The organism is Actinomadura sp. B10D3 (assembly GCF_039871695.1).
Classification (GTDB): domain Bacteria; phylum Actinomycetota; class Actinomycetes; order Streptosporangiales; family Streptosporangiaceae; genus Spirillospora; species Spirillospora madurae.
The window spans coordinates 224,176-452,681 of the sequence record NZ_JBDPLY010000004.1 but is presented as its reverse complement, the minus strand read 5'-3'; the positions used below and the strand labels follow the sequence as shown (position 1 = coordinate 452,681).

190 protein-coding genes, 1 tRNA gene and 2 pseudogenes (2 of these 193 only partly in view) are annotated in these 228,506 nt (G+C 73.3%); 106 read left to right on the top strand and 87 right to left on the bottom strand.

Annotated features, from left to right (window positions below; translation table 11 throughout):
* The 4 genes from ABGB11_RS10470 to ABGB11_RS10455 all read left to right on the top strand — a co-directional run.
* On the top strand, nt 1–716 hold the end of the coding sequence (locus tag ABGB11_RS10470; protein ID WP_347631330.1) for a carboxyl transferase domain-containing protein. Its footprint begins 817 nt before the window's first position; only the last 716 of its 1,533 coding nucleotides appear in the window; the start codon falls outside the window, past its left edge; the stop codon is at nt 714–716.
* Nucleotides 717–724: 8 nt separating this feature from the next.
* On the top strand, nt 725–2,686 hold the full coding sequence (locus tag ABGB11_RS10465; protein ID WP_347631296.1) for a biotin carboxylase N-terminal domain-containing protein: 1,962 nt from the start codon (nt 725–727) through the stop codon (nt 2,684–2,686).
* Complete coding sequence (locus tag ABGB11_RS10460; RefSeq protein ID WP_347631294.1) at nt 2,683–3,837, top strand: acyl-CoA dehydrogenase; 1,155 nt, start codon at nt 2,683–2,685, stop codon at nt 3,835–3,837. Before ABGB11_RS10465 ends, ABGB11_RS10460 begins: the two co-directional genes overlap by 4 nt.
* An 88-nt stretch (nt 3,838–3,925) precedes the next feature.
* The gene (locus ABGB11_RS10455; protein ID WP_347631292.1) at nt 3,926–5,284 is read left to right on the top strand and encodes an RDD family protein; all 1,359 of its coding nucleotides are present in this window, start codon (nt 3,926–3,928) and stop codon (nt 5,282–5,284) included.
* A 6-nt stretch (nt 5,285–5,290) separates the two neighbouring features.
* Here ABGB11_RS10455 and ABGB11_RS10450 read toward each other — a convergent pair whose 3' ends face one another.
* The 6 genes from ABGB11_RS10450 to ABGB11_RS10425 form a co-directional block, all read right to left on the bottom strand.
* Nucleotides 5,291–5,857: an AAA family ATPase gene (locus tag ABGB11_RS10450; protein WP_347631291.1), complete on the bottom strand. Its 567-nt coding sequence runs from the start codon at nt 5,855–5,857 to the stop codon at nt 5,291–5,293.
* Nucleotides 5,854–6,912: an enolase C-terminal domain-like protein gene (locus tag ABGB11_RS10445; RefSeq protein ID WP_347631290.1), complete on the bottom strand. Its 1,059-nt coding sequence runs from the start codon at nt 6,910–6,912 to the stop codon at nt 5,854–5,856. Before ABGB11_RS10445 ends, ABGB11_RS10450 begins: the two co-directional genes overlap by 4 nt.
* Before the next feature lie 75 nt (nt 6,913–6,987).
* Nucleotides 6,988–7,422 carry a hypothetical protein gene (locus ABGB11_RS10440; RefSeq protein WP_347631288.1) on the bottom strand — a complete coding sequence of 145 codons (435 nt, stop codon included), beginning with the start codon at nt 7,420–7,422 and terminating at the stop codon, nt 6,988–6,990.
* 90 nt (nt 7,423–7,512) lie between these two features.
* Complete coding sequence (locus ABGB11_RS10435) at nt 7,513–8,991, bottom strand: LCP family protein (RefSeq protein ID WP_347631286.1); 1,479 nt, start codon at nt 8,989–8,991, stop codon at nt 7,513–7,515.
* Between the two features lie 45 nt (nt 8,992–9,036).
* The gene (locus ABGB11_RS10430; protein WP_347631284.1) at nt 9,037–9,648 is read right to left on the bottom strand and encodes a hypothetical protein; all 612 of its coding nucleotides are present in this window, start codon (nt 9,646–9,648) and stop codon (nt 9,037–9,039) included.
* A gap of 134 nt (nt 9,649–9,782) precedes the next feature.
* On the bottom strand, nt 9,783–11,219 hold the full coding sequence (locus ABGB11_RS10425) for a GuaB1 family IMP dehydrogenase-related protein (RefSeq protein WP_347631282.1): 1,437 nt from the start codon (nt 11,217–11,219) through the stop codon (nt 9,783–9,785).
* 706 nt (nt 11,220–11,925) lie between these two features.
* Here ABGB11_RS10425 and ABGB11_RS10420 point away from each other — a divergent pair.
* Nucleotides 11,926–12,840, top strand: a complete 915-nt coding sequence (locus ABGB11_RS10420; RefSeq protein WP_347631280.1) for an Lrp/AsnC family transcriptional regulator — start codon at nt 11,926–11,928, stop codon at nt 12,838–12,840.
* Between the two features lie 57 nt (nt 12,841–12,897).
* Here the strand turns inward: ABGB11_RS10420 and ABGB11_RS10415 are convergent, their stop codons facing one another.
* From ABGB11_RS10415 to ABGB11_RS10395, 5 genes are all read right to left on the bottom strand, one after another.
* A complete protein-coding gene (locus ABGB11_RS10415) occupies nt 12,898–14,490 on the bottom strand; it encodes a Na+/H+ antiporter (protein WP_347631278.1) in 1,593 nt (530 codons plus the stop codon).
* Nucleotides 14,491–14,541: 51 nt separating this feature from the next.
* The gene (locus ABGB11_RS10410; RefSeq protein ID WP_347631276.1) at nt 14,542–15,420 is read right to left on the bottom strand and encodes a LysR family transcriptional regulator; all 879 of its coding nucleotides are present in this window, start codon (nt 15,418–15,420) and stop codon (nt 14,542–14,544) included.
* Between the two features lie 82 nt (nt 15,421–15,502).
* Entirely contained in the window at nt 15,503–17,071 is a 1,569-nt protein-coding gene (locus ABGB11_RS10405; RefSeq protein WP_347631274.1) for an MFS transporter, read from the bottom strand.
* The gene (locus ABGB11_RS10400) at nt 17,071–17,334 is read right to left on the bottom strand and encodes a UBP-type zinc finger domain-containing protein (RefSeq protein ID WP_347631272.1); all 264 of its coding nucleotides are present in this window, start codon (nt 17,332–17,334) and stop codon (nt 17,071–17,073) included. Before ABGB11_RS10400 ends, ABGB11_RS10405 begins: the two co-directional genes overlap by 1 nt.
* Before the next feature lie 32 nt (nt 17,335–17,366).
* Nucleotides 17,367–18,401 (bottom strand): GDP-mannose 4,6-dehydratase, encoded by a 1,035-nt coding sequence (locus ABGB11_RS10395; protein WP_347631328.1) that lies wholly within the window; start codon nt 18,399–18,401, stop codon nt 17,367–17,369.
* Between the two features lie 178 nt (nt 18,402–18,579).
* On the opposite strand from ABGB11_RS10395, the gene folP reads away from it, so the two are divergent.
* The gene (gene folP / locus ABGB11_RS10390) at nt 18,580–19,425 is read left to right on the top strand and encodes a dihydropteroate synthase (protein WP_347631270.1); all 846 of its coding nucleotides are present in this window, start codon (nt 18,580–18,582) and stop codon (nt 19,423–19,425) included.
* A 23-nt stretch (nt 19,426–19,448) separates the two neighbouring features.
* Here the strand turns inward: folP and ABGB11_RS10385 are convergent, their stop codons facing one another.
* The 3 genes from ABGB11_RS10385 to ABGB11_RS10375 all read right to left on the bottom strand — a co-directional run bounded on the left by ABGB11_RS10385 (nt 19,449) and on the right by ABGB11_RS10375 (nt 22,430).
* A complete protein-coding gene (locus ABGB11_RS10385; protein ID WP_347631268.1) occupies nt 19,449–20,006 on the bottom strand; it encodes a CGNR zinc finger domain-containing protein in 558 nt (185 codons plus the stop codon).
* A gap of 216 nt (nt 20,007–20,222) precedes the next feature.
* Nucleotides 20,223–20,795: a hypothetical protein gene (locus tag ABGB11_RS10380; protein WP_347631266.1), complete on the bottom strand. Its 573-nt coding sequence runs from the start codon at nt 20,793–20,795 to the stop codon at nt 20,223–20,225.
* Nucleotides 20,796–21,092: 297 nt separating this feature from the next.
* On the bottom strand, nt 21,093–22,430 hold the full coding sequence (locus ABGB11_RS10375; protein ID WP_347631264.1) for a pyridoxal phosphate-dependent aminotransferase: 1,338 nt from the start codon (nt 22,428–22,430) through the stop codon (nt 21,093–21,095).
* Between the two features lie 144 nt (nt 22,431–22,574).
* Between ABGB11_RS10375 and ABGB11_RS10370 the strand changes: the two genes are divergently transcribed.
* The 5 genes from ABGB11_RS10370 to ABGB11_RS10350 all read left to right on the top strand — a co-directional run bounded on the left by ABGB11_RS10370 (nt 22,575) and on the right by ABGB11_RS10350 (nt 28,554).
* Nucleotides 22,575–23,501, top strand: a complete 927-nt coding sequence (locus ABGB11_RS10370) for a LysR family transcriptional regulator (protein ID WP_347631262.1) — start codon at nt 22,575–22,577, stop codon at nt 23,499–23,501.
* Nucleotides 23,502–23,751: 250 nt separating this feature from the next.
* On the top strand, nt 23,752–24,483 hold the full coding sequence (locus ABGB11_RS10365) for a VC0807 family protein (protein WP_347631260.1): 732 nt from the start codon (nt 23,752–23,754) through the stop codon (nt 24,481–24,483).
* Nucleotides 24,484–24,643: 160 nt separating this feature from the next.
* Entirely contained in the window at nt 24,644–25,780 is a 1,137-nt protein-coding gene (locus ABGB11_RS10360) for an Ig-like domain-containing protein (RefSeq protein ID WP_347631258.1), read from the top strand.
* 202 nt (nt 25,781–25,982) lie between these two features.
* Nucleotides 25,983–27,176: an Ig-like domain-containing protein gene (locus ABGB11_RS10355; protein ID WP_347631256.1), complete on the top strand. Its 1,194-nt coding sequence runs from the start codon at nt 25,983–25,985 to the stop codon at nt 27,174–27,176.
* Between the two features lie 61 nt (nt 27,177–27,237).
* On the top strand, nt 27,238–28,554 hold the full coding sequence (locus tag ABGB11_RS10350) for a glycosyltransferase family 4 protein (protein ID WP_347631254.1): 1,317 nt from the start codon (nt 27,238–27,240) through the stop codon (nt 28,552–28,554).
* On the opposite strand, the gene ABGB11_RS10345 is transcribed toward ABGB11_RS10350, so the two are convergent.
* The 3 genes from ABGB11_RS10345 to ABGB11_RS10335 are packed head-to-tail and all read right to left on the bottom strand — an operon-like array spanning nt 28,524 to nt 30,936.
* On the bottom strand, nt 28,524–29,033 hold the full coding sequence (locus ABGB11_RS10345; protein ID WP_347631253.1) for a DUF664 domain-containing protein: 510 nt from the start codon (nt 29,031–29,033) through the stop codon (nt 28,524–28,526). The genes ABGB11_RS10350 and ABGB11_RS10345 overlap by 31 nt on opposite strands.
* The gene (locus ABGB11_RS10340; protein ID WP_347631251.1) at nt 29,030–30,283 is read right to left on the bottom strand and encodes a HAMP domain-containing sensor histidine kinase; all 1,254 of its coding nucleotides are present in this window, start codon (nt 30,281–30,283) and stop codon (nt 29,030–29,032) included. Before ABGB11_RS10340 ends, ABGB11_RS10345 begins: the two co-directional genes overlap by 4 nt.
* Nucleotides 30,280–30,936 carry a response regulator transcription factor gene (locus ABGB11_RS10335; protein ID WP_347631249.1) on the bottom strand — a complete coding sequence of 219 codons (657 nt, stop codon included), beginning with the start codon at nt 30,934–30,936 and terminating at the stop codon, nt 30,280–30,282. Before ABGB11_RS10335 ends, ABGB11_RS10340 begins: the two co-directional genes overlap by 4 nt.
* A gap of 175 nt (nt 30,937–31,111) precedes the next feature.
* Here ABGB11_RS10335 and ABGB11_RS10330 point away from each other — a divergent pair, with 175 nt between their 5' ends.
* The 4 genes from ABGB11_RS10330 to ABGB11_RS10315 are packed head-to-tail and all read left to right on the top strand — an operon-like array spanning nt 31,112 to nt 34,597.
* Nucleotides 31,112–31,669, top strand: coding sequence for a hypothetical protein (locus ABGB11_RS10330; protein WP_347631247.1), 558 nt, complete (start codon nt 31,112–31,114; stop codon nt 31,667–31,669).
* Entirely contained in the window at nt 31,669–32,709 is a 1,041-nt protein-coding gene (locus ABGB11_RS10325; RefSeq protein ID WP_347631246.1) for a peptidoglycan-binding protein, read from the top strand. Before ABGB11_RS10330 ends, ABGB11_RS10325 begins: the two co-directional genes overlap by 1 nt.
* Complete coding sequence (locus tag ABGB11_RS10320) at nt 32,706–33,392, top strand: ABC transporter ATP-binding protein (protein WP_347631244.1); 687 nt, start codon at nt 32,706–32,708, stop codon at nt 33,390–33,392. The genes ABGB11_RS10325 and ABGB11_RS10320 overlap by 4 nt, the downstream gene beginning before the upstream one ends.
* Nucleotides 33,389–34,597 (top strand): ABC transporter permease, encoded by a 1,209-nt coding sequence (locus ABGB11_RS10315; RefSeq protein ID WP_347631243.1) that lies wholly within the window; start codon nt 33,389–33,391, stop codon nt 34,595–34,597. The genes ABGB11_RS10320 and ABGB11_RS10315 overlap by 4 nt, the downstream gene beginning before the upstream one ends.
* Before the next feature lie 64 nt (nt 34,598–34,661).
* On the opposite strand, the gene xylA is transcribed toward ABGB11_RS10315, so the two are convergent.
* Complete coding sequence (xylA, locus tag ABGB11_RS10310; protein WP_347631241.1) at nt 34,662–35,819, bottom strand: xylose isomerase; 1,158 nt, start codon at nt 35,817–35,819, stop codon at nt 34,662–34,664.
* A gap of 10 nt (nt 35,820–35,829) precedes the next feature.
* On the bottom strand, nt 35,830–37,212 hold the full coding sequence (gene xylB, locus ABGB11_RS10305) for a xylulokinase (RefSeq protein ID WP_347631240.1): 1,383 nt from the start codon (nt 37,210–37,212) through the stop codon (nt 35,830–35,832).
* An 89-nt stretch (nt 37,213–37,301) separates the two neighbouring features.
* Here xylB and ABGB11_RS10300 point away from each other — a divergent pair, with 89 nt between their 5' ends.
* Nucleotides 37,302–38,507: an ROK family transcriptional regulator gene (locus tag ABGB11_RS10300; protein WP_347631238.1), complete on the top strand. Its 1,206-nt coding sequence runs from the start codon at nt 37,302–37,304 to the stop codon at nt 38,505–38,507.
* Here the strand turns inward: ABGB11_RS10300 and ABGB11_RS10295 are convergent.
* Genes ABGB11_RS10295 through ABGB11_RS10285 form a run of 3 tightly spaced genes read right to left on the bottom strand, consistent with a single transcriptional unit; the run spans nt 38,504 to nt 43,403 of the window.
* A complete protein-coding gene (locus ABGB11_RS10295) occupies nt 38,504–40,027 on the bottom strand; it encodes a glycoside hydrolase family 43 protein (RefSeq protein WP_347631236.1) in 1,524 nt (507 codons plus the stop codon). The two genes, ABGB11_RS10300 and ABGB11_RS10295, sit on opposite strands and share 4 nt — an antisense overlap.
* Nucleotides 40,024–42,372 (bottom strand): glycoside hydrolase family 3 N-terminal domain-containing protein, encoded by a 2,349-nt coding sequence (locus tag ABGB11_RS10290; RefSeq protein WP_347631234.1) that lies wholly within the window; start codon nt 42,370–42,372, stop codon nt 40,024–40,026. The genes ABGB11_RS10295 and ABGB11_RS10290 overlap by 4 nt, the downstream gene beginning before the upstream one ends.
* Nucleotides 42,369–43,403: a LacI family DNA-binding transcriptional regulator gene (locus tag ABGB11_RS10285; protein WP_024934929.1), complete on the bottom strand. Its 1,035-nt coding sequence runs from the start codon at nt 43,401–43,403 to the stop codon at nt 42,369–42,371. Before ABGB11_RS10285 ends, ABGB11_RS10290 begins: the two co-directional genes overlap by 4 nt.
* A gap of 270 nt (nt 43,404–43,673) precedes the next feature.
* Between ABGB11_RS10285 and ABGB11_RS10280 the strand changes: the two genes are divergently transcribed.
* From ABGB11_RS10280 to ABGB11_RS10270, 3 genes are read left to right on the top strand one after another with little or no spacing between them, the layout of a single operon-like run.
* Nucleotides 43,674–44,966 carry an extracellular solute-binding protein gene (locus ABGB11_RS10280; protein ID WP_347631233.1) on the top strand — a complete coding sequence of 431 codons (1,293 nt, stop codon included), beginning with the start codon at nt 43,674–43,676 and terminating at the stop codon, nt 44,964–44,966.
* Complete coding sequence (locus tag ABGB11_RS10275) at nt 44,963–45,955, top strand: sugar ABC transporter permease (protein ID WP_347631232.1); 993 nt, start codon at nt 44,963–44,965, stop codon at nt 45,953–45,955. The genes ABGB11_RS10280 and ABGB11_RS10275 overlap by 4 nt, the downstream gene beginning before the upstream one ends.
* The gene (locus ABGB11_RS10270; protein WP_347631230.1) at nt 45,952–46,779 is read left to right on the top strand and encodes a carbohydrate ABC transporter permease; all 828 of its coding nucleotides are present in this window, start codon (nt 45,952–45,954) and stop codon (nt 46,777–46,779) included. The genes ABGB11_RS10275 and ABGB11_RS10270 overlap by 4 nt, the downstream gene beginning before the upstream one ends.
* Here the strand turns inward: ABGB11_RS10270 and ABGB11_RS10265 are convergent.
* Both ABGB11_RS10265 and ABGB11_RS10260 read right to left on the bottom strand, forming a co-directional pair.
* The gene (locus tag ABGB11_RS10265; RefSeq protein ID WP_347631228.1) at nt 46,754–47,119 is read right to left on the bottom strand and encodes a hypothetical protein; all 366 of its coding nucleotides are present in this window, start codon (nt 47,117–47,119) and stop codon (nt 46,754–46,756) included. The genes ABGB11_RS10270 and ABGB11_RS10265 overlap by 26 nt on opposite strands.
* Nucleotides 47,082–47,321, bottom strand: coding sequence for a hypothetical protein (locus ABGB11_RS10260; protein ID WP_347631226.1), 240 nt, complete (start codon nt 47,319–47,321; stop codon nt 47,082–47,084). The genes ABGB11_RS10265 and ABGB11_RS10260 overlap by 38 nt, the downstream gene beginning before the upstream one ends.
* Nucleotides 47,322–47,387: 66 nt before the next feature.
* Between ABGB11_RS10260 and ABGB11_RS10255 the strand changes: the two genes are divergently transcribed.
* Nucleotides 47,388–48,443, top strand: coding sequence for a lytic polysaccharide monooxygenase (locus ABGB11_RS10255; protein WP_347631224.1), 1,056 nt, complete (start codon nt 47,388–47,390; stop codon nt 48,441–48,443).
* 174 nt (nt 48,444–48,617) lie between these two features.
* Here ABGB11_RS10255 and ABGB11_RS10250 read toward each other — a convergent pair whose 3' ends face one another.
* Nucleotides 48,618–50,333, bottom strand: coding sequence for a glycoside hydrolase family 6 protein (locus ABGB11_RS10250; RefSeq protein ID WP_347631222.1), 1,716 nt, complete (start codon nt 50,331–50,333; stop codon nt 48,618–48,620).
* A 42-nt stretch (nt 50,334–50,375) separates the two neighbouring features.
* Nucleotides 50,376–51,866 carry a cellulase family glycosylhydrolase gene (locus tag ABGB11_RS10245; RefSeq protein ID WP_347631220.1) on the bottom strand — a complete coding sequence of 497 codons (1,491 nt, stop codon included), beginning with the start codon at nt 51,864–51,866 and terminating at the stop codon, nt 50,376–50,378.
* A gap of 292 nt (nt 51,867–52,158) precedes the next feature.
* Between ABGB11_RS10245 and ABGB11_RS10240 the strand changes: the two genes are divergently transcribed.
* From ABGB11_RS10240 to ABGB11_RS10225, 4 genes are all read left to right on the top strand, one after another.
* On the top strand, nt 52,159–53,196 hold the full coding sequence (locus ABGB11_RS10240; protein WP_347631218.1) for a LacI family DNA-binding transcriptional regulator: 1,038 nt from the start codon (nt 52,159–52,161) through the stop codon (nt 53,194–53,196).
* A gap of 118 nt (nt 53,197–53,314) precedes the next feature.
* Nucleotides 53,315–56,239, top strand: coding sequence for a glycoside hydrolase family 48 protein (locus ABGB11_RS10235; RefSeq protein ID WP_347631216.1), 2,925 nt, complete (start codon nt 53,315–53,317; stop codon nt 56,237–56,239).
* Between the two features lie 82 nt (nt 56,240–56,321).
* The gene (dinB, locus tag ABGB11_RS10230) at nt 56,322–57,497 is read left to right on the top strand and encodes a DNA polymerase IV (RefSeq protein WP_347631214.1); all 1,176 of its coding nucleotides are present in this window, start codon (nt 56,322–56,324) and stop codon (nt 57,495–57,497) included.
* 104 nt (nt 57,498–57,601) lie between these two features.
* Nucleotides 57,602–58,408 carry an SAM-dependent methyltransferase gene (locus tag ABGB11_RS10225; protein WP_347631212.1) on the top strand — a complete coding sequence of 269 codons (807 nt, stop codon included), beginning with the start codon at nt 57,602–57,604 and terminating at the stop codon, nt 58,406–58,408.
* 6 nt (nt 58,409–58,414) lie between these two features.
* On the opposite strand, the gene ABGB11_RS10220 is transcribed toward ABGB11_RS10225, so the two are convergent.
* On the bottom strand, nt 58,415–59,269 hold the full coding sequence (locus tag ABGB11_RS10220) for a hypothetical protein (RefSeq protein WP_347631210.1): 855 nt from the start codon (nt 59,267–59,269) through the stop codon (nt 58,415–58,417).
* 434 nt (nt 59,270–59,703) lie between these two features.
* On the opposite strand from ABGB11_RS10220, the gene ABGB11_RS10215 reads away from it, so the two are divergent.
* The 3 genes from ABGB11_RS10215 to ABGB11_RS10205 all read left to right on the top strand — a co-directional run bounded on the left by ABGB11_RS10215 (nt 59,704) and on the right by ABGB11_RS10205 (nt 64,289).
* A complete protein-coding gene (locus tag ABGB11_RS10215) occupies nt 59,704–61,521 on the top strand; it encodes a histidine kinase (protein ID WP_347631208.1) in 1,818 nt (605 codons plus the stop codon).
* Nucleotides 61,512–62,186, top strand: coding sequence for a response regulator transcription factor (locus ABGB11_RS10210; protein WP_347631206.1), 675 nt, complete (start codon nt 61,512–61,514; stop codon nt 62,184–62,186). The genes ABGB11_RS10215 and ABGB11_RS10210 overlap by 10 nt, the downstream gene beginning before the upstream one ends.
* A gap of 303 nt (nt 62,187–62,489) precedes the next feature.
* The gene (locus tag ABGB11_RS10205) at nt 62,490–64,289 is read left to right on the top strand and encodes a sensor histidine kinase (RefSeq protein WP_347631204.1); all 1,800 of its coding nucleotides are present in this window, start codon (nt 62,490–62,492) and stop codon (nt 64,287–64,289) included.
* A 132-nt stretch (nt 64,290–64,421) separates the two neighbouring features.
* Here the strand turns inward: ABGB11_RS10205 and ABGB11_RS10200 are convergent, their stop codons facing one another.
* From ABGB11_RS10200 to ABGB11_RS10190, 3 genes are all read right to left on the bottom strand, one after another.
* Nucleotides 64,422–65,054: a TetR/AcrR family transcriptional regulator gene (locus ABGB11_RS10200; RefSeq protein WP_347631202.1), complete on the bottom strand. Its 633-nt coding sequence runs from the start codon at nt 65,052–65,054 to the stop codon at nt 64,422–64,424.
* 43 nt (nt 65,055–65,097) lie between these two features.
* Nucleotides 65,098–65,493 (bottom strand): STAS domain-containing protein, encoded by a 396-nt coding sequence (locus ABGB11_RS10195; RefSeq protein WP_347631200.1) that lies wholly within the window; start codon nt 65,491–65,493, stop codon nt 65,098–65,100.
* A gap of 95 nt (nt 65,494–65,588) precedes the next feature.
* A complete protein-coding gene (locus tag ABGB11_RS10190; protein ID WP_347631198.1) occupies nt 65,589–66,440 on the bottom strand; it encodes a PaaX family transcriptional regulator C-terminal domain-containing protein in 852 nt (283 codons plus the stop codon).
* Nucleotides 66,441–66,577: 137 nt separating this feature from the next.
* Here ABGB11_RS10190 and ABGB11_RS10185 point away from each other — a divergent pair, with 137 nt between their 5' ends.
* The 9 genes from ABGB11_RS10185 (at nt 66,578) to ABGB11_RS10145 (ending at nt 74,812) form a co-directional block, all read left to right on the top strand.
* A complete protein-coding gene (locus ABGB11_RS10185) occupies nt 66,578–67,774 on the top strand; it encodes an ABC transporter substrate-binding protein (protein ID WP_347631196.1) in 1,197 nt (398 codons plus the stop codon).
* Entirely contained in the window at nt 67,771–68,535 is a 765-nt protein-coding gene (locus ABGB11_RS10180) for an ABC transporter ATP-binding protein (protein ID WP_347631194.1), read from the top strand. The genes ABGB11_RS10185 and ABGB11_RS10180 overlap by 4 nt, the downstream gene beginning before the upstream one ends.
* 89 nt (nt 68,536–68,624) lie before the next feature.
* On the top strand, nt 68,625–69,350 hold the full coding sequence (locus tag ABGB11_RS10175) for an ABC transporter ATP-binding protein (RefSeq protein ID WP_347631192.1): 726 nt from the start codon (nt 68,625–68,627) through the stop codon (nt 69,348–69,350).
* On the top strand, nt 69,347–70,210 hold the full coding sequence (locus tag ABGB11_RS10170) for a branched-chain amino acid ABC transporter permease (RefSeq protein ID WP_347631190.1): 864 nt from the start codon (nt 69,347–69,349) through the stop codon (nt 70,208–70,210). The genes ABGB11_RS10175 and ABGB11_RS10170 overlap by 4 nt, the downstream gene beginning before the upstream one ends.
* On the top strand, nt 70,207–71,253 hold the full coding sequence (locus tag ABGB11_RS10165; protein WP_347631188.1) for a branched-chain amino acid ABC transporter permease: 1,047 nt from the start codon (nt 70,207–70,209) through the stop codon (nt 71,251–71,253). The genes ABGB11_RS10170 and ABGB11_RS10165 overlap by 4 nt, the downstream gene beginning before the upstream one ends.
* 5 nt (nt 71,254–71,258) lie before the next feature.
* On the top strand, nt 71,259–72,761 hold the full coding sequence (locus ABGB11_RS10160; RefSeq protein ID WP_347631186.1) for a long-chain fatty acid--CoA ligase: 1,503 nt from the start codon (nt 71,259–71,261) through the stop codon (nt 72,759–72,761).
* Nucleotides 72,758–73,552 (top strand): IclR family transcriptional regulator, encoded by a 795-nt coding sequence (locus tag ABGB11_RS10155; RefSeq protein ID WP_347631184.1) that lies wholly within the window; start codon nt 72,758–72,760, stop codon nt 73,550–73,552. The genes ABGB11_RS10160 and ABGB11_RS10155 overlap by 4 nt, the downstream gene beginning before the upstream one ends.
* A gap of 97 nt (nt 73,553–73,649) precedes the next feature.
* Entirely contained in the window at nt 73,650–74,669 is a 1,020-nt protein-coding gene (locus ABGB11_RS10150; protein WP_347631182.1) for an aromatic ring-hydroxylating dioxygenase subunit alpha, read from the top strand.
* Nucleotides 74,666–74,812, top strand: a complete 147-nt coding sequence (locus ABGB11_RS10145) for a hypothetical protein (protein ID WP_347631180.1) — start codon at nt 74,666–74,668, stop codon at nt 74,810–74,812. The genes ABGB11_RS10150 and ABGB11_RS10145 overlap by 4 nt, the downstream gene beginning before the upstream one ends.
* A gap of 6 nt (nt 74,813–74,818) precedes the next feature.
* On the opposite strand, the gene ABGB11_RS10140 is transcribed toward ABGB11_RS10145, so the two are convergent.
* The 3 genes from ABGB11_RS10140 to ABGB11_RS10130 are packed head-to-tail and all read right to left on the bottom strand — an operon-like array spanning nt 74,819 to nt 78,025.
* Nucleotides 74,819–76,456: an ABC transporter permease gene (locus ABGB11_RS10140; protein ID WP_347631178.1), complete on the bottom strand. Its 1,638-nt coding sequence runs from the start codon at nt 76,454–76,456 to the stop codon at nt 74,819–74,821.
* On the bottom strand, nt 76,453–77,355 hold the full coding sequence (locus tag ABGB11_RS10135) for an ABC transporter ATP-binding protein (protein WP_347631176.1): 903 nt from the start codon (nt 77,353–77,355) through the stop codon (nt 76,453–76,455). Before ABGB11_RS10135 ends, ABGB11_RS10140 begins: the two co-directional genes overlap by 4 nt.
* Nucleotides 77,348–78,025 carry a helix-turn-helix domain-containing protein gene (locus ABGB11_RS10130; protein WP_347631174.1) on the bottom strand — a complete coding sequence of 226 codons (678 nt, stop codon included), beginning with the start codon at nt 78,023–78,025 and terminating at the stop codon, nt 77,348–77,350. The genes ABGB11_RS10135 and ABGB11_RS10130 overlap by 8 nt, the downstream gene beginning before the upstream one ends.
* A 129-nt stretch (nt 78,026–78,154) precedes the next feature.
* On the opposite strand from ABGB11_RS10130, the gene ABGB11_RS10125 reads away from it, so the two are divergent.
* From ABGB11_RS10125 to ABGB11_RS10115, 3 genes are read left to right on the top strand one after another with little or no spacing between them, the layout of a single operon-like run.
* Entirely contained in the window at nt 78,155–79,204 is a 1,050-nt protein-coding gene (locus ABGB11_RS10125) for an iron chelate uptake ABC transporter family permease subunit (protein WP_347631172.1), read from the top strand.
* A complete protein-coding gene (locus ABGB11_RS10120) occupies nt 79,201–80,220 on the top strand; it encodes an iron chelate uptake ABC transporter family permease subunit (RefSeq protein ID WP_347631170.1) in 1,020 nt (339 codons plus the stop codon). Before ABGB11_RS10125 ends, ABGB11_RS10120 begins: the two co-directional genes overlap by 4 nt.
* A 52-nt stretch (nt 80,221–80,272) precedes the next feature.
* Nucleotides 80,273–83,653, top strand: coding sequence for an amino acid adenylation domain-containing protein (locus ABGB11_RS10115; RefSeq protein WP_347631168.1), 3,381 nt, complete (start codon nt 80,273–80,275; stop codon nt 83,651–83,653).
* A gap of 4 nt (nt 83,654–83,657) precedes the next feature.
* On the opposite strand, the gene entS is transcribed toward ABGB11_RS10115, so the two are convergent.
* Nucleotides 83,658–84,905 carry an enterobactin transporter EntS gene (entS, locus tag ABGB11_RS10110; protein WP_347631166.1) on the bottom strand — a complete coding sequence of 416 codons (1,248 nt, stop codon included), beginning with the start codon at nt 84,903–84,905 and terminating at the stop codon, nt 83,658–83,660.
* 78 nt (nt 84,906–84,983) lie between these two features.
* Here entS and panD point away from each other — a divergent pair, with 78 nt between their 5' ends.
* Together panD and ABGB11_RS10100 are read left to right on the top strand one after the other, a co-directional pair.
* A complete protein-coding gene (panD, locus tag ABGB11_RS10105; RefSeq protein WP_347631326.1) occupies nt 84,984–85,385 on the top strand; it encodes an aspartate 1-decarboxylase in 402 nt (133 codons plus the stop codon).
* A gap of 8 nt (nt 85,386–85,393) precedes the next feature.
* Nucleotides 85,394–86,962: an AMP-binding protein gene (locus ABGB11_RS10100; RefSeq protein ID WP_347631164.1), complete on the top strand. Its 1,569-nt coding sequence runs from the start codon at nt 85,394–85,396 to the stop codon at nt 86,960–86,962.
* Between the two features lie 9 nt (nt 86,963–86,971).
* Here ABGB11_RS10100 and ABGB11_RS10095 read toward each other — a convergent pair whose 3' ends face one another.
* Nucleotides 86,972–87,847 carry an NBR1-Ig-like domain-containing protein gene (locus ABGB11_RS10095; protein WP_347631162.1) on the bottom strand — a complete coding sequence of 292 codons (876 nt, stop codon included), beginning with the start codon at nt 87,845–87,847 and terminating at the stop codon, nt 86,972–86,974.
* Between the two features lie 191 nt (nt 87,848–88,038).
* On the opposite strand from ABGB11_RS10095, the gene ABGB11_RS10090 reads away from it, so the two are divergent.
* The 5 genes and pseudogenes from ABGB11_RS10090 to ABGB11_RS10070 form a co-directional block, all read left to right on the top strand.
* Nucleotides 88,039–88,794 (top strand): enoyl-CoA hydratase/isomerase family protein, encoded by a 756-nt coding sequence (locus ABGB11_RS10090; protein ID WP_347631160.1) that lies wholly within the window; start codon nt 88,039–88,041, stop codon nt 88,792–88,794.
* A 56-nt stretch (nt 88,795–88,850) separates the two neighbouring features.
* On the top strand, nt 88,851–89,462 hold the full coding sequence (locus tag ABGB11_RS10085; RefSeq protein WP_347631158.1) for a glyoxalase: 612 nt from the start codon (nt 88,851–88,853) through the stop codon (nt 89,460–89,462).
* 3 nt (nt 89,463–89,465) lie between these two features.
* A pseudogene (locus tag ABGB11_RS10080) lies at nt 89,466–89,711 on the top strand (AraC family transcriptional regulator); the annotation flags it as partial.
* Nucleotides 89,712–89,768: 57 nt separating this feature from the next.
* Nucleotides 89,769–90,185 carry a VOC family protein gene (locus ABGB11_RS10075; protein ID WP_347631324.1) on the top strand — a complete coding sequence of 139 codons (417 nt, stop codon included), beginning with the start codon at nt 89,769–89,771 and terminating at the stop codon, nt 90,183–90,185.
* 127 nt (nt 90,186–90,312) lie between these two features.
* A pseudogene (locus tag ABGB11_RS10070) lies at nt 90,313–90,546 on the top strand (hypothetical protein); the annotation flags it as partial.
* A gap of 487 nt (nt 90,547–91,033) precedes the next feature.
* On the opposite strand, the gene ABGB11_RS10065 reads toward ABGB11_RS10070, so the two are convergent.
* Both ABGB11_RS10065 and ABGB11_RS10060 read right to left on the bottom strand, forming a co-directional pair.
* Nucleotides 91,034–91,222 (bottom strand): DUF397 domain-containing protein, encoded by a 189-nt coding sequence (locus tag ABGB11_RS10065; protein WP_347631156.1) that lies wholly within the window; start codon nt 91,220–91,222, stop codon nt 91,034–91,036.
* Nucleotides 91,219–92,100 (bottom strand): helix-turn-helix transcriptional regulator, encoded by an 882-nt coding sequence (locus ABGB11_RS10060; protein WP_347631154.1) that lies wholly within the window; start codon nt 92,098–92,100, stop codon nt 91,219–91,221. The genes ABGB11_RS10065 and ABGB11_RS10060 overlap by 4 nt, the downstream gene beginning before the upstream one ends.
* 768 nt (nt 92,101–92,868) lie before the next feature.
* Between ABGB11_RS10060 and ABGB11_RS10055 the strand changes: the two genes are divergently transcribed.
* Nucleotides 92,869–94,338, top strand: a complete 1,470-nt coding sequence (locus ABGB11_RS10055; protein WP_347631152.1) for a hypothetical protein — start codon at nt 92,869–92,871, stop codon at nt 94,336–94,338.
* A 332-nt stretch (nt 94,339–94,670) separates the two neighbouring features.
* On the opposite strand, the gene ABGB11_RS10050 is transcribed toward ABGB11_RS10055, so the two are convergent.
* Together ABGB11_RS10050 and ABGB11_RS10045 are read right to left on the bottom strand one after the other, a co-directional pair.
* Nucleotides 94,671–94,958 (bottom strand): hypothetical protein, encoded by a 288-nt coding sequence (locus tag ABGB11_RS10050; RefSeq protein WP_347631150.1) that lies wholly within the window; start codon nt 94,956–94,958, stop codon nt 94,671–94,673.
* Between the two features lie 37 nt (nt 94,959–94,995).
* The gene (locus tag ABGB11_RS10045) at nt 94,996–96,792 is read right to left on the bottom strand and encodes a toxin glutamine deamidase domain-containing protein (protein ID WP_347631148.1); all 1,797 of its coding nucleotides are present in this window, start codon (nt 96,790–96,792) and stop codon (nt 94,996–94,998) included.
* 443 nt (nt 96,793–97,235) lie between these two features.
* Here ABGB11_RS10045 and ABGB11_RS10040 point away from each other — a divergent pair, with 443 nt between their 5' ends.
* From ABGB11_RS10040 to ABGB11_RS10025, 4 genes are all read left to right on the top strand, one after another.
* Nucleotides 97,236–97,817 carry a TIGR04222 domain-containing membrane protein gene (locus ABGB11_RS10040; protein ID WP_347631146.1) on the top strand — a complete coding sequence of 194 codons (582 nt, stop codon included), beginning with the start codon at nt 97,236–97,238 and terminating at the stop codon, nt 97,815–97,817.
* Between the two features lie 562 nt (nt 97,818–98,379).
* The gene (locus ABGB11_RS10035) at nt 98,380–99,513 is read left to right on the top strand and encodes a hypothetical protein (RefSeq protein WP_347631144.1); all 1,134 of its coding nucleotides are present in this window, start codon (nt 98,380–98,382) and stop codon (nt 99,511–99,513) included.
* A gap of 175 nt (nt 99,514–99,688) precedes the next feature.
* Nucleotides 99,689–100,123: an ATP-binding protein gene (locus ABGB11_RS10030; RefSeq protein WP_347631142.1), complete on the top strand. Its 435-nt coding sequence runs from the start codon at nt 99,689–99,691 to the stop codon at nt 100,121–100,123.
* Nucleotides 100,120–100,686 carry a hypothetical protein gene (locus ABGB11_RS10025; protein WP_347631140.1) on the top strand — a complete coding sequence of 189 codons (567 nt, stop codon included), beginning with the start codon at nt 100,120–100,122 and terminating at the stop codon, nt 100,684–100,686. Before ABGB11_RS10030 ends, ABGB11_RS10025 begins: the two co-directional genes overlap by 4 nt.
* A gap of 252 nt (nt 100,687–100,938) precedes the next feature.
* Here ABGB11_RS10025 and ABGB11_RS10020 read toward each other — a convergent pair whose 3' ends face one another.
* A complete protein-coding gene (locus tag ABGB11_RS10020) occupies nt 100,939–102,270 on the bottom strand; it encodes a salicylate synthase (RefSeq protein WP_347631138.1) in 1,332 nt (443 codons plus the stop codon).
* 120 nt (nt 102,271–102,390) lie between these two features.
* Here ABGB11_RS10020 and ABGB11_RS10015 point away from each other — a divergent pair, with 120 nt between their 5' ends.
* The 4 genes from ABGB11_RS10015 (at nt 102,391) to ABGB11_RS10000 (ending at nt 117,053) form a co-directional block, all read left to right on the top strand.
* Nucleotides 102,391–114,420 carry an amino acid adenylation domain-containing protein gene (locus ABGB11_RS10015; RefSeq protein WP_347631136.1) on the top strand — a complete coding sequence of 4,010 codons (12,030 nt, stop codon included), beginning with the start codon at nt 102,391–102,393 and terminating at the stop codon, nt 114,418–114,420.
* 111 nt (nt 114,421–114,531) lie between these two features.
* The gene (locus ABGB11_RS10010; RefSeq protein WP_347631134.1) at nt 114,532–115,554 is read left to right on the top strand and encodes an iron-siderophore ABC transporter substrate-binding protein; all 1,023 of its coding nucleotides are present in this window, start codon (nt 114,532–114,534) and stop codon (nt 115,552–115,554) included.
* 14 nt (nt 115,555–115,568) lie between these two features.
* Entirely contained in the window at nt 115,569–116,840 is a 1,272-nt protein-coding gene (locus tag ABGB11_RS10005) for a lysine N(6)-hydroxylase/L-ornithine N(5)-oxygenase family protein (RefSeq protein ID WP_347631132.1), read from the top strand.
* Between the two features lie 15 nt (nt 116,841–116,855).
* Nucleotides 116,856–117,053: an MbtH family protein gene (locus tag ABGB11_RS10000; protein WP_021593678.1), complete on the top strand. Its 198-nt coding sequence runs from the start codon at nt 116,856–116,858 to the stop codon at nt 117,051–117,053.
* A gap of 33 nt (nt 117,054–117,086) precedes the next feature.
* Here the strand turns inward: ABGB11_RS10000 and ABGB11_RS09995 are convergent, their stop codons facing one another.
* Complete coding sequence (locus ABGB11_RS09995; RefSeq protein WP_347631130.1) at nt 117,087–117,950, bottom strand: PHB depolymerase family esterase; 864 nt, start codon at nt 117,948–117,950, stop codon at nt 117,087–117,089.
* A 97-nt stretch (nt 117,951–118,047) separates the two neighbouring features.
* On the bottom strand, nt 118,048–119,328 hold the full coding sequence (locus ABGB11_RS09990; RefSeq protein ID WP_347631129.1) for an MFS transporter: 1,281 nt from the start codon (nt 119,326–119,328) through the stop codon (nt 118,048–118,050).
* Between the two features lie 232 nt (nt 119,329–119,560).
* On the opposite strand from ABGB11_RS09990, the gene ABGB11_RS09985 reads away from it, so the two are divergent.
* From ABGB11_RS09985 to ABGB11_RS09975, 3 genes are all read left to right on the top strand, one after another.
* On the top strand, nt 119,561–120,619 hold the full coding sequence (locus ABGB11_RS09985; RefSeq protein WP_347631127.1) for a phosphotransferase family protein: 1,059 nt from the start codon (nt 119,561–119,563) through the stop codon (nt 120,617–120,619).
* 322 nt (nt 120,620–120,941) lie between these two features.
* Nucleotides 120,942–121,394 carry a MaoC family dehydratase gene (locus ABGB11_RS09980; protein ID WP_347631125.1) on the top strand — a complete coding sequence of 151 codons (453 nt, stop codon included), beginning with the start codon at nt 120,942–120,944 and terminating at the stop codon, nt 121,392–121,394.
* Nucleotides 121,395–121,517: 123 nt separating this feature from the next.
* A complete protein-coding gene (locus tag ABGB11_RS09975) occupies nt 121,518–123,158 on the top strand; it encodes a long-chain fatty acid--CoA ligase (protein WP_347631124.1) in 1,641 nt (546 codons plus the stop codon).
* 30 nt (nt 123,159–123,188) lie between these two features.
* Here the strand turns inward: ABGB11_RS09975 and ABGB11_RS09970 are convergent, their stop codons facing one another.
* Nucleotides 123,189–123,791 (bottom strand): TetR/AcrR family transcriptional regulator, encoded by a 603-nt coding sequence (locus ABGB11_RS09970; protein ID WP_347631122.1) that lies wholly within the window; start codon nt 123,789–123,791, stop codon nt 123,189–123,191.
* A 238-nt stretch (nt 123,792–124,029) separates the two neighbouring features.
* Between ABGB11_RS09970 and ABGB11_RS09965 the strand changes: the two genes are divergently transcribed.
* The 5 genes from ABGB11_RS09965 to ABGB11_RS09945 are packed head-to-tail and all read left to right on the top strand — an operon-like array spanning nt 124,030 to nt 128,831.
* Nucleotides 124,030–124,809, top strand: a complete 780-nt coding sequence (locus ABGB11_RS09965; RefSeq protein WP_347631120.1) for an ABC transporter ATP-binding protein — start codon at nt 124,030–124,032, stop codon at nt 124,807–124,809.
* Nucleotides 124,802–125,509 carry an ABC transporter ATP-binding protein gene (locus ABGB11_RS09960; protein WP_347631118.1) on the top strand — a complete coding sequence of 236 codons (708 nt, stop codon included), beginning with the start codon at nt 124,802–124,804 and terminating at the stop codon, nt 125,507–125,509. The genes ABGB11_RS09965 and ABGB11_RS09960 overlap by 8 nt, the downstream gene beginning before the upstream one ends.
* On the top strand, nt 125,509–126,387 hold the full coding sequence (locus tag ABGB11_RS09955; RefSeq protein WP_347631117.1) for a branched-chain amino acid ABC transporter permease: 879 nt from the start codon (nt 125,509–125,511) through the stop codon (nt 126,385–126,387). The genes ABGB11_RS09960 and ABGB11_RS09955 overlap by 1 nt, the downstream gene beginning before the upstream one ends.
* Nucleotides 126,388–126,391: 4 nt before the next feature.
* On the top strand, nt 126,392–127,594 hold the full coding sequence (locus ABGB11_RS09950; protein ID WP_347631115.1) for a branched-chain amino acid ABC transporter permease: 1,203 nt from the start codon (nt 126,392–126,394) through the stop codon (nt 127,592–127,594).
* Nucleotides 127,512–128,831: an ABC transporter substrate-binding protein gene (locus tag ABGB11_RS09945; RefSeq protein ID WP_347631113.1), complete on the top strand. Its 1,320-nt coding sequence runs from the start codon at nt 127,512–127,514 to the stop codon at nt 128,829–128,831. The genes ABGB11_RS09950 and ABGB11_RS09945 overlap by 83 nt, the downstream gene beginning before the upstream one ends.
* A gap of 46 nt (nt 128,832–128,877) precedes the next feature.
* On the opposite strand, the gene ABGB11_RS09940 is transcribed toward ABGB11_RS09945, so the two are convergent.
* The 7 genes from ABGB11_RS09940 to pfkB form a co-directional block, all read right to left on the bottom strand.
* Entirely contained in the window at nt 128,878–129,639 is a 762-nt protein-coding gene (locus ABGB11_RS09940; RefSeq protein WP_024934906.1) for a DeoR/GlpR family DNA-binding transcription regulator, read from the bottom strand.
* A gap of 63 nt (nt 129,640–129,702) precedes the next feature.
* The gene (locus ABGB11_RS09935; RefSeq protein ID WP_347631111.1) at nt 129,703–129,981 is read right to left on the bottom strand and encodes an HPr family phosphocarrier protein; all 279 of its coding nucleotides are present in this window, start codon (nt 129,979–129,981) and stop codon (nt 129,703–129,705) included.
* A 24-nt stretch (nt 129,982–130,005) separates the two neighbouring features.
* The gene (locus ABGB11_RS09930; RefSeq protein WP_347631109.1) at nt 130,006–131,046 is read right to left on the bottom strand and encodes a zinc-dependent dehydrogenase; all 1,041 of its coding nucleotides are present in this window, start codon (nt 131,044–131,046) and stop codon (nt 130,006–130,008) included.
* Nucleotides 131,043–131,531 (bottom strand): PTS sugar transporter subunit IIA, encoded by a 489-nt coding sequence (locus ABGB11_RS09925; RefSeq protein ID WP_347631108.1) that lies wholly within the window; start codon nt 131,529–131,531, stop codon nt 131,043–131,045. Before ABGB11_RS09925 ends, ABGB11_RS09930 begins: the two co-directional genes overlap by 4 nt.
* Nucleotides 131,524–131,823 carry a PTS lactose transporter subunit IIB gene (locus ABGB11_RS09920; RefSeq protein ID WP_347631106.1) on the bottom strand — a complete coding sequence of 100 codons (300 nt, stop codon included), beginning with the start codon at nt 131,821–131,823 and terminating at the stop codon, nt 131,524–131,526. Before ABGB11_RS09920 ends, ABGB11_RS09925 begins: the two co-directional genes overlap by 8 nt.
* Before the next feature lie 17 nt (nt 131,824–131,840).
* On the bottom strand, nt 131,841–133,067 hold the full coding sequence (locus tag ABGB11_RS09915) for a PTS mannitol transporter subunit IICB (RefSeq protein WP_347631105.1): 1,227 nt from the start codon (nt 133,065–133,067) through the stop codon (nt 131,841–131,843).
* A 47-nt stretch (nt 133,068–133,114) separates the two neighbouring features.
* Complete coding sequence (pfkB, locus tag ABGB11_RS09910) at nt 133,115–134,053, bottom strand: 1-phosphofructokinase (RefSeq protein ID WP_347631103.1); 939 nt, start codon at nt 134,051–134,053, stop codon at nt 133,115–133,117.
* A gap of 226 nt (nt 134,054–134,279) precedes the next feature.
* Between pfkB and ABGB11_RS09905 the strand changes: the two genes are divergently transcribed.
* The 3 genes from ABGB11_RS09905 (at nt 134,280) to ABGB11_RS09895 (ending at nt 138,216) form a co-directional block, all read left to right on the top strand.
* Nucleotides 134,280–136,370 carry a phosphatase PAP2 family protein gene (locus ABGB11_RS09905; RefSeq protein ID WP_347631102.1) on the top strand — a complete coding sequence of 697 codons (2,091 nt, stop codon included), beginning with the start codon at nt 134,280–134,282 and terminating at the stop codon, nt 136,368–136,370.
* The gene (locus ABGB11_RS09900; protein WP_347631101.1) at nt 136,370–137,245 is read left to right on the top strand and encodes a DMT family transporter; all 876 of its coding nucleotides are present in this window, start codon (nt 136,370–136,372) and stop codon (nt 137,243–137,245) included. Before ABGB11_RS09905 ends, ABGB11_RS09900 begins: the two co-directional genes overlap by 1 nt.
* Nucleotides 137,246–137,322: 77 nt before the next feature.
* The gene (locus tag ABGB11_RS09895; RefSeq protein ID WP_347631099.1) at nt 137,323–138,216 is read left to right on the top strand and encodes an alpha/beta hydrolase-fold protein; all 894 of its coding nucleotides are present in this window, start codon (nt 137,323–137,325) and stop codon (nt 138,214–138,216) included.
* Between the two features lie 24 nt (nt 138,217–138,240).
* Here the strand turns inward: ABGB11_RS09895 and ABGB11_RS09890 are convergent, their stop codons facing one another.
* From ABGB11_RS09890 to ABGB11_RS09875, 4 genes are all read right to left on the bottom strand, one after another.
* Nucleotides 138,241–139,419, bottom strand: coding sequence for a helix-turn-helix domain-containing protein (locus ABGB11_RS09890; RefSeq protein WP_347631097.1), 1,179 nt, complete (start codon nt 139,417–139,419; stop codon nt 138,241–138,243).
* Between the two features lie 21 nt (nt 139,420–139,440).
* On the bottom strand, nt 139,441–140,754 hold the full coding sequence (locus ABGB11_RS09885; RefSeq protein WP_347631095.1) for an acyltransferase: 1,314 nt from the start codon (nt 140,752–140,754) through the stop codon (nt 139,441–139,443).
* Between the two features lie 210 nt (nt 140,755–140,964).
* Complete coding sequence (locus tag ABGB11_RS09880; RefSeq protein ID WP_347631094.1) at nt 140,965–141,747, bottom strand: SAM-dependent methyltransferase; 783 nt, start codon at nt 141,745–141,747, stop codon at nt 140,965–140,967.
* A gap of 326 nt (nt 141,748–142,073) precedes the next feature.
* Nucleotides 142,074–142,514, bottom strand: a complete 441-nt coding sequence (locus ABGB11_RS09875; RefSeq protein ID WP_347631093.1) for a hypothetical protein — start codon at nt 142,512–142,514, stop codon at nt 142,074–142,076.
* A 239-nt stretch (nt 142,515–142,753) separates the two neighbouring features.
* Between ABGB11_RS09875 and ABGB11_RS09870 the strand changes: the two genes are divergently transcribed.
* Nucleotides 142,754–143,296 carry a hypothetical protein gene (locus tag ABGB11_RS09870; protein ID WP_347631091.1) on the top strand — a complete coding sequence of 181 codons (543 nt, stop codon included), beginning with the start codon at nt 142,754–142,756 and terminating at the stop codon, nt 143,294–143,296.
* 11 nt (nt 143,297–143,307) lie between these two features.
* On the top strand, nt 143,308–144,252 hold the full coding sequence (locus ABGB11_RS09865) for a phosphotransferase (protein WP_347631090.1): 945 nt from the start codon (nt 143,308–143,310) through the stop codon (nt 144,250–144,252).
* Between the two features lie 58 nt (nt 144,253–144,310).
* Here the strand turns inward: ABGB11_RS09865 and ABGB11_RS09860 are convergent, their stop codons facing one another.
* The 4 genes from ABGB11_RS09860 to ABGB11_RS09845 form a co-directional block, all read right to left on the bottom strand.
* A complete protein-coding gene (locus ABGB11_RS09860) occupies nt 144,311–145,258 on the bottom strand; it encodes a sensor histidine kinase (protein ID WP_347631088.1) in 948 nt (315 codons plus the stop codon).
* A 214-nt stretch (nt 145,259–145,472) separates the two neighbouring features.
* Entirely contained in the window at nt 145,473–146,561 is a 1,089-nt protein-coding gene (locus ABGB11_RS09855) for a glutamate--cysteine ligase (protein ID WP_347631087.1), read from the bottom strand.
* A gap of 323 nt (nt 146,562–146,884) precedes the next feature.
* Nucleotides 146,885–147,067 carry a hypothetical protein gene (locus ABGB11_RS09850; protein WP_173394381.1) on the bottom strand — a complete coding sequence of 61 codons (183 nt, stop codon included), beginning with the start codon at nt 147,065–147,067 and terminating at the stop codon, nt 146,885–146,887.
* Between the two features lie 2 nt (nt 147,068–147,069).
* Nucleotides 147,070–147,279, bottom strand: coding sequence for an HGxxPAAW family protein (locus ABGB11_RS09845; protein WP_021600298.1), 210 nt, complete (start codon nt 147,277–147,279; stop codon nt 147,070–147,072).
* Nucleotides 147,280–147,464: 185 nt separating this feature from the next.
* Here ABGB11_RS09845 and ABGB11_RS09840 point away from each other — a divergent pair, with 185 nt between their 5' ends.
* The 7 genes from ABGB11_RS09840 (at nt 147,465) to ABGB11_RS09810 (ending at nt 155,433) form a co-directional block, all read left to right on the top strand.
* The gene (locus ABGB11_RS09840) at nt 147,465–149,288 is read left to right on the top strand and encodes a methylmalonyl-CoA mutase subunit beta (RefSeq protein ID WP_347631085.1); all 1,824 of its coding nucleotides are present in this window, start codon (nt 147,465–147,467) and stop codon (nt 149,286–149,288) included.
* Complete coding sequence (gene scpA / locus ABGB11_RS09835) at nt 149,285–151,498, top strand: methylmalonyl-CoA mutase (RefSeq protein WP_347631083.1); 2,214 nt, start codon at nt 149,285–149,287, stop codon at nt 151,496–151,498. The genes ABGB11_RS09840 and scpA overlap by 4 nt, the downstream gene beginning before the upstream one ends.
* Entirely contained in the window at nt 151,495–152,481 is a 987-nt protein-coding gene (gene meaB / locus ABGB11_RS09830; protein WP_347631081.1) for a methylmalonyl Co-A mutase-associated GTPase MeaB, read from the top strand. The genes scpA and meaB overlap by 4 nt, the downstream gene beginning before the upstream one ends.
* A 78-nt stretch (nt 152,482–152,559) precedes the next feature.
* Nucleotides 152,560–153,546 carry a GNAT family N-acetyltransferase gene (locus tag ABGB11_RS09825; RefSeq protein WP_347631079.1) on the top strand — a complete coding sequence of 329 codons (987 nt, stop codon included), beginning with the start codon at nt 152,560–152,562 and terminating at the stop codon, nt 153,544–153,546.
* Nucleotides 153,547–153,685: 139 nt separating this feature from the next.
* Nucleotides 153,686–153,756 (top strand) — tRNA-Asn (locus ABGB11_RS09820).
* A gap of 27 nt (nt 153,757–153,783) precedes the next feature.
* Nucleotides 153,784–154,224: an HNH endonuclease gene (locus ABGB11_RS09815; RefSeq protein WP_347631077.1), complete on the top strand. Its 441-nt coding sequence runs from the start codon at nt 153,784–153,786 to the stop codon at nt 154,222–154,224.
* A gap of 189 nt (nt 154,225–154,413) precedes the next feature.
* The gene (locus ABGB11_RS09810) at nt 154,414–155,433 is read left to right on the top strand and encodes a hypothetical protein (RefSeq protein WP_347631075.1); all 1,020 of its coding nucleotides are present in this window, start codon (nt 154,414–154,416) and stop codon (nt 155,431–155,433) included.
* A 30-nt stretch (nt 155,434–155,463) separates the two neighbouring features.
* Here ABGB11_RS09810 and ABGB11_RS09805 read toward each other — a convergent pair whose 3' ends face one another.
* The gene (locus ABGB11_RS09805; protein ID WP_347631073.1) at nt 155,464–156,519 is read right to left on the bottom strand and encodes a Gfo/Idh/MocA family oxidoreductase; all 1,056 of its coding nucleotides are present in this window, start codon (nt 156,517–156,519) and stop codon (nt 155,464–155,466) included.
* Nucleotides 156,520–156,630: 111 nt separating this feature from the next.
* Here ABGB11_RS09805 and ABGB11_RS09800 point away from each other — a divergent pair, with 111 nt between their 5' ends.
* Nucleotides 156,631–158,280, top strand: coding sequence for an FAD-dependent oxidoreductase (locus ABGB11_RS09800; RefSeq protein WP_347631071.1), 1,650 nt, complete (start codon nt 156,631–156,633; stop codon nt 158,278–158,280).
* 52 nt (nt 158,281–158,332) lie between these two features.
* On the top strand, nt 158,333–159,772 hold the full coding sequence (locus tag ABGB11_RS09795; protein WP_347631069.1) for an ATP-binding protein: 1,440 nt from the start codon (nt 158,333–158,335) through the stop codon (nt 159,770–159,772).
* A gap of 8 nt (nt 159,773–159,780) precedes the next feature.
* Here ABGB11_RS09795 and ABGB11_RS09790 read toward each other — a convergent pair whose 3' ends face one another.
* Entirely contained in the window at nt 159,781–160,575 is a 795-nt protein-coding gene (locus tag ABGB11_RS09790; RefSeq protein WP_347631067.1) for a class II aldolase/adducin family protein, read from the bottom strand.
* A gap of 127 nt (nt 160,576–160,702) precedes the next feature.
* On the opposite strand from ABGB11_RS09790, the gene ABGB11_RS09785 reads away from it, so the two are divergent.
* Genes ABGB11_RS09785 through ABGB11_RS09775 form a run of 3 tightly spaced genes read left to right on the top strand, consistent with a single transcriptional unit; the run spans nt 160,703 to nt 163,086 of the window.
* The gene (locus tag ABGB11_RS09785) at nt 160,703–161,836 is read left to right on the top strand and encodes a helix-turn-helix domain-containing protein (RefSeq protein WP_347631065.1); all 1,134 of its coding nucleotides are present in this window, start codon (nt 160,703–160,705) and stop codon (nt 161,834–161,836) included.
* A gap of 51 nt (nt 161,837–161,887) precedes the next feature.
* Nucleotides 161,888–162,757, top strand: a complete 870-nt coding sequence (locus ABGB11_RS09780) for an LLM class flavin-dependent oxidoreductase (RefSeq protein WP_347631064.1) — start codon at nt 161,888–161,890, stop codon at nt 162,755–162,757.
* Nucleotides 162,757–163,086: a multidrug efflux SMR transporter gene (locus ABGB11_RS09775; RefSeq protein WP_347631062.1), complete on the top strand. Its 330-nt coding sequence runs from the start codon at nt 162,757–162,759 to the stop codon at nt 163,084–163,086. The genes ABGB11_RS09780 and ABGB11_RS09775 overlap by 1 nt, the downstream gene beginning before the upstream one ends.
* Before the next feature lie 4 nt (nt 163,087–163,090).
* Here the strand turns inward: ABGB11_RS09775 and ABGB11_RS09770 are convergent, their stop codons facing one another.
* From ABGB11_RS09770 to ABGB11_RS09745, 6 genes are all read right to left on the bottom strand, one after another.
* Nucleotides 163,091–163,636 (bottom strand): hypothetical protein, encoded by a 546-nt coding sequence (locus tag ABGB11_RS09770; RefSeq protein ID WP_347631060.1) that lies wholly within the window; start codon nt 163,634–163,636, stop codon nt 163,091–163,093.
* A gap of 76 nt (nt 163,637–163,712) precedes the next feature.
* A complete protein-coding gene (locus tag ABGB11_RS09765) occupies nt 163,713–164,567 on the bottom strand; it encodes a helix-turn-helix domain-containing protein (protein WP_347631058.1) in 855 nt (284 codons plus the stop codon).
* 92 nt (nt 164,568–164,659) lie between these two features.
* Nucleotides 164,660–165,409, bottom strand: coding sequence for a hypothetical protein (locus tag ABGB11_RS09760; protein ID WP_347631056.1), 750 nt, complete (start codon nt 165,407–165,409; stop codon nt 164,660–164,662).
* Between the two features lie 189 nt (nt 165,410–165,598).
* Nucleotides 165,599–167,008, bottom strand: a complete 1,410-nt coding sequence (locus ABGB11_RS09755) for an aldehyde dehydrogenase family protein (RefSeq protein ID WP_347631054.1) — start codon at nt 167,006–167,008, stop codon at nt 165,599–165,601.
* A 153-nt stretch (nt 167,009–167,161) separates the two neighbouring features.
* Entirely contained in the window at nt 167,162–167,683 is a 522-nt protein-coding gene (locus tag ABGB11_RS09750; RefSeq protein WP_347631052.1) for a hypothetical protein, read from the bottom strand.
* 6 nt (nt 167,684–167,689) lie between these two features.
* Complete coding sequence (locus ABGB11_RS09745) at nt 167,690–168,415, bottom strand: hypothetical protein (protein ID WP_347631050.1); 726 nt, start codon at nt 168,413–168,415, stop codon at nt 167,690–167,692.
* A gap of 184 nt (nt 168,416–168,599) precedes the next feature.
* Between ABGB11_RS09745 and ABGB11_RS09740 the strand changes: the two genes are divergently transcribed.
* Nucleotides 168,600–169,088 carry a hypothetical protein gene (locus tag ABGB11_RS09740; protein ID WP_347631048.1) on the top strand — a complete coding sequence of 163 codons (489 nt, stop codon included), beginning with the start codon at nt 168,600–168,602 and terminating at the stop codon, nt 169,086–169,088.
* A gap of 128 nt (nt 169,089–169,216) precedes the next feature.
* Here the strand turns inward: ABGB11_RS09740 and ABGB11_RS09735 are convergent, their stop codons facing one another.
* Genes ABGB11_RS09735 through ABGB11_RS09725 form a run of 3 tightly spaced genes read right to left on the bottom strand, consistent with a single transcriptional unit; the run spans nt 169,217 to nt 172,062 of the window.
* Nucleotides 169,217–170,272 carry an ABC transporter substrate-binding protein gene (locus ABGB11_RS09735; RefSeq protein ID WP_347631046.1) on the bottom strand — a complete coding sequence of 352 codons (1,056 nt, stop codon included), beginning with the start codon at nt 170,270–170,272 and terminating at the stop codon, nt 169,217–169,219.
* Between the two features lie 37 nt (nt 170,273–170,309).
* Entirely contained in the window at nt 170,310–171,227 is a 918-nt protein-coding gene (locus tag ABGB11_RS09730; RefSeq protein ID WP_347631044.1) for an ABC transporter permease, read from the bottom strand.
* Nucleotides 171,217–172,062 (bottom strand): ABC transporter ATP-binding protein, encoded by an 846-nt coding sequence (locus ABGB11_RS09725; RefSeq protein WP_347631042.1) that lies wholly within the window; start codon nt 172,060–172,062, stop codon nt 171,217–171,219. The genes ABGB11_RS09730 and ABGB11_RS09725 overlap by 11 nt, the downstream gene beginning before the upstream one ends.
* A gap of 158 nt (nt 172,063–172,220) precedes the next feature.
* Between ABGB11_RS09725 and ABGB11_RS09720 the strand changes: the two genes are divergently transcribed.
* Together ABGB11_RS09720 and ABGB11_RS09715 are read left to right on the top strand one after the other, a co-directional pair.
* On the top strand, nt 172,221–173,864 hold the full coding sequence (locus ABGB11_RS09720) for a sensor histidine kinase (protein ID WP_347631040.1): 1,644 nt from the start codon (nt 172,221–172,223) through the stop codon (nt 173,862–173,864).
* Entirely contained in the window at nt 173,861–174,526 is a 666-nt protein-coding gene (locus tag ABGB11_RS09715; RefSeq protein WP_347631038.1) for a response regulator, read from the top strand. The genes ABGB11_RS09720 and ABGB11_RS09715 overlap by 4 nt, the downstream gene beginning before the upstream one ends.
* On the opposite strand, the gene ABGB11_RS09710 is transcribed toward ABGB11_RS09715, so the two are convergent.
* The 5 genes from ABGB11_RS09710 to aceA all read right to left on the bottom strand — a co-directional run bounded on the left by ABGB11_RS09710 (nt 174,475) and on the right by aceA (nt 180,164).
* Nucleotides 174,475–175,455 (bottom strand): ATP-binding cassette domain-containing protein, encoded by a 981-nt coding sequence (locus tag ABGB11_RS09710; RefSeq protein WP_347631322.1) that lies wholly within the window; start codon nt 175,453–175,455, stop codon nt 174,475–174,477. The two genes, ABGB11_RS09715 and ABGB11_RS09710, sit on opposite strands and share 52 nt — an antisense overlap.
* Nucleotides 175,456–175,466: 11 nt before the next feature.
* On the bottom strand, nt 175,467–176,252 hold the full coding sequence (locus ABGB11_RS09705; protein WP_347631320.1) for an ABC-2 family transporter protein: 786 nt from the start codon (nt 176,250–176,252) through the stop codon (nt 175,467–175,469).
* Between the two features lie 10 nt (nt 176,253–176,262).
* On the bottom strand, nt 176,263–177,051 hold the full coding sequence (locus ABGB11_RS09700) for an ABC-2 family transporter protein (RefSeq protein WP_347631036.1): 789 nt from the start codon (nt 177,049–177,051) through the stop codon (nt 176,263–176,265).
* A gap of 112 nt (nt 177,052–177,163) precedes the next feature.
* On the bottom strand, nt 177,164–178,681 hold the full coding sequence (locus ABGB11_RS09695; protein ID WP_347631034.1) for a M1 family metallopeptidase: 1,518 nt from the start codon (nt 178,679–178,681) through the stop codon (nt 177,164–177,166).
* 199 nt (nt 178,682–178,880) lie between these two features.
* Nucleotides 178,881–180,164, bottom strand: a complete 1,284-nt coding sequence (gene aceA, locus ABGB11_RS09690; protein WP_347631032.1) for an isocitrate lyase — start codon at nt 180,162–180,164, stop codon at nt 178,881–178,883.
* A 149-nt stretch (nt 180,165–180,313) separates the two neighbouring features.
* Here aceA and ABGB11_RS09685 point away from each other — a divergent pair, with 149 nt between their 5' ends.
* From ABGB11_RS09685 to ABGB11_RS09675, 3 genes are all read left to right on the top strand, one after another.
* Nucleotides 180,314–181,750 (top strand): helix-turn-helix domain-containing protein, encoded by a 1,437-nt coding sequence (locus tag ABGB11_RS09685; protein WP_347631031.1) that lies wholly within the window; start codon nt 180,314–180,316, stop codon nt 181,748–181,750.
* 154 nt (nt 181,751–181,904) lie between these two features.
* Entirely contained in the window at nt 181,905–182,888 is a 984-nt protein-coding gene (locus ABGB11_RS09680; protein WP_347631029.1) for a glucosyl-3-phosphoglycerate synthase, read from the top strand.
* Nucleotides 182,889–182,970: 82 nt separating this feature from the next.
* Nucleotides 182,971–184,200: an acyl-CoA dehydrogenase family protein gene (locus tag ABGB11_RS09675; protein WP_347631027.1), complete on the top strand. Its 1,230-nt coding sequence runs from the start codon at nt 182,971–182,973 to the stop codon at nt 184,198–184,200.
* Between the two features lie 80 nt (nt 184,201–184,280).
* Here ABGB11_RS09675 and ABGB11_RS09670 read toward each other — a convergent pair whose 3' ends face one another.
* On the bottom strand, nt 184,281–187,442 hold the full coding sequence (locus tag ABGB11_RS09670) for a family 78 glycoside hydrolase catalytic domain (RefSeq protein ID WP_347631025.1): 3,162 nt from the start codon (nt 187,440–187,442) through the stop codon (nt 184,281–184,283).
* A gap of 427 nt (nt 187,443–187,869) precedes the next feature.
* Nucleotides 187,870–189,825, bottom strand: coding sequence for a serine hydrolase domain-containing protein (locus tag ABGB11_RS09665; RefSeq protein WP_347631023.1), 1,956 nt, complete (start codon nt 189,823–189,825; stop codon nt 187,870–187,872).
* 100 nt (nt 189,826–189,925) lie between these two features.
* Between ABGB11_RS09665 and ABGB11_RS09660 the strand changes: the two genes are divergently transcribed.
* The 3 genes from ABGB11_RS09660 to ABGB11_RS09650 all read left to right on the top strand — a co-directional run bounded on the left by ABGB11_RS09660 (nt 189,926) and on the right by ABGB11_RS09650 (nt 192,935).
* Complete coding sequence (locus ABGB11_RS09660; protein ID WP_347631021.1) at nt 189,926–191,620, top strand: histidine kinase; 1,695 nt, start codon at nt 189,926–189,928, stop codon at nt 191,618–191,620.
* A 45-nt stretch (nt 191,621–191,665) separates the two neighbouring features.
* Entirely contained in the window at nt 191,666–192,271 is a 606-nt protein-coding gene (locus ABGB11_RS09655; protein WP_347631019.1) for a response regulator transcription factor, read from the top strand.
* A gap of 214 nt (nt 192,272–192,485) precedes the next feature.
* Nucleotides 192,486–192,935, top strand: a complete 450-nt coding sequence (locus ABGB11_RS09650; protein ID WP_347631017.1) for an SDR family oxidoreductase — start codon at nt 192,486–192,488, stop codon at nt 192,933–192,935.
* Nucleotides 192,936–192,993: 58 nt separating this feature from the next.
* On the opposite strand, the gene ABGB11_RS09645 is transcribed toward ABGB11_RS09650, so the two are convergent.
* Nucleotides 192,994–194,649: a carboxylesterase family protein gene (locus ABGB11_RS09645; RefSeq protein ID WP_347631015.1), complete on the bottom strand. Its 1,656-nt coding sequence runs from the start codon at nt 194,647–194,649 to the stop codon at nt 192,994–192,996.
* Nucleotides 194,650–194,827: 178 nt separating this feature from the next.
* Between ABGB11_RS09645 and ABGB11_RS09640 the strand changes: the two genes are divergently transcribed.
* Together ABGB11_RS09640 and ABGB11_RS09635 are read left to right on the top strand one after the other, a co-directional pair.
* The gene (locus ABGB11_RS09640; protein ID WP_347631014.1) at nt 194,828–196,900 is read left to right on the top strand and encodes a histidine kinase; all 2,073 of its coding nucleotides are present in this window, start codon (nt 194,828–194,830) and stop codon (nt 196,898–196,900) included.
* Nucleotides 196,890–197,546 carry a response regulator transcription factor gene (locus ABGB11_RS09635; protein WP_347631012.1) on the top strand — a complete coding sequence of 219 codons (657 nt, stop codon included), beginning with the start codon at nt 196,890–196,892 and terminating at the stop codon, nt 197,544–197,546. The genes ABGB11_RS09640 and ABGB11_RS09635 overlap by 11 nt, the downstream gene beginning before the upstream one ends.
* Nucleotides 197,547–197,592: 46 nt before the next feature.
* Here the strand turns inward: ABGB11_RS09635 and ABGB11_RS09630 are convergent, their stop codons facing one another.
* Nucleotides 197,593–198,567, bottom strand: coding sequence for an alpha/beta hydrolase (locus tag ABGB11_RS09630; protein WP_347631010.1), 975 nt, complete (start codon nt 198,565–198,567; stop codon nt 197,593–197,595).
* A gap of 2 nt (nt 198,568–198,569) precedes the next feature.
* Nucleotides 198,570–200,438 (bottom strand): hypothetical protein, encoded by a 1,869-nt coding sequence (locus ABGB11_RS09625; protein WP_347631008.1) that lies wholly within the window; start codon nt 200,436–200,438, stop codon nt 198,570–198,572.
* Nucleotides 200,439–200,660: 222 nt separating this feature from the next.
* On the opposite strand from ABGB11_RS09625, the gene ABGB11_RS09620 reads away from it, so the two are divergent.
* The 5 genes from ABGB11_RS09620 to ABGB11_RS09600 all read left to right on the top strand — a co-directional run bounded on the left by ABGB11_RS09620 (nt 200,661) and on the right by ABGB11_RS09600 (nt 206,299).
* A complete protein-coding gene (locus tag ABGB11_RS09620) occupies nt 200,661–201,677 on the top strand; it encodes a LacI family DNA-binding transcriptional regulator (protein WP_347631006.1) in 1,017 nt (338 codons plus the stop codon).
* Nucleotide 201,678: 1 nt separating this feature from the next.
* On the top strand, nt 201,679–203,277 hold the full coding sequence (locus tag ABGB11_RS09615) for an FAD-dependent oxidoreductase (protein ID WP_347631004.1): 1,599 nt from the start codon (nt 201,679–201,681) through the stop codon (nt 203,275–203,277).
* Nucleotides 203,278–203,292: 15 nt separating this feature from the next.
* Entirely contained in the window at nt 203,293–204,543 is a 1,251-nt protein-coding gene (locus ABGB11_RS09610) for a sugar ABC transporter substrate-binding protein (protein WP_347631002.1), read from the top strand.
* A gap of 393 nt (nt 204,544–204,936) precedes the next feature.
* Entirely contained in the window at nt 204,937–205,479 is a 543-nt protein-coding gene (locus tag ABGB11_RS09605) for a sugar ABC transporter permease (protein ID WP_347630999.1), read from the top strand.
* A complete protein-coding gene (locus ABGB11_RS09600; RefSeq protein ID WP_347630997.1) occupies nt 205,469–206,299 on the top strand; it encodes a carbohydrate ABC transporter permease in 831 nt (276 codons plus the stop codon). The genes ABGB11_RS09605 and ABGB11_RS09600 overlap by 11 nt, the downstream gene beginning before the upstream one ends.
* A 21-nt stretch (nt 206,300–206,320) precedes the next feature.
* Here ABGB11_RS09600 and ABGB11_RS09595 read toward each other — a convergent pair whose 3' ends face one another.
* Together ABGB11_RS09595 and ABGB11_RS09590 are read right to left on the bottom strand one after the other, a co-directional pair.
* Nucleotides 206,321–207,304 (bottom strand): asparaginase, encoded by a 984-nt coding sequence (locus ABGB11_RS09595; RefSeq protein WP_347630995.1) that lies wholly within the window; start codon nt 207,302–207,304, stop codon nt 206,321–206,323.
* Nucleotides 207,301–208,728: a cytosine permease gene (locus ABGB11_RS09590; protein ID WP_347630993.1), complete on the bottom strand. Its 1,428-nt coding sequence runs from the start codon at nt 208,726–208,728 to the stop codon at nt 207,301–207,303. Before ABGB11_RS09590 ends, ABGB11_RS09595 begins: the two co-directional genes overlap by 4 nt.
* A gap of 105 nt (nt 208,729–208,833) precedes the next feature.
* Here ABGB11_RS09590 and ABGB11_RS09585 point away from each other — a divergent pair, with 105 nt between their 5' ends.
* Nucleotides 208,834–210,390, top strand: coding sequence for a PucR family transcriptional regulator (locus ABGB11_RS09585; protein ID WP_347630991.1), 1,557 nt, complete (start codon nt 208,834–208,836; stop codon nt 210,388–210,390).
* Between the two features lie 22 nt (nt 210,391–210,412).
* Here ABGB11_RS09585 and ABGB11_RS09580 read toward each other — a convergent pair whose 3' ends face one another.
* Genes ABGB11_RS09580 through ABGB11_RS09570 form a run of 3 tightly spaced genes read right to left on the bottom strand, consistent with a single transcriptional unit; the run spans nt 210,413 to nt 213,066 of the window.
* Nucleotides 210,413–211,279, bottom strand: coding sequence for a polysaccharide deacetylase (locus tag ABGB11_RS09580; RefSeq protein ID WP_347630989.1), 867 nt, complete (start codon nt 211,277–211,279; stop codon nt 210,413–210,415).
* A 34-nt stretch (nt 211,280–211,313) separates the two neighbouring features.
* A complete protein-coding gene (locus ABGB11_RS09575) occupies nt 211,314–212,444 on the bottom strand; it encodes an NADH:flavin oxidoreductase (RefSeq protein WP_347630987.1) in 1,131 nt (376 codons plus the stop codon).
* Between the two features lie 49 nt (nt 212,445–212,493).
* Nucleotides 212,494–213,066, bottom strand: a complete 573-nt coding sequence (locus ABGB11_RS09570; RefSeq protein WP_347630985.1) for an urea carboxylase-associated family protein — start codon at nt 213,064–213,066, stop codon at nt 212,494–212,496.
* 218 nt (nt 213,067–213,284) lie between these two features.
* Between ABGB11_RS09570 and sigJ the strand changes: the two genes are divergently transcribed.
* Nucleotides 213,285–214,166, top strand: a complete 882-nt coding sequence (gene sigJ, locus ABGB11_RS09565; RefSeq protein WP_347630983.1) for an RNA polymerase sigma factor SigJ — start codon at nt 213,285–213,287, stop codon at nt 214,164–214,166.
* Between the two features lie 70 nt (nt 214,167–214,236).
* Entirely contained in the window at nt 214,237–215,388 is a 1,152-nt protein-coding gene (locus ABGB11_RS09560; protein WP_347630981.1) for an FAD-dependent oxidoreductase, read from the top strand.
* 16 nt (nt 215,389–215,404) lie between these two features.
* On the opposite strand, the gene bglX is transcribed toward ABGB11_RS09560, so the two are convergent.
* Nucleotides 215,405–217,705, bottom strand: a complete 2,301-nt coding sequence (bglX, locus tag ABGB11_RS09555) for a beta-glucosidase BglX (RefSeq protein WP_347630979.1) — start codon at nt 217,703–217,705, stop codon at nt 215,405–215,407.
* A gap of 293 nt (nt 217,706–217,998) precedes the next feature.
* Between bglX and ABGB11_RS09550 the strand changes: the two genes are divergently transcribed.
* From ABGB11_RS09550 to ABGB11_RS09520, 7 genes are all read left to right on the top strand, one after another.
* Nucleotides 217,999–219,447 carry an FG-GAP repeat protein gene (locus ABGB11_RS09550; protein WP_347630977.1) on the top strand — a complete coding sequence of 483 codons (1,449 nt, stop codon included), beginning with the start codon at nt 217,999–218,001 and terminating at the stop codon, nt 219,445–219,447.
* 130 nt (nt 219,448–219,577) lie between these two features.
* Entirely contained in the window at nt 219,578–220,162 is a 585-nt protein-coding gene (locus tag ABGB11_RS09545) for a hypothetical protein (protein ID WP_347630975.1), read from the top strand.
* Nucleotides 220,159–221,313 (top strand): FAD-dependent oxidoreductase, encoded by a 1,155-nt coding sequence (locus ABGB11_RS09540; RefSeq protein WP_347630973.1) that lies wholly within the window; start codon nt 220,159–220,161, stop codon nt 221,311–221,313. The genes ABGB11_RS09545 and ABGB11_RS09540 overlap by 4 nt, the downstream gene beginning before the upstream one ends.
* Before the next feature lie 81 nt (nt 221,314–221,394).
* Complete coding sequence (locus ABGB11_RS09535) at nt 221,395–222,243, top strand: hypothetical protein (RefSeq protein ID WP_347630971.1); 849 nt, start codon at nt 221,395–221,397, stop codon at nt 222,241–222,243.
* An 86-nt stretch (nt 222,244–222,329) separates the two neighbouring features.
* Nucleotides 222,330–222,944: a TetR/AcrR family transcriptional regulator gene (locus ABGB11_RS09530; protein ID WP_347630969.1), complete on the top strand. Its 615-nt coding sequence runs from the start codon at nt 222,330–222,332 to the stop codon at nt 222,942–222,944.
* 247 nt (nt 222,945–223,191) lie between these two features.
* Nucleotides 223,192–226,083, top strand: coding sequence for a M36 family metallopeptidase (locus ABGB11_RS09525; RefSeq protein ID WP_347630967.1), 2,892 nt, complete (start codon nt 223,192–223,194; stop codon nt 226,081–226,083).
* 120 nt (nt 226,084–226,203) lie between these two features.
* Entirely contained in the window at nt 226,204–226,842 is a 639-nt protein-coding gene (locus tag ABGB11_RS09520; protein ID WP_347630965.1) for a TetR family transcriptional regulator, read from the top strand.
* Between the two features lie 22 nt (nt 226,843–226,864).
* Here the strand turns inward: ABGB11_RS09520 and ABGB11_RS09515 are convergent, their stop codons facing one another.
* Together ABGB11_RS09515 and ABGB11_RS09510 are read right to left on the bottom strand one after the other, a co-directional pair.
* Nucleotides 226,865–227,884, bottom strand: a complete 1,020-nt coding sequence (locus ABGB11_RS09515) for an oligopeptide/dipeptide ABC transporter ATP-binding protein (RefSeq protein WP_347630963.1) — start codon at nt 227,882–227,884, stop codon at nt 226,865–226,867.
* Nucleotides 227,881–228,506, bottom strand: the 3' portion of a protein-coding gene (locus tag ABGB11_RS09510; protein WP_347630961.1) for an ABC transporter ATP-binding protein. Its footprint extends 409 nt past the window's final position; the window shows 626 of its 1,035 coding nt (coding positions 410–1,035); the start codon falls outside the window, past its right edge; the stop codon is at nt 227,881–227,883. The genes ABGB11_RS09515 and ABGB11_RS09510 overlap by 4 nt, the downstream gene beginning before the upstream one ends.

Genomic DNA, 228,506 nt, shown 5'->3' with positions numbered 1-228,506 from the left:
CCTTCGACCCGCGCGAGGTCATCGCCCGGATCGCCGACGGGTCCCGGTTCGACGAGTTCAAGCCGCTGTACGGGACGAGCCTGGTCACCGGCTGGACGCGCGTCCACGGCCACCCGATCGGGATCCTCGCCAACGCGCAGGGCGTCCTGTTCGGGGACGAGGCGCAGAAGGCGGCGCAGTTCATCCAGCTCGCCAACCAGAGCGACACCCCGCTGCTGTTCCTGCACAACACGACCGGTTACATGGTCGGCAAGGAGTACGAGCAGGCCGGGATCATCAAGCACGGCGCACTGATGATCAACGCGGTGGCCAACAGCAAGGTCCCGCACATCTCGATCGTGATGGGCGCCTCCTACGGGGCGGGCAACTACGGCATGTGCGGCCGCGCGTACGACCCGAGGTTCCTGTTCACCTGGCCGAGCGCCAAGTCGGCGGTGATGGGGCCGCAGCAGCTCGCGGGCGTGCTGTCGATCGTCGCCCGGCAGGCGGCCGAGGCGCGCGGGCAGGCGTACGACGAGGACCAGGACCGCGCGATGCGGGAGATGGTCGAGGCGCAGATCGAGGCCGAGTCGCTGCCGTTCTTCCTGTCGGGGCGCCTCTACGACGACGGCGTGATCGACCCGCGCGACACCCGCACCGTCCTCGGGCTGTGCCTGTCCGCCGTCTGCAACGCGCCCGTGCGCGGCGCCGACGGCTTCGGCGTCTTCCGGATGTGAGCGTACAAATGATCAAGAGTCTGCTGGTCGCCAACCGCGGCGAGATCGCCCGCCGCGTCCTGCGCGCCTGCCGCGACCTCGGCATCGCGACGGTCGCCGTCCACTCCGACCCGGACGCGGACGCGCCGCACGTCCGGGAGGCGGACGCGGCGGGGCGGCTGCCCGGGGCGTCGCCCGCGGAGACGTACCTGTCGGCCGCGCGGATCCTCGCCGTGGCCGAGCGGGCCGGGGCCGACGCGGTCCACCCCGGCTACGGGTTCCTGTCGGAGAACGCGGACTTCGCGCGGGCCGTCATCGACGCCGGGCTGACCTGGGTCGGCCCGCCGCCCGCCGCGATCGCCGCGATGGGCTCCAAGATCGAGGCGAAGAAGCTGATGGCCGCGGCGGACGTCCCGGTCCTGCCCGAACTCGACCCCGCCGCCGTGCCCGGCGACGGCTTCCCGCTGCTGGTCAAGGCGTCCGCGGGCGGCGGCGGGCGCGGCATGCGGATCGTCCGCGAACCGGGCGGGCTGCAGGACGCCGTCGCGGCGGCCCGGCGCGAGGCGGAGTCGGCGTTCGGCGACCCGACCGTGTTCTGCGAGCCGCTGCTGGAGGACGCCCGGCACATCGAGGTGCAGATCCTCGCCGACGCGCACGGCACGGTCTGGACGCTCGGCGAGCGCGAATGCTCGATCCAGCGCCGCCACCAGAAGATCGTCGAGGAGGCGCCGTCCCCGGCCGTCGGGCCGGACCTGCGCGCCCGGCTGTGCGAGGCGGCGGCGAACGCGGCCCGCGCGATCGGGTACGAGGGCGCCGGCACGGTCGAGTTCATGCTCGCCCCCGACGGCCGCTTCTTCTTCCTGGAGGTCAACACCCGGCTGCAGGTCGAGCATCCGGTCACCGAGTGCGTGTACGGGGTGGACCTCGTCCGGCTGCAGATCGAGGTCGCCGAAGGCGCGCGGCTGCCGCGGGACGTGCCGGAACCCCGCGGCCACGCCATCGAGGTCCGCCTGTACGCCGAGGATCCCGCGCAGGACTGGCGGCCTGCCAGCGGCACCCTGCACACTTTCGAGGTGCCCGGTGCCGACACCGCGTTCACCGTTCCCGCGGCGCACGGCCTGCGGCTCGACAGCGGCGTCGAGAGCGGCGCGGAGGTCGGCGTCCACTACGACCCGATGCTCGCCAAGCTGATCGCCTGGGCGCCGACCCGGGCCGCCGCCGCCCGCAGGCTGGCCGGCGGCCTGCGCGGCGCCCGCATCCACGGCCTGACCACGAACCGCGACCTGCTCGTCCGGATACTGGAGGAGCCTGCCTTCCTGGACGGCGACACCGACACCGGCTACCTCGACCGCGTCGGCCTCGGCACCCTGGCCGCGCCGCTGGCGGACGAGGCGGCCGTGCGGATCTCCGCGCTGGCCGCCGCGCTCGCCCAGGCCGCCGCGAGCCGGTCCGCCGCGACGGTGCTCGGCGGCCTCCCCTCCGGCTGGCGCAACGTCCGGTCCCAGCCGCAGCGCAGGACATTCCACGGACCGCACGGCCGCGTCGACGTGGACTACGACCTGAACCGGGGCCGCCTGACCTCCGGGCAGTTCCCCGGCGTCTCGCTGGTGAGCGCCGCACCGGAGAAGGTCGTCCTCGACCGTGACGGCCTCCGCGAGACCTTCACCGTGACCGCGGTCGCGGACCGGGTGCACGTCGACTCCCGCCTCGGCCCGGTGACGCTGGACGTCGTCCCGCGGTTCGCCGACCCGAGCGACCAGATCGCGCCCGGCTCCCTCCTCGCCCCCATGCCCGGCACCGTCGTGCGCGTCGAGACGGAGGCGGGGGCGGAGGTCGCCGCGGGGCAGGTCCTCGTCGTCCTGGAGGCGATGAAGATGGAGCACCGCGTCGCCGCGCCGTCCGCCGGGACGGTCACCGAACTGAACGTCGCCGCCGGACGGCAGGTCGAGTCCGGCGCCGTCCTCGCCGTCATCGAAAGGACCCCCGGATGAGCTTCGTCGAGACCGAGGAGCGGCAGGCGCTGCGCGCGGCCGTCGCGGAACTCGGTGCCAAGTACGGTTCCTCCTACTACGTGGAGAAGGCCAGGGCCGGGCAGAAGACCGACGAGCTGTGGACCGAGGCCGCGGGGCTCGGCTATCTCGGCGTGAACGTCCCGGAGGAGTACGGCGGCGGAGGCGGCGGCATCGGCGACCTCGCGGCCGTGTGCGAGGAGCTGGCCGCCGCGGGCTGCCCGCTGCTGCTCATGGTCGTGTCCCCGGCGATCTGCGCCACGATCATCGCCCGGTCCGGCACGGACGGCCAGAAGAAGCACTGGCTGCCGCGCTTCGCCGACGGCTCGGTGAAGATGGCGTTCGCGATCACCGAGCCCGACGCCGGCTCCAACGCGCACCGCATCACCACCACGGCGCGCCGCGACGGCGACGGCTGGGTGCTGAACGGGCAGAAGACGTTCATCTCCGGCGTCGACGAGGCGGACGCCGTCCTGTTCGTCTCCCGCACGCAGGACCAGAAGGGGAACCTGCGGCCCTCGCTCTTCATCGTCCCGACGGGCGTGCCCGGCTTCACCTTCACCCCGATCGACATGGAGATCGTGTCGCCGGAGAAGCAGTTCGTCTGCCACCTCGACGACGTCCGCGTGCCCTACGACGCGCTCGTCGGCGACGAGGACGGCGGCCTGCTCCAGCTGTTCGCCGGCCTCAACCCCGAGCGGATCATGGCCGCCGCCATGGGCGCCGGGATCGGCCGGCTCGCGTTCGGCAAGGCGACCGCCTACGCGCGGGAACGGCAGGTGTTCAGGACGCCGATCGGCGCGCACCAGGGCCTCGCGCACCCGCTCGCCGCCGCCAAGATCGAGCTGGAGCTGGCCCGGCTCATGGCGCAGAAGGCCGCCTGGCTCTACGACGAGGGCGACGACATGGGCGCCGGCGAGGCCGCGAACATGGCCAAGTACGCCACCGCCGAGGCCGCGATCCACTGCGTCGACCAGGCCATCCAGACCCACGGCGGCAACGGGCTCACCACCGAGTACGGCGTCGGGATGCTCGCCGGGGTCGTGCGGCTCATGCGGATCGCGCCGGTCAGCCGCGAGATGATCCTCAACTACGTCGCGCAGCACTCGCTCGGGTTGCCGAAGTCCTACTGACACGGTGGCGGGGCGGCAGCGGGCGCCCTACACTCCTGACCGTTCGGGACTTTTCGACCAACTTGACAACGCGACCCGAGGGACTCCCGTGTACGGTCCGCCGCCTGTTCCGCTGCCCAGCGGCCCCCCGCCCGTCCCTCCGCCCGACCAGCCGGAACCGCCACCGGCCGCGCCGCGCGGCCGCCGCCTCGCCGCCTGGGGCATCGACACGGCGCTCCTCATCGGCGCCGCCGTCCTCCTGGGCACGATGACGTGGGGACGGCTGAACGGCGTCCTGGGGGAGGGGCTGTGGTGGGACGCGCTGTCCGCGACCGGCGGGCTCCTGCTGTCGGGCGGCGACGTCCAGAACGCGGCCAAGGACTTCGGGCTGGACATCTGGCACGAGATCGCCGGCGCCATCGAGCAGGCGCTGCTGCTGCTCATCCTGATCGAGTTCCTGCACCAGCTCACGGGCCAGGCGCTTGCCGGGCGGACCGTCGGCAAGGCCGTGCTCGACCTGCGCGTGGAGAACGCGAAGACCGCCAAGTCCCGCGCTCTGCGCCGTTCCCTGGTGACCACCGCGGGAGGGACCGGCCTGTACTGCGCCGCGTGGATCCTCCTCCTGCACGGCATGTTCTTCTTCGCCCTCGTGACGTGGGCGGCCGCCGTGGCGGTGTTCCTGGCCAACAGCGCACCCGCCCTCGTCGGCGCCCGGCGGCGCACCCTCGCCGACCTGCTCGCGGGCACCGTCCTGGTCCGCGCGGGCGGCTACCGGCGCGCCGCCGAGGCCGCCCGGCAGGGAGCCGGCATCGCCTGGGACGGGACGCAGGCGGCGGGCCAGGTCGCGGGCCGGGCCGTCCGCGACAACGCCGCCCGGCTCGCCCAGGCCGAGTCGATGCAGCGGGCCCTGCAGTCCGAGCGGGGCCAGCAGGCGCGGGAGCTCGGCCGCCGGTCCGTCACGAGGATGCAGGACGCGATGCACGGCGAACGGGCCCAGCAGGCCGGTGACATGGGCAAGCGTCTCGGAGGCCGCCTCAAGAACGCCTACAGCGACCGGCGCGCCGCCCGCAAGCAGGAGCTCCCGCAGGCCCCCGAAACGCCCGCGATCCTTCCACCCGAACCGCACTACGACCCGTACACGCGGCCGGACCAGTTCGCCCAACCCGGCCAGTACGGGCAACCCGGCCAGTACGCCCCGCCCGGCCAGTATGCGCAGCCCGAGCCGTCCACGCGGCCGGACCAGCACGGCCGGCCGGGCCAGTACGGCCGGCCCGCGCAGTATGCGCAACCGGATCAGTACGCTCAGCCCGGGCAGTACGCCCCGCCGGACCCGTACGCGCAGCCCGACCCGTACGCCCAGCCCGACCAGTACGTGCAGCCGGGGCAGCAGCCGCCGCCCGGCCCGTACGGTCGGCCCCAGCCGTACATCCCGCAGCAGCGCAACGAGCCGCCGGAGGAAAGCGCCTGAGCGGCCTCAGACGAGGAGGGCGTCGAGCTGCGCCCCGAGCGGGGCCGGCGCGGTCAGGCGGTTGTCCACGGCCACGTGAGGCACCGGAGGCGGCGTCTCCGGCCGCATCCGGGCGGCGAAGGCGTCGAAGCCCGCGAGCTTGCCGGTGTCGCGCGGGGAGCCCCGGTCCTCCAGGCGGCGGCGCAGGGTGGCGGCGTCCGTCCTGATCCACACCAGCTGTACCGGCGGGCCGCCCAGGGACGCGGTCCACTCCGACCAGCGCGACGCGTCCCGGATGTGCCCGGTGAACGGGCCGCTCAGCAGCACCGGGCACCCGTGGGAACGGATCTCCCGCGCGGTGGCGGTCATCCCCGCGTACTCGTGCGGCTTGACGTGCTCGTCGTACCACGGGCCCTCCCGTTCGCCCGGGTCCCGGGCGAACGCCGCGAGGGTCGCCGCGACGAACGGCCCGTACATCGTGTCCTTGTCCAGGAGCGCGGGGACGGGGCGCAGCCGTTCGAGCATCAGGTCCGCCACGGTCGTCTTGCCGGAGCCGGGCGGGCCCGCCACCACCCAGACGGGGGCGGGCGTCACGTCGACAGGCGCATGCGGCGCGTCGCCAGCCGCTCGATGCGCGGTTCGTCGATCTCGTGGCCGAGGCCCGGCTGGGTGAGCGGGACGCCGACGACGCCGCCGGACGAGCGGACGGGCGGGGTGACGAACACCGGCCCGCCCGCCGGGTCGGACACGTCGCTCGGCAGCGTGCAGCCCGGAAGCGCGGCGAGGGCGACCGCCGCGGCCTGCCCGATGCCGAACGAGCCGGACCCGCTGCACCACACGTCCCACCCGGCCGCGTACGCCAGGTCGTGGGCGCTGCGGGCCGCGGTCAGCCCGCCGAGCCGGTCCAGCCGCAGGTGCAGCGCCCGGCCGGCCTGCAGCGACAGTGCCGCGTCCAGGGTCTCCAGGTCGCCGACGGCGGGGGCGACGGCGGTGCCGATCCGGAGCTGGAGCCGGGCGTGCGCGGCGAGGTCCCCGGACGGGAACGGGCGCTCGATCGCCGCCAGGCCGTAGGCGTCCAGGGCCTCCAGCACCGCCATGTGCTCGGACGACTCGGTGTAGGCGTGGCCCGCGTCGGCGACCAGCGCCAGCGCCGGATACGCCTGCCTGATCGCCCGGACCGGCTCGATGTCCCAGCCGGGGCGGACGTCCAGCGTGACCCGGGTGTGGCCCGCCCCGACGGCCTTGTTGACGCGCAGGGTGACCGTGTCCAGCGCGGGCTCGGGGGAGATGTGCGCCCCCGTCACGATCGACGTGCGGGTGCCGCCGAGCGCGTGCGCGAGCGGCAGGCCTCGCGTCCGGCACCACAGGTCCCAGCAGGCCGTGTCGACGGCCGCGGCGGCCTCGCTGGCGCCGAGGTCGGCGGCGGCGGACACGTCCTCGGGACGGTCCCAGTCGAGCCCGATCAGCGCCGGGCCCATGCGCTCCTCGATGTCGGCCCAGGCCGAGCCCGCGCCGGCCGCGCCGCCCGGGACGGCCATCTCGCCCCAGCCGACCGCCTCGCCGCCGTGGAGGCGGACGAGGACGCTCTCCGGCCGCCGTCCGCGCGGCATCGCCACGTGGAAGGCGTCGCAGCCCTGGATCCGAGGCACCCGTACCAGCCCTTCGAGGTAGTCGTCTCCCTCAATGATCCCCCCTCGGCGGACCGGGACGGACATCCGCGCGGGTCAGGACCGCCGCAGGAAAGGGCGGAGCGGCCGCCGCTCGTACCCGCCGTCCGCTAATCCGGCGAGGCGCTCGAACGGGTTGTAGGACGCCCAGTCCCCGCACAGCAGCATCGACACGCCCGCGCACGCCCCGTAGAGCGGGATCATGGCGACGCCGAGGCACCAGGCGTACTGCGTCGAATGGCGCCCCTCATGGCGGAGCAGCCGCGACGTGTCGGACAGGCGCGACGCCTCGCCGCGCAGCAGGACGACGTTGCCGACCGTGAACGCGGACGCGACCGGCACCGGCAGCCGGTAGCCGCCCGCCACGATCAGGCCGTCCGGGCCCCGGCGGAGGCCCCCGCCGCGCGCCGCGGTCGCGGCCAGCAGGAGCCCGAGTCCCGTGGACAGGTTGACCGCGTTGACGATCTGCCGCACCCGATGCGCTCGTTTCACGCGCCCAGTGTCCCCTGCCTCCCGGACCCGGGAAAGCCCGCGGGCGCGGGCGTCCTGGACCGGCTGGGGTCGACTGTCAGGGGCCGGAGGTCAGGGGCAGCTGGCCTTCAGGGAGACCGGCTTGCTGTCGGGCCCGGGGGACTCGGAGCCGTCCGGGGAGTCCGGCGACCGCGTCGGCGTGGTGCCCGGCGTTCCGCTCGGCGTTCCGCTGGGCTTGGCGCTGACCTGCCGGGGGTCGCTGTTCACGGCCTCGGACGTCAGCTTGCGGATCTTGTCGAAGTCGGGGTTGCCGGTGTAGATCAGCGGTGGGACGAACTGCAGGCTGCGGATCTGCGCGCCGTTCTTGACCTTGTTCGACAGCTTCACCAGCGCGGGCAGCAGCTCCTGCGGGATGTCGGTCGACAGGGTCCGCTTGGCCGCGGCGGCGAGCTTGTCGAAGCTCCGCAGGACGGTCTGCGGGTCGGCCTGCTCGGCGATCGCGCGCATCAGGCACTTCTGCCGGCCCATCCGGACGTAGTCGCTGCTGTTGGTGCGGGACCGCCCGTACCAGAGGGCCTCCTTGCCCGACAGCCTCCGGTCGCCCGGCTGCAGGACCGCGCCCTGGAGCCCGTACGGGATCGGCTCGGTGATCTTGACCTTGACGCCGCCCATGGCGTCGATGATGTCGGCGAAGCCGAACATGTCGACGAGGATGTAGTAGTCGACGCGCACGCCGAGGATTCCCGCGATGGTGGCCTTCAGCAGCTCGGGGCCGCGGTGGTTCTTGGCGACGCCGGGCACCACGTCGGGGTGGTTCTCGGCGTACTCGTACACCTCGTTGAGCAGGCCCGGGTTCTGCGGGCCGTCGCCGGTGAAGCCGTAGGGGAAGCGGTCGCGGGCCGGGCCGGGCGGCATCGGGAAGCTCTCCAGGTTGCGCGGCAGGCTCAGCAGCACGGTGTCGCCGGTCTTGGTGTCGACGCTGGCCACCGTCATGCTGTCGGTGCGCACGCCGGTGCGGTTGGAGGCCGCGTCGCCGCCGAGGAGCAGGACGTTGACGCGGGGTTCGCCGTTGAAGGGATCCTCCGCGTCGACCTTCTTGCCGTTCTCGCTGCCGCTGCGGAAGATGCTGGTCAGCGCGTTCCGGTAGACGTAGGTGCTGTGCGCCGACCACGCGACCGGCACGGCCACGGCGAAGCACATCACCGCGACGGAGGCCGCGCCCAGCGCCCGGGCACCGACCGCGAGGCGGGCCGGGCGCAGCACCAGGTAGGAGTGGATCACCACGAGGATCCACACCGCCCCGAGCGCGACGAGCCCGCCGGACATCCGCTGGAGCGCCGCCGGCTGGACGGCCAGGTGCACCAGGTCGGAGCGGTAGATGGTGGCCGCGCCCCCCAGGGCGACGACGACGGACAGGTACAGGGCGAGCAGCAGCCCGCCGGCAATACGGCGGCCGGCGGCGAAATGGGCGATGCCCCACACCAGGGCGGACGCCAGCGTCAGCGCCAGCGCGCGAGGGAGACCCCCGGCTCCGCCGGAGGTGCCGTCCTCGTCCCTTTCCCGGGCATGCCGCCTCGCGGACCGACCCATGTACGCTCCGATTCCCACCCACGGTGATTTAAGCCCTGGCTCACATTATGGACGCGCGGAACCGGGCAAAGGTTGCGTGGGAGTCGACCGCATGCGAGCGGGTGTTGCCTGTGGTACAGCCGTGATCCAGGATATTGAATCCGTCCCCGTCAGGGAAGCCGGGATGATCTTCCGGACGGCGCCGGGCGCGAGTGCGCGGGCGGCGCCGAGCGGCGGAACGATCACCAGCAGGCACAGGACGGCGACGGTGGTGCCGCCGGCGAGGCGCAGCAGCGGCGGCAGCCCGTCCGGCGCCAGCGCGGCGTAGGAATGGACGATCAGCGCCGCCCACAGCACGGCGAGCAGCAGGCAGCCGGCCGCGGCGGCGGCCAGGCCGGCCGGCCCGAGCCGCGGGCCGTGCCCGGCGGCGAGGGCGGCGGCCGTGAGCACGAGCGCCTGCCCGGCGAGCAGCGCCGTGCCGCACCGGGCGCGCCCGGTGAGCAGGAGCGCGATCCCCGGCAGCGCCGGCGACACCCCGGCGATCAGCAGCGCCTCGGCCAGGCCGCGCAGTGCGGCCTCCCCGGTCCGGGCGTCCCGCACGGGGCCCGGAGGCGGCGCGCACGGCACGCGCTCCGGCCGTGCTCGCACCGCGGTACCTGCCGGCGCGCCGTCGATCATGCTCCGCCCCCTTCGCCGACGAAGACCCGTCTCCGTTCGGAGTAAGAGCGTGCAGGTCAGCGAGGGGATAGCGGCGTGCCGGCGGCGGCGTGTCGCGAATTGCGGCGACGGCGGCCCGGTGCGAGAAGCGGCGTTTACCAGCTGCTGGACAGCGGCTTGCCCTCGGCGTAGCCGGACGGGCTCTGGATCCCGATCGTGGCCTGCTCGTGGAACTCCTCCAGGGTGCGGGCGCCCGCGTAGGTGCACGAGCTGCGCAGCCCCGCCACGATCGAGTCGATCAGGTCCTCCACGCCGGGGCGCTGCGGGTCGAGGAACATCCGGGACGTGGAGATCCCCTCCTCGAACAGGGCCTTGCGGGCCCGGTCGAAGGGGGAGTCCTCGGCGGTGCGCAGCCGCACCGCCCGCGCGGACGCCATCCCGAAGCTCTCCTTGTAGAGGCGCCCGTCGGCGGCGCGCTGCAGGTCGCCCGGGGATTCGTAGGTGCCGGCGAACCACGAGCCGACCATCACGTTCGCCGCGCCCGCCGCGAGCGCGAGCGCGACGTCGCGGGGGTGCCGGACGCCGCCGTCCGCCCACACGTGCCGGCCGTGCTGGCGCGCCTCGGCGGCGCACTCCAGGACGGCGGAGAACTGCGGGCGGCCGACCCCCGTCATCATCCGGGTCGTGCACATCGCCCCGGGGCCCACGCCGACCTTGACGATGTCGGCGCCGGCCTCGATCAGGTCGCGGGTGCCCTCGGCGGTCACCACGTTCCCCGCCACCACCGGGACGCCGGGGTCCAGGCCGCGGACGGCGGCGAGCGCGGCGAACATCTTCTCTTGGTGGCCGTGCGCGGTGTCCACCACGATCAGGTCGGCGCCCGCCTCCAGCAGCGCCTTCGCCTTGCCCGCGACGTCGCCGTTGACGCCGACCGCGGCCGCGATGCGCAGCCGGCCCGCGGCGTCCGTCGCCGGCGTGTAGAGGGTGGCGCGCAGCGCGCCCGTGCGGGTGAGGACGCCGGCGAGGCGGCCCTCGCCGTCCACGACGGGGGCGAGCCGGTGGCCGCGCTCGTGCAGCCGGTCGAACGCCTCGCGCGGGTCGACGCCGGCCGGCAGCGTCACCAGGTCGCGGGACATGATGTCGCGGAGCTGGGCGAACCGGTCGACGCCTTGGCAGTCGGCCTCGGTGACCACGCCCACCGGACGGTCGTCCTCGACGACGATGACGGCGTTGTGCGCCCGCTTCGGCAGTAGCGCGAGCGCGTCCCCGGCCGTGCTGGACGGGTCCAGCCGGATCGCGGTGTCCACGACCAGGTCGCGGCCCTTGACCCAGCGGATGACCTCGGCGACGACGCCGACCGGGATGTCCTGCGGGAGCACCGCGATACCGCCCCGCCGGGCGACCGTCTCGGCCATCCGGCGGCCCGACACGGCCGTCATGTTGGCCACGACGAGCGGGATGGTCGTGCCGCTTCCGTCGGAGGTGGCGAGGTCGACCTCCAGCCGCGACCCGACCGAGGAGCGGCGGGGGACCATGAACACGTCGTTGTACGTGAGATCGTGAGCGGAACGCCCACCGTTCAGCAGGTGCACGGCTGTACTACACACCAATCCCGGATCAGAGTGGCTGGGCCACCGAACATTGTCGGTCATACCCGGCGATGCTCCGCACACGCCGGGACGGCCCGCCCGGCACCGGCCCGCGGGGCCGCACCCAGGGGCGATGACACGGTGTCCCCGCCGCGGTGCCGATGTGATCTCCGCCGCGGTGTCCGCCTCCTTCCAGGCATAACGAAAGTGACCGGGCAGACGTGGTTGAAAACGGTGCAACGTGGGGCTTGGCTCTCTGTAAAGTTACCTCTTGACGTAACTGCGCCCCCGATGCACTTTTCTTACATGTGCCTCATGCGGACGGTGGATCCGCCGGAGGGGGCGTGACAGCAGAACACCGGGAGAAGCGCATGCAGGTCACGCACTCGGCCCCGGTGTGCCCCGTTCGTCCGCGCCGCGGGCCGTTCCGGCCGCGCGGCGATCGCCCGAGTGATCACCGCGCCCGCGCGCGCCCGCCGCCCGCGCGGCCGCGCCGCGCCGAGCGCGGCGCGGCCCGGCAGCGTTGCGCTCCCGCGCCGGTTTACGCGACGTCGGAAACGTCGCCTTCCAGAACCGGTCACCGACGCTTCGACGGCCGCCGGGCATGGCGAACACGAGCAAGATCAATATTTGACGCCATACCGTCCTGAAATGGAATGATCTTGCAGTCGCTGGCAAAACGATTCACCACATGTCGAGGAGGAGAACCGTGCTGGATGCGGTCGACGCCGTGCTCGTCCGCGAGCTCCAGCGGGATGGCAGGGCGACGTTCCAGGCGCTCGCCGACCGCGTCGGGCTTTCCCGCACGGCCGTGCGGGCACGGGTGCAGCACCTTCTCGAAACGCAGGTCGTCCGGGTCGTCGGCATCGTGCACGCCGCCGTCGTCGGCGCGGAGGCGATCGGGCACGTCTCGGTCACCGTGGAGGGCTCCGCCCGGGAGGTCGCCAAGGCGGTCGCCGAGCGCCCCGCCGTCAGCTTCACCGCGCTGACCGCCGGCCCGTACGACCTGGTCGCGCAGGTGCGCACCCGCGACGACGCCGCGCTCGCGGCCGAGGTGGACCAGATCCGGTCCGTCCCCGGCGTGCGCGCGGCCGAGGTGTTCCGGTCGGTGGCCACCGTGCGCGACACGCACACGGTGGTGCGCGAGCTCGGCGAGGTCACCCTCGACGACATCGACTGGCGGCTCCTGCACGAGCTGCAGCGCGACGGGCGCGCCCCCTACACCCGCCTCGCGCACGTCATCGGCCTCTCCCAGGCGGCCACCCGGGCCCGGGTGGTCCGGCTCATGCGCACCGGCGTCATCCAGGTCACCGGCCTGGCCGACCCGCTGGCCCTCGGCGCCGCTGAGCTCGGCGGTTTCGGGCTGCTGGTGACCGGGGGGCTGCGGGCCGTCGCCGACGCGGTCGCCGCCCAGGACGGCGTCCGGTACCTGGCGACCGGCTTCGGGCGCTACGACATCGTCGGGCAGGCCGAGGCGGCCTCGCGCGGCGAGCTGGTCTCCGTGCTCGACGCCATCCGGTCGGTGCCCGGCGTCACGGTGCGGGAGTCCTGGCACCACCTCGACGTGGTGAAGGAGTCCTACACCGTCGAGCTCCCCGCCCAGCCCCTCAACGGGTCGTCCTGACCCGGACCGCAGCCCCGGCCACGGCGCGCACCGTGGCCGGGGCCACCGCACGTCCCGCTAGTCGCGGTTGAGGGCGACCTCCTCCAGGTCCAGCTCGTGCATGACGCGGGTGAGCACCTCGTCGTCGATGCGCCGCTCGTCCCGCATCCGGACGAACACCCGGCGCTCGGCCTGCAGCATCTCCCGCCGCAGCCGCCGGTACGTCGCGGTCGGCACCTCCTCGCCCTCCGGGCCCGTCCCGCCGCCGAGCCTCTCCCAGGCGCGCAGCTGCCGCTGCTCGGTGAGCTGGCGCAGCCGCTCCACCACCGAGTCGTCCAGCCTCTCCGCGGCGTTCAGCTCCTCCAGCCGCTCCAGCGCGGCCTGCGCGGCGGCGTGCTGCGCGCCGGCCTCCGCCACCGTGTCGCTGTAGCGCTCGCGGTCGCCGGCGATGCCGAGCGCGCGGATGAGCGCGGGGAACGTCAGGCCCTGGATCAGCAACGTCCCGAGGACGGTCGTGAACGTCAGGAAGAGGATCACATCGCGGCCGGGGAACGGGCGGCCGTCGTCGGCGAACGGGATCGCGAACGCCGCGGCGAGCGACACCACGCCGCGCATCCCCGCCCACGACACCACCACCATGCCGCGCCGGCCGACCTTCCCGCGGGCCCGTTCCCGCCGCGACAGCAGCCGGGAGAGCTGGGCCGCCGGGAACACCCACGCGAACCGGGCGGCGACCGTGACGGCGAAGACGGCGATCGCCCACCAGGCCAGCTCCTGCCATCTCCACCCGGACAGCCCGTCGATCACCGGCGGCAGCTGGAGCCCGATGAGCAGGAAGACCACCGACTCCAGCACGAAGACCATGACCTTCCAGAACGAGTGCCCGATCAGCCGCGTCACCGCCGCGGACTCGGTCTCCCGGTTGCCGAGGTACAGCCCGCTGACCACCACCGCGATCACCCCGGAGGCGTGCACGCTCTCGGCGATGAGGTAGGCCGCGAACGGCGCGACGAGCACCACGCCGTTCTCCACGAGCGGGTCGTCCAGCCGGGTGCGCAGCCAGTGCAGCGGCGGCCCGAGGAGCAGCCCCACGGCCGTGCCGGCGGCGGCGGCGAACAGGAACCGCCAGACGCCGTCCACGAGCGTGAACCCGGCGCCGGTCGCCGCGATCAGCGCGACCCGGAACGCGGTGAGCGCCGTCGCGTCGTTGAACAGGCTCTCGCCGACCAGCACCGTCACCGTCCGGCGGGGCAGGCCGAGGCGCTGCGCGACGCTCACCGCCGCCACCGCGTCGGGCGGCGCCACGATCGCGCCGAGCACGCACGCCGCCGCCAGCGGCAGCCCGGGGACGAGGAGGTACGCCGCGTACCCGACGGCGAACGTCGTGAACAGCACCAGCCCGATCGACAGCAGCCCGATCGACCACGCGTTCTCGCGCAGGTTGGCGAACGAGCTGTTCCACGCCGCGGAAAACAGCAGCGGCGGCAGGAAGACGTAGAGCACGAACTCCGGGTCGAGCTCGAACTCCGGCACGCCCGGGACGAACGAGAAGCCCAGTCCCGCGATCACCAGGACCAGCGGCGCCGACAGTCCGAAGCGGCGCGCCCCCGCCGCCACCATGAGGGCGCAGACCGGGATGGCCAGCAGCCACAGCGCGTGTGTCGTCTCCACCCGCCGAATGATGGCATGGCGGAACGCCCCGGCACCCGGCGAGGCGGCGGGTCAGCGGGCGTGGTGGTCGCGGGGCGTCTCCTTGGCGAACGTCAGGAAGTCGCGGGCCGCGGGCGGCAGCCGCCGGTGCGCGTGGACGAGCCCGATCATGCGGGTGAGGGGCGGCATGAACGACCGGACGGTCACGCCCTCGGTGTCGTCGATCTGGTTGCGGTACCAGAGCAGCGAGCCCATCCCGGCCCGCACCCAGCCGAGCCACGCGCCGCGCTCGTCGGACTCCACCGCCGGGACCGGCCGCGCGCCGATCCGCCGCAGCATCGTGTCGATCTCGGCGCGCGGGGCGCTGCCGCGGGCGGGCAGCACGAGCCGCATCCCGTCCAGCGCGGCCGGCGGCACCGGTTCGCGGACCTTCAGCGCGGGCGGCGAGATCAGCACCACCTCCCGCTGCTCGAACGGGTGCGCGGTCATGTCGCCGGGGACGGGCAGGTCCGTCAGCGCCAGCTCGGCGCGGCCCACCCGCAGCGCCGTCGCGACCTGGTCGCGGTCCGCGCAGCGGATCACCCGGACCCGGACGGCCGGCTGGTCCCGGGCGAAGCGCGGGATGAGCCGGCCCGTCAGCTCCGGCTCCAGGGACGCGGTGACGGCGATGCGCAGCTCCGCGCCCCGCCCGTCGGCGCGGGCGACCGACAGGCCCTCGATCGCGTCGACGGCGTCCAGCGCGACGCGGGCCTGCCGGACGACCTGCTCGCCGACCGGGGTCAGCACGACGCCGCGGCCCGACCGCGCGAACAGCTCGACGCCGAGCTCGCGCTCCAGCTCGCGGACGGCCCGCGACAGCGCGGGCTGAGCCACGTAGAGAGCCTGGGCCGCCGACGTCATCGTGCCGTGGTCGGCGGTCGCCACGACGTAGCGCAGCTGCCGCAGATTCATGCACCGACCGTATGCCAACGAACCGCTGCGGTCCTGGACATAGCCGGATCCGGACCGGGTGTGGCCGCGCCGGTACCGCCGATCAGGCCTTGGCGTCCGGTGCCGGGCCTCCCGGCGGCGCCGCCGGGATCGCCTCCCGCTCGGGCTGGAGCGGCGGGGCGCCGACGCCGCAGTGGCGCCTGCACTCCGGCTCGACGGCCTCGCCGGTCGGCGTGCGCAGCGCGTCGTCGTTCACGGTGAGGAAGGTCAGCACGGCCCCGGCGGCCAGGAGCGCGGCGCACGTGACCATCGCGAGCCGGAACCCGTGCGCGAACTCGCCGGGATCGTTCAGGGCGTCGCCCGTCAGCCCGGTCAGCGGCGGGATCGCCGCCACCGCCAGCAGCCCGGCCGCCCGCGCCACCGCGTTGTTGACGCCGCTGGCCACGCCCGCGTGCCGGGCGTCGGCGGTGGCGAGCACGGTCGCGGTGAGCGGCGCGACCACCGCGGAGAGCCCCAGCCCGAACACCACCACGGCGGGCAGGACGTCCCGGACGTAGGACGAGTCCTCCCCGACCCGGCCGACCAGCAGCATCCCGACCGCCGCCACCACCAGCCCCGCGGTCATCGGGCGCCGCGGGCCGATCTTCTGCGCGAGCGCGCCCGCCCGCGCCGACAGCAGCAGCATCAGCACGGTGACGGGCAGCAGCGCCGTCCCCGCCGCGATCGGCGAGAACCCGCCGACGACCTGGAGGTTGAGCACGAACAGGAAGAACAGCACGCCCATGGCGCCGTACATGATGAACGTGACGACGTTGACGGCGGAGAACTGCCGCGAGGCGAACACGTCCAGCGGCAGCATCGGCTGCGGCGCGGGGTGTCCCGTCCGCGCGCCCGGCAGGTGCGCGCCCCGCCCGCGCATCCGCTCGACCAGCACGAACGCCACCGCCGCCGCCAGCCCGGCGAGGGCGGCGGCGGTGATGACCGGCGGCGCCGCGCCCCCGCCCGGCGCCTCGGTGAGCGCGTAGGTGGTCCCGGCGAGCGCCAGCGCCGCCAGCACCGCGCCGAGGATGTCGAAGCGCCCGCGCGCCTCCGGGTCGACGCTCTCGGGGACGTGCCGGGCCGCGACCAGCACCACGACGGCGGAGAGCGGCACGTTCAGCAGGAACACCCACCGCCAGCCGGCCGCCTCGACCAGCCAGCCGCCGGCGAACGGGCCGACCGCGCCCGCGACGCCGCCGAGGCCCGACCAGGCGCCGACCGCGCGGGGACGGTCGTCGGCCGCGAACGACGCCTGGATGATCGCCAGCGAGCCCGGGGTGAGCAGGGCACCGCCCACGCCCTGCAGCGCCCGCGCCAGGATCAGCGTCTCGATGTTCGGCGCCATGCCGCACAGCACCGACGCGACCGCGAACCAGACCACGCCGACCAGGAAGATGCGGCGCCGCCCGAACCGGTCGCCCAGGGAGCCGCCGAGCAGGATGAAGCCGGCGAGCGTCAGCGTGTAGGCGTTCACGGTCCACTGGAGGCCGGCGACGTCGGCGCCGAGGTCCCGGCCCAGTGCCGGGAGCGCCACGTTGACGACCGTCGCGTCGAGCATCGCCACGCTCGACCCGAGCACGGTCGCCAGCAGGATCCAGCGTCCGGGGCCACTGCGCAGCCGGACGTCGGGCATCAGACGATGAGGTTGTCGACGAAGCACCAGCGCCAGTCCTCGCCCGGCTCGAACGACCGGACGATCGGGTGCCCCTCCTTCTGGTAGTGGGCGGTGGCGTGCCGCATCGGGGAGGAGTCGCAGCAGCCCACATGCCCGCAGCCCAGGCAGAGCCGCAGGTGGACCCACCGCGTCCCTTCGGCGAGGCACTCCTCACAGCCCTGCGGCGTGTTGGGGGACGGATCCTCTGCCGGAACGGTCTGCACGTGATCGCAAGTGGCCATGTCTGAATCGTGCCACGGCGCCGGTAACCGGATCACCAATGATCGGGGCTGAAGGGCTCGTCCTCCGGGCGGGCGGACTCCGACAGCAGCCGCAGGTCCGACTGGACCATCATCGTCACCAGGTCCTCGAACGACACCTCGGGCTCCCAGCCGAGCTGCTCGCGGGCCTTCTTCGGGTCGGCGCACAGCAGATCCACCTCGGCCGGACGCGTGTACTTCGCGTCCAGGACGACGTGGTCCTCCCAGTTCAGGCCCGCCGTGCGGAACGCGAACTCCACCAGCTCGCGTACCGACTGCGTCTGGCCCGTTCCGATGACGTAGTCCTCGGGGGAGTCCTGCGCCAGCATCATCCGCATCGCGCGGGCGTAGTCGCCGGCGAAGCCCCAGTCGCGCCGCGCGTCCAGGTTGCCGAGCCGCAGCTCCGTGGCCAGGCCCAGCTTGATGCGCGCCGCGCCCAGCGACACCTTCCGCGTCACGAACTCGGCGCCCCGGCGCGGCGACTCGTGGTTGAACAGGATGCCGCTGACCGCGAACATCCCGTAGGACTCGCGGTAGTTCTGCGTGATGTAGTGCCCGTAGCTCTTCGCCACCCCGTACGGGCTGCGGGGGTGGAACGGCGTCTTCTCGTTCTGCGGGGTCTCCCGCACCATCCCGAACATCTCCGAGGAGGACGCCTGGTAGAAGCGGATCTGTTCGCTGCCGGGCGTGCGGGACGGGCTGATGCCCGACACCACCCGGATCGCCTCCAGCATCCGCAGCACGCCCATGCCGGTGACCTCGGCGGTCAGCTCGGCCTGCTGCCACGACATCGGCACGTAGGAGATCGCGCCCAGGTTGTAGACCTCGTCGGGCCGGACCCGCTCGACCGCCGAGATCAGGCTGCCCTGGTCCAGCAGGTCGCCGGTGGTGATCTGCACGTCGCCGATGTGCTTGCGCAGCCGCGACACATGGGGGTTCGCCTGCCCCCGCACCAGGCCCCAGACCTCGTACCCCAGCCCGAGCAGATGCTCGGCCAGATACGAGCCGTCCTGTCCGGTGATGCCGGTGATGAGTGCTCGCCTGGACAGCGGATCCTCCATGGCTGAATTAGGTCCGACGCGGGCCCACCACGGGCAGAACCCGCAACGAGCGTGAAATATGAGATTACCGACCAGAACATGTCCATGACGAGGGAGGGCGCCGTTTGAACCGAATTCCCTTCTGGTTCGCCCGCCGGCCCGCGCGTGTGCCACGGTGAGACCCATCATGAGCTCTCCGGACGCGCCGCCGCTGCGGCTGAACGGGCGCGAGATCGGCCCGCGCGCGATCATGGCCGTGGTGAACCGCACGCCCGACTCGTTCTTCGACCGCGGCGCCACCTACGGCTTCGACGCGGCCCTCGCCGCCGCCGGCCGGGCCGTCGCGGCCGGCGCCGACATCGTCGACATCGGCGGGGTGAAGGCCGGCCCCGGGGAGGACGTCGGTGTCGCCGAGGAGCTGCGGCGGGTCGTCGACCTCGTCGCGGCGGTCCGGGAGCGGCACCCGGACGTGGTGATCAGCGTCGACACCTGGCGCGCGGAGGTCGGCGAGGCGGTGGCGCGGGTCGGCGCGGACCTGCTGAACGACACCTGGGGCGGGCCGGACCCGCGGCTCGCCGAGGTCGCCGCGGCGCACGGGATCGGGCTCGTCTGCGCGCACGCCGGCGCCCTCGCCCCCCGCACCCGCCCGCACCGGATCGGCTACGACGACGTCGTGGCGGACGTGGTCGGGCACGTCACCGCCGAGGCCGAGCGCGCCGCCGCCCTCGGCGTCCGCCGGGACGCGATCCTCATCGACCCCGCGCACGACTTCGGCAAGAACACCCGCCACTCGCTGGAGATCACCCGGCGGCTCGGCGAGCTGACCGCCACCGGATGGCCGGTCCTGGTCGCGGTCTCCAACAAGGACTTCATCGGCGAGACCCTCGGGCGCCCCGTCGACAAGCGGGGCGTCGGCACCATGGCCGTCCTCGGTGTCTCCGCGCTGCTCGGCGCCCGCGTGTTCCGCGTCCACGACGTCCCCGCCGCCCGGGCCGCCCTGGACGCCGTCAGCCGCATCGGCGCCGCGGGCTGACCCAACGCGGGCTCAGCGCGGGCTCAGTGCGCGGCCTCGCGCTGGCGGGCCCGGTAGGCGGCCACGTGCATGCGGTTCCCGCACGTGCGGCTGTCGCAGTAGCGGCGGCACCGGTTGCGGGACAGGTCGACCAGCACCCGCGAGCAGTCCGGCGCCTCGCAGGTGCGCAGCCGGTCCAGCTCGCCCGCGGCCACCACGTAGGCCAGCGCCATCCCGCAGTCCGCGGCCAGGTGCTCGCCGAGCGGTGCGCCGGGCGCGAAGAAGTGCACGTGCCAGTCGTAGCCGTCGTGGTCGGTCAGGTGCGGCGTGGCGCGGACCTCGCCGACGATCTCGTTGATCAGCCGGACCGCGGACGGGACGCCCTCCGCGCGGAAGACCGCGTGGAACCGGGCGCGCAGGTCCAGCACCCGGGCCAGGTCGGCCTCGGTGAGCGCGCCGACGTCGCTGAAGGCGTTGCGCTCCACGAACCCGCGCAGGCCCGGCAGCCCGCCGAGCCCCTCCGCGCCGGACGCCGCCGCGCCGGTGTTGATCAGGTCGACGACGACGGCGAGCGCGTGCTCGGTGTCATGAGTGAAGATCACAATGACTCCAGTCTCCGAGGGCCGGGCGGGTGTGCTCCCGGCGGCGCCGCCGGGGCCGGCACGCGGCCCGCGGACCCCACCTTATGACGCGGAGCCCTCCCGTTTACTGGCACACCGCCAATATACGTCGGGGCGCGGGGACGGCCTCGACGGCCGGAACGTTCCACATCCGGACACTTGCGTCGAACGGTGTGGTGGCAACTGGAAGTGGCTGGTTCAGCGCTCGTAATGCGGGTCGGCGACGACCGGGTAGAACGCGTCGGTGTGCTGGACCCGCATCGTGACCGCGGAGCCCTCCAGCGTGTAGTCCGCCTTCACCTGGCGGAACATCGAGTCGCTCGCCCACGGGTTGTAGAGCCGCCCGACCGTCGCGCCGTAGCGCAGGTGGACGACGTCGTAGCCGCCGGACGGCATCGACTCCAGGGTCAGCCCGTCGGCGAGGGAGACGGCGAACCGGAACTCGGTGGGGGCGTCGGGGCCGTGGATGACGGTGAGCAGCCGCACCCCGCCGGCCGTCGTCTGCGCGACGATGTCGGTGTCGACGTCCACGCCGACGAACACCCGCAGGCTGGGACGCAGGACCTGGGCGACGGTGTCGGCGGCCGCCACGTCGATGCCGAGGTGGATCCGCTGCCCGTCCCGCGTCGGCACCCACACGCCGTCACGGGCCCGCTGCCCCCAGGCGACGTCGGGGTTCTCCATCTCCTGGGGCTCGTTCTTGCCCCGCGCGACCAGGATTCTGGAGGCGGCGTTCATCGCCGCGGCAGCCCCGTCCCGTGCATGCCTCATGGCGGGCCCCCTCGCCTTCTGTCATCACTTCCGCGGCTTCACGTTCGCCCTGGGTTTACCACGGGCGGGGCGGGCGGGACGCCCCTTGGCCTGCCCCTGGTCGATAAGCGACGTTCGCCCCGTGCGTCGTTGGACCTTACACCACGCTTATACGCCCCGGTCGGGGCGGGCGCCGAACTCTCCGGCGGCCGTTCCCGGCCGGGGCGGGCGCCGTCACGATGCGCGCTCGGAGCCTCACGCGGGCAGGCGTCCGCGGGCCGTCCCGACGAAAGCGGACGGCCCGCGGCGAGGACCGCCTCAGGCGAGTGCCGGCTCACCCACGGTGACGGAGGCCGACAGGTCGGCGAGGGCCTCGCCGAGCCGGTCGAGCGCGTCGGAGATCCAGGGCAGGGACGCCGGGTCGGGCGCCGCGAGGGCCGCGAGGCGCTGCTCGTCGTCCTCCCCGTAGAGCAGGCTCGGCGCCACCCGCATGCGCAGCGCGGACGGGGCGTCCCCGAAGGAGCTGCCCGGCAGGACGCCGACGCCGTGGCGTTCCAGCAGCAGGTGCGTGAGGTCGGCGGCCGTCCGGACGCCGTGGCCGGTCTCCAGGACCTCCCGGATCGGACCGAAGTCGGGGTAGACGTAGAAGGCCGCTTCCGGACGCGTGACCCGCGCGCCCGCGGCGGCGAACCGGTCGGCGACCGCGCCGGTGATCGCCGCGTGCAGCCGCCGGCTGCGGTCGACGTGCTCGACCAGCTCGGGCGGCTCGGCGAACGCGTACGCGGCGGCGTGCTGCATCGGCGCCGGGGCGCTGGACCAGATCTCGCTCGCCACCCCGAGCAGGCTGCCGCGCAGCGCGGCGCCGAACGGCCCGTCCGGCAGCCGCGCCACCCCGATCCGCCAGCCGCCGGCCGCCAGGCTCTTGCTCAGCGCGGTCGTCACCACCGTCCGCTCCGGCGCGTACAGGGCGGGGGAGGGCACCGTCCGGCCGGGGGAGTGCACCAGGTCGCGGTAGATCTCGTCGGAGATCACGACCAGGTCCTGCTCGCGCGCGACCGCGCACAGCCGCCGGACGGTCGCCTCGGACGCGATCGTCCCCGTCGGGTTGTCGGGCAGCGTCACCACCACGGCCCGCACGTCGCGCCCCCGGGCCCGCGCCCGCACCACGGCGTCCGCCAGCAGCGCGGGGCTCGGCACGCCGCCCTCGCCCGGCGGGGTGGCCACGCGGATCGGCTCCGCCCCCGCCAGGGACGTCTGGGCCGCGTAGCTCACCCAGCTCGGCGCGGCGACCACCACATCACCGCCCAGCGCGGTCAGCAGGGCGAACAGCAGCGGTTTGCTCCCCGGGCCGGCGACGACCGCGGACGGGTCCGTGGGCAGCCCGCGGCGCGCCCAGTATCCGGCCGCGGCGGCGCGCAGGGCGGACGAGCCGGCCACCGGCCCGTAGCCGCCGCGGTCCGCGGCCGCGCCGAGCTCGCGGGTCAGCGCGGGATGGATGGGGATCCCGGCCTCCCCGAAACCGAGCGGGAGCACGCGTTCGCCGCGTCTCCGCTTGCGGGCCATGGCTTCATTGACCGCGAGCGTCGCCGAGAGCGGAACAGGGCGAGGGGTGAACGACACCGGCCGGACGGCGGCGGGATGGTTATGGGCAGGCATGAACTACTCCAAGGCATGCGTGATAGACGGTGGGTGACCGTGGAAATCCCCGTGTGCTGCGACCCTGCCGGGTTCGCTTCATGCTTGCCCCCATTTAGCATCATTACAAGCGACTCTCGTCGATGGTGACCGTAAGATGGGCTGATGCTGGAGCTCCGCCGCCTGCGGCTTCTCGCCGAATTCGCCCGCCGTGGCAGCATCGCGGCGACCGCCGCCGCCCTGGGCTACACGGCCTCGGCGGTCTCCCAGCAACTGGCCGCGCTCGAACGGGAGGCCCGCGTCCCGCTGCTGGACCGGACCGCCCGCAGCGCGGAGCTGACCGATGCCGGACGGCGCCTCGCCGACCGCGCCGAGGAGATCCTCAACCTCGTGGAGATGGCCGAGGCGGAGCTGTCGGCCCAGGCCGACGCCCCCATGGGGCGGGTCGTGGTCACGGCGTTCCCGACCGCCGCCGTGGCGTTCGCGCCCGCGCTGGCGCACAGCCTCGGCGACCATCCCGATCTCACGTTCGTGCTGCGGCAGACCGTGCCCGGCGCGGGGATCCGCCAGGTGCAGAACGGCGAGGTCGACATCGCCCTCATCGACGACTGGACGGGGAAGGTCCCCGAGCAGTCGCCCGCCGCGCTGGAGTTCTTCCACCTGCGGCGCGATCCGCTCGTCCTGGTCGTCCCGAGCACGCACCCCATGTCGCGTCCGGACCGGGTCGTCGACCTGCAGCAGCTCAGGGAGGAGCCGTGGATGGCGGCCCCGCCCGGGGAGCCGTCCCGGCAGGCCGTCGAGCGGCTGCTGGACACCGTCGGCGGGGCCCGTCCCGTCCCCTGGGAGTTCGAGGGGCTGCACACGATCCTGAGCCTCGTGGCGCGGGGGATCGGCATCACCGCGGTGCCGGCGCTCGCCCTGGCCGCCGGCGACCAGGACGTGGCGGTGCGGCGCATCCCCGAGTGCACGCTCGCCCGCGAGGTGTACGCGGTGACCCGGTCCGCGAGCGTGCGCAGGCCGTCGGTCGCGGTCACCCTGCGGGCCATCTACGCCGCCGCCCAGGCCGTCCAGCCGACCCTGCCCGAAGGCTGACCAGCGGTTTTCCGAGACCGGCCCAGGCTTGAAGGCGGCATCCACGGGCATGGCCGATTCCGGCCCGCATCAGCGGCGATGCGGCCCCCGTTCCGAACCAATCGGACTCCGGGCCCGAACTAAGGAGGGAACAACCCGCGCGCTACGGATCGTTCGAAAACGGACGGCCACGTGCGGATCATCACGTACGGTGGTGCGAATCGTGAGCACATCCGAGACCATGCACACCGATCGGGGAGCGCAACTCTCGATGGAACGACCGGCGACCACGACCGCCGAACCGCCAGGGGCGGTTCGGGCGGAGCTGCCGCAGGACGGCCACGCGGGTGGCCACCACGTGTTCGAACTGCCGCGGGTGACCGCGCTGTTGATGCACGCGCTCCCGCGGTTCGTCGAGGGGGTCATCGCGCCCGTCGCGGTCTTCTACGCCGCGCTGACCCTCCTCGGGCTGAACGGCGCCCTGGTGGCCGCCGTCGCCTGGGTGTACGGCGGGATCATCTACAGGTACGTCCGCGGGCACCCGGTGTCGGGGATGCTGATGCTGGCCGCGGTCGGCGTGACGGTCCGCGCCATCCTGGCCGCCGCGACCCACAGCGCCGTGGTCTACTTCCTCCAGCCGACCCTCGGCACGCTCGCCGTCAGCATGGCCTTCCTCGCTTCGGTACCCCTCGGTAGACCGCTCGCGATGAAGCTCGCCAAGGACATGGCGCCGATTCCAGACGCCTTCTACAAGCACGCCAGGGTCCACCAGTTCTTCCTGCGCATCTCGCTGCTGTGGTCGGCGGTGCTGCTCGCCAACGTGGGCATCAGCCTCTGGATGCTGTTCAATCAGTCGATCAGCATGTACCTGTGGATCCGCACCGGCATCGTCGCCGGGCTCGGCGCGATCGGCATCGCGGTGTCGGTCTGGGGCTTCAAGCGCGTCGTCCGCCACGTCAACCGCGAGCCCGCGCGGGCGTCCGGCACCGGCTCCGCCGCCTGACCGGGCCCGCCCCCTCCGGCCGTACGGCCGATTCCCGTTTCGCTCCGAACCCGCGGCCGGTTCGGAGCGTCTCCCTACACAGACAGATTTCACCGGACACAGGGTGAATGTGCGGGGTTTGGGGGAGTTCGTGGCAAGCAAGGGTCGTTTGGGGCTTGTGGTGACCGGGGGCACGGGCGCGATGGTGCTGCTGGTGACCGGCTGCTCGATCGGGAGCGCCGGCAAGCTCGCCTCGGGCGGGTCCGACACGGCGGTGACGATCACGCCGGCCAACGGGACCGCCCAGGTCAAGCCGGACGGGACGATCGAGGTGAAGGCCTCCGGCGCCAAGCTGCGCGCCGTCACCGTCCAGGGGCAGGGCGCCACCGTCACCGGCAAGTACGGCGACGGCCGCAAGACGTGGCGGTCCACGCGCACCATGACGCCCGGCACGTCCTACACCGTCACCGCGCAGACCGACGGCGGGAAGTCCCGGACGGTCACCAGCTCGTTCACGACGCTGAAGCCGTCCCAGACGCTGTCGATCACGGACATCACCCCGAACATCACCGGGGAGAAGGTCGGCGTCGGCATGCCGATCATCGTCAGGTTCGACCACCCGGTCACCGACAAGGCCGCCGTGGAGCGGGCGCTGCGCGTCACGCCGGACAAGCCGGTCGAGGGCGCGTGGCGCTGGGTCGGCAACGACCAGGTGATCTACCGGACGAAGACGTACTGGCAGCCCCACCAGACGGTCCGCTTCCAGGCGAACCTCGCGGGGGTGAACGCGGGCAACGGCGTCTACGGGGCCAAGGACGCGAAGGCGACCCTCGCCATCGGCGCCGCGCAGATCACCACCGGCGACATCGGCGGCCATCACATGACGGTCACCCGGGACGGCAAGAAGCTGCGGACGATCCCGTTCAGCGCCGGCAACGGCCAGACGCGGGAGTTCACCACCACCAGCGGCGTCCACCTGCTGATGGAGAAGGGCAACCCGGTCACGATGACGTCGCCGGGCCGCAAGGAGGGCGACCCCGGCTACTACAAGCAGGTCGTCAACTACGCGGTCCGCTTCTCCAACAGCGGCGAGTACGTGCACTCGGCGCCGTGGTCCGTCGGCTCGCAGGGCTCCGCGAACGTCAGCCACGGCTGCCTGAACGTCAGCCCGGCCAACGCCAAGTGGTACTACGACACCATGCAGCGCGGCGACGTGATCAAGCTGACCGGCACGAACCGGGAGGTCGAGCACGACAACGGCTGGGGCTTCTGGCAGCTCTCCTTCGACAAGTGGCGCGAGGGCAGCGCGCTCCGCTGAACCGCGGCCCGAACCGCGTTCGGCTACGGCCCGGGGCCAGACGTCCGCGCTCTGCAACGCTTTGATCTCGGACGCCCGTCAAAACCCCGGGTCGTGGCATGATCGTCGACTTTTGTCGCTAATGTCTTTGTGATAGACGGCGGGGTTTCTGGAGGTTGTGGTGCAGCGGAGGGTTTCCGCAGGTGTTCGCGCAGGTGCCGGCGTGGCAGGGGCCGTATTGCTCCTGACGACGGCCTGCAGCGGGGGAGAGAAGGACTCCGGCGTCACCGTCGGAGAGAAGGGCGACGCCAACGCCCCGCAGGTGACGGTGAATCCGGGCAACGGCAACACCAAGGCCAAGCCCGAGGACGGCGTCGTCGTGACCGCCGCCGGCGGCACGCTTGAGCAGGTCACCGTCACCCTCAGGGGGAAGCCGGTGGACGGCGCCATGGCCGCCGACAAGACCAGTTGGAAGTCGCGCACGCTGCGCCCCGGAGCCAAGTACCAGGTCACCGCCGTCGCCAAGAGCCCCAAGGGCAAGTCGACCACGGTCAACGCCACGTTCGCCACGATGAAGGCGGCGAACGAGCTGGACATCGTGGACGTCACCCCGAGCAAGAACGAGAAGGTCGGCATCGGGATGCCGATCCAGGTGACCTTCAACCGCGCCGTCGGCGACAAGAAGGCCGTCGAGAAGGCGCTGGAGGTCAAGTCGGCCAAGCCCGCCACCGGCGCGTGGTACTGGGTGAACGACACGACGGTGATCTTCCGCACCAAGAACGGCACCTGGTGGGCTCCCAACCAGAAGGTGACGTTCACGGCGAAGCTGGCGGGCGTCAAGTCGGGCAAGCGGACCTACGGCGTCTCGGACTTCGCCCGCGGCTTCCGCATCGGCGACGCCCACATGGTCAACATCAGCACCAAGAAGAAGAAGGCCGTCGTCACCAAGAACGGCAAGAAGGTCCGCAGCTGGCCGATCAGCGCGGGCAAGGGCGGCCGCGTCGTCAACGGCGTCGACACCTACCTCACCACCAGCGGCATCCACCTGACCATGGGCAAGGAGAATCCGGCGATCATGACGTCGGAGTGGATGGGCGTCGATCCGAAGGACAAGAAGAACGGCGGCTACCGGGAGGTCATCCCGCACGCGGTCCGGATCTCCAACAGCGGCGAGTACATCCACTCCATGGCCGCCACCGTCTGGGCGCAGGGCCGGCAGAACGTCAGCCACGGCTGCGTCAACTCGCCGCCCAAGGACGCCCGCTGGTACTACAGCTGGTCCTACCGCGGCGACCCGGTGATCATCACCGGCAGCAAGCGGAAGCTCGACCCGATGAACGGCTGGAGCTACTACCAGATGTCGTGGAGCCGCTGGGTCAAGGGCTCGGCGCTCGACCGAACCGTGACCACCGGGTGACGATGATCGGACGACTCGCGGGGAACGAAGCGGACAAAGTCGTCTGCCTGCGGGGGGTCCGATGGGGGAGTCAACGCGACCGCTGCGTCTGAAGCGCCGCGTCCGGCGCAGGGCACACCGTGTCCTGCGCCGGACGGCGTTCTGGGCCCTGCGCCCGCTGCGGCTGAGGCCCGTCCCGCCGCGCGGTGAGCGGGTCCGCGTCCGGATCCTCCTGCAGAACGCACACGGCACGGGCGGGACGATCCGCACGGTGCTGAACCTGTCCGGGCACCTGGCCCGCGACCACGACGTCGAGATCGTCAGCGTCCTCAAGCGGAGCAAGAAGCCGTTCTTCCCGATCCCCGCAGGGGTGAAGGTGACCTATGCGGACGACAGGCTCGTCCCCAAGGGCAGGACGGCGCGCCTGCTCTCCCGGTTCCCGAGCCTCCTGACGCCGGTGGACGAGGCGTCGTTCCGCCTGATGAACCTCTGGTCGGACCTGTGCCTGCTGCGCGCCGTGTACGGCTCGCCGGCCGACGTCCTCATGCCGACCCGGCCGTCCCTCAACCTGCTGGTCGCCGAGCTCGGCCCGCGCGGCGCCGTGACGATCGGGCAGGACCACATGAGCCTGGAGTCCTACCAGCCCTGGCTGCGCCGGGAGATCCTCCGCCGCTACCGGCGCCTCACCGTCGTCACCACGCTCACCGAGGCCGCCCGCGCCGGCTACCGGACCGCCCTCGCCGGCTCCGGCGTGCGGGTCGTACAGATCCCGAACGCCGCGCCGCGCCTGCCGTCCCGCCCGTCCCGGCGCGAGCACAAGGTGGTCCTGGCCGCCGGGCGGCTCGTGCACACCAAGGGCTTCGACCTGCTCGTCCGCGCCTTCGCGCCGATCGCCGCCGACCACCCGGACTGGACGCTGCGCGTCTTCGGGGGAGGCCCCCGCCGGGACAAGCTGCTCGCCCTGATCGAGGAGCTCGGTCTCACCGGCCGGGCCGAGCTGCTCCCCCGCACCCGGGACCTGCACGGCGAGATGGAGCGGTCGTCGATCTACGCGCTGTCGTCCCGCCGGGAGGGCATGCCGATGGTCGTCATCGAGGCCATGGGGATGGGCCTGCCGGTGGTGTCGTTCGACTGCCCGTTCGGCCCCCGCGAGCTGATCACCCCGGGCCGCGACGGGCTGCTGGTCCCGCCCGGCGACGTGGACGCCTTCACCGCGGCGCTCCGCACGCTGATCGAGGACCCCGGCCTGCGGGACCGGCTGGGCGAGGAGGCGCTGCGGTCCGCGCGCGCCCACCACCTGGACCGCATCGGCCCCCGGTGGTCCACCCTCATCTCCGCGTCCTGCGGGGAGGGCGGCCGGCGGCCCGTTCAGCCGCCGCTGAGCAGCCCCCGGACGTAGGCCGCCTGGCCCGCGTGCTGGAGGTCGTCGGAGATCACGCTGATCAGCCGCACGGCGAGCGTGACCGGCGGATCCCACGACCGGTCGACGATCCGCTCCAGGTCGCCGTCGGCCAGCCCGGCCACGTACTCGACGGTCCGGTCGTGCACGGCGTCGTGGTAGCCGGTCAGCAGGTCCGCCGACTCGACCCGGACCGCGGCGACCTCGTCCGTGGCGTGCCCGTATCCGGTGTCGGACGTGGCGAGCGGCAGCCCGAACCGCTCGGCCCAGCCGTCGCCGGTCCACACCTGCCCGGTGCCCGCGGCGTCGGCGACGTGGTCGTCCTGGATACGGGTGAGATGCCACACCAGCCACGCGATCGAATTGGCGCCGCCGGCGGGCCGGTGGGCGAGCTGGTCCGCGGTGAGGCCCCGGACCGCCCCGTGGACGACCTGCTGGACCCGGTCGAACGCGTCGGTGAGCAGTTGCGCACTGGTCATTGCTCCGACGCTACCTTGATCGCTGCCGGCTCGCGCACCCGGCTCGGCAGGCGGACGGTCACCACGAGCCCGCCGCCCTCGCGCGGCGCCGCGGTCACCGTGCCGCCGTGGGCGGTCGCGGTGGCGCGCACGATCGACAGGCCGAGCCCGGAGCCGCGGTCGGAGCGCACCCGGTCGTTGCCGAGCCGGCGGAACGGCTCGAAGATCGTCTCCACCTCGTAGGGGGGCACGACCGGGCCCGTGTTGGTGACGACGACCTCGGCCCACCCGTCCCGCCCCCGGGTGGCGACGTGGAGTTCGCCACCCTCGTGGTTGTGCCGGACCGCGTTCTCGACGAGGTTCTGCACGAGCCGCTCGACGAGCACTGGGTCGCCCGCCGTGGGGGCCGGGCACAGCCGCCGGTCGACGGTCACGTCGCGGGCCCTGGCCTCGGCGGCGGCCTGCTGAAGGACGTGCCCCGCCACGTCGGCCAGGTCCAGCGGCCCGGTGTCGGTCACGGCGTTCTCGGTGCCGGCGAGGGTGAGCAGCCCGTCGATGAGCCGCTCGTGCCGCCCGTTGACGACCAGGAGCGACTCGCCCAGCCGTTTGACGTCGTCGGTCGCGTCCGGGCGGCGCACCGCCACGTCGACCAGCGTCCGGTTGATCGCGAGCGGGGTGCGCAGCTCGTGCGAGGCGTTCGCGACGAACCGGCGCTGCCCCTCGAACGCCCGCGCCAGCCGGCCGAGCATCATGTCGAAGGTGTCGGCCAGCTCCTTGACGTCGTCGCGCGGCCCCTCGTAGGTGATCCGCTCGGTGAGGTCGTGGCTGCGCGCCACCCGCCGCGCCGTCTCGGTGATCGCGTGGACGGGGCGCAGCGCCCGGTCGGCGAGCAGCCAGCCGAAGCCGAGCCCCGCCGCGCCGACCAGCCCGAGCGCGAGGCCGCCCTGGGTGAGCAGGGCGTTGAGCGTCTCCCGCTCGTAGTCCTCGCGGCCCTTGACCAGGAACCCCTCCACCTTCGAGGCGGTGACCGTGACGGTGTCGTTGGGCGCCGGGGCGGCCTGGCCCGCGGGCCCCACGGCCTTGCTCGCGGGCCCGACGGCCTCGAAGGCGCGGTTCAGCGGCGTGGGGTCGCCCGCCTGCTGCAGGTTGTTCTGGACGAGAAGGTAGGTCAGGCCCAGGAGGACGATGCCGGCGCAGACGAAGAGGCCGGTGTAGAGCAGGGTCAGCCGCACCCGGATGGTCGGCCGCAGCCTGTCGGTGAACGTCGTCATGGAATCCGGTACCCCACTCCCGGGACGGTCTCGATGACCGGGGGGTCACCGAGTTTGCGGCGCAGCTTCATCAGCGTCACCCGGACGGTGTTGGTGAACGGGTCGGTGTGCTCGTCCCACACCTTCTCCAGCAGCCGTTCGGCGGACACGATCGTCCCGTCCGCGCGCAGCAGCTCGGCGAGCAGCCCGAACTCCTTGCGCGCCAGGTGCACGTACCGGCCGTCGCGGAACACCTCCCGGCGGGCCGGGTCGAGCCTGATCCCGGCGCGCTCCAGCGCCGGCGGCGCCGCCGGGCGGGCCCGCCGGCCGAGGGCCTGGATGCGCGCCACCAGCTCCTCGAACGCGAACGGCTTGGTCAGGTAGTCGTCCGCGCCGATCCGCAGCCCGTCGACCCGGGCCGGGACCGTGACGGAGGCGGTGAGCATCAGCACCCGGACGAGCCCGCCGGACTCCACGACCGACCGGCACACGTCGTCGCCGTGCACGACCGGCAGGTCGCGGTCGAGGACGAGCACGTCGTAGTCGTGCACCGCGAGCCGTTCGAGCGCGGCGTCCCCGTCGTAGACCACGTCCACGGCCAGGGCCTCGGCCCGCAGCCCCTCGGCGATCGAATCGGCGAGCATCCGCTCGTCCTCGGCGACCAGTATCCGCACGCGTTCCGTCCTTGTCTCCGGGGCGCCGCCCCGGCGCTTCCTGCCGCCCCAGCTTCGGGGAGGGGGCGTAACGCGGGCGTAACGCGATCCGGTTACGCCGGGGTTACCCGCCCGCCGCTGGACTTGCGGTCACCGCCGGCGCTCCGCCCGGCGGACACGACAAGGAGACCGACCGATGCGACGACAGACGCTCGCGGCCCTGGCGCTGCTTCCGGCTCTGGCCCTGAGCGCGCAGGGCTGCGGGACCCTGGGCGGGAGCGCGGATGCGAGCGGTACCGCCAAGGCGGCCAGCGACCAGGACAAGATGCGGAAGTTCGCCCAGTGCATGCGCGACAACGGGGTCGACATGAAGGACCCGACGGGGGACGGCCGGGTGGAGATCCGGGCGTCCGCCGCACCCGGCCAGAGCGGCGGCCCCGGCAAGACCATGAAGGTGGACGGCAAGGTCGAGGCGGCGCAGAAGAAGTGCCGGCACCTGATGCCGAACGGCGGCAAGCCGCCCAAGCCCAAGCCGGAGGAGCTGGCGAAGATGCGCGCCTTCTCCAAGTGCATGCGCGACAACGGCATCAGCGAGTTCCCGGACCCGCAGCCCGACGGCGGTATGACGATCGAGGCGGGGAAGGGCACCGGGCTGAACCCGGAGAGCCAGAAGTTCAAGAAGGCCCAGGAGACGTGTTCGAAGTACTCGCCGGACGGCGGCAAGGGCCCCATGCTGCGCACGGGTCCGCGGTAGTGGCCAGGACGCGCGCCATCGCGCTCGGCGCGGCCGGGATGGTCGTGGCCGGCGGCGCGGGCCTCGCCACCGCCGGCCTCGGCGGCGGCGAGCCGACCGCCGCGCACAGCTCGCTGCCGCCCGCGACGGCCCCGGTCGAGCGGACGACGCTGGTCGAGACGCAGGACGTCGACGGGACGCTCGGCCACGGCGGCACCCGCACCATCGCCGGCGCCGGCGGGGGCACCGTCACCTGGCTGGCCGGCCCGGGCTCGGTGGTCTCCAGGGGCCGGTCGGTGTACCGGGTCGACGACGAACCGGTGCCGCTGCTGTACGGAAGGCTGCCGCTGTACAGGACGCTCGCCGAAGGGACCAAGGGCGCCGACGTCCTCCAGCTCGAACGGAACCTCAGCGCCCTCGGCTACACCGGGTTCACCGTCGACAAGACGTTCGGCTCCGCCACCACCGCGGCCGTGAAGCGGTGGCAGGAGGACCTCGGCGTGACCGAGACCGGCATCGTCCGGCCCGGCGAGGCCGTCGTGGCCCCCGGACGGATCCGGGTGGCCGCGCGCAAGGCCTCCGTCGGGGACAAGGTCGGCGGGCCGGTGCTCACCTACACCGGGACCGCCCGCGTCGTGACCGTCGACCTGGACGTGGAGTACCGGCGGCTCGCCAGGAAGGGCGCGGCGGTGGAGGTCGAGCTGCCGTCCGGCGACACCGTGAAGGGCAGGATCGGCTCGGTCGGGAAGGTCGCCGAGGAGGGCGGCAACGACCAGCCGGCGACGGTGGAGGTCGAGATCGCGGTCGCGGGGGGCAAGGAGCTCGGCTCCTACGACAAGGCGCCCGTGGTGGTGCACCTCACCGCGAGCCGGCACGCCGACGTCCTCGCCGTCCCGATCGGCGCGCTGCTCGCCCAGGGCGACGGCGGCTACGCCGTCCAGGTCGTGGACGGCGGGCGGGTCCGCACGGTGCCGGTGGAGACCGGCGTGTTCACCGAGGGCAAGGTCGAGGTCTCGGGCCAGGGCCTGTCCGAGGGCATGAAGGTCGGGGTCCCCTCATGAGCCCCGTCGTCGAACTGCGCGAGGTCACCAAGACCTACCCGGGCGGGGTCACGGCCCTGGACTCGGTGTCGCTCAAGGTCGAGGAACGCGAGCTGGTCGCGATCGTCGGGCCGTCCGGGTCCGGGAAGTCGACGATGCTGCATCTGCTCGGGACCCTGGACCGGCCGAGCGCCGGCACCGTCCTGGTCGAGGGGACCGACGTGTCGCGGCTCCCGGACCGGCGCCTGTCGGCGCTGCGCGCCCGCCGGATCGGATTCGTCTTCCAGCAGTTCCATCTCGCCGGGGGAGTGGCCGCCCTCGACAACGTCGCGGACGGGCTGCTCTACGGGGGCGTGCCGCTCGCGCAGCGGCGCCGCCGGGCCCGCCTCGCCCTGGAGCGCGTCGGGCTCGGGTACCGCCTCGGCCACCGGCCGCACCAGCTGTCCGGGGGCGAGAGGCAGCGCGTCGCGATCGCCCGCGCGGTGGTCGGGGAGCCCGCGCTGCTGCTCGCGGACGAGCCGACCGGCGCGCTGGACTCGGCGTCCGGCGCGGGCGTCCTGGAGCTGCTCGGCGAGCTGTCCGCCGCGGGGACGACCGTCGTCCTCATCACCCACGACCGGGACATCGCCGCGCTCCTGCCCCGCCAGGTGCGCATGCGCGACGGCCGGGTCGTCCACGACGACGCACTGGTGGAGGCGCCGTGACCGCGAGGATCCCGCCGCCGGAGTCGCCCGCGCGGCTCGGGCCGGGCGACGTGCTGCGCGTCGGCGCCGCCGGGCTGCGGTCCCGCCCGATGCGGGTGTTCCTGTCGGCCCTCGGCATCGCGATCGGCATCGCCGCGATGATCGGCGTCGTCGGCATCTCGACGTCCAGCCGCGCCCAGCTCCAGGCCACCCTCGACCGGCTCGGCACCAACCTGCTCACCGTGGGGCCCGGCCGGGACCTCTTCGGGGAGGACGCCAAGCTGCCGAAGGAGTCGGTCGGCATGGTGGGCCGGATGCCGGACGTGGAGTCCGCGTCGGCGACGGCCAAGTTGACCGACACCAGCGTCTACCGCAACGACCACATCCCGGAGGGGGAGAGCGGCGGGATCAGCGTCCTCGCGGCGCGCCTCGACCTCCCGAAGACCGTGGGCCTCACCATGGCCGCCGGCACGTGGCTGAACGCGGGAACGGCGAAGTACCCGGCCGTGGTACTGGGCGCCGAGTCGGCCGACCGCCTCGGCGTGTCGGCGCCGAACATGCAGGTGTGGCTCGGATCGCAGTGGTTCACCGTCGTCGGCATCCTGGAGCCGAACCAGCTCGCGCCGGACCTGGACTCGGCGGCGCTCGTCGGCTGGGACGCCGCCGCCGCGCACCTCGGCTTCGACGGCCACCCCACCACCGTCTACACCCGCGCCCGCAAGGACGCGGTGGCGAAGGTGCGGGAGCTGCTGGCCGCCACCGCCAACCCGCAGGCGCCGAACGAGGTCGAGGTCAGCCGTCCCTCGGACGCGCTGGCCGCGGAGAACGCCACCGACCGGGCGTTCACCGGGCTGCTCCTCGGCCTCGGGGGCGTCGCGCTGCTGGTCGGCGGCGTCGGCGTCGCCAACACGATGGTGATCTCCGTTCTGGAGCGCCGCGCCGAGATCGGCCTGCGCCGCTCCCTCGGCGCGACCCGCGGCCAGATCCGGATGCAGTTCCTCACCGAGTCGCAGCTCCTCGCCGCGCTCGGCGGGGCCGGGGGCGTGGCCATCGGCATCGTGGTCACCGCGGTGTTCGCCGTGTCGCAGGGCTGGCCGACCGTCGTCCCGATCTGGGCGATGGCCGGCGGGATCCTCGCGACCCTCCTCATCGGGGGCGTCGCCGGCCTCTACCCGGCCCTGCGCGCCGCCCGCCTGTCCCCGACGGAGGCCCTGGCGGCACCATGACACGGTCAGGGGCCGGGCGGCCCGGGGGCGTTCGACGCCCGGAGGCCGCCCGGCCCCTGCCGGGTCACCTCACGCCGTAGAGGTGTTCGAGCGCCAGCTGGTCCAGGTGCTCGAAGGCGGTGCGGCGGGCGCCGAGGGCCTCGGCGTCGGCGGTGGCGTCGCGGACGGAGCGCCAGTCCTCCCCGTCGGCCAGGGTGGGACGGGCGAGCTCGTCCAGCTTGGCCTGGCGCAGCGCGTCCTGGACCTCGGGGTCGGCGCGGAACGCGCGGACCTTCCCCCGCAGGATCAGCCAGTTGCGCATGCACGCCGCCGCCGACTCCCACACGCCCTCGTCGTCCTCGGTGCGCGGCGGCTTGAAATCGAAGTGGATCGGGCCGTCGTACTCGCTCTGGTCGATCAGGTCGACGACCCAGAACGCGCCGCGCGCGTTGCCGGCGCCGAAGCGCAGGTCCTGGTCGTAGCGGGGGCCGTGCTGCCCGTTCAGGTCGATGTGGAACAGCTTGCCCTGCCAGAGCGCCTGGGCGAGGCCGTGCGCGTAGTTGAGCCCGGCCATCTCCTCGTGCCCGACCTCGGGGTTCAGGCCGACGCTGTCGGGGCGCTCCAGCGTCTGGATGAACGCGAGCGCGTGCCCGATCGTGGGGAGGAGGATGTCGCCGCGGGGCTCGTTCGGCTTCGGCTCGATCGCGAACCGCAGGTCGTAGCCCTGGTCGGCGACGTAGGCGCCGAGGACGTCGAACGCCTCCTTGTAGCGGTCCAGCGCCGCCCGGACGTCCTTCGCGGCGCCGGACTCGGCGCCTTCCCGCCCGCCCCAGCACACGTACGTCCTGGCGCCCAGCTCGGCGGCGAGGTCCAGGTTGTCCATGACCTTGCGGAGCGCGAAGCGGCGGACGTCGCGGTCGTTCGCGGTGAACGCGCCGTCCTTGAAGATCGGGTGGCCGAACAGGTTGGTGGTGGCGGTGGTGACGACGAGGCCGGTCTCGTCCAGCGCCTTGCGGAACGCGTCGATGGCGCCCTGCCGCTCGGCGGGGGAGGCATCGAAGTCGAAGACGTCGTTGTCGTGGAAGTTCACGCCGTAGGCACCGATCTCGGCCAGCTTGCGGACGGCGCGGTCGGCGGGCATCGGCGGGCGGGTGCCGGGGCCGAACACGTCGACGCCCTGCCAGCCGACCGTCCAGATGCCGAACGAGAACCGGTCCTCGGGCGCGGGGGTGTAGTCGGTCATCGGGTCCTCCTCAGATCTGCGGTGCGGAGTCGCGCAGCGCGGCGTAGCGCTCGCGGATCTCCGTCCCGGCGTGCTCGCCGGTGTGCTCGGTGGCGGGCGGTGCGGGCCAGGCGGGCGGCTCGGGCGTCCCGGCGAGGGCCCAGGCGGCCTGGCGGGCGGCGCCGAGCGCGACGTACTCGGCGGGCTCGGGGACGGTCACCGGGGTCCCGAGGATCGCCGGGGCGAGGGCGCGCACGGCCGCGGAGCGGGCGCCGCCGCCGATCAGCAGCGTGCGGCGCGGCCGGACGCCCTGCGCGGCGAGGTGGTCGACGGCGTCGGCGAGCGAGCACAGCAGCGCCTCCACCGCCGCCCGCGCCAGGTTCTCCCGGGTGGCGTTGGCCGTGGTCAGCCCCGCGAGGACGCCGGTCGCGTCCGGGCGGTCGGGGGTGCGTTCGCCGTCGAGGTAGGGCAGCAGCGTCACCCCGCCGGCGCCGGGCTCGGCGACGAGGGCCAGCGCGGACAGCTCCTCCAGCGAGGCTCCGGTCATCGCCGCGGCGGCCGACAGGATCCGCGCGGCGTTCAGGGTGCAGACGAGGGGCAGGAACCGGCCGGTGGCGTCGGCGAACCCCGCGACGAGGCCGGACGGGTCGGCGGCGGGACCGTCGGCGACCGCGAACGCCGTCCCCGACGTGCCGATCGACACCACGACGTCGCCGGGACGCAGGCCGAGGCCGAGGGCGGCGCCCATGTTGTCGCCGGTGCCCGGCCCGAGCGCGGCGCCCCACGCCGTCTCGCCGACCCGCTCGCCCGGGGCGGCGACGCGCGGGGGCTCGGCGTCGTGGCCGAGCGCCGCGCGCAGCAGCTCGGGCAGGTAGGCGCCGGTCGCGGGGGACCAGTAGCCGGTGCCGGACGCGTCGCCCCGGTCGGTGACCGGCTCGCGAGCGCCGAGCCGTAGCGTCAGCCAGTCGTGCGGGAGCAACACCCGCTCGGTGCGGCGCGCGTTGCCGGGCTCGTGCTCGGCCATCCAGCGCAGCTTGGTCACGGTGAACGACGCCAGCGGCACGCTGCCGGTCCGCTCCGCCCACTGCTTCGGCCCGCCGAGCTCGGCGACGAGGGCGCGGGCCTGGGGCGCCGAGCGGGTGTCGTTCCACAGCAGGGCGGGCCGGACGACGTCGCCCGCGCCGTCCAGCGCGATCATGCCGTGCTGCTGCGCGGCGACGGCGACCGCGTCGGCCCGTTCGAGTAGTTCCCGGACCTCGGACAGGGCCGCCCACCAGTGGTCGGGGTGGCACTCGGTGCCGTCCGGATGCGGGGCGGACGCCTCCGCCACGACGGTGCCGTCCTCGGCGCGGCACAGGACGGCCTTCGTCGACTGCGTCGAGGAGTCGACGCCCGCGACCAGGCTCCCGGTCATCCCGCCCCCTTTCGTAAAGAGCTTGGACTAATTAACGTAGCAGAGGGCCTCCACCCTGCCTATACATGCGATTCATTTAGGGTTCATCCATGACGAAGTCCTCGAAAGGCCCGGTCAGGCACGCGACGATGCGGGAGCGGAACCTCGCCGTCGTCCTGGAGCACGTGGCGCGGCACCAGCCCGTCACGCGGGCGCGCCTCGCCGAGCTCACGGGCTTCACCAAGACGACCGTGTCCAATCTGGTCGCCCTGCTGGAGGGCGCGGGGCTCGTCCGGGACGGGGCGCCCGTCCATGAGGGGGAGCGCGGGCGCCCGGGCGTGGGCGTGTCCGTCCACGGCGGCGGTGGCGCCGGGCTCGGCCTGGAGGTCAACGTCGACTACCTCGCGGCCTGCGTCCTCGACCTGGCCAAGCAGGTCCGCTACCGGCACGTGGTCAGCGCCGACAACCGCGGCCGCGAGCCCGCCGCCGTCCTCGCCGCCCTGTCCGCGCTCGCGGACGAGGCGGTCGCCGCCGCGGCGGGGCAGGGGCTGGCCGTCGCCGGCGCGGCGGTCGCCCTGCCCGGGATGCTCGACCGCGAGAGCGGGGTGGTGCGGCACGCCCCGAACCTCGGCTGGGCGGACGTCCCCGTCGCGGGCGCCCCCGGCCTGGCCACGGCCCTTCCCGCCGAGTACGACAACGAGGCCAACCTCGCGGCCCTCGGCGAGCTCTGGTTCGGCGGCGGTGCCCGCCTCGGCGACTTCGTGCACGTCTCCGGCGAGATCGGGATCGGCGCGGGCATCGTCGTGGACGGCCGGGTGTTCCGCGGCGCCCACGGCTTCGCCGGCGAGCTCGGCCACCTCGTCGCCGACCCGTCCGGCCCCGCCTGCTCCTGCGGCGGGCGCGGATGCCTGGAGCAGATCGCGGGCCAGGAGGCGCTGCTGCGCGCGGCGGGCCTGCCGGCCACCCGGCCGGCCGCGGGCTCCGGCGGCTCGGTGGGCCGCCTCGTCGCCCGCCTCGACGCGGGGGACGAGGCGGCGCTGGCCGCCGTGACCGAGGCCGGCCGGGCGCTCGGCGCCGCGCTCGCCTCGGTCGTCAACCTTCTCGACCCCGACACCATCGTGCTCGGCGGGGTCTTCTCCCCGCTCGCCACGTGGGTCCTGCCGCCGCTGCGGGCCGTCCTCGCGACCGGCTCCGGGTCGCTGCGGCGGGGCGCGCCCCCGATCGAGGTGTCCGGCCTCGCCGAGGGCGCCGCCGTCCTCGGCGCCGCCGGGCTCGTCGTGGAACAGGTGATCGCCGACCCCGCGCTGCTCCTCTAGAGCGGAACGTACTCGAACCAGGCGAAGTCGGCGTGGTTCGAGCTCGTCCGGCCGTGCGAGGTGGCGTACAGGCCGATGTAGGCGCCGGTGAAACCGCCCGCGACCTGGCTGGTCAGGATGTCGCAGTCCACCGGGTCGCCGAAGGGTGTCCAGGCCCCCGGCTCCAGGGCGTACGACGCCCGGTACCAGCGGCCGTGCGCCTCGAATCCGAGCCGGACGGCCCCGTGGGCGGCGGGCCCCTTGGCGAGCACCGTCTCGACGCCCTGCTCCCGCTTGACGAGGCGGAGACCCTGGCCCGTCGAGACCAGCAGCACGTGGAAGTCGTTGTTCTGGACGAGCGCGAGCCCCGCCCACTCGTCGTCGGCGGGCGCGAAGTCGAGGGCGGTGAAGGCCGCGAAGTCGTGGTGCCGCTGCCGCCGCCCGACGAACGACGGGTTGGCGATGTCGGCGAGGCTCTCCGGGCGGACGCGCAGCCGCAGGTGCCCGGGACGCTCGGCCAGGCTCCACCACCGCTCGCGCGGAGGCCGCAGCATGTTCCACGCGGGGTCCAGTTCGGGCCCGTCGAAGTGGTCGCACGCCGGTTCGGCCGGCCACGGACGCGGCGGCAGCGACGGGGCCGCCGGGGCCGGCTCGACCCGCCCGCCGGTGACCGGCCAGCCGTCCTCCCAGGTGACCCGGGCCAGGAACGTCTCGCGGCCGAGGGCGCACCGGTCGCCGTGGTGCGGGCGCATCGCGAGCAGTACCATCCACCACTCGCCGTCCGGCGTCTCCACGAGGTCGGCGTGCCCCGTCCCGACGACCGGATGGCCGGACGGGAGGTCGCGGTGGGTGAGCACCGGGTTGCGCGGGTCCCCCACGTAGGGGCCCGTGACGGCGTCGGCCCGCGCGGCCATCACCGCGTGGTCGAGCGCCGTGCCTCCCTCGGCGGTGAGCAGCAGGTACCGCCCGCCGATCTTGTAGAGGTGCGAGCCCTCGGACCAGATCGCGCCCTTGACCGCCCCGTCCCAGATGACGTGCTCCTCCCCGGTCAGCTCCAGGGCGGACGGGTCGAACTCGCGCAGCCAGATCTCCGTGTGGCCCTCGTAGCGTCCGGTGAGCCGCGTGCCGGTGCACCACGCGCGGCCGTCGTCGTCGAAGAACAGCGACGGGTCGATGCCCGCGCCCTCCAGCCGGTGCGCGTCCGACCAGGGCCCGGCGGGGTCGGTCGCGGTCAGCACGAAGTGCCCCGACCACTCCGTCCCGTCCACCAGGGTGCAGACCAGGTAGAACGTGCCGTCGTGGTGGCGGAGCGTCGGCGCGTACAGGCCGCCGGACGCGGGGACGCCGTCGAGCGGAAGCTGGTCCGGCCGGTGCAGCGCGTGCCCTACCTGCCGCCAGTGCACCAGGTCGCGGCTGTGGAACACCGGCAGGCCCGGAAACCATTCGAACGTCGACGTCACCAGGTAGAAGTCGTCGCCGACGCGGCAGACCGACGGGTCCGGATGGCATCCGGGCAGCACCGGGTTGGCGAACCGGGTCATAGCGGCGTGACCTTCACGGGGACGGTCAGGACGCGGTCGGTGCCGAGTTCCCGGACCGGCCCCTCCAGCGTGAACGAGCCGCGCAGCGGCAGGTCGGCGCTCGACCGGCCGACCGCCACCTCGACCACGCCGGGCTCGACGATGCGCCGCAGGTCCGGGCCGGTGAAGGAGGTCCGGTCGGCGTGCACCTCGAACTCGATCCGGGCCGCCTCGCCCGGCTCCAGCCGGACCCGGGCCCACCCGGCGAGCCAGCGCGCCGGCCGCACCACCGACGCGACCGGGTCCGAGAGGTACAGCTGGACGACCTCCGTGCCCGCGCGGTCGCCGGTGTTGCGGACGACGGCGCCGACCGAGACCGTTCCGTCGGTCGCCGCCCGCTCGCCCGTCCTCAACTCCTCGTACTCGAAGGACGTCCAGGTCAGACCGTGCCCGAAGGGGTACAGCGGGACGGGGTCGACCACGCTCCAGTCGTGCCCGCCGTCCATCAGCGACCGCAGGTAGGTGACGGGCGGGCCGGACGCGCGGCGCGGCACGCTGATCGGCATCCGCCCGGACGGCTCCACGTGTCCCGCGAGGATCCCGGCGACGGCCCGGCCGCCCTCCTCGCCGGGGAAGAACGCCTGCACGACGGCGGCGGCCCGGTCGGCGATCGACTCGATCGCGTACGGGCGCCCGGTGAGCATCACGATGACCGTGGGAGTGCCGGTGTCCAGGACGGCCGCGGCCAGCTCGGCCTGCCGCCCCGGAAGCGCGAGCGTCTCGGTGTCGCAGCCCTCCCCGGACGTGCCGCGCCCGAACAGCCCGGCCCGGTCGCCGAGCGCGAGCACGCACACCTCGGCGTCCCGCGCCGCGGCGACGGCCTTGTCGATGTCGGCGTCGTCGGCGACGAACACGTCGTCGGAGGCGGCCACGCGGACGCCGGGCAGGTCCGCCCGCAGCGCGTCCGCCAGGGTCGGGATGTCCACGCCGAGCCCGAGCTCCGGATGCTCGCGGCCGACGTGGCTGGGGAAGGTGTAGCAGCCCAGCATGCCGAACGGGTCGTCCGCGAGCGGCCCGGCCAGGACGACCCCGGAGCCGGAGCGCAGCGGCAGCACGCCGTCGTTGGACAGCAGGACCACCGACTCCTCGGCCGCCCGCCGCGCCAGCGCGCGGTGCTCGGGAGGGTCGAAGTCCAGGGCCGCGCCGTCGCCGTCCGCGGGGACCTCGTCCAGCAGGCCGAGCTCGGCCTTCAGAGTCAGTACGCGGCGGGCGGCGCGGTCGAGCAGGTCCGCGGGGACCTCGCCCTCCCGGATCTTCTCGATCAGCGGCGTGCCGTAGCAGCGGACGGTCGGCAGCTCCATGTCGATGCCGGCGCGCAGCGCGAGCGCGGCGGCCTCGCCCCGCGACCCGGCCACCCGGTGCCGGCTCTCCAGGAACGAGATGCCGAAGTAGTCGGCGACCACGACCCCCTCGAAGCCCAGCTCCTCGCGCAGCAGGGTGGTCAGCAGCCGCTCGTCGGCGGCGGCGGGCATCCCGTCCACGTCGGTGTAGGAGTGCATGACCGAGCGGGCGCCGCCGTCGCGCAGCGCCATCACGAACGGCTCCAGGACGACGTCGGCGAACTCGCGCGGCCCGATCGGCGTCGGGGCCATGTTCCGCCCGGCGCGGGAGGCGGAGTAGCCGGCGAAGTGCTTGAGGGTCGTGACGATGCCCGACCGCTCCAGGGCCTCGACGTAGGCGGTGCCGAGGACCCCGACCAGGTACGGGTCCTCGCCGATGCACTCCTCCGTGCGTCCCCAGCGGGCGTCGCGGACGACGTCCAGCACGGGGGCGAGGCCCTGGTGGACGCCGGCCGCCCGCATGCTGGTGCCGATCGCCGCGGCGATCTCGGCGACCAGCTCCGTGTCGAAGGTGGCGCCCCACGCGGGCGGGCTGGGGAACACGGTGGCGCCCCACGTCATGAAGCCGTTGAGGCACTCCTCGTGCGCGATCGCCGGGATGCCGAACCGGTTCCCGGCGGCGACGCGGCCCTGGAGCTCGCGGAGCCGGGCGGCGCCGTCCGCCGCCGCGACGGGCAGGGTGCCGAACACGCGGGTGAGCTGGCCGAGGCCGCGGTCCAGCACCTCCTCCAAGGGCGGGGCGGGCTCGTGCGAGTCGTCCTCCATCGGCGCCACGGGCGCGCCCGCCTCGGCGGGCATCGCCCAGAAGCCGGCGAGCTGGCCAGCCTTCTCCTCCGGCGTCATCCGGGCCAGCAGGTCGTCGACCCGCTCGGCGACCGGCAGCGCGCGGTCCCGCCAGGGCTCGGCGTGGTCGGCTCCGGTCCGTGTCGCGGGAGCGGGGACGGCCCCCCGGATCGCTTCGCTCACTTGGCATCCTCCGAAGGGGGCGGCGGGGCGGTGGAGGCGCGGACACGCAGGTCGGTGGCCAGCTCCACCCGGGGAGTCAGCGGCGGCCGCCCGTCCAGCAGCTGGAGCAGCGTGCGGGCCGCGACGCGGCCCATCTCCTCCAGCGGCTGGCGCACGGTCGTCAGCGGTGGCGACAGCCACTCGCAGGTCGGCAGGTCGTCGAAGCCGACGACACTCAGGTCCTCGGGAATGCGCAGGCCGGCGAGCCGGGCCGCCTGGTAGGCGCCCATGGCCTGCTCGTCGCTGCCCGCGAAGATCGCGGTCGGCGGGTCGGGCAGCGCCAGCAGCTCGCGGGTGCGGGCGAAGCCGCCCCGGTGGTGGAAGTCGCCGTACCGGACGAGGTCCTTGTCGACCTCGATCCCGGCGCGCTCCAGCGCCGTGCGGTAGCCGTCCACGCGGGCCTGCGTGCAGAGCATGTCGGCGGGACCGCCGATCATCCCGACGCGGCGGTGGCCGAGCCCGATCAGGTGCTCGGTGGCGGCCAGCCCGCCCGCCCAGTTCGTCGCGCCGACACTGGCGATCTCGGTGTCGGGCAGGTTCACCGGGTCGACCAGCACGAGCCCGACCCCGGCCCGTTCGAGCTGGTCGCGCTGGCGGCGCGTCATCCGGGACGTCACCAGGATGACGCCGTCGCTGTGGTGCAGCGCGGGCAGGTTCTGCCAGCTCGGCGGGCGCGCGTCGTCCTCGCGGACGAGCGACACGACGACGCCGGTGCCGTGCTCGGCGCACTCTGCCTCCACGCCGCGCAGGATCTCCACCGCCCACGGGCTGTCGAGGCCGGCCAGGACCAGGTCGATCAGGCCGGACCTGCGGGCGCGCCGCGCGCCGCCCGGGCCCGGGTAGTTGTGGGTGCGCAGCAGCGCCTCCACCCGCTCGCGGGTCGCGGCGGCCACGTCGGTCCGGCCGTTGAGGACCTTGGAGACGGTGGCGGGGGAGACCCCCGCCTCGGACGCGATCAGGGCCAGCGTCGGCCGGGACGGCGGGTCCGGCATCTCGTCGGTGGTGCGCACGGGCACGCTTCACTCCTCCCCGAGGAAACGATTGCGAACAGTATCGCAATGTTTCGCTCTCTCCTAGTCCCCGAGGACCGCGTTCTTCAGGTTTCATTTCGGTCAACGCAGGGCGAAGCCTTGACCCTGGGGTGCCCCTTTCTTAGAGTTCCACGGCAACGGCACCCTCGAAGACTTTCGAAATTTTTCGGAGCGGGACGGATCTCCGTCCCGCCGCTCAGGCCCAGCCCACCCCCGATCCAGGAGGCCACCATGGGCATCCCTCACCTGTCGCGCCGTTCCGTCCTGACCGCGATCTCCGCGGGCGCGGTGGTGGCCACCGCCGCGCCCCTCCTCGCCGCCTGCGGCGACGGCGACTCGGGAGGCGGCACGGTCACCATCGAGTGGATGGACATCGCGACCACGGAGCCGTCCCAGACGCTCTATCCGCAGATCGCCAAGGCCTACGAGGCCTCGCACCCGAACGTGAAGATCAAGCTCACCAACCTGGAGAACGAGGCGTTCAAGTCGAAGATGACGGCGCTCACCGCCTCCGGGAAGCTGCCGGACATCTTCGTCACCTGGGGCGGCGGCGTCCTCAAGCAGCAGATCGACGCCGGCCTGGTGAAGGACGTCACCGAGGACGGCAAGGCCATCCTGAACACCATGACGCCGGTGTCGCAGAAGCCGTACCAGTTCGACGGCAGGACCTACGCCATCCCCTACGACATGGGCGGCGTGGGCTTCTGGTACAACAAGGCGCTCTTCAAGAAGGCCGGGATCGAGGGCACCCCGAAGACCTGGTCGGAGTACCTGGACGCCGTCCGCAAGCTCAAGTCCGCGGGGGTCACCCCGATCGCGATCGCGGGCAAGGACAAGTGGCCCGAGATGTACTACTGGGCCTACCTCGCGATGCGCATCGGCGGCCTGCCCGCGCTGCAGCAGGCCGAGAAGGCCAACGACTTCGGCGGCGCCGGCTTCGTCGCCGCGGGCGAGAAGGTCAAGGAGCTGGCCGACCTGCAGCCCTTCCAGAAGGGCTTCCAGAACGCCGGCTACGACACGCCCGGCGGGCAGGCCGCGACCATGGGCGCGGGCAAGGCCGCCATGGAGCTGATGGGCCAGTGGGCGCCCGCGGTGCAGAAGGACGCCTCCGGCAAGGACCTCGGCGACGACCTCGGCTGGTTCCCGTTCCCGACCGTCGAGGGCGGCCAGGGCCAGGCGACCGAGGTGTTCGGCGGCGGCAACGGGCACGCGCTCAGCAAGGACGCGCCCAAGGAGGCCATCGACTTCCTGGCCTTCCTGATGAACCAGGAGAACGAGAAGAAGCTCGTCTCCTCGGGCGCCTTCATGCCGGTCGTGAAGGGCGCCGAGAGCGAACTCGACAAGAACCGCAAGCTGGTCGCCGACGCGCTGAACGCCTCCACCGGCTTCCAGCTCTACCTCGACCAGGCCTTCCCGCCCGCCGTCGGCCAGGAGGTCAACGACAGCGTCGCCGCGCTCATCGCCGGCAAGAAGACGCCGCAGCAGGTCACGGAGTCGGTCACCAAGGTGGCCAAGAGCCAATGACCCTGTCCGCCACGACCGACGACCGGCCGCGGCACGCCGAACGGGCCCCGCACAAGCGGGGCCCCAAGGCGTCGGTGGGGGAGCGGCTGCGCGCCTGGACTTCCACCACCTGGTTCCTGTTGCCCGCGCTGCTGCTGTTCTTCTTCTTCGTCCTGATCCCGATCTTCGTCGCGTTCTACACGAGCTTCTTCCGCTGGGGCGGCTTCGGCTGGCCCGAGGACTTCGTCGGGCTCGGCAACTACCGCAAGCTCACCGACGACCCCGTCTTCCGCGGCGACCTGTGGCGCGGCCTGCTGATCATCGTGTTCTCGGTGGCGGTCCAGCTGCCGATCGCGCTCGGCACGGCCGTCCTGCTGAACCAGCGGATGCGCGGCCGGGCGGTCTACCGGGCGCTCTTCTTCGCGCCCTACATCCTGTCGGAGGTGATCGCCGGCGTCCTGTTCGGCATCATCTTCCTGCCGGGCGACGGGCTGGCCGACAAGATCGTCGAGGATCTGCCGCTGCTCGGCGGGCTCGCCGGCAAGTGGTTCTCCGACCCCGACACCGCGCTGCCCACCCTCTTCGCCGTCATGACGTGGAAGTACTTCGGCTTCCACATGATGATCTACCTCGCGGGCCTGCAGGGCATCCCGCAGGAGGTGCTGGAGGCGGCCTCGATCGACGGGGCGAGCCCCTGGCGGCGGTTCCGCAGCGTCACGCTGCCGCTGCTCGGCCCGACGCTGCGCATCAGCGTGTTCCTGTCCGTCATCGGCTCCATCCAGTTGTTCGACCTCGTGTGGGTCACCACGACGGGCGGGCCGACGCACTCCACGGAGACGATGGCCGTCACCATGTTCCAGTTCGGATTCAAGCGCTACCAGATGGGCTACGCAGGCGCGATCAGCGTCGCCATGTTCCTGATCTGCATGGTCTTCTCGCTGCTGTACCAGCGCTACGCGCTGCGCCGCGACCTGCAGGGCGCGGTCACCTCCGGGGGAGGCCGCCGATGAGAGCCGGCCTCGCACGGAGCCTGTCCAAGCACACTCTGGTGTGGGTGCTCGGCTCCTTCGTCGTCGTGCCCCTGCTCTACGCGGTGGTCTCCGGTTTCAAGACCACCGGCGACCTCACCTCGGACCCGTTCGGGCTGCCGGACCCGTGGAAGGTGTCGAACTACACCGGCATCCTGTCGTCCGGCGACTTCTGGCGGCAGATCGGCAACAGCGTCCTGATCGCGGTGGCCACCACGCTGATCACCGTCGCGGCGGCGGCGCTCGCGGCGTTCGCCTTCGCCCGCTACGCGTTCCGTGGCCGCGAGCTGTTCTTCACGCTGTTCGCGGCGGGGCTGATGTTCCCGCCCGCGGTGGCGGTGCTGCCGCTGTTCGTCCTGCTGCGCTCGTTCGGGCTGCTGGACAACCCGCTCGGCATCATCCTGCCGCAGGCCGCGTTCGCGCTCCCCATCACGATCATCATCCTGAGGTCCTTCTTCCGGACGATCCCCGGGGAGCTGGAGGAGGCCGCCATCATGGACGGCTGCAGCCGGCTCGGCTTCTTCTGGCGCATCCTGCTGCCGATGGCGAGGCCCGCGCTCGGCACCGTGTCCGTCCTCGCCATCGTGACGAGCTGGAACAATTTCTTCCTGCCGCTGCTGGTGCTGAGCGACCCGAAATGGCAGACCATCCCCGTCGGCATCCAGCAGTTCCAGGGGCAGTACTCGACGGACTACGCGCTCGTCATCGCCTACATCGTGCTCGCCATGGTGCCCGCCATCGCCTTCTACGCGCTGGCCGAGCGGCAGCTGATCGGAGGGCTCACCGCGGGGGCGACGAAGGGCTGACCTCGATCTCCCCGACCTCGATCTCCATGGACAGCAGGATCGAGCTGAGGCCCTTGCCGTGCGCGTCCAGGGCCAGCGACGTGGTGACCCCGCCGTCCAGCGACTGGCGGCAGACGAACTGCAGCGCGCACAGGTTCGGCAGCTCGTGGCGGACGACCTCGCCGCGCACGCGGTCCCCGAGGTGGCGCCGCACCGCGCCGGAGGTCAGCTCCCGGACGAGGTCCGGATAGTGCTCGTCGCGGTACGGGAACACCGACAGCGTCGAGGTGTCGCCCTTGTCGCCGGCGCGGGCGTGCGCGATCTCATGCAGTGGGGTGCGCCGGTTCGCCGGGACGCGCAACGGGGACCTCCAGGATCTCGGTGGCGGGGGAGACGGCCTCGCGGGGCAGCAGCGCCGACACGATGCCGATGACGTCGCCGACCCGCGTGCGGACGCCGCCGCCGCCCGCCGGGCCGTTGGTGTAGAGGGCCTCGACCTTCCCGAAGGCGCCGCATGGACCCCGTCCCCGGGCGGCCGGTGAAAGCCTGAAAGGGCCGTTCACGGGCCCGCGGGAACGGGGTTAGCGTCCGCTTGGACAACGGTCTCCTCGGCCCGCGACGGGAGGAACATGGGAAAGCGAAGACGACGGGCGCTGGCGGCGGGGGCGGTGCTCGGCCCCACGATGGTGGCGGGCGCGCTGCTCACCGCACCGCCGGCGTCCGCGCACGGCGCGATGATGGTGCCCGGCAGCCGCACCTACCTCTGCTGGAAGGACGGCCTCAGCTCGACCGGCGAGATCATCCCGCACAACCCGGCCTGCGCGGCGGCCGTCGCGCAGAGCGGCCCCAGCTCGCTCTACAACTGGTTCGCCGTGCTGCGCTCGGACGGCGCCGGCCGCACCCGCGGCTTCATCCCCGACGGGGAGCTGTGCAGCGGCGGCGCGGTCGTCTACGACTTCAGCGGCTACGACCTGGCCCGCGACGACTGGCCGGTCACCCACCTGACGTCGGGCGCCGGCATCGAGTTCCGGTACAACAAGTGGGCCGCCCATCCGGGAACGTTCCGCACCTACATCACCAAGGACAGCTGGAGCCCGACGCGCCCCCTCAGCTGGGACGACCTGGAGGAGCAGCCGTTCTACAGCGCCACCGACCCGCCGAGCGTCGGCTCGCCGGGCAACGAGGACGCCTACTACCACTGGAACGCGACGCTGCCGTCCGGCAAGTCCGGCCGCCACATCATCTACACCGTGTGGCAGCGCTCGGACAGCGCCGAGACGTTCTACGGCTGCTCCGACGTCGTCTTCGACGGCGGGAACGGCGAGGTCACCGGCGTCGGAGAGGACGGCGGCGGACCGACGGACCCGCCCGGCCAGCCGGGCATGGTCTGCACCGCCGCGTACCGCTCGACCGGAAGCTGGGGCGGCGGCTACCAGGGCGAGGTCACCGTCACCAACACCGGCACGCTCCCGCTCAACGGCTGGACGGCCCACTTCACCTTCGCCAACGGCGAGACGGTCGACAGCCTGTGGAACGGCGCCTACACGCAGTCCGGGCCGGACGTCACGGTCACGAACGCGAACTGGAACGGCTCGCTGGCCGTCGGCGCCTCGACCACCTTCGGTTTCACGGTCAAGGCGCCGGATGCGGCGACCTCCCTGGAACCCCACTGCATGACCTCCTGAACCGCATGACCTCCTGAGAACACCTCCAGCACACGACACGGCCCGCGGAGTCCGGCAGGGGACACCGCGGGCCGCCTCCTTTCCCGCACTTCGCCATCGGGCTGGCCGGCGCCGGGCATGGAGAGGCCCCGTGACCGGAGCGCGTCACGGGGCCGTTTCCCTCCTTGGCGGCGGTTACTGGACGGGCGGGTCGGCGTTCCTGAGCAGCTCCTGGAACTGGGCGGAGAACCAGTGCCCGGACAGCGGGGCGTCCGGCAGGGCACCGCTCATGTTGTTGTTGTTACGCGGGTTGCCCTCGTACGTCGGGTCGCACATCCGGTCGAAGCCCTTGCCCTCGTCGTTCGGGATCTCCTCGCTGGCCCCGTCCGACTCGCCCGGAGGCTTCATCCACACGTAGGCGTCGATGCCGGACGCGGGGGCCGCTTTCGGCCGCTCGCCGAGACCCGCTCCCGCCTGGTTGCACCAGTTGCCGAGGTGGATGCGCCGGTCGGTCCGGCCGCCGTCCACGTAGGCGTTCACGTCCGTCGTCGGGCCGGGCCCGGTCGGGCGCTCGGAGCCGCCCCAGCCGTTGCGGCTGGTGTCGATCAGCATGCCGATGCCGGAGTCGAACCCCTGGCTGATGAGCTCCTGGCGGAACGCCTGCGCGTAGGACTGCTCGTCCACGTACCGGTTCCAGTCCACCCAGTCGGACTCGCGGACGGACGTGCCGTTCACGGAGTCGTTGATGGTGAAGTAGGGCTCGGTCAGCGCACCGTAGTTCGCGGTGTTGGTGATGAACCCGGCGACGTTGCCCTTCGAGCCGGACATGTCCGCCACCTGGGCGAGGAGCTGGGCGGTCGGGGAGAAGTTGTCGTCCCAGCCGATCCAGCCGTGGTGGCCGATGTCGATGTAGTTGTAGACGTTGGACAGGGCGCCGAGCTTCTGCAGCGCGTAGGCGATGCCCTTCTGGTAGTTGCCGTTCTCCTTCATGACGTTGCAGTTCTCGGTGGCGGTCGGCCGGTCGCCCGCGTTGGTGATCAGGTTGGGCAGCGAGTCGATCTCCACCACCGCGGCGATCCGCAGGTCGGCGTACTTCTCGTCACCGAGGATCTCCGCGATCGGGTCGACGAACTGCGCCTTGTACTTGTCGAGCTCGGTCGGGCCGAGCTCGCCGTTGGAGGCGAGCGCCGAGCAGTCGCGGCCGGGCAGGTCGTAGACGACGAGGTTGACCAGCCCGGCGCCCTGCTCCAGGGCCTCGTCCAGGTGGTCGCGCAGCCCCATCCCGCCGTTGACGCCCTCGATCGCGGCGATCCGGTCCAGCCACACGCCGGTCGGCTGGTCCGCGACCGCGCCGCCGCCGGGCTCGGCGGCGGCGTGCGCCGACCATTCGGGGTTCACGTACTGCTGCACGCCCGCGTACGGGTTGTCGACGCGGTCACCGTCGCCCGGGTCCCCGTTGCCCGGGTCGTCCGTCGACCCGTCGCACACGGTCCCGTTGAGCTTGAACTGGGTCGGAGCCGCGTTCGTGCCGGAGTAGGTGCCCTGGAACCCGGGATTGACCGACGCGTTCGTGGGCAGCGTCGTGGCCCAGCTCGGGTTCGTCACGGTGACGTGCTGCCCGGACTGGCCGAAGGTGCCGTTCCAGCCCGAGGTCACCTGCTGGTTCCCGGCGAAGTCCCACTCCAGCGTCCAGCCGCCGCTGATCGCGTCGCCGAGGTTGGTGACCGTCACGGAGGCGGTGAAGCCGGTGCCCCAGTCGTCGGTGGAGTAGTCGACCTTGCAGCCGGCGGCCGCGCTGGCCTGGGCCTGGGCCAGCGCGACCGTGCCTGAGGCGAGCAGGAGGGCCGCCGAGGTGGTGGCCAGGCCGCGGCGGCGGGCGCCGGGTCTCCTGCGCGCGAGGGGGTGTTTCATCCGGATTCCTCCATCTGGTTGGGGTGGGCTTCTTCCGGAGGGTCAGGGGAGGGCCAGCAGGTGGTCGCGCAGGCCCGCGCCGTACGCGGTCGGCGTGCCGTCGTAGGAGCTGATGAGGGAGGGGCCGCTGGAGCAGTCCCACGTGTTCCACGTCCATCCGAGGTAGGACGCGCCCCGCGCGTCGAGCCAGGCCATCAGCGTGTCGACGTAGGAGTGGCCGCAGGTGTTCTCGCCGATCTCCCCGGCGACGAGCGGGACCTGCGCGGCGACGGGCGCGAGCTGCTGGTCCCAGCAGGACGCGTCCTTGCAGTAGTTGAAGTTGTAGGAGTGCCACGCGGCGGCGAGGTTCCCTGTCGGGTCGGACGGCTTCTGCGCGAGCCACTGGCCGAGGTCGTTGGAGTAGCTGTTGCCCGCCACCAGGACGACGTTCCGGGCGCCGGTGGACCGCACCGCGTCCAGGAGGTCCTGCATCCCGGCCGCCTCGTAGGTCAGGCCCGGGCAGGCCGGGCCGCCGTCACGCCAGCACGCCCACGACTGCCCGTAGTCCATGACCTGGAGGTTGTTCGGGTACGGCTCGTTGAACAGGTCGAGCACGACGGCCGTGTCGGCCTTGTACGCGGTGGCGACCTGCCGCCAGAACTCCGGCGCGTGCTCGGCGTCCGGCATGGGCTTCTGGCATTCGGCGTTCGCCGTCTCGCAGTGGCTGTCGTAGCCGGTCCACGTCCCATGACTCCAGTGCAGTTCGAGGATGGGCGTGATGCCGTTCTCTTCGAGCAGCGTGACGTAATTCTTGACGGCATTCCGGTAAGCGGTTCCCCCGTAGGCCGGGTCGACGTTGTCCAAGCCCAGCCAGCAGTCGGAGTTGAGCGGCACCCGGACGGCGTTGACGTTCCAGCTCTTTATGGCGGCGACCGATGACGCGTCCATCGGCCCGTCCCATATTCCGTTGCCCTGGACGCAGGCGAATTCGCCGCCGGAGCGGTTCACGCCAAGAAGCCGCACCGTGTTCCCGCCGGAGTCGACGAACCTGTTGCCCGACACCTCCAGCTCCGGTGCCGGGCCGTCGGGCGGGGGAGTGGTCGGCGGGTCGGTCGGGTCGCCGCCCGTGTCGCAGCGCGTCCCGTTCAAGGTGAAGGCGGCGGGGGGCGCGTTGGTGCCGCTGTAGGTGAACTGCGCGCCGGCCTGGACCGAGGCGCCGGCGGCGAGCTGGGCGTTCCAGCTCTCGCCGGCGACCGTGACGGTCGTGCCCGACTGCGACCACCTGCCGTTCCAGCCGTTCGCGAGTCGCTGGTCCCCGGTGTAGGAGTAGGTGAGGGTCCAGCCGTCCACCCCCGGTCCGCGGTTGGTGATCGTCACGGTGGCGGTGAAGCCGGTGCCCCAGTCGGCGGTCGCGTAGTCCACCTGGCAGCCGGCCTCGGCGCGGGGCCCGAGCGCGCCGAGCGCGGACCCGGTCCCCGCGGCGAGCGAGCCCGCGGCGCAGATCGCGCCGGTCAGGGCGGCCGCCGCGGCGGTGCGCGGGGAAAGCGATCTCATGTGATCTCCGCTTTCACATCGTGTCCGTTGATTTGGGAGCGCTCCCACTCCTGGACTGCGGTGAACGTAGAACGCTTCGGGCGCGGTTTGGAAGCCTTGTTCCATTCCTTTCACGATGTTTCACGCCGCCTCGCGCGCGCGGTGAGGGGCGGGAGTCGCCGGGCGAATTCGATCGCGTCGCGGCCCTTGACACGATCGGCGTCCGAACGGATTCTTGGGAGCGCTCCCACTACTCCCGACCCGGTCCCGCCCCCGCGCACGGCCGGGAACCCCCGAAGGGAGTGCCGAAAGCGTGACCATCACCCACCCCCCGCACGACCCCGCCCTCCCGGACCGGCCGCCGACCCTCGCGCACGTCGCGCAGCTCGCCGGCGTGTCCCCCGCCACCGCGTCCCGCGTCCTGAACGGCTCCGCCCGCGTCAGCAGGGCCGCCCGCCTCCAGGTCGAGGAGGCCGTCGAGCAGCTCGGCTACGTCCGCCGCCGCACCGGCTCCCCCGACCGGGAGTCCTCCGGCACGATCGCCGCCGTCGTCTGCGAGGACGGCTGCCGCGTCCTCGGCGACGCGTTCTTCGCGCGCCTGCTGTGGGGCGTGCGGCGGGAGCTGGACGGCCGCGCGCCGCTCGTCGTGCTCATGGCCGGCCGGGCGGAGGAGTGGCGGGCCACCACCGGCTACCTGCGCGGCGGACGCGCCGCGGGCGTGCTGCTCGTCGGCGCCCGCCGCGACCAGGTCGCCCCGCTCGTCCAGGCCGCGGCCGGCGCCCCCGTGGTGCTCGCGGGGCGCCCCCTCGACGAGGTGGCGCTGCCCTACGTCGACGTCGACAACCGCGGCGGCGCGCACGCCGCCGTCCGGCACCTGCTGGCGTCCGGGCGCCGCCGCATCGGCACGATCGCCGGCCCCGCCGACATGGGCGCCGCCGTCGACCGGCTCGCCGGGTACCGGCTCGCGGCCCGGGAGGCCGGGATGGGCGTCAACGGGCTCGTCTGCCAGGGCGATTTCGGCCGGCTGTCCGGCGAGCGGGCCATGCGCCGGCTACTGGAACGCCGCCCCGACGTCGACGCCGTCCTCGCCGCGTCCGACCAGATGGCGGTCGGCGCCCTCGGCGCGCTGCGCCGGGCGGGCCGCCGGGTCCCCGACGACGTCGCGGTCGTCGGGTTCGACGACGCCCCGGTCGCCCGGCAGGTGCGGCCCCGGCTGACGACCGTCCGGCAGCCGGCGGAGGATCTCGGCGCCCGGCTGGCGCGCGAGCTGCGCGCCTGCACCGGCGGCCGCCCCAGCACCGAGCGCGGCGTCGTGCTGCGCACCAAGCTGATCATCCGGGAGTCCGGCTGACGGCCCCGGGCTGACGCGGGCCCCGTCCCGCACTCCCTGCGAACACCACCATCGCCGGGCTCCGCCGGCGGTGGAGCCCGCCATGCCCGGAGAACGGGCCCTAAAGGAAGGAAGAACGGTGCGAAGACGTCATCGATGGCGCTCCCTCACGGCCGTGGGCGCGACGCTGACCCTGCTCTGCGGAGGCCTCGGCCTCATGGCCCCGGCGCACGCCGCGTCGGCGGCGTGCAAGGTCGTCTACAAGAAGAACGACTGGGGCGGCGGATTCACCGCGAGCATCGACATCACGAATCAGGGCGACGCGCTGGACGGCTGGAAGCTGACCTACTCCTATTCGGGGAACCAGACGCTCGCCAGCGGCTGGTCGGGCAAGTGGTCCCAGTCAGGGCAGCAGGTCACGGTCGAGAACGAGGGTTGGAACGGGACGCTCGCCTCCGGCGCCTCCGTGAACGTCGGCGCGCAGTTCACCTACAGCGGGACCAACACCGACCCCACCGCGTTCAGCCTCAACGGCACACCGTGCAACCAGAGCTCGTCCGCGCCGACGGTGGCTCTGACGAGCCCCTCCGCCGGGGCGACGTACTCGGTCGGCGCCCCGGTTCCGCTGGCGGCGACCGCGGCGGCCGGATCCGGCGCCTCGGTGTCGAAGGTCGAGTTCTACAGCCAGGACGGTCCGCTCGGTGATGCCGACACGACCAGCCCCTACGGCCTGACCTGGACCCCGTCGCGGGCGGGGGACTACTCGATCTACGCCAAGGTGACCGACAGCACGGGCGCGACGGCCGAGTCCGCGCCGGTCGGCGTCACCGTCACCGCCGAGGCGAGCGTGGTGGCGAGCCCGGCCGCGCTGACCGTCGCGCAGGGCGCCACGGCGACGTACGCGGTCAGGCTGTCGGAGGCGCCGTCCTCGGACGTGACGGTGACGACGACCCGCACCGCGGGCAACAGCGGCCTGTCCGTGACCGGCGGCGGGACGCTCACCTTCACGCCGCAGAACTGGTCCACCGCGCAGAACGTGACCCTCACCGCGGACGACTCGGGGACGGGCCAGGCGACCTTCACCTCCTCGGCGCCCGGCTACGCGGCGGCCGAGGTCACCGCGACCCAGGTGGCCGTCTCCGCCGACGGCTACACGCAGCGGTTCCTCGACCAGTACAACAAGATCAAGGACCCGGCGAACGGCTACTTCAGCCCCGAGGGCATCCCCTACCACTCGGTGGAGACGTTCATGGTCGAGGCCCCCGACCACGGCCATGAGACGACGTCGGAGGCCTACAGCTACCTCATCTGGCTGGAGGCCATGTACGGCAAGGTCACGCAGGACTGGGCCCCCTTCAACGCCTCCTGGGCGCTGATGGAGAAGTACATGATCCCCACGCACGCGGACCAGCCGACGGGCTCCTTCTACCAGCCGTCCAAACCCGCCACCTACGCCGCCGAGCACCCGCTGCCGAGCGACTACCCGTCGCAGATCGACGGCAGCGTCCCGGTGGGCCAGGACCCGATCGCGAGCGAGCTGAAGTCCGCGTACGGGACCGACGACGTCTACGGCATGCACTGGCTCCAGGACGTGGACAACGTGTACGGCTACGGCAACACCCCCGGAGGCGGCTGCGAGGAAGGGCCCGGCGCCGATGGCCCCTCCTACATCAACACCTACCAGCGCGGCTCGCAGGAGTCGGTCTTCGAGACCGTCCCGCAGCCGACGTGCGATCGGTTCGCGTTCGGCGGCCCCAACGGCTATCTGGACCTGTTCATCAAGGACACCTCCTACGCCGAGCAATGGAAGTTCACCAACGCGCCCGACGCCGACGCCCGCGCCATCCAGGCCGCGTACTGGGCGAACGTCTGGGCCAAGGAGCAGGGCAAGGGCGGCGACGTCTCGGCCACCGTGGCCAAGGCCGGCAAGATGGGCGACTACCTGCGGTACGCGTTCTTCGACAAGTACTTCAAGAAGATCGGCGACTGCCATCCGGCCTCGTCCTGCCCCGCCGGGACGGGCAAGGACAGCGAGCACTACCTGCTGTCCTGGTACTACGCCTGGGGCGGCGCCACGGACTCCAACGCCGGCTGGGCCTGGCGCATCGGCGACGGCGCCTCGCACTTCGGCTACCAGAACCCGCTCGCCGCGTACGCGCTGGTGAACGACCCCGCGCTCGCCCCCAAGGGCGCGACGGCCAAGGCCGACTGGGAGAAGAGCCTGACCCGGCAGCTCCAGCTCTACAAGTGGCTGCAGTCCGCCGAGGGCGGTATCGCCGGAGGCGTCACCAACAGCTGGGACGGCAGCTACAGCACCCCGCCCACCGGCCTCACCGAGTTCTTCGGCATGGCCTACGACTGGCAGCCCGTCTACCACGACCCGCCGAGCAACCAGTGGTTCGGGTTCCAGGCGTGGTCGATGGAGCGGGTCGCCGAGTACTACCAGGTCAGCGGTGACACGAATGCCAAGGCGATCCTCGACACGTGGGTCTCCTGGGCGCTGTCCGAGACGACGGTCGACCCGTCCACGGGATCCATCCAGATCCCGTCGACGCTGACGTGGACCGGGCAACCGGACGCGAACTGGTCGTCGTCCACCGGCATGCCGCCCGCGAACGACGGCCTGCACGTCTCGGTGAAGGACTACACCAGCGACGTCGGCGTGGCCGCCGCGTACGCCAAGACCCTGACGTACTACGCCGCCAGGTCCGGTGACGCCGACGCCAAGCAGGCCGCCAAGGACCTCCTCGACGCCCTCTGGAAGCACACCGACGCGAAGGGCGTCTCCGTCGAGGAGAGCAAGGCCGACTACCGGCGCGTGATCGACCCGGTCTACATCCCGTCCGGCTGGAGCGGAACGATGCCCAACGGCGACCCCATCAACTCCAGCTCGACGTTCATGTCCATCCGCTCCTTCTACAAGAACGACCCCGACTACCAGCGCGTCATGGCCTACGCCAATGGCGACAGCTCGACCGTGCCCGTGTTCACCTACCACCGCTTCTGGGCCCAGGCGGACATAGCCCTGGCCATGGCCGACTACGGCCGCCTCTTCGACGAGTGACCCACCCCGGGGGCCCGCGGCGAGCCGACCCCCGCCGCGGGCCCCCTCGCATGTCCCCGGCATGGCATGCGAACATATGTTCGTGTCCGGTGGTGCTTCGATCCTGCATGCCGACCTGGACGCGTTCTACGCGTCGGTCGAGCAGCGGGACGACCCCGGGCTCCGGGGGCGGCCCGTGATCGTGGGGGCGGGGGTCGTGCTCGCGGCCAGCTACGAGGCCAAGGCCTTCGGGGTGCGGACGGCGATGAGCGGCGGGCAGGCGCGGCGGTTGTGCCCGCGCGCGGTGGTCGTCCCGCCGCGGATGAGCGCCTACAGCGAGGCGAGCAAGGCGGTGTTCGCCGTCTTCCGGGCCACGACACCGCTGGTGGAGGGGCTGTCCATCGACGAGGCGTTCCTCGACGTGGACGGGTTGCGCCGGCCGCCCCCCGACATCGCGGAGCGGCTGCGGCGGGAGATCGCCGAGGAGGTCGGGCTGCCGATCACGGTCGGGGTCGCCCGCACCAAGTTCCTCGCCAAGGTCGCCAGCGGCGTCGCCAAGCCCGACGGGCTGCTGGTGGTGCCGCCGGACGGCGAGCTGGACTTCCTGCACCCGCTTGCGGTGCGGCGGCTCTGGGGCGTCGGGCCGGCCACCGCCCGCAAGCTCGCCCGGTTCGGCGTCACCACGGTCGGGGACGTCGCCGCCATGCCGGAGGCCGCGCTCGTGTCGCTGCTCGGCCCGGGAGCGGGGCGCCACCTGCGCGCCCTGGCGCTCAACCGCGACCCGCGCCCGGTGCGCACCGGAACGCGGAGGCGGTCGATGGGCTCGCAACGGGCGCTCGGCCGCCGTCGGCGGTCACCGGAGGAGCTGGACGCGATGCTGGTCGGCATCGTCGACCGGCTGGGCGGGCGGCTGCGCAAGGCCCGGCGCGTGTGCCGGACGGTGACGCTCCGCCTGCGGTTCGGCGACTACGGCCGGGCGACGCGCGCGCACACGCTCGCCCAGGCGACCGCGGAGACCCCGATGATCCTGCGCACGGCGCGGAGCCTGCTCGCCGCGGCCGGGCCGCTGATCGAGGAACGGGGCCTGACGCTCATCGGCGTGTCGCTCGGCAACCTGCACGACGATCGCGCCGTCCAGCTCGCGCTGCCCTTCGACCGGGCCATGGCCGTGGACGGCGCGGTCGACGGCGTCCGGGGGCGGTTCGGCTCGTCTGCCATCACCCGCGCCGTGCTGATCGGACGCGACCCGGGCCTGTCGGTTCCGATGCTGCCCGACTGACCGCCCCTGTCAATGCCGGTGCGGGCGGCTCACCGAGGGCCTCCCTGAGGGCGCCGGGCGTTCCGTGAGACGATCGTTTTCCCGGGAATTCGAGTGGAGTTGCGATGGCAGATGAGAGGTGGTCGCCCGCCGCCGTCGATCTGGAGACGCCCAACACGGCCCGGATCTACGACTACCTGCTCGGAGGCAAGGACAACTACGCCGCCGACCGCGAGGTGGCGGAGCAGCTGCTCGCGGTCATCCCCGAGGCGCGGATGGCGGCGCAGGAGAACCAGGCCTTCATCGGGCGCGCCGTCCGCTACCTCGCGGGCCAGGGCGTCCGGCAGTTCATCGACATGGGCTCCAAGCTCCCCGCGCAGGGCAATGTCCACGAGGTCGTCGCCGAGGTGGCGCCGGACGCCACGGTCCTGTTCGCGGACGGCGACCCCGTCGTCCTGGCCCACGCGCGGGCGCTGCTGGCCGGCATCGAGCGGGCCGCCGTCGTCCAGTGCGACCCGAAGCACCCCGACGCGATCACCGGCGACCCGCACGTGCGGGCGCTCATCGACTTCGGGCGGCCGGTCGGGATCGTGCTCGACCGGGTCCTGCACTTCGTCGACAGCACCGCCGAGGCCGCCGAGGCCGTGGCCCGCTTGCACGACACGCTGTCGCCGGGGAGCCACGTCGTGTTCACGCACATCACCCGGGACCCCCAGCCCGAGTCCAGCGGCGAGGTCGGCACGCTGTTCAAGCCGACCAAGGGCCACTTCTGGGGCCGCCGCCGCGCCGAGATCGAGGAGATCGTCTCCAGCTTCGACCTCGTCGAGCCGGGACTGACCTTCACCCCGCTGTGGCGGCCGGGCCGGCCGGGCGCGGGCGCCGCGCACCCCGAGCGCACCTTCACCCTGGCCGGTGTCGGCCGCCGCGGCTGACCGCGGTCAGGACGGCAGGAGCCGCCGGGCGCGCCCGCGTGCGCCGTACCTGCCGCGCACCCCCAGCCGCGCCCGAACCGGGCGCCGCGCGGCGGGCGCGACCGCACCGGTGGCGTCGTGCACCCAGCCCTGGTGGCTGCGGCCGGTGACCTCCAGCCGGACGAGCGGGACGTAGGAGTCGGCCCGGATCCCCGCGTAGCCGTGCCGGACGATGGAGTGGTAGATGTCCTCGGACACGACCAGGACCAGCGGCGTCCCCGCCCGCCGCAGCGCGCTCTTCGCCTCGGGCGAGTCCAGTAGCCGGAAGGCGACGTCGAGCGCCTCGCCGAAATTGCCGCGGCCGTCGTTGTGCACCTCTCCGGCGTGCACGACGACGCGCACGCGAATTCGCCGGTCGCGGTCCGCCTCCGCCGCCATCCTGGAATTGTATTCGGCCAGCAGCGCGGACAGGATCGGCACGACCGGGTGCAGCAGCAGCGTTTTCGGGACCTCGTCGAAAGGGTGCACGAGAACGAGCGCCCCGTCGCCCCGGTCGACATACTCCTCCCGGTAGCGCGCCTCGATTCCGGCTCGCAGGAAGGCCTCCTCCAGCAGCCGGTACAGCGTCCGGCGCAGCTCGGCCTTCACCGGGTCGGTACGGGTGGTCGAGCCCTCGATGTCCACGGCCAGGATGGCGCGGTAGCGCGGCCGGACCAGGGCCCGGTCCGCGACCGGGAGCGCCGGGGCGGACGCGTCGACGAGCACCGGACGCAGGGCCCCCGCCCGCGTCCCGCCCGCCGTGTCCGCCGCCGCGCCGCCCGCCGCTGCGTCCGGTCCGCCGCGGGCCGGCCCCCCCGCCCGCAACGCCGTCTCGTTGCTCATTTCCCCCGTGCCCCTTTCTCCCGCATCCCCCATCGCCGGCGGAAAACGATCCTGGCATTGAGCGGCCGGACCGGCAACCCAGGCTCTCCCGGACGGCCTGCCGGGTTTTCCCGGTGATTGGCAATTCCTTTCAACAGATGATGAAAGGCCCTCCGGGAGGCGCGGTGCGGGCGCCGGCGCCGCGTCAAGGGGGACGCGTCCCGAATGGTCCTGATCTTGCGGGGCCGGCGTCCCGCATGATCGGGACGGAATGGCCGGGAACGGCCCCGCATCGATCGGATAACGGCGCCGCCGCCGGCCGCCCGACCGGGAAGACTTCCGGTGCGCCCGCACCGTCGGAAGCGGCGCGGCGGCCCCGCGTCCGGGAAAGCACGGACCGCCGCCCCGGGGGTTTCCGGTGGCAGGACGCGGTCCGAGGTCCCAGCATGGAGAGGATGGTCGTGGTGATTTCCGCACCGCGGAGGCGCAGGTCGCCGCCGTGGTTCGGGGCGGAGACGAGGCGCGCCCTCGGCTCCGGGCTCGCGGTGGCGGGGCTGGCGCTGCTCGCGGGCTGGCCGTACTGGCGGGGCCACCCGGCCGCCGCCGCGATCACGCTGGTGAGCTGCGCCGCGATCGCCGTCGTGGGCGTGCTGCTCGCGACCGGGGGACGCACCCGCCGCACCGGCCTGCTCTTCACGGCCGCGTCCGTCTGCTGGGCGGCCAACTGGGCCGCGAGCTGGGACGCGACCGTCTGGCCGGTCATCTCCCCGTACGCCCAGGCGAACTTCTACCTCGCGCTGATGATCGGCGTCCTGCTGTATCCGAGCGGACGGCTGGAGTACCTGGTCGACCGGATCTGGGCGGTGCTGGCGTGCCTGATCCTCTGGGGCTGCCCGACCGCGCTGTGGGTGACGTCCGAGCCCGAGTGGGCCGCGTTCCGCGGCGAGTCGGTGTGGTGGCCCGCGCCCTTCCCCGACCTGGAGGTGTTCCAGGCCGTTCTCCAGGTCTCCGCCGCCCTCTATGTCTTCCTCGCCTTCTCGTTCGCCATCGTGCTGCTCCTGCGGCTGCCGCGGATGAGCAGGATGCGGCGGCTGCTCGCGCTCCCGGTGACCGTCGCGATCGCGTCCGTCGGCATCTCGGCCGCGCTCACCCAGAAGCCGATCATGGAGGCGTCGATCCCGCTGGACGACCTGCTGCACGTCTACGTGGTGCAGGGCGCGGTGGTCGTCCTGGTCCCGCTGACCCTGCTGGCGTCCGGGCTGCGCGTCCGCCTCGCCGAGCTGACGGTCGCGGGGCGGATGCTCCGGCTGACCGCGCCGGTGTCGGTCGAGCGGGTCCGCGACGCCCTGCGGGACGTGCTGCACGATCCGACGCTGGAGCTGTGGTTCTGGGCGCCGATGGAGGAGACCTACGTCGACACCGCCGGGCGTCCGGTGGACGTCGACCCCGAGGACGAGGACCCGCGGGGACCGGACGGGGACGGCGCCGGCGGTGACGGGGGCCGCTGGCGGCGCCGGGTGCGCAGCGCCACCGGGGATCCGCTCGCCGTCGTCGAGCTCGGCGGCGCGCTCCGCGACCACGGCTCGCTCGTGCAGGCCGCGCTCGTCGCCGGCGGCCGGGCGCTGGAGACCGCGCGGCTGCAGGCCAGCGTCCACGCGGGGCTCGAACAGGTCCGGTCGGCCTACCGGCGGCTCGTCCGCGCCGAGACCGTCGAGCGCGAGCGCCTCGCCCGCGACCTGCACGACGGCGCCCAGCAGCGGCTCCTGGCGCTCGGCGCGATGCTCGGGACCCTGGAGGCCGTCTCCGACGACCCCGCGGTGAAGGAGCACGCCCGGACCTGCCGCGCCGAGCTGATGGAGGCCCTCGCCGAGCTGCGGTCCCTCGCCCGCGAGGTGCAGCCGGCGCTGCTCGTCCAGGACGGCCTCGGGCCCGCGCTGGAGGTGGTCGCCGAGCGCCTCGGCACGCGTGTCAAGCTCGACGTCACCTCCCGCCGCTTCTCCAGGGAGATCGAGTCCACGCTTTACTCGGCGCTTTGCGAGGCGCTGTCGTACGCTGTCGACCGCGCGCGTGCGACCCGGGTGTTCGTGCGGGTCGGCGAGGAGGACGGACGGCTGGTCGCCGAGGTGGGACTCGACGGCACCGGCGCGTCCGCCGATCCCGGCGCCGGGCCGGCCGGTCTGTCCGGCCGCCTCCGGGCGCTGCGCGGCACTGTGGAGGTCGGGGGCGGTCCCGGCGAGGGCATGACGGTAAGGATGGACCTTCCATGCGAGTAGCCGTGGCGGAGGACAGCGGTATCTTCCGGCAGGCGCTGGTCACCCTGCTCACCACGGTAGGCATCGAGGTCGTGGTGTCGGCCGGCTCCGGCGAGGAGCTGCTGGCCCGCGTCGCCGGCGACCCGCCCGACGTGGCGATCGTCGACCTGCACATGCCGCCGACGTTCACCAACGAGGGCGTCGTCGCGGCCCGCCGGCTGCTGGAGCGCCATCCCGGCCTCGGGGTCCTCGTCCTGTCCGCCTACAACGAGACGCCGCCGGCGATGGAGCTGTTCCGCGACGAGCCGCGCGGCGTCGGCTACCTGCTGAAGGACCACGTCACCGACGTGGAGAACCTGCGCTCGGCGCTGGAGCGGGTCATCCGGGGCGAGGTCGTCATCGACCCCGACGTGGTGGCCAGGCTCGTCGAGGCGCGGCACCGCGAGCACGAGCTGGCCCGGCTGTCCGAGCGCGAGCGGGAGGTGCTGGCGCTGATGGCGGAGGGCCATTCGAACGCCGGCATCGGCAAGCGGCTGCACCTGTCGGCCCGCACGGTCGAGGACCACGTGCGGGCCATCTTCACCAAGCTCAAGATCGCCTCGTCCGGCGGCCCGCCGGGGCCGCAGGAGCACAACAAGCGGGTGCTCGCGGTCCTCACGTGGCTGCGCGCCGCCGAGTCCCGCTGACCGGATCCGGACGGCCGCGCGCCGTCCCCCGGACGGCCGTCACCGGCCGCGCATCAATCGGGTAACGGCCCCTCGCGCTCCGTGCTCGCCGTACGGAAAACTGACCGCGCGAGTCCGGTCGCGTCAGGCGGCCCGGTGGTGGCCCCCGCACGCCACCGGGACGCGCCACGGGCCCGGCGCCGGCCCGTTTCGAGGACCGTGTCCGGCACGCTCCCATGTTCCCGGCGCCGCGCCCCGCGCGCATCCGGGAAAACACCACTCCCGGACGGTGGTTTCCCGGGACGACGACACGGAAGGGACCGCGTGAGGCTCGTCTCCCGGTGGCCGCCCTGGCTCAGCCCAGGTGTCCGGCGCGCCCTGGCCGCGGGTACGGCGGTCGCCGCGGCGGCCCTCCTGTGCGGCTGGCCGCACTGGCGGGCGCAGCCGCCCGCCGCCGCGGTGACGCTGGTGTGCTGCGGCGGCTTCGCGATCGCGGGCGGGCTGCTGGCCGCCGGGCGGGTCGGCCGGCGGACGGGCGCGGTGTTCGTGTTCGCGGCGGCGGCCTGGGCGGTCACCTGGTCGGCGGCCTGGAACGCCGGCGTGCTGCCGGTCATGTCGGTGTTCGCCCAGTCGGTGTTCTTCCTCGCGATCGGCGTCGGCGTGCTGATGTACCCGGGCGGCCGGCTGGAGGGCGCCGCCGTCCGGCTCTGGACGGCCGCCGCCGTCGTGATCATGGTCGGCGGCCAGGCGCTGCTGTGCGCGGTCTCCCGGCCGGGCTGGAACGGCTTCGCCGCCTCGGCCGCCTGGCCGGCGGTCCGCCCCGACCAGGCGGTGTTCCACGGCGTCCAGCGGGCGCTGACGGCCGCGATGGCGGCGCTGGCCGGCGTCCTGGTGGTCATCCTGGTGGCCCGGATGCCGCGCACCGGGCGGCTGGACCGTGCGCTCACCGTCCCGGTCGCGATCGCCCTCACGCTGGGGGTCACCGGCGCGCTGGCCGTCCAGGGCACGCTCGCCGGCAGCGGCGTGGGCCTGGACGACGTGCTGGACGTCTACCTCGTCCAGGGCATCTGCGCGACCGTGATGCCGGTGGCGTTCCTCGGCACCGCGCTGCGCGCCCGGCTCGCCGAGCTGACGGTCGCCGAGCGGATGCACCGCCTGCTCGCCGACCCGGTCTCCACGGCGAGGGTCCGTGATGCGCTGCGGGCCGTCCTGGGCGACGACACCCTCGACCTGTGGCTGTGGGCGGACGGCGGCTACGTCGACGTGGCGGGCCGCCGCATCCGGGGCGCGCCGGGCGCCGCCCCCGGGCGCTGGCGGCACGAGGTGCGGACGTCCGGAGGCGAGCCGCTCGCCACCGTCGACGTCGCCATCGCGCTGCGCGACCACGAGCCGCTCGTCGAGGCCGCGCTGGTCGCGGGCGGCCGCGCGCTGGAGACCGTCCGGCTGCAGGCCGCGGCGCAGGCCAACCTCGAACGGGCCCGCGACGCGCAGGAGCGGCTGGTCCGGGTGCAGGCGGCCGAGCGCGAGCGGCTCGCCGCCGAGCTGCAGCACAGCGCCCAGCAGCGGCTCCGGGGCTTGGAGGAGCTGCTGGCGCGCCTGGAGAACGCGGCGGCGGACCCGCGGGCCCGGGAGCAGGCCCGCACGTGCCGCCAGGAGCTGGCGGAGGCGGTCGCCGAGCTGGACGGCCTGGCCCGCGGCGTGCACCCGGCGATCCTGAAGGACCAGGGCCTCGCGCAGGCGATCGAGCTGGTCGCCGCGCGCGCCGCGGTGCCGGTCCGCCTCGACCTGCCCGCCGGCCGGTTCGCGCCCGCGGTCGAGTCGACCCTCTACTTCGCGCTCTGCGAGGCGCTCACCAACGCCGTCAAGCACGCGCGGGCGGACTCGATCGCGCTCGCCGTCCGGCCCGGCGCGGACGAGATCGTCGCCGAGGTCCGCGACGACGGCGTCGGCGGTGCCGGCACGAGGCCGCACGGCGGCCTGGCCGGCCTCACCGACCGCGTCCGCGCGCTCCGCGGCCGCGTCGAGGTGGAGAGCCCGCCCGGCGAGGGCACCACCGTCCGCATCACCCTCCCCGCCCGCGGCGAGGACGGCCGGGAGCCCGGCACGGAGGCCGGCCCGGTCTAGCGGTCGGGGCCGGAGGCCGGCCAGACCTCCGCCAAGGGCACGCCGACCTATTGGAGCAGCCGGTGAAGCAGCGGCAGGGAAAGCCGATGCCAGCACGATCCTCCGCATCGGGCCAGCCTAGAGCGCGGCGCGTCAGGCCGGGGCGTTGCGGACGATCGGGAGCAGGTAGCGGCGGGCGAAGTCGCGGGCCCCGTCGTCGTCGAGCGGGATGTGCCCCTCGGGCGTGAGGACGAGGGAGTGGGTGAGCCGCACGAGGATCTCGGCGACCACCTCCGGGTCGACGTCCGGCGGGGCGGCGCCGCGGCGCTGCGCCGTGCGCAGCCGGGCGGCGAGGTAGCCGCGGGCGGCGGCCAGCAGCGGGGCCGCCTTGACCGTGGAGTGCGGGAGGATCAGCTCGGGCTCGACGACCATCAGCCGGGTCACGAGCCGCTGTTCGCGGCCCATCCGCAGCGCCACCGCGAACCCCTCGACCAGGCGCTCCTCCAGGGTCGGCAGCGCGGCGACGGCCTCGTCCAGCTCGGCGAAGAACCGCCGCGCCTCCCGGAGCAGGACGCCGGTGACGAGGTCGCCCTTGGTGGGGAAGCGCCGGTAGATCGTGGCGCGGCCGAGGCCGGACTCGCGCGCGATGTCGTCCATGGTGGTGCGGCGCGGCCCGTAGGTCTCGAAGGACCGCAGCGCCGCGTCCAGGATGCGGTCGGTCTGCGGCTCGCTCTCGGGGACGCCGGTGAGGAGGTTGCGCAGGAGTTCGTCGCCGTCGCTCGTCATCTCCCGGCCGACTCTAGCCGCCGGGCGCCGCGCGGGCGCGCGGTCAGCGCGAGCCGAGCGCCTCGACGGCCTCGTCGGTGGTCGGGTAGGCGACCAGGTGGCGGTCCAGGCCGCTGCGCTCGATGATCGTCTGGAACCGGCGCCTCGGCCGCGCCAGCACGAGCTCGCCGCCGGCCTGGTGCGCGGCCTTCCAAAGGATGATCATCGCGTTCAGGCCCGAGGAGTCGCAGAAGCTGACCTCGCCGACGTCCAGGACGACCAGCGGCGGGCCGTCGTGGTCCCGCATCGCGGCGAGCGCGTGCTCGCGCAGCTGGTCGGAGGTCAGGATGGTGAGCTCGCCCTCCGCCTCGACGAGCAGGCAGGGCCCGCGGGCGCCGCTGCGGAGGTGCAGCGGGTCGATGGGTGCGGCGCCCGATGGTCCGCCGGGCCCTGGCGGCATGCGATCACCTCGCGTCCTCGTCGGCATGTTGTCGCAGGCACGCGACCTACCCGCGAGAGCCGAGGTCATGCGGCGGGACGGGCGGGAGGCGGCGGTCAGCCCACCCGGATGTACTCGATGGCCGCGTCCGCGAGCGCCCGCGCGCGGTCCTCGTAGCGGTCGCGCAGGTCCAGCAGCACCTGCTGGCCCCGGACGGCGGGCCAGCCCTCCGGCAGGTGCTCGACGGGCAGCCGCGGGTCGTCGCGGACGAGCTGCAGCCACTCGGTCGTCATCCACAGGTAGCGGGCGAGATCGTCGGGGGCGTGGGGGAGCGGGTCCGGACGGTCCCAGCGGTCCAGGAAGGCCCGGTAGCCGGCGGCGAGGCCGTCCAGGTCGAAGGCCTCGCGCAGCATGTGCGGGACGTCGGTCGGCTCCTCGGCCGGGCCGGCGAACACCTTCAGGTGCCCGTTCAGGCCGAGGCCCGCGACGATCGGCCGGACGTCGACCCGCGACGGCGCGATCCACGTGCCGTTGCCGAGCGAGCCGAACCCGGCCCAGGTGAGCCGGGCCCGCAGGTCGTGCCGGACGCGCTGCCACGACTCGGGCATGGAGAACGCGAGGACGGTCCAGTTGCCGTCCCAGTCGGTGTTGAGCACGCCGCGCCGCCAGACGCGCTCCTCGCCGTCGTGCAGGATGGCCTCGGACCGCGGGGTGAGCCCGAAGTGCATGCGCCTGCCCTCGCGGTGCCGCTCCAGCAGGCCGCGGCCGACCATGCGCGTCAGCGTGGACCGGACGGCGTGCTCGCCGACGCCTAGCCGGGCGAAGGTGTCGATGAAGCTGCCGGAGAACACCGCGACGCCGCGCCCGAGCACGTAGTTACCGAGGTAGGTCAGCATCAGCGACTGCGGGCGGAGCCGCGGGGACGGCCGTCCGGACGGCATCGGCCCGGCCTCGCTCTGAGCACTCACACTGCGGCTCCCGTCATCCGGCCAGCGTAACGACGGCGCTGCGGTGCCCCGCCGCCGTCACGTCGATGTTGGGCAAAACATTGACTGTCGTGAAGAGTACGCCTAACTTCGGGGCACGCCCACCCCGGGAGGTCCCAGTGCGTCGCAAACTCGTCCCGCTTCTGGCCACCGTCGTTCTCGCCGCCGGGTTCACCGCCGCGTGCGGCGACTCCGGCGGATCGGGCGGCGGCTCCACGATCAAGGTCGGCTTCATCGAGTCGCTGACCGGCAACTACGCGCCGCTCGGCGGCGAGGCGAAGAAGACCGTGGATCTCGCCGTCGAACAGATCAACACCGCCGGCGGCATCAACGGCCGCAAGATCGAGCTGATCACCCTCGACGACAAGACCGCTCCCGACCAGGGCGTGCTGCATTTCAACAAGCTCAAGGCGGAGAAGGTCACCGCGATCCTCGGCTCGACCTTCTCCAACGTCGGCCTCGCGGTCGAGCCGCTCGCCGAGCGGGAGCGGATCCCCTACATCTCGCTGTCGCCGGCCGACGAGCAGGTCGACCCGATCCGCAAGTACACGTTCGTCGTCCCGGCGATCTCATCCATGTACGCGCGGGCGATGCTCGGGTACTTCCAGGCGCACGACATCACCAGGGTCGCGGTCGCCTACGACACCAAGAGCGCCTACGCCAAGGCCGGCTTCGCGGGCATGAAGAAGTACGCGGGGCAGTTCGGGGTCCAGATCGTCAAGGAGGAGACGTACGAGACGACGGCGTCCGACTTCAGCCCGCTGTTCACGCACGTCCGCGATTCCGGCGCGCAGGCGCTCGTCGCGTGGGCGAGCGGCGCGCCCGGCGTGACGCTCGCCAAGCAGTACCCGTCGTCCGGCCTGAAGCTCCCGCTCTACATGACCGGCTCGCAGGCCAGCAAGCTCTGGCTCGACCCCGTCGGGAAGGCCGCCGAGGGCGTGTACGTGCAGTCGGCCATCGGCGTCGTGGGCGACCACCTGCCGGCCGGCAAGCTCAAGCAGGCCGTCGAGGAGATGTCCGTCCCGTTCAAGCAGAAGTACGGCTACGAGCCGCCGCAGTTCGCGATGGACGGCTACACGGGCGTCAAGCTCCTGGCGGCCGCGATCGAGAAGGCCGGCACCGACAAGGAGAAGATCCGCGACGCGCTGGAGAGCCTCAGCCTCGTCACGCCCTGCGGCAAGTACACCTACTCCAAGACCGACCACTCCGGCCTGCGTCCCACGGACATCTCCATGAACCAGGTCAAGAACGGCAAGCTGGTCCCCACGGAATGGTCGGTGAAGCAGCTCGCCGAGACCGCGAAGGCCGCCGGATGACGCCGCTCCTGGAGATCGGGTCCGTCGCGCGCGCCTTCGGCGGCGTGTACGCCGTCCGCGACGTCGCCATGACGGTCGCCGAGGGCGAGACCCGCGGCGTGATCGGCCCGAACGGGGCGGGCAAGTCGACCCTGTTCAACCTCATCAGCGGGCACCTCGCCCCCGACCACGGCACCGTGCGGTACGGCGGGCGGCCCATCGACCGCCTCCCGCCGCACGCCCGGGCGCGGCTCGGCATCGCGATCGTGTTCCAGAGCGCCCGCCTCTTCCACGGGATGACCGCGCTGGAGAACGTCATGGTCGGCGCGCACGCGCGCACCCGGCACGGCTTCCTGTCGGCCACGCTGCGCCTCCCCGCGCACCGCCGCGAGGAGGCCGCGATCAGGGCGGACGCCCTCGCCGCGCTCGACCGGGTCGGCCTGCGCGACTGGGCGCACCGCTCGGCGGACGTGCTGCCCCTCGGCCAGCAGCGGTCGCTGCAGGTGGCGCGCGCCCTGTGCGCGCGCCCGCGGCTCCTGCTGCTGGACGAGCCGGCGTCAGGGCTGCGGGCCGGGGAGCGCGAGGCCCTTGCCCGGCTCGTCGAGGGCCTGCGGGCCGAAGGGCTCACCATCATGCTCGTCGAGCACGACGTCGCCTTCGTCGCACGCCTCGCCGACCGCGTCAGCGTCCTGGACCTCGGCCGCCTGATCGCCGAGGGCACCCCGGAGGAGATCCGCGACGACCCCGCCGTCGTCGCGGCCTATCTAGGGGACGCCGCATGACTGAACGCAGCGAGCGCAGCGAGCGGAGTGAGGGCATGCGGCGGCTGTTGCCGGGGGGTGTGGGGGGTCGCCCCCCACAGGGTGACCGCATGACTGAACGCAGCGAGGGTCGCGGGGCGGCCGTGGTCGAGGTGAGCGACCTGGTCGTCCGGTACGGGACGGCGACGGCGCTCGACCGGGTCGGGCTGACCGTCGGTGCGGGGGAGCTGGTCGCGCTGATCGGGCCGAACGGGGCCGGGAAGACCTCGCTGGTCAACGCGATCGCCGGGGTCCTGCGCCCGGCGGCGGGACGGGTCGACCTGCGCGGGCGGGTGGCGCTCGTCCCGGAGGGGCGGCAGATGTTCGACGACCTGACCGTCGAGGACAACCTCGCCCTCGGGGCGTGGCGGCGCCGCCGCGCGAAGGGCGCCCGCGACACCGGCCCCGTGTACGACGTGCTGCCGCGGCTGGCCGAGCTGCGCAAGCGGCGCGCCGGATCGCTGTCCGGCGGAGAGCAGCAGATCGTCGCGTTCGGCCGGGCGCTGATGGCCGAGCCCGACGTGGTCGTCGTGGACGAGCTGTCGCTCGGGCTGGCGCCGCTCGTCACCGCGGACCTCGTCGCGCACCTGCGCGCGCTGAACGCCGCGCGCGGCCTCGCCGTCCTGCTGATCGAGCAGAACGCCCGGCTCGCCCTCGACCTGTGCGGACGCGGGTACGTCCTGGAGGCGGGCCGCATCCGCGCCGAGGGGCCGGCCGCCGAGCTGGCCGCCGGGCCGGAGGTCGCCGACGCCTACCTCGGCGGGCGCGACGGCGGCGGGACGGAGGAGCGGGCATGAGCGCCTTCCTGCAGTACCTGATCTCCGGGATCGCGGTCGGCTGCGGTTTCGCGCTGCTGGCCAGCGGCCTGGTCGCGATCCACCGGGTGACCCGCGTCGTGAACTTCGCGCAGGGCATGTTCGCCGTGGTCGGCGGGATGACGGCGGGCTCGCTGCTGTCGGCGGGGCTGCCGCACGGGGCCGCGGAGGCCGCCGCGGTCGTCGTCGCCGGCGCCACCGGGCTCGCGGTCGGGGTCGTCGCCACCGGGCGGCGCGGCACGTCCCCCCAGGCGGCGCTGATCGTCACGCTCGGCCTCGGCTTCCTGGCGTACGCGGTGGAGATCATGATCTGGGGCGACACCCCGCGCTCCTTCCCCGGGCTCGGCGGCGCCGTGACCCTGTTCGGCGCGCACGTCCAGAAGCAGTCGTTCCTCGTCATCGCGGTCACGGCGGCCGTGTTCGGGCTGCTCGCGGTGTTCTTCGGGCGCACCTACGCCGGCAAGGCGCTCAGCGCGTGCGCGTCCAACCCGTACGCGGCGCGGGCCATGGGCATCGACCCGCTGCGGATGGGCCTGGTCGCGTTCGCGCTCGGCGGGATGCTCGGCGGCCTCGGCGGCGTCCTGCTCACCCCGCTGCAGCCCATCTCCTACAACAGCGACGTCCTGCTGATCACCAACGGGTTCGCCGCGGCCGTGCTCGCCGGGCTGGACCGGCCGGGCGTCGCCCTCGCCGGCGCGCTCACGCTCGGCGTCGCGGAGGCCATGGTCGCGGGCTACGGCGAGGCGTCCTACCAGACCGTCGTCGCGCTGGCGCTGATGCTGGCGATCATGCTGGTGCGGGCCTCGCGGAGGACCGCGCTGCAGGAGGAGGCCGCCCGATGAGCGTGTCCGTCCGCAAGTCCTCGCGCGCCCCCGGCCCCGCGGCCGGGACGGCGCCGCGGCGGCGGCCCTCGCCCGGCGCCGTCGCCGCGGCCGGCGTCGCCGTGGCGGCGCTGCTCGTCCCGCTGCTGCTCCCCGAGACGCAGGTGTCGGTGTACGTGCTGCTCGTGCTGGCCGCGACCGTGGTGGTCGGCCTGTCCATGCTGATGGGGTACGCCGGGCAGGTCTCCCTCGGCCAGGCGTCCTTCACCATGATCGGCGGCTACACGGCGGCGCTGACCGCCACGCACGGCCTGCCGACGGGGCTCGGCCTGCTGCTGGCCCCGCTCGCCGCCGCGGCGGCCGCCGCGCTCGTCGGCGTCCCGCTGCTGCGGCTGCGCGGCCACCAGCTGGCGTTCGCGACCCTCGCCATCCAGCTGATCCTGCTGAGCCTCGTCGGGCGGCAGGAGTGGACGGGCGGCGACATCGGCCTGCAGGGGATCCCGCGCCTCCGCGTCGCCGGGTACGAGTTCGCGGGTGAGGTCTCCTACGCCTACCTGGCGCTCGGCGCCCTCGGGCTGGCCGTGCTGATCACCCGCCACATCGTGGCGTCCCGGCCCGGCCGGGGGCTGCGGGCGCTGGCGACCAGCGAGGTCGCCGCCGCCTCGTCCGGCGTGCCGGTCGCGGCCTACAAGCAGGCGGTGTTCGCCCTGTCGGCCGGGTTCGCCGGGCTGGCCGGCGGGGTCTACGCCTTCTACATCGGGTACGTCGCCCCGGGCTCGTTCCCCGTCCTGCTGTCGTTCGAGTACGTCGTGATGGTCGTCGTCGGCGGCGCCGGGACGATCTGGGGCGCGCTCGCCGGCGCCACCGCGATCACGCTGCTCCTGCAGCTGCTGAACGACATCGGCACGCGGGAGGGGATGCCCGCCTCCGCGCCGACCGTTCTGTCCTACGCGGTCTACGGGCTGCTGCTCGTCCTGGTCGTGCTGTTCCTGCCGAGAGGGCTCGTGCCGTCGGCCACCGGCTGGTGGGAGCGCCGCACGGCCGGCAAACCGATGGAGGGGTGACGCGCATGCGCAACGAAGGACTCGGATCCTGGCCGGCCCGCCGCGCCCGCAAGACCCCGCGGGCGGCCGCCCTGATCCACGAGGGCCGGACGCTCACCTACGCCGGGCTGCTCGGCCGCGTCGCCCGCCTGGCCAACGCGTTGCGCGACCTCGGTGTCGGGCCGGGCGAGCGGGTCGCCTATCTCGGCCCCAACCACCCGTCCTTCCTGGAGACGCTGTTCGCGACCGGCATGGCCGGCGGCGTGTTCGTCCCGCTCAACACGCGGCTGGCCGGCCCGGAGATCGCCTACCAGCTCGCCGACTGCGGCGCGTCGGTGCTCGTCCACGCGCCCTCGCACGCCGATCTGGTGGACGGCATCCGAGAAGGCGCGCCCGTCCGGGAGCACATCGCCCTCGACGGCCGGTACGAGGAGCTGGTCGCCGCCGCGGACGACGCCCCGCTCGACCTCCCGGTCGCGCTCGACGACCCCTGCATGATCATGTACACGTCGGGGACGACCGGGTCGCCCAAGGGCGCGACCCTCACCCACGGCAACATCACCTGGAACGCGATCAACGTCCTGATCGACCATGACCTGGTGGCGGGGGAGGTGGCGCTCGTGTCGGCGCCGCTCTTCCACACCGCCGGGCTGAACATGCTCACGCTGCCGGTGCTGCTCAAGGGCGGGACGTGCGTCCTCGTCGCCGCGTTCGACCCCGCCGAGACCCTCCGGCTCATCGAGGAGCGGCGCGTCACGTTCATGTTCGGCGTCCCGACGATGTTCCAGCGGGTCGCCCGCGACCCGGGCTGGGCCGACGCCGACCTGTCCTCGCTGCGTATCCTGACGTGCGGCGGCGCCCCGGTGCCGCCGTCCCTGATCGAGACCTACCAGGAGCGGGGGCTGACCTTCCTGCAGGGATACGGGATGACCGAGGCCGCGCCCGGCACGCTGTTCCTGGACGCCGAGCACGCGGTGTCCAAGGCGGGGTCGGCCGGGGTGCCGCACTTCTTCAGCGACGTCCGGGTCGTCGGCCCCGGCATGGAGGACGTGGCGCCCGGCGAGACCGGGGAGATCGTCGTCCGCGGCCCGCACGTCATGACCGGTTACTGGGGGAAGCCCGACGCCACCGCCGCCGTGTTCACCGACGGCTGGTTCCGCAGCGGCGACGCCGCCCGCCTCGACGAGGACGGCTACGCCTTCATCGTCGACCGCATCAAGGACGTCATCATCTCCGGGGGCGAGAACGTGTATCCCGCCGAGGTCGAGAACGCGATCCTCGCCGACCCCGACGTCCTGGAGTGCGCGGTCATCGGCGTCCCGGACGAGCGGTGGGGCGAGGTCGGCCGCGCCGTCATCGTCCCGCGGCCCGGCGCGGACGTGAGCCCGGAGAAGGTGCTCGCCTCCCTGACCGGCCGGCTCGCCCGCTACAAGATCCCCAAGTCGGCGGTGCTCGCCGAGGAGATCCCGCGCAACGCCGCCGGCAAGATCCTCAAGACGCGGGTGCGGGAGGAGTACGGCATGCCATGACGGCGCGGAACGAGCGGCGCCCGACGGTCACCAGCCGCGTCCTGGACATCCTGGAGGCGTTCTCCGCCGAGCGTCCGGCCCTCACCATCACGCAGATCGGGCAGCGCGCGGGCCTCCCGCTGTCCACCGCGCACCGGCTGGTCGGCGAGCTGACGTGCCGGGGCGTGCTCGAACGCGACGCCGGCGGCCTCTACCGGATCGGCCTGCGGCTGTGGGAGGTGGGCGCGCTCGCCCCCCGCGGGCCCGTCCTGCGCGACGCGGCGATGCCGTTCCTGGAGGACCTGTACGAGGCGACGCACGAGAACGTCCACCTCGCCGTCCTCGACGGGCTGGAGGTCGTCTACATCGAGCGGATCTCCGCCCGCGACGCCGTGCACGTGTTCTCCCGGGTCGGCGGGCGCTGGCCCGCGCACGCGACGGGCGTCGGCCTGGCGATGCTCGCGCACGCCGACCCCGACGTGCAGGAGCACGCCATCGCCGGGCCGCTGCGCCGCTTCACCGGCAAGACGATCACCTCCGGGGCCGAGCTGCGGCGCGTCCTCGCCGAGGTGCGCCGCACCGGCGTGGCGATCAGCGACGGCCAGGTCGAGACGTTCGCGCTCTCGGTCGGCGCGCCGGTCTTCGGCCCGGACGACACGGTCGTCGCCGCCGTCGCGATCGTCGTCCCCGCGGACGGGTGGGAGGCACGGGCGCTCGTCCCGGCCGTCCGCGCGAGCGCCCGCGGCATCTCCCGCGCCCTCGGCGCACCGCGCGCGCTGCGCCGACCGGAGACCGCCCTGCACACCCGCTGACGGGCGTTCCTTCCGCTGGGCGGAACCGGTGTGGCCCCCGCCACCACCGCGCGGGGAGGGTCGTCCCATCCCCTCGTCCACCCAGGAGGAGAGACCCATGGTCTTCGCGCGCAACCAGTGGTACGTGGCGGCCTACGGCGAGGAGGTCGGCGACGGTCTGCTCGCCCGCATGATCTGCGGCGAACCCCTCGTCATGTACCGGACGCAGGCGGGAGAGGCCGTCGCACTCGCCGACCGCTGCGTCCACCGCCGCTACCCTCTCTCCGAGAGCAACCGTGACGGCGACCGCATCGTCTGCGGCTACCACGGGTTCACCTACGCGCCCGACGGCGCGTGCGTCGCGGTGCCCGGGCAGACCCGCATCCCCCGCACCGCCCGCGTCCCCGCCTACCAGGTCGTGGAGCAGGACTCGTTCGTCTGGGTGTGGATCGGCGACGGCGAAGGCGACGCCTCCGCGATCCCGCGCGCGCCGTGGTTCGGCTCGCCGGACTACACGACCGTCCGCGGGATGGAGCCGCTGGCCGCGCGGTACGAGCTGCTCGTGGACAACCTTCTCGACCTGTCCCACGAGACGTACCTGCACGCCGGCTACATCGGCACGCCCGAGGTGGCGCAGACCCCGATCAACACCGAGGTCGACGAGGACGCCGGCATCGTCTACGTCAGCCGGCGCATGAAGGACGTGGAGTGCCCGCCCTTCTACGCCGAGTCCACCGGCATAGAGGGACGCATCGACCGCTGGCAGGACATCGAGTACCACCCGCCGTGCCTGTACCTCCTGCACAGCCGCATCGCGCCGACCGGGGTGGAGCCCGGCCCGGACGGAGACGACTCGCGGGCGTTCCACGTCGAGGTCGGCTACGCCATCACCCCCGAGACCGAGACCGGCACGCACGACTTCTGGCTCGTCGCCCGCGACTTCGCCCCGGGCGACGAGAAGATCTCGACGTTCCTCGCCGACAGCAACCGCACGGTCGTCCTGCAGGACGTGGAGGCGCTGAACATCCTGGAGAAGGTCATCGCGGCCGAGCCGGAGGGCTACCAGGAGCTGTCCATCAACATCGACACCGGCGGCCTCGCCGCCCGCCGCATCCTGCGCCGCCAGGCGGCCGGATGAGCACCGGCCGCCTGCGCGTCGAGTGGACGCCGGGCTCCGACAGCCTCACCGGCATCTGCCACTGCGGCGCCCAGGTCACCGCCGAGGACCCGGTCGAGATCTGGGTCTGGCTCCTGGCGCATCCCGACCACCCCGGCGCCTGAGCGGGCTCAGCCGGCGTCGCGGCGCCGGAAGGCGGCCAGGCCGGCCGCGGTGAGCGCCGCCGCCGTGGCCGTCAAGGCGGCGAGGGGGAGCGGGCCGGCGTCGCCGCCGGGGAGCTTCGGCGTGTGGGTGAACGGCGAGAGGTCCATGACGATCTGGGGCAGCTCCAGGAGCGGCCCCACCTGGCCCAGGAGAAGCCACACGGTCAGGACGCCCCAGCCGGCGGCCGACGCGCGGGGCAGGACGCCGAACAGCAGCACGGTGGCGGCGGCGACGACCCACACCGAGGGGACCTGGACGAGTGCCGCGCCGAGGTCGCGGGGCAGCACGCCGGCCAGGTCGCCGGAGCGCGCGCCGTGGACGAGGCCGATGCCGAGGCCGGTGAGGGCCAGCAGGACCACCGTGCCCCCGGCCGTTACCGCCAGGTTCGCGATGGCCCAGCGGGTCCGCCCGACGGCGGTGGCGAGGACGGGTTCGAGGCGGCCGCCGCTCTCCTCCGCGCGCATCCGCAGGACGCTCTGCACCGCGTAGGCGGAGGTGAACAGCGCCATGAGGCCCATGGCGGTGGCGAGGAACGCGTCCGAGAGGTCCCGCTGGCCGCCGCCCATCCTGCGGATGTCGTCCAGGACGGCCTCGCTGCCGTTGACCAGGTCGTCGACGCCGTCCACGACCCCGCCGATCGACAGCCCGTACAGGAGGAACCCGGCGGCCCAGCCGAGCAGCGCGCCGCGCTGCAGGCGCCACGAGAGGGCGAGCGGCCCGCGCAGCGACGGCGCGGCCTGCGCCGGGCCGAGGGACGACGCCATGATCCCGGCACCCAGGTCGCGGCGTTCGGTCAGCGCGTAGGCGGCGGCGACCAGCAGCACGAAAGCGGCGGGCGGGAGCAGGAGCGCACCCCACTGCTCGTCCGCGAACGGGCGCGCGTGCTGCGCCCAGCCGATCGGCGACAGCCACGACAGCCAGTGCGCCGACCCCGCGTCACCGACCGCGCGCACCAGGAACGCGGCGGCCAGGACGGCGAGCGCCAGGCCGTTCGCCAGGCGGGAGGTCTCGGTGAGCTGGGCGGTGAGCGCGGCGACCCCGGTGAACACCAGCCCGACGCCGAGCCAGGACAGGCCGAACGCGACCGACCCGGCCACCGGGAGCCCGAAGAGGACCATGACGAGCGCGGCGATCGCGCCGAGCGTCCCGGCGGCCGTCACGGCGGTGAGCAGCGCGGCGGTCAGCGGCGCCCGGCGGCCGACGGACGCGGCGCCGACGAGTTCGAGGCGGCCGGTCTCCTCCTCGGCGCGCGTGTGCCGGACGACGAGGAGGACGCACATGACGGCGACCATCGCGCTGCCGGTCGAGCCCACGCGCCAGGCGCTGACGCCCCCCACCGTGTGGTCGTTCAGGACGGGCCCGTAGAGCGCCCGCATGGAGGGGTTGTCGTTGATGCCCCGCGCGAAGCTCGTCAGGCCCGGCGTGTCGTAGCCGTACTTGAAGCTGTACACGGTGCTGGAGACCAGGGCGGTGAGCCCGTAGATCCAGGCCGGCATCATGATGCGGTCGCGGCGCAGCCAGAGCTTGAGCAGCATGCCGGCGCCGGTCAGCCCGCCGTCCCTCGCCGCGGCGGGAGCGGGGGCGTCCAGGGTCGTGGCGGTCATGACACCGGCTCCTTGGCGAGGTCGTCCTCGTAGTGGCGCAGGAACAGCTCTTCGAGCGTCGGGGGACGGCTCGTCAGCGTCCGGACGCCGATCCGGGTGAGCTCCCTGAGCGCGGCGTCCAGCTCGGTCGTGTCGACCTCGAACGCGATGCTGGTGCCGTCGATGTGCACGTCGTGCGCCCCGGGCAGTGCGACGCCGCCGGGCGGCGCCGCCAGCTCGGCGTGGATGGACGTGCGGGTCAGGTGCCGCAGGTCCGCGAGCGTGCCGGTCTCGACCGTCCGGCCCTTGCGGATGATGGTGACCCGGTCGCAGAGCGCCTCGACCTCGCTGAGGATGTGGCTCGACAGCAGGACCGTGCGCCCGTCGCGCCTCTCCTCCCGGACGCATTCCTGGAAGACCTCCTCCATGAGGGGGTCGAGGCCGGACGTGGGCTCGTCCAGGATGAGCAGCTCCGCGTCGGACGCGAACGCCGCGACGAGGGCGACCTTCTGCCGGTTGCCCTTGGAGTAGGCCCGGCCCTTCTTCTTCGGGTCGAGCTCGAAGCGGTCGAGCAGCTCGCCCCGGCGCTCGCGGTCGAGGCCGCCGCGCAGCCGCCCGAGCAGGTCGATGACCTCGCCGCCGGACAGGTTCGGCCACAGCGTCACGTCGCCCGGGACGTAGGCGATGCGCCGGTGCAGGGCGGTGGCGTCGCGCCAGGGGTCGCCGCCGAGCAGGCTCGCGGTGCCGGCGTCGGCGCGCATCAGCCCGAGCAGGACGCGGATGGTCGTCGACTTGCCCGCGCCGTTCGGGCCCAGGAACCCGTGCACCTCGCCGGGCGCGACCCGCAGGTCGAGGCCGTCGAGCGCGCGCGTCCGGCCGAACGTCTTGACCAGGCCCTCGGCCCGGACCATGTCATTCATTCTCTTCTCCCTTGGAGAGGGTCGCCTCGTATTCGTCCATTGCCGCGTGCGCCTGCGCCGCGAGCTCGTCGCTGAGCAGCCTGTCGCTGAAGATCTCCAGGACGGCCCGGCGCAGCCGCAGCGAGCCCTCGGGGACGAAGGTGTCGGCGCCGAGCACGCGGGACAGGTGCTCGTGGAGGACCTCGATGCCGACGGTCATCGCGACCAGGGCCGCGGAGTAGGCGAGCGGGTCCCGGGTGCGGGGCGGGTTGAAGCCCGGCGGCACGTCGTCGAAGTACCGCCCGGTCGTGTCCACCAGGTCGTCGAACAGGTGCGCCGCGGCCGCGGAGCCGTCCACGAGCGCGCGGGCGAGGTAGCGGCGTATCGGCAGGTCGGCCCGCACGGTCGCCGCCAGGAAGCCGGGGTCGTGGATGCCGCCGCCGCTGCTCGCCGCGCTGAGGTCGCGGACGACGTCGAGCGCGTAGGCGTCGCATGCCTCCCGCAGTTCCTCCTTCGAGCCGAAGTGGTGCTGGACGAGGCCCACCGAGACTCCGGCGGCCTCGGCGATCCCGCGGAACGTCGCGCCCTTCATGCCGTGCAGGGCGAACTGCTCCAGCGCCGCCTCGCGGATCCGGGCGCGGGCCGTCAGGTCCTCGGGCGAAGGGCTCCCGCGCCGGCCGGTCGCCGCCATGGGTCCTCCTTCCAATACAGACGTTCAACTTCCAATATGCATGTATACCATACGCCTGTATTGTCGTACGGCAGGAGGTGGCGGGGAGCGACCTTGAGGGGGTGAGTTAGCTTAGGCTAGCCTTATCCGGTGCTGTCCCTCGCGCGAAGGCGCCCGCCGGTGGTCCAGGAGGAGAAGGCGGGGCGGTCACGCGACAGGCGGCTCTGGTGGCCGGCCCTGCTGGCGGCGGCACTGCTGCTGACGATCGCGGCGAGCCTGGCGATCGGCGCCGGGCACGTCCCGCCCGGCCGGGTGCTGCCGGGGGTGTTCTCTCCGGACGGCTCGCGGGCGGAGCTGATCGTCCACGAGCTGCGGCTCCCGCGCACCCTCCTCGGCATCGCCGCCGGAACGGCACTGGGGCTGGCCGGGGCGGTGATGCAGGCCCTCACCCGCAACCCGCTGGCCGAACCGGGCATGCTCGGCGTGAACGGCGGCGCGGCGCTCGCGGTCGTCCTCGTCATCGGCATGTTCCGGGTGGACGAGGTGCTCGTCTACGTCTGGGCGGCGTTCGCCGGCGCGGCCGGCGCGGCCGTCCTCGTCTACATGATCGGCGCCCGCGGGCGCGGCGGCGCGTCACCGGCCCGGCTGGTGCTCGCCGGCGCGGCCGTCAACGCCGTCTTCAGCGCGATGACGGCCGGCGTCATGCTGTTCACCCCGCACAACTTCGGCGGCTTCCGGTTCTGGCAGGTCGGCTCGCTCGGCGGGCGGGACGTGCCGGTGTTCCTGCGCGTCCTGCCGTTCATCGCGCTCGGCACGGTCCTGGCGCTGCTGCTCGCCCGCCCGCTGAACGCGCTGGCCCTGGGCGACGACGCGGGCCGCGCCCTCGGCTCGGACCCCGGCCGGACGCGGGCGCTCGGCGCGCTCGCGGTCGTGCTGCTGTGCGGGTCGGCGACGGCGGCGGCCGGGCCGATCACCTTCCTCGGGCTGGCCGTCCCGTTCATCGTCCGGGCGATGGTGGGCCCCGACCACCGGCTCGTCCTGCCCTGCTCGCTGCTGCTCGCCCCCGTGCTGCTGCTCGCCGCCGACATCGTCGGGCGGGTCGTCGCGCCCGGCGAGCTGGAGACCGGCATCGTCACCGCGTTCCTCGGGGCGCCGCTGTTCGCGGTGATGGTCCGGCGGGGAAGGACACGCGACCTATGAGGGTCATCCGCGCGGGCGGGCTGTCGCTGCGGTGGCAGCCGCGGAGCGCGGCGGTGTGCGGGGGGCTGGCGGCCTTCGCCGCCTGCGCGGCCGTCCTGGTCGTCGGCTCGGGGGAGTTCCCGATCTCGCCGCCGGACGTGGTGCGCGTCCTCGCCGGGCAGGGCGACCGGGCCACCGAGTTCATCGTCACCACCCTGCGGCTGCCGCGCGCCGTCACGGGGCTGCTCGCCGGCCTGGCGCTCGGGCTGAGCGGCGCGATCTTCCAGAGCATCTCCCGCAACCCGCTCGGCAGCCCTGACCTGATCGGCTTCACCACCGGCGCGGCGACCGGCGCGCTGCTGCAGATCCTGGTCTTCGGCGGGGGCGCGGTCGCGATCACCGCCAGCTCGGTCGGCGGCGCGGTGCTGACCGCGCTGGCCGTCTACCTGGTCGCCTACCGGCGCGGCGGCGGCGTGCACGGCGTCCGGCTGGTGCTGATCGGCGTCGCCGCGGCGGCGATGCTGGAGGCGCTGAACTCCTACCTCATCACCCGCGCCGAGCTGCGCGAGGCCTACGAGGCCGCGTTCTGGCTGACCGGCAGCCTCAACGGGCGGGACTGGGACCAGGCGGTGCCGCTCGCCCTCGCGCTGGCCGTGCTCGTCCCGGCGGCGCTCGCCCTCGCCCGCCCGCTCGGCATGGGCGAGCTGGGCGACGACGCCGCGCAGGCGCTCGGCGTGCCGGTCCAGCGCACCCGCGCCCTCCTCATGGTCGTCGGGGTGGGGCTGGTCGCGGCGGCGACGGCGGCGGCCGGGCCCGTCCCCTTCGTCGCGCTCGCCGCGCCGCAGCTCGCGCGTCGGATGACCCGCCGTCCCGGCGCGCAGCTGCTGCCCGCCGCCCTGACCGGGGCCGCGCTGCTGGCCGCCAGCGACCTGATCTCCCTGCACCTCCCGACGGCGGTGCCGGTGGGCGTGGTCACGGGCGTCCTCGGCGGCGTGTACCTGGCCTGGCTGCTCGCGGCCGCGGGCCGGCGGCGTTGACGGTGCCGGACCTCTAAATTAGGTTTGCCTTACCTAAGTTGAGAGGAGTTCCGTGCTGACCTGGGATGAGCTCCACGCCGCGCTGACCGAGGTGCTGGGCGAGGACGCGGAGGCGGACGACAACCTCATCGAGCTGGGAATGGACTCCATCCGGCTCATGCAGCTGACCGGCCGGCTCCGCCGCCGCGGCATCGAGATCCGCTTCGCGGAGCTGGCGGAACGTCCCACGCTGGCCGGATGGTGGGAGCTGCTCGCCGAGAAGGGCCAGGTGGAGGCCGCGGCGGGGGCGGCCCCGGCCGCCGCCGATGCGGACCTCGAAGAGGCGGCCGGCATCGAACCCGACGAGCCGTTCCCACTGGCGCCGATGCAGCACGCGTACTGGATCGGCCGGGACTCCGGCCAGTCCCTCGGCTCCGTCGCCGCGCACCTGTACGTCGAGCTCGACGGGCGCGAGATCGACCCGGCCCGGTTCGAGGAGGCCGTCCGCGCGCTGGTGCGGCGGCACCCGATGCTCCGCGCCGCCGTGTCGGACGACGGGACGCAGCGGATCCTGCCCGAGCGTCCCGGGCCCGCGGTGACCGTCCACGACCTGCGCTCGTCGGGCGAAGCCGGGGCCGAGCTGGAGCGGATCCGCGCGGAGATGTCCGAGCAGCGGCTCCCCATCGAGGAAGGGCGCGTCTTCGACGCCCGGCTCAGCCTGCTCCCGGACGGCGGGTCCCGCCTCCACCTGGACGTCGACATGTTCGCCGCCGACGCGATGAGCTACCGCGTCATGCTCGCCGACCTGGCCGCCCTGTACGAGGGCGAGACCCTCGCCCCGATCCGCTACGGCTACGCCCGATACCTCGCCGACGACCCGCGCGCCGAGGCCCGGGAGCAGGACCGGCGGTGGTGGGCCGAGCGGCTGGCCGACCTGCCCGGCCCGCCCGAGCTGCCGGTCGTGCCGGAGCCGGGGAACCGCGTCGAGCGCAAGCACCACTGGCTGGCGCCGGACGACAAGGACCGCTTCATCGCCCGCGCCCACGCCGAGGGCGTCACCCCCGCCATGGCCCTCGCCGCCGTGTTCGCCGAGGTCATCGGCGCCTGGTCGGCGACGCCGCGCTTCCTGCTCAACCTGCCGCTGTTCCACCGCGAGCCCGTCCACCCGGACGTGGACTCGGTCGTCGGCGACTTCACCGGGTCGATCATGCTGGAGGCCGACCTCACCGAGGACCTGCCCTTCATCGCCCGAGCCCGCGCCCTGCAGGCGAACCTGCACACGGCGGGCGCGCACAGCGACCACTCCGGGCTGGAGGTGCTGCGCGACCTGTCCCGGCTGCGCGGCGAGCAGGTCCTCGCCCCGATCGTCTACACGAGCGCGCTGAACCTCGGGGAGCTGTTCGGCGACCGCGTCCGCGCGTCGTTCGGCGAGCCGGAGTGGATCATCTCCCAAGGGCCCCAGGTGCTGCTGGACGCGCAGGTGACCGAGGTGTCCGGCGGGCTGCTGCTGAACTGGGACGTGCGCCGTCCCGCGTTCCCGGACGGCGTCGCGGAGGCGATGTTCGACGCCTACACGGACGCCATCACGCGGCTCGGCGCGCCCGGCGCCGACTGGGACGCGCCGCTCGGCATCGGCGCGACGCCGGCCCGGCTGGACGTCCGGCGCCGGCTGAACGCGACCCCGGCCCCGCCTCCGCGCACCCTGGCCGACGGCTTCTTCGCCCACGCCGCCCGCCGTCCGGACGCTCCGGCCCTGCACTTCGGCGACGACGGCACCCTGACCTACGGGGAGCTCGCCGGCCGCGCGCTGCGCATCGCGTCCGCGCTGGCGGCGCAGGGCGTCCGGCCCGGCGACCGGGTCGCGATCGAGCTCCCCAAGGGCCCGGACCAGGCCGCCGCGGTCCTCGGCGTCCTCGCCGCCGGCGCCGCCTACGTGCCCATCGGCGTGGAGCAGCCGGAGGCGCGGCGGGCCAGGATCCGCGCGGGCGCCGGCGTCGCCGCGTCGCTCACGCCGGACGCCCTACCGGAGGCGGAGCCACTGCCCGAGCCGGTGAAGGTCCGTCCCGACCAGGTGGCGTACGTGCTGTTCACGTCCGGTTCGACCGGGGAGCCGAAGGGCGTCGAGGTGTCGCACGGCGCGGCGATGAACACCATCGGCGACCTCGTCGAGCGGTTCTCGATCGGGGAGGACGACGTCACGTTCGGCGTGTCGGCGCTCGACTTCGACCTGTCGGTGTTCGACCTGTTCGCCGCCTGGCGCGCGGGCGGCGCGGTCGTGCTGCCCGGCGAGGACGAGCGCCGCGACGCCGCGCGGTGGAGCGAGCTGGTGCGGCGCTGGTCGGTTTCCGTCCTGAACTGCGTCCCGTCGGTCCTGGAGATGCTGCTGCACGCCGGCCGGGCGGAGAGCCTGCGGCTGGTCCTGCTCGGCGGAGACTGGGTCGGGACGCACCTGCCGGGGCTGCTGGCCGAGCGTGCGCCGGGCTGCCGGTTCGTGGCGCTCGGCGGCACGACGGAGACGGCGATCCACTCCACGGTGCAGGAGGTCGCGGGGGAGGTGCCCCCCGACTGGCGCGCCGTCCCGTACGGGGTGCCGCTGCGCGGTGTCGCGTGCCGCGTCGTGGACGAGCTGGGCCGGGACCGTCCCGACTGGGTGGCCGGAGAGCTCTGGATCGGCGGCGGCGGCGTCGCCGACGGCTACGCCGGCGACCCGGCGCGCACCGCCGACCGGTTCGTCGTCCACGAGGGGATCCGCTGGTACCGGACGGGAGATCTCGCCCGCTACCGGCCGGACGGGACGCTGGAGTTCCTCGGCCGCCGCGACCACCAGGTGAAGGTGCGCGGGTTCCGGATCGAGCTCGGCGAGGTCGAGGCCGCGCTCCAGGACCACCCCGGTGTCGGGCGGGCGGTCGCGCTGCTCGCCGGCGGGCGCCTGGCCGCGGCCGTCGCGGCCCCCGCGGGCCTCGACCGCGACGCCGTGCTCGCCCATGCCCGGGACCTGGTGCCGCCGCACATGATGCCGGAGCTGCTCGTCCGGGTGGACGAGCTGCCGCTCACCGCGAACGGCAAGGTCGACCGCAAGACCCTGGCCGCGCTCGCCGCCGCCGAGGCCGGCGAGGCCGCCGCGACCTTCGTCGAGCCGCGGACCGCCCTGGAGAAGGTGCTCGCCGGGATCGCCGCCGGTGTGCTGGGCCGGGAGCGCGTCGGCGCGGACGCCGACTTCTTCGCCCTCGGCGGCGACTCCGTCCTCGCCACCACCGTCGTCGCGCGGATGCGGGAGGCGCTCGACACGACCGCGCTGCCGGTCCGGGTGCTGTTCGCCGAGCGGACGATCGAGCGGATCTGCCGCCGCTTCACCGAACTGGAGGAGACGCCGGGGCGCCTGGAGGCCGTCGCGGCCATCTGGCTGGAGGTCGAGGCCATGAGCGAGGACGAGCTCGCCGCCCGCCTCGGCTGACGCGTCAGCCCGGCTCGGGCTCCGGGCGCAGCGTCGCCGTCCGGAGCCCGGTGAGGGTGAGTGCGAGGGCCAGCGCGAGGACGGCGCTGACCGTCCCGTAGACGACGATGGCGGCGCCGGGCGCGAGGAAGCGGCCGAGGCCCCCGGCGCCGAGCGATCCGATGGCGCCGCCGCCGGTCTCCTGGGCGGCCCACAGCGCGTTGACGCGGCCGAGGTGCGAGTCGGGCGTGTGGGACTGGATCAGTCCGTACCGCATGATCTCCTCGATCGACTGGACGAACCCGTACACGAACAGGATCGCCACGGCGAGCGCGGGATGGCGGGCCAGGCCCAGGCAGGCGAGCGCGGCGAAGCCGGTGACGGACGCGGCGAGCAGCGCGAGGCCCGGCGCCCGGGAGGACCCGGCCCAGCCGCTCGTGAGCGACGCGAGCACCGCGCCGCACGCCGGTGCCGCGAACAGCAGGCCGACCGTGGTGGGGCCCCCGTCCAGGCTCCGCTCCGCGAACGCCGGCATCAGGACGGGGATGCCGCCCGCGACCATGAACAGCAGCCCGAGGAGCATGAGCGAGCCGACGACGCGGTGCGAGGCGACGAAGCGGAAGCCGTCCGCGATGGCCCTCAGAGGGTTGGCGTGCGTCTCCTCGCACGCGGCGGGCCTGAGCGGCGGCAGGCCGACGAGCAGCCCGATCGTGCCGAGCGTCCCCGCCGCCGCGGCGGCGTAGTTCCACCCGACCCCGAACGCCGACACGACGAGCCCGCCGAGCGCAGGGGACGCCATCGACCCCAGCCGGACGGTCAGCGCGTTGAGCGCCCCCGCCGCGACGAGCTGGTTCGGCCCGACCAGCGCGGGCGTCGCGGCCAGCAGCGCGGTGATGCTGATGCCGGTCATGAGGCCGTCCCATGCCGCGAGCCCGTACAGCGCCGGGAGCGAGGGCGACGCGAGGAACGCGTTCAGGGCGAGCAGGGCGAAGCCCGCCCCGGCCGCCGTCCGCGCCCACAGCATGAGCCGCCGCCGGTCGTGCCGGTCGGCGAGGGCGCCGCCCCACAGGAACCCGACGAGGAGCGCGGCGCCCTCGGCGGCCGAGACCCCGCCCACGTGCACGGTCGATCCGGTCATGTCATGGACCTGCACGGGGATGGCGACGGCCAGCATCCCGATCCCGAAGACCGAGACGGTGCGGGCGATGAAGACGTGGCGGAACGGCCTGCTGTCGCGGAGCGGGCCGATGTCCATGACCAGACGCCGGAGCATCGTCGGGGTTCTCCTCTGCCGGGGGAGTAGCTAAGGTAAGCCTAGCCTTAGTTGTTCTTGAGAGAAGAGGGCGAACCGGTGCAGCGGACGCTGATGAACGGAAAGATCCACCGTGCGACCGTCACCCAGGCGGACCTGCACTACGTGGGCTCCCTGACGATCGACGCCGACCTCATGGCGGCGGCCGACATCGTCGAGGGCGAGCAGGTCCACGTCGTCGACATCACGAACGGGTCCCGGCTCGTCACCTACGCCATCACCGGCGAGGCGGGCAGCGGCGTCATCGGGATCAACGGCGCGGCGGCCCGCCGGGTCCAGCCCGGCGACATGGTGATCATCATCACGTACGCGACCGTGGACGACCCGTCCCGGCACGAGCCCCGCGTCGTGCACGTGGACGCCGCGAACCGCATCGTCGCGCTCGGCTCCGACCCGGCCGAGCCCGTCCCGGGCGCCCCCGCCCAGCTCGCCGGGCGGTGACCGGGCCCATGGACGGCTTCACCCCCTGGCCGGACGACCTCGCGGCCCGCTACGAGGCGGAGGGGTACTGGTCCGGCCGCGTCCTCGGCGACGTCCTGCGCGGAAAGGCGTCGCAGACGGCCCTGGTCGCCGGCGGCGACCGTCTCACCTACGCCGACCTGGACGCCCGCGCCTCCCGCACGGCGGCCGGCCTCCTGCGGCTCGGCCTGCGCGCGGGCGACCGCGTGGTCGTCCAGCTCCCGAACACGACGGGGTTCGTGGTCGCGTTCCTCGCCCTCGTCCGGATCGGGGCCGCGCCCGTCCTGGCCCTCCCGGCGCACCGCGAGAGCGAGATCCGCTACCTCTGCGAGCTCTCGGAGGCCCGCGCCTACGTCTGCGCCGACCGCGACGGCGACTTCGACTACCGCGCCATGGCCCGCACCCTGCCCGTCGAGCACGTCATCGTCGACGGCGAGGCCGAGGAGTTCACCCCGCTCGCCTCCGTGGACGCCGATCCGGTCGAGGTGACGCCCCCGGCACCGTCCGACGCGGGGGTGTTCCTGCTCTCCGGCGGCACGACCGGCCTGCCGAAGCTGATCCCCCGGACGCACCGCGACTACGTCTACAACCTGGAGGCCAGCGCCGAGGTCTGCGGCTTCGACTCCGACACCGTCTACCTCGTCGTCCTGCCCGCCGCCCACAACTTCGCGCTGGCCTGCCCCGGCATCCTCGGCGTCTTCGCCACCGGCGGCACGGTCGTGCTGGCGCCGTCCGGCTCCCCGGACGAGGCGTTCCCGCTGATCGAACGCGAGCGCGCCACCGTCTGCGCGGTCGTCCCCCCGATCGCCCTGCTCTGGCTGGACGCCGTCACCTGGTCCGACGAGGACATCTCGTCCCTGGAGCTCCTCCAGGTGGGCGGCGCCAAGTTCGCCGCCGAACGCGCCGCGGAGGTCCCGCACGTGCTCGGCTGCCAGGTCCAGCAGGTCTTCGGGATGGCCGAGGGCCTGCTGAACTACACCCGCCTGGACGACCCGCCGGACCTTGTCGAGCGGACCCAGGGGCGCCCCCTGTCCCCGGCCGACGAGATCCGCATCGTCGACGAGGACGGCGAGCAGGTCGCCCCCGGCGAGGTGGGCGAGCTCCTCACCCGGGGCCCGTACACCCTCCGCGGCTACTACCGCGCCCCCGAGCACAACGCCCGCTCCTTCACCCCGGACGGCTTCTACCGGACCGGCGACCTCGTCCGGCGGCTCCCGTCCGGCCACCTGGTCGTCGAGGGCCGGGAGAAGGACCAGATCAACCGGGGCGGCGACAAGATCTCCGCCGAGGAGCTGGAGAACCACCTGCTGGCGCACCCGGCGGTCCACGACGCCGCCGTGGTCGGCGTCCCCGACCCGGTCATGGGGGAGCGCACCTGCGCCTTCCTGATCGTCAGGGACGGCGAGAAGGCGCCCGGCCTCCGCGAGATCAAGGACTTCCTCCGCACCCGCGGGCTCGCCGCCTACAAGTTCCCCGACCGCCTGGAGACCGCCGGCACCTTCCCGCGGACCCCGGTGGGCAAAATCAGCAAGAAGGCCCTCGCCGCGCGCGTGACGTGACCGGCCCGGTCAGTCGACGATCAGTTGGAAGTTCACGGGCCGGTTGCCGGGGAAGGCCACCTCGCCGGTGCCGTCGAGCATCTTGAACCGGACGAAGCAGAAGCCGGGCACGGGCGGCGCCGTCACCTGGGCGCGGACGTCGACGAGACGGCCGGGCGGCGTGTCCGGGACCGGGACGTCCACGATCGTCTGGCACTGGTCGCGGCGCTGCGGCAGGTCGATCCGGTGCAGCGAGTAGCCGTACCATCCGACGGAGCCCGTGTTCTTGAAGCGCCACACCTTCGTGACGGTTCCGCCGCGCGGCACGTGGGTGCAGTCGGGCAGGGTGAGGTCGTTGACGAACGTGGCGCGGTCGCCCCGGTGCCGGGGCGGGGCCGGCGGCGGGTTCCCCTGACGCACCGGGCAGTCCGCCGAGGTGATCCGCCGCTCGGCGCGCGCGTCCGGCGGGCGGGCGGCGCCGTTGCCCGCGGTGCCGGTCAGGACGGTCGTCCCGAGCACGGTGGCGGCCACCGCGGCGGCGACCAGCGTCCCCAGCACGGCGTACCGGCGGCGGGCGCCGTCCGGAGCCGGGGAGAGCACCGCGTCCTCGTCGCCCGGGGGCGCCGCCTGCGCCGCGCCGCGGACCACCCGGTTCGCCGCCTCCCAGCGCTCGCGGAGATCCTCGGGATCGATGCCGCACGCCTTGGCGAACTCGACCGTCGTCGACCAGCTCGGTAAGCGGTGCCCCTGGGCCGCCTCGTGCAGGGTCGTGTGCGAGATCGCCCGCGAGTGGGCCGCCATCTCGCGGAACGGCGGGGTGCCGGCCGAGGCGCGCAGCGCCCTCAGCTCGGCGGCGAAGTCCGCGACCGCGCGGGCACGCTCCTTGCGCGGGTCTCCGGGCGACACGTCCAGCTCCCTCGTCTTCCGCGCGACGGCGGCGTCGCGCGCCCGCAGATTATCCGGCGCGCAAGGGCCCGGACAGGGCCCTGCGACCCCCTCCCGGATAGGCCGTGGGAACTACACCGGGGCCCAGGGTCGTTGCGCCCGGGCGCCCCGGCCGCCCATGATCGGGACCAACCGAGGCGAGGAGGAACACGGTGATCGAGGTCGACGTCGCGGACGGTATCGGCGTGGTGAGCCTGGCCCACGGCAAGGTCAACGCCCTCGATCTGGAGCTGTGCCGGGCGATCGAGCAGGCGATGCGCGAGCTCGACGACCCGGCGGGCGACGCCCGGGCCGTGGTGCTGACGGGGGCGGGACCCGCGTTCTCGGCGGGCGTCGACCTCAAGCGCGTCGTGGAGGGAGGCGGCGCGTACGCGGCGGAGTTCCTGCCCGCGCTCAATCGCGCCTTCCGCTCCGTCTTCGACCTCGGCAAGCCGGTCGTCGCCGCCGTCAACGGCCACGCGATCGCCGGCGGCTGCGTCCTGGCCGCGGCCTGCGACCACCGGATCATGGCCGCCGGGACGATCGGCGTCCCCGAACTGCGGGTCGGCGTGCCGTTCCCCTCCACGGCTCTGGAGATCATGGCATTCGCCCTGGGCCCGGTCGGCGCCCGCAAGGCGATCCTCGACGGCACCAATCACGAGCCGCAGGAGGCCTTGACCCTGGGCCTGGTCGACGCCCTGAGCGCCCCGGACGCTCTGCTGGACGACGCGAAGGCCGCCGCCGCCCGGCTGGCCGCCGACATCCCGCCCGACACCTTCCGCTACACCAAGACCCAGCTCCGCCGCGAGATCCACGCGCGGCTCGACGGCTCCGACGAGCCGGCCACCGTCGAACTGTGGGCGACCGCGGCGACCGACGGCCGCATCAGGGCCTTCATGGACCGGACGATGGGCCCCCGCGCGACCTGAGAACCGGTCAGGAATCGAGAAGCGCAGCTCATGGAGCCCCGCCTAGCGTCGTCGGCATGACCTACATCGAATCCGTCACCCTCGAAGTGGACGACCCCGCCGCCGCCGAACTCTTCTACAAGACCGCCTTCGGCCTGGACGGCCAGATCCGCCTCCGGGCCTCCGAGGCGCCGACGACCGGCTTCCGCGGGTTCACGCTGTCGCTCACGGTGTCCCGGCCCGCCACCGTCCGCGCCTTCGTCGACGCCGCGGTGGAGGCCGGCGCCACCACCGTGAAACCGGTCGCGAAGTCGCTGTGGGGCCACGGAGGCGTCGTCCAAGCCCCGGACGGGACCATCTGGAAGGTCGCGACGTCCGAGAAGAAGGACACCGGCCCGGCCACCCGGGAGATCGACGACATCGTGCTCCTCCTGGGCGTCGCGGACATGGCTGCGAGCAAGCGCTTCTACGTCGACCACGGCCTGACCGTGGCGAAGAGCTACGGCCGCAAGTACGTGGAGTTCGACTCCGCACCCGGCTCCATCACCCTGGCCCTCTACGGGCGCCGCGCCCTGGCCAAGACCGCCGGAGTCCGTCCCGACGGCACCGGATCGCACCGCCTCGCCGTCGGCGCGGGGAGAGGCCCGTTCACGGACCCGGACGGCTTCGCCTGGGAAGGCACGCGCTGACCAATGTGCCACCCTTCGTGGAGCCGCGCACGCGCCCACGCGCAGCACCTGCGCGACCTCGCCGTCCTGCGCCGCGTCCGGGACCGCATCGACCGCGAGTATGCCCGGCCCCTGGACGTCGAGGCCCTCGCCCGCGCCGTGCACATGCCGGCCGGGCACCTCAGCCGCCAGTTCCGCCTCGCCTACGGCACATCGCCCTACGCGTACCTGATGACCCGCCGCATCCAGCGCGCGATGGCACGAGGGGACCAGGCCGATCAGGAATCGAGAAGCGCGGGCCATGATGCCCCAACTAGCCTGACCTGCATGGACATCACCATCCACACGACCGTCCTCCCGCACGACGACCCGGAGGAGTCTCTCGCCTTCTACCACGACGTCCTCGGCTTCGAGGTGCGCAGCGACGTGGGGAAGGGCAAGATGCGCTGGATCACGGTCGGCCCTGCCGGCCAGCCGGACACGTCGATCCTCCTGGCGCCGCCGGACGCCGACCCCGGCATCACCGACGAGGAGCGCCGCGTGATCGCCGAGATGATGGCCAAGGGCACCTACGGCTGGATCCTCCTGGCCACCGCCGACCTCGACGACACCTTCGAGAAGGTCGAGGCCGGCGGGGCCGAGGTCGTCCAGGAACCGGTCGACCAGCCCTACGGCGTCCGCGACTGCGCCTTCCGCGACCCGGCCGGCAACATGATCCGTATCCAGGAAACCCGCAAACCATAAAGTTCCGAACCCACGTCGAACCCCCAGAGCCCATGAAGGGCCTGGAAGTCCCACCAGACGTCGTGGAGGCCCTCGGCGGAGGCAGGCGACCGCCGGTGACCATCACGCCCAAAGACATTTCTGGAAGAGCCGCGTCGCCATCATGCGCGGCCGCTTCCTCATCGGCCTCAGCAAAGCCAACCGGCATGCCGCCGGCGTCACGACAGGCGACGAGGTGGAAGTCGACCTGGTGCTCGACACCGAGCCACGCACCGTCAACGAGCCCGAAGACCTCACCCGCGCCCTCGACGCCGACCCGGAGGCCCGAGCCGCCTACGACCGCCTCTCTACAGCCACAAGCGCGAGTATGTCCTGGCCATAGAGGAAGCAAAGAAGCCGGAGACGCGCAAACGCCGTTTAGAAAAGACCTTGGCCGCCCTGCACTCCCAACCCCACTGACACGGCCCGCGCAGGCCTTTCGCCGCCCCCTTCATCGCCGCGTCGCCGAAACTCACGTGGGTATTTTGACGTCTTGATGGCTACCGTCCAATCCGACGTGGCAGCCCATCCGGCGACCTCTGTTGCCTGGCCCGTGGGCGGGAAACGTGCGCTGTGCGGATCTGCTCCTAGTGCGGTCGATGTCACGGGACGAGGCTCTTCAACAGGCCGGCGAAGATGTTAATCTGCTGCCGCTGTTCCGGGGTGAGAGGGCTGGGACGGAAATGCGCGACCTCGTTCCGGATTTTCCGATGATCATGGCTTTCCTGGCCAAAGCGCAGGCCGCTGCAGATCGGAGGAGATAGAGCGGCCTGCAATCGCCATGGAACGCTGATGAGTGTCAACTATGGGGACGCGTCAGTTGCGTCCCATCAAGTTGATCGGATTGAGTCGAGCAGGGCAGCCCACTCCAACCGCGTGAACTCCAGAATCGGCCCTTTTCCCTGGGCCTTTGTGTCCCGGACGCCGATAGTCCCGTCTGTTGCTCGTCCCACCTCCACACAGGAACCGTTGGGTTCGCTGTGTTGAGATTTGCGCCACCGGGTGTACTGCTTGGTCATGCTGGGGGTCCCACCTTGTTGATCAACAGGTCAGCGGCCTCGGTGAGCAGCGCCAGGCTGTCTTGCGGTGGAAGCGCTCCTCTGGCGAGGTCCTCGTATCTCTGTATATACCGCCTCACCTCCCGGCGCTCGGTGTGAATGAGGTCGGTGGTGATCGTGTCCACAACGGCCATCGGTGGGTCTACCGGGTCTGGGAAGGTGTAGAGCGCGAACGTGGCCTTCGGGAGTAGCGCTCCCTCCATGTCTGCGTGCACGGGAAGTACTCGCAGGGTGAATCGAGGTTCGGCTGCTACCACCTTGACCATGTGCTGTAGTTGAGTTGCCATGACGGCGCGCGGTACGGTGCGGCGCCTGATGACGACCTCATCGATAACGAACTCGTACGTTGGGCCGTTTGGCCGGAGAAGAACCTCTTGCCGCTTCAGGCGAGCCTGCATCATCTTCTCCGGTTGGAAATCGAGCTGACCTTCCTTCTTCGTGATCTCGATGAGGCTGGACGTGTACTCGGTAGTTTGGAGGATACCGGGGATGGCACTGAGGTTGTACTCGCGAATGCTGTCCGTCCCCGACTCAAGGTCGGCGTACAGCCGGTGCCTCGCTCCCATGGCGTTGCCGTAGGAGTCCCACCAGCCCTTCGCGGCCGCATCGTGCGCGAGGCGAACGATCTGCGTCCACTGATTCTCCGGGACGCTCAACGAGTCGAGGATGGTGATGACGTCGGCGACGTCGGGTCGGCCGTGGGCGTTCTCCAGGCGGCTGATCTTCATGCGGGAGTAGTGGATGCGCTTGGCGAGTTCGTCCGCCATCATGCCGCGCTCCTCGCGGAGCTTGCGGAGTTCGGCCGCCAGGCGCTGGCGTCGTACGTACGGGCTGACCATGCTGACCCCCGGGGAGCAGGACCGTGACTATGTCATTACCGTGTGTACACGGCGCGTCCGACACTTGGCGGAGGAATGAACGGCTGGTCAGGCCGCATATGGTGACAATTCTGTATCGAACAGGTCCACACACTTTAGAAGAAGCATAGGTCGAACGTGCAAGGCGTGAACGTTCATGAAGCTCGACCCCCAGCGTCCCTACGCGCGGACCATCCGACCTCACGTCATCCCAATGGCGACCTGGCTTCGATGTCCATCTCCCTTAACGCGATACCCACATCCCCCGTGGTGCGAGTCGGTTCCGCTCCCTCGGCCGTGCTGTCGTCATGCGTCGGTGCTGAACGCTGTGGTGCCGCACGGAACGCAGGCCACCACGCACAATGCCCCGGCCGTCCCACCTGTCCGTCCCACCTGTCCGTCCGACCCGAGCGCAACCCGGCCGTGTTCACCGAGTCGTCGAACGCACTGCGCCTGGCTCATGCTGCACCACGGCCTGGCCCGCGACTGCGAAGCCCCGTCAGCCGGCTCTCAAGCCGTGATACGCATCGCCATGGCTGCCCTCATGACCTGCCGCGTCATCAGCCGATCCACCCCTCCCTGACGCGGAAGCTGACTCGGAACCAGACGGAAACCAAAGAATCAACCGCCTTCTGAGCGCCGGAAGGCGTGCAGTAGGCGCCATCGGCACGAGGCGAAAGGGTCGACCGGGTTCCGGGCGGCATGAAGGCAGTTCGGCGGTCCGCGGTACGCGGTGCCGTGGTGGCCCCCATGCTGGAGGGCGTGAGAGGTTCCAGTCCCCGTGACCACGAGCGCAACGCGATCAACGAACGGCGCGCCCGAGCGTTGTTCGAGAACCCTGATCTAGCCAGAGCCGTCGTGCAGCGTGTGGACGCCGACGGTGAAAGCCGCCCCAAGATCTCCAGCATCCTGCTTGATAACGCCACGATCGACCATGCCATGCGTTACTTCGAGGACGCGCGCTGGGAACGGGCGCGCGCCGGGCGATCCACGCGGCCACGGCTCACGATGCTCGCGGTGGCGGAATTCGTGAATGCCCTCATCCTCTACGACCATGTGCTGACGGGGCCAGAAGCGGGCGTCAGCCCGCACACCCAGGTAGTGTCGGCCGACCACACATCCAGAGCGGCTCTTTCCGAGGTATTGGGGGACGCGGCGGATGTGATCCGGATCGCGACGGAGAACATGGCCTGGCCCGAGGTGCTCGCCCTTCTCGGACTGGCCAAGGCGACCTCCATGGCGGCCGTCAGCGGCCGGGACCAGGGCCAGGTGAACGCGGTCAACGGCCAGAGCCAGGTCGACAGGGTCAGCGCCCTTCTGGACCGGCCACTGGACCCCGATCGGGTCTTCGCCGACCTCAAGCGCTTGACACCGCGTGTGGCGTACCAATCGCCTCACAAAATGGGTTGGATCGCCAGCGACCACAATTACTATCCCCGAAATTTCTCGACCTTGCTCCTCGCAGGGAGCCAGGTGGACGCGACGTCGATCGACGCAGAGGACGGCGCAGGCTACTGGGCCGACCATGAGGCTTGGTTCTACCAGGACGCGACACCCGAGCGCTTTGCCGCGCAACTGATCTACCGCGCGCAGGTGTATTCGCTCTTGGCCGACCTGATCGGCTGCCCGTACAGCGCGGACGCGCTGCGCGCCGAGCTGGTCAAGCCTCACACGCCCCCCAGGTTCGCCGAACGGGTCACGGCGCTGGTCGGCGACGCCGAGGCCGCCCGTGATGATCAGATCAACCGGGTGCTCGGTTACGAGGCGTTCAAGGTCCGCATCCCCCTCGTCCTGAAGTACGTGCTCAGCCGCGCCAGCCGTCCCACCGAGGTCCTGGAGATCACCCTGGAGACCAGGGACAGCCGCCGGGCTCGCAGATTCCGCGAGTATTGCGGGCGCGTCGACGCCGCCATTGCCGAGGGGAAACGGGCCGAGGTGCTCCGCGCGTGCGAGGAGCTGTCGGCCTTCGGGATCCAGTTCGAGACCGAGCTGGCCGAGGGCCGCCCGGCCCGGGACCAAGTGGTGGGAGCGGCCAAGGACCTGGTCAGTATCGGTTCGCCGATGCTGGGCGCCCTCATCCCCGGGGCGGCCATCGCCGGCGGCCTTGTCGGTGGCTGGGTCAGGCGCCGCCGGTACGCACTGATCGAGCAGCTGGCCGGCGCCCCGCGCACCCTCAACGAGATCGAGCAGGAGTTCGCCCACCTCTGGCCGCACCTTTAGAACCTTCTGGGCTGGCGCGGGGCCGGTGCGCTCGATCTGCCATTGGAGGACCGGGAGGAGATTCCTGGGAGGGCCTGCCTGCCCGACCTCGCGGTCCACGGGCCGCTGCGCGTCGGTCTGGCAGGGGGCTTTCGGCATCCAACTGTGCCGCCCTCATCCAGCGCCCCGAGGGCTGCCAACCGCAGGTACCACAGCTCGCCGCACTTCCCGCACCGCGCCCAGCTGTCCTTTGCGGCGAGTGCTTCACGCAACTCGGTTACGCACGCGCTCCACAGGTCGGCACCGACACCCGGCGGTACACGCTGGGCCCTTATTTCCCATGGCTGCTGAAATCACCTCAACGTGGGGTTCGGATTCGGCCTGCTCCGGATCGACGGGTCTGTGGCGATCATGACTGAGGGGCGGGAAGCCAGCCGGCCGTCCTCCTTGAACACAACGGGCACGCTGCCGGCGATCGCGTACGAATTATCCTCGTCCAGGATGAATTCGCGAGCACCGATGTTGAAGACGTAGAATTCGTCGTTCTCGCTGATGAGCCGGTCGTCCAGGCAAAAGGTTCCATGCGTCCACCCGGGCTCGAAATGTTCGCGGACGAGGTCGCGTGCCTGGTCGTAGGTCACGGCCATGCTGGTATGCCTCCAAGTGCAGGGTCGCAGGTCATGGTTCGAGATATGGATCGACCATGCCGCGGGCAGGTGTCGGCAGGTCGTCCACTCGAAGATACTCCGTAGCGCGCCCCAGGGCGAAGTAATGCGAGGCGTCACGCACCGGAGGGGTCGGCTGGCCGTCAACAAAGTGTACCTTTCCGCCGACGTTCTCCACACTGAAGACGTGTGCCCCGCCACCGGCTCCGTTCCAGGCGATGTAGACGATGCCTCGCGACCCTGGTTGCTTGAACGCCTCCTCGATTTCCGCCCTGGCCCCGGGAACGAACGTGCCTCCCCAAGCCTTCTCGATGGTACTCACCGATCGGCCGCCTGGGCCGCCTTCATCGGTCCGCAAGTGCTTCTCCAGCGGCCCGGCCTCCACATCCTCGCCGCGTCGCCGCAACTCGTTGGCTTGCACGACGCCGGTGCAGTTCTCGGAGTACGCTGAACTGGCCACGTCAAATTTGGGATTGACCTTGTCCAGAGCCTCGTTGATTTCGGCAACGACCTTCCGTTCGGCGAGTTCGGCCATCTTCTCACCGATCTCCCGCTGCCCCTTGGTCTCGCTCGAGTTGCCTGTGGTGGCCGGGGAATGCGGTCGGTCTTCGGCTCTCAGCGGCTCGGGCCCCTTCGCGTCCACCGGATCGTTCTGCTGCTCGGCGTTGTTCTTCGGCGCGATGGTCTGCCGGTTCTCCATTTCGCCCGCGCGAACCTCTTGGGCTTCGCGTGCGGAGCGGAGACTCTCCAGGCGGGACGGGTAGCCGGGCTGCCCTGGCCGGTCGTGCGGCGGCGCCGGTGGACGGTCCCGAATCGGAGGCTTCTCGGTGTCCTCCACATGGGCGTCGCTCCTGCCGGACTGTTCCGAAGGCTCGGCGGCCTGGAATTTCCTGTCTGGGGCCCGCCGCATCTCGCCTTCGTTGGCCGGCCGGCTGTCCGAGGGGCCGTCCGGCTGCACAGTGGGAACTGGATCGGGTGCGTCCTGGGACGCCTGTTCCAGAAGGCCGGACTGGCGCTCGGCTTGAAGGATCTGTCCGGCGGCGGCTTCCGAGCCGGGGTCGCCAGTTTCGGAGGTCTGACTGTCCTGCTGGGGGAGTGGCTGCCGGTCGCGGGGTTCGACCTGCTCGCGCTCGCCGGGCGGTCGCGGTGCGACCTCATCGGCGTCTTGGGCGCGGCCTTCCTCGCCAGGCCCGTCCGGACGTCCCACCTGACCGGCTTCGGGATCGGCGGCGGGTTGGTCCCCGGCGTCCCCCGCCTCGGTCGGCTCCTCCGGGTCCTCGGCGGCGTCGGCAGGGGGAGGCTCGGCCTGATCCTGAGCGTTCTCGGGTGGCTCCGCGCCCGTGTCTGGAGCGAGTTCGTCGTTGTCCGTCGTGCCGGTCTGCCCCGCTGGTTCGTCCGGTCGCGTCGCCTCGGCGCTCTCGGGCTCGGGCGTCGAGGCGTCATGTTCGTCCAGTCCGGAACCGGTCTCGGACTCGCTCTTGCTGTTCCCAGTCGGCTCCTCGGCGTCCTTGTGGTCGTCCTGGGTGTCCTGCTGTTCGCTGGCGGGTTCGGTGGGGGAGGACTCGGCCGTCTTCTCGTCTGGTTCGTCGTCCTGCTCGGTGCCGCTCTCCGGTGGGGCGGCCTGCCGGCTGGCCAGCTCGGCCGCGCGGGCCTCCTGGGCTTCGCGGGCGGCGCGGCGACTTTCGATGCGGGACGGGAAGCCGGGCTGTCCGGGCCGGTCGGGCGGCGGTCCCGGTGGACGCTCGGGAGCCTGGGGTTTGTCGGCGTCCTCCGCGTGGGTGTCGGTCCCGCCGGGCTGCTCGATGCCCACGCTGCGTCCTTTCCACCGGGGAGCGGAGCCCAACTGCCGGAATCACCTGACAGCGGACTTATCGCTCTTTTCATTCCCTGTCGGACAGGGTTCCGGTGGACGTGCGGGGGCGGCCTCCGGAGGCGTCACCGACCATGTAAGCGTGAACGTTCGGGATTTGCACGTTCAGCCGCCGAACGCACACACCGCGTATATCCGAGTCGGGGGCGTGGGTGCGGGACGGGCCGCCGATTCGGCGAAGGTGACGCTCCAGTTCTGCGTTCGTCGCATAGCCGCGCTGTTCTGGAAGGGATCCGCAAATGGCGGCAGTGGCGCTCTCCTTCTCGCGCTGCCGGTCCTGGCCCCGGCGCTCCGGTCAGGTTGACGCCGGAACGTCCGCGGAGCACAGTGCGTCTGACCAGAAATCGTTGGAACTGTCACGACCTCAGTTGGAAGTGGAACCGATGCGCGATCACACCGAAGTCGGCCCCTACGAGATCGCCTACCTGTGTGGCGGCCCCGAGCGTGTCGCGATGACCGTGCTGGTCAGGTTGGCCGGAGACGGTCAGATCCGGGTCTCGCCGGATCGGCACCGGGTGTACGCGGAACGGCGCGAGCCCCGCGACCCCGTCGAGACCGCCGCGCTGAAGGTCGTGCCGAAGGTCGGCAGGGTGCTCGGCCTGACCGTGCTGATGATCGCGGCATCCCCAGCGGTCGAGGAGGTCGGCCGGCGGCTTCGGGCGGAGCGGCTGCTGCCGGGCTCCCGCGTCCGTGCGCTGTGGCAGTGGGGCCGGGTCCGGCGGGCCCGGCGGCTGCGCCGTGCGCTGGACCGGGGGCTGTCGCTGGACGCCCTGTCCCGCGTCGCGGCCACCGGCGCCGCGGGCATCGCCGACCACGAACTCCGCAAGATCTTCGAAGCCCACACGTGGGAGCCGCCGGTATCGATCGAGATCAGCATTCCGAAGCCGCGGGACAATGATCCGCTTCCCGAAGTGCCTTACCGGTCCGGCCTGTACGGCGCGTACTCCGACTTCGGGGGCTACTGAACCCGGACCCGCGGGGTGGAGCAGTCCGGCAGCGCGTCCGGGCCCGCCCCCGCCGGTCCTAGCGGACGGCCTGGCGGAGGATCGTGGGCATCTTCTCGGGGCGATCTCACGAGGATCGGACAGGTAGATCTCGTGGTCCAGGTCGTGGTGCGTAACACCCTGCACCTTCATCACTGCGGCCCTCCGCGCCAGGGGCGCGGGCTCGTCCGCGTAGGGGTTGCGGTGCATCCTCTGGACGCACCGCCCGTCGATGTACATGTCGGACTGGCTTTCCGGCGGGCGTGCGGGGGCGGTCTCCGGAGTCGCCACCGATCCATGCCCGCCCTTGCCGCCACGGGCTCGGAGGCCGCGTGGTGCCCTGGACGGTGACGGCGAGTCCGTAGCGTGCATATGACGGTTGTCAGCGGGCCGCGCTCTCGGGACTGGCCCGACTACGCGGTCGGTAAGTGACTCTCCAGCAAGGACGAGCGGTGCGCTCATCCGCGCCGCTCAAACACATCACATCCGGCCGGGGCGTGCCGGTAGCGTGCAGGCCCGGAAACCGGCTACGGAGAGGGCGAGCATGGATCTGATGGCGCGGGCGGGAGACCTCAAGGGAGAGCTGATGAGCTTCGCCATGTCCGACCGCTTCGGCGGCGTGCTGGAGGAGTTGATCCTGGACGCCTTCCCGGGCGGGGTCGTCAACGACGAGGGTGTCTTCGCGGCCGTCATCGAGGACTTCCTGTTCCGCCACCGGCTCCCTGGCGGCTCCCGGGTGGTGGAGCGGTTCGTCGCCGAGAACCGGGCCTTGGACGAGCAGGACAAGGCCCTGCTCCTGGGCTGGCTCGACGACGTGCAGGGCATGTTCGAGATCATGGAGCCGTACGGTGACGACGGCGTCATCGCCTACAACCACGTGGACGAGCTCACCTACCGTGTCCGCTCCAACATGGGTCCGGAGGGCGTCGAGGCGCTCACCTCCGGCATGATCGTCATCGGGGGGGTCGTGCCCGTGGGGGACGAGTGGATGATCAGCGGTACGCCGATGGCCTTCGCCGCCGACCAGGCCGACGACGTCCTGGCCGGGCTCCCCGAGATCGTGACGCGGTATCCGGAGCGGGTCTTCCGCAACCCCGAGAAGCTAGCCCAGGCACGCGAGTTGCAGGACGAGCAGCGCCGCGCCTTCATCGACCTCCACGGCGGTGACCTGGTCGTCGTCTCCGGCGACCAGGTCCACAAGACCCTGATGGCCTTCTACCGTCATGCCTACGAACTGGCCGGCAGTAAGTCCGGCCCGTGGACCGAACCGGACCTGCCGCCGCTGCCCGAGGAATGGACGGACGCGGACAGTGTCGCCCTCATCTACGACGCCGAAGACGGCCTCGGCTTCTATATTGACTACGCCGTCGCCCAGCAGGCGTTCGCCGAACCCGACCTCATCCGGCGGCGGATCTACCGGGAGGTCGTCTCCGCCTATCTGCGCGAGGAGGGCATCAGCCCCGTCCCGATCCGCCGTCTGGTGGCCGAAGCCGGGCCCGACGCCGCCAGCCGCGTGTTCCAGAAGCTGCTGAAGAAGCCGCGCTTCTCCTGGGAACGCGACGGCGAGGCCCTGCTCCGCAAGTACAAGGCCGACTGGTACGCCAGCCCGCCGCTGCCCCGGGTAACAGTCACCTCGCCCGCTCTCACCCGGCGGTTCCAGGACGCGAACAGCAAGTGAGCAGCAGAGCGTTCCGCTCGTGAACGTGCGGGCCGCGCGAGCCCAACTGGTCGACGTGCGCGCGGCAGGCGTGCGAATCGGTGGGCTGACGTGGGGTTTTTCGTGTGATCGCCGGTGCGTGGTGTGACGATGAACACGCACGATGACGAACCGGCCACTATGCGCTGAGGAACCCATGTCCCTTACGATTCCCGTCCTGCCCGCCCCCGCGACCGCGCAGCGCTGGCGGCGCGCCTTCCCCGGCGAGCCCGTCCAGGCCCGCGCCGCCCGCCGCTTCACCGCGATGCTCCTGGACGGCTGCCCCCTGCTCGACGAGGTGCTCCTCACCGTGGACGAACTCGTGGTGAACGCCCTGCGGCACACCAAGTCCGGCCAGCCCGGCGGGACCTTCACCGTCGAGATCGCCCGCTGGGACGGTACGGTCGCCGTCTCCGTCACCGACCAGGGCGCCCCCTCTGAGCCCGCCGTCACCGACGCCGCCGACGATGCCGAGTCCGGGCGCGGCCTGCGGACCGTCTCGCTCCTGGCCGCCGGCTGGGGCTGGTTCGGCAACGACCGCTCCCGCACCGTCGCCGCCCTGTTCGGCACGGCTTTCGGTGAGGCGGCGTGAGCGGCCACGACCTGCGCGAATGGACGGTCTCCCAGGTGCGGTCCGCGATGACCTCCGCCATGCGCGCCGACCCGCACGCCCTCGACCGGTTCGTCCTGGCGCACCCCACCGCCCTCGACCCGTACAGCGCGTCTTTCGTCCGGACGGCCCGGAACCTGACATTGGCGACGTCGGCGGCGCTGACCACCGTCCTCACCGCCCACCGCTACGGGCGCGACGCCCGCGACCGGGTGGTCTGCCTGGCCTGCGGCCCCAACCGCTGCCGGACGGTCCGCAACGTCTCCGACGTCCTCGCCGCCTACGGACTGCGAGCCCACCCAGTCGACCGCGCCGAAGCCTGGCGCCGTGCCGACGCCTGGTACACCCGCACGGCGGGTCGCCCGGTCCCGCTCTCCGTCGAATCCTTCGACGAGGGCTTCATCGCCCGCCCCGCGCCCCACTCGGACGCCTCCGGAGGCATCCTCGTCGTTGACCGCCACAGTGGCGCCCTCACCCAGTGGCCCGCCAAGGACGGCGGCCCCCTGGCGTCCGAGTACCGCGCCCACAAACACGGCACCCGGTGATGCGTCATGGTCCGCGCGGAGTCACCGGCCGATGATGGCGTTCCGAGTGATCAGCCGCAGCCCGTCAGGCGACCTGCGCTGGTGGACGTGGGCGGGCGACCGCGCCAACGCCACTCTTAAAGGCGACGCTCGGCGATCTCACCGACCAGTCCCAGCGCACCGACCCCGGCCACGTCCGGCTCCGCGGAGACCTGCGTTCCGATGGCTGGCGCTCCGCCGTCCGTGACCTGGCCCTCACCGAACCTCACCGCTTCACCACCCGGAGCGGGTAAGGGGTGGTTCAGGGGCGGGGACTACGTAGGGGGCGATGCTGGAGAGTTTCTCGCAGGTTTCCTCGTATTCGCGGTCGGGGGTCGAGGCGCTGACGATGCCGGCGCCGGCGCGGAGCCAGGCTCGGCCGTTCTCGGCGTAGAGGGCTCGCAGTACGAGGGCCGCGTCGAGGGAGCCGTCGTGGGAGACGGTCACCACGGCGCCGGAGTAGAGGCCGCGGTGCTCCTCCAGGCGGGTGATGGCGTCGACCGCCTCGGGCTTCGGGATGCCGGAGGCGGTCACGCCGGGGAAGAGGGCGTCGAGGGCGTCCCAGGAGGTGCGGCCGGGGGCGAGGAGCCCGCTGACGCTGGAGCCGAGGTGCTGCACGCTGCCGCGCTCCTTGACCGTCATGAAGCCGCTGACCTGGACGGTTCCCGGCTCGCAGACGCGGTACAGCTCGTCCTGCGAGGTGCGGACGGAGACGGCGTGCTCGTAGATCTCCTTGGGGTCGGTCTCCAGGTCGCGGCGGGTGCGGGCGTCGGCGGCCCCGCCGAAGCCGAAGGCGCGGGTGCCGGCCAGGGGCTGGGTCATGACGCGGCCGGCGGCGTCGACGCTCGCGAGGACCTCGGGGCTGAAGCCGGTGGCCTGGAAGCCGCTCAGGGAGAGCAGGAACGAGCGCGCCGGGGTGTTGGCCCTGCGGCCGCGGACGTAGGTGGAGACGAGGTCGACCGGGTAGGGGATGTCCAGGCGGCGGGACACGATGACCTTCTGGTAGAGGCCCGCGTTGATCTCGGACACCGCGGCGGCGACGCGGGACCGGTAGCGGTCGCCGTCCACGCGGACGTCGACCGGTGAGGGGGTCCCAAGAGGGAGGGGGCTCGGTTCGGTGAGGAGCGCGGCGATCTGGTCGGGGTCGTCGGTGCCGGTGATGGTGGCGCGGCCCTGCTCGATCCGGACCTCGGTGCGCGGGACGACCAGGTGCGCGATCCTTCCGGCGGGCCGGGACGTGGCGAACTCGAAGGCGATCCAGCCGTAGGCGGTCCAGGCGGGGAGCGCGGCCTCGGCGAACGCGTCGCGCAGTGCCTCCGCGGGGGAGTCCGTCCACTGGCGCGCGGTTGCGGGCCTTCCGGGCCACCGGGTGGTGACGGTGCCCGCGTCGAGCACCACCTCGCCGAGCACACCGCCCGCGAACGTCCATGATCCGGGACGTTCGTAGACCACGTGGTCATCGAAGTGACCCGATCCGGCCAGGCGGGCCACGAGCGCGAGCGGGTCCGAGGTGTGCTCGACGACCAGCTCGGCGGGTTGCGCATCGGTGCGGAGACCAGAGGACAAGGCAGCCAACTTCCTTTCGCGACCGGGAGGTCAAACTTAGGTAAGGCTAACCTTGCATGATTTTCTCAGGCAAGGCTAACCTAACCTGCGGTGGCGAAGCCGACAACGAAAGAGTTGAGCGTGCAGGAGCAGACGACGACGGCACGGCGACGCGAACTGATGCGGCGGATGATGGCGGAGGCCGGGCTCGGCTCCGACACCGCGCGGCTCACCCCCCGAGGCTCGGACGGACCGGCGCCCCTCTCCTACGCGCAGCAGAGCATGTGGCTGCACCACCGCACGTTTCCGGACAGCCCGGCCTACAACGTCTGCCTGCTCGTCCGCATGTCGGGGCCGCTCGACACCGGCGCCCTGCGGGAGGCGCTGCGTGGACTGATCCGCCGGCACGCCGTCCTCCGGACGGTCTACGCCGAGCGGGAGGGCGGCGCCGTCCAGATCGTGACCGGCGACGACTCCCTGGACCTCGCGCCTGTCCCGTGCGACGACGCCGAGGCGCGGGCGGCGGAGCTCGCGGCGACGCCGTTCGCGCTGCGGGACGAGCGGCCGATCCGGCTGGAGCTGCTCCGGCTCGGGACGGACGAGCACGCGCTGGTCCTCGTCGTGCACCACATCGCCTGGGACGGCATGACCTGGGGCTCGCTGTCCCGGGACCTGTCCGCCCTCTACCGCGCGGCCGTGACCGGTGAACCGGACGGGCTGCCGCCGCTGGACGTCCAGTACGCCGACCACGCCGAGTGGGAGCAGCGCCGGCCGATCTCCGAGGACGACCTCGCGTACTGGCGGGCACGGCTCGACCCTCCGCCCGCGCCGCTCGACCTGCCCGCCGACCATCCGCGCGGCGCCGTCGTGTCCGAGCGCGGCGGCCGCCGTGCGCGGCGCTTCGACGACGCGGTGACCGAGGGGATGCGGCGGCTCGCCGCCGCGGAGAACCTCACCCCGTACATGGTGATGATGGCCGGATACGCCGTGCTGCTGCACCGCTACACCGGCGCCGAGGACGTGGCGATCGGGTCGTCGGTGATGAACCGCGAGCACGCCGAGGTCGAGCGGCTCGTCGGGAACTTCGGCAACACGCTCGTGCTGCGCACCGACCTGTCCGGCGGGCCGACGTTCCGCGAGGTGCTGCACCGGGTCGGCCGGACGGTCACCGAGGGATTCGCGCACCAGGCGCTGCCGTACGACCGGATCGTGCAGGAGCTCCGCCCGGCGAGAGGGCGGGGACGGTCGGCGTTCTTCGACACGATGCTGCTGTTCCTCGCCCAGGAGATCGGCGAGCTGGACCTACCCGGCGTCGCGTCCGGCTGGACGCACATCCACAACGGGACGACGCACTTCGACCTGTCGCTGGAGGCGTTCGTCCGGGCGCAGGGCATGACGGTCGAGGCGACGTTCCGCCGCGAGCTGTTCGACGACGCCCGCATCGACGCGCTGCTCGCCCACCTGGAGACGCTGCTGGCCGACGCGGTCGCGGACCCCGACCGCCCCATCGGCGCGCTCGAGGTCATGGACGCCGGGGAGCGCGCCCTGGTGGAGCGGGCCAACGCCACCGACCGCGCCCTCCCGGAGACGAACGTCGTCGCGCTGTTCGAGGAGCAGGCGGCCCGCACCCCCGGCGGGACGGCCGTCGAGGCCGGCACCGACGTCCTCACCTACGCGGAGCTGGACGCGCGCTCCTCCGCGCTCGCGGCCGAGCTGCGCGGGCGGGGCGCCGGTGCCGGGAGCGTGGTCGCGCTCGCGCTGCCGCGGACGGCCGACCTCGTCGTCGCCCTGCTCGGCGTCCTGAAGTCGGGCGCGGCGTACCTGCCGCTCGACCTCGGCCACCCCGCCGGCCGGCTCGCCTACATGCTGGACGACGCGGGCCCGCTCTGTGCGATCGTCACCGGCGAGACCGCCGGCCTGCTGCCGGACGGGACGGACCTCCTCGTCCTCGACGGCACCGCCCCCGACGACGCCGGCGCCGCGCGGGCGGCCGCCCCGCGGCCGGACGAGCTCGCGTACGTCATCTACACCTCGGGCTCGACCGGCCGCCCGAAGGGGGTCGCGATCCCGCACCGGGCGCTGACGAACTTCCTGATCGCGACGAAGGCCCGGCTCAGGCTCACCCCCGGCGACCGGCTCGTGGCGGTCACGACGATCGCGTTCGACATCGCCGCGCTGGAGCTGTTCGCCCCGCTGATCAGCGGCGCGACGATCGTCCTCGCCGACCGCGCGGACGTCCGGGACCCCGCCGCCCTCGCCGCGCTGCTGGAGGACGCGACCGTCGTCCAAGGCACCCCGTCGCTGCTCGGCACGCTCGACCCGGCGGCCCTCAAGGGCCTGCGCGTCCTGGTCGGCGGCGAGGCGCTGCCCCCCGCGCTCGCGGAGTCCCTGGCGGAGGCGGCCTCCCTCGCGACCAACATGTACGGGCCGACCGAGGCGACGATCTGGGCGACCTCGGCGGACCTGCCCGCGTCCGGCATCGGCCGCCCCTTCTGGAACACCCGGGCGCACATCCTCGACGCGCGGCTGCGTCCCGTCCCGCCGGGCGTGCCGGGCGAGCTGTACCTGGCGGGGGAGCAGCTCGCCCGCGGGTACGCCGGCCGTCCCGACCTGACCGCCGAGCGGTTCGTCGCCGACCCGTTCGGCGAGCCCGGGTCGCGCATGTACCGGACCGGCGACCTCGCGCGGCGCGCCCGCGACGGGTCGATCGAGTACCTCGGCCGCACCGACGACCAGGTGAAGATCCGCGGTTTCCGGATCGAGCCCGCCGAGGTGCAGGCCGTGCTCGCCGCGCGGCCGGGCGTCGCGCAGGCCGCGGTCGTCGTCCGGGAGGACCGCCCCGGCGACGCGAGGCTGGTCGGCTACTACGTCCCGTCCGGAGAGGTGGACGAGCCGGCCCTGCGGGACGCGCTCGTGCGGGCGCTGCCCGAGTACATGGTGCCGTCCGCGCTCGTCGCGCTCGACGCGCTGCCCCGGACGGTCAACGGCAAGCTCGACCGCGCGGCGCTGCCCGCGCCGGAGGCGGAGACCTCCGGGCGGGCGCCCCGCGACGCCCGCGAGGCCGCCCTCTGCGCGATCTTCGCCGAGCTGCTCGGGGTGGAGGGCGTCGGCATCGACGACGACTTCTTCGCGCTCGGCGGGCACTCGCTCCTGGCGACGCGCGTCGCCGCCAAGGCCCGCGCCGTCCTCGGCGGGTCGCTGTCCATCGCGGACGTCTTCGAGGCGCCGACCGTCGCGGCGCTGGCGCCCCGGCTGGTCGCGGCCGACACCGTCCGGGTCCGCGACGTGGAGAGGCCGGACGTCGTCCCGGCCTCGGCCGCGCAGCGCGGGCTCTGGCTGGAGGAACGCCTCCGCGGCCCGTCGGCCTCCTACGCGCTGCCGCTCGGCCTTCGCCTGCACGGACCCGTGGACGAGGACGCGCTCGGCCGGGCCTTCCGCGACGTCGTCGCGCGCCACGAAGCGCTGCGGACCCTGCTCGTCGAGGGGCCGGACGGGCTGCCCGTCCAGAGCGTCCAGGACCCGGACGTCCCCGCCCGCCTCGCCGTCGTCGACGCGCGCGCCGAGACCCCCGAACGGCGCGCGGAGATCGAGAAGGACGCCGCCTCCCACATCTTCGACATCGGCATCGACCTGCCCGTCCGCGGCACCCTCGTCCGGACGGCCGACGACACGTGGTCGCTCGTCCTCCTTCTCCACCACGCCGCCGCCGACGAGTGGTCCTTCACGCCCCTGCTCGCCGACCTCGCGCACGCCTACGAGGCCCGCCGGGAGGGACGCGAGCCCGGCTGGGAGCCGCTGCCCGTCCAGTACGCCGACTACGCGGCCTGGGAGCGCGAGGCCGCGCCCGACCCGGCGCCGGAGCTCGACTTCTGGGAGCAGACCCTCGCCGGGGCGCCGGAGGAGACGCTCCTCCCGTTCGACCGGCCGCGCCCGGCGGAGGCGAGCCACCGGGGCGGGCTCGTCCCGTTCCGGCTGCCGGCCGCCGGGGCGCGGCGCCTCGCCCGCGAGACCGGCACCAGCGTGTTCATGGTGCTGCACGCCGCCGTCGCGGCGCTGCTGCAGCGGTCCGGTGCGGGCGACGACATCGCGCTCGGCTCGCCCATCGCGGGACGCGCCGACGAGGACCTCGCCGGCCTGGTCGGCGTGTTCGTCAACCCGCTCGTGCTGCGCACCGACCTGTCCGGCGACCCGACGTTCGCCGAGCTGCTCGACCGGGTGCGGACCGCCGACCTCGCGGCGTTCTCGCACGCCGGGGTCCCGTTCGAGCGGGTCGTGGACCGGCTCGCGCCCGAGCGGTCGCTCGCCCGCAGCCCGCTGTTCCAGGTGATGATCGTCCACCAGCGGCTGGACGACGTGCGCCTCGCCCTGCCGGGCGTGCGCGCCGAGCCGTTCCTGCCCGGGACCGGCGGCGTGAAGTTCGACCTCGACCTGTACTTCGCCGAGGGCGAGGAGGAGGTCGAGGGGTTCGCCGCGTTCGCCGCCGACCTCTTCGACGCCGCGACCGTCGAGCGCCTCCTGGACGACCTGCGCGCGCTGCTCACCCAGGTCACCGAGGCGCCGGACCGGCGCCTGTCGTCCCTCGGGACGCCCGTCGAGCACCCCGACATCGCCCGTGAGCTGCCCGCCCGGACGGTCGCCGCCCTCATCGAGGAGCAGGTCGCGCGGACCCCGGACGCCACCGCGGTGGTGTTCGGCGACACCGCCCTCACCTACGCCGAGGTGGACCGCCGCGCCGAGGCCCTCGCCGACCGGCTCGCCGCGGCCGGCGCGGGACCCGAGCGGGTCGTCGCGCTCGCCCTGCCGCGCTCGGAGGAGTTCGCCGTCGCGCTACTCGCCGTCCTCAAGACGGGCGCGGCGTACCTGCCGGTCGACCTGGCGTATCCGCCCGCACGCGTGCGGATGATGCTGGACACCGTCCGCCCGCTGCTGGTGCTCGGCCAGGACGAGCCGCCGCTGGACGCGCCCCGCCGGGCACGGCCGGAGATCCACCCGGACCACCCGTCCTACGTGATCTTCACCTCCGGCTCGACCGGCACGCCGAAGGCGGTCGTCGGCACGCAGGGCGCCCTCGCCAACCGGCTCTCCTGGGGGACCGGCCTCGCCGCCCCCGGGGTCCGCGTCGCCAAGAGCTCGCCCGCGTTCATCGACGGGACGACCGAGCTGCTCGGCGGCCTCGCCGCCGGCGACACGGTCGTCATCGCCGACGACGCGACCGCCACCGACGCGGTCGCGCTCGCCGACCTCATCGAACGGCACCGGGCCGGGCTGGTCACGCTCGTCCCGAGCCTGCTCGCCGCCCTGGTGGAGAACGGCCCGCCCCCCTCGGTCACCACCTGGATCAGCAGCGGGGAGGCGCTGCCCGCCGCGCTCGCCGACCGGGTCCCGGGACGGCTGGTCAACCTGTACGGCTGCTCGGAGGCGGCGGGCGACAGCCTGATCGCGCTGCCGGGCGACGGCGACGGCGGCCTGCGCCCCATCGCCAACACCCGCGCGTACGTCCTGGACGGCGCGCTCCGCGAGGTCCCGGTCGGGGAGCTGTACCTCGCCGGCGACGGCCTGGCGCGCGGCTACCTCGGCGACCCCGCCCGCACCGCGGAGCGGTTCGTCGCGAACCCGTTCGGCCCGCCCGGCTCCCGCCTCTACCGGACCGGCGACCGCGTCCGGCGCCGCGCCGACGGCGGGCTCGACTTCCTCGGCCGCGCCGACGAGCAGATCAAGATCCGCGGCTTCCGGATCGAGCCGGGGGAGGTCGAGGCGGTGCTGGCCGCCCAGCCGGGCGTCCGGCGCGCGGCCGTCACCGCGCACCGGTCGCGGCTCGTCGGGTACGTGGCCGGCGACGCCGACCCCGGCGCGCTGCACGGCGCGCTGCGCACGCTGCTGCCCGACTACCTGGTCCCGGCCGAGCTGGTCGTCCTGGACGAGCTGCCCCTCAACCCCAACGGCAAGGTCGACCGGCGCGCCCTGCCCGAACCGGGACGCCCGTCCGGCGGGCGGGCCCCGGCCACCGAGGCGGAGCGCGTCCTCGCCGCGCTGGCCGCCACCGTCCTCGGCCGCGACGCGGTGGGAGCGGACGACGACTTCTTCCGGACCGGCGGGGACAGCATCAGCGCGGCGCTCCTCGTCGCCCGCGCCCGCCGCGCCGGGCTGTCGTTCACCGTCAGGGACGTGTTCCGGCTGCGGACGGTCGAGGCCCTGGCGCGGGCCGCCGCCGCGCCCGCCGGCGGCGCGGGCGCCCAGGCGGTGGAGCCCGCGAGCGAGCTGCCGCTGTCGCCGCTCCAGGAGGGCCTGCTCTTCCACCTGATGATGGCCGGGGAAGGCCGCGACATCTACGTGCAGCAGGCCGTGGTGTCGCTGTCCGGCCCGGTCGACCCGGAGCGGATGGCGCGGGCGGCGCGCGCCGTCCTGGAGAAGTTCCCCAACCTGCGCGCCGGGTTCCGGACGGACGGCGACCGCGCCGTCCAGTTCGTCCCGGACGATGTCGAGGTCCCCTGGACGCACGCCCACGTCACCCCGGACGGCCTCGACGCGTTCGTCGACGCCCAGCGCGCCGAGCCGTTCGACCCGGCCGAGCCGCCGCTCATCCGGTTCGCCCTCGCCGGCCTGGCCGAGGACGACCACCGGCTGATCCTCACTTCCGAGCTGATCCTGCTGGACGGCTGGTCGGGCGGGCTCCTCGTCACGTCCCTGCTCGACTCCTACACCGACGCCGAGGCCGAGGCCGCACGTCCCGTCCCGTCCTTCCGCGCCTTCCTGGACTGGGTGAACGGCCGCGACAGGGACGATGCCGTGGACGCCTGGCGCCGCGCGCTCGACGGCTTCGACGAGCCCGCCCTCCTCCGGCCCGGCCTGGTCGACGCTCCGGCGGACCTCGCGAGCGCCGGCGAGGTGCACCGGACGCTGCCGGACGGCCTCGCCGCGCGCCTCGACGGCGTCGCCCGGGAGCAGGGCGTCACCCCCGGCACGCTCTTCGAGACCGCGTGGGGCCTCGTGCTGATGGGCCTCACCGGGCGCGACGACGTCGTGTTCGGCGCCTCGGTCTCCGGCCGCCACCCCGACGTCGACGGTGTCGAGTCCATGGTCGGCCTGCTGTTCAACACCATCCCGGTCAGGGTCCAGGCGGGGCCGGCGGACGCGCTCGCCACCGTGCTCGACCGCGTCCAGGCCTCCCAGTCGGAGCTGTTCGACCACTCCTTCGTCGCCCTCGCCGACGTCCAGCGCGCCACCGGGCTCGGCACGCTCTTCGACACGCTGTTCGTCTTCCAGAACTTCCCCGGCATGCCCACCGACCGCGGCTTCGGCCCCGGCGGAGCCCTGCGCGTCACCGGCCGGGAGGTCCGCGACGCCACCCACTACCCGATCACCGTGGTCGTCGAGCCGGGTGCCGCCCTGCGCGTCATGTACCGGGGCGACGCGTTCACCGAGGCCGAGGCCGAGCGGATCACCGACCGGTACGTCCAGGTCCTCCGGCAGCTCGCCGAGGCGCCTGAGGAGCCCTGCCACCGGCTCGACCTGCTCGTCCCGGAGGAGCACGATCGGCGCCGCCGCGACTGGGACGAGGCCTGGCACCCCGTCCCCGAGCTGACGGTCGCCGAACTGCTCGCCGAGCGCGCCGCGGAGCGCCCGGACGATCCGGCGCTCGTGTCGCTGCCCGGTGTCCGGCTCACCTACGGGGAACTGAACGCCGAGGTCAACCGGCTCGCCCGGCTGCTGCTCGCGAACGGTGCGGGGCCGGAGAAGGTCGTCGCGCTGGCGCTGCCGCGTTCGGCCGAGATGGTCGTCGCGCTGTTCGCCGTCCTGCGCACGGGCGCCGCCTACCTGCCGCTGGAACTCGACTACCCCGCCGACCGCCTCGACTACATGCTCCAGGACGCGGCCCCGGCCTGCCTGGTCTCGCACCGCGGCATCGCCGCCGGTCTCACCTACTCCGGCACGACCCTCGCGCTCGACGACCCGGAGACCGCGGCGGCCCTCGCCGCGCAGCCCGGCACCGACCCCGCCCCGGACGAGCTCCGCGGTTTCGCCCCGGGCACCCCTGGGCGGCTCGACCACCCCGCCTACGTCATCTACACGTCCGGGTCGACGGGGCGCCCGAAGGGCGTCGTGACGCCGTACCGCGGCCTCACCAACATGCAGTACAACCACCGCGCGAACATCTTCGACCCGGTGGTCGCCTCGGCTGGCCGCCGCCTGCGCATCGCGCACACGGTCTCGTTCTCCTTCGACATGTCGTGGGAGGAGCTCCTCTGGCTCATCGAAGGCCACGAGGTGCACGTCTGCGACGAGGACCTGCGCCGCGACGCCGAGGCCCTCACCGCCTACCTGCGGCAGCACCGCATCGACGTCATCAACGTGACGCCCACCTACGCTCAGCAGCTTCTCGACGAGGGGCTGCTGGACGGCGGGCACCGGCCGCCGCTGGTCCTCCTCGGCGGCGAGGCCGTCCCGGCGTCGGTGTGGGACCGGCTCGCGCGGGCCGAGGGCGTCCTCGGCTACAACCTCTACGGCCCGACCGAGTACACGATCAACACGCTCGGCGGCGGCACCGAGGATAGCGCCACCCCGACCGTCGGTCGGCCGATCTGGAACACGCGCGGCTACGTCCTCGACAGGTGGCTGCGCCCCGTCCCGCCCGGTGCGCCGGGCGAGCTGTACATCGCGGGCGCCGGGCTGGCGCGCGGCTATCTCGGCCGCGCCGACCTGACCGCCGAGCGGTTCGTCGCCGACCCGTTCTCGGGCGGCCGCATGTACCGCACGGGCGATCTGGTGCGCGTCCGCGCCGACGGCAACTTCGACTTCCTCGGCCGCACCGACGACCAGGTCAAGATCCGCGGCTACCGGGTGGAGCTGGAGGAGATCGAGACCGCGCTCGCCGCCGAGCCCGGCGTCGGGCAGGCCGCGGTGGTGGCCGCCGAGACCGGCGTCCCCGGCGTGAAGCGCCTCGTGGGCTACATCGTGCCGGACGGCTCGCGCGAGGGCGCCGCCGAGGAGCAGCTCGCCGAGTGGCGGCAGATCTACGACGCCGAGTACACCGAGGTCGGCACCGTCGTCCACAGCGAGGAGTTCGCCGGCTGGGACAGCAGCTACGACGGCGCCCCCATCCCGCTGGACGACATGCGCGAATGGCGCGAGACGACCGTGGACCGCATCCGCTCGCTCCGCCCCCGCCGCGTCCTGGAGATCGGCGTCGGCGCGGGCCTCCTGCTCACCCGCCTCGCGCCCGGCACGGAGGAGTACTGGGGGACCGACTTCTCCGAGCCCGTCATCGCCAAGCTGGTCCAGGACCTCCGTGCGGCCGCCGGGGCGTCCGCCGGGCCGCCCTCCCAGGGATGGCACGACATCGGTCCGGACTCGCCCGTGCGGCTCGCCTGCCGCCCGGCGCACGACACCGCCGGCCTTCCCGAGAACCACTTCGACACCATCGTGATCAACTCGGTGGTGCAGTACTTCCCCGGCGCCGCCTACCTCCAGGACGTCATCGGCAAGGCGATGCGGCTGCTCGCGCCGGGCGGGGCCCTGTTCATCGGCGACGTCCGCGACCTGCGTACGGTCCGCTGCCTGCACGCCGCCGTCCAGCTCGGCCGCGGCGGCGGCGACCTGGAGGCGATCGACCGCGCCGTCCGGATGGAGAAGGAACTCCTCCTCGACCCGGCCTTCTTCTCCGCCCTCCAGCCCGTCGGGGACGTCCCGGCACGGGTGGACGTCCTCGTCAAGCGCGGCACGCACCACAACGAGCTGACCCGGCACCGCTACGACGTCGTCCTCCGCAAGGAGGCGGCGCCCGCCCCGGACAGCCCGGTCCGCGACTGGACGACCCTGGACGCGCTCGCGGACAGGCCGGCCGGGCCGCTGCGGGTCCGGCGGATCCCCGACCCGCGGCTGTCGGGCGAGGCGGCCGCCCTGCGGGTGCTCCGCGACGGCGGATCGCCGGCCGAGGCGCGGGAGGCGCTCGCCGCGGCTCCCGCCGGGGTCGAGCCGGAGACGCTGCACGCGCTCTTCCCGGACGTGGTCCTCACGCCGTCCGACCGGGCGGGATGCTACGACGCCGTGTTCGGCGGGGGAGCGGCGTGCCTTCCGGCCGAGGCCGGGCGCCCGCCCGCCTCCTATGCCAACAATCCGGTCGCCGCGCGCGACCACGGCGTGCTGGCCGCGCGGGTCCGGGAGAGCCTGAAGGGGCGGCTGCCCGGCTACATGGTGCCGAGCGCGATCATGACGCTGGACGCGCTGCCGCTCACCGTCAACGGCAAGCTCGACCGGCGCGCGCTGCCCGCTCCCGGCCAGGAGGGGCGGCGGCGCGCCGGACGGCCGCCCCGGACGCCCGTCGAACGCCTGCTGTGCACGCTGTTCGCCGAGGTCCTGGACGCGCCCGGCACCGGCATCGATGACGACTTCTTCGACCTCGGCGGCCACTCGCTGCTCGCGACGCGGCTCGTGGGCCGGGCCCGCGCGGTGCTGGGCGCCGAACTGGCGATCCGCGACCTGTTCGAGGCGCCGACCGTCGCCGAGCTGGCCGGGCGCCTGCACGGCCGCGCCGGAGCGGAGCCCCGGCCGGTCCTGGAGCCCAGACAGCGGCCGGAGCGGATACCGCTCTCGTCCGCGCAGCGGCGGCTGTGGATGCTCGACCAGCTGCTGCGCGAGGACGAGGGCCCGCGCGACGCCTACCACCTGCCGCTCGCCGTCCGGCTCCGCGGGCCCCTCGACCTCGCCGCGCTCGAGGCGGCCGTCGGGGACGTCACCGCCCGGCACGAGAGCCTCCGGACGGTGTTCGCCGAGCACGACGGCGTCCCCTGCCAGCGGATCCTCGACCCCGAGGACGCGCGTCCCGCGCTGGAGGTGGCGACCTGCCCGCCGGAGGAGGTCATCGCCAGGCCCTTCGACCTCGCCAAGGACATCCCGCTGCGGGTCGCGGTCTTCCCCGAAGGGGAGGACGAGCATCTGCTGCTCGCCGTCTTCCACCACATTGCCTTCGACGAGTGGTCGTTCGGGCCGTTCGCCCGCGACGTCGCCGAGGCCTACGCGGCCCGGCTGGACGGGGCGCCCCCAGCCTGGGAGCCACCGCCCGTCCAGTACGCCGACCACGCGCTGTGGCAGCGGGAGCTGCTCGGCGATCCGCTCGACCCCGGCAGCGTCCACGCCCGGCAGCTCGACCACTGGGCCAAGGCCCTCGCCGGCCTGCCCGAGGAGATCCCGCTTCCGGTGGACCGGCCCCGCCCCGGCACCGTCGGGCAGCGCGGCGGCACCCTGACCGCCGACCTGCCGCCCGGCCTGGTCCGCGGCCTCGGCCGGCTCGCCCGCGACGCGAACGCCAGCATGTTCATGGTGTGCCAGGCAGCGGTCGCCGCGCTGCTGCACCGGACGGGCGCGGGCGACGACATCCCCCTCGGCAGCCCCGTCGCGGGACGCACCGAGGACGCCGCCCGCGACCTCGTCGGCTTCTTCGTGAACACGCTCGTCCTGCGCGCCGACGTGTCCGGCGACCCCACGTTCGCGGAGCTTCTCGCCCGCGTCCGCGAGGCCGACCTCGCCGGCCTCGCCCACCAGGACCTGCCGTTCGAGGCCGTCGTCGAGGCGCTGCGCCCGCCCCGCGTGCCCGGCCGCAACCCGCTGTTCCAGGTGATGGTCGGGTACGAGAACCAGGGCGTCGGCGCCGTGCGGTTCCCCGGCCTGGAACAGCGGGAGGCGCACTTCGGACCCGGCGCGGCGAAGTTCGACCTGGACTTCATCTTCCGCGAGGTCCCGGACGGGCTCCGCCTGATCGTCGACTACTCCGCCGACCTGTTCGACCGGGACACCGCCGCCGCGCTGGCGGACGGCGTGACCGCGGTGCTCGCGGCCGTCGCGGACGACCCGGGCGCGAAGGTCGCCGCGCTGCCCGCCGAGCTGACCGCCCGCACCGTGACCGCCCGCACCGTGACCGCCGGGACGGCCGCCGCCGCGACCGCCTCCGGCGGCGTGCCAGGCGACCGGGAGGCGGCCCTGTGCCGGATCTTCGCCGAGGAGCTGGGCGTCCCCGAGGTCGGCCCGGACGACGACTTCTTCGACCTCGGCGGCCACTCGCTGCTCGCCATGAAGCTCGTCCGGCGCATCCGGCGGGAGCCCGGCTGCGCGGACCTGAAGATCGCGACCCTGATGAGCGCGCCGACCGTGGCGGGCCTGCTCGCCCGGCTGGAGTGAGGGGGCTCATACCCGCTCACCCATTGCAAGGTTAGGTGAGCCTAACCTAATATCCCTGATCGACAGCCCGGAAACCCCCCGCCCCTGAATCCGGAAGGACACCGGTCCTCTATGCGCAGAACGATGCGGCGCCTGGCCGTCACCGCCGCGCTCATACTGAGCCTCGGGATGACCGCCGCGTGCGGCGACGACGCACCCGCCGGCGGCTCCGGCGGTTCCGGCGGCGCGAGCGCCGGGGCGTTCCCGGTCACCATCGCCCACAAGCTCGGCACCGCGAAGATCGAGTCCGCGCCGGAGCGGATCGTCGCGCTCGGCGAGGTCGACCAGGACGCGCTGCTGGCGCTCGGCATCACGCCCGTCGGCATGGCCGAGCTCACCGGCGTCCAGCCCGACGGGCTCGCCCCGTGGACGGCGCCCAGGCTGGCGGGCGCCAAGCCCAAGCTGCTCAAGGCCGGCGAGGCCGGGTTCAACCTGGAGGAGATCGCCGCGCTGCGGCCCGACCTCATCCTCGCCGGCGGCGACTTCTACATCGACAAGGAGTACGACAAGCTCTCCAAGCTCGCGCCGACCGTCGCGTACCAGACCGGCCCCGCCGAGGACAGTTGGCAGGACATCACGATGCAGGCCGCGAAGGCCGTCGGCCGGGAAGACGACGGCAAGAAGCTCGTGAGCGCGGCCGACGCGAAGATCGCGGCGGTGAAGACGCGGCATCCGGAGCTGAACGGCAAGGAGTTCGCCTTCACCAGCATCTTCCCGAACGGGAACATCGGCGTGATGAAGTCCCCCGAGGACACCAGCGTGAAGCTGCTCCAGCAGTTCGGGATGAAGCTTCCCGAGCCGATCGCGAAGCTGCCCGGTGAGGGGTTCGCCGCCGAGCTCAGCATGGAGAAGGTCTCCGCCCTGGACGTGGACGTCCTGATCAGCCACTACAACGACGACCCGGCCACGCAGAAGAAGGTCGAGGGCAACAAGCTCTTCGCGAGCCTCGGCGTGGTGAAGCGCGGCTCCTACGTGGCCCTCGACCTGAAGTCCTTCTGGCCGCTGCGCACCCCCACCGTCCTCGCCGTCCCCTACGTCACCGACCAGGTCGTCCCGAAGATCGCCAAGGCCGCCGGCGCGGCCGAGCCCGCCTGATGCCGGAGGAGCGCATGCAGACACCCGTCCACGACGTGGTCGGCATCGGTTTCGGACCGTCCAACCTCGCGCTCGCCGTCGCGCTCGACGAGGAGCACGGCGGCGGCGTGGACGCGGTCTTCTTCGAGAAGCAGCCGCGGTTCGGCTGGCACCAGGGCATGCTGATCGACGGCGCGACCATGCAGGTCCACTTCCTCAAGGACCTGGTGTCGCTGCGCAACCCCGCCAGCCCGTACTCGTTCCTCGCCTACCTGCACGCGCGGGGCCGGCTGGTCGACTTCGTCAACCACAAGACGATGTTCCCGACCCGGCTGGAGTTCCACGACTACCTCGAATGGGCGGCCGCCGCGTTCGCCGGGAGCGTCCGCTACGGGACGGAGGTCGTGGCGCTGCGCCCCCACGACGATGAGACGCTGGAGGTCGTCGTCCGCCGGGACGACGAGCTGGAGAAGCACCTCGCCCGCAACGTCGTCATCGGCGCGGGGCTCGAACCCGTCCTGCCCGAGGGCGTCCGGCCGGGCGAACGGATCTGGCACACCGAGGACCTCCTCACCCGGCTGGAGGAGCGCGGGGACTGGGACCCGCGCCGCCTCGTCGTGGTCGGCGCCGGGCAGAGCGCCGCCGAGGCCGTCGAGTACCTGCACCGGACCTACACCGGCGCCGAGGTGTGCGCCGTGTTCGCCCGGTACGGGTACTCCCCGGCCGACGACAGCTCGTTCGCCAACCGCATCTTCGACCCGGAGGCCGTGGACCACTACTTCGCGGCGCCCGAGGACGTGAAGCGGATGCTGTTCGAGTACTCGCGCAACACCAACTACTCCGTGGTGGATCTCGACCTGATCGACGAGCTGTACCGGCGCGCCTACGCCGAGAAGGTCGCGGGCGCCGAACGGCTGCGCATCCTCAACGTGTCCCGTGTCGTGGAGGTCCGCGACAGCGGCCCGGACGGCGCGCGCGTGCGGGTCGCGTTCCTGCCCACCGGCGAGGTCGCCGACCTGGACGCCGACGCCGTCGTCTACGCCACCGGCTACCGCGAGCGCGACCCGTTCGACCTGCTCGGCGAGGCGGGCGCGCACTGCCGCACCGGCCCGGACGGCCGCCCGGTGGTGGAGCGCGACTACCGCATCGCCACCGAGCCCGGCCGCGAATGGGGCGTCTACCTGCAGGGCGCCACCGAGCACAGCCACGGGATCGCCTCGTCGCTGCTGTCCATGACCGCCGTCCGCACCGGCGAGATCGTCCGGTCCATGGCCCGGCGGTCCGCCCGCGTCACCCCGGTCGTCTAGGAAGAGAGAGGCACGATGACCAACCCGTTCGACGACCCCGACGGGGAGTTCCGCGTCCTCGTCAACGCCGAGGGCCAGCACTCGCTGTGGCCGGCCTTCGCCGACGTGCCCGCCGGCTGGACGACGGTCTTCGGGCCGGAGTCGCGGTCCGACTGCATCGGCTACGTCACGGCCAACTGGAAGGACATCCGCCCGCGCAGCCTGTCGGCCTGAACCCGGGGCGGGCCTCGTGCCCGCCCCGCACGGTCACGCCTCCGGGAGGGACGGTCTTTCGCTGAAGAACCGAGCCAGCAGGCCGCTCGCGTAGTCGGGCCATTCGTGCCCGCCGCGCTCCTTCGTGCACAGCGCGACGACGACCGGTCCCGGGCCCGTCCCGACGCAGTCGTCCTGCCCGCCCGGCAGCGGCCACGACAGCGCGGGCAGCTTGTCCACCCACCGCCAGAACTCCATGACGACCCGGACGGCGATGAAGGGGAATTTGACGTCGGCGTCCATGTTCCCGCCTCCCGAGTAGGGGACGGACGGATCCCACGTCCCGTGGAAGGCCAGTACCGACACCGGGTGGTCCGGCGTGCAGCCGATGGCGAGCGCGCCCGACACCACGGCGATCCCGGCGATCCGCCCGGACCGCTCGCACGCGTATCGGTAGGCCATGCCGCCGCCGTTGGAGAAGCCGGTCATGAACACCCGGCGCGGGTCGGCGACGCCCTGCCGCACCAGCGTGGCGATCAGCTCGTCGAGGAAGCCCATGTCGTCGATGCCCGCCCAGCGGGCGAACGAGCAGCAGGCCCCCGCGTTCCAGGTGCCGAGGAACCCGTTGGGGTAGGCCACGGCATAGCCTTCGCGGTCGGCGACCTCGTCCAGGCCGCTCTGCCTGCGGACGTACTCGGCGTCGTTCAGGCCGCCGTGCATGGCCACGATGAGCGGCAGTGCCTTGCCGGGCCTGCGTCCGGGCGGGACGTGCAGGAGGTAGGGGCGCTCCCAGCCGCCCATGGCGATCGTGTGCTCGGTGGTCCCTGGAGCGTCGTCGGACGCCCCGGCGGGCAGGGGGTGGGCGATGAGCGTCGCGAGGAGGGCCACGACCATCGCCGCCCGCGCGGCGGTCTTCATGGCCGTAGTTGTAACGCGGGTCACATCCCTGTGGATACGCACCGGCGCGCAGAAAAGATCGACGTGTTTTGGCGTACGGGGTGTAGCCGGGGTCGGGCTAGGAGCCCGACCCGGAGCCCGTCTCCGCCGCCTCGGTGATCCCGGCGTCGCGGTCGCCGCGGGCGGCACCGGCGTCCAGCGCCGCCTGCCTGCGCTCCGCGCCGGCGAGGTCGCGGTGGCCCGCGGTGAGGATCGCGATGCCGAGGACGATCGCGCCCGCGCCGACGGCGAAGGGGACGTGCAGGTTCGTGTGCTCGGCGAGGCGCCCCGCCGCGTACGGGGCGAGCCCGCCGCCGATGAACCGGACGAACCCGTACGCGGCCGACGCCACCGGGCGCTCCACCGGCGCGACCATCATGACCGCCTGCGTCGTCAGCGTGTTGTTCACCCCGATGAAGACCCCGGCGACGATCACCGCGGCGATGAGCGTGGCCCGCGAGTCCACGAAGACCGCGATCACCAGCACGTCCACCGCGAACAGCGCCAGGTTGCCGTAGAGGGTGCGGGCGAGCCCGAACCGCCGCTGCAGCCAGGGCGCGCCGAACACCGAGAACACCGCGACGAGCAGGCCCCAGCCGGTGAACACCAGGCCGAGCCGCAGGGCGCTCAGGTGCATCGGGAACGGGGCGTACCCGAGGACGGTGAAGAAGCCCCAGTTGTAGCAGAGCGCGGTCAGGCTCATGATCAGCAGGCCGCGGTGCCGGAGCGCCTTGAGGGGATCCGCGAGCGAGGTCCTGCGCGCCGGTGCGGGCTGCGGCCGGACGAGCGTGAGGGTCGCGATCAGCGCGATCGTCATCAGCACCGCGACGCCGTAGAAGGGGCCGCGCCAGCTGATGTCGCCGAGCAGGCCGCCGAGCAGCGGCCCGACGGCGATGCCGAGCCCGAGCGCGGCCTCGTAGGCGATGATCGCGCCGCCGAACCCGCCGCTCGCCGACGCCACGATGACCGCGAGCGACGTCGCGACGAACAGCGCGTTTCCGAGGCCCCAGCCCGCGCGGAAGCCGATGATCCCGGAGATGCTGCCGGACGTCCCCGCCAGCGCGCTGAACACCACGATCAGGATCAGGCCCGCGACGAGCGTGCGTTTGGCGCCGATGCGGCTGGACACGAAGCCGGTCACCAGCATCGCGACCGCCATCACCACCAGATAGCTGGTGAACAGCAGCGTGACCTGGCTGGGGGAGGCGTGCAGGTCCTCGGAGATGGCGGGCAGGATCGGGTCGACGAGCCCGATGCCCATGAAGGAAATGACGCAGGCGAACGCTACGGCCCACACGGCCTTCGGCTGGCGGAAGGGGCTCTGCGCGCCCGCTCCCGCGCCGGCGGCTGGTGTGGTCATGGACAAGCCGTATCAGCCGCCTGCATGAATCGGCTATAGGTTTGCTTGGCTAAGTATCGTGGTCTCGGTCACGTCCCTTCGCGCGCGGCCCGGCCGCCCGGCCTCGCCCGGTCCCCGCCGCGGGACCGAGTGAGGCGCGCTTCCCGGGCGGTCAAGAGGAAGCTCGCCGTCCGCGTTGAAACCGACCAGTCGGTATGGTCTTATCTCTGTGCGGATATGGTGAGGAGACACAGTGCGGGTATTCGATGACGCGGGCGTCCCCGGGCTCGCGCTGGACCGGTTCCGCGACTTCTTCGAGGCGGCCCGTCCCGGCGCCGTCGCCGGGACGCTGCGCGCGCGGGTCATCGAGGGCGGGCGGTCGAACCTCACCTACGAGGTCACCGACGGGCGGAGCTCATGGATCGTCCGGCGGCCGCCGCTCGGCCACGTGCTCGCGACCGCCCACGACATGGCGCGCGAGTACCGGGTCATGACGGCGCTGGCAGGCACCGCGGTCCCCGTCCCGGAGACGTACGCGCTCTGCGACGACCCCGCCGTCATCGGCGCGCCGTTCTACGTCATGGAGATGGTCGAGGGCGTTCCGTACCGGAGCGCGTCCGGGCTGCGCCCGCTCGGCATGGAGCGCGTGGCCCGGATCGCCGAGCGGATGGTCGACACGCTGGTCGAGCTGCACCGCGTCGATCCGGCGGAGGCCGGCCTCGCGGACTTCGGGCGGCCGGAGGGGTTCCTCGCCCGCCAGGTGCGCCGCTGGAGGAAGCAGCTGGACGCCTCCCGCAGCCGCGACCTCCCGGCCGCGGCCGAGCTGCATGCGCGCCTGGAGGCGGGCGTCCCCGCCGAGAGCACGCCCGCGATCGTGCACGGCGACTACCGGCTCGACAACCTGCTCGTCGACTCCGCCGACCGGATCGCCGCCGTCCTCGACTGGGAGATGGCGACGCTCGGCGACCCCCTGACCGACCTGGCGCTCCTGCTCGTCTACATGGGCCGCAAGGCCCCGGTGCCGGGCACGGCCGACGTGTCCGGCGCACCCGGCTTCCCCACGGCGGAGGACGTGCTGGCCCGCTACGCCGCCCGCAGCGGGCGCGACGTGTCGCGGATCGGCTTCTATGTGGGGCTGGCGTGCTTCAAGCTCGCCGTCATCTCCGAGGGGATCCACTACCGCTACATCCACGGCCAGACCGTGGGGGAGGGGTTCGAGACCGTGGGCGACGCCGTCGAACCGCTGCTGCGGTCCGGGCTCGCCGCCCTCGACGGGACCGGGTGGGCGCTGGTACCCCGGACGGACGGATGACACGTCCTCCCAGGTAGACCATGTTTCTCTGGCCGTGTGTGACACCTCACGGCCCGTAGGCGCTGTGCAGGGTGAGAGCCGGATCGCGGTGGTGTCGGCGGGCGTGCAGGAGGGGAGCCCGCGCGTCAGCCGCACGCGCCGGTGACCCGCCGGCGGGCTGGACGGTTCCGCGGCGCCGGGGCGGACGCCGCCGGACCGCCCAGCCCGCCGGCCCCCTGAGCCCGCGGCGTTGCATACCAACTGGTCGGTATGTTGTCATCGACGCGTTGCCGCACAGTCGCGCCCGGCGGCGGGCCGGGCGCCATGGGACGGAGGGCACCGGATGAGGACGTTCGCCGGAGTGGACGACTACGAGAAGGCCGTCGGGACCCATCTCGGGTACAGCGAGTGGCGCACGATCACTCAGGAGCAGGTGAACCTGTTCGCGGACGCCACCGGCGATCACCAGTGGATCCACATCGACACGGAGCGGGCGGCGCAGGGGCCGTTCGGCACCACGATCGCCCACGGCTACCTCACACTGTCGCTCATCCCCATGTTCATCTCGCAGATCTACCGTGTGGAAGGCCTGCGGATGGGCGTGAACTACGGCGCGAACAAGGTGCGGTTCCCCGCGCCGGTGCCGGTCGGCTCGCGGGTGCGGGCGGGAGCCGAGCTGCTGTCACTGGAGCGCGGCCCCGCCGGCGCCCGCGCCACCGTCCGCGTGACGATCGAGCGCGAGGGCGGCGACAAGCCCGTGTGCGTCGCTGAGGTGCTTTCGGTGCTCGTCGACTGACGGCCGGGTCCGGCATTGACGGCGGGCCGGAGGCCTAAATAGGCTGAACCGACCGGTCGGTATGTGCCATCTTTCGGCATTCCGACCGCCTGTTCTCGCCGCGGGTCTTCTCGGAGAATTGCCATGATCCCCAGTACGATGCAGGACTTCCCGCTGTCGGTCGCCGCGATCCTGCGGCATGGAGCGCGGGTCTACGGCCGCAGCGAGTGCGTGACCTGGACGGGAGGCGGCGCGCCGCGCCGGGCGACGTTCGCGCAGATCGCCCGCAACGCCGAACGCCTCGCCTCCGCCCTCGCCGGGCTCGGCGTGCGCGAGGGCGACCGGGTGGCCACGTTCTGCTGGAACAACCAGGAGCACCTGGAGGCGTACTTTGCGGTGCCCGCCATGGGCGCGGTGCTGCACACGCTCAACATCCGGCTGTTCCCCGAGCAGCTCTCGCACGTCGTCAACCACGCCGACGACCGGATCGTCATCGTCGACGACAGCCTCGTCCCGCTGCTGGCGCGGGTCGTGCGGGAGCTGCCGGCCGTCGCGGCGTTCGTGGTCGTCGGCGAGGGCGACGCCGCGCCGCTGGAGGGCGGCGGCGCCCGCGTCCTCCGCTACCACGAGATCCTCGCCGCCGAGGAGCCCGGCTACGCCTGGCCCGAGGTGGACGAGCGCTCCGCGGCGTCCATGTGCTACACCAGCGGCACCACGGGCGACCCCAAGGGCGTCGTGTACTCGCACCGCTCGACGTTCCTGCACGCCATGGCCGTCCAGTCGGCGTCGCTCATCGGCATCACCGAGGCCGACCGCGTCCTGACCATCGTGCCGATGTTCCACGTGAACGCGTGGGGCCTGCCGTACGGGGCGTTCCTGTCCGGGGCGACGCTGCACATGCCCGGCCCGTTCATGCAGCCGGAGCACCTCACGGCGTTCATCGCGCAGGAGCGCAGCACGCTCGCGTCCGCCGTCCCGACCATCTGGAACGGCATCCTCACCCTCGGGGAGCAGCGGGAGATCGACCTGTCGTCCCTGCGCGCGGGGACCTCGGGCGGCGCCGCCGCGCCCCGCGTCCTGCTGGAGCGGTTCGAGCGGCGGTACGGCCTGCGCATCATCCAGGGCTGGGGCATGACCGAGACCAGCCCGCTCGGCGGCATGGCGTTCCCGCCGCCCGGCGTCGAGCCCGGCACCGGCGAGGACCTGGAGTGGCGGCTGAAATCCGGCCGCGTCACCGCCGGCGTGGAGATGCGGATCGTGGACGACGCCGGCGCCGAGCTGCCGTGGGACGGCGAGGCGGTCGGCGAGATCGAGGTCCGCGGCCCGTGGATCACCGGCGCCTACCACCGCGACCCGGCGCCGGAGAAGTTCGACGGCGGGTGGCTGCGCACCGGCGACATCGGCACCATCGACGACCGCGGCTTCTTCCAGATCACCGACCGGGCGAAGGACGTCATCAAGTCGGGCGGCGAGTGGATCTCGTCGGTCGAGCTGGAGAACCACCTGATGGCCCACCCGGCCGTGGCGGAGGCCGCCGTCATCGGCATCCCGGACGCGCGCTGGGACGAGCGCCCGCTCGCCTGCGTCGTCCTGCGCCCGGACACCGCCGCCACCGCGGCGGAGCTGGCGTCCTTCCTCGCCGGCAAGGTGGCGCGCTGGCAGGTCCCCGAGTACTGGACGTTCCTGGAGGAGATCCCGAAGACCACCGTCGGCAAGTTCGACAAGAAGCCCCTCCGGGCCCGCCACAAGGACGACGCCCTGAAGATCGAGCGCCTGGAACGCTGAAGACGGGCCTGGCGGAGGGGCGCCGCCCGTCTAGCGCCTCAGTCCGTTGAGGAACAGGTCGACGTAGTGCTCGCTGATGGCGGCCGTCTGGAGGCGGCCGCCGGGGCGGTACCAGGTGCCGATCTGGTGGACGGTGCCGAAGAAGAAGTGGACGGCGATGTCCGCGGGCGTGTCGGTCCGGAACGTCCCCTCCCGCTGGCCCTCCTCGACCAGGGCGCGGAAGCGCTCGTGGTAGCGGCGGCGCTCGGCGCGGACGGCCTCGCGGCGGTCGCGGGGGAGCAGGTGCGTCGAGCGGAAGAAGACGGTGAAGTCGTCCAGGTAGAGGAACGAGGTGTTGAGGACGTCGACGGCCGCCTCGCGGAGGCGCTCCTCCGCGGTGCCGGGGCCGTCTGCGATCTGCTCGAGCCGGGACATCTGCAGGCCGAGGAGCCGGTGGTAGATCTCGTGGAGCAGGTCGTCCTTGGAGCCGAAGTAGTGGTACATCGCCCCCTTGGTCACGCCGGCGGCGTTCACGATCTCCTGGACCGAGGTGTTCTCGAAGCCCTTCTCGGCGAACATCCGGGTCGCCACGGCCAGCAGCCGGTCGGGCAGCGGCAGGTTGCCGGAGAGCCGGCCCACGGGCGCCTGCGTCATCACTCCACCTCCGTCCGGGAGTCACCGGGGTTCTCGCGCCGCCCCGGCACGGCCGCCCGCAGATCGCCGATCAGCCTACCGGGCTCGGGATGATTCGGCGGACTAGGTAATCGGCGACCTGCGAATCGGCTGTTGACCGGAGCCGCCAGGTGATTCTATCTTCATGGAATCCGACCAGTCGGTATGTGCATTCTGGCCTCGGGGGATTAACGCTGATTCATCGGCGAGGTGAGGCGACATGTCCGGCTCCTCCGCAAAACTAGAACTTCAACGGGTGACCGTCCGCTTCGCCGGCCTGGTCGCCCTGGACGGCGTGTCGCTCACGGCGCCGCAGGGGCGGGTCACGGGAGTGATCGGCCCGAACGGCGCCGGCAAGACGACCCTGTTCAATGTCGTGTGCGGCTTCGTCCGGCCGAGGTCGGGGGAGGTGCGCTGGCGCGGCCGGGTGCTCGGCCGGCACCGGCCGCACGACCTGACGCGGCTCGGCATCGCCCGCACCCTGCAGGGCCTCGGCCTGTTCCCGGGGCTCACCGTCCTGGAGAACGTGATGGTGGGCGCCGACCCGCACGCGAGGACCGGGTTCTTCTCCGGCCTGTTCGCGCTGCCGCGCGCCGACCGCGACGAGGCGGCTCTGCGCGAGCGGGCGCTGGCCCGGCTGGCCGAGCTGGGCGTCGAGGGCGAGGCCGCGCGGCTGCCCGGCCAGCTGCCCTACGGCGTGCAGAAACGGGTCGCGCTGGCCCGCGCCCTCGTCGCCGAGCCCGATCTGCTCCTGCTGGACGAGCCGGCCGCCGGGCTGTCGTCGGCCGAGATGGACGAGCTGGCCGGCCTGATCCGCGGGCTGCGCGGCGGCCCCGCCGTCGTCCTCGTCGAGCACCACATGGACCTGGTCATGAACGTCTGCGACCAGGTCGTCGTGCTGGACTTCGGCAAGGTCATCGCGAGCGGCGCGCCCGCGGAGGTCCGCGACGACCCGGCCGTCCTGGACGCCTACCTCGGCGAGGAGGTGCGGGGTGCTTGAGGTGAAGGACCTCACCGTCCACTACGGCGCCGTCCGCGCGCTCGGCGGCGTGGACCTGTCGGTGGACGAGGGCTCGATCACCGCGGTGCTGGGCGCGAACGGCGCGGGCAAGACCACCCTGCTGCGCACCGTCTCCGGCCTGCTGCGGCCGCGCGCCGGGCGCGTGGAGCTGGACGGCAGGGACCTGACCGGGCTGCCGGTCGAGGACATCGTCCGGCTCGGCGTCGCGCACGTCCCGCAGAGCGGCGGCGTCATCACCGAGCTGACCGTCGAGGACAACCTGCGGCTCGGCGGGCTCTGGCGCCGCGACCGTGCCGCGCTCGCCCGGCGGGTCGCCGAGATGTACGAGCTGTTTCCGCCGCTCGCCGAGCGGCGGGCGCGGACCGCCGCCACCCTGTCGGGCGGCGAGCGGCAGATGCTCGCGCTGGCCCGCGCGCTCACCGGCGCGCCGCGGCTGCTGCTGGTGGACGAGCCGTCCCTCGGCCTCGCGCCGCGCGTCGTCGCCCAGCTCATGGCCGTGCTGCGCCGGCTGTGCGACGAGGACGGCCGCACCGTCCTGCTCGTCGAGCAGAACGCCCGCAGCGCCCTGTCGGTCGCGGACCGCGCGGTCGTCCTCGACCTCGGCGCGGTCGTGGCGTCCGAACCCGCCGCCACCATCGCCGCCGACGACCGCCTCCGCCACGCCTACCTGGGGTTCTGATGGTCCGATTCATCAATCTCACGCTCGCCGGCATCACGTCCGGGGTCGTGTTCGCGGCGGTCGCGCTCGCGCTCGTGCTGATCTGGCGCTCCACCCGCATCGTGAACTTCGCGCAGGGCGGCATGCTGATGTTCACGACGTTCCTCGCCTGGAGCGTCATCGACGGCGGCGGCTCCTACTGGGTCGCGCTCGCCGTCGCGCTCGCGTCCGGGCTGGTGCTCGGCGCGGTCATCGAGCGGGTCGTGGTGCGCCCCGTGGAGAACAAGCCGCCGCTCAACGCCGTCATCGTCACGCTCGGGCTGTTCGTGCTGCTGCAGGCGGGCGCGGGCATGATCTGGGGCGACACGCCGCACTCCTACCCGCCGGCGTTCACGATCAAGGGGCTGTCGGTGGGCGAGACGCGGCTGCTGCTGTCGCCGTTCGATCTGTTCGTCATCGGTGCCGTCGCCGCCGTCATGGTGCTGTTGACGCTGCTGTTCGTCCGCACCGACATCGGGCTGCGGCTGCGGGCGTCGGCGTTCGCCCCCGAGATCGCCCGGCTGCAGGGCGTGCGCGTCGGCCGGATGCTGACCCTCGGGTGGGCCCTCGCCGCGCTCGTCGGCTCGCTCGCCGGGGTGCTGATCGCGCCGTCGGTGTTCGTCGGGCCCGCCCAGTTCGACTCGATGCTCGTCTTCGGGTTCACCGCGGCGGTGATCGGCGGGCTGGACAGCCCGGCCGGCGCCGTCGTCGGAGGGCTGCTGCTCGGCTGCGCGCTGAGCTACGTGTCCGGCTACGTCAGCTCGGACCTGGTCACGTTCGGTGCGCTCGCCGCGCTCATCACCGTCCTGATGGTCAGACCCAACGGCCTGTTCGCCGCCAGCGTGGGACGGAGGGTGTGACGTGGTGAGTGACAGGGTGAGCGCTCCCGTCCTGAGCGTCCTGCGCCGCTCGACCCTGACCCGGCACACCGCCGGGGCGGTCGCCGCCATCGTCGCGCTGTACTTCCTGACCACGGCCGTCGGCCCGTACCGCGACCTGCAGATCGCGCAGGCCGCCTACCTGACCTGCGCGGTCGCCGGGCTGACGGTGCTGACCGGGCTCGGCGGGCAGATCTCCCTCGGCCACGGCGCGTTCATGGCGGTCGGCGCCTACACCGCCGCACTGGTCATCGGGCACTGGGGCTGGCCGCTCGCCGCGGTCCTCGCGGCGGCCGCCGGCGTCACCGCGGTCGCGGGCGTGGTGGTCGGCGCGGTCGCCGCCCGGCTGCACGGCCCCTACCTGGCGGGCGCGACGCTCGCCTTCGCCGTCGGCCTGCCCGGCCTCGCCAACTACAAGCCGCTCACCGACCAGCTCGGCGGGCAGAACGGGCTGACGATCATCCCGCCGATCCCGCCCGCCGGGCTCGGCGAGACGTTCCCGCTGGAGCGGTGGCAGGCGTGGATCTCCTGCCTCGGCGCCGTCATCACCCTGTTCCTGCTGGCCAACCTGATCCGCGGCCGGTTCGGGCGGACGCTGCGCGCCAGCCGCGACGACGAGATCGCCGCCGCGCTGAGCGGGGTCCGCGTCGCCCGGCTGCGCATCACCGCGACCGTCGTCTCGGCGGCCTGCGCCGGCCTCGGCGGCGGGCTGCTCGCGGTGGTCGCGACGCTGGCCGCGCCGGGCGCCTTCCCGCTCACGCTGTCCCTCCAGCTGATCGCCGCCATCATCATCGGCGGCCTCGGCAGCCTGCCGGGCGCGGTGTGGGGCGCGCTGATCCTGGTGTACGTCCCGACGTGGGCGTCCGACCTGTCCACCTCGTCCGGCCTCTCGCACAACATCGCCTCGAACCTGCCCCTCGCCATCTACGGCCTCGTCCTCATCGTGGTGACGCTGGCCTTCCCGCGCGGCCTCCAGGGAGGCCTGCGCGACATCGGCGGCGCCGTCCGGCGCCGTGCCCGCACCAGGCGCGACCGGGCTCCCGGGCCGCGCGGTTCCGCACCAAGTGACACATCGGGGCCTACCACAACGCACCCAGGAGGAGCAGATGAAGCGACCCCGGACAAGGCGGGCGCTCGCCCTGATGACCGCGGCGACGCTGGCGGTCGCGGCGAGCGGCTGCGGCGGTGACGGCGGTGACGGCGGCGGGTCCGCCGCGCCGGGCGTGACCGCCACGACCGTCACCATCGGCAGCCACCAGCCGCTGACCGGGCCGGCCGCGCCCGGCTACAGCGCCAACTCCGCGGCCTCGAAGGCGCTCTTCGACTACGTCAACGCCAACGGCGGCATCCACGGGCGCAAGATCGTCTACAAGTACGTGGACGACGCCTACAACCCGACCCAGACCGTCAGCGTGACCCAGAAGCTCGTGCTGCAGGACAAGGTCTTCGCGATCTTCAACGGGCTGGGCACCCCCACGCACTCCAAGGTGGTCGACTACCTCAACGCCCAGCGCGTCCCGGACCTGTTCGTCGCGTCCGGCTGCGGCTGCTGGGACCAGCCGGACAAGCACCCGCAGACCTTCGGCTGGCAGGTCGACTACATCCGCGAGGGCAAGATCCTCGGCGACCACGTCAAGAAGACCTTCGCCGGGAAGAAGGTCGCCTACTTCTTCCAGAACGACGACTTCGGCCAGGACGGGGTGAAGGGCCTCGACAAGTACATCCCCAAGGACCAGGTCGTGTCCCGGCAGTCCTACCAGCCGGGCAACACCGACATCGGCGCGCAGGTCCAGGCGATCGCCCAGTCCAAGGCGGACGTCGTCGTGCTGTTCAGCATCCCCACGTACACGGCGCTGTTCCGGCTCGCCGCGCTGAAGCTGAACTACAAGCCGACGTTCGTCGTCAGCAACGTCGGGTCCGACCCGATCACGCTGACCGGGCTGCTGGAGAGCTTCGCCAAGCAGGGCGGCAGCGCGGTCAAGGGCAGCCCGCTCATCCAGGGCATGATCACCGACGGCTACCTGTCGGCGCCGGGCGACGCCTCCAACAGCTGGACGGCGCTGTTCAAGAAGATCCACGCCCAGTACATCCCGAAGCTGCCGTTCAACGGCAACATCGTCTACGGGATGTCGGTGGCCTACACCTTCGTGCAGGCGCTCCAGGCGGCCGGGAAGAACCCGACGCGCAAGGGCCTCGTTGAGGCGCTTGAGAAGTCGAAGTTCACCGGGCCGGGCGTCGTCCCGTTCGCCTACAGCGCGCAGTCGCACGCCGGCTACACGGGCGCGGTGATCGGCACGATCAAGGGCGAGAACGTCGTCCCGCAGGGGCAGCCGCTGACCACCGACGCGGCCGACGGCCCGATCCAGCCCTACACGACGCCGCAGCCGCAGGCGCCCGCCAACGGCATCCCGCCCGCGGCCGGCTGACGGGCACCGCCGCGGGCCCGCGCCCCCCCGGGGGCGGGACGGCGGCTCACGCCCGCACGACCTCGGGCCCCTCGGCGGCGAGGTCGGCGGCCAGGTCGGTGTCCAGCCCGGTGTCGGTGATCAGCACGTCGATGTCGGACAGGTCGCCGAACCGCACCAGATGGTCATGCCCGATCTTGGTGCGGTCGGCGAGCAGCACCCGCCGTCGGGACGAGGCGATCATCGCCCGCTTCACCGCGGCCTCGGCCTGGTCGGACGTGGTCAGCCCGCGCTCGACCGAGCAGCCGTTGGTCGCCATGAACGCCACGTCCACCCACAGGTCGGCCAGCGGGCGCAGCACCCAGTCGTCGACCGTGGCGAGCGTCCGGCCGCGCACCCGGCCGCCCAGGATGATCACGGTGAGGTTGGGGCGGGTGGCCAGCACCGCGGCGTGCGGGGGCGAGTTCACGATCACCGTCAGCTCGCGGTCGGTGGGCAGCAGCTGGACGAACCGGGCGGTGGTCGTGCCCGCGTCCACGATGACCGAGCCGTCCGCGGGCAGCTCCTCCAGCGCGGCCTTGGCGATGCGCTGCTTCTCCTCGGTCATCACCGCGTCCCGCGCCGCCAGCTCCGGCTCGAACCCGAGCCGCTCGACCGGCATCGCGCCGCCGTGCACGCGCCGGATCGTCCCGGCGCGCTCCAGCACGGTCAGGTCGCGGCGGATCGTCTCGGTCGTGACCGAGAACTCCTCGGCGAGCGCGACCACGTCCACCCGCCCCTTCGAGCGCGCCAGCGCCAGGATCGCCTGCTGCCGTTCCTCGGCGTACATGACCGTTCCACCCGTCCCGTCTCCGTTGTCCCGCGCGTCCATTGTGAGGGTTCGCGGGACCGGTCAGGCGGGCTGCTCGGCGTCCAGGTCGCGGGCGAGCAGTCCGGCCAGCTCGTCCAGCGCCCGGTCCGCCTCCTCGCCGTCGGCGGACAGGGTCACCTCCGTGCCCTGCCGCGCGCCGAGCGACAGCACGCCGAGGATGCTGTTGGCCGGGACGGGCGCCTTGTCCCCGGCCCGGATCGAGACCGGCACCGGCTGCCGCGCGGCGGCCTGCACGAAGAGCTGGGCCGGGCGGGCGTGCAGGCCCTGCGCCGCGGCGATGACGACGGTTCGTTCGGGCATGGCCGACTCCTTCGGGGTTCGGTTTCAGGGCTCGATCGTGACCTTGATGGCGGCGCCCCGGGTGACGAGGTCCAGGGCCTCGTGCACGGCGTCCAGCGGCAGCCGGTGGGTGATGAGGTCCTCCACCGGGACCTGCCCGGAGCCGATCAGCTCCAGCGCGCGGGCGTTGTGCGCCGGGCTCGACCCGTTCGCGCCGACCAGGGACAGCTCCCGGTAGTGGACGCGGTTGGCGTCGACGGAGATGACCGGGTCGTCCTTCGGCAGCCCGCCGAACAGGCTCACCCGGCCGCCGGGCGCCATGAGCCGCTGCGCCTGCTCCTGCGCGGCGCCGGACGCGGCGGCGGTGATGGCGACGTCGGCCCCGCGCCCGCCGGTGAGCTCCAGGACCTGCTCGACGGCGTCGGTGACGCTCCCGTCGATCGCGGCGTCCGGCTTGACGATCGCGGCGGCCTGGTGCAGCCGCTCGGCGTTGACCTCCACGAGGAACACGCGGGCGGCGCCGCGGGCCCGCGCGACCCGCACGTGCAGGCAGCCGACCGGGCCGGAGCCGAACACCACGACGTCGTCGCCCTCCCCGACGCCCGCCAGCTCCTGGCCGTTGAGGACGCAGGCGAGCGGCTCGGCCACCGACGCCTCGGCGAACGACACGCCGTCCGGGATGCGGTTCACCCCGTCCACGGCGAGCACCTTCGCCGGGACGATCATGTACTCGGCGAACGCGCCGTCGTAGTGGTACCCCATCGACTCCTGCGCGGTGCAGACCGTCATCCGGCCGCGGCCGCACTCCGAGCACGTCCCGTCCGGGATCGCGGCGATGACCTGCACGCGGTCGCCCGCCGTCCAGCCCTCCACGCCCGCGCCGGCCTCGGTGACCTCGCCGGCGATCTCGTGGCCCATCACCCGCGGCGGGACGATGTGGTGGTGCCCGAACCGAGAGATCTTGACGTCGGTCCCGCACGTGGAGCAGTTCCGGACGCGGATCTTCAGCTCGCCGGGGCCCGGCGCCGGCTCGGGCGCGTCCTCCAGCCGGATGTCGCCGGGTGCATAGAAACGGGCGACCTTCATACGGTGTGTCCCTGTTCTTCTCGGTTTTCGGTGGTTTCTTCTTCGGTCTCCGGCGCGAGCAGGGCGAGGACCCGCCCGGGGTCGTCGGCCTCGCGGAGCGCGCGGGCCCGGTCCGGGTCCATGAGCACCTGGGCCAGCTCGGCGAGGATCGCCATGTGCCCGTCGCCGCGCGCCGCGATCGCGATGCAGACGCTGACCGGGTTGCCGTCCCAGTCCGCCCCGTCGGGGAACCTGACGAAGGCGAGCGCGTCCCGGTGGATGAGGTCGCGGCCCCCGGACGTGCCGTGCGGGATCGCCACCCCCTCGCCGAGGTAGGTGGAGATGGAGCGTTCCCTCTCCAGCATCGCGTCGATGTAGGCGGGCTCGACGGCGCCGGCGTCGACGAGCACCTGCCCGCAGACGCGGATGGCGTGGTCGCGGCCGGAGGCGCGGGCGTCCAGCCGGATCGCCTCGGGGGCGAGCAGGCCGGCGGCTCCCTCAGCCACCGACCTCACCGCCGTCCTTGATCGCCTTGACCAGCCGGTCGATCGCCGGGTCGCCGAGGTAGACCTCGAACGGGATCACCGGGGCGTCCCCGGCGCCGCGCCGGGCGCGGGCGGCGAGCCCGGTGTGGCAGACGACCACGTCCGCGTCGGCGGGGATCGCGTCGACGGGCGTGTGCTCGACGGTCACGTCCTGCTTCTTCAGCGTCTTGCGCAGCTGGCCGGCGAGCATGACGCTGCTGCCCATGCCCGCGTCGCAGGCGATGACGAGCTTGCGGATGTCCTTGCCGTTCATGGTGGCCGTGCCTTCCGTCAGTGGGCGGTCGTTTCCTTGGCGGCGCCGTCGCCGGCGTCCTTCGGCGCCTTGCTCCCGGCCGCCTCGTCCTTCGCGGTGTCGTCCGTGGCGACGTCGTCCTTGGCGGTCTCCGCCTTGGCGGTGCCGTCCTGCTCCGCGGCGGCCTCGGGGTCGCCGTCGGCCGCGGGCTCGGCGAGCTTGCCGAAGCCGAGCAGCGCGGCGCCGACGCCGAACGAGACGGCGGTGGAGGCCAGCATGCCGGTGTAGACGCCGATCCAGTTGCTCGCGCCACGGGGCGTCTGCGCGAGGTAGGCGAAGATGCTGCCGGGCGACGGGGTCGCGACGAGGCCGGTGCCGAACGCCACGAAGATCGCCACACCGGTGACGCCGCCCGCCATCGCGGCGAGGATCATCCGCGGCTTCATCAGGATGTAGGGGAAGTAGATCTCGTGGATGCCGCCGAAGAAGTGGATGATGGCCGCCGCCGGGACGCTCGGGCGCAGCCGGCGCGGCCCGAAGAACCAGTAGGCGAGCAGGACGCCGAGGCCGGGCCCGGGATTGGACTCCAGCATGAACAGCACCGACTTGCCGTGCTCGGCGGCCTGCTGGACGCCGAGCGGGCTGAGCACGCCGTGGTTGACGGCGTTGTTGAGGAAGAGCACCTTCGCGGGCTCGATGAGCAGGGACGTCAGCGGCAGCACGTCGTGGTCGACGAGCCAGCTCACCCCGTCCCCGGCCCACTCGGAGAAGGTGTTCATGACCGGGCCGATGACCCGGTTGCCGGCCACCGCCATGGCGCCGCCGATGATCCCGGCGGAGAAGTTGTCGACGAGCATCTCGAACCCGGTCCGGACGCGGTCCTGGACGAGATCGTCGAACAGCTTGAGCAGGTACGCGGTGAACGGGCCGATCATCATCGCGCCGAGGAACATCGGCACGTCGGCGCCGACGATGATGCCGACGGTGGCGACCGCGCCGACGACCGCGCCGCGCTGCCCGTGCACCATCCGGCCGCCGGTGTAGCCGATCAGCAGCGGCAGCAGGAACTTGATCATCGGGTCGACCAGCTCGCCCAGGTCCTTGTTGGGCAGCCAGCCGGTCGGGATGAACAGGGCGGTGATCAGGCCCCAGGCGATGAACGCGCCGATGTTCGGCATCACCATCCCGGCCATCTTGCCGCCGAGCCGCTGGATGTGGGCCCGGAGCCCGCTCCCGGCGGGCTCCGGGGTGTACGTGGTGGCCATCTCGGGCCTCCTGTCGATCGGGGGTGGGGTGGTACTGCTCGCGGGGATCAGGTGAGGAGGGGACGGGCGAGGTCGGGACGCGGATGGATGCGGACGTCGTCGCGCCGCACGTCGGCCGGGCCGGGCATCCGGCTCGCGGGCAGCCGCACGGCCGCCGCGCCCCAGGCCAGCGCCTCGGCGAGGGCCCGGGGGCCGCGCGCGCCGCCCGCGAGGAACCCGGCGAGCAGCGCGTCGCCCGCGCCGACCGTGCTGCGCGGGTGGGCGACGGGCGCCTCGCCGGTGAGGACGCCGTCGTCGTCGACGAGCACCGCCCCCTCCGCGCCGAGGCTGACCAGGACGGCGCGGGCCCCGCGCGCCCGCAGCTCCGCGGCCGCCTCGACGGCGTCGGCGACGGTGTCGACCGGGCCGCCGGCCGCCTCGGCGAGCTCCTCCCGGTTCGGCTTGATCAGGTCGGGGCCGGCGGTCACGGCGGCGCGCAGCGCGGGCCCGCTGGTGTCGACCGCGACGCGGATGCCGTCCTGCGCGAACCGGCGGCACATGCCGGCGTAGGTCGCGTCGGGAACGCCGGGCGGGAGGCTGCCGCAGCCGACGACCCAGCTCGCGGCGCCGGCCTCGGCCGCCACGACGGCGCCGACCTCGTCCAGCTCCGTGGGCGACAGCGGGCCGCCGGGCTCGTTCAGCTTGGTGACGACGCCGCCGGGCTCGACGACCGTGACGTTCGACCGGGTGCGCCCCGCGACGCGGACGGCGCGGACGCGCATGCCCTCGGTCTCCAGCAGCCGGCGGAGCTGGTCGCCGTCGGCGCCGCCGACCGCGACGACCGCGACGGAGGCGACGCCGTTGGCCAGCAGCGCCCGGGACACGTTGACGCCCTTGCCGCCCGGGTCCAGCCGCGCGGACCGGGCCCGGATCACCGCGCCGCGGGTCAGCACGTCCACCTCGATCGTCCGGTCGAGGCTGGGGTTGAGCGTCACCGTCACGATCATGTGCGCGCCGTTCCCCGGTCCATGTGGTTTCCCTCCCGTTTGAGTTTGTTTCCATTGTATTTATGCCCGTTTGCTGCCGGGGGTCAAGACCTGGACGGGAGCTTCCGCAGGAAATCCCATTCCTGCCCCCGAAGACGGAAGAACCGGGCGGGTCGTGGTCGTTCCGCCCGATCGTGGGGAGGATGATCGGTGAGGGCGGTGCGCTGCGCGAGGCGGGAGGGGCGTCGTGAACCGGAGCGAGGCTGTCGCGTCCGGGGCGGAGGACGAGGACGCGGGACGAGCCGCGTCGGCCGCGCGGGAGGTGGCCGCCGCGCTGGCCGTCCTGGTGGTGTACCTGGTCTTCACGCACGCCTTCAGCGGGGACCGTGCCGCCAGCGACGCGCACGGGCGCGCGCTGCTGGAGTTCGAGCGCTGGGCGCGGCTGGACGCCGAGCGCCCGCTCAACGACCTGCTCGTCCGGCACGAGTGGCTGGGCGCCCTCGCCGCCTGGGAGTACGCGACCACGTACGTGATCGGGACGTTCGGGCTCCTCGCCTATCTGTGGTGGACGCGGAACCCGGCGTACGCGTGGGCCCGCAACACGCTGATCCTCGTCACGCTGATCGCGATCTGCTGCTTCGCCGCCTGGCCCGCGACCCCGCCGCGGCTGCTGCCCGGCGAGGGCTACACCGACGTCATCGCCATCCACCACCCGCCCGCCACCTGGGGCACCACCGTGGTGTCCGCCGGCGCGAACCCCTACGCGGCGATGCCGAGCCTGCACATCGGCTGGGTCGCCTGGATCGGGGTCGCCGCGGTGCGGGCCCGGTGCGGCGCGTTCTTCGCCTGGCTGTGCGCCCTGCACCTGGTGGTCACCGGCCTGGTGATCGTCGCGACCGCCGCCCACTACGTCGTCGACATCCCGGGCGGGCTGCTGCTCGTCCCGGCCGCCGCCGGGGTCGAGCGCCTGCGCGCCGGCCTGGCGCCGGGCCGCCGGCCGCCGGACGTCGTCCCCGGCGCCGGGCCCGGACGGGAACAGCGCGTCGCCGCCGCCGACGCCTTCTTCCTGCACGTCGAGAGCGCGGAGGTCCCGCAGGTCGTGGGCGGCGTCGCCGAGTTCGCCGGGCCCGGCCCCTCGGCCGAGCGGGTCCGCGCCCTCATGGCCGAGCGGCTGCCCGACCTTCCGCGCCTCACCCAGCGGATCAGGCCCGGCGGCGCCCTGCGCCGGCCGCGCTGGGCGGACGCCGGCCTCGTCGACCTGCGCGCGCACGTCGTGGAGGCGGACCTGCCGTCGCCGGGCGGGCGCCCCGCACTGGACGGCCTCGTCGCCCGCCTCGTCACCGAGCCGCTCGACCGGGACCGGCCGCTCTGGCGGTTCTGGGTCGTGCGCGGCGGGGCGTCCGGCCCGGACGCGGTCGTGATCCTCCTCCACCACGCCATCGCCGACGGGATCGGCGTCGTCGACATCCTGCGCGGCATCCTCGAACCGCGGCTCCCGGAGGCGGGCCCGGTGCGCGGGCCGGGGAGCCTCGCCCGCGCCGCCGCCGTCCTGCCCGGCCTCGTCCAGCTCGGGCTCGACGGCCGGGCGCCGACCGTGTCGGTCACCGGGACGCTCGCGCCGGACCGCGCCTTCGGCACCGCCACGCTGCCGCTCGGCGGGGTCCGCGACGTGGCCCGCGCGTCCGGCGTCCGCGTCACCGACGTGCTCCTCGCGCTGACCGGCGAGGTCGTCGCGGAGGTGCTGGCGGAGCGCGGCGAGCGGGTGGACGGCCGGCCGCTGCGCGCCGCCGTCCCGATGACGCTGCGCGCCCCCGCGCCGCCCGGCCGGGGCCGCACCGCCGTGCCCGGCAACCTGACCGCCGCGCTGCGGCTGGACGTGCCGGTCGCGCCGATGCCCGTCCGCGACCGGCTGGACGCCGTGCACGAGGCGGCCGAGCGGCGCCGCCGTTCGGGCCGGGCCGTCGCCAGCACCGCCGCGATGCGGCTGATGGGCGCGCTGCCGCCGCCGCTGCACGCCCGCGCCGCCCGCGGCACCTACCGCGCGCGGTTCTTCGGAGGCATCGTGTCCAACATGCCGGGTCCGCCGCTGCCGATGTCGCTCGCGGGAGCGCCGCTCGGCGACGTCCACCCGATCCTGCCGCTCGCGGACGGCGTGCCGTTCGCCGTGGGCGCGCTGAGCTGGAACGGGTCGCTGCACGTCTCGGTGACCGCCGAGCCGCGGGTGCTGCCCGAGGCGGTCCGGTTCCCGGACGCGCTGCTCGGCGCGTTCGCGCGGCTCGCCGCCGAGGTCGGCGCGGGCAGCGGCGCGGGCAGCGGCGCGCAGAGCGGGACGGCCTGATGGCGTGGTCGGTCGGCTTCAGCCTGGTCGCGGCGTTCCTGTTCGCCGCGGCGGCGGCGCTGCAGTACCGGGCGGCGCGGCGCGCCGTGCACGGCGTGTCGGACGCCTCCGCCGCGCACGGGCTGCTGCGCCGGCTGGTGCGCGACCCGGTGTGGCTGACCGGGTGGGCGGTGAACCTCGCCGGGTTCTGCGCCCAGGCGGTCGCGCTGCACTTCGGCTCGACCGCCATCGTCCAGCCGCTGCTGGTCACCCAGCTCGTGTTCACCATCGCGCTCGGCACGGTCGGCACCGGCCGCCGTCCCGCGCGGCTCGACCTGTTCGGCGGCATCGCGGTGTCCGCGGGCCTCGCCGTGCTGTTCACGGTGCCGGGGGCGATCCCGCCCGAGGGCGAGCCGTCCCGGCCCCGGATCTTCCTCGCCGGGCTGATCGCCGCGCCGCTCATCGCCGTGCTGTCCCGGGCGGCGTGGCTGCGCGCGGGGCCGGTCCGGGCCGCGCTGCTCGGCGTCTGCGCCGGCCTGTGCTTCGCGGCGACCGCCGTGCTGATCAAACTCACCACCGCCGACCTCGTCCACCGCGGCGTCGCCGCCACCGCCGTGGACTGGCCCGGCTACGCGCTCGCGGGCAGCACGCTCCTCGGCCTGGTCATCGAGCAGCGGGCGTTCGCGGCCGGGTCGCTGCCCGCGGCGATGACCGCGATGACGATGACGAACCCGATCGCGTCCTACCTCGTCGCCGTCCTGGCGTTCGAGACCCTCCCGCCCCGGACGGCCGCGGCGTTCGCCGCCGTCTCGGTCAGCGTCGTGTTCCTCACCGGCGGGGTGGCGCTGCTGTCGCGGTCGGCGCACGCCGCCCGCGGCAGGGAGGCCACCGCCTGACACGGCGCACCTCCGGAGGGAACCGCGGGCCCGCCGCCGCGTCCAATTTCCTAGCTCCCCTCAGGAAGGACCCCGGTTTGGTCAGCAGACGCGCGTTCCTGCTCGGCGGGCTGGGCGGCCTCGGCGCCGTCGCCGCCGCGGGCGGTGCCGGGTACGGCCTGGTCGAGAGCGAGGTCCTGCCCGGCAAGGTCCGGCTGGACCGCGCCCTCGGCCGATGCGGCGACCTGCCCGCCCCGCCCGCCGCGTCCGGGGACGTCCAGACGATGACGTGGCGCTCCGCGCACCGCCGCACCACCGTCACCGCGACCGTCGTGGCGCCCGCGGGCCGTTCCCCGCGCGGGCTGCCGGTCGCCGTCGCGCTGCACGGCAGCGGCGAGACGGGGGCGTCGCTCGTCCGGAAGCTGGCACTCGACCACTACCTGACGGACGCCGCCGCCAACGGCGCCCCGCCGTTCGCCCTCGCCGCCGTGGACGGCGGGCCCGACGGCTACTGGCACCCCCGCGCGTCCGGCGACGACCCCATCGCCATGATCGTGGACGAGCTCCTGCCGCGCCTGGAGGGCCGCGGCGCGCGGACCGGCCGCGTCGGCCTCATCGGCTGGTCCATGGGCGGCTTCGGTGCCTTCGTCCTGGCCCGCCGGCTGGGCGCGGCGCGGACGGCCGCACTGGTCGCCTCGTCCCCGGCCCTGTTCGCCTCCTACGCGGACGCGCGCGACGCCAACGCCCGCGCGTTCGACGGACCCGGCGACTTCGCCCGCCACGACGTCTTCGGTGCTGCGGGCGTTCTGAAAGGGGTCCCGCTCCGCGTCGACTGCGGGACGAGCGATCCGTTCGCCGAGCGCGTGAGGGAGTTCCGCGACCGCGTCCACCCGGCGGGCGCGATGACCGGGGGATGCCACGACGCCGCGTACTGGCGGTCCCGGCTCCGCCCGCAGCTCGCCTTCCTCGGACTCCATCTGGCCACCCGGTGAGTCCTCGGAGAGGACGGTCCGCGATCAGGCCGTCCGCTCGGCGCGGCCCGTGCGCACCAGCCAGCTCAGCATCAGCATGACGTCCAGCCGGCCCTCGGGCTCGGTGAACCGGCCGCCGGTCAGCTCGGCGATGCGGCGCAGCCGGTACCGGACGGTCTGCTCGTGGATGTGCAGCCGCTCCGCCGCGGTCACCGCGTTGTCGCCGCACCGCAGGTAGGTCAGCAGCGTCTCGGCGAGCGGCTGCCGGCGCGCCGGGGCCAGCTCCAGCAGCGGCCCGAGGACGGCGCCCGCGGTGGCGCCGATCAGCTCCTCCGCGGCGAGCGCGGCCAGCGAGGCGATGTGGTCGGCGCACCGGACCGGCCCCTCGTCCGGCAGCAGGCCCCGCTCGGCCAGGGTCAGGGCGTGCCGGGCCCACCGCAGCGAGACGCCACCCCGCCCGACGGGAACGGTCGGCCCGATCGCCGCCGTGCCGAGCCTGCGCAGCGCGGACCACAGCCGGTCCTGCCCGGGGCCCTCGGGGTCGGGCACCACGAGGAAGGGGACCGGCGCCTCCCAGTCGGCCAGCACGGCGGGCGGCAGGATGCGCGCGCCGGCGGGCGCCCCGGGCGGCAGCGCCACCAGGGCGATGCTCCTCGGAAGGTCCCAGCGGGCCGCGGCCGCCAGCTCGGCGATCGCCTCGTGCGCGGGGGCGGGCTCGGCGACCAGCAGGTCCCGCAGCCGCTCGCGGCGGCGCTCCCGCTCGGTCGCCAGCTGCCCCTGCTCGCGGGCGTACCCCTGTGCGGCGGCGTCGGCGACCCGGGCCAGCAGCATGAACAGCGAGTCGGTCAGCCGGCCGAGCGTCTCCCGCGACCAGCCGAGCCGGTAGGCGTCCTTGATGAACCGGCGGCACGCGACCTGGCTGCTCACCCGCATCGCGTTCTGCAGGGCGGCCAGGCTCCGGCCCTGCCGGGCCTCCTCCTCGCCGAGCCGCATGTACAGCTCGGTGATGTTGCGCGCGTCGGCGTCCGGATGGTCGACGGAGTCGACGAAGAACGCGACGGTGTCGCTGACCGTCCGCTCCACCCTCCTGGCGTACTCGCCGCCGTCGGCGCCCGCGTACTCGGGCACCTGGTCGCGGATCTCCCGCTCCATCTCGTCGACGGCGGCCTGGAGATGCTGCCGCAGGACGTCGGGCAGCTCGGCGGGCATGGGCCCTTCTGTCATCCGGTGTCCGTTCGACGAAGTTCAGGAGCTTTGTCGCAAATCGGCCTCACTGTAGGCAAGAAAGCGGACGCTGTCATCACGGCGGCGGGACGTCACGCGCCGGCCCAGGTTCTGGGCCGGGCGCTCGACGAAGCGGTGCACGAGGCCCGCGGACGTCAGGACGGTGGCGAGCAGCACCACGCCCCAGGCGACCCGGACCGGGACGGGCAGGCCCCAGGTGTCCTTGCCGGCCGCGTGCCAGATGCCCTGGACGATCATCGGGTGCAGCAGGTAGACCGAGTAGCTGACCAGCCCGAGCCACACGAGGAACCGGGGCATCGGGCGGTTCCGGAGCGCCAGGCCCGCCAGGAAGGTCAGCCACGCGGCGGCCACGGCGATGGACCAGTCCCGCCCGAGCGGGTTCGGATTGGCGTACAGGGCCCAGCTCGTCGGGGTGCGCATGCCCGCGGCCACCGACAGGAGGGGGACGACCGCGACCATCGCGGCGGCCCGCCGGACCGGGAGCCGCCCGTCCTGGACGCCGCGGATCGCCGTCCCGGCGAACATGGTGGCGATGATGCACAGGCTCTCGATGGCGCCGATGCGGCTGTCGAGGACCAGCAGGCCGAGGGCAAGCGCCGCCACGACCGCGACCCCGGCGCGGCGGACCGTGCGCCGCCGGCTGACCATGGCGGCCAGGCCGCCGGCGAGGCACAGCGCGGCGGCGAGGATCGTCCCGCCGGGCCACCGGGAGGCCAGCAGCCCGGACGGCAGGGCCACGCCGAGGATCGCCGCGCCGACGCCGAAGCCGAGCGCCACCCGGGCGCTGGAGCGGTGGACGCCGGCGACGAACATCGCCGTCACGAGGAGGTAGAAGACCATCTCGTACGACAGCGTCCAGTAGACGTTGACGACGTTCGGGACGCCCAGCAGGTCCTGGAGCATGGTCAGGTGCGCCAGCGTCGACGCCCAGGGGCGCTCGCCGAGCGCGGCGGGGAGCCCGTAGGACAGGCCGGCCGACCCGAGCGCCAGCGCGAGCGCCACCGAGACGAACCATGCCGGGTAGAGCCGGAACACCCGCCCGGCCCAGAAGTGCCGGACGCTGCCGCGCCGCTCCAGCGAGAACGGCACCACGTAGCCGCTGACGAGGAAGAACACGAACACGCCGTACCGGCCGAAGTCGAACCACGGGCTCGCCCCGCGGCGGACCTCGGGCAGCAGGACGTCCAGGGAATGCTCGAACACCACCACCAAGGCGGCGAGGCCGCGCAGGGCGTCCAGCCAGCTCATCCGGGGCGCCCTCGCCGGGGGAGCGCCGGTCTCGGTATCCGGTGGGGTGAGGGTGTTCGTCGGCATCCGGGACACCCTAGGGGCCGAACCGTTACCGTTTCTAACGACTGAATGAGATTTCTCTGCGCGTGGTGCACCGCCCTCTGACGCAGAGTGATGGAGCCGGGCGGCCGGATGACCGGCGGCGGAAGGGCTGCCGCGGGCCCGGCCCGGCATGCCGCGGTAGCGTACCGGGCGGCGTGAATGTGGCCAATGCCACATCCGAGGCCGTGGCCGTCAGCGTATCCCCACGACGCCGTACATGACCGGTTCGAAGGGCGGCCCCGCCGGCCCGATCGGCGTGACGCCGGGCGGCAGCGGGCGGAAGGGCCCGAGGAGGCGGGCGATGTCGGCGCCGCCGCGCGGATGGACCGGGACGCCGCTCGCCTCGCGGTAGAGCCGGGCGGCCACGCCGACGGCGGCCGGGGCGAAGTCGCCGGTGGCGTGGGAGACGACCAGGGCGCTGCCCGGCACGGCCGCCGCGGCGAGCGCGGCGACGAGGTCGCCCGCGCCGGGCAGGAAGTGCAGGACGGAGGAGAACACCAGCGCGACCGGCTCGGCCGGGTCGATCAGCCGGCGCACCTCGGGGCTGCCGAGGATCGCGTCGGGGTCGCGGAGGTCGGCCCGCAGCGCCGCGACGTTGCCGCCGTCGATGAGCAGGGCGCGGGCGTGCGCGATGACGAGCGGGTCGTGGTCGACGTAGACGACGCGGGGCCCGCCGATGTGGCGGGCCGCGATCTGGTGCGGGTTGTCGGCCCGCGGCAGCCCGCAGCCGAGGTCGAGGAACTGCCGGACGCCGCGCTCGGCGAGCAGCCGGACGGACCGGGCGAGGAAGGCGCGGGCGGCGTGGGCCGTCGCCGCGGCATGCGGGACGAGCCGCAGGATCCGCTGGGCGAGCTGCCGGTCCGGGGCGTAGTTGTCCTTGCCGCCGAGGAGATGGTCCTGCACCCGGGCGGGACCCGGCCTGTGCAGGGCGAGCCGGGTCTCCGGCGCCGTCGTGCCGGCCATGGTCATCGTCATCGTCCCGTCGCCTTTGCCGGAGGGGGTGGTGCAATGGCTCACCTTCGACGGTAGGCGGCCCGGCCCGGCCCGAGGCGGGCGGCGGCCGGTGGTCCGGGCCGGAACCCGCATCGCGCCTGGCCGAATCGGGCCAGGGCGTTTGCCGACCGCCCCCCGTCGGGCGGCCGGCGGTGACCGGCATCAGGGACGCGGCGCGGAGCCGGGCGGTCGCGGTGCGCCTATCTCCCCACGTGAGGCGCGCCTCGCCTGGCCGGTTCCGGTCTATGACAGCGGCTTAACCGGAGGGCCAGATTCCCTGTTGACGGCCGGCGGTTCGCAGAGCCGCGTCAGCGGGCGCGGCGGTCCCTGCGCAGGCAGCTCAGCTCGTCCAGGACGAGGGAGGAGCCGATTCCCACCAGCCAGATGTCCTTGGCGAGGGGGACGCCCGCCTGCGTCGGGCGCAGCCCGCCTTCCTCCCGCATCCCCGGTAGCCGGAGGTACAGGCCCGCGAGGCCGGCGGAGAAGGCGGTGAGCGCCGCCCCCGCGAGCAGGGACGGCACCAGCGGGACCAGCAGGGCGGCGCCCAGCGCCATCTCGGTCCTGCCGAGCAGGCGGGTGAAGTCCCGCGGATCCTGCGACTTCAGGAACGGGTAGGCGGTCGTGGCCAGGCCGTGGGTCTGCTCGGCCGTCTCCTCCAGGTTCTGGAGCTTCGACAGGCCCGAGTTCAGGACGAAGGAGCCGACGGCCAGCCGTACGGGCAGCTGGTGGGTGCGGGCGATGAGACGCATCGTTCCTCATTGGGATCGGGAGAGACCTGCACGGGATCCCTTCCCGGCGTCCGTCCTCCGCACCTGATGGCCAGGTCAAGTCTCGGCCTACCGCCGCACCGGCTACCACGGGGGGAGCAGCCGCCGTGCCCCCGGCTGCTCCGGCCGGAGCAGCCGGGGAGCCTCCGGTCGCCCGACGACGCGGCCCGCGCCCGGCCTGCATGATCGGGCTGTCGCCGAGAAGATCCGGGAGTTCCGCCATGTCGGCCATCCAGTCGCGCCCCGCCGCCACCGGGCAGTGGTGGCGGCCGGGCCAGCCCGTCCGCAAGACGATCATCGTCGTGCACGTGGTCGCGTCCGTCGCGCTGCTCGGCGAGGTCTGGGGCCTGGTGCTGCTCAACCTCACCGCGACGCTGACCGCGGACGGGACGCTCGCCCACTCCGCCTACCGGCTGATGAGCGTCATGGTGTTCGGAGGCGGGATACCGCTCAGCCTCACCGCGCTCGTCTCCGGCATCGCGCTCTCCCTCGGCACGCACTGGGGCCTGACGCGCCACCTCTGGGTGTTCGCCAAGCTGGTCCTGCTGATCGGGGTGATCCTCGTCGGGATGCTGCTGTTCACCCCCGAAGCGATGGCCGACGCCACCGCGGGCGGGGCCGACCCCTCCAGCGGGCGCCAGTGGTGGCAGGTGGCGGTCCTCTCCGGCCAGCTCACCATGCTGCTCACCGCCACGGGCCTCTCGGTGTTCAAGCCGCGCCGCCGCCTCACCTGGGGGCGCGCCGGGACGGCCCGGTCGCGGTAGCCTCGGCGGACGTGACGGCTTCACAGGACGGCGCGCCGACGGTCCCGGAGTGGGCGCCCGAGCACGAGGTCACCGCCGAGGTCGCGGGCACGCTGATCGGGCGGCGGTTCCGGGAGCTGCGCGGAGCCCCGGTGGAGCGGCTCGCGACCGGCTGGGACAACACCGTCTTCCTCGTCGCGGGGGAGTGGGTGTTCCGGTTCCCGCGCCGCCGGATCGCCCTCCCGGGGGTCGAGCGGGAGCTGGCGGTCCTGCCCGTCCTGGCGCCGCGCCTCCCGCTCGCGGTGCCCGTCCCGTGCTTCGCGGGCGAGCCGGGGGAGGACTTCCCGTGGCCGTTCTGGGGCGCCCGGCGGATCCCCGGCCGCGAGCTCGCCGACGTCCGCCCCCCGGACGGGGACCGGGTCGCCCTCGCCGCCGAGGCGGGGGCCTTCCTGCGGGCGCTGCACGATCCGGCGCTCGCCCGGGAGGCCGGCGCGGGCCTGCCGATCGATCCGATGCGACGCGCCGATCCCGCGTTCCGGGCGGAGCGGACCACCGGCCGCCTCGACGCCCTCGCGGCGCTCGGGGTGTGGGAGCGGGACCCGGCGCTGGAGGAGTTCCTGTCCGCGGCCCTCGGCTGGGCGCCGCCGGGCGGGGACCCGGTGCTCGTCCACGGGGACCTGCACGTCCGGCACCTGCTGCTGGACCCGGGCGGCCGGGCCGCCGGGGTGATCGACTGGGGCGATGTGTGCCTGGCCGACCCGGCGGTCGATCTCTCGTTCGCCTACGCCGGGTTCGAGGGCGCCGCGCGGGAGGCCTTCGTGGCGGCGTACGGGCCGGTGCCGGAGGAGCGGGCGGCGGCGGCGCGCACGCTGGCGCTGAACCTCTGCGCCACGCTCGCCGAGTACGCCGCGTCCACGGGACGGGACGCCTTGCTGGCCGAGTCGCTCGCCGGGCTCCGCCGGGCCCGCGGGGACTGACGGGCCGCCCTGGCGTACAGGAGCCGGCGTTCAGGAGCCGGCGTTCAGGAGCCGTCGTTCAGGCGCGCATGTAGACGCGGATCACCGTGCCGCCGGGGCCCGTGTGGACGCGCACCAGGTCGGCCAGGTGGTTGACCATGAGGATGCCCCGGCCGCCGTGCGGGCTCATGTCCACCGGGCGGCGGCCGGCGAGCGGGTCGGTGATCGTCCCGGCGTCCCGGACCTCGCACACGACCTGGCCGGCGTCGGCCCAGAGCCGGACGGTGCCCGCGCCGCCGCCGTGCAGGCACGAGTTGGCGGCGAGCTCGTTCACGGCGAGCTCCAGGTCGCCCACGGCGGAGGGCCCGAGGCCGAACCGCGCGCCCCAGCGGCACGCGAACTCCCGCACGAGGGGGAGCGCGTGGAGGTCGAAGCCCATCGTGACCGGGTCGGCGGGCTCCGGCAGCGGCAGGTTGTAGTCCTGGATGACGCGGTGCGGGGCGTAGTCGGCGCTGACCCGCTCGCCGTCGCGGTCGATCACGACCGGATGGGTGGCGCGGGCGTCGGCGATGACGCCGGCGTCGAGGCCGGCGAGGTCGTAGGGGCACAGGATCGTCACCTCGCGCCCCGCGAACGCCAGGTTGATCAGCGCCTCGTGCTGGGCGCAGGCGGGGTACTCGGCCGCCGAGCGGCCCGGCCAGATCGGCTCGCCGATGATCCGCACCCGCCCGCCGACGTGCCGGTCGGCGAAGTCGCGCAGCACGCCGGGGATGATGCGGCCCGGGTTGCGGCCGGCCTCCGACATGTCGAGCCAGGCGACCCCGCCGGCGGCGTCGCCGAGCGCCGCGCGCAGCAGGGCGAGGCGGGCCGCCGGCACCGCGACGGCGACCGGCTCGCCCTCGTCGAGGCCCGCCCGGACGAACGGCACGGTGCCGGCGAGGTACTCCTCGTCGCCCAGGTAGAAGAGGGCGGGGTGGACGAAGGGGCCGGCCGGCGCCACACCCGGCTCGCCGGGCCTGAGGCTCATCGCGCGATTACTCCGTCCGTCCCGCTGCCACGATCACGTGCGTCCGACCGAGGATACGCGCAGGCGGGCGGCCGTGCGCCCCGGCCCCCCGCAGACGTCCCCCGAGGTCAGATCAACAATCATCCACCTCACGCGGTACCCCCGGACGGCGGCGAGAAAACGGGCGAATGGCCGATAGGCCCGATTCTGGGCGGTCGAACCGCTTCCGCGAGGGTCAGCGGTCGCGCAGCAGGGTGGCGTCGACCACGTCGGTGAGCCGCCCGCGCTCCCGGTAGGCCTCGCGCTGCCGCTCCGCCCCCGTGCCGCCGGCCAGCAGGTGCCGCAGGCCGCCGGCGACGGTGTCGAGGTCCCCGGCCTCGCGCAGCGCGGGCAGCGCGTACGCCAGCAGGTCGCCGGCCAGCTCCCGGAATCCGGCGGGGCGGCCCGTGCGCACGTCGACGCCCGTCCCGGCGAGGCCGTCCCGCGCGGCCAGCCAGTACGCCGCGCGCAGCATCTCCGCGGACGGATCGGGCGCCGGATCGCCCGCCGCGGCCGCGGCGGCCGCCGTCCCCACCAGCGCCCGGACGAGCGCCGCGAACACCGCGGCCTCGGCGGCCGTCGGGGCGACGTCGGCGAGCCGGACCTCCACGGTGGGCAGCCGCGCCGACGGCCGGACGTCCCAGAAGACCGTCCCGGTGTCCATGAGGGCGCCGCAGCCCAGCAGCGTGCCGACGAGATCGTCGTAGTGCGCGGCCGACGCGAAGAACGGCGGGGGACCGGCGACCGGCCACCGCGCCCACGCCATCGCGCGCCAGCAGGCGTGGCCGGTGTCGCGTCCGGCCCAGTACGGGGAGTTCGCCGTGAGGGCCAGCAGCGTCGGCAGCCAGGGGCGCAGATGGTTGCTCACCTGGACGGCGAGCTCGCGGTCCGGCATCTCGACATGGACGTGGCAGGAGCAGATGCTCTGCTCGTCGTCCAGCCCCCGGTACACGGCGAGGCTCTCGGCGTAGCGGGGGCCGGCGCCGATGGGCGCGGGCACCACCGCACCGAGCACGGGCGTCCCGGTCGCGGCCAGCCGGACGCCCTCGGCGGCCGCCGCGGCGGCCATCGCCGCCCGCATCGCCCGGATCTGCTCCGCGAGCTTGTCCAGGTCGTCGCACGGCGGGGTCTTGGCCTCGGCGAGGAACGCGACCAGTTCCGTGGAGGCGTGGTCGCCGAGCGCCGCGCGGGCCCGCCGCACCACCGCCGGGGCGCGGGGGACGACCTCCCGGGAAACGGGATCGACGACGAAGTACTCTTCCTCGATTCCGAATCGCAGGGCCATCCACCACCTCGGGCTCAGGGGGGCGACGCAGGCGGCCACGTTCCCTTCGACCGTACGTGCCCGCCGTCCCTTTTCGTACCTCCTGGACGGCCGGGAAACAGTGGCGCAGAACTCTCTTGACTTTCTTTTGCCCCGCTGCCAGCGGGGCAGTGTCCGGGAGAGGAACGCACAGCAGAAGGAAGGTGAACTCCCGTGGCCGGATCGACCGCGATGGGCGTGCTGGCCATCCTGGTCGCCGTCGGCGTCTTCGTCCTGGTCGGCCTGTTCTATCTGGGAGGCAGGCGGGAGGGCCCGCCCGGCGGCCCGGAATGAGGCGGCCGGTCTCAGGGGCCGGGATCGACGAAGTACATCGACAGCGCGATGATGTGCGTCACCACGACCACGCCGATGCCGAAGAAGAACAGCATCTTGGCGGGGCCGTGCGGGAAGACGGTGCCCGGCTTGAGCGGTCCGCGCTCGCGCTGCCGCGCGGCGATCCGCTCCTCGATGGGCGGCCGGCCGAACATCGCTACTGGCGGGGGTCGTCGACGACGACGTCGGTCATGATGTCGACGGCGAGCGCGAAGATGCCGCCGATCACGGTGATCGCCGCGCCCACCCCGAAGACCATCCAGTCGGGGCCGAGGGTGATGCCGACGCCGCCGATGGCGAAACCGATGAAGATGATGGCCACGGCGACCCAGGACTTCGGGCGCCCGGCGTGGCTGCCAGTCGACATGCGTTCGTCTTCCCTCTGCACGGTTCGGGGATGGGGATCTTCGACCCCGAACTCTAGCAACGCCCCTCGCCACAGGGCGTTGCGGGGTGCCCGTCCGCCCCCGGTCCTCCCGGGCGGCGCACCGCCGCCCGGGAACCGGGACCCGGTATCGAGCGGGATTCGGTCGCTCGCCTACGATCCAGGACATGACGGTGCCGCCTGAGGAACTCGAACTGGCCGCCGCCTTCCCCCGGGCCGAGCGGGACCGGTGGCGGGAGATGGTGAAGGGGGTGCTGCGCAAGTCCGGCGCGGCGGACGAGGACACCCCCCTCGACGAGATCGAGGGTCTGCTGACCCGCGAGTCGTACGAGGGCGTGCGGATCGCCCCGCTCTACACGCGCGACGACGCCCCGCCGGGACGTCCCGGGCTGGCGCCCTACGTCCGCGAGGTGCGCCCGGACGGCGAGGGGATCGCCGGCTGGGACGCCCGGCAGCGGCACGCCCACCCCGATCCCGCCGTCACCCGGGAGGCGATCCTCGCCGACCTGGAGAACGGCGCGACCTCGGTCTGGCTGCGGCTCGGCGACGGCGGCCCGCCGGTCGCCGCGCTGCCCGAGATCCTGCGCGGCGTCCTGCTCGACCTCGCGCCCGTCGTCCTGGACGCGGGCGCCTCCGCGGGCGAGGCGGCGGAGGCCTTCCTCTCCCTGGTCTCCGAGCGGGGGAACGCCGCGGACGCGTCCGGCGTCCTCGGCGCCGACCCGCTCGGGCGCCAGGCCCGCACCGGTACCGCCGGACCCCTGGACGAGGCCGCCGCGCTGGCCGTCCGGTGCGTCCGCGAGTTCCCCAAGCTGCGCGCCGTCGTGGCCGACGGCACCCCGTACCACGACGCGGGCGGCAGCGACGCCGAGGAACTGGGCGCCGCCGTCGCCGCGGGCGTCGCCTACCTGCGCGCGCTGACCGGGGCCGGGCTGAGCGTGGACGAGGCGTTCGGCCAGATCGAGTTCCGCCTCGCGGTCGACGCCGACCAGTTCTCCTCGATCGCCAAGCTCCGCGCCGTCCGCCGCCTCTGGGCGCGGGTCGCCGAGGTCAGCGGCGCCTCCGAGGGGACGTCGGCGCGCGTCCACGCGGTCACCTCGTCGGCGATGATGACGCGGCGCGACCCCTGGGTGAACATGCTCCGGACGACCGTCGCGGCGTTCGCCGCCGGGGTCGGCGGCGCCGACGCGGTCACCGTGCAGCCGTTCGACGCCCGCCTCGGCCTGCCGGACGGCTTCGCCCGCCGCATCGCCCGCAACACCCAGACGCTGCTGCTGGAGGAGTCCAGCCTGGCCCGCGTCGTCGACCCGGCCGGCGGCTCCTGGTACGCCGAGAGCCTCACCGAGGACCTCGCCCAGGCCGCGTGGACGTGGTTCACCGAGATCGAGAAGGCCGGTGGCCTGGCCGCCGCCCTGGAGTCGGGGCTCGTCGCCGACCGGCTCGCCTCGACGTGGGCCCGGCGCCGCGCGGACATCGCGCACCGCAGGGCCCCGCTCACCGGCGTCAGCGAGTTCCCGGACCTCGGCGAGACCGTGCCGGAGCGCGACCCGGCGCCGCGGGAGCCCGGGGGCGGCCTCCCCGTCGTCACCTACGCGCAGGACTTCGAGGCGCTCCGCGACCGCTCCGACGCCCACGCGGACGCCACCGGCGCACGCCCGCGGGTCTTCCTCGCGACGCTCGGGCCCGTCGCCGTCCACACGGCGCGCGCGTCGTTCGCCGCCAACCTGTTCCAGGCGGGCGGGATCGAGACGGTCGCGGGCGCCCCCGAGGAGTTCGAGGCCTCCGGCGCGGCCGTCGCCTGCATCTGCTCCAGCGACCGGGTGTACGAGGAGGAGGCCGCCGGGGCGGCGCGGATCCTGCGGGACGCGGGCGCGGTGAAGATCTGGCTGGCGGGTAAGGGAAGCTACGAGGGTGTCGACGCCGCCGTGTACGCGGGATGCGACGCGATCGAGGCGCTGGAGACCACCCTCCGCGATCTGGGAGTGAGCGAATGATCCCCGACTTCACCGAGATCGAGCTCGGGACGGCGCCCCCCGCCGACGGCGCCGCGAAGCGGTGGCGCGCCGCGGTCGCCGACGCGACGGGCACCGACCCCGACGCCCAGACCTGGCAGACCCCGGAGGGCATCGGCGTCAGGCCGCTGTACACCGGCGACGACCTGGCCGGGCTCGACTTCCTCGACACCTATCCGGGCATCGCGCCCTTCCTGCGCGGCCCCTACCCGGCGATGTACGCGACGCAGCCGTGGACGATCCGGCAGTACGCCGGCTTCTCCACCGCCGAGGAGTCCAACGCCTTCTACCGCCGCAACCTCGCGGCGGGGCAGAAGGGCCTGTCGGTCGCGTTCGACCTCGCCACGCACCGCGGCTACGACTCCGACCACCCCCGCGTGGCCGGCGACGTCGGCATGGCGGGGGTGGCGATCGACTCCATCTACGACATGCGGCAGCTCTTCGACGGCATCCCGCTGGACAGGATGAGCGTGTCGATGACCATGAACGGCGCCGTCCTGCCCGTCCTGGCGCTCTACATCGCGGCGGCCGAGGAACAGGGGGTGAAGCCGGAGGCGCTCGCCGGGACCATCCAGAACGACATCCTCAAGGAGTTCATGGTCCGCAACACCTACATCTACCCGCCGCAGCCGTCGATGCGGATCATCTCCGACATCTTCGCGTTCACCTCGCAGCGGATGCCGAAGTACAACTCCATCTCGATCTCCGGCTACCACATCCAGGAGGCCGGGGCCACCGCCGACCTGGAGCTGGCCTACACGCTCGCCGACGGCGTCGAGTACATCCGCGCCGGCCGCGACGCCGGGCTGGACATCGACGCGTTCGCGCCCCGGCTGTCGTTCTTCTGGGCGATCGGCATGAACTTCTTCATGGAGGTCGCCAAGCTCCGCGCCGCCCGGCTGCTGTGGGCGCGGCTCGTGAAGACCTTCGGTCCGCGCAACCCCAAGTCGCTGTCGCTGCGGACGCACTCGCAGACGTCCGGGTGGTCCCTCACCGCGCAGGACGTCTTCAACAACGTCGCCCGCACCTGCATCGAGGCCATGGCCGCGACGCAGGGCCACACCCAGTCGCTGCACACCAACGCGCTGGACGAGGCCCTCGCCCTGCCGACCGACTTCTCCGCGCGGATCGCCCGCAACACCCAGCTGCTCCTCCAGCAGGAGTCCGGGACGACCCGCACCATCGACCCGTGGGGCGGCAGCGCCTACGTCGAGCGGCTCACCTACGACCTCGCTCGCCGCGCCTGGGGCCACATCACCGAGGTCGAGCAGGCCGGCGGCATGGCCAGGGCGATCGACGAGGGGCTTCCGAAGCTGCGCATCGAGGAGGCCGCCGCCCGCACCCAGGCGCGCATCGACTCCGGCCGGCAGCCCGTCGTCGGGGTCAACAAGTACCGCCCGGACACCGAGCAGGAGATCGAGGTCCTCAAGGTCGACAACGCCGCGGTCCGGGCGCAGCAGATCGACAAGCTCCGCCGGCTGCGCGAGGAGCGCGACGAGGAGGCGGCGCGGTCCGCGCTGGAGGCGCTGACCCGCGCCGCCGAGGCGGCCGAGAACGGCACCCGGGCGCGTGGCCTGGAGCACAACCTCCTCGCCCTCGCCATCGACGCCGCCCGCGCCAAGGCGACCGTCGGCGAGATCTCCGGGGCCCTGGAGAAGGCGTACGGGCGGCACGCCGCGCAGATCCGCACGATCTCCGGTGTGTACCGGGAGGAGGCCGGCCGGGTGTCGAGCATCGAGAAGGCGCGGGCCGCGGCCGCCGCGTTCGAGGAGGCCGAGGGCCGCCGCCCCCGCATCCTCGTCGCCAAGATGGGCCAGGACGGCCACGACCGCGGCCAGAAGGTGATCGCGACCGGGTTCGCCGACCTCGGCTTCGACGTCGACGTGGGCCCGCTGTTCCAGACCCCGGCCGAGGTCGCCCGCCAGGCCGTCGAGGCCGACGTGCACATCGTGGGCGTCAACTCCCTCGCCGCCGGGCACCTCACGCTCGTGCCCGCGCTGCGCGAGGAGCTGGCCGCGCTGGGCCGCGACGACATCATGATCGTGGTCGGCGGGGTCATCCCGCCCGGGGACCACGCCGAGCTGCGCGCCGCCGGCGCCGCGGCGATCTTCGGGCCCGGCACCGTCCTCGCGGACGCGGCGATCGGCCTGCTGGAGGAGCTGTCCGCCGCGCTGGGGCACGCCGCCACGTGAGCGCGCCGGGCCTGGAGGACTACGCGGCCGGGGTGCGGGACGGGTCGCGGGCGTGGATCGCGCGGGCGATCACGCTCGTGGAGTCGGCCCGGCCCGACCACCGGGAGCTGGGGCAGAAGCTGCTCGTCGAGCTGACCCCGCACGCCGGGAACGCCCGCCGCGTCGGGATCACCGGCGTGCCCGGCGTCGGCAAGTCGACGTTCATCGACGCGCTCGGCACCCGCCTGACGGGGGAGGGCCACCGGGTCGCGGTGCTCGCCGTCGACCCGTCCTCCACCCGGACGGGCGGCAGCATCCTCGGCGACAAGACCCGCATGCAGCGGCTGGCGGCCGACCCGGACGCGTTCATCCGCCCCTCGCCGACGGCCGGGACGCTCGGCGGCGTCGCCAAGGCCACCCGCGAGGCGATGGTGGTCATGGAGGCCGCCGGGTACGACGTCGTCCTCGTCGAGACGGTCGGCGTCGGGCAGTCCGAGACGGCGGTCGCCGAGATGGTCGACTCCTTCCTGTTCCTCACTCTCGCCCGGACCGGCGACCAGCTCCAGGGCATCAAGAAGGGCGTCCTGGAACTGGCGGACGTCATCGCCGTCAACAAGGCCGACGGCGAGCACGCGATGGAGGCCGAGCGCGCGGCCCGCGAGCTGTCGGGGGCGCTGCGGCTGCTGCGCGGCGGGGACCGCTCCCGCCCGATCCCGGTCCTGACCTGCAGCGCCAAGGAGGGCACCGGCCTGGACGAGGTCTGGGACAAGATCGTCGAGCACCAGGAGCGCCTCCGCGAGTCCGGCGAGCTGGAGGCGCGGCGCCGCCGCCAGCAGGTCGGCTGGACGTGGGCGCTGGTGCGCGACCGGCTGCTGTCCGATCTGCACGGGCACCCGGGGGTCAAGGGGGTGGCGCCCGAGCTGGAGCGGCAGGTCGCCGAGGGGACGCTGACGCCCGCCCTCGCCGCCGAGCGCATCCTGGAGGCGTTCTCGCGGGACCGCTGAGCCGGGTTCCCGGCGTCCGAAACCACGGGTTAACCAGGGTCGCGGTCGCCGCGGACGGGGATCGGGTACAAAAGTCGGATGGACGTCATCGCGCTCGATGATCCGACCGACGCGCAGATCCGGCAGTGGCACGACGTGCTGGCCGCCGTCCACGCCGCCGACCCGGCGGTGGAGCCGGCGCCCGACCCGGAGCTGACGGCGCGGCGGCTGCTCGGCGCCGAGCCCGGGTCGCGGCAGCGGCTGTGGGCGGGCGCCGACGGAGGCGCACCGGTCGCGGTGGCGGCGCTCCGGCTGCCCGGGGAGCCCGGCGCGGGGCGCCCCGGCGAGATCGACATCCGGGTCCGCCCGGAGCACCGGCGGCGCGGGTTCGGCAGCCGCCTGCTCGCCGTCGCCGCCGAGGGGCTGCGCGCGGACGGGCGCACCGGGGTGATCGCGCAGGTCCTCGCGGGCACGCCCGCCGTGCCGTTCCTGGAGTCGCACGGCTTCGAGTGCGTGCTGACCCTGCGCGGCCTGCTGCTGCGGCTGGACGACGTGCCCGCCGCCCAGGTCGAGAGGCTGCTGGCCGCGGCGCCCGAGGGCTACCGGCTCGTCCGCTGGCGGGGCGCGGCCCCGGACGAGCACGCCGCCGCCCTCGCCCGCGCCAAGCACGCCATGGCGGACTTCGCCGAGTACGAGGGGACGCCCTGGGACGCACACCGGGTCCGGGAGATGGCCGAGATCGTCGCCAAGCGCGGCGACGACCTGTACACCGTCGCCGCCGTCACCGGGGACGTCGTCGCCGGGTTCACCGAGGTCGTGGTGCCGGCCGGGGCCGCCGGCCGCGCCGCCCAGTACGACACGGCCGTCGTCCCCGAGCACCGGGGGCGCCGGATCGGCATCTGGGTCAAGGCGGCGATGCTGCGCTGGCTGGCGGAGGAGCGCCCCGAGGTCCGGGAAATCGAAACGGACAATTCTGGCGACAACGCCCACATGCTCGCCGTCAACGAGGAACTCGGCTTCCGGGTCGAGCGCGAGTCCCTGGAATACCTCGCCCCCGTCGCCGCCCTGCCCGGCCCCGGCCGCTGACCGGCCGCCCGCCGCCTCCCCGTCCGCCCCGGTCCGGTGCCCGCCGGGCGGAAAATGCGTTGCCCGTGCCGCCGGTGTATCGGCACTCTGATGGAGGCCTTCCGGGAAAAGCCCGGAAGGCGGAGAATTGCCGGAGCATTTCCTCGTAGTTCAACGGCAGAACGCCGCACTGTTAATGCGGATATCCAGGTTCGAATCCTGGCGGGGGAGCGGCACACGGGCAGAGGAGGTGACCCGGTGAACGTGCTCGTCCTGAACGCGTCGTACGAGCCTTTCCAAAGGGTGGACCTGCGGCACGCCATCCGGATGCTGGTACGCGAGGTGGCGGTCGTCGAGGAGGCGGAGGAGGGCCGCACCTTCGGCCGCTTCCCGGTGCCGCGGGTCCTGCGGCTCGTCCGGTACGTCGCGATGCGCTGGCGCCACGGGCGGCGCCCGCCGTGGAGCAAGCGCGGCGTGTACCTGCGCGACGGGGGCACCTGCTGCTACTGCGGCAAGCGCGGGAACACGATCGACCACGTCCACCCGCAGTCGCGCGGGGGCGGCGACACCTGGGAGAACACGGTCCTGGCATGCGGCAGGTGCAACAACCGCAAGGGGGACCGCACGGTCGCCGAGGCCGGCCTGCGGCTGCTGTCCGAGCCGCGGGTGCCGCGCTGGGAGGAGCTCATCGGGATCTGACGGGCCGCCCGGCGCACGACGGGGGACAGGGGGCCGGACCGCTTCGGTGGTCCGGCCCCTGATTTCGGTAGCGTGTCACCTTTCGGTAGTCCACGCGTGACTCTGTGTGTTTTCTGAAGCTTCTGAGGCTAAATGGGCGATTGTGGTAGCGTGCCGCCAATCTTGAGCTTTGTTATCTAGGAGAGATCTGTGGCGGCCCTCGATCCCCTCGGCAGGACGGCGCGCCCCCCGCGCGGGCGCAAGGCGGCGCGGCGCCTCGCGGCGATCGCCCTCGCGGCGGGCCTCTCGGCGGCGCTGCCGCCGGTGTCCGGAAGCGCCGCGGGCCTTCCCCAGGAACCCAAGGACCTGAAGAAGGAGTACGCCAAGCTGAAGGCGCGCTCCGAGAAGCTGTCCAAGGAGTACCGGGGCGAGCTGGTCTCCCTCGAAGAGGCGAAGAAGGCCGCCGAGCGCGCCGGCGCGGACGCCGCCCAGACCGGCCGGGAGTACGAGGCCGCCCGCGTCAGCGTGGCCCGGCTCGCCTCCACCACCTACATGACCGGACGCCTCGACACGATCCCGATGGTGTCCTCGGCCGAGCCGTCCGCCGCCGTCCGCGACGCCGCGGTCCTGGAGCACATCAGCCGCAACAACGGGCGCCGCATCCAGAGCCTGCAGGCCCTGAACGCCAAGGCGGCCCAGTCGCAGGAGGCGGCGAAGAAGAAGCTGGCCGCGGTCAAGAAGGAGCTCGACGACCTGGAGGGCCAGCGCGCCCGCGTCAAGAAGCTGCTCGCCAAGTACAAGCCCGAGGTGACCCGCACGAGCGCCCCCGGCGGCGGCCGCCCCGACGGGGTGAGCGGCACCAAGTCGCCCATCGTCGGCAACTCCATGACCTCCCGGATGCGCAATGTCCTGGTGGAGATCGACGGCAAGTTCGGCCCGTTCCCCACCATCGGCTGCGCGCGCCCCGGCGACCCGCAGGACCACGGCTCCGGCACGGCCTGCGACTTCATGGAGAGCACCGGCGGCAAGATGCCGAGCGCGTCCGCCCAGGCCCACGGCGACCGCGTCGCCCAGTTCGTGATCGACAACGCGTCCCGCCTGGGCATCAAGTACGTCATCTGGAAGCAGCGCATCTACGACATGCGCAGCAGCGGCGGCTGGCGCCAGATGGAGGACCGGGGCAGCATCACCCAGAACCACTTCGACCACGTGCACGTCTCCGTCCTCTGACGGCGTGCCCTTCGAGATCGAGCAGCTGCGCTACTGGGCCGGAAGGTCCACGGCGGTGCCCTCCCGGGCGGAGCGGGCGGCGGCCTCGATGACCTCCAGGCCGGTGATCGCGTCCACGAGGGTGACCGGGGGCGGCGCGTCCTCCCGCAGGCTGCGCAGGACCCTCGCGTAGAACTCGTGGTAGGCGCCGGGGGTCGTGGCCTCCGGCGCCGCGCCGCCGGGGGTGCCGAGCAGGCCGTACGACTCCGGCGCGGCGATGCCGTAGCCGGGATCCTTCGGGGTCAGCCCCGCGTGGAGCTGCTCCTCCTGGACGTCCATGCCCGAGACCGTGTACGCCGCGCGGCTGCCGAGGACCCGGAAGCGCGGGCCCAGATGCGCGGCGGTCGCGCTCATCCACAGATGGGAGCGGGGGCCGCCCGGGTGGGAGAGGGCGACGAACACGTCGTCGGGGGCGACGGCGCCGGGGCGGCGGGTGTCGATCTCGGCGTAGACCCGCGTGGGGCGGCCGAACAGGGTGACCGCCTGGTCGATGAGGTGCGAGCCGAGGTCGAACAGGATGCCGCCCGCGTCCCGCGGGTCGACGCTCTCCTTCCAGCTCTCCTTCACCTGCGGCCGCCAGCGCTCGAACCGGGACTCGAAGCGCCGGACGTCGCCGAGCGCGCCCGACGCCGCCAGCCGCGACACCGTCAGGTAGTCGCCGTCCCAGCGGCGGTTGTGGAACGGGAACACCGGCAGGCCCCGCACGGCGCTCAGCGCGGCGAGGGACCGGGCGTCCGCAGCCGAGGCCGCGACCGGCTTGTCCACGACGACCGGGACGCCCGCGGTCAGCGCCGCCCGGGCCAGGGGGACGTGCTGCCGGTTCGGCGCGGTGACGACGACCAGGTCGTAGCCGCCCGGCGACCCCCAGAGCCGGTCGGCGCCGTCGATCACCTCCGCCTCCGGGTAGCGCTCCCGTACGGCCCGCTGCCGCGCCGGGGCGCCGGTGACGACCGCGGCCAGCCGCATCCCCGGGACGGAGGAGATCAGCGGGGCGTGGAACACCGAGCCGCCGGTGCCGTATCCGATCAGCGCAACTCGCAGGTCCATCCCCCGATCATGACCGATGGCGCCCGGCCCGGCGGGCGGCGGGGTCCGCCGCGTGGCGGATTCGCCGGTTCCACGTAGGCTTTTTCCTGGACGTGCCATATCGAGGGGGACGTGTTGCCCAAGCCAGTGCTGCTGACCGTCGACGACGACCCGGGCGTGTCCCGCGCCGTGGCGCGGGACCTGCGCCGCAGGTACGCCGAGTGGTATCGGGTCGTGCGCGCCGAGTCCGGGCGCCAGGCCCTGGACGCGCTGAGCGAGCTGCGGCTGCGCGGCGAGGACACCGCCGTGCTCCTCGCCGATCACCGGATGCCGGAGATGGACGGCGTGGAGTTCCTGGAGCGGGCCATGGACCTGTTCCCCTTCGCCCGCCGGGTCCTGCTCACCGCCTACGCCGAGACCGACGCCGCGATCCGCGCGATCAACGACGTGGACCTCGACCACTACCTGCTCAAGCCGTGGGACCCGCCGGAGGAGAAGTTCTATCCGGTGATCGACACGCTGCTGGACGCGTGGCGGCGCAGCGACCGCCGCACGCCCCGCGAGCTGCGCGTCGTCGGGCACCGCTGGTCGTCGCGCTGCTACGAGGTCCGCGACTTCCTCGCCCGCCACCAGGTGCCCTACACCTGGCTGATGGACGCCGACCCGGACGGCGCCGAGCTGATCGCCGCGGCCGGGTCGCCGGAGCTGCCGCTGGTCGTCACGGCGGACGGGACGACCCTGTCGGCCCCCTCCGACGCCGACCTGGCCGCCGCGGTCGGGCTGCCGAGCACCCCGTCCACCGGCTTCTACGACCTGATCGTCGTCGGCGGCGGGCCGTCCGGGCTCGGCGCGGCCGTGTACGGCGCGTCGGAGGGGCTGAACACCGTCCTGGTGGAGCGGCGCGCCCTCGGCGGCCAGGCCGGGCAGAGCTCCCGCATCGAGAACTACCTCGGCTTCCCCGACGGGGTGAGCGGCTCGCAGCTCGCCGACCGGGCCCGCCGGCAGGCCGACCGGTTCGGCGCCGAGCTGCTGCAGGCCGGCGAGGTCACCGCGCTGGAGTCGCGCGGCACCGCCCGCGTCGCGCGGCTGTCGGACGGCACGGAGATCGCCGCGCACGCCGTCATCCTCGCGACCGGTGTCTCCTACCGGCGGCTCAACGCCGACGGCGTGGACGACTTCGTCGGGCGCGGCGTGTACTACGGCGCCGCGCTCACCGAGGCGCCGTCCTGCAAGAACGAGGAGGTCGCCGTCGTCGGCGGGGCCAACTCCGCCGGGCAGGCCGCGGTGTACCTGGCCAAGTACGCCAGGAAGGTGCACGTGATCGTCCGGGCGGACGGCCTGGAGAAGTCGATGTCGCACTACCTGATCGAGCAGATCGCCGCGACGCCCAACATCGAGGTGCACACCGGCAAGACGGTGTGCGCGGCCGAGGGCGCCGACCGGCTGGAGCGGCTCACGTTCGCGTGGCCCGGCGGCAAGAAGACCATCGACGCGCACTGGCTGTTCGTGTTCATCGGCGCCGAACCGGGAACGGACTGGCTGGACGGCTTCGTCGAGCGCGACGCGCGCGGCTACGTCCTGACCGGCCCGGACCTCGTCGCCGGGGGGCGCCGCCCGGCCGAGTGGCCGCTCGCCCGCCAGCCCTACCACCTGGAGACCAGCGTGCCCGGCGTGTTCGCCGCGGGCGACGTCCGCTCGGAGTCGATGAAGCGGGTGGCGTCGGCGGTCGGCGACGGCGCGATGGCCGTCGCGTTGGTTCACCGTTATCTGGAGCAGGCATGAGCGGAGCGAAGCGGGGGGTGCGGGGGGTCGTCCCCCCGCGAAGGGGAGAGGCATGAAGACTGCGTCACCGGAGGAGCTGCGGGAGCTGTTCCTCTTCGAGGACCTCGACGACGAGAAGCTCGCCTGGCTGTCGCTGTGCGGGACGGTCGAGGAGTACCCGGCGGACGGCATCATCTGCGACCAGGGCGAGCCGGCCGAATTCTTCTACGTGCTGCTGGACGGCGAGATGTCCATGACGCAGAAGGTGCGGGACCACTCGGTCGAGGTGAGCCGGACGGACCGCCCGAGCACCTACGGCGGGGCCGTGCAGGCGTACCTGGGCGACAAGATCGAGCAGAGGTACCAGCACTCGCTGCGGGCGACGCGCCCCTCGAGGGTCTTCGTGCTGCCGGCCCGCAAGTTCGCCAAGGCCGTCCGCAAGTGGTTCCCGATGGCGACGCACCTGCTGGAGGGCGTCTTCTTCGGGATGACCAACGCGCGCCGGGTCGTCGACCAGCGCGAGCGCCTCACCGCGCTCGGCACGATCACCGCCGGGCTCACCCACGAGCTGAACAACCCGGCCGCGGCCGCCGCGCGGGCGAGCGCCGAACTCGGCGACCGGCTGCTCGGCGCGCAGAAGAGCCTGGCCGACCTCGCCGCGCAGGGCGTCGACTGCACCCATCTGAGCGCGCTGGTGTCGCTGCGCCCCGCGCTGCCCGCGCCCCCGGCCGGACGGCGGAGCCCGCTGGAGGTCAGCGACGCCGAGGACGAGCTCGGCGACTGGCTGGAGGAGCACGGCGTCACCGACGCCTGGGACCTGGCGCCCGAGCTGGTCGCCGCCGGGATCGGGACCGAGCAGGCCGAGGAGGTCGCGCGGGCGGCGGGCGAGCACCTTCCGGCGGCGATGCGCTGGCTCGCGGAGGTGATGGAGGTGACCCAGCTCCAGGCGGAGATCTCCGAGGCGATGGGACGCATCACCGCGCTGCTGGACTCCGCCCGCCAGTACTCCCAGCTCGACCGCGCCTCTCACCAGCGCACCGATCTCCGCGTGCTCCTGGACAGCACGCTGACCATGCTCAAGCGCAAGTTCGGCGAGGGCGTGACGGTGAAGACCGTCTACGACGAGACGCTGCCGCCCGTCCCGGTGTATGCGGCCGAGCTGAACCAGGTGTGGACGAACCTGATCGTGAACGCGCTCTACGCGATGCAGGGCTCGGGGACCCTCACGATCCGCACCGCGCGCGAGAACGACTACGCGCTGGTGGAGATCGGCGACACCGGGGAGGGCATCCCGGAGGAGAACCTCGGCCGGATCTTCACGCCGTTCTTCACCACCAAGCCGGTCGGGCAGGGCACGGGCCTCGGCCTGGACATCTCCTGGCGCATCGTGGCGGGCCGGCACGGCGGCGACATCCGGGTGGAGTCGCTGCCCGGCGACACCCGCTTCCAGGTGCTCCTCCCGCTCACCGAGCAGGAGGAGGCCCCGGCGCCCGCCGGCGCGCCGGGGCCGTGAGCGGCGCGTCAATCGAACAGGTCGGGCTGCTCGCGCGTGATCTGGTCGTAGAGCGGCTGGTAGTTGATCCAGCCGACCAGGTCGTTGCCGATCTGCTCGTGCGTCAGGACGGCGTTGTCGTGCTCGATCGGGACGACCTGCCCGGCCGCCTTCGCGAGGAGCTGCACCTGGCACGAGCGCTCCATCGTGATGAACCACCAGGCGGCGGCGTCCACGGTGTCGCCGACGGTGAGCAGGCCGTGGTTGCGCAGGATGACGGCCTTGTGGCCGCCGAGCGCGGCGGCGATGCGCTTGCCCTCCTCCAGGTCGGTGACGACGCCGGTGTAGTCGTCGAACAAGCCGTGGTCCTGGTAGAACGCGCACACGTCCTGCGTGATCGGCTCCAGCTTCCGGCCGAGCGCCGAGATCGCCCGCCCGTAGGTGGAGTGGCTGTGCGCGGCGGCGACCACGTCCGGGCGCGCCTGGTGGACCTGCGAGTGGATCGCGAACGCCGCCTCGTTGACCGGGTAGCGGCCCTCGACGACCTTGCCCTCGTGGTTCACCAGGATCAGGTCGCTGACCTTGATGTGCTTGAAGGACATGCCGAACGGGTTGACCCAGAAGTGGTCGGTGCGCTCGGGGTCGCGGGCGGTGATGTGGCCGGCCACGCCCTCCTCGAACCCGAACTTGCCGAAGATGCGCAGCGCGGCGGCCAGGCGCTCCTTGCGGTGGCGGCGCTCGTCCTCGACATCGTCGAACGTGGGCGGCAGCCGGAAGATCAGGTCGGTCGGCAGCTTCTCCAGGAACTCGTCTTCGTCGGACATCGCGACACTCCTTGGGCTCGTCTGCCACCACCGAACACCAGAACCCGGCGTTCCGGCTAGATCGGGACGGTCCAACGTCCGCCCGAGCGGTTGTCCCGGGCGGACAACCCGTGGGCAGAATAGGCGGATGGAGCCCAGCGCGGGCGACCGGTTCCTGCGGTTGCTGATCGAGCACAGCGACGACCCGGTGCTGCTGGAGGCGGCGGTCCACGCCGCCCGCGGCAGGTCGGACCTGGTGGCGGCGCTGCCCGAGGAGGAGACCAGGCGGCACACCCGCGCGCTCGTGCGGGGCGTGCTCGCCGCGCTGGAGGAGGGCGCTCCGGGCGAGGAGGTGCTGGCCGCGGCGGAGCGGCTCGGCTCGGACCGGGCCCGCCAGGGGGTGCCGGTCGCGGCCTTCCTGGACGGGTTCCAGGCGGGCCGCGCCCAGCTGGTCCGCGCGCTCGTCGCCGACGGCCGCCGCAGGGGCGTGCCGGACGCCGCGCTGCTGGACGGCGTGACCCGCATCGACGAGATCACCACCGTCCTCGTCCAGCGGATGGTGCACGCGCACCGGGTCGCGGAGCTGGAGATGGCGCGGACGGTGCGGGAGGGCCGCGTCCAGATGCTCCGGCAGCTGCTGCACGGCGAGGCCGTCCCCGTCCTCGCGCCGCTCGACCCGTCCGGCACGTACCACTGCGTGGTGTCCGAGGTCAGCGATCCGGCGGTCGCGGCGCGGCTGGAGGCGGGCCTGACCGCCGCGGGCCCGGGCCTGTGCGGGCTGGTGGACGGCCGCTTCGCCGCGCTCGTCGCCCGGCTGCCGGACCCGCGGCCCGCCGGCCCGCTGCTGGTGGCGGCGCCGCCGGTGCCTCCCGGCGACGTCGCGCCGATGTACGCGCTCGGGCGGCGGGCGCTGCGGGCGGGCGCCGGCGCCGGGCTGACCGGGACGCGGGAGCTGGCCGACCTCGCGCTGCTCGCGGTCACCGAGGGCGAGCCGGAGCTGGGCGCGCTGCTCGCCGGCGCGCTGCTGTCCGGGCTCGACCCGGACGAGCCGTTCCACCTGGAGCTGGCCGAGACCGCGCTGGCCTACCTCGACCACGGCGGCCGGATCGAGCCGACGGCGGCGGCGCTGCACGTCCACGCCAACACCGTGAAGTACCGGATCCGCCGGTTCCAGGAGCTGGCCGGACGGCCGCTGCTCGACCCGGCGGGCGGGGTTGCCGTGTCGCGCACCGCGCACTGGTGGTGGGCCCTGCGCCACTGGGCCGCGGGCGCCACGGGATGATCTGTGGGGGCGTTCCGCGGCGGAGCGCCCGGGACGAGGACGGAGGTACCGGTGACCGCACCGAGGATCGGCGTCGTGATGTGGCCGATGCAGTCCTGGCCGGAGGCCGGGGAGCTGTGGCGGCGCGCGGAGGAGCTCGGGTTCCGGCACGCCTGGGTGTACGACCACATCGCCTGGCGCGGGACGACGCCCTGGTACGACGCGTACACGACGCTGGCCGCCGCCGCGGCGGTCACCTCCCGGGTGCGGCTCGGCACGCTGGTGACCTCGCCGAACTTCCGGCATCCCGTCCCCACCGCGCACGCGATCAAGACGATCGACCACGTCGGCGGCGGGCGGCTGACGGTCGGCATCGGGTCGGGCGGCACGAACCGCGCCTCCGACGCCGGGATCCTCGGCGGGGACGACTGGAGCGCGGACGAGCGCGCCTCCCGGTTCGCCGAGTGGGTGGAGCTGCTCGACCGCCTCCTCTCCCGGACCGAGACCACCTTCGAGGGGACGTACTACTCGGCCCGCGAGGTCGTGGAGGGGCCGGGCTGCGTCCAGCGGCCCCGCGTCCCGTTCGTCATCGCGGGCAACGGGCCGCGCGGGATGCGGGTCGCCGCCCGGCACGGCACCGGATGGGTGACCAGCGGCCGCGCGCCGGGCCGCCGCCCCGAGGACGTCGTCCGGTCCCGGCTGGACGCGCTGGACGAGGCGTGCGAGGCGGAGGGCCGCCGGATCGATGACCGCATCCTGCTGACCGGCTTCTCCGGAGAGCCGTGGCTGGAGTCGGCGGGCGCGTTCGCCGACCTCGCCGGTCGCTACGGCGAGCTCGGCATCACCGAGATCGCGCTACATTGGCCCCGTGCCGGCACCCCCTTCGAGGCCCGCATGGCGGTCTTCGAGGCGATCGCCGCCGAGTACGGGGAGGGACCCTGATGCCGTTCGTGCTGCTGGCGCTCGCGATCGCCTTCGAGGTTACGGCCACGCTGGCGATGCGCGCCTCCGACGGGTTCACCAGGCCGGTCCCGATCGCCATCGTGGTGGCCGGGTACCTGATCTCGTTCGTCTTCATGTCGCGGGCGCTGATGTCGCTGAACGTCGGGCCGGTCTACGCGATCTGGTCCGCGCTCGGGACGATCGGCGCGTTCGCCGGCGGCGTCCTGCTCTTCGACGAGCCGGTCCGCCCGGTGGCCATCGCCGGCGCGGTCATCATCGTGATCGGCGTCATCGTGATGAACATCGGCGGCGGCGTCCACCAGGGCTGACCCGTCACATCCGGTAGAGGGCGCCCGCTTCGCCCCACTCGCCGAACGCCGGCGGGGCGCCCCATCCGGCCGCCGGCGGCGGGCGGACGAGGACGAGCCTGACCACGCCGAGCCGCCGCAGGGCCCGCGCGGTGGCGTCCGCGTCGCCTCCCGCGACGCCCGCGAACATCAGGTCGGCGCCCCGGGCCCAGCCGGGCGGCTCGGCGAACTCCGGCGCCCACACGCACGTCCGGTGCCCGGCGGCGATCCGGTATCCGTGCATCGGACGGCCCCGGTGCGGGACGGGCAGCGGCTCGATGCGCAGTGTGCCGCGGCGGAACGGCGCGAGGACCGGCTCGGGCATGCCGCACTCCCTGGCGATCCGGCGGCGGGCGGGCTGGTGCGGGCCCTTCTCGTCGCGGACGAGCCATGCCGCGGAGATCTCGGGCGGCTCCGAGCCCGGCCCGCCGTCCAGGCCGATGTGCGCGTGCCCGTACTCGACCAGCAGCCCGGCCGGGGCGTGCGGTGACGCGCGGGCCGTTCCGACACCGAGCAGGATCAGGCGCGGCATGTCTCGATCGTCACCCCGCGTCCGGTTCGCGTCCACCCCTCGGGCGGCCGAGCCGGGCAGGGGGCTCGGGCGCGGCTCAGGAATGATCCTCGGCCAGCGTGCTGACGCGCTGCTGCTCCAACTGGCCACCGATCAGCTCGGTCGGCGTGCAGCCGGACAGCGCACGGAACTCCCGGTTGAGGTGGGCCTGGTCGTAGTACCCGCAGGCGGACGCCGCCTCGGCGAGCCCGGTCCCGCGGCCGAGCAGGTCGACGGCGTGCCGGAACCGCAGCACGCGCGCCATCACCTTGGGCGGGAGCCCGGCCTGCTCGCGGAACCGGTTGGTCAGGTGCTTGCGGCTCCAGCCGACGTCGGCGGCGATGCCGGCGACGGGCACCGTGTGGTCCTCGTTCAGCAGCCGCCACGCCCTGACGACCTCCCGGTCCGGGACGGGGCCGGCGTCGAGGCGGCGCAGCAGGAAGCCGTCCAGGATGCCGAAGCGCGCGTCCCAGGACGGGGCGTCGGCGAGGCGCTCGACCAGGGCGGCCGCCTCGCGGCCGAGCAGGTCGGGCAGCTCGACGGCGGCGTTGGCCAGCAGGGCCATCGGCACACCGAGCAGGGTGTAGGCGCCGAGCGGGGTCACGTCGAGCTGGATGCCGCGCTGCCCGCCGGGGCTGAGGTACATGCCGTGGCCGTCGTGCATCCCGGCGGCGAACGACCCGTAGTCGCGGTCGCGGACGCCGGGATCGGGGACGGCCAGGCGGAGCGGCGGGCCCAGGTTGATGATCACGACCGTGGTGCGGGTGGGGAGCGTCCGCATCCGGGCGGGGACGGCCTCGGTCTCCCAGTAGCCGTCGTAGGAGCGCAGGAACGGGCGCAGCGCGGGATGGGGGCGGCCCTGTGCGAGCCACCAGCCGCCCCGGTCGCTGAAACGGACCGTCCTGTCGGGCATGCCGCCTGCTCCCTGTCGCGGGGGCGTCCCTCCACGCCTCCCGGTTCACCGTCCTCGGTGCCAGTCTTACCACCCCGGACGGACAGGGCGCGCTACTCGTACATCTGCCCGCACACCGCGATGCGGGCGAGATCGTCCCAGGTCATGGTGGTGATGGTGCGGACGTAGGACCGGGCGGGCGGCTCGCCGGGGCCGGTGGGCAGCGGCACCCGCGCGCCGTCGCCCGCGTCCCAGCCGCCGAGGCTGCCGGCGACCGCGCATTCCAGGTAGGTCGCCGGGTCGAAGTTGTACCAGCGGGCGGGGGTGGCGCGGGCGCCGGAGCCGGACGGCCGGGGCGCCTCCACGCCGAACCGGGCCTGCGGGCCCGGGGGAGCGGCCAGGAAGTCCTCCAGGTCGGCGATCTGGGACAGCAGGACCCGCTCCCAGTCGGCGTAGCCGTGCGGCTCGCCGCCGGGCAGGGAGAGGTCCTTGCCGCTCCACGCGGGATCGAAGGCCGCTGGCGGGGTGGTGGACGCCGCGGCGAACATCGCCGCCACGTCGTCGGGCTCCAGCCGCTCCTGGTCGCTGAGCGTGGCGCTCACCTTCCACAGCGAGCGCAGGAACGCCGACAGCGACCAGGACGCCGCCCGTGCCTCCTGGCCGAGTTGCAGGAAGACCAGGTACAGGTCGCGGTTGGTGCGGACGGCCGGTCCCGGCGGCCCCTCCACCCAGTGGGTCCGCCCGTGCCCGGCGGCGCTCTCCAGCACCATGACCTGCGCCAGGGCCGAGATCCGCGAGTCGTGGGCGGCGACGTGGAACGTGTTGCCGAGGTCGTCCTGGCGCATGACGTCCCAGGTGTGCATCCGGCTCCTCCACGCTCGGCGGTGTGTGCACCACGCCCCCGCCCAGAAAGTGTCCCATTACCGCGTCGGACCGCCAGTAGTGGTGATGTCACTTTCCGGACTCGAAGTCGTGACTTTCCGCTCATGTAGTACGTGCCGGAAACGTATAGGGGTCCGGCGGCCGTGCCGCCGGACCCCGCGCGCCGTCGCTCAGCCCTTCGAGCGGTGGATCACCTGGAGCTCGGTGAAGCCGTACAGGCCCCACGGCCCGTTCTCGACGCCGACGCCGCTCCACTTGAACCCGCCGAACGGCTGGTGCGGGGCGAGCGCCAGGTGCGTGTTGACCCAGGCGGTGCCGCACTCCAGCCGCCCCGCGACCTCGGCGGCCCGGTCGGCGTCGGCGCTCCACACCGAGCCGGACAGGCCGAAGTGGGTGCCGTTCGCGCAGGCGAGGGCGTCCTCCAGCTCGGTGTACCGGACGATCGGCAGCGCCGGGCCGAACTGCTCCTCGTCCACGATCCGCGTGCCGTCGGCGACGTCGGCGAGGATGGTGGGCTCGAAGAAGTAGCCGGGCCCGTCCATGGGCCGGCCGCCCGCCGCGGCGCGCGCCCCGTTCGCCAGGGCGTCGGAGACCAGCTCGCCGACCCGCTCGTACTGGGGCCTGTTGTTGACCGGCCCGTACTGGACGCCCTCCTCCATGCCGTCGCCGACCTTGGCGGCCTTCGCCCGCTCGGCGAGGGCGTCCACCACGTCGCCGTAGAGCGCGTCCGGGACGTACACGCGCTTGATCGCCGAGCAGACCTGGCCGTTGTTCTGGAACGCGGCGCCGAACAGCCGGTCGGCGACCGCGGCCGGGTCGGCGTCGTCCAGCAGGATCGCCGGGTCGTTGCCGCCGAGCTCCAGGGTGACGCGCTTGAGGTCGGGCGCCGCGGCCGCCGCGACCCGCTTGCCGGTCGCCACGCTGCCGGTGAAGCTGATCTTGCGGGGGACGTCGTGCGCGGTCATCCAGGCGCCGAGGTCGTCGCCGCCGGTGACGACGTTGAGCACGCCGGGCGGCAGGACGTCCCGCAGCACCTCGCCGAGCTTCAGGCTGGACAGCGGGGTGAACGGGGACGGCTTGAGGACCATCGTGTTGCCCGCGAGCAGCGCCGGGGCGAGCTTCCAGATCGCGAGCAGCAGCGGGTAGTTCCACGGGGTGATCGCGGCGACGACGCCCATCGGCCGGCGGACGACCTCGACCAGCGCGTTGCCGTCGTCCTGGATGACCTCGCGGGGGAGCTCCAGGTCGGCGAAGTACTTCAGCCACACGCCGGCGCCGACGACCTCCATGGTCCCCTCGGCCAGCGGCTTGCCCTGCTCCAGCGTCAGGATGCGGCCGATCTCCTCGGACCTGGCGAACAGGACGTCGGCCGCGGCGAGGAGGGCCTTGCGGCGGGCGGACTCGTCGCGGCGCCACTCGGGGTAGGTGGCCTGCGCGGAGGCCATCGCCGCGTCGAGCTGCTCCCGGGAGGCGTCGGGCGCCCGCTCGGCCACCTCGCCGGTCGCCGGGTTGATCACACCGAAGGTGCCGGGGGCGGTGACGGCCTCGCCGCCGATGGTCATCGAGAAGGTCTCGGACACCTGGATCCTCCGCTCACGGGGTTACCGAATGGGATTCAGTATTCACCCTCCCCGGCTTCCTGACGAGCGCCCGGGGGAACACGGGAGCCGGTCCGGCCTGACACGGCGACGGGCGCCCCGGGGTCCTTCCCGCGGGGCGCCCGTGCGTGCTCGTCAGGCCGCGACGATGCGGTCCAGGAGTTCGCGGTATCCGCGCAGCGCCTGGCGGAGCCGCTCGGTGTCGGCGTGCCCGCCCTTCTCCAGGGCCTCGGAGAGCGCCCGGCGATGCGCGGCGATCGTGCGCCCGAGGGCGTCGACTGCCTCGGAGGCGAGTCCGTCCGCCTTGCGCACGGACTCGGCGGGGTCGTCCACGAACGCGGACTGCACCTCCCGCCAGCGCTCCCGGAACCGCTCGCCCTCGGCGGGGTCGAGCAGCGCGGCCGGGGTGCCGGACGCCGGTGCGGGGGACTCGGCGGCGACCGGGTCGCGCCCGGCGCCGGGCACCGGTATCGGGTCCGGGGCCGTGTCGGGGACGGGCTCCGGCGCCTCCGTCACGGGCGTCTCCGGCGTGGGACCGGCGACGTGCCGGTCACCCGGCGCGCCCGGATCGGCCGTTCCGGCGGCGCGGGCGCGGTCGCCGGCGACCGGGCCGGCGTCCGCGGCCGGTTCCCTGGTGCCCGCTCGGCTGTCTTCCATCGGGGGTCAGCTCCTCGGGGTCTGGTCGTCGCGGCGCGGCGTGGCCGGCCCGGTGGCCGCGGCCGGGGCCGCGTGCGGAGCGGGGGCCGGCTCGCCGGCGGTCCCGTCCGCCGGGCGGCCGGTCGGCTGGCGGCCGGTCGGCTGGTGGCCGGGCGCGGTCGCCTGGTGGTCCGGCGTGCGGCCGGCGGCGCGCTCCCCGCCGGGAGGCGTCAGCAGTTCCTCGAACAGGGCGCGGTAGTGCACCATCGCCTGCCGCAGGTCCTCGGTGGAGGCCTGCTTGGACGCCGCCCTGGCGCTGATCGCGTGGGCGTGCCGGTAGTGGTCCATCGTGCGCCCGTGCTCCACCGACAGGTGCGCGACCTTCTCCTCGAAGCCGTGCGTCGGGTACCCGCGCTCGCCCATCACCACCGTGACGAGGCCGCCCGCCTGCTCGACGGCGGCCTCCGGCGTGTCGACGAAGCGCTCCTGCACCCGGACCCACTGCTCGCGGTACTGCTCGCGCCGGCGGGGGTCGAGATCGCGCAGTTCGAGCTCCTCATGGCGCTGCTCGCGGGAGCGCAGCTCCCGCTCGGCGGCCGCCCGGCCGCCCTCGCGCTCCACGGCCCGGTCGTACTCGGGGCCGAACCGGCGCCGCAGCCGGGCCGTGCGGGACCGGGTCACCGCCAGGTACACGGCCGCGGCGAGCGCGGCGGCGACGGCAACGGCGATGACGACCCATATCGCGGTCGACATGGTGCTCCTCCAACGTGCGTCGGATCGAATGAACCGCCGATGCCCGGAGAGCGGCGTTCAAAACGAACCACCACAAAACGGTAAGGATTTCCTGCGCCGCGCCCCGCGTGCGTGTTGTGATTGAGGCGCTACCGGAACCACGCGCGCCCGGCGGCGGGCGCGTTCGAATGGGATGTGATGCGCGGTGCGCCATGCGTTCGGCTTCGTTCTCGGCGTCCTGCTGACCCCCGCGCTGGTGTACGGCGCCGCCTGGGGGTACGTCCAGGCGGGGCAGTCCTTCGACGGCACCGGGCAGGAGATCACCGACCGCACGCGCATCTACGGGGCGTTCGCCCTGCTCGCCGCCGTGGGGCTGGTGATGGGCGTGATCATCGTCGCCCGGTGGGCGTCGCCGCTGGTCTCGCTCGTCCCCGCGCTGGCGCTGCTCGGCCTGTCCGGCTACTTCCTGGTCGACCCCGGCCGGGTCCTCGATCTGCCGGGCAAGGTGCCCCCGGCGGGCGACATGGACTTCGGGCTGCGCATGCTGCTGGGGTCCGGCATCTACGCGATGATGGGGTTCGCGCTGCTGATGCCCACCTGGGCGCCGCGCCGCTGGGGCTCGGGACGGTCGGAGCACGACGCCGACGTGGACTTCTACTCCAGCATGCACCGCGACCGCATGGGCGGCCCCTGACCGGCGCGCCAGGAACCGCGGCGGTGCGAGGACTCTGACCGGCCGGGGACGCTGACGGGCCGGGCCTCCGCGCAAGGCCCGGCCCGCGTACCGGCGTCCGGTGTGGTCTCAGGTGCCGCGTCTCGCCGTCATCCCTGCTTGGCTTTGGTGACGAACTGCGTCGTGTAGGTCTCGGTCAGGTCGATCTGGTCCTTCTTCTCCGCCACCTCGGGCGAGAACTGCGCCAGCACCTTCAGGACGTTCTCCGCGGCGTCCGGCTTCATGACGCCGTCGCCGTTGAACATGCTGATCGAGTCGCCGATCGCCTTCTCGTACAGCTTCGGGTCGCCGCCCGCGTAGTCCGCGGGCATCTTCGCCGCGATCTCCGCCGGCTTGTGCCCCTTGATCCAGCCGAGGGTCTTGACGAACGCGTTCGCGAGCTTCTGCACCGTCTCGCCGTGCGACTTCAGGTAGGCGCAGTCCATGTAGAGGGAGCTGGACGGGTACAGCCCGCCGAGCGCGGCCCGGGTGCCCTCCTCGGTGCGCATCTCGACCATGACCTTTGCCTTGCCGGTGCTGAGGAGCCTGGCGATGGTCGGGTCGGTCGTCATGCCGGCGTCGATGCCGCCGTTCTCCATGGTGGAGATGAACGTCTGTCCGGCGCCCGCCTTCACCGTCGTGTAGTCCGAGGTCTTCACGCCGTTCCGCACGGCCAGCGCGCGGGTGATGAAGTCGGTGGACGACCCCGGGCTGGTGACGCCGAGCTTCTTGCCCTTGAACCCGGCGGGGGACGTCAGGGTGCCCGCCTTGGACGTCGCGACCAGCTCCGCCTCGCCGGGCACGTCCGCCATCTGCACGACGCTCTGCACGCACTTGCCCTTGGTCTGCAGGTGGATGGAGTGGTCGTAGAAGCCGACGACGCCCTGGACGTCCCCCGCGATGAGGACGTTCTCGGCCTGCGCCCCCGCGGGCTCGGTCAGCAGCCGGACGTCCAGGCCCTGCTCCTTGAAGTAGCCGAGCCGCTCGGTCAGCTTGGCGGGGAGGTAGATGACCTTGTCGATCCCGCCGACCATGATCTTGACGGTGCCGCCCGAGCCGCCGCCCCCGCCGGACCCCGAACGGGAGTCGCGGCAGGCCGACAGGGACGACAGGGCGGTGAGGGCGGCGAGCGCGGCGGCGCTCACCCGGACGGTGGTGCTGGGCATGGCGGTTCTCCTGGTCGGGCGGGATCCGGGTGGGGGATCAGATCTGGACGTCGTGCCCGGACGCGGCGGGACGCCAGCGCAGCAGCCGGCCCTCCAGCAGCGTGAGCAGGTACTCGGCGAGCAGGGCCAGCACGGTGATGATGATCATCCCGGCGTAGATCCCGGCCGAGTCGAAGGTGCCCTGGGAGTGGTTGATGAGCAGGCCGAGGCCCTTGTCGGCGCCGGTGTACTCGCCGACGATCGCGCCGATGATGGCGAACCCGAACGCCGAGTGCAGGGACGCGAGGATCCAGGACGTGGCGCTCGGCACCACGATCGTCCAGAGCACCTGGAACCGGCCCGCGCCGAGGATCCGGGCGTTGTTGACCAGGTTCCGGTCGACCTCGCGGGCGCCCTGGAAGGCGTTGAAGAACACCGCGAAGAACACCAGCACGAACGCCGTCGCGATCTTGGACTGCATGCCGAGGCCGAACCAGATGATGAACAGCGAGGCCAGGATGATGCGCGGGATCGCGTTGACGGCCTTGATGAACGGCGCGCACACGTCCGACAGGAACCGGCTGCGGCCGAGCACGATGCCGAGGACCACGCCGCCCGCCGCGCCGAGCCCGAAGCCCGCGACGGCCTCCTGCAGCGTGACCGAGATCTGCTCCCAGATCGACCCCTGCGAGGTGCCCTCGGTGAACCACCCGACGAGCCGCTCCCAGATCTTGGACGGCATCGAGTAGTAGAACGGGTCGATCCAGTGCCGGGCGGCCAGCTCCCAGGACCCGAGCCACGCCGCGACCAGCGCGACCCGGACGGTGTTGATGCCGAGGGCGCGCCGCAGCCCGGCGGTGCGCAGCCGGGCGATCGCCGCCAGGTCGCCGTCGTCGAGCGCCGGCCGGCCCGGCTCGGCGGTCACGCTCCCGCTGATGGTCGCGGTCGCCTCGGTCGCCTGGACGTCACGCGGCATGGCCGGCTCCTCTCTCGCGGGTGATCTGGACCTCTTCGCGGAGCGAGTCCCACACCTCGCGGTAGATGTCGAGGAACGCGCCGGTCAGCCGGACCTCCTCGGCGTCGCGGGGGCGGTCCAGCGGCACGTCGAACACGCCCTTGATCGTCGCGGGGCCGGCGGTCATCACCACGACCCGGTCGGACAGCACGAGCGCCTCCTCCAGGTCGTGGGTGACGAACACGACGGCGGCGCCGGAACCCGACCACAACCGCAGCAGCTCGTCCTGCATGAGGCCGCGGGTCTGGACGTCGAGGGCGGAGAACGGCTCGTCCATGAGCAGCACGGACGGCTCGTTCACGAGGGTCTGCGCGAGCGCGACGCGCTTGCGCATCCCGCCGGACAGCTGGTGGGGGTAGTAGCCCTCGAACCCGGCGAGGCCGACGCGGGCGACCCAGTCGCGGGCGCGGTCGCGGGCGTCCCGCTTCGACGCGCCCCGGTAGCGGGGGCCGGCCGCCACGTTGTCCAGGACCGACCGCCAGGGCAGGACGGCGTCGTGCTGGAACATGTAGCCGACGCCGTCCGGGATCCCGTCCACGGGGCGGCCCTGGACGAGCACCCGCCCCGCGGACGCCGGCTCCAGCCCGGAGACGAGGGACAGGGTGGTGGACTTGCCGCATCCGGTGGGGCCGACCACGGCGACGAACTCGCCGGGGCCGACGGACATGTTCAGGTCGCGGACGGCCGTGTGGACGCCGCCCGCCGACCGGAACCGCTTGGTGGCGTTCTCCAGCTCGATGACGGGGCCGGGGGGCCGCTCGGCGCCGTCTCGCGTGGACGATGCTGTAGTGGACACGGCGGCACCGTACGAATGTGGCGCGCGCCACCGGAACCCTTGCCCGCGATGTGCTCGCAAGCCGCGAATCCCCACGTTGCGCGCGTTACCCCGGCTTTTGCTCGTTCTGCTCGCGCGGGGCTGGGCGGGCGGCCCGCCATCGATTACGGTGACGGGTCATGTCCGTGCGGCCGCGCATCACCTTCGCCCGCCAGGTGCTGATCTTGCAGGTGGGCGTGGTCGTCGTGGTGGCGGTCCTCGGATACGGGCTGACCGGCTGGATGCTCGACGGCAGGCTCCGCGACCAGTACGGCCAGCGCGCCCTCACGGTGGCGCGCACCGTCGCGGTCGACCCCGAGATCCGGGACGCGGTCGCGGCCGGTACCCCCGGCCGCCCCGTCCAGGACGGCCTCGTCCAGGACCGGGCCGAGCGGACCCGCGCCCGCACCGGGGCACTGTTCGTCGTCGTGACCGACAGCCAGGGCATCCGCCTCTCCCACCCCAATCCCCGGGAGCTCGGGCGGCACGTGAGCACCGACCCGTCCGACGCGCTCGCCGGGCGGGAGGTCGTCCGCGTCGAGCGGGGCACGCTCGGCCTGTCCGCGCGCGGGAAGGTCCCCCTGTACGGCCGGGACGGGCGGATCCTCGGGGAGGTCAGCGTCGGGTTCGACGCCCGCGCCATCGACCGGGAGCTCGGCCACGTGCTGCGCGAGATGTCGCTGTTCGTCGCCGGCGCCGTCCTGCTCGGCGTGCTCGCCTCCGTCGCGATCGGCCGCAGGCTGAAGCGGCAGACGCTCGGCCTCGAACCGTACGAGCTGGTGGAGCTGGTCCACGAGCGGGAGGCCGTGCTGCACGGCGTCGGCGAGGGCGTCGTCGCCGTCGACTCCGGCGGCCGGACCGCGGTCTGCAACGACGAGGCGGCCCGCCTGCTCGGCGTCACACCGGAGCGCGGCGCGCCCGCCGGCGACCTGGCCCCCGAGGGCGCGCTGCGGGACGTCCTGACGGGCCGGCGGGAGGCCACGAACCTCTTCGTCACCGCGGGGGAGCGGGTGCTCGTCGTCAACCGCCGGGAGGTCCGCCGGGACCGCCGCGACCTCGGCGCCGTCATCACGCTGCGCGACCGCACCGACCTGGAGACCCTCGCCCGCGAGCTGGACTCGGTCAGCACCCTCTTCGACGCCCTCCGCGCGCAGCGGCACGAGTACGCCAACCGGCTGCACACCCTCTCCGGCCTGCTCCAGCTCGGCCACAGCGAGGAGGCCGCCGAGTACATCGGGGCGCTGATGGAGGACGCCGCGCGGCGCGCCCCGGCGCCCGACAACCTCCCCGACCCGCTGTCGGACCCCTACCTGCGGGCGTTCCTCTCGGCGAAGGCCGCCGTCGCCGCCGAGAAGGGCGTCCGCCTCGACATCGGCGCCGCCAGCTACGTCCCCGGCCGCGTCGCCGACCCGCTCGACGTCACGACCGTCGTCGGCAACCTCGTCGACAACGCCGTCGAGGCCGCGCGGCTCGGGCGGCGGCGGCCCGCCCGCGTCGAGATCGAGCTGCTCGGCGACGGCCGCGACCTGCACGTCACCGTCTCCGACTCCGGCGACGGCCTCGCCGACGGGCTCCGCGAGGCCGTGTTCGACGACGGGGTGTCCACCCGCGACCCCGCGGCCGGGCGGTCGCGCGGCCTCGGCCTCGGGCTGGCGCGCCGCACCGCCCGCGCCCGCGACGGAGACGTGACGTTCGTCGACGCCGGATCGGCCGGGCCCGGCGGTGGCGGTGCCGTGGCGGTCGCCCGGCTTCCCGGGGTGCTCGGAGCGGAGGCGGTGCGGTGATCGACGTGCTCGTGGTGGACGACGACTTCCGCGTGGCGCAGGTCCACGCCGGGTTCGTGGCCGCGCTGCGCGGCTTCTCCGTCGCCGGGCTCGCGCACACCGCGGCGCGGGCCCGGTCGATGGCCGCCGAGCTGGCGCCCGCCCTCGTCCTGCTGGACGTGTACCTGCCGGACGCCTCGGGCCTGACGCTGCTGCCCGAGCTGGACGCCGACGTCATCATGGCGACGGCCGCGGCCGACCCCGGCGTCGTGCGGGAGGCGCTGCGCGGCGGCGCCCTGCACTACCTGATCAAGCCGTTCACCGCCGCCGCGCTGAACGCGCGGCTCACGGCCTACGCGCGGTACAGGGAGGCGCTGTCCGGCGACACCGAGGTGACCCAGGAGGCCCTGGACGGCGCCGTCCGCGCGCTCTACGCGCCGCTGCACGGCCAGCCGCCCGCGCCCAAGGGGCAGTCGCCGGTGACGACCCGGCTGATCTGCGACGCGCTGCGGGGGGCGGACGAGCCGCGGTCCGCCGCCGAGATCGCCGACCAGGTCGGCATCTCCCGCGCCACCGCCCAGCGCTACCTCGCCGCCCTCGCCCAGGCCGGGCGGGTCGTGGTCACGCTGCGCTATGGGGCCACCGGGCGTCCCGAGCACCAGTACGTGTGGTCGCCGCGGTAGAGCCCCGCCAGCACCTCCTCGATGCCGGCCTCCCGCAGCGAGATGTCGCGGATCTCGTGGTCGCGGGCGAGGGCGGCCACGACCGCCGCCGCGTTCGCGGTGCGCGGCAGCCGCAGCCACTGCCGGGGACCCTCCACCCGCTCGGCCTCGATCCCGTCCAGCGCGATCGGGGGGCCGGGCCGCGCCAGCTCCACCACGAGCAGCCGGTCGGCGTCCGCGGTGCGGCGCAGCTCGTCCAGCCCGCCGTCGAAGGCGAGCCGGCCATGGTCGATGATCATGACGCGGCGGCAGAGCCGCTCGATGTCGCCGAGGTCGTGCGTGGTCAGCAGGATCGTGGTGCCGCGCTCGGCGTTGATGCGCTCCAGGAAGTCGCGGACGGTCGCCTTGCTCACCACGTCCAGGCCGATCGTCGGCTCGTCCAGGACGAGCAGCTCCGGATCGTGCAGGAGCGCCGCGGCGAGGTCGCCGCGCATCCGCTGCCCGAGGCTGAGCTGCCGGACCGGGGTGTCGAGGAACGGCTCCAGCTCCAGCAGCGCGGTCAGCTCGGCGAGCCGCGCCCGGTGCGCCGCCGCCTCCACCCGGTACAGCCGCCGGACGAGGGCGAGGCTGTCGCGCAGGGGCAGGTCCCACCACAGCGTCGTGCGCTGCCCGAACACCACGCCGATGCGGCGCGCGAGCGTCGTGCGCCGCCGGGACGGGTCCAGCCCGCACACCCGCAGGGCGCCGGACGACGCCGTGAGGATCCCGGTCAGCATCTTGATCGTGGTGGACTTCCCGGCGCCGTTCGGGCCGAGGTACCCGACGAACTCGCCTGGCTCGACCGTGAACGACACCCCGTCCACCGCGCGCAGCGTGGTCCGCGTCCGCCGCAGCGGCCCTGAACGCGCCCGCACGGTGAAGGTCTTGACGAGGTCCGCGGCCTCGATCATCGGCACCGGCATCAGCTCCCTGTCGATCGGTAGTGCCGCAGCCCCGCCCGCCACGCCAGCGCCGCCGCCGCGCACACCGCGGCGGCGACCGCGGGGGACGCGAACCGCGCCGCGCCGGGCAGCCCCAGCGGGTCGGGGCGGTCCAGGACGTACAGCGCGGGCTGCCAGTTGACGAACGCCAGCGGGACGACGAAGGTCACCCCGCGGACGAAGTCGCGGGCGAACATCGTCAACGGGTACTGGGTCAGGAACGCGCCCCCGTAGGTCACCGACTTGCTCGCCCCGTGGCTGTCGACCAGCACGAACTGCACGGCGCCCGCCAGCACCCACAGCCCGCAGAAGATCGCAGCCCCGGACGCCACCATGACGGGGATCATCGCCACCCGGCCCGGCGTCCAGGAGACGTCCAGCCGGGGCAGCGCGAAGCCGAGCACGAGCACCGCCGGGATGAGCTTGCCGAGGCGGCGGGGCGTGAACCCCTCCGTCGCGATCTGGACCAGCGGGCTCACCGGGCGCACCAGCATCGCGTCCAGCGTGCCCTCCCGCACGTGGTGCCCGAGCCGCTCGGTCGTCCCGAGCGCGATGTCCGAGCACGCGAACGCCAGGGCGGACGTCCCGTAGAGGAAGAGCACCTCGGACACGCCGAACCCGGCGATGCGGGGCGCCCGCGAGAACAGCACGAGGATCGCCGCCGCGTCCAGGACGGAGACGACCGCGGTGGCCAGCCCCAGCAGCACCATCGACACCGGGTACTGCGCCGCCGCGCGTATCCACGTCCAGGCGAGCAGCCCGTACATGCGCAGCGGATCAGCCACCGTGCACCACCAGCCTCCGCCGCGCCGCCCGCGTGGCCAGCGCGCCCGCCCCGAGCAGGACCGCCGCCCACCCCGCCTGGAACGCCAGCGCCCCGAGCAGCGCGCCGCCGCTGTACGTGCCGAGGAAGACGTCCGCGGGCACCTGGATCTGCGCCGCCCACGGAAGCGCCCGCGCGACCTCGCCGAGCCACCCGGGGAACACCACGAGCGGCAGGATCATCCCCGAGAAGAACAGCGACATCACCAGGGTGACGGCGCTCAGGCCCCGGTCGTCGTGCAGCCAGAACATGCCCATCGCCACCAGATACCGCAGCGCGAACCCGACGAGCGCCGCGAGCAGCGTCGCGACCGCGAACGCGGCGGCGTGGACGGGCGAGGGCCAGCGGAACGGGAACACCAGCGCGCCGGCGAGCAGCGGCGGGCCCGCGCGCAGCAGGAGGGAGGCGGCGGCGCGGCCGAGGTCGTCGGCGAGCCACCAGCCCTGCAGCCCGACCGGCCGGTACAGGTCGATGGCGACGTCGCCGTTGCGGATGCGCTCGGTGAGGTCCATCCCGCCGAAGATCTGCACCGGTCCGATCAGCGCCTGGGTGATGAAGCAGAAGGTGACGGCGTCGGCGGCCTCGTACCCGCCGAGGGAGGGCCGCACGTCCCACAGCGCCAGCAGGACGTAGGCGCGCATGAAGCCGAACACCGTGTTGGTCAGCGACTCGGTCAGCGAGCCGAGCGGGTACGCCGTGTGGCGCCGGAAGCCGTACCACCACACCCACGGAAGAACGCCCACTTACCGGGAGCCTAGACAGGCGCGGTGGGGGCGACCAGGTAATTTCGCACAGAACGGGCCCCGGCGGAGTCGCGCCGGGGCCCGTCCGAGGCCGGCCGTCCGTGGAGCGGGGTCAGTCCTCGGGGATGGCGGGCTTGATCGGGGAGTAGAGCCAGTCCTTGAAGAACGGGCTCAGGTCCTGGCCGGAGATCTGCTCGGCCAGGGTGGTGAACTGCTCGGTCCTGGCGTTGCCGTGCTTGTGGCGCGCGTACCACGTCCGGAGCAGGGTGAGGAACTTGTCGTCGCCGATCTTCTCCCGGAGGAACTGCAGCATCATGCCGCCGCCGCTGTAGACGCGGTCGTTGAACATGGTGTCGCGCTGCGGGTCGGCGGTCAGCACCGACCAGTACGGGCGTCCCTCACGGTCGGGGAAGGGGCGGGCGGCGTAGGTGGCGCGGGCCGCGTCGTGGACCGTGCGGCCGCCCGTCTTCTCCGTGTAGTACCAGGCGGACCAGGTCGCGAAGCTCTCGTTCAGCCAGATGTCCTTCCACCGGGCCGGCGAGACGGAGTCCCCGAACCACTGGTGCGCCAGCTCGTGGGCGATCGTGCCGGGGCTGCGGACCGCGGAGTACACGGGCTTGCTCTGCGTCTCCAGGGAGAACCCGAGCGGCTCGCCGTTGAAGCGGGCGTCGTCGGCGATGGCGCCGGTGCTGCTGAACGGGTAGCGGCCGAACGTCCGCGACCAGAGGTCGGTCACCTCGCTCGTGGTGTCGAAGAAGAAGTCCACCGCGTCCGGCTGCCCGGCGAGGAGGACCGGGTCGACGGCCGTGTAGTTGGGGACGCCGCCCGGCGTGCGCCCCTGCTTCACCTCCCACTTGCCGATGTCGATCGTGGTGAGGTAGCTCGCCATCGGGCTGTCCTCGCGCCACCTGAACACCTCGGCGCGGGTCCGCGCGGCGCGGCGGCTGAACGACGCCGTGGCGGAGCGGCGCCCGGTCAGGCGCCCGTTGGCGACGGCCTTCAGCCCCGCGGGCACCGTGAGGGTGTAGTCGTAGGTGGCCTTGTCGCTCGGGTGGTCGTTGACGGGGAACCACGTCCGGGCGCCGTTCGGCTCGCCGCCGACGAAGGCGCCGTCCGGGGTGTGCAGGAACCCGTAGGGGGAGCCGAACACGATCGGCGACCCCACGATGGTCTGCGGCACGCCGCCGTACCTGACGACGGTCGTGAAGACCGAGCCCTTGCGCAGGCCCTTGCGCGGCGTGATGATCAGCTCCTGCCCGCGCCGCTCGTAGCGGGCCCGCCGCCGGTCGACCCAGACCTTCTCCACGTCCATGCCGGACAGGTCCAGGTCGAACCGGGAGAGGTTCTGGGTGGCCCGCGCGGTGATGGTCACGGTGCCGTCGAGCTGGTCGTGGTCGGGGTCGTAGCGCAGGTCCAGCGAGTAGTGCCGGGCGTCGTACCCGCCGTTGCCCTCCAGCGGGAAGTACGGGTCGCCGACGCCGGGGGCGCCGGGGGTGAAGCGCCCGTGGTGGCCGTGCCCGTCCGCGGAGGCGGCGGGCGCGAGCGCGACGGCGCTCACGGCGGCGACGGCGAGCGGCAGCACCCGGCCGGGGATCGCCCGGGACCGGATGGACCGGGGGTGACGCGCCATCAGGGATCCTCTCTCCGAGTGATCAACTAGCGCGAACACCATGCGCCGATTATCGGGCGTTGTCGAGTACCTAGCCGCATCCGGCCGGGGGCGGAGGGCCCCGAGACGACCGGAAGGCCCCCGCGGGTGTAGGAACGCGGGGGCCTTCGGGGCCCTGGGATCGATCCGGAGTGGCGGGCCGGCGGCGCCGCCTTGAGGCTTAGTGGAACTGGCCCTCTTCCGTGGAGCCCTTCAGCGCCGTGGTGGACGAGTCGGGGCTGATCGCCGTGCTGACCATGTCGAAGTAGCCCGTGCCGGCCTCGCGCTGGTGCTTGACCGCGGTGAAGCCCTTCTCGGCCGCCGCGAACTCGCGCTCCTGCAGGTCGACGTAGGCGGTCATGCCCTCGCGGGCGTAGCCGTGCGCCAGATCGAACATGCCGTAGTTCAGGGCGTGGAAGCCGGCCAGCGTGATGAACTGGAACTTGAAGCCCATGTGGCCGAGCTCGCGCTGGAACTTGGCGATGGTCGCGTCGTCCAGGTGCGCCTTCCAGTTGAAGGACGGCGAGCAGTTGTAGGCGAGCATCTGGTCCGGGTACTCGGCCTTGACCGCCTCGGCGAACCTGCGGGCCTGCTCGAGGTCCGGGGTGCCCGTCTCCATCCAGATGAGGTCGGAGTACGGCGCGTAGGCCTTGGCGCGGGCGATGCAGGGCTCGATGCCGTTGCGCACCCGGTAGAAGCCCTCGGCGGTGCGCTCACCGGTGGTGAACTCGCGGTCGCGCTCGTCCACGTCCGTCGTGATCAGGGTCGCGGCCTCGGCGTCGGTCCGCGCGATGATCAGAGACGGCACGTTGGAGACGTCCGCGGCGAGGCGGGCGGTGTTGAGGGTCTTGATGTGCTGCGAGGTCGGGATGAGGACCTTGCCGCCGAGGTGGCCGCACTTCTTCTCGGAGGCCAGCTGGTCCTCCCAGTGCACGCCCGCGGCGCCCGCGGCGATCATGCCCTTCATCAGCTCGAAGGCGTTCAGCACGCCGCCGAAGCCGGCCTCGGCGTCGGCCACGATCGGGGCGAGGAAGTGCGTGTCGCCCTCGCCCTCGGCCCACTGGACCTGGTCGGCGCGCAGCAGCGCGTTGTTGATGCGGCGCACGACGGCCGGGACCGAGTTCGCCGGGTAGATGCTCTGGTCGGGGTAGGTCTGCCCCGCGAGGTTGGCGTCGGCCGCGACCTGCCAGCCCGACAGGTAGATGGCCTTCAGACCGGCCTTCACCTGCTGGACGGCCTGCAGCCCGGTCAGCGCGCCGAGGGAGTGGACGTAGTCCTCCTCGTGCAGGAGCGTCCAGAGACGCTCGGCGCCGAGGCGCGCGAGGGTGTGCTCCTCCTGGACCGAGCCGCGGATCCGGACGACGTCCTCGGCCGTGTAGGTCCGCTCGACGCCCTTCCACCGCGGGTCGGTCTCCCACTGTCGCCGCAGCTCGTCGGCTGCGCCCTTGAGGCGACCATCGCTCATCGTCTTGCCCTTCCGTGTCGTCCCCTGGGTGCTTGCCTCGACTATGCCCCGGCCGCAACCCTGAGATGAACTCGCAAGTAACGAAAGAAGCGCGAAAATTCCGCTATCATGAAGCGGTGACGACCTTGCGGACAGAAGAATCCCTCAACTTGACGAGTGACGTGGATCTCGTCACCTTCGGGCAGCGGCTCCGGCATCTGCGGCGCGGCCGCGGGCTGACGCTGTCGGAGCTCGGCGAGCGCGTCGGCCGCGCCCCGTCCCAGCTGTCCCTGCTGGAGAACGGGCGGCGCGAGCCCAAGCTCACGCTGCTGCAGGCCCTCGCCGCCGCGCTGGAGTGCCCGGTGGAGGAGCTGCTGCGCCGCCAGCCGCCGAGCCGGCGCGCCCAGCTGGAGATCGAGCTGGAGGAGGCGCAGCGCGACCCGCTGTACCGGACGCTCGGCCTGTCGCACCTCAAGGTCGGCAAGCGGATGCCGAACGAGGTCATCGAGCACATCCTCGCGCTGTACAGGGAGCTGAAGCGCAGCCGCACCAAGCCCACCGCGAGCCCGGAGGAGGCCCGCAAGGCCAACGCGGAGCTGCGCCGCCAGATGCACGAGCGCGGCAACCACTTCGCCGAGATCGAGGACGTCGCGTCCCAGACCCTCGACGCCGTCGGGTACCGGCGCGGCGCGGTCTCCCAGGGGCTGCTGATGACGCTGGTCGGGCACTTCGGCTTCAGCCTGCAGTACGTCCAGGACCTGCCGCGCTCCGTCCGGTCCGTCACCGACCTGCGCAACCGGCGGATCTACCTGGAGCGCGAGCAGCTCGGCATGCACACGCCGCGGACGATCCTGCTGCAGACCCTCGGGCACATCGCGCTCGACCACGACCAGCCGCGCGACTTCGCCGACTTCCTGCGCCAGCGCGTTGAGGCCAACTACTTCGGCGCCGCGATCCTGATGCCCGAGCGGAGCGTCGTTCCGTTCCTGCAGGAGGCGAAGGCGGCGCGGGAGCTGTCGGTGGAGGACCTGGCGGACGTCTTCTCCGTCTCCTACGAGATGGCCGCGCACCGCTTCACCAACGTCGCGACCCACCACCTCGACCTGCAGCTGCACTTCGCCAAGAACGACGAGAACGGAACGATCTACAAGGCGTACGCCAACGACGGCCTGGCCTTCCCGCAGGACGAGGACGGCGCGATCGAGGGCCAGCGGATGTGCCGGGAGTGGGCCGGGCGGCACGTGTTCGGCGCCGCGGACCGCTTCTCCGTCTACTACCAGTACACCGACACCCCCAACGGGACGTACTGGTGCCTGTCGCACATCGACCCCAGCCACGAGCGCGACTTCGCGATCACGCTCGGCGTCCGGTTCGAGGACTCGCGCTGGTTCCGCGGCCGGGAGACGACCCGGCGGGTCAAGTCCGCCTGCCCGGACGGCGACTGCTGCCAGCGGCCCCCGAAGGAGCTGTCCGACCGGTGGGAGGGCATGGCGTGGCCGTCGGCGCGGGCGCACTCGCACGTGCTGTCCGTCCTGCCGCCCGGGGCCTTCCCCGGGGTGGACGAGGCGGACGTCTACGAGTTCCTGGACCGGCACGCCGCCGAATGACCGGCGTGTTGTGGCTGTGTTAACTCTTCGGGTCGGTTCGTCCTCTGCTGCGCTGACAGTGAATGATCTGGGGAGATCTGGCGTTTCCTAGTAGGTAAGGGGACGCCGGTCCCGGAACACCGGTCGAGGACGCCCCGAACGGGAGGGAGAGCGCGTGCTGCCCGAGGTCGCGTCGTGGTTGGCCCGCCGCACCAGCACGGCCGAGGACTGGCCGCCGCGCCTGCTGCTCGCCGCCAAGGGCGACACCAGGATCAGCGTCGTGCTGCCGGCGCGGGACGAGGAGGCGACGGTCGGCGCGATCGTCGCCGCCGTCCGCACCGACCTGGTCGAGCGGATCCCGCTGGTGGACGAGATCGTCGTGGTCGACTCGCGCTCCCGCGACCGGACCGCCGCCGTGGCCGCCGCCGCCGGCGCCGGCGTCGTGGCGCAGGACGCCGTCCTGCCGGAGCAGGGCCGCATGTCCGGCAAGGGCGAGGCGCTGTGGAAGTCCCTCGCCGCGACGTCCGGCGACCTGATCGTTTTCGTGGACGCCGACCTGCGCGAGTTCACCTCGTCCTACATCACCGGCCTGCTCGGGCCGCTGCTGACCGACCCGTCCGTCGGCTACGTCAAGGGCTGCTACGACCGGCCGCTCGTCGAGGGCGGGCGGCGCGTGGAGGGCGGCGGCGGCCGGGTCACCGAGCTGGTCGCGCGCCCCCTGATCAACCTGCACTGGCCGCTGCTCGCCGGCGTCATGCAGCCGCTCGGCGGCGAGTACGCGGGCCGCCGGGCCCTGCTGGAGCGGATGCCGTTCGTGACCGGCTACGGCGTGGAGCTCGGCCTGCTCCTCGACATCTACCAGGACTCCGGCCTCGACGCGATCGCGCAGGTCGACCTCGGCCGCCGGGTGCACGCCCACCAGTCCACCGAGGCCCTCGGCGCCATGTCCGGGCAGATCATGCTGACCGCCTGGTCGCGGCTGGAGCGGCACGGCCGGATGCTCCCGCTCGAGGCCCCCTCGACCGCGCTCACCCGGTTCCACCGCGCCGCGGACGGGCACGACGCCCGTACGACCGACGTCGCGGTGGGGGAGCGCCCGCCGATGATCGAGGTCCCCGCGTACGCCGCCGCGCGCTCCTTCTCGCCCGGCCGCAGGTGACCGTCCTCTCCTGTGTTACCCGTGGTAACGCCGGATGGTGCTACCGTTGGTAACAGCAATATTGGAGAGAGGGTCAATAATCATGACGAGTGCGGAGCAGACGCCGTTCTCCCTGGAGCCCAGCGAGGACGTCCGCGAGGTCAGGGACTGGGTGCACGAGTTCGCCAGGGACGTCATCCGCCCCGCCGCGGAGGAGTGGGACGAGCGGGAGGAGACCCCCTGGCCGCTCATCCAGGAGGCGTCCAAGGTCGGCATCTACTCCCTGGACTTCTTCGCCACCCAGTGGCTGGAGCCGACCGGCCTCGGCATCCCGGTGGCGTTCGAGGAGCTCTTCTGGGGCGACGCCGGCATCGCGCTGTCCATCGTGGGCACGGGCCTCGCCGCGGCGTCCGTCGCCGCAGTGGGGACCGAGGCGCAGATCGCCGAGTGGGTCCCGCAGATGTTCGGCACCACCGACGACGTCAAGCTCGGCGCGTTCTGCGCGTCCGAGCCCGACGCCGGCAGCGACGTCGGCTCGATCCGCACCCGGGCCGTCTTCGACGAGGCCAAGGACGAATGGGTGCTGAACGGCACCAAGACCTGGGCGACCAACGGCGGCATCGCCGACGTCCACGTCGTCGTGGCCTCGGTGTACCCCGAGTTCGGCAGCCGCGGCCAGGCCAGCTTCATCGTCCCGCCGAACACCCCGGGCCTGAAGCAGGGCCAGAAGTTCAGGAAGCACGGCATCCGCGCCTCCCACACCGCCGAGGTCGTCCTCGACGACGTGCGCATCCCGTCGCACCTGATCGTCGGCGGCAAGGAGAGGTTCGACGAGCGCATCGCCCGCACCCGCGAGGGCAAGAGCTCCAAGGGCCAGGCCGCGCTGAAGACGTTCGAGACCACCCGCCCGTCCGTCGGCGCGATGGCCCTCGGCGTCGGCCGCGCCGCCTACGACTACGCCCTGCAGTACGCGCGGGAGCGCGAGCAGTTCGGCAAGAAGATCGGCGACTTCCAGGCGATCGCCTTCAAGCTCGCCGACATGAAGACCCGCCTGGACGCCGCCCGCCTCATGGTCTGGCGTGCCGCATGGATGGCCCGCACCGGCAAGGACTTCGCGAACGCCGAGGGCTCGATGGCCAAGCTGATGGCCAGCGAGATGGCCGTGTACGTCACCGAGGAGGCCATCCAGATCCTCGGCGGCAACGGCTACACCCGCGACTACCCCGTCGAGCGCATGCACCGCGACAGCAAGATCTTCACGATCTTCGAGGGCACCTCGGAGATCCAGCGCCTCGTCATCGGCCGCACCGTCACCGGCCTCCCCGTCCGCTGACGGACCCCACAGGCCAGCGGCTCCGCCTCTTCGAGCAGAAATGAGAGAGGGCGTCCCTCCGGTGGAGGGACGCCCTCGGTTCACTTGGCGGAATGGAACACGTGGTCGCCGGAGCCGACCTGGAAGACGGCGAACCCGTCGCGCATGCCGTCGAACGTGGCGCCGGGAGCCGCCTTGACCGCGCCGCGGTCGCGCGCGGGGACCAGGATCTCGGCCGTCGCGCCCACGGGCACGCCGACGCGGAGGGTGAAGCGGCCGTGGTCGAGGGTCCAGGCCGAACTCACCCGGCCGAGCGGGGACCGGAGGTGGGCCGAGGCGTTCTTGAGACCGCCGACCGGATGGGGCTGCACCTTGATTTTCGTGTAGCCGGGTGCCGCCGGTTCGATCCCCGCGATGCGCTGGTAGAGCCAGTCGTCGACCGTGCCCATGAAGGCGTGGTCGTGCGAGCGCGAGGTGGCCTGCCACTCTTCCCACATCGTCGTGGCGCCGAGGGTCTGGAACCAGTAGCCCCAGCCGGGGTAGGTGGGGTTGGTGGCGACCTTAAACGCGAGGTCCCCGTTGCCGGAGTCGGTCAGCACCGGAAGGATGATCTTCGTGCCCAGCGCGCCGGTGTTGAGGTGGTTTCCGCGGGTCTTGATGTCGTTGACGAGGTTGGCGAGGACGGCAGGCCGGTCGGCCTCGGGGACGATGCCGAAGCTCAGCGGCAGGAGGTTCGAGGTCTGGCGGTAGCCGGCTGATCTGTCGTCGTAGTAGGACTTCGCCGACTTGTCGAAGAAGGTCGCGTTGATGGCCTTGGCCGTCGTGGCCGCCAGGGCGTCGAAGTGCGCCGCGTCGCCGTCGTGGCCGAGGGCGCGCGCGATCCGGGCCATGGTCGTGGTCGTCTTGTAGATGTAGGCGGTTCCGATGAGCCGGGTGCCCTCGGGCGGGAACGCGGCGCCGGGGGCGAGCCAGTCGCCGTAGCTGAAGCCGGTGTAGATGTGGCCTGTCTTCGCGATCGTCTGCTCGTAGTAGTCGAGCCACTTCTTCATCGCGGCGTAGTTGTCGGCGAGAGGACGGGTGTCACCGTAGTACCAGTACAGATCCCAGTTGATCAGCACGAAGCTCGCCGACCAGACCGGGTCCTTCACATTCTTGGCCCCGACGGTGCCGGGCACGGTGTGGCCGAAGGTCCCGTCCGGACTCTGGTCGTCGCGGTGGGCACGCAGCCAGTTCTCGTAGAAGTTCACCATGTCGAAGCTGGCGATCGCGGAGTCGGCGGTGAGGTGCGCGTCCGCGGTGTAGGGCCGCTTCTCGTACATCGGGGTGTCGGTCGGGATCGAGTGCAGGTTGTTCAGAGTCGTGTTCGCCTGGGCGTCGTGATAGCGGTTGAGCAGATTGCTGGAGCTGGTGAAGCCGCCGGTGGCGGTCACCGCCGTGTGGACGCGCTTCCCCTCGACCGACGCCACGGTGACCCCGGCCGGCGCGTCGACCTGGACATAGCGGAAGCCGTTGTAGCTGTAGCTGGGCTCGTAGCTTTCCAGCCCGCCGCCCTTGAGCGTGTACGAGTACGACTGCAACCCGGCGTTGTCGACCGTGCCGTCCGAGCGCAGCTTCTCCCCGTAGGTGATCGACACCACGGCGCCGGCCGGCCCCCGCATCGCGACGCGCGCCCACCCGGCCGTGGGGGTGCCGAAGTCGTGGACCCGCACGCCGTCGCCCGGCGTGGTGACGCGCTTCACCGGCAGCCTGCCGGTCACCTTGATCGGCGGGAACGCCTGCGCGCGGAGGGTCCCCTTGGGCGCGGTGACGGCGAGCGCGGGCTTCCAGGCGGCGTCGTCGAACCCGGACCGGTTCCAGTCGGGCTGCTCCAGCCGCGCGTCGTACGTCTCGCCGTACAGGACGGACTCGGTGCGCGTCGGTCCGTCGGCCGCCTTCCAGCCGCCGTCGCTGGTCACCTGCTGGGTGCTGCCGTCTTCGTAGGTGATGTCGAGTTCGAGCTTCACCTTCGGCTCGCTGTGCCAGGGGGAGTCATTCCACTCGCCGGGTTTCGTCATCGCGTAGTACCCGCGTCCAAGGCTCACCCCGAGCGCGTTGCCGCCGGCTCGCAGCGCCTTCGTGACGTCGTACGTCGCGTACAGGACGGTCTTGTCGTAGACCGTGAACGCCGGGTCGAGTTCGTGATCGCCGACCCGCTTCCCGTTGAGGTAGAGCTTGTAATAGCCGAGCCCCGCGATGTACGCGCGGGCGGACGCGATCCGCTTGCCGGCGGTGAACTCCCTGCGCAGCAGCGGCTCGGGCGGGCTCGGCACGCTGACCGAGCTGTACCAGGGGGCGTCGCCGTAGTGAGCGGCCTCCAGGGCCGCGGGCCAGGCCGAGTCGTCGAAGTCCGGCTGCTCCCAGCCGCTCGCCGCCGTGTCGGCCGATTTCCAGGTGTCGTCGGTGACGATGTCGAGCGGGTCGCCGGTCGAGCCCTGAACGCGCAGCCTTGCGATCAGCCCGGCCGGGCCGGCGGCGGCGTTGGCCGCCTCGATCGCGATCACGTTGCGGCCGGAGCGCAGGTCGTCCGAGATGTCGACGACGGTCGCCGTGTTCCAGGAGTCGGCCACGTTCGGCGAGCGGGCCGTCTCCTTGCCGTTCACGTACAGGGTGAAGCGGTCGTCGGCGCTCAGCGAGAACTGGGCCGACGTGACCCGGTCGCCGGCGGGAAGGTCGAACGCACGCCGGAAGTAGCGGGTCGCGACCGGCGCCGAGTCGGCCGGCTTGCCCTCGGGGTACCAGATCCAGTCGGCACCGGTGAGCGATATGTCGGCCGGTTTCGACGGCGAACCGATCCAGGTCCCCTTGAACTCGCCCGGAGTGAGGAACGCCGTCTCGAACAGCGCCGACCGGCTCCACCGCGAAACCCTGTGAGCGGCGTCCCAGACCCGCACCCGCCAGAAGTAGCGCGTACGCGAACGCAGGGCGGGTCCCGCGTACTCGATGTCGAAGGAGCGTGACGAGAGCACCTTGCCGCTGTCCCACACGTTCGCCGGCCCGTCGCGCTTGGTCGACACCTCCACCTCGTACGCCGACTGCCGTCCGCTGCGCGCGTGGGCGCTCGGAGTCCAGCCGAGGCGCGGCTTCGCGTCGTCGATCCCGAGCGGGTCGACCTGATGTTCGACCGTCAGACCGCCGACCTGAACGCTGCCGGCCGCATGGGCGGCGCTGCCGGCCTGGGCAGGTGCCGCCCCCACGACCGTCAAGGCCAGCACCACTGCCGTCACGCGATGAATCATTGCGCTTCCTCTGCATCTGGAGACTCGCTCGACCTGGCGCACGCGGTTAAAACGTTTTAATCTCTGGCGTATCATCGTCACACTGCTGCAACAGAACTCACAAGAAGTTGTCCAGATGTGGCCATGTGTCCATGACCAGGTCTCTCGACCGGCGAGTGCGCCTGGACGACGGGCATCGTCGCTGTTCAGAGGGCATATAGATCGGCAGCCAAGAGGGCTTTCGGCGGGATCGCTCTCGCAGAGCCACACCGATCGCCGGGCGACGCGTCGCCTTACGGGCCGCTGAAGCGACCGGGCATCGACCGAGGCCATCGGCGATGATTAAAACGTTGTAAACCGCGGGGATCGGCCGACGCCGACCGAACCCCGCGGCGATGTGACGCCAGGTCTGGCAGCGGACGAGGTGGAGCGCTGGTCAGGTGGTGGGGAAGGGGAGCGCCAGGAGGTGGTAGGTGATGCAGAGCTTGAAGTAGGGGACGGATAGGAGGACCAGGAGGGTCAGCCCGATCCTGCCGGGGAGCCTCCACCAGTTCTTCCACCAGGCGCCGACCAGGGCCGCGGCCAGCGGGAGAGTGGCCACGAACGAGGCGGTCGCGATGTAGGGCAGCACCATCAGGCGCGGCGAGCCGAGTACCACGGCCTCCATGGTGGCGTTGCCGTCCGACATCACCATGGACAAGGCGACGAGGAAGAAGGTGGTCAGCGCGGCGGCCAGCCAGGCCAGGGCACGGGTCAGGCGGGCAGGGAGCGGATGCGCGGGCCGGTGCCGCAGACCCCTCACGAGTGCGAGCGCCGGGAACGTGAAGAAGGCGATGACGAACGCGAGTGCCCCGCCGATCAGCAGGGTGAGGTGCAACGACGGTTCGTCGTACCAGGCGAGCCGCTGGTAGGACTCGGCCGGGTTCGCGGACGTGACCAGCGTTTCGCCGTCGAACGCGAGGCGATTCTGACCGCCCTTCTCGATGAACAGGCCCTGTCGCACGGGGCTCCAGTGCTGGGTCTCCTTGGCCGGGTCCGGGGAGACGCCGGTGGTGGTGAGAGTGCCGTCCTTGCCGGCGCTCACCTTGATGTTGACGATCAGGCTGTTGAACCGGGTGAGATCGGAGTTACTGGTGCGGTTGGGCCGGTACGTCCCGGCAAAGCGGGCCGCGTCGCCGGGTGCCTTCGCTGCCGGAGCCGCCAGCGGCTGCGCCCTGGTGGCGGGGGTGAAGTGGTCGGTGATGGCGTTCGCCACCCGCTGGGCCAGCCAGTTCGCGTTTCCGTCCGCGCCGTCGCCGTTGTACACGACGTACACGCCGGCGCGCTGCTCGGGCATCAGTGCCAGCACGTTGTGGAAGCCGGGAACGTCCCCGTCCTTGTAGTAGCGGGGGTGGCCGTTTCGGGGCCGCTCCTCGAAGGTGAAGCCCATACCGGGCATCCCGTCGATCTGGGTGTACTGGCGCGAACGCAACGGGCGGGTGACCGCGGCGCCGCCGAGGGCGGGGGCATCGCCGAGTTGCGCGATCATGAACCGGCCCATGTCGGCGGGTGTGGCGGCGGGCCCGGTGCCGCTCGGCGTCCACGGCCCGTACTGGCCGCTCTCGGCGGTGAAGCCGGTGCCGGAAGGGCGGTACCCCTTGGCCAGGCGCGCGTCGAGCGCCGCGGGGTGCGGCAGTGCGGAACTCGTTCCGGACATGCCGACCGGGCTCAGCACATGGTCCCTGACGTAGTCCGCGAAAGGCTGCTTGGAGGCGATCTCGACCAGGAATCCGGCGAGCGCGATGCCGTAGTTGTCATAGGCGACACGCGTCCCCGGGGGCCGGACTCGCTTGGGCTGCCACTCTTCGACGCTGCGCCCGAGCGACACCACGTCGTCCGGGTCGCGATCCGCCAGGCCCAGCGTGTGCTCGTCGAACCCCGCGGTGTAGGTGAGCAGGTGCCGCAGCGTCACCGGACGCCCGGGATAGGTGTTCTTGATCTTGAATGTGGTGAGGTAGCGGTTGACGTCCCGGTCCAGGTTCAGCCGGCCCGCGCGGACCAGTTGCATCACGGCGGTCGCCGTGAAGAGCTTGCTGGTCGAGCCGAGGAAGAACGCCGTCGACGCGGGGTCGACCGGTCTGCGGGACGCGACGTCGGCGACACCGTATCCCTTCGCGAACACCGGCGTTCCGTCCTTGACGACGACGACCGCCGCGCCGGGGATCCTGTTCTCGGCCAGCTGCGCCGGCACCAGTCCATCGATCAGCCGTGCGATGCCGGCATCTTGAGGTGCACGCCCCCGGGACACGACCGGGCCTTGATCAAGGGAAGATCCACTCTGCGCACGCACGACCGGGCAGAAGGCGATGAGGGTCACGAGCGTGCACAGCAGCGCGAGCGGGAGCTTCTTCATACGGCCAGGCTCGCGTGCGGCCCCGCGGCGGCGACAGTGCCACGTGCACCACCTCCACATGCACAATGCACGAACCGGACAGAGCACCTAGGATGCCCGCGTGGTCACCGCAGTGATCACCGCCGTTCTGGTGGGTCTGGTGGTCTCGCCGGACAGACCGGTGCCAGATCCCGCGGCGGTCGCGATGCTCGTCCTGCAGCTGGTGCACTGCCTGCCGCGGACCCGGCGGTTGCGTGACCGCTTCGGCGCCTGGACCCTCGCCGCGCAGGTCCTCCTGCTGCCGCTCGGGGGCCCCGCCGGGTTCCTCGGCGCGTCGCTGCTCCTCATGCTGCCGCGCCGCGTGCGCTGGCCGCTGTTCGCCGTCGTGGTCGGCGCGGCCGGATCGCTCCACACCGACAGCCTGTATTCCTGCCTGAACGCCATGGGCAACGCACTGTGCCAAGGCCTGCTGGTGTACGCGCTGACCCGGCTCAGCGACCTGCGCGACGAGCTCGCGGCGACACGGGGCGAACTCGCGGCCAGGTCCGTGGCCATGGAGCGCGCCCGGGTCTCGGACGCTTTGGAAGACGCTCTCGGCACGGCGCTGTCCGAGATCATCCGGCTGGCCGCCGAAGGGCGGGCGGACGGCGTCCTGGAACGTGCCCGGGCGGCCCGTGCCGAGGTCCGCCGCGCCCCCGAGCCGCCGGCGCCGGCGCCGCTGCCGCCGCCCGGTGACCTCACGCCGCGGACCGCGCTGCCGATCGTCGTCATCGGGCACCTCTGGTATCCGGTGATCGCGGTGGTCTACCTGGTCTCGGCGGCGCCGCCGCCCGCGCTGCTCGCCCTCTACATCGCCGACATCGTCGCCGTCGTCGGCTTGCAGGCGTATCACGTCCTGCCCCGGCCGCCTGACGCTCCACCACGGCACGCGGTCCGGACGCTCCCCGCGCAGGCGCTGCTGGCCTCCGCGGCGCTGCTCGCGCCCGATCGCCCGTATCCGCAGCTCATGTGGCTGGCGGCCGGGTCGATGCTGGTCATCGTGGCCGCGCGTCCCGGCCGGGCCTGGACGCTGTTCGCCGGGTATGTCGCGCTCGTCCCGGCGACGCTGCTCGTCCGCGGCGGCGACGGAGCCGGTGCCGTGCTGTGGACGATCGAGACGGCGGGCGGCGCGCTGATGTTCTACGGGCTGGCGCTTCTGACCCGCCTCGTCCACGAGATAGCCGAGACCCGGGCGGCACTGGCGCTGACGGCCGTCGCGCAGGAACGGCGCCGGATCGCCCGCGACGTGCACGACCTGCTCGGCGCGGGGCTCTGGGCGATCATGCTCAAGGCCGACCTGGCGACCCGCGACCCGGGCGCGGCGGACGAGGCGCTGGCGGACGTCGCGTCCGCCGCACGGAGCGCCCTCGGCGACCTGCGGGCCATCCCCGGCGACGGCACGGTGCGGTTGTCGGCCGCGGCCGAGCTGAAATCGGCACTCGACCTGCTCACCGCGGCGGGCGTCGAGGTCTCCGTGACATGGCCGCCGGACTTCCTCCTTCCCGCGGCGACGGATGCGCTGTTCGCCACCGTCCTGCGCGAGGCCGTCACCAACGTGATGCGCCACAGCGCCGCCCGCCACTGCCTGGTCGAGGCGGTACGCGACGACGACCGCGCCCGGGTGCGCATCGTCAACGACGGAACCGAAGCCGTCCCGTCCGGCCCCCCGGGCCAGGGCCTCGCCAACCTCGCGGCCCGGGCCGGTGAACTCGGCGGGACGCTCACCGCCCGCCCCCTCCCCGACGGCCGGTTCGAGCTGTCCGTCGACGCAGGCTGACCCACCCGCGCACACCTAGAATCGCCTGAGAACCCGGAGGAGCCGATGATCAGACTGCTGGTGGGCGAGGACATGCATCTCGTCCGCGGAGCTCTGGTCGCGTTGCTGGAGCGGGAGGACGACCTGACCGTCGTCGCCGAGGTGGGAGGCGGAGAGCAGATCGTCCCCGCCGCGCGCGAGCACCGTCCCGACATCGCGGTGCTCGACATCGGGATGCCGGGCGTCGACGGCATCGAGGCGGCGGCCCAGATCATCGCCGAACTCCCGGACTGCAAGGTGCTCTTGGTCACGGGCTCCGCGACGCCGGCCATGCTGCGCCGGGCACTGGCCGCCGACGTCCACGGCTTCATGGTCAAGGACGCGCCGGCACATGAACTGGCCGAGGCGATCAGACGGATCGTGGCGGGCCTGCAGGTGATCGACCAGGCGCTGGCCGCGCGTGCCCTCACCGCGCCGGAGAACCCTCTGACCGATCGCGAACTGGACGTGCTGAGGCTCGCGGCATCCGGCTCCGACCCGTCGGAGATCGCCGCGCGGCTTCACCTGTCGCGCGGCACGGTCCGCAACTACCTCGGGGCGATCGTCACCAAGCTGGGAGCCCGCAACCGCCTCGACGCCGTCCGAATAGCCACCGAAGCCGACTGGCTGTAGAAGGATCCACATCAGCCGCCCGATCGGGTCGGCGATGACCTGCACGTTCGGCCGGTAGACCTGCGAGCGGGCTGAGCGCGCGGCTGGACAGGGCACGACACGCCGCACGGCCTTCACCGGCAAAGCTTGGTGCGTGCGGCGCGTTGTGTGTCGGGTTAGTTGGTGGGGCGGTCCGGTAGGAGTTGGGATGCGAGCGATCGTGCTGTGGCGGTGAGTGTGCAAGGCCGTGGTCGCCGACCTGGAGGCGAAGGGGGTGCGCGCAGCGGCCTACCGGGCCGACCAGGCGGACGTGACGCAGGCGTTGCCGCTGCTGCCTGATGGCGGGCGGATCGTCAGCATCAGCTCGGGTGTGGCCACTCGGGCGGGTTTCCAGGGGATGGCGTACTACACGGGCTCGAAGGCGGCGCTTGAGGGCTTCAGCCGGGGCGCGGCCCGCGATCTGGCGCACCGGGGCATCACGGTCAACGTCGTCCAACCCGGGTTCGTCGACACCGAGGGGAACCCCGCCGACGGCCCGGCCGCGTCCATGTTCCTTCCGACCGCGGCGATGGGGCGGTACGGCAGGCCGGAGGAGATCGCCGCGGGCGTCGTCTTCCTCGCCAGCCCGCAGGCCTCCTACGTCACCGGCGCGGTGCTGAGGATCGACGGCGGATACGCCGCGTAGCCCGGCCGTGTCGGGCAGCCGACACGGCCGGGCGGCCGGTGGCCGGTCTCCGTCCCGGTCAGCGGGCGAGGCGCGTCCAGAAGGGGAGGTGGTGCTCGGCGGCGAGGTCGACCGGGCGGATGCCGCCCGCGCCGGGGGCGAGGGACTGGACGTGGGGAGTGCGGCCACCGGTCGTGCGGAACAGCGGCCACCGGGGGCCGCCGGCCTTGCCGGGGTCTCCGAAGGCCGCGAAGCTCGTCCAGTAGCCGATCATCTGCTGGGCGAGCCGCGCCCGTTCGGGGTCGAGCTTGGGCGGGATGCCGCCCAGGTCGAACAGGTACCACAGCTCGGAAGCGTGCTGGGCGCCCATCGGCATCTTCGGGGGACCGGGGGTCAGTGCCGGCGGGTTGGGGTCGGCGAACTCGTACTGGTACACCGGCACCTGCCGGGACAGGGTGCGGGACATGGCGTTCTGCGCGTACACCCATTTGCGGTCGGTGACGATCGCCGACCACGCCAGTGCGGCCGAGTCGTAGGCCGACCGCGGATATTCGGCCCGGACCGCCTTCTCGTCCTCGCCGAAGGTCTCGCTCATCACCGTGTCGAAGGTCTGCTCGCTCATGGGCCGGCGCTGGCCCGCCGCGGCCTCGTCGTAGATCGCCGTGGACTGGGTGGACTCGTCGCGGGTGTTGCCCGCCAGGACCGGTACGTGGTGGAAGCGTCCTGCGCGCAGCGCGTCGGACGGCCTCATCGGCAGCACATCGGTGCCGTAGGCCGGTTGGATGTACTTGCTGAGCACGGGCATCAGCTTGTCGACGGGCAGCTTGCGCATGCAGGCGATGACCTCTGGGTCACCGCCGGTGCAGCCCAGGTCGGCGGCGGTCTGCCGACCGCGGGCCTGGACGGTCGCGAGCGGCAAGAGCACGTCGTCCGGCTTCTGGCCGCGGTAGTCGAAGTTCTTGAGCCAGCCGAGGGAGCATGAGCCGCTCTGCAGGATGGCCTTCCCGAACAAGCCCCTGGCGCCCGGCGACGTGAGCTGCGCGCAGCCGCTGACCCCGCCCGCGGACTGGCCGGCGAAGGTCACATTGCGGGGGTCGCCGCCGAACCGGGCGATGTTGCGGTTCACCCAGGACAGGGCGGCCTGCTGGTCCTTGAGGCCGTACGATCCCGATCCCTCCAGGCCGGGATGGCCGAAGAAGCCGAACACACCGAACCGGTAGTTGACGGTCACGACGACGACATCGCCCTGAGCCGCCATGCGGTCGGCGGTGTAGTTGCCGCCCGCTCCCATGTAGTAGCCGCCGCCGTGCACCCACACGACCACCGGCCTCGGTTTGGCGGGATCGCCGGCCGGTGCTGTCACGTTGAGGTTGAGGCAGTCCTCGTTCTTGCTTCCGCTGGGGATCTCGCCGGGGCCCTGCGGGCACGCCGGGCCGGGCCGGGTCGCATCCCGCGTATCCCCCCAGCGCTCCGGCGGCCGCGGGTCCTGCCAGCGAAGCTCGCCCACCGGCGGTGCCGCGTACGGGATGCCCTGGAAGACGCGGACATTCCCGGTCGCCTTGCCGCGTACCGCGCCGTACTCGGTGTGCACTACGGGCCCGGCGCCGTCGTGCGGCGCTCCGCTCTCTCCCGACGCGCTGAGCTTCGCGGGCTTGGTGTCGGCGCATGACGCCGTGGCCACCCCGGCGGTCAGTGCCAGCAGCGCCAGTGGCAGGCGCCGGTTCCGGGCTCTCATCGGTGACGTCCCTCCGTGTGCTCGATCGTCCGCTCACGAGTCCAGTGGACGGCGGGTGGCCGCACTAGCGGAGAAGGCGGTGCGTCCTGTCCACGAAAGTTGATCGCCCCGCCGCCGCGTACCCTCCTTCGTCGGCTTCGCGGCCTCCTTCGCCGGGGCCGGACGTACCGTGTGCCGCATGGGACTCCCGCCGGCACCTGCGACGCGATTCGTCCGGGCCTGGGTCCTGGACGTCCCGGTCCTCCTCGCCGTCGCCGGCATCACCTGGGCGCCGCCGTTCCCGGACGGCCCGGCCGAATGGGGCCCCCTGGCCGGGACGGCCGCCATGCTCGCCGCCGGCACCGTGATCATCGCGGGCCGCCGGATCGGGGCCGAGCCGGCGGCCGCCGCCGCGGCCGCCGCCGGCGTGACGGGGTGGGCGCTCGCGGTGTCCGGCCGGTTCGCCACCGCGGACGAGCTCACGAACCTGCTGATGTCGCTGGCCCCGGTCCTCCTGACGTACGGCGGCCATCTCTATGGCCGGGACCGGCGGCGGGCGTGGACCGCGGTGGCGCTCCTCACGGTCGCCGCCGCGCATCCGTGGTCGACGTCGATGCAGGCCGCCGCCGACGGGCTGCTGTACATCTGCGCCCCGATGCTGTTCGGGTTCTACCGCCAGACGCAGCGGATGCTCGTGCGGACCCTGACCGACCGCGCCCGCGACGCCGAACGCGAGCGGGACCTGTGCGCCGAGCAGGCCAGGGCCGAGGAGCGCACCCGAATGGCCATGGAGCTGCACGACGTCGTCACCCACCGGGTCAGCCTGATGGTGCTGCACGCCGGGGCGCTGCGGATCACCACGGCCGACGCCGCCGTCCGGGACGCGGCCGAGCACGTCCGGGCGATCGGGTGCGAGGCGCTGGCCGAACTCCGTGAGCTGATCGGCGTGCTCCGCGGTTCCCGGCCGGCCGCTCCCGCGCCCGTGGCCGGACCGCCGGGTGATCCGGTCGTGGCCGGCACCGGTCCTTCGGCGGCGTCGCCGCGGATCGACCGGTCCGATCTGCGCTTCGCGGCGGCCGCGGGAGTGTGGACGCTGCTGCTCAGCACCCTCGTGGCCACCGCGCCGCCGGTCGGCAGCGGCGAGCCGGCCCTGCCCTGGCTTGAGATCGGGCTCCAGCTACCGCTCGCCGCCGCGCTCGTCCTGCGCCGCCGCCATCCGCATGCGGCCGCCGTCCCGACCCTGGCCGGAACGGTCGTCCTCCTCGGTCTCGCCGTGACCGGCTCGGCGGGCCTGCTCGCGACGGGCGACTCCACCAGGCTGCTCGTCCCGGCGGTCGCGCCGCTGGTGGCCTACATGGTGGCCGCGCATTCCAGGCGTCCGGTCCTGGGGACCGCCGTGGTGCTGGCACTGCTGGCCCTGGCCGCGCGTCCGTGGGACCCCTATGCGGTGGTCGTCTCGGTCGCCGCGGTGTTCATCGGCCTGCCGGCGCTGCTGGGACTGTACGTCGGAGTGTGGCGCCGCCTCGTCGCGGCGCTCACCGAACGCGCCGAACGGGCGAGGCGTGAACAGCGGCTGCTCACAGAACGGGCGAGGGCCGGGGAACGGGCCCGGCTCACCCGGGAGATGCACGCCATCGTGTCCGGCCGGGTCCACGACATGCTGGACTGGGCGGACCGGCTGGGCGGCGCGGCCCCCTCGGCGGAGTCCGCGCAGGCCTCCGCGGAGCTGGCCGCGGCCGGGCGGCAGGCTCTCGACGAACTGCACGACCTGGCCGGCGCGTTCCAGACCGGTGACGGCGCCCCCGGGGCCGCCGGAGGTCCGGTGGACCTGGCCGGGCTCGCGGCGCAGTCCGCGTCGGTCGGCGTGCCGGTCGACCTCGTCGAGACGGGCGATCCGGCGACGCCGTCCCCGGCGATCGCGCGGACGGCCCGGCGCATCGTGGGGGAGGCGCTCACCAACGTCCGCAAGCACGCGTACGGCGCGCAGGTCCGCGTGGAGGTGCGGTACGACCCGGAGCAGGTGCGGGTCAGGGTCAGCAACGGCAGGCCGCCCGCCGGGCCCTTCCGCGGAGACCGGGACCTGGCGGCCGTGGGCTCCGGCACCGGGCTCCTCGGCGTGCGGCAGCGTGTCGACCTGGTCGACGGGACGCTGGTGGCGGGGCCCACCGACGACGGCGGATTCGTGCTCGATGCGATACTGCCCGCATGCGTGCCCACGACGTCGCATGCCGCCTCGACCCGCACCGTGGAAGAGCCGGCTCATGAGCCGTGACCCGATCCGCGTCCTGGTCGTGGACGATGAGCCGATGGTGTGCGCGCACCTGCGGACCATCCTTGGTTCCGCAGGCGACATCGACGTGATCGAGCCGGCCCATGACGGGGAGGCCGCGCTGCGCGCCGTCGAACGGCACCGCCCGCACATCGTCCTGATGGATCTCCGGATGCCGGGGATGGACGGGCTGACCGCGACCGAGCGCCTCAGGGCGCGACCGGATGCCCCGGTGGTCGTGGTGCTGACCACCTTCGACGCCGACGAGTTCGTGCTGCGCGCCCTGCGGGCCGGCGCCGCCGGGTTCCTGGTGAAGTCGACGCCGCCGGAGGACCTGATCGACCTCGTGCGCGTGGCGTGCGACGGGCATACCGTGCTGTCGTCCGAGGCCGCGAAGCGGCTGGTCGCGGCCTCGTCGGCCGGGGAGCGGCACAGGGAGCGCGCCCGGAGCCTGGTCGCCGGGCTCACCGAACGCGAGACCGAGGTGCTGGCCTGCCTGGGCGAGGGACTGTCCAACGCGCAGATCGGCAGGCGGCTGTCCCTGACCGAGGCCACGGTGAAGAGCTACGTCTCGCGGATGCTGGTCAAGCTCGGCTGCGAGAACCGCACCCAGGCGGGGCTGGCCGCCCACAACGCGGGCCTGGTCTGATCGTCGAGCTCGGACCGGCCGACGTTCCCGTCCGGCCTCGGCCGGGTCAGCGGTGCGGCGTGCCGTCCGAGCAGCGGGTGGCGGCGCGGAATGCGCGGCGCAGGGCCGCGATCTGCTCCGCGCGGGCGCGCCGGACGAGGCCGGTGGCCGGAAGCGGGGCGTCGTCGAAGCCGTGGAAGGCGCCGGGCCACAGGTGGAACTCGACGGAGACGCCCGAGCGCACCAGGCGCATGGCGTAGTCGGCGCACTCGTCGCGGAAGACCTCCAGCTCGCCGACGTCCAGGTAGGCCGGCGGAAGCCCGGACAGGTCGGTGGCGCGGGCGGGGGCGGCGTAGACGGGAACGTCGGGGCCGCCCGCGTCGGCGCCGAGCAGGGCCGACCAGCCGAAGACGTTGAAGGCGCGCGGCCAGGTGATCGCCTCGGTGAAGGCCTCGCTGGACAGGGTGGTGTCCCGGTCGTCGAGCATGGGGCAGAGCAGCATCTGGAAGGCCAGGGGAGGGCCGCCCCGGTCGCGGGCGAGCAGGGCGGTGCCCGCCGCGAGGCCGCCGCCCGCGCTCATGCCGCCGACGGCGAGGCGCGAGGGGTCGATGCCGAGCGAGGCGGCGTTCTCCCAGGTCCAGACGAGCCCGGCGTAGCAGTCCTCCACCGGGGTCGGGTGGGGATGCTCGGGGGCCAGCCGGTAGTCGACCGAGACGGCCACCGCCCCGGTCCCTGCGACGTAGCGTGACACCCGGGCGTCGTCCGACTCGGGGGAGCCGAGGAACATCCCGCCGCCGTGGATCCAGTAGAGGCAGGGGGCCCGCGGAGCGGCGGCCGGCGGCCGGTAGATCCGTACCCGGACCCCCGAACCGGGGACGACCTTGTCCTGGACCCGTACGTCCGGCGACGGTGGCGCGCTGGCCTTCTTCCGCAGTTCCCGCAGGTCGCGCAGCTCGTCCGGGGACAGGCGGGTGTAGTCGACCCGGATGAGGGGTGACCGGGTGAGGGCCTCGCGCAGTTCGGGGTCCAGGTTCGGATGCATGGTCAGTATGAGAGCACGACGGACAGGTCGAGGTCCCCGTCGTGCTGGACGAGCAGGATGTGGGTGCGCCGGGCGCCGTCCAGCAGGTGGACCGACGACGCTCGGAAGCCCACCGTCCGCGCCCCGCCCCAGCGGAACCGGACGACGCCCCCGCGCCGGTGCAGGTCCAGGCCATCGGCGGTGGTGGTGACCGAGCCGCCGTAGGGAGCCCTCGTCCCGTCGGTGAAGACGACGGTGTCGGAGGCGCGCAGCACCAGCGGGATCTGCTCACCGGCCGCCGCGGTCGCGCGGACCGACCTGGTCAGCCGCCCGTCGCCGGCCGTCACGGTGGTGACCACCGAGGAGGTGGGGGTGCGGAAGCGGAAGGCGTAGGGGGAACCGCCGAGGAACTCGACGGGCTGGGGGCCGTCGGCGTCGGCGACCTGGCCGGGGAAGACCGTCGCCCAGCAGCCGTGGTCGTTGTCGTTCAGCGACTGGATCACCGTTCCGGCGACCGGGTGCCACAGGAACGCCAGGCCGGTGCGGGAGACGGTGGTGGCCCGGCGCGTCCCGAAGTAGCCGCCCAGGTAGAGGTCGCGCCGGCGGAGGAAGAGGAACTCCTGGCCGAGGTCGGCGCGGCGCTCGGTGAAGTGCTCCGACGCCAGGTACGGCAGCCGCGCGATCGCCTGCCGTTTGGCCTTCCTGGTCGCGAAGCGCTCGCCGTAGAACCCGTGGGCGATGATGCGCGGCGAGGTGTCCTGCTTGACGAGGGCAGGTATGGGCGCGGGGTCGGCGGCCCAGGCCGCCCGGGCGGCGGCGAGGTCCTCGCGCGCCGACAGGAACGCTCCGAGCGAGGGGACGTCCGGGACGAACTGCCCGTTCAGCGCGGTCCGCTCCGGATCGGGCCTGGTGTCGTCGTAGAACAGCGTGCTGGTGCGGGACGACGGCGCGATGTTGGTGATCCAGCCGGATCCGTCAGGCTCGCGCAGCATGTTGTAGCCGAGCCAGTCCGTGTAGGCGGACGCCATGCTGATGAGCCGCGGGTCGCCGCTCTGCCGCCAGCAGTCGGCCAGTTCGGGCAGCATCACCTCGAAGTTGTAGTTCATGTCGGCCCCCGTCTTCTCGTAGAAGAAGCCCGCGGGGCTCTGCCCGTCGGCGGCCAGCCGGCCGATCGCCGTGGTGAACCGCGTGCGCAGGGCTGGGTCCGGGTCCTGTCTGAGGGCGAGGGCCGACCCGGCGAGCCCGGCGGTGACCTGGTTGGAGAAGGTCAGGTCGCTCTGCCAGGCGCTCTCGTTGGACGGGTCGAGGAGCCAGGCCATGGCCTTCCGCAGCGCAACGGTGATCCGGGCACGGCGGGCGGGCAGCGCGTTCGACGACCGCAGCAGCGACTGGACCTTGCTCAGGTAGCCGAGCGCGAACCCCGTCGCGGCCAGGGAATGCTCGCCGGCGGAGTACTCCGGCCAGGAACCGTCGGGGTGCTGCAGCCCCAGGTAGTGACCGAGCGCCGCGTCGAGCCCGGCGAGGAGCGCGGGATCGCCGCCGTAGGGGTTCCAGGAGCGTGTCTTGGCGTAGAACCAGGCCAGGGTCAGCACGTGCTCCTGCACCCGGGCGTTCGTGGCGCTGGCGGGTGTGCGCCACCAGCCGCCGGTGAAGAACCCGTGGTCGGCGCCGCCGTCGGAGATGTCGTTGGTCATCGGGGCGAGCGACACCAGGTAGGACGCGACGCGTTGTTCCGCCGGCGCGATGGCGGCCCGCGCGACCGGGCCGAGCGGGGCCAGGTCGGGCAGCGAGCGCGCGGCGGAGGCGCGGCCCGCGGGCAGCGCGGTGAGCACCGCGGCCGCTCCGGCTCCGGTCAGCAGACCGCGACGGCTGATGTCTCGGGGGTTCAACACCGTGCCAGCTCCTCGGGGGGTGGTGCGGCGACCCTCGCCCTGGGTGACGGCGAAAGGTCCGGCTGGCCGCTGAGTCTCGACCCGGCCGAGAACGGCCGTCAAGGTGATAATGCGAATTACTACAGGGAAGATCAGCCCTTGACAGCCGCCGGAACGCCGCCTGAGAATGAGGCCCGCCGACATGCCAATGCGCATTATCACCAGATTGGGCTGCTACCGACCGTGACCCCACCCAAGCGCCTCACGCAGCAGGACATCGCCCGGATGGCCGGTGTGAGCCAGACGACGGTGTCGATGGTGCTGAACAACCGCTCCGACACCGAGGTGCGCATCTCGCCGGAGACCCGGGACCGGGTGCTGCGCGTGATCCGCGAGACCGGCTACATCGCCGATCCCGCCGCGCGCAGGCTCGCGGAGCGGCGCAACCGGATCATCGGCGTGTTCACCTACGAGGCGGTGTTCCCCTCGGCGAGCGCCGACTTCTACCATCCGTTCCTGCTCGGGATCGAGGAGCGGGCCGAGGACGCGGGGTGCGACCTGCTGCTGTTCACCAGCGCCAAGGCGGCCTCGGGTGAGCGGCGGCGGATCTTCAACGCCGACAGCCGGGTCCGGCTCGCCGACGGCTGCGTCCTGCTCGGCCGCACCGTCGACCGCGACGACCTCGCCCGGCTGCTGGCCGAGGGCTTCCCCTTCGTCTCGATCGGCCGGCGCGACGACGCGGGCGGCCCCGTCCCGTACGTCGGGGTGGACTACCCGCCCGCCGTCCGCGCCCTGGTCGAGCGGGTCACGGCGCTCGGGCACACCCGGCTGGCCTATGTCGGGGCGGGGGAGGGCGGCGAGTCGCGGACCGACCGGATGCGCGGCTTCCGCGACGCCGCCGGTCCCGAGGCCCTCCACCTCCCGGTCGAGGAGGGCGGCCACGCCCGGATCCTGGACGAGCTGAGCGCGGCGGGCGTCACCGCCGCGTTCGTCGAGGAACCGGCCGACGGCACCGCCCTGGCCGAGGCCGCCGAGGCCCGCGGCCTCTCGGTCCCCGGCGACCTGTCGATCCTGGTGCTCGGCACCCCCGACCGGCGGCCCGGCTTCACCGGCTTCCGCATCCCGCGGCGCGAGATCGGCTGGCGCGCCGTCGAGCTGCTCACGGAGATCCTCGAACGGGGCGGAACGCCCCAGGAACTGCTGCCGTGCGAGCCCGTCGAGGGCAGCACGCTCGCCGCCCCCCGCGACCGGAAGGCCTGACGTGCACGAGATCCACGCGGACGCGGTCGTCGTCGGCGGCGGGCTGGGCGGCGTGGCCGCCGCGCTGGCCCTGCTGCGGGCCGGACGCACCGTGGTCCTGTCCGAGGAGTTCGCCTGGCTCGGCGGCCAGCTCACCAGCCAGGCCGTCCCGCCGGACGAGCCGTCGTGGGTGGAGGAGTTCGGCGTCACGGCCTCCTACCGGGCGCTGCGCGAGGGCATCCGGCGCTACTACCGCGATCACTACCCGCTCACCGAGGCGGCGCGGGCGGCCCGCGAACTCAATCCGGGCGGCGGCCATGTCAGCAGGCTGTGCCACGAGCCGCGCGTCGCGGTCGCGGTGATCGAGGCGATGCTCGCCGGTTACCGGGGGCCGGGCCGGCTGCGGGTGCTCCAGCCCTACCGGCCGGTCGCCGCCACCGTGGACGGCGACCGGGTCACCTCGGTGACGCTCGAGGGCGAGGCCGGCGAGGTGGTCGTCACCGGCGCCTACATCCTGGACGCCACCGAGACCGGCGAGCTGCTCCCGCTGACCGGGACCGAGTACGTCACCGGGTTCGAGGCGCGGTCCGAGACCGGTGAGCCGAGCGCCCCCGCCGAGTCCCAGCCGCTGAACATGCAGGCGGTGTCGGTGTGCTTCGCGATGGACCACGTCGACGGCGACCACACGATCGACCGTCCCGCCTCCTACGGTTTCTGGCGCGACTACCAGCCGCCCTTCTGGGGCGACAAGCTCCTGTCCTGGCGCTGCCCGAACCCGCGCACGCTCGAGATCATGGAGCGCTCCTTCACGCCCAACCCGGACGACGACCCGCTCGCCGTCCTGGCCGACCAGCGGATCAGCCCGGGCGACGGCAACCTGTGGACGTTCCGCCGGATCGCCGCCCGCCGCAATTTCCTGCCCGGCACCTACGCCAGCGACATCACGCTGGTGAACTGGCCGATGATCGACTACCTGGAGGGGCCCGCCTTCGGCGTCCCCGACGCGGCGGAGCATCTGGCCGCGGCCCGCGAACTGTCGAAGTCGGTCCTGTACTGGATGCAGACCGAGGCGCCCCGCCACGACGGCGGCACCGGCTACCCGGGACTGCGGCTGCGCGGCGATGTCACCGGCTCCGCCGACGGCCTCGCCCAGGCCCCCTACATCAGGGAGTCGCGCCGGATCAGGGCGCTGTACACCGTCACCGAACAGGACCTGTCGCTGGCCGTGCGCGGCGACAAGGGCGCGGTCTCCTACCCCGACTCCGTCGGCATCGGGATGTACCGGATCGACCTGCACCCCTCGACCGGAGGCGACAACTACCTCGACGTCGCCTGCTCGCCGTTCGAGATCCCGCTCGGCGCGCTGATCCCCCGGCGCGTCGCCAACCTGCTCCCCGCGAGCAAGAACATCGGCACCACCCACATCACCAACGGCGCCTACCGCCTGCATCCGGTCGAGTGGAACGCGGGAGAGGCCGCGGGCGCGCTCGCCGCGTTCTGCCTGGACCGTGCCGCCACGCCCCATGCCGTCCGGGAGGACGAGGCTCTCCTGGCCGACTTCCAGCACCGCCTCACCCGGGACGGCGTCAGCCTGCGCTGGCCCGAGATCGTCGGATACTGAGGAGACCCCCACCCCATGAGACTCCGCGCCCTCGCCGCCGCCGCGGCGCTGCTCGCCGCCGCCGCCGCGTGCGGCGGCTCCTCGCAGGAGAGCAAGGACCCGCACGCGCTGCGCATGACGATCTGGACCTCCAACGAGGCCCACCTGAAGCTCTTCAACGACATCGCCGCCGAGTACAAGAAGACCCACCCCGACATCACCGAGATCAGGTTCGACCCGATCCCGGTCGAGTCCTACACCACCACCCTGACCACCCAGCTGGCCGGGGGGAACGCCCCCGACCTGGCCTGGGTCCTGGAGAGCTCGGCACCCGACTTCGTGGCGTCCGGCGCGCTCGCCCCGCTCACGTCGAAGATCGAGAACAGCGCGGAGCTGGTGCCCTCCACCACCAAGCTGTGGCAGAAGGACGGCGAGCTGTACGCCTACCCGTTCTCCACCTCGCCGTTCGGCGTGTTCGTCAACACCGACGCGCTGAAGAAGGCCGGCCAGAAGTCCCCGCGCAAGCTGATCGAGTCGGGCGAGTGGACGTGGGAGAAGGCCGCGGCCGTCAACGCCGCCGTCGCCGCGAAGGGCGGCAACGGGCTCGTCATCCGCGACTTCGACTACAAGAACTGGGACAACCTCGCCTCGGTCTGGACGGGCTGGGGCGCCCGTGCCTGGAGCGAGGACGGGAAGACCTGCGGGTTCAACAGCCCCGAGATGACCGAGGCGATGACCTTCCTGCACAAGGCGATCTTCACCGACAAGGCGGTGCCGGGCCCCGGCACCACGGTCGACTTCTTCGCCGGCGACGCCGCCATGACGATCACACAGATCTCCCGCGCGTCGCTGCTGAAGGACGCGAAGTTCGGCTGGGACCTGGTCCCGCTGCCGTCCGGCCCGAAGGGGGAGTACTCCGTGATCGGCCAGGGCGGGCTCGGCGTGATGAAGAAGTCCGGGAACGCCGCCGCGGCCACCGAGTTCCTCGCCTTCTTCACCAACCGGGCCAACTCGGCCAAGCTCGCCGCCTACTTCCCGCCGCCGCGCTCCTCGCAGCTCAACGCCGAGACCCTGGCCAAGAGCAACCCGCTTCTCAAGCGCGACCAGCTCGACAAGGTCGTCGTGGCGGGGATCGGCAAGGGCGTCGTCAAGCCCAGCCACACCGGGCAGGCGGAGCTGGCGCAGACCGTCCGGGCGGCGCTCGACCCGTTGTGGACGCCGGGCGCGGACGTGCGGTCGGTGCTCGGCGGTGTCTGCGCGAAGGTCCAGCCGCTACTGGGATCGTGATGGTCGCGACCCGGCCGCGGACCCGGGAGGCGGCGGCCGAGCCCGCTTCCGGGGGCACCTACTGGACGATCCGGCGCCGCGACAACCTCGTCGGCTACCTGATGGTCACGCCCCAGCTCATCGGCACGGTGCTGTTCGTGCTCGTGCCGCTCGGGCTGGTGTTCTGGTACAGCCTCCACGAGTGGAACGTGCTGGCCGGGACGTTCGAGTTCACCGGCGGCGAGAACTATCGCAGGCTCGTGGCCGACCCGGCGCTGCGGTCGGTGCTCGGCGCGACCGCGCTGTTCTCGGTCGGGCTCGTGGCGCTCAACCTGACCCTCGCGCTGGCGCTGGCCGTCCTGCTCGACCAGCGGCTGCGCGGGACCGTTCCGGACCCTGTTCTTCTCGCCCGTCGTGGTCTCGCTGGTCGCCTGGACGATCGTCTGGCAGTTCCTGCTCCAGTCCAACGGCGGGGTCAACGGGCTGCTCGACGCGGTCGGGGTGACCGGGCCGAACTGGCTGCGCGGCGGGTCGACCGCGATGGCCTCGGTCGTGGTCGTCCAGGTGCTGAAGAACGTGGGGCTGAACATGGTGCTGTTCCTCGCCGCCCTCCAGGGCGTCCCGCGGCAGCTGTACGAGGCCGCCGCGCTGGACGGGGCCGGTGCGTGGACCCGGTTCCGGCGGATCACGCTGCCGCTGATCAGCCCGACGGTGCTGCTGACCTCGATCATCACCGTCGTGGGGTCGCTGCAGGTGTTCGCGCAGATCGCGGTGCTCACCCAGGGCGGTCCGGGGACGTCGACCACCGTGCTCGTCTACTACCTGTACCAGCAGGCCTTCCAGTTCCACCACTTCGGGTACGGGGCCACCCTCTCGGTCCTGCTGTTCGCGATCGTCGCCGCGCTGACCCTCCTGCAGTGGCGGATGCGGCGGAAGTGGGTCTTCCATGAGTCGTAGAACGAGACTGTCCCTGTACGGGCTGATGTGCCTGCTGTGCGTGCCGTTCGTCTTCCCGACCTGGTGGATGGTCACCGCCTCGTTCCAGCCAGCCGCGGAGGTGTTCGCCTTCCCCTCGTCGCTGCTGCCCGGCCGGTTCGACCTCGCCGCGTACCGGCAGGCGTCCGAGCTCCAGCCGTTCGCCCGGCAGTACTTCAACAGCCTGTACATCGCGCTGGTCGTCACGGCGGGGACGATGGCCGTGTCGGCGATGGCCGGATACGCCTTCGCGCGGATCCGGTTCCCCGGGCAGAACGTCCTGTTCGTGGTGGTCCTGACCGGGCTGCTGATCCCGAGCGAGGTCACGATCGTCCCGCTGTTCCAGATGTTCCAGAAGGCGGGGATGGTCGACACGCACTGGCCGCTGATCCTCGTGCCGGTGCTCGGGGCCCCGAGCGTGCTGGCGACCTTCATCATGCGGCAGTTCTTCGTCAGCCTGCCCGACGAACTGGAGGACGCCGCCCGGGTGGACGGCCTCGGCCGCTTCGGGACCTTCCACCGGGTCGCGCTGCCCCTGGCCAGACCCGCGCTCGGCGCCGTGGCGATCTTCACCTTCCTGCACTCCTGGAACCTCTACCTGGAGCCCGTGGTGTTCCTGTCCTCGAAGGACATGTTCACCCTGCCGCAGGCGCTCACCCAGTTCGTGGACGCCTACGGCGGGCCGATGTGGAACCTCCAGCTGGCAGCGGCGACGATGTCGACCCTGCCGATCCTGGTGGTGTTCGTCCTGGCTCAGCGCCAGTTCATCGAGGGCTTGGCCCACTCGGGCCTGAAGGGGTGAGCCGCCGGATGAAGCTTTCGTTCACGCATGGTCGCAGGTAGAAGGCAAGTGGGGGCGCAGGCGGTCCAGTGCCTTGGCGGGGTGGGGCTCGGCGGCGAGGGCGGCCATGAGCAGCAGCCGGGCCTTGGGTGCGTTGAGGGACCCGGCGAACACCGCCCCGGCCTTGGCCAGGTCGGCGCCACCGCCGGCCCCGTACACCGGGGTCGCCGGTCCCTCCGCGCAGCGCGAGGTGACGAGCACCGCGATCCCTTCGCGAAGGCAGGTTTCGATCTCCCGCAGCACGCCAGGGGTGGGGTTGCCCGTACCGAGGGCCTGGACGACCAGGCCGCGGGCGCCGGCGGCCCGGCAGGCGGCGATCTGCACCCCGTCGGAGTCCAGGTACACCGGGACGATGTCGACGCGGGCCTCCAGATCGCCCAGTTCGGCGAGCCGGAAACCGTCCGGCCGGGCAGGAGGACGGCGGCGGACGTCCACATGGGTGCCCTGTACCAGGCCGACCGGGCCGTGGCCCGGCGAGGCGAACGCCTCCAGCGCGAGCGTGTGGGCCTTCGTCGCGTACCGGGCGGCATGGATCTGCCCGCCCATGGTGATCAGAGCGCCCATGCCGCGCGTCCGCGGGTCGGCGGCGACGCGGAGGGCGTCGGCGAGGTTGCGGGGGCCGTCGGCGTCCTGCGCGGACGCGTGCCGCTGAGCGCCGGTGCACACCACCGTGCACGCCGGCGGGAGGACGAGGTCGAGCAGGTAAGCCGTCTCCTCCATGGTGTCGGTGCCGTGGGTGACCACGACGCCTTCCACGGCGGGGTCTTCCAGCTCCGCCAGGGTCCGCCGGGCGAGGCGCAGGACGTCCGCCCGGGTGAGGTTGAAGCTGTGCGCCAGCATCACCTCGTGGACCTGGACGGCATGACCGGGGACGAGGTCCGCGCCGTGGACGGCCACCCGGACATCGCCGTCCGGGGAGGGCAGGGAGGCGATGGTGCCGCCGGTGGTGAGGACGCTGACGCTCATCGGGAGACCCTCTCGGCCGGCACCGCGGCGTGCGCCGCCCGCCCGCGGGCACCGCGGGCCAGCACGAAGTAGAGCCCGCCCGCGACCAGGCCGCCCGACAGCCAGGAGAAGTCGGTGTTGCCCAGCGTCCGCGCGATCGGGCCCTGCAATGCAGGCACCGTGCCGAACTGCCACGCCCAGCCCGCAAGCAGCCCGAACGCCAGGCTGACGAGCGCCCTGACGTTCACGCCGCCGTCCCGGTAGAGGGCCGCGACGTCGATCCGGCCGCGCCGGAGGACGAAGAAGTCGACGAGGACGATCGCCGCCCACGGGCTGATCCAGACCAGGATGGACACCATCCAGTGGTCGAACGCCCGCGCGAAGCTGTCGGCCTGCACGAACACCGCCAGCACCGCCGAGGCCACGATCCCGGCCACCAGGGTCAGCTTCCACCGGGCGATCCGGATGCCGACCGACAGCGCGGCGAGCGAGCACGAGTACAGGTTCAGGATGTTGGTCGCCACCGGCCCGTGCATGATCAGAAGCAGGATCGGCACCGCCATGATCCCGAAGGACTCCGCCACCAGGCCGGAGGGATCGGTGCCGCTGCCCGCGCTGGCCAGGCAGGCGCCGAGCGCGGCGAGCCACACGGTCGGGACGTACATGCCGAGCGCGGTGGACCAGAACACCGACCGGTCCGAGGCCGTGGTCCGCACGAAGCGGCTGTAGTCGGCCGAGTAGGGCAGCCAGCTGATGCCCCAGCCGATGCCGATGGCGGTGAGCAGCTGAGTGACCGCGGTGAACTTGTCGGCGGACGTGGTCGCGGTGGCGGCCGTCCAGTTCGGGTCCGCCTGCGCCAGCGCCAGCCCCGTCATGATCAGCATGACGACGACGGTGGCCGGGACGGTGTACTTCTCGAACGTGCGGATCGCGTAGAACCCGTACAGGGCCAGGACCAGCTGGGCGGCCATGATCAGCCCGGCGACCAGGTACCGCGTGCCGGTCCCGCCGTGCACGCCCAGCCGGGCGAGGATCGCGATCACCAGGTCGAGGACCACCCAGGTGTTGACCCCGACCCAGCCCATGGTGAGCAGCCCCTGGATCAGGCCGGGGACGATCGCGCCGCGCCGGCCGAAGGGGCCGCGCCCGAGGACCATCTGGTTCACGCCGGTGCGGTGGCCGATGACGTTGAACAGACCGAAGACCGCGCAGCCCACCAGGTTGCCGAGCGCGACGACCGCGAGGGTCTCGACGAGGCTCAGCCCGAGGGTGACCCCGAGGGCGCCGAGCACCCAGTTGATCGGCGCGATGTTGGCGCCGCACCAGATCCAGAACTGCTGCCAGGGCGTGGAGTCCCGGGATCCGGCCGGAATGGGCTCGATGCCGTGCTCGTCGAAGCGGACCGGCTCGGGCCGGTCCGCGTGCGCGGGGTCGTTGATGGACATGGTTCCTCCGTCCGTGACGTACCGCACACGAAAGCACTGCCGGGGTCCCGGTCAGAAGTAGAGGAACCTCTATCTTTGGACGGCTTCACTGGATAGATTCACAGGGTGTTCACGCTGAAGTCCCTGCTGGACGCCGAGTCCCTCCAGCTTCGGATCCTAGTTCCGGGCCCGCCGGGGGCCCTGGAGGAGCCGGTCGCCTGGGTCCACAACACCGAGCTGCCCGACCCCTCGGGCTACGTCCGCCGGCGTGAGCTGGTGCTGACCAACGGCCTGTGGGGCGACCGGATCACCGCCACCGGGTTCGTCGCCAACGTCCGGCGGGCGCGGGCGGCGGGCATCGTGTTCGGCCTGCGTCCGGAACGGCGCACCACGCCCGGCGAGCTGGTCGACGCCTGCCGCGACGCCGGCGTGCCGCTGCTGGAGATCTCGACGGAGGTGCCGTTCACCGCGATCTCGGAGGCGGTGGCCACGCGCTACGCGGAGGAGCGCCAGGGCGCGCTCGTCGGGATGGTCCGCCGCGGCGACGCGCTGGCCACGGCGATCTCCCGGGGCGCGGGCGCCTCCGGGGTGCTGCGGATCCTGCGCCGCGACCACGAGCTGCCGCTCGCGGTCATCGACCGGATGGGGCGGCTCCTCGCCTCGGCCGGGGCCGAGCTGAGCGCCGAGCAGCTCGGCACGGTGGCCACGGGCCTCACCCGCCGTCCTCCGCCCCTGGAGCTGGACCTGGGCCCCGCCGGGCGCGCGGCGCTCTACCTGGTGGGCGCCGTCGGCGACGTGGACGCGGCGCTGATCTGCCTGCGTCCGGTGAGCGCCCTGACCCGCACCGAGCAGGACGCGCTGGACCAGGCGGCGCGCTTCCTCAGCCTGGAGGTCGCCAAGCAGCAGGCCGTGCAGGCGATCGAGCTGCGGTTCGCCAGCGAGCTGCTGGAGATGGTGCTGTCGGGCGGCAGCCGCGCCGCCGAGGTCCCCGGCAGGCTCCGCGCGTTCGGCGTCGATCCCGACGGGCCGCTCGCCGTGTGGACGACCGCCTTCGCGGGGGAGGAGCCCACCGTGCCCGGACTCGCGGAGGTGGTCGCCGAGTTCTTCGTCTCCGCCGGGATCCCGGTGGTGGTCGCGGCGGGTTCGCAGGACGTGGTGACGGTCCTGTCGTGGCGGCACGACGAGGGCGAGGCGGCGCCCCTCGCCCGCCGCCTCGCCGCCGCCGTGGCCGACCGGTTCCCGCGTCGCCGCCCGGTCGTGGGCCTCGGCGGCACCAGCGCGGGACCCGCGGGGCTGCGCGAGCCCCTCGTCCGGTCACGCGAGGTCTGCCGGGCGCTGCGGCACGCCGGCCGCGGCCCCTCCGTCCGGTCGTTCGCCGAGCTCGGCACCCACCGGCTGCTGCTCGGCATGCAGGACGCGGACACCCTGCGGACCCTGGCCGACGGCGTCCTCGCCCCGATCCGCGAGCGCGACGCCGGGCGCGGCGGCGAGCTGGAGGCCACGCTGCGCGCCTTCCTGGACCACGACGGCCACTGGCAGGCCACCGCGGCGGCACTGAGGATCCACGTCAACACGCTGCGGAACCGGCTGGCCAAGATCACTGAGTTGACCGGCCGCGACACCGCCCGCACCGCCGACCGCGTCGACCTCTTCCTCGCCCTGCAGGCCGCCGACATGGCCTGAGCGTCACGCCCGGCGGCACGGGTCAGTCCGGGTAGACGTCCGGGTCCACCCGCGGCGGGCGGTGCGGACGTGCCTCGACCCCGGGGTCGGCGAGCGCGGCCTCGGCCACGTCCCTGCAGCGGGCGAAACTCACGTCGCCGCACTCACGCGCGTACTCGATGAACTGCCGCAGAGCCATCGCCCGCCCCGGACGCCCGGACAGGAACGGGTGCACGCACAGGTTGAACAGGCACCGGTAGTGCCGCATGCCGTCGAGCTCCGTGCGCCACAGTTCCAGCACCTTGCGCGGCGACTCGATGACCGACCCCACGTCGGGCTCGGGCAGGTAGGCGTACTGCTCCCAGTCGTCCAGTGACCAGTGCACCGGCAGCTCGACGATCTCGCCGGCCGCGGCGCCCACCCGGTACGGCCGGTCATCGCCCATCAGGGACGAGTCGTAGCGCAGCCCGTACTCGGCCACCAGCTCCGTCGTCAGCCAGGAGGCCTCCCACAGCGCCGCCCGGTGCCCGGTGATCTCGATCCCCTGGTCGCCGAACACCTCCAGACCGCGCACGAAGTCCGCGCGTTCCTCCTCCGGGGTCATCGACGTGGCCGGCCGGTGGGCGTAGGAGTGGTGCGCCACCTCGTGGCCGCGCTCGACGATCGAGGCCGCGAGGCCGGGCCGCTGCTCGGCGACCCGGCCCGGCACGAAGAAGGTCGCCGGCACCTCCATCTCGTCCAGCAGGCCGAGGATGCGGGGCAGCCCGACGTCCGGCCCGTAGGCCTGGTGCGACATGGTGCTCGCGTGCGAGGCGTACCGGCCGCCCCGGGCGAGGACCGGGGTCTCGGCGTCCACGTCGAACCCCAGCGTCACCACCGCGGCCGCCCCGCCGTGCCACTCGGCGCTCATGTCCCCGCTCCTCCCGTCGCGCCCGCCCGCCGCCTCAGACCTCCGCACCGGCCGCCAGCCGCCAGCGCCGGACGTTGTCCAGGGTGACCATCGGCGACAGCATCGCATGGTCGAAACGCTCCGGCTCCTTCCCCGCCGCCAGGCGCCGCGGCAGGTCGGGGTGGACGAGCGCGGCCCGGCCGATCGAGACGAAGTCGGCGTGGCCGTCCCCCAGGACCTGCGCGGACAGGGAGGCGTCGTGCATCCCGCCGTTGGCGATCACCGGCAGGCCGCTCACCCGCCGGGCCAGCCCGGTGATGGTGAGCCCGCCGGCCAGCCGCGCGGTGTCGAGCCAGTTCCGCCCCTCGCTGGCGATGTGCAGGTACGTCGCGCCCGCCTCGGCCAGCGCGGTGAAGATCACTTCCGCGTCGTGGGAGCCGCCGGGCCAGCGGTACTGGAAGTCGTTCACCTTGGTCTGCGACAGCCTGACGCCGACGCACAGGTCCGGCCCGACCTCGGCGCGGATCGCCGCGACGACCTCGGCCGCGAGCCGCACCCGGTTCGCGACCGGCCCGCCGTAGGAGTCCTCCCGCAGGTTGGTGTAGTCGGTGAGGAACTGGTCCAGCAGGTAGCCGTTCGCGGCGTGGACCTCCACCCCGTGGAAACCGGCCCGCTCGGCGTTCACCGCGGAGGCGACGAACCCGTCGACGGCCTCCTTGATGTCGGCGGAGCTCATCTCCGCGGGCGCCGGCCACGGGCCGTGCCCGCCGTACTCGGGCATCTTGACCCCCTTCGGCGCCACGGCGGACGGCCCCGCGGTGTCGTCGCGGTAGGGGTTCCCCTGCGACAGCGCGCCCGCGTGCATCAGCTGGGCGACGATGGAGCCGCCGGCCTCCCGCACCGCCGCGGTGACGTCGCGCCAGGCGGCCACGTTCCGCTCGGACACCAGACCGGGCTGGTTGAGGTAGCCCTGGCTGTAGACGGTGTCGGTGAAGATCCCCTCGGTCACGACGAGCCCGAAGCCGCCGCGGGCGAACTCGCCGTAGTACTCGGCCATCTCGGGCGTCGGCGTGCCGTCCGGCGCGGCCGACACCCGTGTCATCGGCGCGACGACCAGCCGGTTGGCGGTTCGCAGGTCACCGATGTTTCCCGGCTCCAGCGCCGGATGCGATGCCTTGGTGCTCATCCTCGGTCTCCTTTGCTCGTGATCGGTCCGGAGCCCGCCCGGGCCCCGTTCACAGGACGTCGATCGCCAGCGGCGTCAGGCCGCCGCCGTTGATGCCGGCCAGATCCTGCGGGCATGCCGACAGCACGACCACGCAGTCCATGGCCGCCTCGAACGTGATCGCGTCGCCCGCGCGGCTCTCGGCCGTCAGCCACCGCAGCCGCCCGGACTCCTCGACCGGGATCCGCATGAACACGTTGACCGGCTGCGGGGTGACGGGCACGGCCAGCCCCATCCCGGCCAGGGCCAGGTCCAGGTTCTGGGCGCACGAGGCATGTCCGGGCGCGCCGAGGGCCTCGTAGCGCGCCGCGTCGCACGCGGCGATCAGCATGTCGTGCGACCCGGGCGAGGTGTCGTCCGCCAGGGTCAGGATCGGCCGCCGGCGGCCGGTGACGAACGACTCGCCCACCTCGGGGAACAGCCGGCTCGTCACGCTGCGGGTGTGCGCGGCGCTCAGATGCTCGCGCGGGTCGTCCGCGGCGAAGGCGAACAGGTCGCCGACCTGCCCGCCTTCCACGTCCACCACCCGGACCCGCTGCCCGCCGCCCACCCGGACCGCCCGGCCTTCTCCCGCGGGTACCACCGTTCGTCCTGTCGTCGCCATGCCGGCAAGCAGACCACCGCCCGCATCGGTCGATCGATAGAGATATCTCTAGTGTTTGGGGCAGATGCTATATGTTCCTCCACGTAGGAGCGGGAATAGGCCGGTGACAGGCACGCGACCCGCCGTCCGCGCACGAGACGGATCGCCGGCCGCGAACGCCCGAAACCGGCGCTGTTCCGGCTTCGCGGACATCTAAGGTGACCTTCGTGGAGGCGATGCGCGAGTTGTCGGAGGCCGACTGGGAGACCCATCGGCCGGCGGTCTTCGGGGCGGCCTACCGGATCCTCGGCACCGTCACCGAGGCCGAGGACGTCACCCAGGAGGTCTGGCTGCGCGCCGCCGCCGCCGACCTGTCCGAGGTGCGGGATCTGCGCGCCTGGCTGGTGACCGTGGCCGCCCGGACGTCCTACAACGTGCTGAACTCGGCGCGCGTCCGGCGCGAGTCCTATGTCGGGCCCTGGCTGCCCGAGCCGCTGCTGACCGGGCCCGACGCCGCCGCCCGGGTCCTCATGGACGAGTCGGTGAGCACCGCGATGCTGGTGGTGATGGAGACGCTCACTCCCGCCGAACGTGTCGCGCTGGTGCTGCACGACGTCTTCGGCTTCCCGTTCGACCGGATCGCCGAGGTGCTCGGCGCCACGCCCGCCGCCGGCCGCAAGCTCGCCTCCCGGGCGCGGGCGAGGGTCGCCGCGGTCGAGGAGCGGCCCAGGGCGTCCAGGACGGAGACCGAACGCGTCCTGAGGGCGTTCCGGGCGGCCGCCGAGGCGGGCGACATGGCCCGGCTCGTCGAGCTGCTGGATCCGGAGGCCGTCTACGTCGCCGACGGCGGCGGCGAGGTGACCGCCGCGCGCAGGCCGGTCCGGGGAGCCGAGCGCATCGCCGTGCTGGCGGTCAGGCAGGTCGAGATCCGGCGGCCGGACGCGTTCTCGATCATCGAGGTGAACGGGCGGCCGGCCCTTGCGACCTACCGCGGCGGCGAGCTGGTCTGGCTCGACACCGTGGAGATCGCCGGCGGGCGGATCACCGCGCTGCGGAGACTGGCCAATCCCGAAAAGTTCGTGCACATCGGTCACATCTGACGCCGCCGTCTTGACTCCCTGCCGACCCCCTTCCGATCCCCCCGGGGGGCGAGGCTGAGAGGACGGAACGATGGCCCACGTTGTGATCATCGGTGGCGGATTCGCGGGCGTGTGGAGCGCGGCGGGAGCGGCGCTGGCGCGGCGGAACGCCGGCGCGGACCTGCGCATCACGCTCATCGCGCCGGACGAGCACCTGGTGCTCCGGCCGCGCCTGTACGAGCCCGAGCCCGACCTGGCGAGGGTGGACCTCGGCAGGATCCTGGCGCCGATCAGCGTGGACCACCGGCGCGCCCGGGTGAGCACGATCGACACCGCCCGGCGCGTGGTGGTGGCAGGCGGTGAGGAGATCGCCTACGACCGCCTGGTGCTGGCGGCGGGAAGCGCGCTCGTCCGGCCACGGGACCTGCCCGGCGCCGAACGGCTCTTCGACATCGACACCCTGGAGGGGGCCCGGCGGCTCACCGCCCGTCTGCGCGGCCGCAAGGACTGCTCAGTGGTGGTCGTCGGAGCCGGATTCGTCGGCCTGGAGGCCGCGACCGAACTGGCGGCCCGCGGCCGGGTGCTGCTGGTCGACCGGTCGCCGGTGATCGCGCAGCCGCTCGGTCCCGGCCCGCGCGAGGCGATCGAGGCGGCGCTGGACGGGCTGGGCGTCGAACGCCGCCTCGGCACGTCCGTGGCGGAGGCCGGCGACCGGCACGCCGTCCTGTCCGACGGCACCAGGGTCGAGGCGGACGCGGTGGTCTGGGCCGCGGGAATGCGGTCCAGCGGGCTCACCCGGCAGATCTCCGACCGGCTCGACCACCTCGGCCGGGTGCCGGTGGACCGGTGGCTGCGCGCCCTCCCCGAGGTCTTCGCCGCCGGCGACACCGCCGCGGCGGCGTTCGACGCCGGCCACACGGTCATGCAGGCCTGCCAGCACGCCACCCCGCTCGGCAAGGTCGCCGGGTACAACGCGGCGGCCGACCTGCTCGGCGTGCCGCCGCGCGACTTCACGCCCGGGCCGTACGTCACCTGCCTGGATCTCGGCGCCGCCGGGGCGGTCTTCACGCGCGGCTGGGACCGCCGGGTGATGGCCTCCGGCCCGGAGGGCAAGGAGATCAAGCGGCGGATCAACCAGGCCATCCACCCGCCGGTCGACGACGCCGAGAAGATCCTCGCCGCCGCCGACCGGGTGTACATCGCGCTCCCGTTCTTCCCCCGCGACGAGGAGACCGCCGCATGAACCAGGGCGCCCCGGGTCAGCGGGACGTGACCCGGAAGGCGGCGCCCAGCTTCGCGGTGGAGCTCGCACCCGCGTACACGTTGATCGTGCCGGGCTCCACCACGAAGCGGCCCCGGTTGTCGTAGAAGCCGACGTCCTGCCTGCCGAGCTTGAACGTCACCTTCTTCGACCGCCCGGGGGCGAGCGTGACCCGCTGGAACCCGCGCAGCCTGCGCACCGGCTGGGAGATGCTCGCGACGGGGTCGTTGATGTAGAGCTGGACCACCTCGTCCCCGCTGCGCCTGCCGGTGTTCCGGACGTTCACCGAGACCGCGATCTCGCCGTTCGCCGGCATCGTCGCCGAACTGAGCTCAAGGCCGGAGATGGTGAACGTGGTGTAGCTGAGCCCGTGGCCGAACGGGTAGAGCGCGTCGCAGTGCGGCAGGTCGCGGTACCGCGAGTTCCACTTCACGCCCGGGTCGCAGGGGCGCCCGGTCGGCTCGCGGTTGTAGTGGATGGGGATCTGCCCGAGCGTGCGCGGGAACGACACCGGCAGTTTCCCGCCGGGATTGACCTTGCCCAGCAGGACGTCCGCGACCGCGTTGCCGCCCTGCACTCCCGGGAACCAGGCCTCCAGGATCGCCGGGGCTTTGGAGGCCACCGTGGACAGCGTCAGCGGGCGCCCGTTGACCAGCACGACGACGAACGGCTTGCCGGTCGCCTTGATCCTGTCCAGCAGCCGCTCCTGCAGCCCCGGCAGGCCGATGTCGCTGCGGGACGCGGCCTCCCCGCTCTGGTTGCTGGTCTCGCCGAGCACGAGCACGACCTGGTCGGCGTCCTCGGCCGTCTCGACGGCCGCGGGGAAGCCCGCGTCGGACCCGCACTCGTCGGCGGGAGTGTTGTCCGGCGGGTCCTTGGCGATCATCTCGCAGCCGGCGGCGAACGTGGTCCGCGGGTTCTGCGCCTTGAGGCCCTCGTAGACCGAGACGGCGTCCTCGTCCCGGCCCTGCCCGGACCACGGGCCGAGCATGTCGTGCCGGGAGTTCCCGAGCGGACCGATCACGGCCGTCTTCTTTGCCGGGTCCAGCGGGAGCGCGCCGCCGTCGTTCTTGAGCAGGACCATCGAGCGCCCGGCCGCCTTGCGCGCGGCCGCCACGGCGTCGGGGCGCAGCTGCGCCGCCTCGGCCTTGGACGGGTCGACGTAGGGGTGCTCGAACAGCCCGGCGCGGAACTTGACCCGCAGGATCCGCCGCACCGCGTCGTCGATGCGCCGCATGGAGATCCGGCCCTGGGCGAGCAGCCCGCGGCCGTTGTCGCGGATGGTGGTGCTGACCATCTCCGAGTCGGTGCCCGCGTTCAGCGCGGCCTCGGCGGCGCCGGGACCGTCGGCGGCGACGCCGTGGCCGCAGGGGCCCTCGTCGGGCTCCTTCGGCGGGCAGGCGCGCAGCTCCGCGACGGCGGTGTAGTCGCTCTCGATGAAGCCGTCGAACTTCCATTCGCGCTTGAGGATGTCGGTCTCGATGTACCGGTTGGCGCATCCGGGCACGCCGTTGAGGCTGTTGAACGAGCACATCACCGTGTCGGCGCCGGCGTCGATCGCCGCCTTGAACGGCGGCAGGTAGAGGTTGCGCAGCCGCTGCTCGGACATCTCGGTGGTGCTGTAGTCGCGGCCGCCCTCCGGCTGGCCGTACGCGGCGAAGTGCTTGGGGCTGGTGACGACCTTCCCCGGCCTGCCGTAGTCGCCGCCCTGCGCCGCCTTGACCCGGGCGGCGGCCATGACCCCGTTCAGGTACGGGTCCTCGCCGCCGCCCTCGACGATCCGGCCCCAGCGGGGGTCGTGGGCGACGTCGACCATCGGGCTGTAGATCTGCTTGATCCCGACGGCGGACGACTCCCGCGCGCCATAGAAGGCGTCGTCGGCGGCCACGGCCGGGTCGAAGCTGCTCGCCGCGCCGAGCGGGACCGGGAAGACGGTGCGGTAGCCGTGGATGGTGTCGTAGGCGAACAGCATCGGGATCTTCAGCCGGGACTGCTCCACCGCGATCCGCTGCAGCCGGTTGATTTTCACCGGGTCGGTGAGGCTGAAGACCGAGCCGAGCCCGTTGCGGGCGTCCTCGTCCGTCACCTGCGCGTCGGAGAGCAGCTGGATCTGCTGCAGCTTCTCTTCCAGGGTCATCTTGGCGAGCAGCGCGTCCACCCGGTTCTCGATGCCCTGGCCCGGCCGCTGCACCGGCTGCAGGAGTTGCTCGTTGCTCGCCCACGTCGTGGCCGAGGTACCGCCGGCGGTGAAGGCGAGCAGCACCGTGAAGGTCGTCGTGACCGCTGCCAGGCGTCTCATCCGGCCCATACCTGCTCCCGGTTCGGGGGCGCCGGTGCTGGGCGCGGCGCCCGGGTTCGTCCCCCGGAAACGGCGTGCGTTCACACGAGTGGTCCAGGCCACTGGTCTGGCGAGCGTGATCATGTGGAGCGAACCACGGGCGTCCGATGTGTGTCAAGGGACTGCCGGGCCCGCTGAGGGAGCGGTGACCGCGGCGGCCGTGCGAAGGGAACGGCGCGGTAACCCGTCGCGGGGCATCGGGCGTCTCCCCTATGAAAGTGATCATGCAGCAACCCCCGCGGGAAGAGGCGTTCATGAGTAGACGGCGAAGGATCGTGGGAGTGGCGGCGGCGGCCGTGCTCGCCGCGCCGGTGCCGGCGGTCACCGCCCGGGCTGCCGAGAACTGCGAGCTGCAGGCGGCGGCGGGCGACCCCGCCGCGGCGGTCGACGGGCAGGCCCGGGCCGGCGCGGTCCAGGTGCGGTGCGGCGACCGGTGGCTGACGGTGCGGCAGGGCGCGGGAGGCCTGGGTGAGCGGCCCGAGGCCGGCGACCGGTTCGGCGCGTCGGTCGCGGTGGCCGACATCGACCGCGACGGTGCCGCCGACCTGGTCGTCGGCGCGCCCGGGGAGAACGACGGCGCCGGCGCGGTGCACGTGGTCTTCGGTCCTGGGCGGGACGGGCAGCCGGCGCCGATCACCCTGCGGCAGGGCGGCGGCGGAGTGCCCGACCGGTCCGAGGCGGGCGACGGCTACGGGTCCGCCGTGGCCGCGATGGGCGGCACGGTGCTCGTCGGCGCGCCGGGCGAGGACCTGGGCGACAACGAGGCCAAGGCGGACGCCGGCTCCGTCCACGTGGTGTCGATCAGCGACGGCCGGGTGGGCGGCGTCACGGTGCTCGACCAGGACCGGCAGGACTTCGACGGCACCGTGGAGGCCGGCGACCGGTTCGGCGCGTCGCTCGCGGCGGGCTCGTTCGACAAGCCCACCGCGGTGATCGGAGTGCCGGGCGAGGACGTCTCGGACAAGAAGGACGCCGGGATGATCCACATCGTCGAGGACCCGGTCGTGGCGATCGAGGAGACGGGCATCGGCCAGGACTCGGCCGGGGTGAGCGGCGCGTCGGAGCCCGGCGACCGGTTCGGTGCGAGCGTCGCGGCGGCCTGGGACCCCTCCCTGCCGGTGCGCGTCGTCGCCGGGGCGCCCGGCGAGGACCTCGGCGACGCGGCGGACGCCGGGATGGTGACCGTCTTCGGCTACGACGGCCGGCAGGCCACCGAGGTCCTGGCCGTCCACCAGGGCACGGCCGGGGTGCCGGGGGCAAGCGAGGACGGCGACGGGTTCGGCGCGAGCGTGGCCGCCGGCGTCATCGAGTCGGCGTCGCTGCCGGGCCCGGAGGTGTCGGTGGCGATCGGCGCGCCCGGCGAGGACGTGGGCGACCTGGCCGACGCGGGCCGGGTGCACGGGGTGCAGGTCGGGGCCTTCCCGCGGGTGGACGGGGCCATCACCCAGGACACCGACGGCCTGGGCGAGGACCCGCGCGCGGGCGCCCGGTTCGGCGCGGCGCTGGCGTTCGGCCCCGGTGCGGCGCGCGTCGTGGCCGGCGCCCCCGGCCACGCCGGCAAGGGCGCCGCGCACGCGATCCCGTGGCGGGCGCTGTTCGGCACGACCGTGGTGGCGGACAACTGGTTCGCCGGCCGCGACGGCGTGCCGGACGTCGGGTCGGCGTTCGGGTCGAGCGTCGCCTCGGACCCCGCCGCCGGATAGCGGGCCGCCGAGGTCGGCGGACGATGGAGCCGCATGGGGATGTGCACGGCCCCATGCGGCTCCGCCGGTCTTCGGTTCGCCCATGGTGTGCGCTCTGGCGGGCGCGGCCGGCGATGCGATACTCGGGGGCATGCGTGTGGGGTTGGCCCATCATTTCGGCTGGGCCGTGGCCGTCGCGGCATCGGCCGATCACCGGGTGGCGGACCGCCGGCGGATCGAGCTGGTCGAGCCCGGCGTACCGGAGGCGCCCGTCCACCACCTGGCCGTCACCGTCACCGACGCCGAGGCCGCGGAACTGGTGGCCCGGGTCCGGTCGTCGGCGGCCCGCGCGACCGCGGCCTCGCTGGACGACCTCGCGTCAGCGCTGGGGGAGCCGATCGTCTCCGTCTCGCTCCGCGCCTGGCCGCCGGACTTCCCCGAGGACATCGCCGTCCAGCGCCGCGTGCCGTACGAGAGCCGCGCGGACTCCGTCATGTACCGCCAGGTCGTGGCCGAGGCGGCGCAGGCGCGCGGATGGGCCGTCCACCTGTACGAGGCCAAGGACGTGGAGAGCCGGGCGGCCGCGATCCTGGGCGCGAGAGCCGAAGAGGTCCTCCACGGCCCGCGGGCGAGGCTCGGACCGCCCTGGACGAAAGACCACCGGATGGCGCTCGCGGCGACGATCGTGGCCGCCGGGCTTCCCGTCGTACCGGGTGCACTGGAGGCGTCGCCATGACCACGTTCGTCGTCGTCGGGGCGGGCCTCGCCGGAGCCGCGACCGCCTGGCAGCTGGCACGGCGCGGCCACGGGGTGACCGTGCTGGAGCGCTCCGCACCGGCCAACGCCCAGGGCAGCTCGCACGGTTCCGCGCGGATCCTCCGCTACGGCTACCCCGACCCGTTCTACGCCCGGCTGGTCGTCGAGGCGCGGGCCGAGTGGGACGAGCTGGAGCGCCTCAGCGGCGAGCGGCTCATCACCCCGACGGGGTCGCTCGACTTCGGAGCGGGCCGGGACCCGGCGGCCCTGGCGTCGGTGTTCGAGGACGTCGGGGTCGAGCACGAGCTGCTCACCACCGCCGAGGCGGCCGCGCGCTGGCCGCGGTTCAGCTTCGCCGACGACGGCGCCGGCGTGCTGTGGCACGCGGCAGCCGGGGTGATCGACGCCGAGACCGCGGTCGCGGCCATGCTGCGGCTGGCCCGGGACGACGGCGCCCGCGTCGAGACGAACTGGCTGGTGGCCTCGGTGGAGCGGGCGGGCGCCGGCCATCGGGTGCTCAGCTCAGACGGGCGTGCCGAGGAGACCGAGGCCGTCGTGGTCACCGCAGGCGGCTGGCTGCCCGACCTGGTCGACGGGCTTCCCCTGCCGGAGGCCTTCCGGGCCGCGATCCCGCCGCTCCAGGTGATGCAGGAGAACGTCTTCCACTTCCCCTACCGGGACGCCCCGCAGGAGCCATGGCCGACGTTCATCCACAAGCCGCCGAGCATGCTGGTCTACGGCCTGCCCGGCGGGCGCGACGCCGCCCTCCCCGACGGCCGGTCGGGCCTGAAGGTGGCCGAGTACAACGGCGGCAGGCCGATCCGGAGCGCGGCGGCGCGGAACGGCGCGATCGACCCGGCCAACCGTGAGCGGGTCATCGCCTACGTCCGGGAGACCCTGCCCGGCCTCGTTCCCGAGCCGTACGCCGAGACGACCTGCCTGTTCACCAACACCCCGGCGGAGGACTTCGTGGTCGACGGCGCCGGCGGGATCACCGTGGCCTCGCCGTGCTCCGGACACGGCGCCAAGTTCGCGCCGCTCGTCGGCCGGATCGTCGCCGAGGCGGCGTCGGGTGAGCGTCCGGCCCCGAAGCGCTTCCAGGTGGGCGCGGCAGGGGAGAGCCTTCTGTAGCCGTGACGGCACGGTCGGTGACTCCGTGCCGGGGCAGACTGCCGGTGGGGTCGGCGAGTCCGCGACGACCGTGGAGGCCCCGTGGTGGAGGACAGGAACGCGATCTTGTGGGGGGCCGCCCCCGAAAGGCTGAACGGCTCGGACTTCCCGGCGATGGACCGGCGGTTCGGCCCGCTCACGATCCGGAGGAGCTACCAGCCGGCGGCCGCGGGGATGCCCGCGAGCTGGGCGGAGTGCAACGGCGGCGCCGACGTCGAGAAGCGGGCGTCCTGCTGGTCGGGCAAGCCGCCCGTCGCCGCGATGGCCGACGGGTCCCTCGACCGGCGGACCCTGGCGTTCCTGCGGTCCATCCCGCGGAGCCACGTCGCGTTCGTCAGCATCTGGCACGAGGGCGACGCCAAGATCAGGCGAGGGGAGTTCTCGGCGGCGGCGTACAAGGCGGCGCTCCGGCGGTTCTGCCGGCTCGTCAGGCGGGTGCAGGCCGAGGGGCGCCCGCGCCTGTACACCATCCAGATCCTCACCACCTGGAGCGGAACCTCCCCGTCGGCGGGCACGACGTACGCCGACACCTGGCCCGGCGACGGGCTGGTGGACTGCTTCGGGGTGGACGGCTACTCCCACGTCGGGAGCGGGGCGTCCCTGTGGGGCCCGGCCGTGCGGTTCGCCCGGTCCAAGGGCATCGCCTGGGCGGTCCCGGAGATCGGCTACGGCAGGACCGGCACCCAGGACGTGCGCTGGATGCGGGACCAGATCGCCTACCTGACCAGCACGCCGGGCGGGGGCGGGCGTTCGAGGGCCGCGTTCGCGTGCTGGTTCAACACCGACGGGCCGATCTCCACACCGACGCCGGGGACCAGGTCCTCCTGGCTCGCGGCGGCGAGGGCGGCCAGCCAGGCCTACCACAGCGACCACACGTCCTTCGTCCTGTAGCCCGGGATCGCGGACGTTGCCGTGACTTGAACCCGCCATGACCGGACGCGCGTTTGGCGATGCCCGATCCCGCGTACGGTGACGGCATGGCGTCCGTCGTTTCGCGGCAAGAGGTCATCGACGTGGCCACCCGGCTCTTCAGCGAACTCGGCTACGACGGGACCTCCGTGCGGCTCATCGCGGACGCCGTGGGCGTCACCCCCGCGACGATCACCGAGGTGGCCGGCGACAAGCGCGCGGTCTACCTGGAGGTGATGCGGCAGGCCTTCGAGGCCGAGCGCGTCATGCTCGACAAGGTCGTGTCCGAGACCGAGCCCGGGCGCGGCGCCGTCCACCACATGATCGACGCCTACCTGGACTTCCATCTGGCGCATCCGCACAACCGCCTGCTGTGGGCCCACCGCTGGGTCGCCGACGCCGCCGACATCACCGAGCTGGAGGACCGGTACGCGCGGCCCCTGATGCACATCGCCGTCCGCCAGATCCGCGACGTGGTGCCGCCGGACGTCAACCCCTTCTACATGGTCGGCACGATGGTCTGGTGCGTGCACGGCTACCTGGGCTCGGGGCTGCTCCAGAAGTCGCCGGGCATGCGCAGGTCCGACGACCCCCGCGCCGTCGCCTCCTTCCGAACGCACATGCACGTGATGATGGACCGGCTCCTGACCCCCCGCGACCCCGGAGAGCCCGACCCGTCCTGAGGCCCGGCCGGACATGGCCAGGGTCCCCGCGGACGCCTCGCGGGACCGCGGCCCCGTCCGGTGCCTGGGCTCGCGATCCATGGGAAGCCGCCGCTGTCAACGGCGAAGATCGCCGCTGCGGGCGCCCACTTGGCGTCGCAATCGCCATGGCCGCCCTCCCGGCCTGCTGCTTGTCTCGTGATCTGCCGGGTGATCAACCGGCCGATCCCCGGAGACGGGGGTCGTCCGCCGCCTCCGGGAGACAAGGATGCCCAGGACTCGCCGGACCAGGGTCACCGCGCTGGCCGTCACCGCGACCCTCCTCACCGCGGGGCTCGCCGCCCCCGGCCGCGCCGAGCAGCCGCCGCCGCGCCCCGTGCCACCGGGAGAGCAGCCCGAACCGCCCGACCGGGACGCCCGGACCGGCAGCCTGGCGCCGACCGGCGGGCAGCGCGGCGCCGCCCGCGGCGTGACGGTGCGGTGGAACAGGCTCGGAACGCCCGCCGCCGTCACCGCCGCCGGGCCCCTCGCCACCGGCCTTCCGGACGATCCGGAGAAGGCGGCGCGCGCCTACCTGACCCAGCACCGCGACCTGTTCGGCCTGGACGCCGGCGCCGTGAGTGCGCTGGAGAAGGTCGCGGTCAACCCGATCGGCGAGGGCGCGGCCGTGCTCCTGCGCCAGCGCTTCGGCGATCTGCCCGCCGGGTACGACGGCCTCGTGGCGGTCGGCGTGACCGGCGGCAAGGTCGTCTCGGTCACCTCGACGCTCTCCCGCGACGGCGCCGCCCCGGCGCCGGCCACGCTCTCGGAGAAGGAGGCGGTGAACGCGGCCGGCCGCGACGCGGGGATCACCCTCTCCGCGGACGGCACCCGCAAGGTGCGGCTCGTGGCGGTGCCCACGCCCGAAGGCGTCCGCAGCGCCTACCAGGTGACGCTGATGGACGCCGCCGGCGCGGAGCCGAAGGCGGTCACGTCCTACGTCGACGCCCGCACCGGCGCGGTCCTCGTCCGGGAGAACCTCGTCGACCACGACAGCGACAACCCGCGCTGGGCGGTCTTCCCCGCCACCCCGCCCGGCGACTACTCCTCCCGCGACGCGCGGCAGATCTGGTGCTTCGCCCCCGCCCGGGGCTGCCGGTACGTCCCCGGCGGCGACCCGTCCAGCGGCCGGCCCTGGGACGCCGCCCCGGCGACCGGTGCCTCGACCACGACCAGCCTCGGCAACGCGGCCCGCTCGTACGACAACCGCGCGAGCGACGACCCGTTCACGGTCGGCACCCGTACCAGCGCACCCAAGGCGGACCGCAACTACCTCTACCCCTGGAAGAACCAGTGGTACAGGAGCAAGTGCGACCCGGCGACGCTGGACAGCCCGCAGGAGGCGGACCTCGAACCGGCCATCTCCAACCTGTTCGTCCAGCACAACCGCATGCACGACTGGTCCTACCGGCTCGGCTTCACCGAGTCGGCCTGGAACATGCAGGTCGACAACGGCGACCGCGGCGGACGGGGCGGCGACCCGGAGCAGGGCAACGCGCAGGCCGGGGCCCGGTTCCCCACCATCCGCGACAACGCCAACCAGATCACGCCGCCCGACGGCACCCCCGCCATCTCCAACATGTACCTGTGGCAGCCGATCGCCGGCGCGTTCTACTCGCCGTGCGTCGACGGCGACTTCGACATGAGCGTCATCGGGCACGAGTACACCCACGCCATCTCCGGCCGCATGATCGCCGGACCGGACGCCGGGTGGAACGGGCCGCAGGCCGGGGCGATGAACGAGAGCACCTCCGACCTGTTCGCGGTGGAGTACCTCAGCGAGTACGGGCTGCGGTCGCCCGGCCGGACGCCCTTCGTCGTCGGCGGCTACGTCACGGGCGAGCCGCGCAGCGGGATCCGCAACTACGACATGAGCCGGAGCCCCCTGAACTACGCCGACCTCGGCTACGACCTCGTCGGCACCCAGGTCCACGCGGACGGCGAGATCTGGAGCGCCACGCAGTTCGACCTGCGGCGGGCGTTCGTCAAGCGCTACGGCTCGGGCAGCGCCTCGCTCCAGCGCAGGTGCGCGGACGGGGCGGTGCCGGTCGCCAAGTGCCCGGGCAACCGCCGGTGGGCCCAGCTGTCGTTCGACGCGCTGCTGCTCATGGCCACCGGCGCGGTCAGCTACGTCGACCATCGCAACGCGCTGCTGGCCGCCGACACCATCCGCTTCGGCGGCAAGGACCACGAGCTGATGTGGAAGGTCTTCGCGCAGCACGGCCTCGGCGAGGACGCGGCGAGCAACGGCCCCGCCGACGCCGACCCGGTGCCGAGCTTCGCCTCGCCGGTGTCGCGCAACGCCGAGCTGACGCTCAGCCCCCGCGGTGACGCCAAGGGCGGCAAGGTCCGGCTGTACGTCGGCGACTACGAGGCGCGGGCGGTCCCGGTGGCCGACACCGACCCGGCGACGCCGCTCGGGGACTCCTTCTCCATGATCCCCGGCCGGTACTCGTTCGTCGCGGTGGGCGAGGGCTTCGGGCACAAGCGGTTCACCGCCACGATCAGCAGGTCGGGGACCCTGCGGGTGGACATGTCCCGCAACCAGGCCGCGGGCGCCAACGGCGCCACCGCCACCGGCGACGGCCTGTCCCACCCCGGCCTGCTGGACGAGACCGAGGCGACGAACTGGCAGTCGGTCGAGGCTCCGGTCGCCGGCCGCCAGGTGACCGTCGACCTGGCCGGCGACCGGCCGGTCAAGGTCGGGCGGGTGCAGGTCAGCGCGATGCTGCGGCCCACCGTCGCGGGTGACCCGGAGGGCCCGAACACCGCGCAGAACCGCTTCAGCGCGCTGCGCGCCTTCCGGCTCCTGGCGTGCGACGCCACGAAGGCCGACTGCTCGCAGGCCGGCTCCTTCCGCACCGTCTACACCAGCCCGCGCGACGCGTTCCCCGCCGACCGGCCGCGGCCGACCGCGCCCGACCTCACGCTGCGCTCGTTCAACCTGCGGGACGTGAAGGCGACGCACCTCCGGCTGCAGGTGGTGTCCAGCCAGTGCACCGGCGCCCCGGCGTACGCGGGGGAGCAGGACAACGACCCGCGGTCCAGCACCGACTGCGGCACCGCCAGCCCCCGGGCGGGCATCGTCCGCGCCGCCGAGCTGCAGGCCTTCTCCAGGTAAACGCACCGGGCCGAGGGGGGCGGGGACGCGGTCCCCGCCCCCGCCCGCGCGGAGGGCGCCCGGGTCCGGCGCGGGCGGGCCGTGTTGTCCCCGGGTAACACCCCGGATACCTTTCTGTCCATGACCACGACGGCGAGCAGGCCGGGGCCCGGATCGCGGCGCGACCCCGGCCGCCGCCGCGCCCTGCTGGAGGCGGCCGACCGGGTGATCCAGCGGGAGGGCCCGGAGGCGTCCATGGCCGCCATCGCCGCGGAGGCGGGGATCAGCAAGCCGATCCTGTACCGCCACTTCGGCGACAAGAGCGGCCTGTACCAGGCGCTCGCCGAGCGGCACACGCGCAAGCTGATCAAGGGCATCCGGGACGAGTTCTCCCGCGGCGACCCGATCCGCGACCGGACCCGCTCCACCATCGACACCTACCTGGCGACGGTCTCCAAGAACCTCAACCTCTACCGGTTTCTCATGCACCGGGCGAGCGCGGAGGACACGGCCACGCACAGCGCGATGAGCACGATGATCCGGGACGTGAGCCGGGAGCTCGCCGAGGTGATGGTCGCCGAGGGCGAGCTGCCCGACCGCACCCGCGCCTACGTGTGGGGCCACGCGATCGTCGGCATGGTGCAGACGGCCGGCGACTGGTGGCTCGACCACGTCGACGAGGTGCCGCGCGAGACCGTCGTGGACGGCCTCGTCGACCTGGTCCTCGGCGGGCTCCCGGCGGCGGCGTCCGGCGCCCGCTCCGCGGACGAGCCCGGCTAGCCCCGCGCCGTCGACTCCGCCGTCAGCGGGGCGCGGTCGTCCCGGCGGCGTCGGCGAAGTGGCAGGCGACCGCCTGGGGCAGCCCGTCCCGCGGGACGAGCCCGGGCACCTCCCGCTCGCACACCTCGGCCGCCATGTAGCAGCGGGTCCTGAAGCGGCATCCGCTCGGCGGCGCGGCGGGGGAGGGCACCTCCCCGCGCAGCACGATCTCCCGCGCGGCGCCGTCCCGGCGGTCGCGCACGGACGGCGCCGCCGACAGCAGCGCCCGCGTGTACGGGTGCTGCGGGTCGCCGAACACCTCGGCGGCGGTGCCCCGCTCCACGATCGTCCCGAGGTACATGACGGCGACATCGTGGGCGATGTGCCGGACGACGTCGAGGTCGTGGGAGATGAACAGGTACGCCACGCCCAGCTCGGACTGCAGGTCGGCGAGCAGGTTCAGGATCTGCGCGCGGATCGACACGTCCAGCGCCGACACGGCCTCGTCGCACACGATCAGCTTCGGGCGCAGCGCCAGCGCGCGGGCGATGCTGACCCGCTGGCACTGCCCGCCCGACAGCTCGTGCAGGTGCCGCGACCCGTGCCCGGCCGACAGCCCGACCACGTCCAGCAGCCGCGCGACCTCGGCGTCCTCCCGCTCGCGCGGGACGATCCCGGGGTGGACGCGCCAGCCCTCGGCGATGACGGCGGCCACGGTCATCCGCGGGTTCAGCGACGTGTAGGGGTCCTGGAACACCATCTGCAGGTCGCGGCTCATCCGGCGGCGGCGCCGGGCCGGGACGGACGCCAGGTCGGCGCCCGCGAACTCGATGGTCCCGGCGAAGGCGGGGCGCAGCCCCACGACCGCCCGCGCCAGCGTGGACTTCCCGCAGCCGGACTCGCCGACGACGCCGAGCGTGCGCCCCGCGCGGACGGCGAGGTCGATCCCGGCGACGACGGGCACCCGCCGCCGCCCGAACCCGTGCCGGCCGGGCCGCTCGTAGCCCGCCTCCAGGCCGCTGACCTTGAGCACGGTCTCGGTGTCCTGCGCGGTGGCCGTCATCGGGGCTCCTCGGGGCTCTGGGAGGCGGTGACCTCGGCGGAGTGGTGGCAGGCGACGGCGCGCTCGCCGTCCTCGGCGAGCGGCGGGTCCTCCTCGCGGCACACCTCCGTCGCGAACGGGCAGCGCGGATGGAACGCGCAGCCGCCCGGCGGGCGCCGCGGGTCCGGCGGCACGCCCTTGATCGGCTTGAGGCGGCCGTCCGCCCCCGCGTCCGGCATGGCCTCCAGGAGCCCGAGCGTGTAGGGGTGCGCGGGACGGGTGTAGACGGCGTCAAGCGGGCCCCGCTCGACGATCCGCCCCGCGTACATGACCGCGACGTCCTGCGCCACCCGCGCCACGACGCCGAGGTCATGCGAGACCAGCAGCGTCGCGAGGTCCGCCTCGCGCTGCCGCCGGGCGAGCAGCCGCAGGATCTGCGCCTGGACGGTGACGTCCAGGGCGGTCGTCGGCTCGTCGGCCAGCAGGACCGACGGGCCGAGCGCCAGCGCCATCGCGATCACCGCGCGCTGCCGCATCCCGCCGGAGAACTCGTGCGGATGGTCGCCGTAGCGGGTCTCGGCGTCGGCGATGCCGACCTCGCGCATCAGCGCGACGGCCCGCTCCCGGGCCTCCCGGCGGCCGA

Excerpts from the sequence above, each read along its gene's own strand:
- ABGB11_RS10465 (WP_347631296.1), top strand. The coding sequence starts at position 725 with ATGATCAAGAGTCTGCTGGTCGCCAACCGCGGCGAGATCGCCCGCCGC.
- ABGB11_RS10460 (WP_347631294.1), top strand. The coding sequence starts at position 2,683 with ATGAGCTTCGTCGAGACCGAGGAGCGGCAGGCGCTGCGCGCGGCCGTC.
- ABGB11_RS10435 (WP_347631286.1), bottom strand. The coding sequence starts at position 8,991 with ATGGGTCGGTCCGCGAGGCGGCATGCCCGGGAAAGGGACGAGGACGGC.
- ABGB11_RS10430 (WP_347631284.1), bottom strand. The coding sequence starts at position 9,648 with ATGATCGACGGCGCGCCGGCAGGTACCGCGGTGCGAGCACGGCCGGAG.
- ABGB11_RS10410 (WP_347631276.1), bottom strand. The coding sequence starts at position 15,420 with ATGAATCTGCGGCAGCTGCGCTACGTCGTGGCGACCGCCGACCACGGC.
- ABGB11_RS10405 (WP_347631274.1), bottom strand. The coding sequence starts at position 17,071 with ATGCCCGACGTCCGGCTGCGCAGTGGCCCCGGACGCTGGATCCTGCTG.
- ABGB11_RS10400 (WP_347631272.1), bottom strand. The coding sequence starts at position 17,334 with ATGGCCACTTGCGATCACGTGCAGACCGTTCCGGCAGAGGATCCGTCC.
- folP (WP_347631270.1), top strand. The coding sequence starts at position 18,580 with ATGAGCTCTCCGGACGCGCCGCCGCTGCGGCTGAACGGGCGCGAGATC.
- ABGB11_RS10380 (WP_347631266.1), bottom strand. The coding sequence starts at position 20,795 with ATGAGGCATGCACGGGACGGGGCTGCCGCGGCGATGAACGCCGCCTCC.
- ABGB11_RS10375 (WP_347631264.1), bottom strand. The coding sequence starts at position 22,430 with ATGCCTGCCCATAACCATCCCGCCGCCGTCCGGCCGGTGTCGTTCACC.
- ABGB11_RS10370 (WP_347631262.1), top strand. The coding sequence starts at position 22,575 with ATGCTGGAGCTCCGCCGCCTGCGGCTTCTCGCCGAATTCGCCCGCCGT.
- ABGB11_RS10365 (WP_347631260.1), top strand. The coding sequence starts at position 23,752 with ATGGAACGACCGGCGACCACGACCGCCGAACCGCCAGGGGCGGTTCGG.
- ABGB11_RS10350 (WP_347631254.1), top strand. The coding sequence starts at position 27,238 with ATGGGGGAGTCAACGCGACCGCTGCGTCTGAAGCGCCGCGTCCGGCGC.
- ABGB11_RS10345 (WP_347631253.1), bottom strand. The coding sequence starts at position 29,033 with ATGACCAGTGCGCAACTGCTCACCGACGCGTTCGACCGGGTCCAGCAG.
- ABGB11_RS10340 (WP_347631251.1), bottom strand. The coding sequence starts at position 30,283 with ATGACGACGTTCACCGACAGGCTGCGGCCGACCATCCGGGTGCGGCTG.
- ABGB11_RS10330 (WP_347631247.1), top strand. The coding sequence starts at position 31,112 with ATGCGACGACAGACGCTCGCGGCCCTGGCGCTGCTTCCGGCTCTGGCC.
- ABGB11_RS10320 (WP_347631244.1), top strand. The coding sequence starts at position 32,706 with ATGAGCCCCGTCGTCGAACTGCGCGAGGTCACCAAGACCTACCCGGGC.
- xylA (WP_347631241.1), bottom strand. The coding sequence starts at position 35,819 with ATGACCGACTACACCCCCGCGCCCGAGGACCGGTTCTCGTTCGGCATC.
- xylB (WP_347631240.1), bottom strand. The coding sequence starts at position 37,212 with ATGACCGGGAGCCTGGTCGCGGGCGTCGACTCCTCGACGCAGTCGACG.
- ABGB11_RS10300 (WP_347631238.1), top strand. The coding sequence starts at position 37,302 with ATGACGAAGTCCTCGAAAGGCCCGGTCAGGCACGCGACGATGCGGGAG.
- ABGB11_RS10295 (WP_347631236.1), bottom strand. The coding sequence starts at position 40,027 with ATGACCCGGTTCGCCAACCCGGTGCTGCCCGGATGCCATCCGGACCCG.
- ABGB11_RS10285 (WP_024934929.1), bottom strand. The coding sequence starts at position 43,403 with ATGCCGGACCCGCCGTCCCGGCCGACGCTGGCCCTGATCGCGTCCGAG.
- ABGB11_RS10280 (WP_347631233.1), top strand. The coding sequence starts at position 43,674 with ATGGGCATCCCTCACCTGTCGCGCCGTTCCGTCCTGACCGCGATCTCC.
- ABGB11_RS10275 (WP_347631232.1), top strand. The coding sequence starts at position 44,963 with ATGACCCTGTCCGCCACGACCGACGACCGGCCGCGGCACGCCGAACGG.
- ABGB11_RS10270 (WP_347631230.1), top strand. The coding sequence starts at position 45,952 with ATGAGAGCCGGCCTCGCACGGAGCCTGTCCAAGCACACTCTGGTGTGG.
- ABGB11_RS10255 (WP_347631224.1), top strand. The coding sequence starts at position 47,388 with ATGGGAAAGCGAAGACGACGGGCGCTGGCGGCGGGGGCGGTGCTCGGC.
- ABGB11_RS10250 (WP_347631222.1), bottom strand. The coding sequence starts at position 50,333 with ATGAAACACCCCCTCGCGCGCAGGAGACCCGGCGCCCGCCGCCGCGGC.
- ABGB11_RS10245 (WP_347631220.1), bottom strand. The coding sequence starts at position 51,866 with ATGAGATCGCTTTCCCCGCGCACCGCCGCGGCGGCCGCCCTGACCGGC.
- ABGB11_RS10225 (WP_347631212.1), top strand. The coding sequence starts at position 57,602 with ATGGCAGATGAGAGGTGGTCGCCCGCCGCCGTCGATCTGGAGACGCCC.
- ABGB11_RS10220 (WP_347631210.1), bottom strand. The coding sequence starts at position 59,269 with ATGAGCAACGAGACGGCGTTGCGGGCGGGGGGGCCGGCCCGCGGCGGA.
- ABGB11_RS10215 (WP_347631208.1), top strand. The coding sequence starts at position 59,704 with ATGGTCGTGGTGATTTCCGCACCGCGGAGGCGCAGGTCGCCGCCGTGG.
- ABGB11_RS10210 (WP_347631206.1), top strand. The coding sequence starts at position 61,512 with ATGCGAGTAGCCGTGGCGGAGGACAGCGGTATCTTCCGGCAGGCGCTG.
- ABGB11_RS10200 (WP_347631202.1), bottom strand. The coding sequence starts at position 65,054 with ATGACGAGCGACGGCGACGAACTCCTGCGCAACCTCCTCACCGGCGTC.
- ABGB11_RS10195 (WP_347631200.1), bottom strand. The coding sequence starts at position 65,493 with ATGCCGCCAGGGCCCGGCGGACCATCGGGCGCCGCACCCATCGACCCG.
- ABGB11_RS10180 (WP_347631194.1), top strand. The coding sequence starts at position 67,771 with ATGACGCCGCTCCTGGAGATCGGGTCCGTCGCGCGCGCCTTCGGCGGC.
- ABGB11_RS10175 (WP_347631192.1), top strand. The coding sequence starts at position 68,625 with ATGACTGAACGCAGCGAGGGTCGCGGGGCGGCCGTGGTCGAGGTGAGC.
- ABGB11_RS10170 (WP_347631190.1), top strand. The coding sequence starts at position 69,347 with ATGAGCGCCTTCCTGCAGTACCTGATCTCCGGGATCGCGGTCGGCTGC.
- ABGB11_RS10165 (WP_347631188.1), top strand. The coding sequence starts at position 70,207 with ATGAGCGTGTCCGTCCGCAAGTCCTCGCGCGCCCCCGGCCCCGCGGCC.
- ABGB11_RS10160 (WP_347631186.1), top strand. The coding sequence starts at position 71,259 with ATGCGCAACGAAGGACTCGGATCCTGGCCGGCCCGCCGCGCCCGCAAG.
- ABGB11_RS10155 (WP_347631184.1), top strand. The coding sequence starts at position 72,758 with ATGACGGCGCGGAACGAGCGGCGCCCGACGGTCACCAGCCGCGTCCTG.
- ABGB11_RS10150 (WP_347631182.1), top strand. The coding sequence starts at position 73,650 with ATGGTCTTCGCGCGCAACCAGTGGTACGTGGCGGCCTACGGCGAGGAG.
- ABGB11_RS10145 (WP_347631180.1), top strand. The coding sequence starts at position 74,666 with ATGAGCACCGGCCGCCTGCGCGTCGAGTGGACGCCGGGCTCCGACAGC.
- ABGB11_RS10140 (WP_347631178.1), bottom strand. The coding sequence starts at position 76,456 with ATGACCGCCACGACCCTGGACGCCCCCGCTCCCGCCGCGGCGAGGGAC.
- ABGB11_RS10135 (WP_347631176.1), bottom strand. The coding sequence starts at position 77,355 with ATGAATGACATGGTCCGGGCCGAGGGCCTGGTCAAGACGTTCGGCCGG.
- ABGB11_RS10130 (WP_347631174.1), bottom strand. The coding sequence starts at position 78,025 with ATGGCGGCGACCGGCCGGCGCGGGAGCCCTTCGCCCGAGGACCTGACG.
- ABGB11_RS10120 (WP_347631170.1), top strand. The coding sequence starts at position 79,201 with ATGAGGGTCATCCGCGCGGGCGGGCTGTCGCTGCGGTGGCAGCCGCGG.
- entS (WP_347631166.1), bottom strand. The coding sequence starts at position 84,905 with ATGCTCCGGCGTCTGGTCATGGACATCGGCCCGCTCCGCGACAGCAGG.
- ABGB11_RS10100 (WP_347631164.1), top strand. The coding sequence starts at position 85,394 with ATGGACGGCTTCACCCCCTGGCCGGACGACCTCGCGGCCCGCTACGAG.
- ABGB11_RS10085 (WP_347631158.1), top strand. The coding sequence starts at position 88,851 with ATGACCTACATCGAATCCGTCACCCTCGAAGTGGACGACCCCGCCGCC.
- ABGB11_RS10075 (WP_347631324.1), top strand. The coding sequence starts at position 89,769 with ATGGACATCACCATCCACACGACCGTCCTCCCGCACGACGACCCGGAG.
- ABGB11_RS10065 (WP_347631156.1), bottom strand. The coding sequence starts at position 91,222 with ATGACCAAGCAGTACACCCGGTGGCGCAAATCTCAACACAGCGAACCC.
- ABGB11_RS10060 (WP_347631154.1), bottom strand. The coding sequence starts at position 92,100 with ATGGTCAGCCCGTACGTACGACGCCAGCGCCTGGCGGCCGAACTCCGC.
- ABGB11_RS10055 (WP_347631152.1), top strand. The coding sequence starts at position 92,869 with ATGCTGGAGGGCGTGAGAGGTTCCAGTCCCCGTGACCACGAGCGCAAC.
- ABGB11_RS10040 (WP_347631146.1), top strand. The coding sequence starts at position 97,236 with ATGCGCGATCACACCGAAGTCGGCCCCTACGAGATCGCCTACCTGTGT.
- ABGB11_RS10035 (WP_347631144.1), top strand. The coding sequence starts at position 98,380 with ATGGATCTGATGGCGCGGGCGGGAGACCTCAAGGGAGAGCTGATGAGC.
- ABGB11_RS10030 (WP_347631142.1), top strand. The coding sequence starts at position 99,689 with ATGTCCCTTACGATTCCCGTCCTGCCCGCCCCCGCGACCGCGCAGCGC.
- ABGB11_RS10010 (WP_347631134.1), top strand. The coding sequence starts at position 114,532 with ATGCGCAGAACGATGCGGCGCCTGGCCGTCACCGCCGCGCTCATACTG.
- ABGB11_RS10005 (WP_347631132.1), top strand. The coding sequence starts at position 115,569 with ATGCAGACACCCGTCCACGACGTGGTCGGCATCGGTTTCGGACCGTCC.
- ABGB11_RS10000 (WP_021593678.1), top strand. The coding sequence starts at position 116,856 with ATGACCAACCCGTTCGACGACCCCGACGGGGAGTTCCGCGTCCTCGTC.
- ABGB11_RS09995 (WP_347631130.1), bottom strand. The coding sequence starts at position 117,950 with ATGAAGACCGCCGCGCGGGCGGCGATGGTCGTGGCCCTCCTCGCGACG.
- ABGB11_RS09990 (WP_347631129.1), bottom strand. The coding sequence starts at position 119,328 with ATGACCACACCAGCCGCCGGCGCGGGAGCGGGCGCGCAGAGCCCCTTC.
- ABGB11_RS09980 (WP_347631125.1), top strand. The coding sequence starts at position 120,942 with ATGAGGACGTTCGCCGGAGTGGACGACTACGAGAAGGCCGTCGGGACC.
- ABGB11_RS09975 (WP_347631124.1), top strand. The coding sequence starts at position 121,518 with ATGATCCCCAGTACGATGCAGGACTTCCCGCTGTCGGTCGCCGCGATC.
- ABGB11_RS09970 (WP_347631122.1), bottom strand. The coding sequence starts at position 123,791 with ATGACGCAGGCGCCCGTGGGCCGGCTCTCCGGCAACCTGCCGCTGCCC.
- ABGB11_RS09965 (WP_347631120.1), top strand. The coding sequence starts at position 124,030 with ATGTCCGGCTCCTCCGCAAAACTAGAACTTCAACGGGTGACCGTCCGC.
- ABGB11_RS09955 (WP_347631117.1), top strand. The coding sequence starts at position 125,509 with ATGGTCCGATTCATCAATCTCACGCTCGCCGGCATCACGTCCGGGGTC.
- ABGB11_RS09945 (WP_347631113.1), top strand. The coding sequence starts at position 127,512 with ATGAAGCGACCCCGGACAAGGCGGGCGCTCGCCCTGATGACCGCGGCG.
- ABGB11_RS09940 (WP_024934906.1), bottom strand. The coding sequence starts at position 129,639 with ATGTACGCCGAGGAACGGCAGCAGGCGATCCTGGCGCTGGCGCGCTCG.
- ABGB11_RS09935 (WP_347631111.1), bottom strand. The coding sequence starts at position 129,981 with ATGCCCGAACGAACCGTCGTCATCGCCGCGGCGCAGGGCCTGCACGCC.
- ABGB11_RS09930 (WP_347631109.1), bottom strand. The coding sequence starts at position 131,046 with ATGAAGGTCGCCCGTTTCTATGCACCCGGCGACATCCGGCTGGAGGAC.
- ABGB11_RS09920 (WP_347631106.1), bottom strand. The coding sequence starts at position 131,823 with ATGAACGGCAAGGACATCCGCAAGCTCGTCATCGCCTGCGACGCGGGC.
- ABGB11_RS09915 (WP_347631105.1), bottom strand. The coding sequence starts at position 133,067 with ATGGCCACCACGTACACCCCGGAGCCCGCCGGGAGCGGGCTCCGGGCC.
- pfkB (WP_347631103.1), bottom strand. The coding sequence starts at position 134,053 with ATGATCGTGACGGTGACGCTCAACCCCAGCCTCGACCGGACGATCGAG.
- ABGB11_RS09900 (WP_347631101.1), top strand. The coding sequence starts at position 136,370 with ATGGCGTGGTCGGTCGGCTTCAGCCTGGTCGCGGCGTTCCTGTTCGCC.
- ABGB11_RS09890 (WP_347631097.1), bottom strand. The coding sequence starts at position 139,419 with ATGACAGAAGGGCCCATGCCCGCCGAGCTGCCCGACGTCCTGCGGCAG.
- ABGB11_RS09885 (WP_347631095.1), bottom strand. The coding sequence starts at position 140,754 with ATGCCGACGAACACCCTCACCCCACCGGATACCGAGACCGGCGCTCCC.
- ABGB11_RS09880 (WP_347631094.1), bottom strand. The coding sequence starts at position 141,747 with ATGACGATGACCATGGCCGGCACGACGGCGCCGGAGACCCGGCTCGCC.
- ABGB11_RS09875 (WP_347631093.1), bottom strand. The coding sequence starts at position 142,514 with ATGCGTCTCATCGCCCGCACCCACCAGCTGCCCGTACGGCTGGCCGTC.
- ABGB11_RS09870 (WP_347631091.1), top strand. The coding sequence starts at position 142,754 with ATGTCGGCCATCCAGTCGCGCCCCGCCGCCACCGGGCAGTGGTGGCGG.
- ABGB11_RS09860 (WP_347631088.1), bottom strand. The coding sequence starts at position 145,258 with ATGAGCCTCAGGCCCGGCGAGCCGGGTGTGGCGCCGGCCGGCCCCTTC.
- ABGB11_RS09855 (WP_347631087.1), bottom strand. The coding sequence starts at position 146,561 with ATGGCCCTGCGATTCGGAATCGAGGAAGAGTACTTCGTCGTCGATCCC.
- ABGB11_RS09850 (WP_173394381.1), bottom strand. The coding sequence starts at position 147,067 with ATGTTCGGCCGGCCGCCCATCGAGGAGCGGATCGCCGCGCGGCAGCGC.
- ABGB11_RS09845 (WP_021600298.1), bottom strand. The coding sequence starts at position 147,279 with ATGTCGACTGGCAGCCACGCCGGGCGCCCGAAGTCCTGGGTCGCCGTG.
- ABGB11_RS09840 (WP_347631085.1), top strand. The coding sequence starts at position 147,465 with ATGACGGTGCCGCCTGAGGAACTCGAACTGGCCGCCGCCTTCCCCCGG.
- scpA (WP_347631083.1), top strand. The coding sequence starts at position 149,285 with ATGATCCCCGACTTCACCGAGATCGAGCTCGGGACGGCGCCCCCCGCC.
- ABGB11_RS09825 (WP_347631079.1), top strand. The coding sequence starts at position 152,560 with ATGGACGTCATCGCGCTCGATGATCCGACCGACGCGCAGATCCGGCAG.
- ABGB11_RS09805 (WP_347631073.1), bottom strand. The coding sequence starts at position 156,519 with ATGGACCTGCGAGTTGCGCTGATCGGATACGGCACCGGCGGCTCGGTG.
- ABGB11_RS09795 (WP_347631069.1), top strand. The coding sequence starts at position 158,333 with ATGAAGACTGCGTCACCGGAGGAGCTGCGGGAGCTGTTCCTCTTCGAG.
- ABGB11_RS09790 (WP_347631067.1), bottom strand. The coding sequence starts at position 160,575 with ATGTCCGACGAAGACGAGTTCCTGGAGAAGCTGCCGACCGACCTGATC.
- ABGB11_RS09785 (WP_347631065.1), top strand. The coding sequence starts at position 160,703 with ATGGAGCCCAGCGCGGGCGACCGGTTCCTGCGGTTGCTGATCGAGCAC.
- ABGB11_RS09775 (WP_347631062.1), top strand. The coding sequence starts at position 162,757 with ATGCCGTTCGTGCTGCTGGCGCTCGCGATCGCCTTCGAGGTTACGGCC.
- ABGB11_RS09770 (WP_347631060.1), bottom strand. The coding sequence starts at position 163,636 with ATGCCGCGCCTGATCCTGCTCGGTGTCGGAACGGCCCGCGCGTCACCG.
- ABGB11_RS09765 (WP_347631058.1), bottom strand. The coding sequence starts at position 164,567 with ATGCCCGACAGGACGGTCCGTTTCAGCGACCGGGGCGGCTGGTGGCTC.
- ABGB11_RS09760 (WP_347631056.1), bottom strand. The coding sequence starts at position 165,409 with ATGCACACCTGGGACGTCATGCGCCAGGACGACCTCGGCAACACGTTC.
- ABGB11_RS09750 (WP_347631052.1), bottom strand. The coding sequence starts at position 167,683 with ATGGAAGACAGCCGAGCGGGCACCAGGGAACCGGCCGCGGACGCCGGC.
- ABGB11_RS09745 (WP_347631050.1), bottom strand. The coding sequence starts at position 168,415 with ATGTCGACCGCGATATGGGTCGTCATCGCCGTTGCCGTCGCCGCCGCG.
- ABGB11_RS09735 (WP_347631046.1), bottom strand. The coding sequence starts at position 170,272 with ATGCCCAGCACCACCGTCCGGGTGAGCGCCGCCGCGCTCGCCGCCCTC.
- ABGB11_RS09730 (WP_347631044.1), bottom strand. The coding sequence starts at position 171,227 with ATGCCGCGTGACGTCCAGGCGACCGAGGCGACCGCGACCATCAGCGGG.
- ABGB11_RS09720 (WP_347631040.1), top strand. The coding sequence starts at position 172,221 with ATGTCCGTGCGGCCGCGCATCACCTTCGCCCGCCAGGTGCTGATCTTG.
- ABGB11_RS09710 (WP_347631322.1), bottom strand. The coding sequence starts at position 175,455 with ATGATCGAGGCCGCGGACCTCGTCAAGACCTTCACCGTGCGGGCGCGT.
- ABGB11_RS09705 (WP_347631320.1), bottom strand. The coding sequence starts at position 176,252 with ATGTACGGGCTGCTCGCCTGGACGTGGATACGCGCGGCGGCGCAGTAC.
- ABGB11_RS09695 (WP_347631034.1), bottom strand. The coding sequence starts at position 178,681 with ATGGCGCGTCACCCCCGGTCCATCCGGTCCCGGGCGATCCCCGGCCGG.
- aceA (WP_347631032.1), bottom strand. The coding sequence starts at position 180,164 with ATGAGCGATGGTCGCCTCAAGGGCGCAGCCGACGAGCTGCGGCGACAG.
- ABGB11_RS09675 (WP_347631027.1), top strand. The coding sequence starts at position 182,971 with ATGACGAGTGCGGAGCAGACGCCGTTCTCCCTGGAGCCCAGCGAGGAC.
- ABGB11_RS09665 (WP_347631023.1), bottom strand. The coding sequence starts at position 189,825 with ATGAAGAAGCTCCCGCTCGCGCTGCTGTGCACGCTCGTGACCCTCATC.
- ABGB11_RS09655 (WP_347631019.1), top strand. The coding sequence starts at position 191,666 with ATGATCAGACTGCTGGTGGGCGAGGACATGCATCTCGTCCGCGGAGCT.
- ABGB11_RS09645 (WP_347631015.1), bottom strand. The coding sequence starts at position 194,649 with ATGAGAGCCCGGAACCGGCGCCTGCCACTGGCGCTGCTGGCACTGACC.
- ABGB11_RS09640 (WP_347631014.1), top strand. The coding sequence starts at position 194,828 with ATGGGACTCCCGCCGGCACCTGCGACGCGATTCGTCCGGGCCTGGGTC.
- ABGB11_RS09635 (WP_347631012.1), top strand. The coding sequence starts at position 196,890 with ATGAGCCGTGACCCGATCCGCGTCCTGGTCGTGGACGATGAGCCGATG.
- ABGB11_RS09630 (WP_347631010.1), bottom strand. The coding sequence starts at position 198,567 with ATGCATCCGAACCTGGACCCCGAACTGCGCGAGGCCCTCACCCGGTCA.
- ABGB11_RS09610 (WP_347631002.1), top strand. The coding sequence starts at position 203,293 with ATGAGACTCCGCGCCCTCGCCGCCGCCGCGGCGCTGCTCGCCGCCGCC.
- ABGB11_RS09600 (WP_347630997.1), top strand. The coding sequence starts at position 205,469 with ATGAGTCGTAGAACGAGACTGTCCCTGTACGGGCTGATGTGCCTGCTG.
- ABGB11_RS09595 (WP_347630995.1), bottom strand. The coding sequence starts at position 207,304 with ATGAGCGTCAGCGTCCTCACCACCGGCGGCACCATCGCCTCCCTGCCC.
- ABGB11_RS09590 (WP_347630993.1), bottom strand. The coding sequence starts at position 208,728 with ATGTCCATCAACGACCCCGCGCACGCGGACCGGCCCGAGCCGGTCCGC.
- ABGB11_RS09580 (WP_347630989.1), bottom strand. The coding sequence starts at position 211,279 with ATGAGCGCCGAGTGGCACGGCGGGGCGGCCGCGGTGGTGACGCTGGGG.
- ABGB11_RS09575 (WP_347630987.1), bottom strand. The coding sequence starts at position 212,444 with ATGAGCACCAAGGCATCGCATCCGGCGCTGGAGCCGGGAAACATCGGT.
- ABGB11_RS09560 (WP_347630981.1), top strand. The coding sequence starts at position 214,237 with ATGGCCCACGTTGTGATCATCGGTGGCGGATTCGCGGGCGTGTGGAGC.
- bglX (WP_347630979.1), bottom strand. The coding sequence starts at position 217,705 with ATGAGACGCCTGGCAGCGGTCACGACGACCTTCACGGTGCTGCTCGCC.
- ABGB11_RS09550 (WP_347630977.1), top strand. The coding sequence starts at position 217,999 with ATGAGTAGACGGCGAAGGATCGTGGGAGTGGCGGCGGCGGCCGTGCTC.
- ABGB11_RS09545 (WP_347630975.1), top strand. The coding sequence starts at position 219,578 with ATGCGTGTGGGGTTGGCCCATCATTTCGGCTGGGCCGTGGCCGTCGCG.
- ABGB11_RS09540 (WP_347630973.1), top strand. The coding sequence starts at position 220,159 with ATGACCACGTTCGTCGTCGTCGGGGCGGGCCTCGCCGGAGCCGCGACC.
- ABGB11_RS09530 (WP_347630969.1), top strand. The coding sequence starts at position 222,330 with ATGGCGTCCGTCGTTTCGCGGCAAGAGGTCATCGACGTGGCCACCCGG.
- ABGB11_RS09525 (WP_347630967.1), top strand. The coding sequence starts at position 223,192 with ATGCCCAGGACTCGCCGGACCAGGGTCACCGCGCTGGCCGTCACCGCG.
- ABGB11_RS09520 (WP_347630965.1), top strand. The coding sequence starts at position 226,204 with ATGACCACGACGGCGAGCAGGCCGGGGCCCGGATCGCGGCGCGACCCC.
- ABGB11_RS09515 (WP_347630963.1), bottom strand. The coding sequence starts at position 227,884 with ATGACGGCCACCGCGCAGGACACCGAGACCGTGCTCAAGGTCAGCGGC.